The sequence below is a fragment of the Mycobacterium sp. PTI7 genome, from assembly GCF_056679845.1.
In genome coordinates this window covers 4,262,886-4,490,577 of the sequence record NZ_CM155252.1, presented here as the reverse complement: position 1 = coordinate 4,490,577, position 227,692 = coordinate 4,262,886, and the positions used below count along the sequence as shown (strand labels likewise).

Here is a 227,692-nt window from a genome sequence, read left to right as displayed (position 1 = left end):
CCCCGAGGGCGACCAGGAGATGATCCGCGACCACGCGAACGCCCAGATGCGCACGGAGGCAGGCAAACCGATGTCGGCCGCGCAGGACGGCCTGGTCGACGGCTCCATCTTCGAGGCCTACATCGACTGGCGCCGGGACAACCCGTCCGACGACATCATGACCGAACTGCTCAACGTCGAGTTCACCGACTGGGAGGGCGTCACCCGCACGCTCACCCGCGAGGAACTGCTGATCTACATCAACGTGGTCGCCGGCGCGGGCAACGAGACCACCACCCGCCTCATCGGCTGGGCGGGCAAGGTGCTCGCCGAGAACCCGGACCAGCGCCGGGAACTCGCCCAGAACCCGGCTTTGATCCCGCAGGCCGTCGAGGAGCTGCTGCGCTTCGAGCCGCCCGCGCCGCACGTCGCCCGCTACGTCACGCGCGATGTCGAGATCCACGGTCGCACGGTGCCCGAGGGCAGCATCATGATGATGCTGATCGGCGCCGCGGTCCGCGACAGCCGCCAGTTCCCGCCCGACGGCGACGTCTTCGACATCCACCGCGAACAGCGTCAGCACCTGGCGTTCAGCGTCGGCACGCACTACTGCCTCGGATCGGCGCTCGCGCGCCTCGAGGGCCGCATCGCCCTCGAGGAGATCCTCAAGCGCTTCCCGGAGTGGGAGGTCGACCTGCCCAACGCCGCGCTGTCGCCCACCTCGACGGTGCGGGGATGGGACTCGATGCCGGCGTTCGTCGGGTGACCGCCGCCGTCGTCGTCCCCGCCGACTGGGGTGACATCACCCCGGAGTGGCTCGGCGCCGCGCTCGCGGCGCACCAGCCCGGCGTCGTCGTCGACACCGTGGCAGTCGCCATGCGCGACGACGGCACCAACCGGCGCGCACGCCTGGCGATCACGTACTCGGCCGGGTCCGGTCCGGCCACGGTGTTCGTCAAGGCCGTCGACCCGGACCACCGGGCGATGATCAAGATGACCAGCGGGCTGCTGCACGAGCCGCGGCTGTTCTGCTCGAACGTCGAACTGCCGCTGGAACATCCGCTGGTGTACGCGGCGCCCATCGACGAGGCGGCCGAGGACTTCATGCTCGTCATGGAGGACCTGACGGCCCGCGGCGCCGATCCCCGCGACGCCACCCGACCGCTGACGCCGGAGCAGGCGGCCGACGGCGTGCGCGGGCTGGCGCGCCTGCACGGCCGGTTCTGGGGCGCACGACTGGAGCGGCCGGAGCTGGCGTGGCTCGAGCCGTTCGCGCCGTGGGACGGCATGCAGTACGCGCCGCTGCCGGCCGCCCTGGAGCGACTCGGCGACGACGCGCCCGCCTCGGTGCACGCGCTCACCATCGACGCCCTCGTCGAGGACGTGTGGAAGCCCTACGTGCGCACGCTCACCACCGGCCCGGCGACGCTGCTGCACGGCGACGCGCACGTCGGCAACACCTACCTGACGCCGGACGGCACCGTCGGCTTCCTCGACTGGCAGGTGGCCCGGCGCGGCAACTTCGGCCTGGACCTCGGCTACTTCCTGCAGGGCGCGATCACCACCGCGGACCGCCGCGCCCACGAGCGCGAGCTGCTGGAGACCTATCGCGACGCCCTCGACCTGCCCGCCGACGAACTGCCGTCCGCCGACGAGGTGTGGCTGCGGTACCGCGCGTCGGCAGCGCACGGCCTGACGCTGTGGCTGTGCACCGCCAGCGCCGGTGAACTGTGGCAGCGCCCGGACATCGCGCTCGCCCTGGCGCAGCGGTACGCCGCGGCCTACGAGGACCTCCAGACGGGCGCGGCGATCGCCGACCTGATGTGACCTCGGAGAACTTGACGGATGTCACGCGAGGGACGTCACGTTGTGAACCACGCCACCTTCGCTAACCTGGAGACGACCTCGACCTCACGCCCCACTCTCTGGAGCAGACCATGGCAATTCGAGTACTGCCCTACGTCACGCTCGACGTCGACGAACGCCTGCGGCGCCGGGTTCGCCTGGTCGGCGACCGGCTGCGGGTGAACCTCCGGTCCTATCTCCTCAGTGCGGCCGACGACGTCGACACCGCGGGGGAGCGCGTCCGCGATCTCTGCGACGCCGCCGTGCACCGCGTGGACTCCGTGGTCACCCGGGTCAACGACAGGATCGACCCGACCGGAACGCCGGATCCGGACCCCGAGCGGCCCGTTCGACTCGAAGCAGTCTGACGACAACCTCTACGGTGGAAGCGACGGGGATTGTCGCTGAACCAGTGAGAGGAAGCCCAGGACGTTGCTGACCCACGGGCTCGTCGTCGTCCTCTCCCTGTGCGCCGCCATCGCGATGGCCATCGGGATCGTCGTCCGTCAGCGCGCCACCATCGACGTGCCGTCCGACCAAGGCGTCAGCGTGGTCATGTTCCGCACGCTGCTGCGCCGCCCGCTGTGGTGGGCGGGCACCGCGGTCGCGATCCTCGGCTATGTCTTCCAGGCGCTGGCGCTGATCAAGGGATCGCTGCTCCTGGTCCAACCCCTGCTGGTCTCGGCGCTGCTGTTCGCGCTGCCGCTCAGCGCGCGGCTGGCCCATCGCCGCGTCCGTCGCTCGGAGTGGCTGTGGGCGGGCGTGCTGACGGCGTCGCTGGCCGTGTTCGTCCTCCTCGCGCGGCCGGGTCCGCAGGCCGCCGTCGCGACGCTGCCGGTGATCGCCGTCGTGGCGGGCGTCTGCACCGCGATCGTGGCGCTCTGCGTGGTGATCGCCGTCCGCGTCGAGGGCTGGCAGCGCGCGGTCGCCGTCGCGATCGCCGTCGGGGTGCTGTTCGGCGTCGTCGCCGTGCTCACCAAGGTGGTCATGCACACCCTCGACGAGCGGGGCTTCCTCAGCACGATGATCACGCCCGCGCCGTACGCACTGGTGATCCTCGGCGTGTTCGCGGTCCTGCTGCAGCAGTCGGCGTTCCATGCCGGGGCGCTGCAGATGTCGGTGCCGACGATGCTGGTGCTCGAACCCGTCGTCGCGGTGTTCCTCGGCGCGATCCTGCTCGGCGAGGAACTGAACGCCGGCCGGTACGAGGCGATCGCGCTGACGTTCGCGATCGCCGCCATGACGGCGGCGTCGGTGGCGCTGGGACGCGACCAGGGGGCCTACGAGGCCGAACTCGAACTCGAGGCCACCCGGCGCGCGTCCTAGCGTCTAGCCGAGCGTCGAGGTGTAGTAGACGACGGCGTTCATGGTCGCCTGATCGTCCTCGGTGTCCGGGATCGCGGGGAAGCCGTTGGCGGCCAGCAGTTCACCCATCGGCGTGCCGACGGACGTCCAGCCACGTGCGCCCAGGTAGGTGTCGACGTCGTTGCGCTCGCCGTGGAACGTCAGCTCGGTGAAGTCGAGGTCGAAACCGTGCTCGCGCCACTTGGCGGTGGCCGCACTCATCTTCTCGCGCATGCCGTCGACCTCGCCCTCGGGCTGGCTGGGCACGGCCTCGCTGCCGATCCGACTGCCCGGCGCGCTCAGCTCGGTGACCGCGTCGAGCAGGCTGTCCTGCGCCTCGGGCGGCAGGTAGCCGAACAGACCCTCGGCGATCCATGCCGACGGCTTGGTGGGGTCGAAGCCCGCGTCCTTCAGTGCGGTGGGCCAGTCCTCGCGCAGGTCGATCGCGACGGTACGCAGATCGGCCTTCGGCTCGGCGCCCAGGCCGGCGATGGTGACCGACTTGAACTCGATGACGGTCGGCTGGTCGATCTCGAACACCGTCATGTCGGCGGGCCAGTCGAGGCGGTAGGCGCGCGCGTCCAATCCGGAGGCCAGGATGACGGCCTGACGGATCCCCGCGTCGGCGGCGTCGGCGAAGAACCGGTCGAAGTAGCGGGTGCGGGCGGCCATGGCGGCGGGCATCTGGCTCAGGCCCCAGCCCATGCCCTCGACGTCGATGTCCTCACTGCGGATCTCACCGGCAGCCCACCGTGTGAGAAAGTCCACACCGACCGCGCGGACGAGCGGCTCGGCGAACGGGTCGTCGATCAGTGGCTTGTCGGCGTTGGTCGCGATCGCCCGGGCGGCCGCGACCATGGTGGCCGTCGCTCCGACGCTGGTCGCGAGGTCCCAGGTGTCGTCCTCGGTGCGTGCCATGAATCGTCCTCTCGTCGTCCCCTGATTATTTAGCCAGCATAACGAACAACCCGGTCCCGGCTATTCCTCACAGGAAACTGCCAGGTCAAACACAGGGGCATATCTTTAGTTTTGCTAACGTTGTACCGGTCCGGGTGAGCAACGACGCCTCCCGCCCAGACCAGCCAGCACCCATCGAAGGACACGACATGCCTACCGAGACTCGCGAGGCCCGGCTCGAACGCCGCCTCGCCGACCTCTACGCCAACGACCCGGAATTCGCCGCGGCCAAGCCCGATGAGACCGTGAGCGCGGCCATGGCAGGACAGCGCCTTCCCGACGTCGTCCGCACCGTACTGACCTCCTACGCCGACCGGCCCGCGCTCCGGCAGCGCGCCGTCGAGTTCACCACCGACGACGCCGGCCGCACCGTCGCCGCCCTGCAGCCCCGCTTCGACACCGTCACCTATGGCGAACTCGGCACCCGCGCCCAGGCAGTCGCCGCCGCGTTCGCCGCGGGCCCCGTCGCCGTCGGCGACCGCGTCGCCATCCTCGGCTTCACCAGCGTCGACTACACCGTCGTCGACACCGCGCTGACCCAGATCGGCGCCGTCTCCGTACCGCTGCAGACCAGCGCGCCCCAGGCCCAGCTGCAGCCGATCGTCGTCGAGACCGAGCCCGCCGTCATCGCGTCGAGCATCGACTACGTCGACGACGCCGTCGCCCTCATTCTCGAAGGACCCGCGCCGAAGAGCCTGGTGGTCTTCGACTACCGGCCCGAGGTGGACGACCAGCGCGAGGCGCTCGACGCCGCGCGTGAGCGCCTCGCCCCCACCGGCGTCGTCGTCGAGACCCTCGCCGACGTCATCGCCCGCGGCGCCGACCTGCCCGCGGTCGAGACCGTCGACTCCGCCGAGGACGACCCGCTGGCCCTGCTCATCTACACCTCCGGCAGCACCGGCGCGCCCAAGGGTGCGATGTACCCCGCGCGCAAGGTCGCCGACATGTGGGGCGCCGGCGACGCGATGGCGCACTGGGACGAACACCAGGGTGCGGTCCCGTCCATCACGCTCAGCTTCATGCCGATGAGCCACGTCATGGGCCGCGGTGGCCTCTACGCGACGCTCGCCGCCGGCGGCACCGTCTACTTCGCGGCGCGCAGCGACCTGTCGACGTTCCTCGAGGACCTCGCGATGACGCGGCCCACCCAGATGAACTTCGTCCCGCGCATCTGGGACATGCTGCATCAGGAGTACGAGAGCGAACTCGCCCGCCGCGGGGTGGACGCCGACGAGTCCGAGGTGCTCGCCGACCTCCGGCGCGACCTGCTCGGCAACCGCTTCGTCACCGCGCTGACCGGCTCCGCGCCGATCGCCCCCGAACTCAAGTCGTGGGTCGAGGACCTGCTCGACATGCACCTCATCGAGGGCTACGGCTCCACCGAGGCCGGCGCCGTGTTCGTCGACGGGCAGATCCGCCGCCCACCGGTCATCGACTACAAGCTGGTCGACGTGCCCGAGCTGGGCTACTTCGGCACCGACGTGCCGCACCCCCGCGGCGAGCTGCTGGTGAAGTCCGACCAGCTGTTCCCCGGCTACTACAAGCGGCCCGAGGTCACCGCCGAGGTGTTCGACGCCGACGGCTACTACCGCACCGGCGACGTGGTCGCCCAGACCGGACCCGACCAGGTCCGCTACGTCGACCGCCGCAACAACGTGCTCAAGCTGTCACAGGGCGAGTTCGTCACGGTGTCCAAGCTGGAGGCCGCGTTCGGCGGCAGCCCGCTGGTGCGCCAGATCTTCCTGTACGGCAACAGCGCTCGGCCCTACCTGCTGGCCGTCGTCGTCCCCACCGAGGACGCCCAGGCCCGCCACGCCGACGCCGACGAGCTGAAGTCGGCCATCAGCGCCTCGCTGAAGGAGGCTGCCCGCACCGCCGATCTGCAGTCCTACGAGATCCCGCGGGACTTCATCGTCGAGACCACGCCCTTCACCGTGGAGAACGGTCTGCTGACCGGCATCCGCAAGCTGGCGTGGCCGCGGCTCAAGGAGCACTACGGCCCCGACCTCGAACAGCTCTACCTCGACCTGTCCGACGGTCAGGCCGGTGAACTGCGCGAGCTGCGGCAGAACGGCGCCGACGGTCCGGTGCTCGAGACGGTCGGACGCGCGGCCCGCGCCCTGCTGGGTGCCGCGGCCGCCGACGTCACCGGCGACGCGCACTTCTCCGATCTCGGTGGAGACTCGTTGTCGGCGTTGACGTTCGCCAACCTGCTGCACGAGATCTTCGGCGTCGACGTCCCCGTCGGCGTGATCGTCAGCCCCGCCAGCGACCTGGCCTCGATCGCCCAGTACGTCGAGGTCGAGCGTTCCGATGGCAGCAAGCGGCCCACCTACGACGCCGTGCACGGTCGCGACGCAGCAGAGGTGCGCGCCGCCGACCTGACGCTAAACAAGTTCCTCGACGCCGAAACCCTCGCCGCCGCACCGGCACTGCCCGGTCCGGCCGTCGAGGTCCGCACGGTGCTGCTCACCGGCGCGACCGGCTTCCTCGGGCGCTACCTCGCACTCGAGTGGCTGGAGCGGATGGCGCTCGTCGACGGCACGGTGATCTGCCTGATCCGCGGCCGCTCCGACGAAGACGCCCTCGCGCGCTTGGACAAGACGTTCGACAGCGGTGACCCGAAGCTGCTGGCGCACTACCGGGAGCTGGCAGCGAAGCACCTCGAGGTGATCGCCGGCGACAAGGGCGAATCCAACCTCGGGCTCGATGACGCCACCTGGCAGCGGCTCGCCGACACCGTCGACCTGATCGTCGACCCGGCGGCCCTGGTGAACCACGTCCTGCCGTACAGCCAGCTGTTCGGGCCCAACGCACTCGGCACCGCCGAGCTGATCCGCATCGCGATCACGACGAAGATCAAGCCGTTCGCCTACGTCTCGACCATCGGCGTCGGCGCGGGCATCACGCCCGGCACCTTCGACGAGGACAGCGACGTCCGCGTGATGAGCGCCGTCCGGACCAACGACGACAGCTACGCCAACGGATACGGGAACAGCAAGTGGGCCGGTGAGGTGCTGCTCCGCGAGGCCCACGACCTGTGCGGTCTGCCGGTGTCGGTGTTCCGCTGCGACATGATCCTGGCCGACACCACCTACGCCGGTCAGCTCAACCTGCCCGACATGTTCACCCGAATGATGTTGAGCCTGGTGGCAACCGGCGTCGCACCCGAGTCGTTCTACGCCTTGGACGCCGACGGCAACCGGCAGCGCGCGCACTACGACGGCCTGCCCGTCGAGTTCATCGCCGAAGCGATCTCCACCCTGGGGTCGCACGTCGCTTCCGGCGGGCAGGAGCGCAGCGACTCGGGGAATGGGGGACCCTTCGAGACTTACCACGTCATGAACCCCTACGACGACGGCATCGGCATGGACCAGTTCGCCGACTGGCTGATCGAGGCCGGCTACCCGGTGCGCCGGGTGGGCGACTACGCGACGTGGCTCGAGCGGTTCTCGACCACGCTGCGGAGCCTGCCCGAGCGGCAACGCAACGCGTCACTGCTGCCGCTGCTGCACAACTACCAGTCGCCGGACCACCCGATGAACGGTGCGATGGCCCCGACCGACCGGTTCCGGGCTGCGGTGCAGGAGGCCAAGATCGGGCCCGACAAGGACATCCCGCACGTCACCCGCGAGGTGATCGTCAAGTACGTCACCGATCTGGAGCTGCTCGGCCTGCTGTAGGCCCCGCTCCACCCGCCGAGACTGCGGTGGGATCGCGATTCTCCACGAATCCGCGATCCCACCGCAGTCTCGCGTCGGGGGGTCGGTGTCCGGGTGCGGGTCAGGTGTTGCCGAAGCCGATCAGGCTGCGCACCGGCGGCAGGTCGGCGATCGTCGCGAATCCCGGCGCCGCGGCGCACACCGCGGACACGGCGTTGAGCACCTGCATCGCGGTCGCGACGTTGGCCGAGTTGACGTGTTCGAGCATCGTGGCGTCGCGCTGAAAGCTGGCCAGCGACACGAAGTGCGTCTGCATCGACGGGTCGCCCTCGATGGTGAGCGTCCACCCGTGCCGCGGCTTGGGCCAATGGCCGGGGTACTCGTTGCCGACGGTCCACAGCGTCTCGATCTCGACGAGTGGCTCACCGGCGCGGCGGCCCACCCAGTTCCACCGCTGACCGGCGGTGGTCCCCGCGCGCAGCACGTGGTCGAAGATCTCGTGGTCGTGCTGGGCGGCGACGGCCTCGACGTCGGCGGTCACCTCGTCGATGCCGGCGTGCAGCGCGTCGGCCAGCAGCCACACCTGCTCGACGAAGATCGAACTGTTGAACGCCAGGAAGTCGTTGGCGGTCACGCTGATCTCGTCGACCGGCGCCCCGAATCGCATGTTGTCGAACGTGATCGCGGTGCTGTCGTACACCGACCAGTCGGCCCGCTCCTGCAGCGTCAGCTTCTCGATGGTGCGGCTCATCCCGGTGAGCGCCAGCGGCAGCGCACCCGACAGGTTGCCGGGGTTGAGGCCGCAGCCGTGCACCGTCGTGCCGCCCGCCTCGCACGCCGCCAGCACCCGGTCCCGGTCGGCCGCCGCGATGCGGGCGGGATGGAAGAGGAACGCCGTGGTCACGACGTTCGCGCCGCTGCGCAGGATGTCGCACACCTCGTCGACGTCGGTGAGGCGCGGCGTGTAGATCACGCAGTCGGCATCCAGGGCGAGCACGGCCGCCACGTCGGTCGTCGCGGTCACGCCGACGGGGTCCCGGCCGATCAGCGTGCCCGCGTCGACGCCGTCCTTCGCCTCGGAGTACACCCGCACCCCGGCGAGGTCGAGCCCGCTGCGGGGATCCAGGACCGTGGCCAGGGCCTCGCGTCCGACGGCGCCGGTACCCCACTGAACGATTCGCAGTGCCATGCCGTCACCGTCGCACGGCGGCGCGGCGGTTGTCCCCCGATCGGTGGACACCGGATTCCTCCGGTCCATCCACCGGTCGACGGACAGACCACGGCCGCCCGCCGCGACATAGTTGAGTCATCGCCGGAGCACACCGGCTCCGAACGCCAAACAGACACTCCGACAGAAGGACTCGACATGACCACCATCCTGCGCCTGGCCGCACTGCCCATCGCCTCGGCCGCCATCCTCGGCGGGGTCGCCCTCGGACTGGCCGGCGCCGCCAACGCCACCGCCGGCCCCGGCGGCCAGGAGCCCACCGGCCCCGGCTACTCCTACGCCCCGCAGGTGCACGCCCACCCCGCCCCGACCGCCACCCCCGGCTGGCACGGCAACCACGGCCCCGCCCACATCGCCCACCTCACCGGCGCCGACCTGGCCTGACCCCCCCGAACCCGAAGTCCCCTCCCCTGAACCATCCCCGGGGGGAGGGGGCTTCGTCATGTCGCCGGCCAGAGCCCAGGGACCCACGCCGCCGCTGCTACGCGAAGATGCGGCTCAGGGTCGTGCCATCACCGCGATCCCGGTGAATCCACGACCCTGATGCCCGGATTCCGATAGCAGCCAGAACGTCCACCCTCGAGACTGCGCGGAGGGCCGTGAATCCGCGCGGAGAACGGCCCTGGGTGCAGCCTCATCGCAGCCAACAACGCCCGACGTCAGGCGTGCCAGCCCGTCCACCGCTGCACGTCGACGGTCACGACGGGCCCGTCGAGGGCGATCCTGTCGTACTGCGGATACTTGGCCCGCAGCAGCGTGTACCCCTCGGCCATCAGGTCACCCGAATGGTGCACGACCGCAACGCCGTCGGCGCGCACCCACCACAATTGGCTCCAGTCCTCGTCGTAGTGGTCGACGAGGAGGCTGACGCGGGGCTCGGCCTCGATGTTCGCCAGCCGCCGCAGGTGCTGCGTCGACTTGCGCTTGGCGTCGACGGCGGTGAACACGACGTCGTCGTGCACGGCGAACACCACGGGGACGACGTGCGGCGACCCGTCGGGCCGCACCGTCGTCAGCGCCGCCACCGGCGCACCGGTGAACGCGGCGGCGGCGTCGAAGTCGGTCACGGTGTCAGTTCCGGTTGCTCGGCCGTTGCGGGGCGACGCTGATCGGCGATCGGGTCACCGGTGTGCGGGTGACGCCGATCTCGGGCTTCTTGCTCTGGCTCGGCTGGCGCGGCCGCTGGTAGACGGGTGCCTGCGGCGCGGGCGCGGTCGACTCCGGCGGGGGAGGGGGCGGCGGCGGTGGCGGCGGCAACACCTCGGTGGGCGACGGCGTGGTGGCGGTGGTCGTGGGCGTGGTCGACGTCTGCGGGCCGGGCGCCTCGTCGTCGCCGGCCGACCCGTCGATCGCCAGCAGCACGATCGACACCACCAGCGCGATCACGGCCAGCGCGACGGCGATCATCGCGATCCTGGCCTGCGGCGTCTCGTGCCACGGCACGGGCGGCGGCTTGAAGTTCCACGTCTCGGCGTTGAACGCGTCGAAGTGGCCGGTGGCGACGGGCTCGTCCTGCGGACGCAGACCGTAGTTCACGTCGGTCTCGCTCCACGCCATGCTGCCCTGGTACCGGGCGGGGGGCGCCTGGGCGTCGGCGTCCTCGAGGAGGTAGTCGAATTGCGGGTCGTCGGACACCGCAGCGCCCTCGACTGCTGCGTCGGGGTCCCCCGCTCCCGTGTCGGCCACGCACTGATGTTAGGCGGCTACCAGCACAAACGTGTACCGGGTGGGCAACGGATCGGTGGCGCGGGGCGTCCGCGCAGGTCGACGCGTGGTGGCGGGACCGAACACCGCCGGAACGACCGCCGCACAGCGGCAGTCGTGGGTAAGGTCATCGCCGGGCTGACCCGTTCATCCCGGCGACCCGGCTTCGTCACCCTGGATTGGTGTCGTCGCCACCGTCGCGCCGCCCGCTCATAAGAAGGTTCGGCAATGAAGACATCTCGATTCACCGCCGCCGCCGGCGCAGCACTGCTGGTGTTCACCGGCGCCCTCACCGCCTGCGCCCCGCCCGAGAAGGAGTCCGGCGGCGAACAGACCGAATCCGGTGTCAAGGCAGGCGAAGCGACGTCGGCCGCCGACTTCGGCGGGATCGACGGATTGGTGGAGGCCGCGAAGAAGGAAGGCGAACTCAACGTCATCGCGCTGCCGCCGGATTGGGCCAACTACGGCGCCATCATCAAGGCGTTCGGCGACAAGTACGGCATCAAGGTGAATTCGGCGCAGCCCGACGCGGCCAGCCAGGACGAGATCAACGCCGCCAACCAGCAGAAGGGCAAGTCCACCGCGCCCGACGTCTTCGACCTGGGCCAGTCGGTGGCGCTGGCCAACACCGACCTGTTCGCCCCGTACCAGGTCGAGACCTTCGGCGACGTCTCGGAGACCTTCAAGGACCCGGACGGCAAGTGGGTCAACGACTACGGCGGCTACATGTCGATCGGCTACGACGAGTCCAAGGTGCCCGCGATCGCCGGAGTGGACGACCTCCTGAAGCCGGAGTTCAAGGGCAAGGTGGCGCTCAACGGCGATCCCACGCAGGCCGGCGCCGCGTTCTCCGGCGTCATGATGGTGGCGATCAGCCAGGGCGGCACGCCCGACGACATCGCCCCCGGCGTCGAGTTCTTCCGAAAGCTCAAGGAGGCGGGCAACTTCCTGCCGGTCGACCCGACGCCCGCGACCATCGAGTCCGGTCAGACGCCGGTGGTCATCGACTGGGACTACCTGAACGTCGCCGAGACCAAGAAGCTGCCGTCGTGGAAGGTGGTCATCCCGCAGAACGCCGCGGTGGCCGGCTACTACTACCAGGCGATCAACAAGGACGCGCCGCACCCGGCCGCCGCCCGCCTGTGGCAGGAGTTCCTCTACAGCGACGAGGGACAGAACCTGTACCTGCAGGGCGGGGCCCGGCCCGTGCGCGCCGACACCATGGTGACCAAGGGGACCATCGACCGCGACGCCTACGCGGTGCTCCCGCCGGTCGACGGGGCCGCGACGTTCGTGACGGTCGACCAGAACCAGGCCGCCACCAAGTACCTCGAGGGCAACTGGGCGAAGGCGGTCGGCTGATCCTGCGCCGACTGCGCGACTCCGTCCCGCTCCTTCCGTTCTTCGCACTCGTCGCGATCTTCCTGATCGTGCCGACCGTGACCGTCCTGTTCGGCGCGGTGGTCGACGAGACGGGCTTCTCGCTGGCCCGGGTGCAGGCGCTGTTCACCGACACCGCGCTCGCGGCGCTCGGCAAGAGCGTGCTGCTGTCCGGTAGCACCGCCCTGCTCGGGGCGATCTTCGGTGCGCTGCTGTCCTGGCTGATCGTCACCCGCCCCGCCGACTCGGTGATCCGGCGGACCGTGCTGTCGCTGTGCAGCGTGCTGGCCCAGTTCGGCGGTGTGGCACTGGCATTCGCGTTCCTCGCCACCATCGGGCTGAACGGCGTGCTGACGCTGTGGGCCGCCGAGTACCTGGGGTGGGACATCGCCGGATCGGGGTGGCTATACGGCCTGCCGGGACTGATCCTGGTGTACACCTACTTCCAGATCCCGCTCATGGTGATCGTGTTCCTGCCCGCGCTCGAGGGACTGCGCGAGCAGTGGCGCGAGGCCGCCGTCAACCTGGGCGCGTCGACGTGGCAGTACTGGCGCGAGGTGGCGGTGCCGCTGCTGACGCCGGCCTTCCTCGGATCGGCACTGCTGTTGTTCGCCAACGCCTTCGCCGCGTATGCGACGGCCGCGGCGCTGGTCAGCCAGGGCAGCCCGATCCTGCCGCTGCTCATCCGCTCGGCGCTGACGTCCGAGGTGGTGCTCGGGCAGGCGGGCTTCGCGTACGCGCTGGCACTGGAGATGATCGTGGTGGTGGCGCTGGTGATGATCGCCTACAACCTGCTGGTCCGCCGCACGGCACGGTGGCTCCGATGAGAACCGTTGGGCGGGGCGCGCTCTGGATCGCGTTCGGACTGTTCTTCCTCTTCCCGCTGTACGCGATGGCGGACTTCTCTACCCGCAACCTGATCCAGGGCGGCCGGACCGGCGCCGCGTGGGCCAACCTGTTCGCCGACGACGCGCTGTACCAGGCGATCATCACGTCGTTGTGGCTTGCCGTGCTGACCGTGGTGGCGATGCTGCTGATCCTGGTGCCCACCATGATCTGGGTGCGGTTGCGCACGCCCTGGGCGAAGGGCATCGTCGAATTCCTGTGTCTGCTGCCGCTGACCATTCCCGCGCTGGTGATCGTCGTCGGCCTCAAGAACGTCTACCTGTGGGTGACGTACCTGCTCGGCGAGTCCGCGCTGACGCTGACGTTCGTCTACGTGGTCCTGGTGCTGCCCTTCGCATATCGCTCACTCGACGCCGCGCTGTCGGCGATCGACCTGCGCACGCTCGCCGAGGCGGCGCGCTCGCTGGGCGCCGGGTGGACCACCACGATCCTGCGGGTGGTGGTGCCCAACATCTGGTCCGGCGTGCTGTCGGCGGCGTTCATCTCGGTGGCCGTGGTGCTCGGCGAGTACACCATCGCCTCGCTGTCCGGATTCGAGACGCTGCAGGTGCAGATCGTCGCCATCGGCAAGTCCGACGGCCCGACGTCGGTCGCGGCGTCGCTGGCGGTGCTGCTGTTCGGACTCGTTCTGCTGCTTGCCCTTTCCATGCTGACCAGACGGAGACGCCGATCATGACCACCGGTGCGCAGACCCGATCGACCGCGGGGGTCGGCGTCGAGCTGACGGACCTGACCCGCGTCTACGGCACCGTGAAGGCGCTCGACGGCCTGACGTTGCACATCGAGCCCGGCGAGTTCGTCGCTCTGCTCGGCCCGTCCGGCTGCGGCAAGACCACGGCGCTGCGCATCCTGGCCGGCCTCGACGAAGCGACGTCGGGCACGGTGTCCGTCGGCGGCCGCGACGTGACCCGCGTCCCCGCCAACAAGCGCGACATGGGCATGGTGTTCCAGGCCTACAGCCTCTTCCCGCACCTGACGGCGCTGCAGAACGTCGAGTTCGGGCTCAAGGTTCGGGGCCGCGGCAAGCCCGATCGGTCGAAGCGCGGTGCCGAGATGCTGGAGCTGGTGGGCCTTTCCGCGCACATGGACAAGTACGCAGCCGAGATGTCCGGCGGTCAGCAGCAGCGCGTCGCACTGGCCCGGGCGCTCGCCATCCAGCCCAGCGTGCTGCTCCTCGACGAGCCGCTGTCGGCACTCGATGCGAAGGTGCGCGTGCAGTTGCGCGACGAGATCCGGCGCGTCCAACTGGAGGTCGGCACGACGACGCTGTTCGTCACGCACGACCAGGAGGAGGCGCTGGCCGTCGCCGACCGCGTCGGCGTCATGAGCCAGGGCAAGCTCGAGCAGCTCGCGCCGCCGGCTCAGGTGTATGCCGATCCCGCGACGCCGTTCGTCGCCGAGTTCGTGGGCCTCAACAACAAGGTGCCCGCCCGCGTGGAGGGCGGCCGCGCGCTGCTGCTCGGCGCGTCGGTGCCGACGCTCGCCGGCTCGATCGTCTCGGGGTCGGGGACGGCGCTGCTGCGGCCCGAGTCGGTGACGGTGAAGGCCGATCCGGGCGGCACGTCGACGGTGAAGTCGGTGGCCTTCCTCGGCCCGATCTCGCGGGTGTACGTCGCCCTCGCCGACGGCACCGTGGTCGACGCTCAGCTGAGCAGCGCGGCCGCGCGGGCGTTCGATCCGGGCGCGACGGTCACCGTCGGCGTCGAGCCGACGCGCGTGCTGGTGGTCTAGCCCCCGCCCCGCCCCGCCGAACGTTGATTACCGCCACGCTTTCCGCGAAAAACCGTGTCACGAGCCAACACTCGGCGCCGGGATCACACGTCCTTGACGGGCTCGATGCCCAGGTCGCGGTAGGTGACCAGCGCGGCGAACGGGACACCGCGCGCGGCGAAGCGCCCGGTCGCGACGTCGCCGCGGTCGACCATCGGGATGACGCCGGTGACGACGGCGCCCAGCGCCACCACGCGGTCGAACGCGATCTCGGTGGAGCCGCCGGTGCTGATCACGTCGTCGACGAGGAGCACCCGGGTGCCCGCCTGAAGGCGGTGGCCCTCAACCCACTGTTCGCGGCCGCGCTGCTTCTGCTCCTTGCGCACCGAGAACCAGGCCTTGTCGGCCACCATCGCGATGCCGTGGGCCAGGGGGTCGGCGCCCATCGTGAGCCCGCCGACGGCGTCGAACTCGATGCCGGTGCGGTCGGCGAGGTCGACCACTGCACGGCAGACGACGGTCAGCCGTGCGCCGGTGTCGATGGCGTTCTTGCCGTCGACGTAGTCATGGCTGAGCTGGCCGCTCGCGAGCTTGAACGGCTCCTCCCGACGCTCGTAGCCGCGGGTGCGGATGAGGTCGAACGCGGCGTGCCACGTGTCCGGACGGTCGCTCGCTTCAGGCATGCGGTGATCGTATCGGCCGGCACACCAGGGTGCTCAGCCCTCTCGCGCCCGCCGGGTGAGGTCGACCGCTGCCTGGCGGAGCTGGTCGGGGGAGTCGATCGGCGTCTCGTAGCCGATGCGGGTGTAGGCGATGCCGCGGTCGCAGGTGACGCGGAGGTCGAGGCCGTAGCGGTCGACGTCGGTGCACAGCGCGGCGGTGGCGTCGGGGTAGCCGCCGAGGGCGCGGGCCATCAGGGTCAGCGAGTCGGCGTGATCGGCGTTGAGGTGCTCGATCGCGCCGGTCGCCGCGGACCGCACCGGGTCGGGGGACGCCGCCAGGTAGTCCGCCGCGGTCGCCGAATCCATCCGGCCGTAGCCACCGACCCACCGCACCCGCGCGACGTCGAGAACCCAGAGCGTGAAGTCGGAGTAGTCGACGTAGTACTTGGCGGCGGGCACCGCGTCGAGGTGCGCCTGACGAGCGGAGTCGTGCTCGGCGTCGGTCGGCCGGCGGACGACCCCGGCGATCGTGATCCTGGCGTTCGCCAGCGGGTCGGACTCGGTCGCCGGTGCGACGACGGCGATGCTGGCGCGCTGATCGCCGTGCAGGTTGCGGCCGTGCTCGGCGAGGTTGGACACGCACAGCACGGGTGACCCGCCGTCGAGGCCGTAGGTCACCAGCGACGCCCACGGGTCGCCGTCGGCGGTCAGCGTCGCCAGCGTGCCGGTGTTGGTGGACGCCGCGATGGTGCGCGCCTCCTCGGCAGCCGACGGGCGGGTGGCGTTGACGACGGGCGTCAGCGGAGGGGGAACGGAGGGGGCGTCGCCCGGGTCGCCGTGGTCGCGAGGGCTGGATGGGGTGGCCACGTCGGCACTTTATACCCGCCGGTCAGGCGGTGGATTTCCTGACGTCGGCGGCGATTCTCGTGCGATGATCAGCTAAGAATCGATCTTCGGTCGGCTAACTGCCGATGTGTGTCACGTGGAGAAGGATGAGGGGTGTGCCGACCCGGACCAGACGCCTCGCACTCGGCATCGGTGCGCTCGCCGCAACGCTGATGCTGGCTGGTGCGGGCGCGGGGGTGGCCGTCGCGGACCCCGACGATCCGGCGAACCCGCCCGACACCGGTCAAACCAGCGAACCCACGGCGCCCAGCGAACCTACCCCGGCTCCATCGGCAACGCCCGAGGTGAAGGGCCCGCTGAGCCAGCTGCGCGATCTGCTGCGCGGCCCGCGCTCCATTTTCGGCAACGGACGGCTGCCCGGCCAGCCGCCTCCGACCGTCGAGGCCAAGGCGCCCGGCGCCGAGGAGCCCGAGGTGGTCCTGCTGCCCGGCGAGGGTTCGGGCGAGCCCACGCCGGACTCCCCGCCGCCGGGTGACGTCGTGCCGGTCGAGGGAGTGCCGAAGGAGGAACCACCCGTCGACACCGGCCTGACCGTCGACCCGCAGCCGCGGACGCCGACCGGCCACACCGCCGAGGTGACGCTGCCGTGGTCGAAGCCGTTCACCATCCCGCTGCCCACGCTGCCCGGCACCATGGCGACGCGCTTCTCGATCAACCTCTCCGACCCGCTGACCGCGTACTCGTCGGTCGCGGAGAGCGTCGGCACCTTCAACTCGATGGTGACCACCGCGATCTCCGACGCGGTGGCGCCGTACAACCCGTTCCCCCCGAAGCCGCCGTCACCGACGCTGCGGACCATGGAGGAGGAGCCGGTGACCGACGCGTCCGGCGGCATCGTGTCCGGGGGCGGCGGTGGCGGCGTCCCGGTCACCGACGTGATGCCCAACGTGCCCGTACTGCAGGCGCCTGTCGTGATCCCGGTCCCGCGCATCGGCCCACCGCGTCCCGTCGCGGCCAGGACCGCGCCGGCCGGCGCCGCACCCCGGGTGCTGGCGTCGGGCTCGGCGGGCGCGCGCACCACCGAGGTCACGGGCTCGGTCGCTCCGACCGGCACGGTCCAGGCGGGCCGGCTCCCGTCCGCGGGCGGCACCTCCGCGCTGGGCACCCCCGCATACCGGCAGGGCTTTCCGCAGTACCTGCGCACCGCGCGGGTGGGGGAACTCGCCATGGTCGCGGTGCCCGGCATCGCTGGCCTGCTGGTGCTGACGGCGAGCGGCGGCGTGATCGGCTACCGCCAGGCCGACTCCACTCGATTCGTGCGGGCCGACGCCGCCCGCTTCCTGCAGTAGCCGCCGTGGCCGGGCGGAAGGTCGTCGACCCCTCGGGTGTCACGTGGACCGTGCGACACCGGTGGTATCCGTGGCGGCGCGCCCTGTCGTTCCGGGAGGCCATGACCAACGAGCCCACCACCGAGCCCGCCACGGCACCTGCCGAAGACACCGGGGAATCGACGGAGAAGGAGCACGGCCTCGTCGTCCAGATCGTGCTCGCCGCACTCGGCGTGCTGCTGTGGATCGGGTGGACGGCGGGCCGCGTCGTCGTCTACGCCGGTGCGATCGTGCTGTTCGTCGTGGTCTCGCTCGCCGAGCTGGCCCTGCAACTCGCGGTGCTTCCGGTCGTCCTGCTGCTGCGGTTGATCGGCGTCGTCCGGTGGCCCGTGCAGATCAACCGGGGCGGTACGCACGTACGGACCAGCCGTGCCGACGGTTACGCCGCGGCGGCGGTCCTCCGCGACGAGGTCGCCGCGGACATCGAGCGCGGCGCACTGCCCACACCCGACGGCGTCGACGCGGCGTGATTCGATCCCGCCGTCCGTGGGTAGCTTTGAAGGCTGATGACGCTCGCATATGAGGAATGGCTGACCAGGCAACGGTGGTACGCGGGGCGCGGTCGTGAACTGACCGGCGTGCGCGAGACGCTCTCGGTGTCGCTGAGATCGAACGGCGACCAGGACCTCGACCTCGTGCTGCTCGATGCGGACTACGACGACGGGTCCACTGCCCGCTACCAGGTGGTGGTCCGTTGGGAGGACGGTCCGGAACAGACCGACCCGCAGACCTTCCAGGCGATCGGCACCGACGGGTCCCGCACCGCCTACGACGCGCTCTACGACCCCGAGGCCGGACGCCACCTGCTGGCGCTGATCGACGAGTCTGCGACCGTCGGTCAGATCCGCTTCGCGAAGGAACCCGGCGCGGACCTTCCCGTCGGCGCGACCCCGCGGGTGATGGGCGCCGAGCAGAGCAACACCAGCGTCGTGTTCGGCACGTCCGCGATCTTCAAGGCGTTCCGCCGCGTGACGCCGGGCATCAATCCGGACATCGAACTCAGCCGCGTGCTGGCGCGCGCGGGCAACGCCCACGTGGCCACGCTGCTCGGTTCGATCGACACCGACATCGACGGCGAGCACTACGCGCTGGGCATGGTCACGCGATTCGCGGCCGGCTCCGCGGAGGGCTGGGACACCGCGACCGCCAGCACGCGCGAGCTGTTCACCGAGGGTGGTGCGAGCGCCGACTTCGCCGACGAGTCGCGCGGGCTCGGCGAGGCCGTCGCCTCGGTGCACCGGACGCTCGCCGACGAACTGGGCACCTCGGAGGTCGCGTTCCCGGTGGAGACGCTGGTGCAGCGGCTGCGCGTCGTCGCCGCGTCGGTGTCCGAACTGGCGCCGTACGTCGACCGGATCGAGGGCCGTTACCGCAGGCTCGCCGAGCGCTCGATCACCGTGCAGCGCGTGCACGGCGACCTGCACCTCGGCCAGGTGCTGCGCACGCCGCAGACCTGGCTGGTGATCGACTTCGAGGGCGAGCCGGGGCAGCCGCTGCCGGAGCGACGCAGGCCCGACTCGGCGTCGCGGGACGTCGCCGGGATGCTGCGGTCCTACGAGTACGCCGCCTACCAGCGGCTGATCGAGGGCGGTGACGGCCAGGCCGACGAGCAGCACGTGGCCCGCGCCCGGGAGTGGGCGGACCGCAACCGCGCCGCCTTCTGCGAGGGCTACGCCGCGGCGGCGGGCGTCGACCCTCGGGACGACGCCGACGTGCTCGCGGCCTACGAACTCGACAAAGCCGTGTACGAGGCCGGCTACGAGGCGCGGTACCGACCCGCCTGGCTACCGATCCCGATGGAGTCGATCGCCCGGCTGGTCGATTGACCCGGGCGACGCCGCCGGCTTAGGTCAGCGCGGCGACCGCACCCTGGGCGGGCTTCGGCGTCCAGTCCGAGCGGTACACGCCGAGCGTGTCGTCGGGTGAACCGCTGCCGGTGTTGCGGTCGCGGGTCGTGTAGATGTACGTCGGACCCGCGAAGGACAGCGTCCGCCAGGTGGTCAGGAAGTCGGTGAGGTACGCGGCCTGGGTGGCCTCGTCGACCGCGGAGGTGGGCTGGCCGTACTCGGTGGCCCACACCTTCTTGCCGCCGTCGCCGTAGTTGGCCATCACGCCGTGGATGGCCTCGGCCTGGCTGAACGGGGTGTTGGCGGTGCCGCGGCCGCGGGAGAACTCGTTGTTGTACAGGTACGGGTGGAAGGCCACCGCGTCGAGCGAGCCCTTGGCGCCCGCGGCGTACATCTGGTCGATGAACGTCACCGGGTCCATCGTCAGCGCGAAGAACTGGACGACCGCACCGACGACGCCGCCGATCACGAGTGCCGACGGGTCGGCGCCCTTGATCTTCGGGTAGGCGGCCTTGAGCAGTCCGGCGTACCGGGCCGGCTCGGGTCCCTGCGGGCCCGACGTCCATGACGTGACGGCGTTCGGCTCGTTCCAGATCTCGTAGGCGGCGACCCGGCCGCGGTAGTGCGCGGCGGCCGCGCCGGCGAAGTCGCCGTACGTGGCGGCCGAGTCGGGCGGGCTCGAGATCGCCGGGGTGCCGGGCGTGACGGCCCAGCCGGGCGCGGACACCAGCGTGCCGAGCACCGACATGCCGCGGGCGTTGGCGGCGTCGACGATCAGGTCGACCTTGCCCCAGTCGTACTGACCCGGGTTGGGCTCCATGCCGGCCCACGGCATCATCACGCGGACGGTGCGGACGCCGGTGGCGGTCATCAGGTCGAGGGTGCGGTTCACGTCCTCGGGCGACATCCCGTACAGGTCGGAGTCGGCGAAGCCGATCGTGCTGCCCGAGGTGTTGATCGAGGCCGTCTCCACGTACGGGTAGGCCCGGACGTCCGAGGACGGCGTCAGCGCCGCGGTGGCGGTGGCGGACACCACGGCGACGGTCGCCAGCGCCGTGACGAGCTTGAGCACGTTGCGCACGTTCTCCCCAATCCTTGGTTGCCTAGGCGATGAAACTAACAAACCCGCAGCGTCTCGACCGAATCGGCGACTGCGGGGCCGTCACCTCATCTTCGTCGGCCGCGGGCCGAATCGTTACCGGACGCCGATCCGCAGCAGGCTCGCGGCCGGCGCACAGGTTCGCACGGGGGTAGCGGTGCGTCACTGGTCGACGTGACGATCACCGAGCCGACGACGCCCACGTCCCGGTGGTCCCGGGTGTGGCTGGCAGTGCTGCTGGCCGGGACCACCGTCCTCTACCTGTGGCGGATCACGATCAACGGCATGGGCAACGCCTTCTACGCCGCGGCGACGCAGGCCGGGTCGGCCAACTGGGAGGCGCTGCTGTTCGGGTCGCTGGATCCGCACAACTTCATCACCGTCGACAAGCCGCCGCTGTCGCAGTGGGTGATGGGCCTGTCGGGTCAGCTGTTCGGGTTCGGCAGCGCGAGCATGTTGATCCCCCAGGCGCTGATGGCCGTCGGCGCGGTGGCCCTGCTGTACGCCGCCGTCGCACGCATCGCCGGTCCGACGGCGGGTCTGCTCGCCGGGACGGCGCTCGCCCTGACGCCGGTCGCGGTGCTGATGTTCCGGTTCAACAACCCCGACGCCGCGATGGTGCTGCTGATGACCGCGGCCGCCTACTGCACGGTGCGGGCGCTGGACCGCGACGGCGCCCGCTGGCTCGCCCTCGCCGGGGTGGCCCTGGGGTTCGCGTTCCTGGCGAAGATGCTCGAGGGCCTGATGCCCGCACCCGCCCTGGCCGCGGCGTACCTGCTGGCCGCCCCGGTCGCGTTCCGCACGCGGCTGCTGCACCTGCTCGGCGGCGCCGTGGCCATGACGGCGTCGGCGGGCTGGTTCGTGCTGCTGACGATGTGGTGGCCCGCGTCGTCGCGGCCCTACCTGGCGGGTTCGACCGACAACACCTTCATGAACTTGGTGCTCGGCTACAACGGGCTCAGCCGTCTGATGGGGCGCACCCACGGCGCGGCGGCTCCACCGGCACGGCTGCCCGATGCGGGCGCGTGGGTGGGCCAGGTCCAGGGGCCGGGCCGCCTGTTCGGCGGCGAGTTCGGCTACGAGATCGGCTGGCTGCTGCCCGCCGCGATCGTGGCGCTGGGTGTGGTGCTCATCCTGCGCGGACGTGCCCCCCGTACCGACCGGGTGCGTGCGGCGGCCGTGTTGTTCGGCGGGTGGCTGCTGATCGACGGCGCGGTGCTGAGCTTCATGCACGGCATGATCCATCCGTACTACTCGCTGTCGATCGCGCCCGCGGTGGCCGCGACGTTCGCCCTCGGCGTGCAGCAGACCTGGGCGCGGCGCGAGACGCTCTGGTGCCGGATCGCCCTGGTGGTCCTGCTGCTGGGCACCGGCCTGTGGAGCTGGTGGGTGCTGGGCCGCAACGTCACCTGGCTGCCCGGTCTGCGGTGGGCGATCCTGGTGCTCACCGGTGCGGCCGCGGTCGCGCTGTTCGGCGTGCTGGCGTCTCGGCGGACCGCGCTGGCGGGAGCGCTGGCCGGCGTCGCGGTGGCGGGGGCGCTGGCGGGCAGCGGCGCGTACGCGGTGGCGACCGTCGACACCGCGCATCAGGGGGGTGGGCCCGCGGTCGGGCCGCCGCACACCGGCCACGCCGTCTCGGCGTGGGGCCGGACGAAGGACGACCCGGTGCTGGACGCGATGCTCGAGGCCACCCACACCGAGTGGTCCGCCGCGATCGACCGGTCGAGCAACGCCGCCGCGCTCGAGTTGTCCACCGGCACCGCGGTGATGGCGATCGGCGGATTCGGCGGCACCGACCCGACGCCGACGCTCGGCCAGTTCCAGGACCTCGTCGCCGCGCACCGCGTCACCTACTACGTGACTGCCACCGGCGGCGGGCACCGCGGGTCGACGTCCCACGTCCACGCGGACATCGGGCGCTGGGTGGCGTTCTCCTACACGCCGCGGCGGGTGGGCGACGACCTGGTCTACGACCTCACCGCGCCGGTGCGGACGGGCTAGCGGACCAACCGGCGCAGCAGGGCCGACGCGGTGACCACGCCGACCGCGGCGGCCACCAGCAGCACGCCGACGTCGAGCCAGGTGTTGCCCGGCGTGCCGATCAGCAACGCGCGCAACGCGTTCACCTCGTAGCTCAGCGGGTTGACCGCGGACAGCCACCGCAGCCACTGCGGCATCACGTCGACGGGGTAGAGCGCGTTCGACGCGAAGAACAGCGGCATCGTGATCGCCTGACCGATGCCCATCAGCCGGTCGCGGTTGCGGACCAGCCCGGCCAGCGTCATCGACAGGCATGCGAAGAACGCCGAGCCCAGCACCACGATTCCCATCGCGGCGAGGATCCGCAGCGGGTTGCCGGTGAGGTGAATCCCCATGAGGTAGGCGATGATCAGCACGCCGACCACCTGCGCCACCGACCGCACGCCCGCCGCGAACGCCTTGCCGGTGATGAGCGCCGACGCAGGCGCGGGCGTGACCATCAGCTTGGCGAGGATCCCGGCGTCACGGTCCCAGACGATCTGGATGCCGTAGAAGATCGAGATGAACAGCGCGGACTGGGCGATGATGCCGGGCGCCAGAAACGCCAGATAGGGCACGCCGCCGGTGTCGATGACGCGCAGGTTCGAGAACGTCTGGCCGAAGATCAGCAGCCACAGCGCGGGCTGCACCATGCGGGTGAGGAGTTCGCTGCGATCGTGGCTGAGCTTCTGCAGCTCGACGAGCGCGAAAGCGTTCATCCTGCGCAGCAGGCCCGGCACGCGGCGCAGGCCGCGCGGCGCGCGGACGAGGGTGATGTGGTGGTCGGGGCGAGCGGAGCGCCGGGGAGACGTCTCAGGAGCCGACACGGCGGGCCGTCCTTCTGCTGGAGCGGATCTCGCGCAGCCCCTGCCGGGCGGCGTCGTCGGACAGGTCGGAGCCGGCGTAGTGCCGGAAGACATCCTCGAGGGTCACGTCGGGCGACTCGTCGGTGGCCAGCGACGCCTTGAGGTCGGCCGGCGTGCCGACGGTCTGCAGCGCGCCGTGGTGCATGAGGGCGACGCGGTCGCACAGGGCGTCGGCCTCCTCCATGTAGTGGGTGGTGAGCAGCACCGTCATGCCGAACTCGTCCTGCATGCGCGCCACCTGGGACCAGACGCCGTCGCGTGCAATGGGATCGAGGCCGACGGTGGGCTCGTCGAGCAGCAGCAGCGACGGCCGGTTCACCAGGGCCTGGGCCAGTTCCAGCCGGCGGACCATGCCGCCGGAGTACGTCCCGGCGAGGTTGCCCGCCACGTCGAGCAGGCTCATCGCCTCGAGCGCCTCGTCGACGCGGGCGCGGCGAGAAGCGCGCGGCACGTCGTACAGGCGGGCGAACAGCTCGACGTTCTGCCTGCCCGTCAGCGCCGACTCGATCGAGAGCTGTTGCGGCACATAGCCGATGTTCTGCCGGATGTCGAGGGTGTCGCGCCGGGAGTCCAGGCCGAACACCAGCACGTCGCCGTCCTGGGCGGGCGTCAGCGTGGTGAGCACCCGCACCACCGTGGTCTTGCCCGCGCCGTTGGGGCCCAGCAGCCCCATCGTCTCGCCGGCCCGCACCTCGAAGGTGACGTCGTCGACGGCGACGTGGTCGCCGTAGCGGTGGGTCAGGTGGCGGCAGTCGATGGCCGGTGGCGTCACGGGGCCTCCTCGCGCAGTAGTCGGGTGAGCGTGGCCAGGACGTCCAGCCCGTCGGTGAGGCGGTCGATCTGCTCGTCGTCGAGGCGTCCGAGCGCGGCGGTGAGTGCGGCGCGCCGCGCGGCGCGGGACTCGTCGGCGACGCGCTGGGCGGACTCGGTGAGCGCGAGCCTGCCGACGCGTCGGTCGGCCGGGTCGACGGTGCGCTGCAGCAGGCCGTCGGTCGAGAGTCTGGAGACCAGGGTCGACGCGGTGTTGGGGGCCAGGCCGAGTTCGGCGGCGGCGTGGCGGACGGAGATGCCGGGTTGCCGTCCGACGAGGCGCAGCAGCTCGGCCTGCGACTCGGGCAGGCCGGTTCCGATCGCGGGGCCCGCCGACCGGCGGACCTGGCGGCGGAAGCGCCCGACCGTGCCGAACAGTTCGGCGGCGAGTTCGGTGCGGGTATCCACTCCTGCCACTTTAGCTCTGTTACAGAGTAGGTTCCAGGGCGATTCGTGCACCCGCAGTCGCGCCCACCGCGGGTCCGCGTGCACGAATCCCAGGGTGCAGCGCCACAATGAGCGCATGACCACTGATGGCTCCGACGCCGGGTTCGACGACAACCCCCTCGAACCCTCCGAATCCCTCGACTCCGACGAGGTGCGGAACGACGACGGCGACGAGGTGGTCGACCCACCGGAGCGGTGGATCGAGGCCAAGGACGACGAGACGCTCGACGAGCGGCTCGCCGAGGAGGAGCCCGACGTCAGCGCCGACGGCGACGAGGACGCGCCGACCGACGGCCATGACTCCGACCAGGGCGGCGGCCTGCGGCTGGTCGCCGACGACGAACTCGATCGGATCGACCCCGAGGTGCACGGCACCGAGCGTGGCCAGATCGACGGGACGCCGGAGGACGGCGAGTCGTTCTTCCAGGTGGTCGAGTAGTCAGCCGCGGTAGAACGACGCCGGCGGCAGCGCTCGCAGTCCGCCGCCGGAGGTCGATGCCGCGAACGTGACGTCGGTGCCGGTCGCCTCGCCGTGCAGTTCGAGCGAGCCGACGGTGCGAAACCGCGACAGCACCCCGCTGACGAGGAAGTCGATCCGGTCACCCGGGCCCGGCGACGCGTCGTGCACGCGGGCGCCGAACGCGACCGGTTCGATGCCGGCCAGGTACAGCCACAGCGACGAGTACAGGTGAGCGGGCGTCGACGTCGGCACCACGGCGTGGTGCATCGGCGCGCCGTCGCCGGAGGACGCGAGCAGGAAGTCCTGCCCGCGTCCGCCGCCGTAGGCGTCGGGCACCTTGACGCAGACCGTGCGCGGCACGCCGAGGTCGGTGACCGGGGCGAGTCGCACCAGGGCGTCCCGCCGTCCGGGCACCAGCAGTTCGGTCCCGCCGGGCAGATCGGCGTCGTCGTCGATCTCGAGCGTCGCCGCGAAGACGACGCCCTGCTGAGCGAACAGGCCGCCGACGTCCCCGAGCACGGTGGACAGCGTCGACCTGATCGCATCGGTCAGCATCGTCATCACTCGGGTGCGACGGCCTGCAGCACGATCGTGGTGCGGGCGTCGACGGTGATGGTGCCCGCCGCGCCCACGAACTCCTCATCGCCGCCGTCGGTGCGCACCGTTGTCATCCACCGATCGCCGAACTCGTTCGGCGGCAACGTGAACTCGATCGGCTCGTAGTGGGCGTTGAACAGCAACACGAACGAGTCGTCGATGATCGGCTGGTTGCGGGTGTCCCGGTCGGGGATGCCGTGACCGTTGAGGTAGACCCCCACCGACTTCGCGAAACCGGAACCCCAGTCCTCGCCGGTCATCTCGGTGCCCTCGGGCGTGAACCACGCGATGTCGGGGAGCCCCGCCTCACCGCGCCGGCCGACCGGCTTGCCGCTGAAGAACCTGCGGCGCCGGAACACCGGGTGCTCGGCGCGCAGCGCGGTCACCGTGCGGGTGAACTCGAGCAGCTCCTCGTCGGCGGTCGACCAGTCGATCCAGGTGATCTCGTTGTCCTGGCAGTAGCCGTTGTTGTTGCCGCCCTGCGTACGACCGAGTTCGTCGCCGTGACAGATCATCGGGACGCCCTGCGACAGCAGCAGCGTGGTCAGCAGGTTGCGCTGCTGACGCGACCGCAGCGCGTTGACCTCGGCGTCGTCGGTGGGTCCCTCCACCCCGCAGTTCCACGAGCTGTTGTTGGACTCGCCGTCGTTGTTGTCCTCGCCGTTGGCCTCGTTGTGCTTCTCGTTGTAGGACACCAGGTCCCGCAGCGTGAAGCCGTCGTGGGCGATCACGAAGTTGATCGAGGCGACGGGCCGGCGCGCGGTGTTCTCGTAGAGGTCCGCGGAACCGGTGAGCCGGTAGGCGAATTCGTCGAGCGTCGAGGGCTCGCCGCGCCAGAAGTCGCGGACCGTGTCGCGGAACTTGCCGTTCCACTCCGTCCACTGCGGGGGGAACCCGCCGACCTGGTAGCCGCCGGGGCCGACGTCCCACGGCTCGGCGATGAGCTTGACCTGCGACACCGTCGGATCCTGCTGCACCAGTTCGAAGAACGTCGCCAGCTTGTCGACGTCGTAGAACTCGCGGGCCAGCGTCGACGCGAGGTCGAAGCGGAACCCGTCGACGTGCATCTCGGTGACCCAGTAGCGCAGCGAGTCCATGATCAACTGCAGCGAGTGCGGGTGACCGACGTTCAGGCTGTTGCCGGTGCCCGTGTAGTCCATGTAGTACTTCTTGTCGTCCTCCACCAGGCGGTAGTAGGCCGAGTTGTCGATGCCGCGCATCGAGAGCGTCGGGCCCATGTGGTTGCCCTCGGCGGTGTGGTTGTAGACCACGTCGAGGATCACCTCGATGCCCGCCTCGTGCAGGGTCCGGACCATCGCCTTGAACTCCTGCACCTGCCCGCCGGGGGTGCCGCTGCTGCTGTACTTCGAGTCCGGCGCGAAGAACCCGATCGTGTTGTAGCCCCAGTAGTTCGACAGACCCTTGTCGATCAGCGTCGAGTCGTTGGCGAAGTGGTGCACCGGCATCAGCTCGATGGCCGTGATGCCCATCGACTTGAGGTGCTCGACGATCGCCGGGTGCGCGACGGCCGCGTACGTGCCGCGCATCGCCTCGGGGATGTCGGGGTGGGTCTCGGTGAGGCCCTTGATGTGCGCCTCGTAGATCACCGAGTCGGCGTACTCGTGGTTCGGCGGGCGGTCGATGCCCCAGTCGAAGAACGGGTTGATCACCACGGACTTCGGCATGCTCGCCGCGGAGTCCTCGTCGTTGCGGCTGTCCTCCTCGCCGAAGTCGTAGCCGAACAGCGACTGGTTCCAGTCGAACGTGCCGTCGATGGCCTTGGCGTAGGGGTCGAGCAGCAGCTTGTTCGGGTTGCAGCGGTGGCCCTCGGCGGGGTTGTGCGGGCCGTGCACGCGGTAGCCGTAGCGCTGGCCGGGTTCGATGTTGGGCAGGAAGCCGTGCCAGACGAAGCCGTCGACCTCGGGCAGGGTTACCCGGGTCTCGTTGCCGTCGGCGTCGAACAGGCACAGTTCGACCTTGTCGGCGACCTCGCTGAACAACGCGAAGTTGGTGCCCGAGCCGTCGTAGGAGGCGCCGAGCGGGTAGGCCTTGCCGCGCCAGACCTCTTGAGGGACGGCGTTGGGAGTCGAGACCTGAGTCAAGGGGTCATCCTTCTTGCTGATGTGGTGTCGGTGATCAAGGCACGATACGACGTGCCCGGGTGCTCGAGCATGGTGAGCAGCGCGCCGCTACCGGGGCAGGGGGCGTGACTGCACGCTGTGATCTGCCCGTTTACCGGCCGGTGCAAACCAGCGCACGAGGCGGTGTGGGAACTGTCACCGGCGACAGTTTCCGCTACTAGCCTGCGTAGTAGGGTGCTGACGTGAGCACTCCGTCGACGCTGGCCCGTGGCCTGCGCGGCGGTCTGGTCGGCATCGGCTCCGTGCTGGTCGCCACGTCGGCGCATGCCTTCGCAGGAGGCGGTGTGCCGCAGGGCGGTGCACTCGTCACCGCCGCACTGGCCTGCTCGATCACCGGCGTGGTCGCGGCCGAGGTGAGCGGACGGAGTCGCCGGCTCTGCCTGGCGGCGGTCGTGGTCGCGCTCTGCGTCGGCCAGGCCCTGTCCCACGTGATCTTCGCCGTCACCGGCCACCATCACGCCGGCATGGCGCTGACGCCGTCGATGGCCGGCGGCCACGCGCTGGCCGCCCTCGCACTCGGCGTCGTCATCTGCGCCGTCGAGTATCTCTACGTGGTCGGCGCCACGGTGCTGTCCTGGCTGCGGCTGTTCGCGACGGCCGTCACCCGCCCGGTCTGCCGGCCGGTCCGGCGCACCCGCGCGCGCGTCGTCGTGACGTCGTCGTTCCTGCCCTCGGCGCTGGGTATGCGCGCGCCGCCCGTGGCCTTCGCCCTCTGACTCTCGACGTGCCCTCCGCCGTGTGATCACGGCCGGCGTGGCGGCTTTGGCCGCTCGCGCCTCGCATCGACGACTCCTCTCCGCGGCGCGCCCGTGCGCTGACGCGCTCCCACGCGCCGCCCTGCCTCGAAGGCCCCTGTCATGACGACACCCGTCCCCGTCCCCACCGACCCCGCGCGCCGACGACTCCGCGGTCTGCGCCCGATCCTGCTCCGCCTCCACTTCTATGCCGGCGTCTTCGTCGGCCCCTTCATCCTGATCGCCGCGGTCACCGGGCTGCTCTACGCGCTCGTCCCACAGCTAGACGCGTTCGTCTACCGCGACCAGCTGACGGTCGATCAGGTGGGCGATCAGCGCCTGCCGCTGGCCGATCAGCTCGAGGCCGCCCGCGCCGCGCATCCCGAGGGGTCGGTCGAGAGCATCCGGCCGCCCGACGGCGCCGACGAGACCACGCAGGTGACGCTCGCGGTCGACGACGTCCCGCCCGACTACGCGCGGACGGTGTTCGTCGATCCGTACAGCGGCGAGGTCCGCGGCGCGCTGACGACGTTCGGGCAGTGGATGCCGCTGCGGGCGTGGCTCGACGAACTGCACCGCAACCTGCACCTCGACGCGATCGGCCGCAACTACAGCGAGCTGGCCGCGAGCTGGCTCTGGGTGATCTCGCTCGCCGGTGTCGCGCTGTGGTTCATGCACCGCCGGGACACCAGGAAGCTGAACAGGATCGCCGTGCCGGATCGTGACAAGAAGGACCGCCGTCGCACGCTGTCGTGGCACGGCGCGGTCGGCGTGTGGATCGTGGTGGCGCTGCTCGGGCTGTCGGTCACCGGCGTGACGTGGTCGCGCTACGGCGGTCAGTCGGTCAACGCCGTCCAGGCCCACCTCGACATGACCGCGCCGTCGGTCGACACCGCGCTGGCGGCGGCCGGCCCCGACACCGCGGCCGGGGGACACCAGCACGGCGCGATGCCGGCGGCCACGGGCGGCGACGGGCTGCTGTACGGCGCCGACACCGCACTGCGGACGGCCGGGGACGCCGGCCTGCGGGGGCCGATCTGGATGTATCCGCCCGCCGAGCACGGTGAGGGCTGGCAGGTCGCGGAGAACAAGCGGGACTGGCCCACCCGGTACGACGCGATCTCGGTCGACCCCGACACGGGTGCGGTGACCGACCGGGTGAACTTCGCGGACTGGCCGTTCCTCGCGAAGCTGACCGACTGGGCGATCGGCGCGCACATGGGCATCCTGTTCGGCATCGCCAACCAGCTGGTGCTGGCGCTCGTCGCGATCGGGCTCATCACGATCGTCGTGCGCGGCTACCGGATGTGGTGGCAGCGCAGGCCCACCCGCGGCTCGTCGTGGGCGGTGGGGCGGGCACCGCTGCGAGGGGCGCTGCGCACCCTGCACCCGGTCGCGCTCGCGACCGTCGTGGTGCTGGCCGTCGCGGTCGGCGGAACGCTCCCGCTGTTCGGCATCAGCCTGGCGGCGTTCGTCGTCGTCGATCTCGTGGTCGGCGCCGTGAAGCGGCGGCGGACCGTAGGCGCCGAGGCGACGGTCGAGTCCGCCGATGCGTAGGCCGTGGGCGTTCGCGGTCGTGGCCGTCACGCTGCTGCTCGCGTCCGGTTGCGCCCAGACGCGGGAGGAGTCGATGGCCGCCGGCGTCACCGTCGCCGACCAGTGGGTCAGCGCCGCCGACATGGGCATGGCCGCGATGTTCGGCACGCTGCGCAACGCCGGCGCCCGCGAGGCCCGGATCCTCTCGGGGTCGTCGCCGGCCGCCGGTCGCATCGAGGTGCACGAGGTGGTGCCCGACGTCGGTGGATCGAACGTCATGCAGCCAAAGGCCGGTGGCATCGCGATCCCCGCGGACGGTGCGCACGACCTGACGCCCGGCGGTGACCACGTGATGCTGATGGATCTGGTCGGTCCGCTGCGCCCCGGCACCGACGTCGAGGTGGTGCTGACCTTCGAGGACGGCTCCACCCTGCCCGTGACCGCCCAGGCCCGCGACTTCCCCGGCGCCGACGAGGAGTACCAGCATGGGTAGCGCGGTCACCCGTCGGCGCCTCATCGCGGGTGGGGCCGCCGCGGTGGCGGCGGGTGCCGCGCTGAGCCAATCCGGTAGCGCGCAGTCCGCCACCGTCGGCGGCTTCGGCACCGCCACCGAACCGTTCCACGGCGACCACCAGAGCGGTGTGTTGACCGCGCCGCAGGCGCACTCCTGGTTCGTCGCGCTGGACCTCGCCGAGGTGCCGGGCAGGAGTCCACGCGACGCCCTCCAGGCGATCCTGCGGCTGTGGACGGCGGACGCGGCGCGGTTGACGCAGGGCATCCCCGCCCTCGCCGACACCGAACCCGAACTGGCGCAACGACCCTCGCGACTGACGGTCACCGTCGGCATGGGCTCGGCGCTGTTCGACCGCGTCGGTCTCGGCGGGCTGCGGCCACCGTCGGTGCGGGAGCTGCCCGGCTTCCCAACCGACCGGCTGGACCCGCGGTGGTGCGGGGGAGACCTGCTGCTGCACGTCGGGGCGGACGATCCGATGGTGGTGGCCCACGCCGGCCGCGTGCTGCTGAAGAACGTCCGCTCGATGACGACGCCGAGGTGGCGGCAGACCGGCTTCCGCAACGCCTACGGCGCCAACCGTCCCGGCGGCACCATGCGCAACCTGATGGGACAGGTCGACGGCACGGTCAACCCGACCGACCCCGACCGGCACGTCTGGGATCACGGTGACGCGCAACGCTGGTTCGCCGGTGGCACGGTGCTCGTCGTGCGCCGGATCCGGGCCGAGCTGGACACCTGGGACGAACTCGACCGCGCCGGTAGGGAACTCGTCATCGGGCGCCGCATCGCGAACGGCGCGCCGCTCACCGGGCAGCAGGAGTTCGACGAACCCGACCTGACCGCCACCGTCGGCGGCATCCCGGTGATCCCGCCGAACTCACACGTCGCGCTGGCACGCCCCGTCACCGACGACGAACGATTCCTGCGGCGGCCGTACAACTTCGACGATCCGCCGCCGCCCGGCCGGACCACCGACAGCGGGCTGATCTTCGCGACGTACCAGCGGGATCCGGCGATCCAGTTCGTGCCCGTGCAGCGCCGGCTCGCCGCCGCGGATGCGTTCAACCGGTGGATCACGACGATCGGGTCGGCCGTCTTCGCCGTGCTGCCGGGGGCACGCGAGGGCGGATACCTCGGGCAGTCGCTGCTGGAGTCCTAGCCGGCGACCTCGACGCCCGCGGCGCGCAGCGCGTCCACGGCGTCGGCGGTCGTCGTCGGCGACACCCCCGCGGTCAGGTCCAGCAGGACCCGGGTGGTGAAGCCGGCGGCGGCCGCATCGGCCGCGGTGGCCCGCACGCAATGGTCGGTGGCGATGCCGACCACGTCGACGGTGTCGACGTCGTGGCCGCGGAGCCAGTCGGCCAGCGTCGTGGTCCCGTCGCTCGCCTCGACGCCCTCGAACCCGCTGTAGGCGGCCGAGTAGTGCCCCTTGTGGAACACGGCCTCGACGGCGGACGGGTCGAACGCGGGGTGGAAGTCGACGCCGGAGGTTCCGACCACGCAGTGCGGCGGCCAGGAGTCGCGGAAGTCCGGTTCGTCGGAGAAGTGACCGCCGGGGTCGACGTGGTAGTCCTTCGTGGCGACGACGTGGTCGTAGTCGTGGTGGGCGAGCAGCGCGGTGATGGACTGCGCGACCTCGACGCCACCCTCGACGGCGAGTGACCCGCCCTCGCAGAAGTCGTTCTGGACGTCGACGACGATCAGCGCGCGCATACGTGTCAGGCTAGCCGCCGAACAGCAGGTACAGCCCGGTGAACGTGTAGCCCACCATCACCAGCATCATCGCCAACTGGCCCGTCAGCTGGTGCCGCTTGGGCAGCACGCGCAGCGCCCGGTCGTGCGCGGCGATCACGCCCGCGACGTGGCCGAGGACCACGAACCCCACCTTCAGCGTCGCGAGCACCGCGGGGTGCATCGACAGCAGGTAGGAGACCTCGACGCCGCCCAGCCAGCCCGTGCCGAACGGATCGGCGAGCCGCAGCACCGTCTGCTGGCCGCGCTCGATCAGGTAGGTCAGGTAGTGCGCGAAGACGTAGCCGATCACGATCGGGATCAGCGAGTGCGCCATCAGGCCGGGCAGCTCGCGGCGGGTGGTGCGGTCCACGCCGCCCGTCGCCCGCGCCGCGAGGCTGAACGTCAGTCCTACGATGACGGCGAACCCCAGTAGCCCGGCGCTACGCACGAGGGCGGCCAGAAGCACCGACCCCGACGACACGTCGTCGACGAAGCCACGCCACCCCGGCATCGCCGAGAAGCTGTCGAACGCCGTCGATCCGAGCAGCACCGCCAGCACGGCCACGGTGCCCGGCCGGATCGGCAGCGACGGCAGATGGTCGAACGGGTTCCCGACGGCGATCCGGCCGTCGGCGTTGCGCCGGAACGGGGCGGCCCGCGACGCCACGACGCCGTACACCTCGAACGGGTCGGCGTTCGACGGCCACCGCCGGCCGAACACCAGCGCGCCGATCAGCGTCACGGCCAGATAGATCAGCAGCCAGAGCTGCACGGCGCCAAGAGATCCGGGGTCCGGGCTGGCGAGTTCGAGCCACACGAACGCGAAGAGTCCAAATGCCGCGGGCCAGTACCCGAGCCACGCGGGATACGTCACCGGCGGCGGACGCCGCGACATCGGCAGCAGCCGGTAGACCGTGCGCACCGGGGACAGCAGTCGCCACACCGGGCCGAGCACGACCGACAGCGCCACCAGGCCCACCCACAGCAGCACGTAGAACACACCGGGCAGTGCGTTCTCGCCGTTCTGCGGACCGACGACCGCGGCGACGCCGACCCAGACGGCCAGCAGCAGCGCGACCACCGCAACCGTCCAGCGCACCGCGGGCGCGTCGACGAGCGTGGTGCACCACCGCGGCAGCGGCCTACCCTGCGTCGCGGGGTCGAAGCGGGGCTTCTTCCAGGCGAGCGCGACGACGGCGAACGTGAACGTCAGCGCCCACGCCGCGCCGATCAGGGCGTAGGTGAACGGGATCGGCAGATCGGACGACCCGCCGAGCCCGTGCGCGAGCAGTTCGGTGGTGGTACCCGAGGTCACTGTTGGACGGCGATGGTGGCGACGGTCTTGTTCAGGTCGTGCAGTTCGACGTCGACCTTGCCGGGCACGTCGACGGTGAACTGGAACTGCTGGCCGGCCTTCGCCTCGACCGGGAACGAGTGCTCCGGGTTCGAGTGCACGTGCAGTTCGTCAGCCGCGTCGCTGTTCACCCGGATCACGATCGGCTCGCCGACCCGGGCGTCCACCTGATCGTTGGTCGGGGTGACCCGACCGTTCGCGATCGTCACGTCGACGGTCACGCGGGCGGGTGCCGCCTGGTCGTCGGTCAGCGCGGGAGCCGCCGTCGACGACGGGGCCGCCGAATCCGACGCGGCGGCACCGGCCGAGGTGGGCGCACTGCTGGTGGCGGTGTCGGTCGATCCGCCGCAGCCGGCGGTCACCAGCGCTGCGGCGGCACACGCGATCAGGGTCCGGGTCAGAGGAGTCGTCACGGTGTCCCATCTTCCCCGGACGATGCCGGCGAATCGCTGTTCAGGTCATCGTCCTCGTCGTCGCCGCGGCGCCGATCGCGCATCGCGATCCAGACGACCACTCCCACCACCGCGATCGCCGGAGCGAACGCGGGGATGGCGAGCAGCGCCGAGTGATCGGCGAGGAACTCGACCTCGGTGGTGGGTGTCATGCCTGCCCGGAGGGCTCCGGTTGCCGGTCGGAGACGCTCTTGGTCGGCTCGTTCCCGTTGAGTCGACCGGCGCCCCAGGTGAGTCCGGCGATCATGATCAGCGTGCCGGCGAGCACGGTCAGGCAGCCGATCAGCCACAGCGACTGCGGGATGTCGGTACTGCGCTCGCGCTGCAGGATGGTGATCTCCGCGACGAACGGCCTCGTCATCGACGCCTCCGCGGGCACCTCGGGGGCCCCGATGCCGGGATCGCCCTGCAGGTAGATCGGCACCGCGGCGAAGGTCCGCCCGTCGTGCAGTCGCAGCAGCGTCTTCCAGGATCCGGACACCGGCATCGGCTTGGTCGACACGTAGTGGCCCGGACCGACCTTCTCGAGCTGGTCGACGAAGATGCCGCGCTGGTTGTCCAGCCCGCCCTGCCAGCCGAGCACCGACACCCAGTTGGGGTCCTCGCTGACCAGGTCCGGCGGGTTGATCCGGATGTCGGCGGTCGCCATCCGCTGATCGCCGATGGGCGGGGCCTCGGTCAAGGTGAAGGACGCCGTGGCGTTCTGCGGTACGTCGTAGCGCAGACCGTTGGCGGTGGCGCCGCCGATCGCGATGACGGAGAGGGCGACGATGCCGACGCCGATCGCGCGGCTCGGGAGCTTCTGGTTGGTGAGCACCATGCCGACCATGGCGCCGCACACGCCGACGAGTGCCGCGACCGGCACCGCCATCGCGAGCGCCTCGGGCCAGATGCTGGTGGGCCACGAGTAGCGGTAGACGGCGTCGATCCAGAACGACTCCAGCCACAGGCCGATCGTCGCCACGCCGATGCCGCTCGCGAGGCCGAGCAGGAGCGGCTTCTTGATCAGCGGGGTGAATGCGAGGGCCTCGACCACCACGGCGGCGCCGAGGTAGAGCGCGAACCAGTTGATCGGCGCGCCGAGCACCGGTCCGACGATGATCGCCACCAGGCCACGCAGCACGATCGCCAGGACCGCCGCGATGATCGCGGCGCCGCGGCCGAGCATGATCCGCGCAGCCACCAGCGCGAACGCGCCGGCGGCGGCGATCAGCATCGGCTCGAACACCTGGCGGAACTGCATGACGCCGAAGTCGAACTCCACCTGGAAGACCGACAGGCCGATGACGATGCCGCCGAACGCCAGGTACTGGATGAACTTGATGCCGGGGCCGTCCTTGGGCTTGTCCTCGCCGACGGCGCGACGGCCCTCGTGCTCGAGGAACAGCGCGGTCAGCGTGGAGAACCCGGCGCCGCCGATCAGCATGAGGTGGGTGGGGCCCCACAGCGTGACGTCCTGGCCGAAGATGCGGTGCCAGACGTCGTCGAGCGGGAAGCCGATCAGCGCGTACAGGCCGCACCCGGCCATCAGGATGCCGCCGACCGGGGCGTACCAGTGCCGGGTGATCCGCACGGCGTACGGGCCGGGCTTCTCGTAGGGCAGGACGCAGGCCAGGCAGCCCGCGACGAACAGGATGAACAACCCGAACAGGATGAAGTAGTGCGCGGGGTTGGCGAGCGGCCCTGAGTCGCGGCCGTTGCCGATGTGCAGGCTGACGTCCCAGATGAAGCCGAACAGGGCGCTGATGATCGTCGTGATGAACAGCGCGATCGGCAGCGCGACCCACGCCGGCCGGTTGAACTTCCGGCCGGCCCACTCACCCAAGTTGTGCAACCAGGTGATCTTGCGCATTCGGTGGAGGTAGCCGATCCAGAGCAGGGCGACGCCGATGACGAGCCCGCCCACGGACAGACCGATGATCTCGTTGAGGGCGGCGCCGCCGCCCTCGCTTCCTTGAGCGGCCACGAACGTGACGTTCGACTGCAACGACTCCACTGTCATTTCCACCTGTCGATTAGAACGGATCAGGGAACCCTACCGACCGGTAATGTTGCCAGAACACCCGAGGCGATACCAGGGGTACCGCGAACATCCGTCGGTCATTTCTTCGTCGGGGGCTTCAGCACCTTCAGCGCGAGGTTCATCACCGGTCCCGGCACGCGGTCCCTGGCGTCGAGCGCCGCGTTGGCGGCCCGGGTCCGGACGGGTGTGCCGCGGCCGAACCAGGCGTTCAGCGGTCCGCCCGTAGGTTCCAGGTCGACGTGCATCGGCGGCCTCCCGTCGGCGGCGCCGAGCGCGTTCGAGATGACCATCCGCTGGATCTCGCTGGTGCCCTCGAAGATCGTGTAGAGCTTCGCGTCGCGGTACCACTTCTCGACCGGGTGGTCGGTGATGTAGCCGTAGCCGCCCATGGTCTGGATGGCGCGTTCGGTGGTCTTGACCGCCAACTCCGTGGCCGCGAGCTTGGCCATCGAGCCCTCGCCGCGTTCGAACGGCACGCCCGTCGCCGCCATCCACGACGCCCGCCACGTGAGCAGCCGGGCGGCGTCGAGTTGGGTGGCGAGGTCGGCCAGCGGGAACGCGATGCCCTGGTTGTCGATGATCGGCGCGCCGAACGCCTCGCGGTCGTTGGCGTAGCTGGTCGCGTATTCGAGTGCGGCCCTGCTGATGCCGAGTGCCTGCGCGGCGACCATCGGGCGGGTCTGCTCGAGTGCGCCGAGCGTCGCCGATCCCGAGTGCTTGCCGCCCTCGACGGCCTCGCGAGCCTTGGCCAGCTTGTGCTCGAGCTTCTCGTGACCGCCGAGCAGGTTCGCGCCGGGCACGCGGACGCCGTCGAACTTGAGTTCCGCGGTGTGCGACGCACGGCATCCCAGCTTGTCGAGTTTGCGCACCATCTCCAGGCCGGGCGTGCCGCCGGGCACGATGAACAGCGCCTGACCCTTGTGGCCCAGGTCGGGGTCCACGTTGGCGTTGACGACGTGGACGTTGGCGATGCCGCCGTTGCCGATCCACATCTTGTGGCCGTCGATGATCCAGTCGTCGCCGTCGCGGCGGGCCGTGGTGCGCAGGTTGCGCACGTCGCTGCCGCCCTCGGGTTCGGAGATCGCGAGCGCCGCGAGCTTGAGGTCGCCGGGGCTGCCGAAGCACTCCGGCGCCCACTCGAGCATCTGCTCGGGGGACGCGGCCTGCCCGATCGCCGACAGCGCCAGCGCGGGCATGACGACGGCGAGGCCGATGCCCGCACATCCCCAGAAGAGTTCCTCCATGAACATGGGCAGCGACAGACCGGTCGGGTCACCGATCAGGTCGCGGTAGAACAGCGGGCTGTAGAAGCCCTGTCGCGCAGCCTCCTCGAGCACGGGCCAGGGGAATTCCTGGCGGGCGTCGTACTCGGCGGCCACCGGTCGGACGACCTGCTCGGCGAACTCGTGCGCGCGCCGGGCGAGGTCGTGCTGGGCGATGGTGGGGGTGAGGTCGAAGCTCATGATTTACCCTCCAACTGAGTGGACATGTGTTCACTCATACCCCGGTTCGCGGCGACTGAATCGGCCTAGCGTGGGGTGATGCACCTCGGCCCGCGACTTCGCCAGCGCGACGGGGTGTCCTGCGGGCCCGCCGCCGCCGTCGCCGCCGGGGTGCTGCTCGACCCCGTCTACCGGCGCCTGGTCGGCGGCGCGGACGACGCGTGGATCGGCGCGGAGCAGCGTCGCGTGCACGCGCGGATCAACCGGTTCTGGCCGCGCGCGCTCGGCACGACCCCCGCGGCCATGGTGGCGGCGATCGACGCGCACGGCGGCGGCGTGCGCTACCGCTGGCGGCCGTGCCGCGGGCTGTGGGGCTGCCGCGATCCACTCACCGACGTGTTGGCCGCGGTGCGCTCCGACAGACCGGTGGCGATGCTGGTCGGGAACGTCCTACCCCGGCACTGGGTGCTGGTGGTCGCGTCGGAGGGCCGGATGCGGTGCTACGAACCGTCGTCCGGCCGGCTGCTCGCGCTCGATCCGGCCGACGTGCGTGCCGCCCGGCTCGCGGGCGTCGGCTATCCGCGCCCGTTCGCGTTCGTGCTGCCGCGCTGAATCTCCCGCACGCGCTCCGCGACCGCGACGTCGCCGGTCCGGGTCAGACCCTCGACGACGCCATCGCGGTTGCGGTCGGGCTGGTTCTGCGACATCTTGGCCTTCCCCTCCACCGCGGTGACCGGCAGCGAGATGCCCACGATGGCCTTGAGTTGGCCCGCCACGAACGACTCGGGCGCATCGCTCACCTGCCAGGGCTCCGTGCGACCGTCCTCGTGCAGGTCGGTGAGCCGGGTGACGAGGTCGAGCACCCAGTCGGCGTCGTCGTGGACGACCAGGCGGCCGTACACGGCGAGCACGTCGTAGTTCCACGTCGGCACCACCTTGCCGGTCTCGGCCTTCGTGGCATAGAAGCCGGGGGAGACGTAGGCGTGCGGGCCGGCGAACGTCGCGACCGACTCGGCGCCGTCGGCGAACGCATGCGGGTTCGCGCGGGCGACGTGCCCGATCAGCGCGTGCTCGGTGGCGTCGTACATCAGCGGGAGCGGCGTGACGATCAAGCCGTCCGACGTGTGCGACACCAGGTGGCCGAACCGGACCGCGGCGAGCGCCGAGGCGGTCTCGTCGGGCGTCATGGCGAACTTCGGCGGTACGTACATTGGTGCGTTCAGCCTAGTCGCGCCGGACTTAGCCTGAATGGATGACGCCGGCCACGAAACGCTATGCGGTGATCACGTTCCTGGTGGCCTGGATCGCGCTGCCGCTCGGGATCTTCGTGCTCAACGAGCTGCCGGACCCGTGGTTCCAGGTCGCGTGCTGGGTGATCCTGGTGTTCGTCCTGTTGTGGGTGTGGCTGATGGTGCGCAGTATCCGCGAGGGTTAGCGGAACGCGTCCGTTCGAACATATGATCGAACCGTGGGGATGCAGTCGATCGGGCACACCGGGCAGCCGGCGCCCCCTGCCTTCCGCCGGATCGATCCGCCGGTGGACGTCCTGGTCGACCTCGGCGCCGTCTTCCCCCGGGAGCCGCACCGCGCCGGCGGCTACCACCCGTCGGGACTGCAGATGCACGCCGTCGTCGAGGGCCGGCTGAGCTGCTGGGGGATGTGCGAGCAGGGGCACTGGTGGGGCTGGGTCACCTACGACGTCGCATACGGGCCCAACCGGAGGTCCGTGACGCACTGGGTGCCGGCCTGGACGCTCAAGCGGCCGTGACCCTGGCGCCGGTTAGGTTGGGGACATGGCCCGCAAGTACGCGACGGCGGACACCGTCGCCCGCAGCGAGATGCTCGACTTCGTCCGACCGCGCCACCACATGGTGCTGACCACCTACCGCTCCGACGGATCGCTGCAGAGTTCACCAGTCAGCGGCGGCGTCGACGCCGAGGGCCGCATCGTGGTGGCCACCTATCCGCAGCGCGCCAAGGTCGCGAACCTCCGTCGCGATCCGCGGGCCAGCGTGATGGTGCTGTCCGACGACTTCAACGGCGCCTACGTTCAGGTGGACGGCGCCGCCGAGGTGGTCGACCTGCCCGACGCCGTTGAGCCCCTCGTCGAGTACTTCCGGGTGATCGCCGGCGAACACTCCGACTGGGACGAGTATCGTCGCGCCATGGTCGAGCAGGGCAAATGCTTGATCCGGGTGACGCCGGAGCGGTGGGGCCCGGTGGCCACCGGCGGATTCCCGCCGCAGTAGTTCCGCCAGGCGGCCGCGTTGCGGCGGCTAGCTCGTCAAACTATAGTCTGGACACATGTCCAGAGCCCTTCCGTCGACTCTGGTCGCGGTGAACTGACCATGCGGATCGCCCTGCTCTCCTACCGGAGCAAGACGCATTGTGGTGGGCAGGGCGTGTACGTCCGGCACCTGAGTCGCGGCCTCGTAGAACTCGGTCACGAAGTCGAGGTGTTCTCCGGCCCTCCCTATCCCGGCGGACTGGACCCTCGCGTCCGGCTGACCGAGGTGCCCAGCCTCGACCTCTACCGCGAACCCGATCCGTTCCGGGTGCCGCGGCCCAGCGAGATCCACGACCGCATCGACCTGCTCGAGCTGCTGAGCACGTGGACCGCCGCGTTCCCCGAGCCGCGGACGTTCTGCATGCGGATGTCGCGCATCCTCGCCGACCGCCGCGACGACTTCGACGTCGTCCACGACAACCAGAGCCTCGGCACCGCGCTGCTCGACATTGCCGGACTCGGCCTGCCGGTGGTCGCCACCGTGCACCACCCGATCACCCGGGACCGCGTCGTCGACGTCGCCGCCGCGGCGTGGTGGCGCAAGCCGCTGGTGCGCCGGTGGTACGGCTTCGCCGAGATGCAGAAGAAGGTCGCCCGCCAGATCCCCGAGCTGCTCACCGTGTCGTCCACGTCGGCCGCCGACATCGCCGAGGACTTCGGCGTCTCGCCGAGCCAGCTGCAGGTCGTGCCGCTGGGCGTCGACACCGAATTGTTCACGCCCGCACCGAATCGCGTGCGCAACCGCATCATCGCGATCGCCAGCGCCGACGTGCCGCTCAAGGGCGTCAGCCACCTGCTGCACGCGGTGGCGCGGCTGCGCGTCGAACGCGACGTCGAGGTGCAGCTGGTCGCCAAGCTGGAGCCCAACGGCCCCACCGAGAAGCTGATCGCCGAGCTGGGCATCTCCGACATCGTCCACATCTCCAGCGGCGTGTCCGACGCGGACCTCGCGAAGCTGCTGTCGTCGGCCGAGGTGGCCTGCATCCCGTCGCTCTACGAGGGGTTCTCGCTGCCCGCCGTCGAGGCCATGGCCAGCGGCACGCCGATCGTCGCGAGCCGCGCGGGCGCGCTGCCCGAGGTCGTCGGATCCGACGGCGAGTGCGCGCGACTGGTCAACCCGGGTGACGTCGACGACCTCACCGCGACCCTCGGCGACCTGCTGGACTCGCCCCTGGAGCTGCACCGCCTCGGAGCGGCCGGCCGGCGACGGGCACTCGACGTCTTCAGCTGGGAATCGGTGGCCGCGCAGACCGTCGCGGTGTACGAACGGGCAATCGAGAAGTCGAACAGGAAGGCAGGCGCATGCTGACGGTCGACTTCGACCATCTGGGGGTCGGTTCGGGCACCACCGTGATCGACGTGGGGTGCGGCGCAGGCCGGCACTCGTTCGAGGCGTTCCGCCGCGGCGCCGACGTGGTGGCCTTCGATCAGAGCGCCGAGGACCTCAACGACGTCGACGCGATCCTGCAGGCGATGGCCGACCAGGGCGAGGCGCCGGCGTCCGCCAAGGCCGAGGCCGTCAAGGGCGATGCCCTCGAACTGCCCTACGCCGACGGCACGTTCGACGTCGTGATGGCGTCGGAGATCCTCGAGCACGTGCCCGCCGACGACCGTGCGATCGCCGAGCTGGTGCGGGTGCTCAAGCCCGGCGGCCGGCTCGCCGTCACCGTCCCGCGCTGGCTGCCCGAGAAGGTGTGCTGGCTGCTGTCCGACGAGTACCACGCCAACGAGGGCGGGCACATCCGGATCTATCGTGCCGACGAGTTGCAGGCGAAGATCACCGCGCTCGGAATGGAATTCGATCGCCGCCACCACGCGCACGCCCTGCATGCGCCGTTCTGGTGGCTCAAGTGCGCGGTGGGCGTCGAGAAGCCGAACCATCCCGCCGTCGCCGCCTATCACAAGCTGCTGGTGTGGGACATGATGTCGCGACCGTGGCTGACCCGCCAGGCCGAGGCGGCGCTGAACCCGCTGATCGGCAAGAGCGTCGCGCTGTACTTCCGCAAGCCCCTGGCGACCCGGGGCGACGGGGATGTGACGGCCTAGTGCGTCAGCACGAGATCCCCGGCGTGGCGGGCGTTCTCACGCCCGAGCAGTGCCGTCGGACCGGCGAGTCCATCGCAGCCACCCAGGAGTCGACGGGTGCGCTGCCGTGGTTCGACGGCGGGCATACCGACCCGTGGGATCACGTGGAGAACGCGATGGCGCTCAGCGTCACCGGGCTGTGGGACGAGGCGCGGGCCGGTTACGACTGGTGCCGGGACACGCAGCGCGCCGACGGCTCCTGGCCGATCCAGTTCCGCAACGGCGTGATCGAGGACGCCAACAGCGACAGCAACTTCTGCGCCTACATCGCCACCGGCGTCTGGCACCACGTGCTGGTGACCCGCGACCGCGGCTTCGCCGAGGACATGTGGCCGGTGGTGAGCAAGGCCATCGACTTCGTGCTGACGCTGCAGCTCGACGGCGGCCAGATCGCCTGGGCCGCAAGCCCTGCCGGGATCATCCAGGAGGCGCTGCTCACCGGGAACTCGAGCGTCTACCACGCCATCCGGTGCGCGATCGCGCTGTCGAACTACCTGGGCGAGCCGCAGCCGGAGTGGGAGGTGGCGGTCGGTCAGCTAGGCCACGCCATCGCCGAACACCCGGAGTCGTTCCTGGCCAAGGACACCCACTCGATGGAGTGGTACTACCCGGTGCTCGGCGGCGCCATCCGCGGCGAGGCGGCGCGGGCGCGCATCGACGCCCGCTGGGACGAGTTCGTGGTCCCCGGTCTCGGCATCCGCTGCATCGACCACCGCCCGTGGGTGACCGGCGCCGAGACCTGCGAGCTGGTGATGGCCCTGGATGCGATGGGTGACACCGCCCGCGCGCACGCCCAATTCGCGGCGATGCACCACCTGCGCGAGACCGACGGGTCGTACTGGACGGGCCTGGTGTTCTCCGACGGCAAGCGCTGGCCGGTCGAGCGGACCACGTGGACCGGCGCGGCGATGATCCTCGCCGCCGACGCGCTGTCCTCGACGACCGCCGCCAGTGGGATCTTCCGCGGCCACGACCTGCCGCGCGGACTCGAGAACGAGTTCGACTGCGCGTGCGCGTCGCGCCGCTAGTCCTTTCGCGCTCTGCGCCGAGTGTGGGGTTATGCCACGCCATATCGCGAAAAGCGTGACATAGGTACACATTCGGCGAGCCATGGGCAGTGCGCGGCTCGCAGGGCGTCGATGACGCGCTCGACGATCACCCACGGCCGGTTGCGCAACAGTTCCGCGCTCACTCGAATGATGGTCCACCGCCGGTCGGAGAGAGCGGCATAGCGATCGATGTCGCGGGAGCGTTGTACGGGGTCGGTCCAGTGCTGCTCGCCGTCGTACTCGACGCCGACCTTCAGATCGGGCCAGCCCATGTCGATTCGAGCGAAGACATGGCCGTGGTCATCGACGACCTCGATCTGCGTGACGGGCCGCTGCATCCCCGCCCGCAGGAGCATCAGGCGGGTTCGGGTCTCCTGCGGCGACTCGGCGCCGCCGTCCATCAGATCGATCACCTCGCGAAGCCCCACGATGCCGCGGGCGCCGCAGTGTGCAGCCAGGAGAGGCGTCACGTCAGCCGCGGTGAGGCCGGTCGCCCGAGCCAGGGCATCGACTCGCGTCAGTGCCATCGGCAGGGGGCGCCGTCTGCCGACGTCGAATGCGGTGCGTGCGGGTGTGGTCACCGGAATCCCCGAGATCGCGCACACCTCGTCGTCGGTCAACCGTTCACGGTGCACGACGATGTCGTTGGCACTGGCGTTCGTGCGGGTCAACTCCGCGGGCTCGTCGACTCCGATCCACCGAGACCCGTGCAGTGCAGCGGCCGACACTCCCGCCACCGTCGCCTGCCGGCCGGACCACAGCCACGCCGCCACGGCTCGCGACGCCGGGGTCAGCTCCTCGCCCGGCGGGAGGTAGACGTTGCGGTAGATCGGTCGAGCGCGGCTGGCGAGCGTGCGTCTCGAGTAGCGGCCCTGCGCGACTGCCTCGGTGCCGATGAACGGCCCAGGTGGGTACGACATGCGGCCAGCACATCCCGAGGCACCGACGCGATCACGGTAGGCCGAGCCTCCCGCGCCGGCGCCTGGGGACGAATGCGCGACTGTGGACGAACTCCGTCGCTAGTCCCGCCGAACGTTGATTACCGCCACGGTTTCAGCCGAAAAGCGTGGCGGTAACCAACGTTCGGCGAAGAAGGGGGGAGGGGGGCTCTCACACTCGGGGGCGGGCCACCCGCTCGAGGAGCCGCAGCGACCCGGTGGCGAGCACCTCGCGGAACTCCTCGGACTCCAGCGCGCGCTGGTAGATGTGGAACGGCGCCTGGCCGCCCTCGTCGGGGTTGGGGAAGACGTCGTGAATGACGAGGCCGCCGCCCACCTCGACCCACCTGGCCCAGCCGTCGAAGTCGCGCTGGGCGGCCTCCTCGGTGTGGCCGCCGTCGATGAACAGAAATCGAAGCGGCGTCCGCCAGCCGCGGGCGACCACCGTCGACTTGCCCACCACGGCAACCACGTGGTCGTCGAGGCCGGCGCCGTCGAGCGTGTGGCGCAGCGTCGGCAGCGTGTCGAACAGCCCGGTGACCGGGTCGACCATCGTGGTGTCGTGGTACTCCCAGCCCGGCTGGTGCTCCTCGGAGCCGTGGTGGTGGTCGATGGTGAACAGCACGCCGCCCGAGGTCTGCGCCGCCGCGCCCAGCATGACCGTCGACTTGCCGCAGTACGTCCCGATCTCCACGCCGACGCCGTCACCCAGGTAGCGGACCGCCGCGTCGTAGAGCGCGCGTCCCTCGTCGGCGGGCATGAACCCGACGATGGTCTCCGCATACGCGAACAAGCGCTCGGCGGCGGGCGGAAGGGCGGTGTCGGTGGGGGTGTCGGCGGCGCTCACGACAGCCAACCTACCGTTGCCGGGACACCGGGGTTGTAGTAGCGTCCAGACACGTGTCCGATCCGGCTCTGGAGTCGACTCGGCGCCGTCTGACCGCCAAACAGGCCGACACCGTCGACCGCCTGGGCAGAGCCGCGGTCGACCTCCTCAATCGCGACGGGTTCGCCAATCTCACCGTGCGCCGGGTGGCCGCCGAGGCCGGGGTCGGCGCCGCCACCGCGTACACGTACTTCTCGTCCAAGGAGCACCTCGTCGCCGAGGTGTTCTGGCGCAGGCTCGCCGGTGCGCCACCCGCCACCCACGAGTCCGACGACTCGGCCTCCCGCGTGGTCGACGTGCTGAGCCACATCGCGCTGCTCGTCGCCGACGAGCCGGAGTTCGCCGGAGCGGTGACCAGCGCGCTGCTGGGTCGCGATCCCGACGTCGAGGTGCTGCGCCAGCGCATCGGCCGCGACATCCGCGACCGGCTCACCGCGGCGTTGCAGCCCCGGGCCGATCCGGACGTCATCGATTCGCTGGAGATGCTGTACTCCGGAGCGCTGGTCCGCGCCGGGATGGGTTACTCGTCCTATACCGAGATCGCCGCGCGCCTCGAGAAGTCCGCTCGCCTCATGCTGGGCTGACGCGCGGTCCCAGGATCGCCGTCGCCGCGGTCACGGCCGGTTCCAGGATGCCGCGCAGGTCGTCGCCGTCCTCGACGGTGAGCGCGGTGAGTTCACGTAGGCCGCCGAGCAGGATCAGGGCGAGCGGTCGCGGGATCGGGGACAGGCCGGACCGCCGGAAGCCCGGGCTGTCGGTCAGGTCGACGAGCATGTCGGTCAGAGCGCCCATCGCCAGCCGGTGCAGGGGCAGCGCCGCCGCGCCGAGGGCGGGTGCCTCGCGGATCCAGCTCAGGGTGATGGCCGTGCGTGACGCGATGTGGTCGACGTATGCCGTTGCCGCGCTGCGGATCTGGACGTGCCACTCGGCGTCCGGCGCGACGGCGGCGCGGATGCCCTCGATCATCTCGTCGTTGTTGGTCCGGAGCAGCGCGATGAAGCACTCCTCCTTGCTCGCGAACTCGCCGTAGAACGTGCGCTTGGAGGTCTTCGCGTTGCGGACGATGTCGGCGACGGTGGTGTCCCGGTAACCGCGCTCCTCGATCGCGCGGGTGAGCCCGTCGAGCAGCCGGTCCCGAAAGCCCTGCGTGCCTTGCTCGTTCAGCTCCGTGGTGGCGGTGTCCGACACTGCATCACCTCCGACCCTTGCGCGTGTGTGGTACCAGCCGGTACCGTACCTCGTGAACGACCGGTACATCGCAGTACCGCGCGACGGGTTGGAGGACCACGTGAGCCAGACGACCATCGACGACGCATCCGCGTCCCCGGGGGCCGGCGCCCGGCCCGCCAAGCTGCCACCCGGCCCGCGCTGGCCCACGTTCGCGCAGGGCATCGCCTATGCGGTGTCGCGGACGTGGACCGTCGGCCGTCTCACCCGCCGGCACGGCGACGTCATCTCGATGACGCTGCCCGTGTTCGGCCGCTCCGTCGTGGTCGCGGACCCGCAGTTGGCCAAGCAGCTCTTCGCGGCCAACACCGACGACGTCGGCAACATCCAGCCGAACCTCAGCCGGGTGCTGGGCTCGGGGTCGGTGTTCGCACTCGACCGCGCCGAGCACCGTCGCCGCCGCAAGCTGCTCACCCCGCCGTTCCACGGCAAGAGCATCAAGAACTACGAGCGGATCTTCGAGGAGGAGACGCTGCGCGAGGCCGAGTCATGGCCTGAGGGAGTCGAATTCGAGACTCTCGAGCCGATGATGCGGATCACGCTCAACGCCATCCTGCGGGCCGTGTTCGGCGCCGACGGCGAGCGCCTCGACGAACTGCGCGAGATCATCCCTCCCTGGGTGACGCTCGGATCCCGACTGGCCGTCCTGCCCGTGCCAAGCCGCAACCTCGGGCGCCTCTCGCCGTGGGGCCGGCTGGCCGAGTACCGCAGGCGCTACGACGCCGTCGTCGACCAGTTGGTCGAGGACGTCAGGGCCGATCCCGGCTTCGACGACCGGGACGACGTGCTGGCGGTCCTGCTGCGCAGCACCTATGAGGACGGCAGCGCCATGTCGCAGCGCGACATCGCCGACGAGCTGCTGACGCTGCTCGCCGCGGGTCACGAGACGACGGCCTCGACGCTGGCATGGGTGTTCGAGCGGGTCACCCGTCACCCCGAGGTGCTCACCGCACTCGAGGCCGAGGCCGGCACCGACGACAACGAGTACCGCCAGGCCACCATCCTCGAGACCCAGCGCATCCGCACCGTCATCGACTTCGCGGGCAGGCACGTCTACTCGCCGACGTTCGAGCTGGGCGAATGGGTGATCCCGCGTGGCTACTCGATCACGGTGGCGATCCGCGAGCTGCACAACCGCGAGCAGGACTTCCCGGGGTCGGCCGCCTTCGACCCGCAACGGTTCCTCGGCGGGGGCAGGCCGCCGCTGTCGTTCCTGCCGTTCGGCGGCGGCACCCGCCGCTGCGTCGGTGCGGTGTTCGCCAACGTCGAGATGGACGTCGTCCTCCGAACGGTGTTGCGGCACTTCGTGGTTCAGACGACCACGGCGCCCGACGAGAAGATCCACTCCCGCGGCGTGGCCTACACGCCGAAGGCGGGTGGACGCGTGGTGCTGCGGCGCCGCGCCACCCCTCTCGCCCCGTGACGCACGAAACCGGCGGGCCCGAAGGGGCCCGCCGGTTTGCGTACTACGTCTAGCGGGAGGCGTTCTCGCGCTTCGGCAGCTTCCACCCCGCCCGCGGGAAGTGGCAGGTGTACCCGCTGGGGTACCGCACCAGGTAGTCCTGATGCTCCGGCTCGGCCTCCCAGAAGTCGACGGCCGGGGTCACCTCGGTGACCACCTTGCCGGGCCACAATCCGGACGCGTCGACGTCGGCGATGGTGTCCTCGGCGACGCGCTTCTGCTCGTCGTCGGCGTAGAAGATCGCCGAGCGGTAGCTCGACCCGACGTCGTTGCCCTGCCGGTCCTTGGTGGTCGGGTCGTGAATCTGGAAGAAGAACTCCAGGATGGCCCGGTAGTCGGTCTCGGCCGGGTCGTAGACGATTTCGATCGCCTCGGCGTGGCCGGGATGCTTGCGGTAGGTCGGATGGTCGTTGCTGCCGCCGGTGTAACCGACGCGCGTATCGACGATGCCGGGCTGCTTGCGGATCAGATCCTGCATGCCCCAGAAGCATCCGCCTGCCAGGATTGCGGTCTTGGTGCTCATGCCTGTGCCTCCTCCTTGCTGAACAGATTCCTGTACTCGCCGTAGCCCTGGGCCTCGAGGTCGTCGAGCGCGACGAACCTCAGCGAAGCCGAGTTGATGCAGTAGCGCAAGCCACCCTGATCCCGCGGGCCGTCCTTGAACACGTGCCCGAGGTGACTGTCGCCGTTGGCCGAGCGCACCTCGGTGCGCAGCATCAGGTGGCTGAAGTCGCGCTTCTCGATCACGTGCGTGGACTGGTCAGGCGTCTGGATCGGCCGGGTGAAGCTGGGCCAGCCCGATCCGCTCTCGAACTTGTCGACCGACGCGAACAGCGGCTCGCCGGAGACCACGTCGACGTAGATCCCCGCCTCGTGGTTGTCCCAGTACTCACCGGTGAACGGACGCTCGGTTCCGTCCTCCTGCGTGACGCGGTACTGCTCGGGCGACAGCGCGGACACCGCCGCCGGATTCTTGTTGAACTCTCGTGCCACTGGTCCTCCTAGAGTTGGCACTCGTATAACCCCGCGCTCCCGCTGGAAGTTCCCCGTCGGGACCCGTTCCGAACCTCGTCTCCGACGCCCGCCGGCCGATCCGCCGGATGCTCGACAAAGATCGGTAGAACGTGTTCTAGTTCTGGGTGTGACCGGAGGCACCTTCACCCGTGACGAGTTGGTCGAGGCGTTCGCGAGCTTCGAACGGACGGTGGACCACGCCGCCCGGACCCGGGACTGGGATTCGTGGGTTGACCAGTACACCGACGACGTCGTCTACGTCGAGCACGCAGCGGGCACCATGCGTGGCCGCGAGCAGGTGCGGCCATGGATCTGGAAGACCATGGAGAACTTCCCCGGTAGCTACATGACGTCGTTCCCGTCGCTGTGGACGGTGTACGACGAGGCGAACGACCGCGTCCTGTGCGAGCTGGACAACCCGATGCGCGATCCCGGCGACGGCACCGTCATCACCGCCACCAACATCTCGATCGTCACCTATGCGGGCGACGGGAAGTGGCGCAGGCAGGAGGACGTCTACAACCCGCTGCGGTTCGTCTCCGCCGCGGTGAAGTGGTGCCGGAAGGCGGCCGAACTCGGCACCCTGCCCGACGAGGCCGACCTATGGATGCAGCAGGTCGGCGCCCCGCTGGGCGGCCCGAAGTGACGTCGCTCGTCATCGGGGCCAACGGCTACCTGGGTTCCCACGTGGCGCGCCTGCTGGTCGGCGACGGCGAGGACGTCCGGGTGATGGTGCGCGAGGGCGCCACCACGACGGGGATCGACGACCTCGCGGTCACGCGGTTCGTCGGCGACGTCTTCGACAGCGACGTGCTGCGCTCGGCGATGACCGGCGTGGACGACGTCTACTACTGCGTGGTGGACACCCGTGGCTGGCTGCGTGACCCGGCGCCGCTGTTCCGCACCAACGTCGAGGGCACGCGCAACGTCCTCGACGTGGCGGTGGAACCCGAGATCGCCGCCGGCCTGCGGCGGTTCGTGTTCACCAGCAGCTACGCGACCGTCGCGCGGAAGCGCGGCCGGGTCGCCACCGAGGACGACGTGATCGCCGACGTGCACGACAAGCGGCTCACGGCGTACGTGCGGTCGCGCGTGCAGGCCGAGAACCTGGTGCTGCGGTATGCACGCGAGCGCGGCCTGCCTGCCGTGGCCATGTGCGTGTCGACCACCTACGGCGCCGGTGACTGGGGCCGCACCCCGCACGGCGCGATCATCGCCGGCGCGGCGTTCGGCAAGCTGCCGTTCGTGATGGGCGGCATCGAACTCGAGGCCGTCGGCGTCGACGACGCGGCCCGCGCGCTCGTCCTCGCCGCCGAGAAGGGCCGCGTGGGCGAGCGGTACCTGATCTCGGAGCGCATGATCGCCAACGCCGACGTCGTGCGCATCGCCGCCGAGGCCGCCGGCGTGCCCGCGCCCACCAGGTCGATACCCCTGCCGGTCTCGTACGCGATGGCCGCCCTCGGCAGCCTCAAGGGCCGGCTCACGGGCACCGACGAGCGGCTGTCGATCAACTCGCTGAAATTGATGCGCGCCGAGGCGCCGGTGGACTGCTCTAGGGCGCGACGCGAACTCGGTTGGCAGCCACGGCCGGTCGAGGAGTCGATCCGCGAGGCGGCCCGGTTCTGGGTGGGATTGCGCAAGGCCAAGCGCACCGGCGCGCCGAACTCTTAACCCGCGTCCGGCGGCCGCCGTCGAATCCCCAGTACGGGCTGTCGCCGCATCCCGCGGTCGAAGCCGCGCACCCACGGCCACCGGCCGAGACGGTCCGCCCACACCAGCTGCCGGGCGCGGATGGGCCGGCCGCGGGCCACCGCCACCGCCATGTCCATGTGGGCGTCGGGATGGTCCACGTCGACCACCTCGACGAGCAGCCCGTCGCGCAGCGTCCACCGCGCCCCGGGTGCCGGTGCCCCGGCCGTCAGCGAGCGCTCCGCCGCGTCATTCAGTGCGCGGGCAGCCGTCTCGGGAGCCAGTCCCGTCACGAGCAGTTCGGGCAGGCCGCGGCGGTAGAGCCCGATCGTGTACGCGTACGGCGCACGGTCGTCCTCCACGCCCTGCACCGCCCAGCCGCAGTCGCGGATGATTCCGCGCAGCACCTCGAGGTAGTCGTGGGTGGTCTTGTCGGGGTTGTCGCACTGCCAGCACATGGAGCGCCCGCCTCTCGTTCGGTCATGGCTCGAGGGTGTTCGGGCGGTGTGACACGTGGCGGCCGCGTCGGCCGGTTCATCCACAGTGGCGATTTCGTCCACAAGCCGGGCTGCCAGAATCGAGGGGTGTCCACGCTCAAGAACGGCTCCGTCTCGCACTGGCTCGCCCGTCTGCCGTCGCCGCGTCCGCCGCTGCCGGGCGATCTGGACGCCGACGTCTGCATCGTCGGTGCGGGCTACACCGGGCTGTGGACGGCGTACTACCTCAAGCAGGCCGACCCGACCCTGAACGTGGTGGTGCTCGAAGCCCGGTTCGCGGGCTTCGGCGCATCCGGGCGCAACGGCGGCTGGCTCTCGGGTCTGGTGCCCGGCGACCGCAACGCGATGGCGCAGCGGTACGGCCGCGACGGCGTGATCGCCTGGCAGCGCGCACTCAACGACGCCGTCGACGAGGTGATCGCCGTCGCCGACCGCGAGGGCATCGACGCCGGCATCGTCAAGGGCGGCACGCTCGAGATCGCCCGCAATCAGGCGCAGTCCGCGCGCCTCGCCGGGGCCATCGCCGAGGAGCGGAAGTGGGGCGTCGACGGCATCGAGCCGTTGACCACGGCCGAAGCGGCCGAACGCATCCGGTTCTCCGGCGTCACCTCCGCCTACTACACGCCGCACTGCGCGCGCATCCAGCCGATGCACCTCGCGCGCGGGCTGGCCGACGTCGTCGAGAAACTCGGCGTGCCCATCTACGAGATGTCACCGGTGACCGAGATCGCCGCGGGCCGGGCCACGACGCCGATGGGCACCGTCCGCGCGCCGATCGTGCTGCGCACCACCGAGGGCTTCACCCCGCTGCTGAAGGGGCTGCGCCGCCGGTGGCTGCCCATGAACAGCTCGATGATCGCCACCGAGCCCATCGGCCGCGACGTCTGGGACTCGATCGGCTGGGACGGCCGCGAAACCGTGGGCGACACGGCGCACGGCTTCTTCTACGCGCAGCGCACCGCCGACGACCGCATCGCCATCGGCGGTCGCAGCGTGCCGTACCGCTTCGGGTCGCGCACCGACGTCGACGGCCGGGTGCCCGCCCGCACCATCCGCCACCTCACCGCCGTGCTGCACGACGCCCTGCCGCAGGTGGCGGACGTGCCGATCGCCCACGGCTGGTGCGGGGTGCTGGCCGTGCCGCGCGACTGGGAGGCCGGGGTGGCACTCGACCGCGTCTCCGGGCTGGGCTGGGCCGGCGGCTACGTGGGCCACGGCGTCACCGCCACCAACCTGGCCGGCCGCACGCTCGCCGACCTCGTCGCCGATCGGCGCACGCCGCGCACCGAACTGCCGTGGGTCGGGCACGTGTCACGCAACTGGGAACCCGAACCGCTGCGCTGGCTCGGGGTGCGCGGCCTCTACGTCGCCTACAAGATCGCCGACCGGCACGAGGCGGGTGGCCGGTCCACGACGTCGCCGATCGCGCGCGTCGCGGACGTCATCACCGGGCGGCCCTGACCGCGGAACGCGCGATCAGGACTCGGCGCGGGCCTTCAGCCGTTCGAGGGTCTGCCGGATGTTCTCGGCGTTGGCCGTCGTGCGGTCGCGGACGCCGGTCGCGATGCCACCCGGGGTGCGGAACCAGCCGGGGCGGCGGTCCCACGTGCTCTCGGTGACGGTGCAGCCGCCGTCGACGGCCTCGATGTCGTACCGCCAGTGGGCGATGGGGATGACGAGGCTCTTCACGTCGAAGGCGAACGCACGGCCGGGTTCGGCGTCGGTGACCGTGCACGTCGTGGTCCAGGACCGGGAGCCGTTGCGGTTGCGGCCCTTGAACACCGCGCCGGCGGCCGCGCGATCACCGCGGTGCCAGTGCATCGTGGTCACCTCCGCGCCGAGGTCGCCCAGCGTGGGGAGGTCGGTGATCAGCGCGTACACCGCGTCGGGCGGGGCGGCGATGGTGACCGAGGCGCGGGCATCGGCGGGAGCGGCGAGCGTCATGGCGCGATCGTAGCCAGCGTGGCAGGAATCACGGGCGGGTCCGCGCGCGTTGGTCCCCACATGAGCGAACGCCAGGTTCTGCAGCCCACCGCCCAGCACCCGATCACCGTCGAGCCCACCGGCGGCAGCGTCGTCGTGCGCATCGGCGACACCGTGATCGCCGAGACCGACGCCGCGCTGTCGCTGAGCGAGTCGACGTACCCCGTGGTGCAGTACGTGCCGCTGTCGGCCATCGACCCGGGTGCCCTCACGCGCAGCGACACCACCACCTACTGCCCGTACAAGGGCGAGGCGACCTACTTCCACGTGACCGTGGGCGACGAGACCGTCGAGGACGCCATCTGGACCTACGAGTCGCCGTACCCGGCCGTCGGCGACATCGCCGGTCACGGGGCGTTCTACGCCGATAAGGCCGACGTCGCGGTGAGCGCGGCGAGCTGACCGGCGCGTCGGCGACACCTGCCAAACTGGTCGGGTGAACGCAGGCCCGGTACGCCGCACGGTGGTGTTCGGCGGACCCGTGAGCCCCGCGATGACGCTGTCGCCGCAGCGACGTGGACCCGGCGATCCCTGCTACCAGTCGATCGACGGCGCCATCTGGAAGACGAGCCTGCAGGACAGCGGGCCGGTGACCGCGCACATCGTCAAGACGGACCGCGACACCGTGGAGTGCACGGCGTGGGGCGACGGCGCCGAGGAGTTCCTGCACGGACTGCCCGACTTCCTCGGACACGGTGACGACGCCTCGGGGTTCGCGCCCGTCGAGGAGACGATCGCCGCCGCCCACCGCCGCGTGCCGCACCTGCGGATCGGCCGCACCGGTCGCGTCCTCGAGGCGCTGATCCCCGCCATCCTGGAGCAGCGCGTGACGGGCAAGGACGCGTTCCGGGCATGGCGGCTGCTGGTCACCAAGTTCGGCACGCCCGCACCCGGTCCGGCGCCGGCGCGCATGCGGGTCCCGCCCCCGGCCGACGTGTGGTGCCGCATCCCGTCGTGGGAATTCCACCTCGCGAACGTCGACCCCGGACGCGCTCGCACCGTGGTGCTGTGCGCCTCGCGCGGCGCCTCCATCGAACGGCTGAGCGGCCGCAGCAGCGCCGATGCCCGCACCGCCCTGCAGTCGCTGCCGGGCGTGGGTGAGTGGACCACCGCGGAGACCGCGCAACGGGCCTGGGGCGACGCGGATGCGCTCTCCGTCGGCGACTACCACCTGTCGAACATGGTGGGGTCGACGTTGCTCGGCCGCCGCATCGACGACGCCGCCATGCTCGTCCTGCTCGAACCCCTGCGACCGCACCGCCAGCGGGCCGTGCGACTGCTCGAGGTGAGCGGGCTCGCGCGCAATCCGCGCTTCGGCGCGCGGCTGGCGATTCCGGACCTCCGCACGATCTAGATCACTTCTGGGATTAGCGACGACGTGGCGCGGGTAGCTCAGGGGTACAAGAACTCAAGGAGGTAACACGATGACTCAATTCACCGTGCCCGGAATGTCCGCCCAAGAGGGCCAAACGGTCGCCGACCTACTGCAGAAGCAGTTGAGCGCCTACAACGATCTGCACCTGACGCTGAAGCACATCCACTGGAACGTCGTCGGACCGAACTTCATCGGCGTCCACGAGATGATCGACCCCCAGGTCGACCTGGTCCGCGGATACGCCGACGAGGTGGCCGAACGCATCGCCACCCTCGGTGCGTCGCCGCAGGGCACCCCCGGCTCGATCATCAAGGACCGCACCTGGGACGACTACTCGATCGGGCGCGACACGGTGCAGGCGCACCTCGCCGCCCTCGACGTGGTCTACGACGGCGTCATCTCCAGCACCCGCGAGGCAATCGACGCCACCGAGGATCCGGACCCCATCACCAACGACATGCTGATCGGGCACTCCGCGGAACTCGAGAAGTTCCAGTGGTTCGTGCGCGCGCACCTCGAGAACTCCGGTGGCCAGCTGGTCAACAAGGGCGAGAAGACCGAGAAGGGCGCGGCGAAGTCCGCCAAGGCCAACAAGAACGGCTCCAAGAAGTAGTTCGAAACGCCTCACCCGAGCGGGCCCGCACCGAGAGGTGCGGGCCCGTTTCGCGTGCGCTAGTTGATCGGCTCGAGGGCGTCGTCGCGGACGGGCCGATCGGCGAGTTCGGCCCTGCCGCTGCCGAACAGGAAGGGGTAGGCGAGCCCGGCGATCGCGGCTCCGACGAGCGGCGCGAGCCAGAACAACCACAGCTGCGCCGGCGCGCCGGCACCGTTGAAGAACGCCACCCCGGTCGACCGAGCGGGGTTGACCGAGGTGTTCGAGACCGGGATCGACACGAGGTGGATGAGCGTCAGCGTCAGGCCGATCGACAGTCCGGCGAAGCCCTTGGGTGCGCGATCATCGGTGGACCCGAGGATGACGAGGAGGAACACGAAGGTCAGCACCGTCTCGGCGAGGAGCACGGAGACCATCGTGAAGCCGCCGGGCGAGTTCGCGCCGTACCCGTTCGCCGCCATGTTCCCGCTCGCCGTCCAGCCGGGCCGGCCCCGGGCGATCGCGAAGATCACGAGTCCGCCGACGAGACCGCCCAGCACCTGCACGACCCAGTAGAACGGCACGGCCTTCCACTCGACGCGGCGGGCGAGTGCGGCCCCCAGCGTGACGGCCGGGTTGAAGTGACCGCCTGAAATGGTGCCGAACGCGTAGACGCCGGTCAGCACGGTGAGGCCGAACGCCAGTGCGACGCCGAGGAATCCGATTCCGACGGCGGTGCCGTCGGAGGTGAACTTCGCGGCGAACACCGCGGCGCCGCATCCGCCGAAGACGAGCCAGAACGTTCCGACGAACTCGGCGGCCAGTCGGTGCGGCATGGTGGGTGTGGTCATGACGTGTCAACCTCCCTGGGCATCTCGCCGTTGAGACGCGGTACCGGATCACGCTGCCACGCCGGCGGACCGGCCGCGATGATCTTGACCGAATCAGGCCCGTATCGTGATCGAGCCCGGCGGTCGGCGTCTCAGTGTCTCAGTGTCTCAGTGTCCGAGGCGCAGGCACAGCCACTCGACCAGCGGCCGTACGGCGTTCCAGTCCGCGCGGACCGCGTCGACGAGTTCGGGTGTGTGGATCACCGGCTCGAAGCCGTAGTCCCGGGTGACGGTCAGCGAGCGGTGGCGCAGCAGGTCGATGCGGGGATGCCCGGCGTCGAAGCCCCGCGGAGCGGTCTTGAGCCGATCGCCGCCGACCTCGAAGCCCTTCTTCCGAAGGGTGGCCAGGATGCGTTGCAGCGCAGCGCCCTTCGATTCGTCGACGATGGCCGCCCGGACGTGCGCGAGGTCGGCGCTCGACGCGTCGTAGAAGCCGGCGCCGGTGCGGAATCCGCGTGCCGCGATCTCGAGGTACCAGCCGCAGGCCGGACCGGCACCGACGAACGCACCCTGGTGGGTCTTGTACGGGGTCTTGTCCTTGGCGAACCGGACGTCGCGGAACGGCCGGAAGATCTTCGCCGGCCCGAACGTCGGCTCCAGCTCGTCGGTCAACGCCACCATGGGCGCGCGGACGCACTCGAGGTACTGCGGCTTGTGCGCCTCCCAGAACGACTTGGTGTTGTCGATCTCGAGGTCGTCGTAGAAGTCGAGTGCGGCCTCGGGGAACCCGGTGAACGTCACCGGCCCACCGAATCCCGGTCGAGGCGCTGCGCCCGGTAGATCGACACGTCGGAGCGGCTGATCACCATGTACGCGATGCCGACGGTGATCATCGCGCCGGGCAGCACCGAGAACGACCCGGTCATCTCGGCCACCATGATCATCACCGCCAGCGGTGCGTGCGCGACGCTGCCGAAGCACGCCATCATGGCCACCACGACGAACACGCCGGGGCCGTCCGGGACCCCGGGCAGGCCGGTGAGATCGGCGAGCCGCCACACCGCGGCGCCGACGAACGCGCCGATCACGATGCCCGGGCCGAAGATGCCCCCGGATCCACCGGTGCCCACCGTCAGCGACGTGGCGAGGATCTTGGCCAGCGGCAGGATCAACACGATCCACAGCGGGATCGTGAGCAGGGTGTCCCGCGCCGACGCGAGCTGTGCCCAGCCGTAACCGCTGGACAGGATCTGCGGGATCGCCAGCGCCATCAGGCCCACCAGCAGGCCGCCGATCGCGGGCTTCACCACCTTGTTCCCCGGCAGCCGGCCGGTGAGCGCGACCGTGGCGTAGAACGTCCGCGCGTACAGGTAACCGACTGCGGCGGCGACGATTCCGATCACCACGAACCAGGGTAGGTCGGCGGGGTCGAACACGTAGTCGGGCACCACGAACCCGAACAGCGGATCGAAGCCGAGGATCGACCCGTACACCGCGTACGCGGTGCCCGAGGTGATGAAGCCCGGGATCAGCGACCGGTAGTCGAAGTCGGCGCGGTAGATGATCGACGCCGCCAGGACGGCGCCGCCCAGGGGTGCGCCGAAGATGGCGCCGATGCCCGATCCGATGCCGATCGACACGGCGACCCGACCGTCCTCGTCGGACAGGTCGAGACGGCGGGTGAGCAGCGACCCGAAGCCCGCCGAGATCTGCGCCGTCGGCCCCTCGCGGCCGGCCGACCCGCCGGACCCGATGGTCAACGCGCTGGAGATCATCTTGACCAGCACCACCCGCGCCCGGATCGCCCGCGGGTCGGTGTGGACGGCCTCGATGGCGTTGTCCGTGCCGTGCCCCTCGGCCTCCGGCGCGAACCTCGCGACGATGAGCGCCGACAGCGCGGCGCCGCCCATCGCGATCAGGGGTATCGCCCACGGCCGCGGGAAGCCGGGGCTGCCGGGGTCGCCGCCGTCGCTCGCGGCCGTCGGCACGTCGTAGCCGCCGAGGTAGCCGAGCAGGAACCGGCCCGTGTAGTCCATCGCCAGGTAGAACACGACGGCGCCGAGGCCGGCGATGACGCCGATCGCGACGCCCAGGATCAGCCACTTGCGCAGGTAACCGGAAGTGCGGACGAATGCGCCGACGGCGCCGGCGGACTTCCGCGCCTTGGGCATGGGGCGGATGCTAGCAGCGGTACGCGGTCAGGCGGGCGGTGATGGCGACCTTGCCGTCGCTCCCGATGGCCTGCGCGTCGGCCACTCCGGAGCGCCGCCCCACCCGCAATGCCGTTCCCACGTAACGGGTTTCACCGCCGGCAACGAACTGCCGCAGAAAATTGACCCGCAATGACGCCGTGACGAGCGGATCGTGCGGCCGGCCGGCGTTCACCGCGGCCGAGGCCACCACCTCCAGGCCCGTCGAGGCTATCCCGCCGTGCACCACGTCGATGCTGTTGTTGATCACCGGGTCGACGAGCTGGGGGAGCACCACGGCGTCACCCTCGGTGCTCGGCGGGCCCGCGGCCATCATCGCCGCGAGGCCGTGCTTGACGTCGTGGTCGCCGTCGCGTTCGGGGGACTCGGCGAACTCGCCGGGACTGTCGATGTAGAACGAGCGCACCGTCCCGCTGCCGATCACGATGCCGTCGAGCAGCAGTTCGCACTCTCCGACCGCCGTCGCGTGCTTGCCGCTGAGGGGTCGGCTGATGGCGAGGACCGGCTGATCGCCGGCGGCGGCGATCACCGCGGCGGCGTCGGGTGCCAGCTCGAGGGACAGTTCGCTGGACACGGTCCACTCGTCCGGGCCGCGACGATGGTGGTTGATCAGACCTCCGACGTGGTCGACCAGGACCGCCAGCGGGCCCAGGCTGGGCGTCCCGGTGATCGGGCTGAGCAGTCCCTCCATGGGCAGCGTCGCCACGCAACGGTCGACGCCCTCCTCGAGGGTCTCGACGCGGAATCGGCCGATGGGGGTGTTCGCTGGATGGCGTCGCATCGTCACCACACTTCCCGGGCGGCCCAGCACGCCGATACCCCCCATCGGTATGCGTGTGAGGTGCGCTACGCGGGCCCGGGCGGCGGGGACGGTCCGCCGGTCCGATCGGTGACGAAAGTCGTTGTCCGACAGTGGGATCGATGGACGTCCCCGGAATGGCGACGACGACGGTGCCGGCCGTACGCTCAGGGCCGAAAATAAGAATACGAGCAGGCTTTTCAGCAAACCGCTGAATCCGCATCCGAGCAGTTCCAGCGCTAAGGCGAGCACATTGGCAAACGCACCGTGTCGACGAATGTCGACCGGATGTCGACCGGGCGTGGAGGGTCCGTCCAGGCCCCATCGGTGTCGTCGCGCGAAAGTCGTACCGACACAACCGAAGAGCCCTGCTGGCGGCCGTTCCGGGGGCGTGGCCTCGACCGCGTCGGGACCGCTTTGGTTAGGTCGTACTAAGTTGGCATGTCAGGCGGTGTTTGTCATATCGTTTCCTCACTCGAGGCGAGTGGGACGAAAGCCCGTCGTTCAGTGCTGCACGCAGGACTCCCATCGCCCAGCCGGCACACGACGTTCAGGCGAAGTTGACGGCCCCGTGCTGCGCATACGCGTGTAGAGAAAAAGGCAGGTGGGATGCCAGTGGGAGCAGTGCCCAGCGGGCTGTACAACCCCGCATACGAGCACGACGCCTGTGGTGTCGCCATGGTTGCGGACATGCACGGACGCCGCAGCCGCGACATCGTCGACAAGGCCATCACCGCGCTGGTGAACCTGGAACACCGCGGGGCCCAGGGCGCCGAACCGAACACCGGCGACGGCGCAGGCATCCTGCTGCAGGTCCCCGACGAGTTCTTCCGCGCGACCGTGGACTTCGAGCTGCCGGAGATGGGTAGCTACGCCACCGGCATCGCCTTCCTGCCGCAGTCGTCGCGTGACGCGGCCGCCGCGTGCGAGTCGGTCGCGAAGATCGCCGAGGCCGAGGGCCTCGAGGTGCTCGGCTGGCGCGACGTGCCCACCGACGACTCGTCGCTGGGCGCCCTGGCCCGCGACGCGATGCCGACCTTCCGCCAGCTGTTCATCGCCGGCGCGTCGGGCATGGACCTCGAGCGCCGCGCTTACGTGATCCGCAAGCGCGCCGAGCACGAACTCGGCACCAAGGGCCCGGGCCAGGACGGCCCGGGACGCGAGACCGTCTACTTCCCGAGCCTGTCCGGGCAGACGTTCGTCTACAAGGGCATGCTCACCACCCCGCAGCTCAAGGCGTTCTACCTCGACCTGCAGGACGAGCGGATGACCAGTGCCCTGGGCATCGTGCACTCCCGGTTCTCCACCAACACGTTCCCGTCGTGGCCGCTGGCGCACCCGTTCCGCCGCGTCGCGCACAACGGCGAGATCAACACCGTCACCGGCAACGAGAACTGGATGCGTGCCCGCGAGGCGCTGATCAAGACCGACGTCTTCGGGTCCGAGGCGGACATCGACAAGATCGTCCCGGTCTGCACCCCCGGTGCATCCGACACCGCGCGCTTCGACGAGGTGCTCGAACTGCTGCACCTCGGCGGCCGCAGCCTCCCGCACGCCGTGCTGATGATGATCCCGGAGGCGTGGGAGCGCCACGAGTCGATGGACCCGGCCCGCCGCGCGTTCTACGCCTACCACGCGTCGCTCATGGAGCCGTGGGACGGACCCGCGTCGGTGTGCTTCACCGACGGCACCGTCATCGGCGCCGTGCTCGACCGCAACGGCCTGCGCCCCTCCCGCATCTGGGTCACCGAGGACGGCCTCGTCGTGATGGCGTCGGAGGCCGGCGTCCTGAACCTCGACCCCGGCACGGTCGTGCAGAAGATGCGCCTGCAGCCCGGCCGCATGTTCCTGGTCGACACCGCGCAGGGCCGCATCGTCGCCGACGAGGAGATCAAGGCAGAGCTGGCCACCGGTCAGCCCTACCAGGACTGGCTCGACGCCGGTCTGTTCCACATCGAGGACCTGCCGCAGGGCGACTACGTGCGGATGCCGCACCACCGCGTCGTGCTCCGCCAGCAGGCGTTCGGGTTCACCTACGAGGAACTCAACATGCTGGTCGCGCCGATGGCGCGCACCGGTGCCGAGGCGCTGGGGTCGATGGGCACCGACACCCCGGTGGCCGTGCTGTCGGCCCGGCCCCGGATGCTCTACGACTACTTCCAGCAGCTGTTCGCCCAGGTGACCAACCCGCCGCTGGACGCCATCCGCGAGGAGGTCGTCACCAGCCTCTCGGGCACCGTCGGCCCCGAGGGCGACGTGCTGAACCCGACCGCCGAGTCGTGTCGCCAGATCGCGCTCACCCAGCCGATCCTGCGCAACGCGGAGCTGTCGAAGCTCATCTGCGTCGACCCCGACCACGAGATCCGCGGCCACAAGCACGGTCTGCGCGCCGCGGTCATCCGCTGCCTGTACCCGGTGGCCCGGGGCGGGCAGGGCCTGCAGGAGGCGCTGTCCGACGTCCGCGCCAAGGTCTCCGCGGCCATCCGCGAGGGCGCCCGGATCATCGTGCTGTCCGACCGCGAGTCCAACGAGCAGATGGCGCCCATTCCGTCGCTGCTCAGCGTCTCCGCCGTGCACCACCACATGGTGCGCGAGCGCACCCGCACCCAGGTCGGGCTCGTCGTCGAGGCCGGTGATGCCCGCGAGGTGCACCACATGGCCGCGCTCGTCGGGTTCGGCGCCGCTGCGATCAACCCGTACATGGCCTTCGAGTCGATCGAGGACATGGTCGACCGCGGTGTCATCACCGGCATCAGCAGCGACCAGGCGAAGGCCAACTACGTCAAGGCCGCCGGCAAGGGCGTGCTGAAGGTGATGTCCAAGATGGGCATCTCCACGCTGGCGTCCTACACCGGCGCGCAGCTGTTCCAGGCGATCGGCATCAGCCAGCAGATCCTCGACGAGTACTTCACCGGACTGCACTGCCCGGTCGGCGGCATCGACCTCGACGACATCGCCGACGACGTCGCGTCCCGGCACGCACTGGCCTACCTGGACCGGCCCGACGAGCGCGCACACCGCGAACTCGAGGTCGGCGGCGAGTACCAGTGGCGCCGCGAGGGCGAGTACCACCTGTTCAACCCCGACACGGTGTTCAAGCTGCAGCACTCCACCCGCACCGGGCAGTACTCGATCTTCAAGGAGTACACCCAGCTGATCGACGACCAGAGCACGCGGATGGCGTCGCTGCGCGGACTGCTGAAGTTCCGTGAGGGAGAGCGCGAACCCATCTCGATCGACGAGGTCGAGTCGGCCGCGGAGATCGTCAAGCGGTTCTCCACCGGCGCCATGAGCTACGGGTCCATCTCGGCGGAGGCGCACGAGACGCTCGCCATCGCGATGAACCGTCTCGGTGCCCGGTCGAACTCGGGCGAGGGCGGCGAGAACGTCAACCGCTTCGACTACGACGAGAACGGCGACTGGCGGCGCAGTGCCATCAAGCAGGTCGCGTCGGGACGCTTCGGCGTCACCAGCCACTACCTGACCAACTGCACGGACATCCAGATCAAGATGGCCCAGGGTGCGAAACCCGGTGAGGGCGGTCAGCTTCCGGGCCACAAGGTGTACCCGTGGGTGGCCGAGGTCCGGCACTCGACGCCGGGCGTCGGGCTCATCTCCCCGCCGCCGCACCACGACATCTACTCGATCGAGGATCTGGCGCAGCTGATCCACGACCTGAAGAACGCCAACCCCGGTGCCCGCGTGCACGTGAAGCTGGTGAGCGAGAACGGCGTCGGCACCGTCGCCGCGGGCGTCTCCAAGGCGCACGCCGACGTGGTGCTGATCTCCGGGCACGACGGCGGCACCGGCGCGACGCCGCTGACGTCGATGAAGCACGCGGGTGCACCGTGGGAGCTTGGCCTGGCCGAGACGCAGCAGACGCTGCTGCTCAACGGGCTTCGCGACCGCATCGTCGTGCAGGTTGACGGCCAGCTGAAGACCGGCCGCGACGTCGTCGTCGCCGCGCTGCTGGGCGCCGAGGAGTTCGGCTTCGCCACCGCTCCGCTGGTGGTGTCGGGCTGCATCATGATGCGCGTCTGCCACCTCGACACCTGCCCCGTCGGTGTCGCCACCCAGAACCCGGTCCTGCGGGAGCGGTTTAACGGCAAGCCGGAATTCGTCGAGAACTTCTTCATGTTCATCGCCGAGGAAGTCCGGGAGCTGATGGCGCAGTTGGGCTTCCGCACCGTCAACGAGATGGTCGGCCAGGTCGGCGCGCTCGACACGACGCAAGCGGCCAAGCACTGGAAGGCCCACAAACTGGACCTCGCACCCGTGCTGCACGAGCCCGAGTCGGCGTTCATGAACCAGGACCTGTACTGCAGTTCGCGGCAGGACCACGGGCTCGACAAGGCGCTCGACCAGCAGCTGATCGTGCAGTGCCGTGAGGCGCTGGACACGGGGGCAGAGGTCCGGTTCCGGACGTCGATCGCCAACGTGAACCGCACCGTCGGCACCATGCTGGGCCACGAGGTCACCAAGGCCTACGGCGGGCAGGGGCTTCCGGACGGCACCATCGACATCACGTTCGACGGCTCGGCCGGCAACAGCTTCGGCGCGTTCGTGCCCAAGGGCATCACGCTGCGGGTGTTCGGCGACGCCAACGACTACGTCGGCAAGGGTCTGTCGGGCGGCCGCATCGTCGTCCGCCCCAGCGAGGGTGCCCCGGCGAACTACGTCGCCGAGGACAACATCATCGCGGGCAACGTGATCCTGTTCGGCGCCACCAGCGGTCAGGCCTTCCTGCGCGGCCAGGTGGGCGAGCGCTTCGCCGTGCGCAACTCGGGCGCCCACGCGGTGGTCGAGGGCGTCGGCGACCACGGCTGCGAGTACATGACGGGCGGCAGGGTCGCGATCCTCGGACCGACGGGGCGCAACTTCGCCGCGGGCATGTCCGGCGGCATCGCGTACGTCTACGACCCGCACGGGACGCTCGACGACAATCTGAACACCGACATGGTGGGACTCGAGGCGCTGGACGACGAGGACGTCGACTGGCTGCGCAGCATGCTCGCCGCGCACGTCGAGACCACCGAATCCGCTGTCGGTCAACGCATTCTGTCCGATTGGGATGGGGAAGTGAAGAACATCGTGAAGGTGATGCCACGCGACTACCGGCGTGTGCTCGACGCGATCGCCGCGGCCGAGGCCGCAGGCGAGGACGTCGGCACGGCGATCATGGCGGCCTCCGGTGGCTGATCCCCGCGGCTTCCTCAAGCACACCCACCGCGAGACCCCGCCGCGGCGGCCCGTCGACCTGCGTCTGCGGGACTGGAACGAGGTCTACGAGGAGTTCTCCCACGAGACCCTGCAGAACCAGGCCGCCCGCTGCATGGACTGCGGAATCCCGTTCTGCCACAACGGCTGCCCGCTGGGGAACCTGATCCCCGAGTGGAACGACCTGGTGTTCCGCGACCGCTGGCGGGACTCCATCGAGCGCCTGCACGCCACCAACAACTTCCCGGAGTTCACCGGCAGGTTGTGCCCGGCGCCGTGTGAGGCGTCGTGCGTCCTGGGCATCAACCAGGATCCGGTGACCATCAAGCAGGTCGAGGTCGAGATCATCGACAACGCGTTCAAGGAGGGCTGGGTCGTCCCGCTGCCCCCCGACCGCGTCACCGGCAAGAAGGTCGCCGTCGTCGGCTCCGGTCCCGCCGGTCTGGCGGCCGCCCAGCAGCTCACCCGTGCCGGCCACGACGTGACGGTGTTCGAGCGCGCCGACCGCATCGGTGGTCTGCTGCGCTACGGCATCCCCGAGTTCAAGATGGAGAAGCGCCACATCGACCGCCGCCTCGAGCAGATGGCGGCCGAGGGCACCAAGTTCCGCACCGGCGTCAACGTCGGCGTCGACGTGACCGTCGAGCAGTTGCGCGGCGACCACGACGCGGTCGTGCTGGCCGGCGGTGCGACCGACTGGCGCGATCTGCCGATCCCGGGCCGCGAACTCACGGGCGTCTACCAGGCCATGGAGTTCCTGCCGTGGGCCAACCGCGTCCAGATGGGCGACCCCGTCGTCGGCGAGGACGGCCAGCCGCCGATCACCGCCAAGGACAAGAAGGTCGTCATCATCGGCGGCGGCGACACCGGTGCCGACTGCCTCGGCACGTCGCACCGCCAGGGTGCGGCCAGCGTGCACCAGTTCGAGATCATGCCGCGCCCGCCGGAGACCCGTGCCGAGTCGACGCCGTGGCCGACCTACCCCCTCATGTACCGGGTGTCCTCGGCGCACGAGGAAGGCGGCGAACGCGTCTTCTCGGTCAACACCGAGGAATTCGTCGGCAAGGACGGCCAGGTCACCGCACTCAAGGTGCACGAGGTCGAGATGCGCGACGGCAAGTTCGTCAAGGTCGAGGACTCGGACTTCGAACTCGAGGCCGACCTGGTGCTGCTCGCCATGGGCTTCGTCGGGCCGGAGAAGACCGGCCTGCTGGAGAACCTGAGCGTCGAGCTGACCGACCGCGGGAACGTCAAGCGCGACGACGACTTCCAGACCTCGGTGCCCGGTGTGTTCGTCGCCGGCGACATGGGACGCGGACAGTCGCTCATCGTGTGGGCGATCGCCGAGGGCCGTGCCGCCGCCGCAGGTGCCGACAAGTACCTGATGGGCGAGTCCGCGCTGCCCGCGCCGATCCGCCCGACCGCCGCACCCCAGCGGTAGGCGGTTAGCGACCGACGCTGGTGCAGATCTCGCGGCATCCCGGGCGAGATCTGCACGCGCGTCGTCGGTTGGCGAGCGGAGCGACCGTGGTGCAGAACTGGCGCGCGGCGGCACCGCTGCCGAGTCACATCCGTCACATAATTCACTCCAAAAACATCCGACTTTTGCACGGCGCGTCGTTTGGTGTTAGCCACGTCACAGGTGTCTAATGATCGTGCGGGGGTCGTACGGCTAGTGTGACCCCACGGTGCAGCCAGAACGACCCAGGAGTGAACACCGTGTCGAACCATCCACTCAGCCGCTCGTTGATGTCGCGTATTGCCTGGTCATACTTCCGGCACCCGGTGAAGAGCCGCGAGTTCCCGGCCAAGCAGGAACGTCTCATCACCAACGCCGAACTCCTCAGGTACGGCTACTGAGCGACTTCCGACGGTCGAGCCAGTGGCCGTCAGTTGTTTGCTTAGCTCGTATATCTACCTGCGCGTCAGTAACGCGCCCGGTCGTGCGGCGCCGGTCTCGGCGTCGAAGAAGTAGGTGCGCTCCGGGGTGAGCATGACGCCGACCCTGGTGCCCGGGTCGAAATCGGTACCCGCCGGAGCCTGCGCGACCACCTTCGTCTCACCGACCAACACGGTCACCAGCACGTGGCTGCCCAGCGGTTCGACGACGTCGACCCTGGCGGGCACGCCGCCCTCGACCTCGCCGGCGCTCAGCCGCAGGTGCTCGGGGCGGATGCCGACCGTCACCGGTCCGTCGGGCTCGGTCACCGTCGTGACCCGCGCACCGCCGACGTGCAGATCGCCGTCGCGGACCACCCCGGTCATCAGGTTCATCGGCGGACTGCCCATGAACGCCGCGACGAAGGTGTTCGCCGGCCGGTTGTAGATGTCGTCGGTCGTGCCGATCTGCTGCACCTCGCCGTTCGACATCACGCACAGCCGGTCGCCGAGGGTCATCGCCTCGACCTGGTCGTGGGTGACGTAGATGGACGTGACCGGCAGCTCCCGGTGCAGGCGCTTGAGGTCGCCGCGGACCTGGTTGCGCAGCTTGGCGTCGAGGTTCGACAGCGGTTCGTCGAGCAGGAACGCCTGCGGCTTGCGCACCAGCGCCCGGCCCATCGCCACGCGCTGGCGCTGACCGCCGGAGAGTTGACCGGGCTTGCGGTCGAGCAGTTCGGTGATCTCCAGCAGCGCGGCGGTGTCGCGGACCCGCTGCTCGATCTCCGCCCGCGGGGTCTTGCGCTGCCGCAGGCCGTACGCCAGGTTCCGGTGCACCGTCATGTGCGGGTACAGCGCGTAGTTCTGGAACACCATCGCGATGTCGCGGGCGCCGGGCGTCAGGTCGTTGACCGTCTCGCCGCCGATGCGGATCTCGCCGGTGGTCGGCTTGTCCAGCCCGGCGAGCAGACGCAGCGCCGTGCTCTTGCCGCACCCCGATGGGCCGACCAGGATCAGGAACTCGCCGTCGGCCACGGTGAGGTCCAGGCCCTTCAGGGCCACGGTGCCCCCCGGGTAGTGACGGGTGACGCCTCGAAACTCGACTTCTGCCAACGTCCTACCCTCTCAACCCTTGATGCCGGTACTGGCGACCGACTGCACGAAGTACCGCTGCGCCCCGATGAACACCAGCAGCATCGGCAGCAGGCTCATCACGTTGGCCGCCATCAGCAGCGGCCACTTCACGTGGTGGGCGCCCTGGAAATAGCTCAGCCCCAACGGGATCGTCATCTGGTCCTGCGACGTGATCACGATCAGCGGCCACAGGAAGTCGTTCCACGAGGTGAGCACCGTCAGCGCGGCCAGCGTCGACAACGCGGGCAGCGACAGCGGCAACACCATCTTGAACAGCACGCCGAGGCGCGAGGTGCCGTCGACGCGCGCGGCCTCCTCGAGTTCGACGGGCACCGTCAAGAAGAACTGGCGCAGGAAGAAGATCCCGAACGCGGTCGCCAGGTTCGGCAGCATCAACGCGCCGACGTGGTCGATGCCGAGCCCCGCCCACACGTTGTCGCCGAACCACTTCACGATCAGGAACACCGGGATCATCGTCACCTGGAACGGCACCATCAACGTCGCCATCAACGTCACGAACAGCGCGCCGCGCCCCAGGAAGCGGATGCGGGCGAAGGCGTAGCCGGCCAGGCTGCACACGACGAGGTTGCTCGCCAGCACCACCAGCGTGACGAGCGCGCTGTTGAGGAAGAAGTGGCCGAACGGCGCGGCCGCCCATGCCTCCGCGTAGTTCTCGAACCGCGGCGACTCCGGAATGAGCACGGGCGGAAAGCGGTTGGTCTCGGCCTCGGTCGACAGCGACGTGATCAGCATCCACAGCAGCGGGACGATCAGCAGGAACGAGGTCGGGATCAGCACCAGGTGCCACGGGCTGAACGGCAGCCGCCACGTCCGCCGCCGCCGAGGCGAGGGTGGGGGCGGCCCCGGGTCGGTCGCGGGTACGTCGGCGGTCAGCCGCTGCGTCGTCACGAGTAGTGCACGAATCGTCGGGCGACGCGGAACTGCACCGCCGTGATGATCAGGATGACCACGAACAGCGCGTAGGCCATGGCGGCGGCATAGCCGGCGTCGAAGTGCACGAAGGCGCGATCCCACAGGTAGTAGACGATCACCGTCGTCGCCCGCAGTGGCCCGCCGCGGGTGGTGGCGTACACCTCGTCGAACAGTTGCAGCGCATTGATGGTCAGCCAGACCAGCAGGAACAGGTTCGCCGGGCCGAGCAGCGGCACGGTGATGGTGCGGAAGCGGGTGAACGCGCTCGCCCCGTCGATCGCGGCGGCCTCGTGCAACTCCGCGGGAACGCCCTGCAGCGCAGCGAGATACACGATCACCGAGAAGCCGGTCCAGCCCCAGATCGTCATCGCCACGATGACGAACAGCGCCTGCGACGGGGACGCGAGGAAGCCCTGCGACGGTATCCCGACCGCGTTGAGCGCCGCGTTGACCAGCCCGTAGTCACGGTCGGTGAGCCACAGGAAGATGATGCCCTGCGAGATCGTCGAGACGGCCATCGTGATGTAGGCGGCGGTGCGGTACACCGAGATGAACCGCACCGACCGGTTCATCGCGGCGGCCACCAGCAGGCCGACGATCATCGTGCCCGGCACGAACAGGGCGGTGTAGACGATGGTGTGGCCGATCGACTCGACGAAGGCCGGGTCCTCGGCGAGTTTGCGGTAGTTGTCGAGTCCGACCCAGGGGGTGCGCGGGGTCAGCAGGTCGGACTGCTGGAACGACAGCTGAAACGACATCAGCACCGGCAGGAGACCGAAGACGCCGATCAGCAGCATGGCCGGACTGATCAGCGCCCACCCGTTGGCGGTCTCCGAGCGGCCGACGCGGCGGAGCAGTGAGGGCACCCGGCTACCGTCCGGCCAGGGCGTCGTCCGTCGCCTGCGCCGCGGTGTTCAACGCGTCGGACGGCTGCGCCTTGCCCAGCAGCACCGACATGATCGCCTGCCCCAGCGCCTCGGAGACGTCCGGATATTGCTCGACAGTCGGCCTGACCTTCTTGACGTTCGACAGGTTCTCGACGAACGTCGACGTGCCGGGCAGGGTCTCGTTCAGCTGCGCCAGCACCGCCGGGTCCTGACCGATCGAGGTGCGGGTCGGCAGATCGCCGGTGCCGAGCGAGAACGCCTTCACCTGCTCGGGTGCGGTCAACCACTTCACGAAGTCGACCGACGCCTTCTTCTTGGCGTCCCCGTTGTCGAACACCACCCAGTTGTCCGGACCCGAGATCGTCTGGTGGCCGCCGTCGGAGCCGGCGTAGGTGGGCATGACCTGGACGCCGTAGGGCACGTCGGTGAGCGAGCTGAGATCCCACGGGCCGGTGATCAGCATCGCCACCTTGCCGCTGTTCATGAGCTTGGGACCGTTCTCGTTGGTGGTGTCGAGGTACAGCGACTTGTCGGTGACGGCCATCTGCTGCAGCGTGGTGAGCGCCTTGACCCCGGCCTCGGAGTTGAACGCGGCCTTCGTGTCGTCGGAGTTCAGGATGTCGCCGCCGGCCTCCCACAGCATGGGCAGGTAGTGCCACACGGTGTCCTCGCTGGCGTCGGCGGGGATCAGCCAGCCGTACTGGCCCTTGGTCGGGTCGGTCAGCTTCGCGGCGGCGGCGCGGAAGTCGTCCCACGTCCAATTCGGCGACGGCGGAGCCACTCCCGCGTCGGCGAAGAGCTTCTCGTTGTAGACGATCGCGAGGTTGTCCACCAGGGCAGGCACCCCGACCACCTTGCCGTCGACCGTCGCGGCGTCGCGTTCGGCCTGATAGAAGTCGTCCCACTTCCAGTCGGGCTGGGACACCTCGTCGGCCATGTCGACGACGGCGGGGATCTTGGCGATGTTCGGCGACCACGAGCCGAACATGTAGGCCACGTCGGGTGCGCTGCCGCCGCGGACGGCCGTCAGCACCTTCTGCAGCACCAGGTCGTTCTTGGAGTACAGCTCGGACACCTTCACGTCCGGGTGCTCCCGGTTGTACTGGTCGACGAGGCCCTTGAAGACGTCGCCCTCGGTGTCCTGGTAGCCGTGCCACACCGCGATCTCGGTGGGGCCGGACGACGACGAGTCGCCGCCGCCACCGCACGCGGCCAGCACGAGGGCGAGGACGGCGGCCAATGCGATGCAGAGTCGTTGACGGATCACGTGTGAACTCTCCTTGGGTGGGCGGCGCTGCGGACGGGGATCAGGACGGGGCGAGCGAGGTGCGGAGCGCCTCGGGCAGGAGGTCGCCGTGCGCGGCGGTGAGGTCGTCGCACAGCTGCCAGATCTGGTCGACGGTGAGGCTGGCCGCCGTGTTCGGATCGACCATCGCCGCGGCCCGCACCAGCCGCGGGTCGCCGTCGACGGCCGCGCGCACCGCGAGTTCGACGGGACCGAGGAAGTTGCGGTTGAGCGCCGCGCACTGCGGTGGCAGGTCACCCACCCGGATCGGGTGGGCGCCGAGCGCGTCGAGCACGGTGGGCACCTCGACGGCGAGGCTGGCGGGCAGGTTGGTGATCAGGCCGTCGTTGGCCACGTTGGCGGAGATCACCCGCGTGGTCCCGGTCTCGAGGGAATGGATGACCTGCGGGGCGTACTCGGTCGAGCTGGTGTCGATCTCGAGTCCGTCGGTCCCGGCCAGTTGTGCACGCACGCGGGCGTATTCGGCGAGGTTCGCCTCGCTGATGCCGACGTAGGCGCCCACGTCGAGCCGCAGCCGGTCCACCTCGCCGGGATGGCGCAGGTACCACGGCACGTACTCGCTGGAGTGCTCGCTGGTCTCGGTGGGGTAGTAGCCGAGCCGCCGGTACATGTCGACGCGGACGCGGCGCCGCAGTTCCGGGTCGGCGGCGATGCGCTCGTCGAGCAGCGGGTAGAGACTCCGACCGTCGCGTTCCCAGCGCAGCACCCAGGCCTGGTGGTTGACCCCCGCCGACCAGTACGAGACCTCGTCGAACGGCACGTCGATCAGTTCGCACAGGCCGACCATGGTCCAGTACACCGAGTGGCACAGGCCGAGGACCTTCAGCGTCGGCGCGACCCGATGCAGGTAGGTCACGTTCATCGCCATGGGGTTCGTGTAGTTCAACAGCCATGCGTCGGGACAGATCTCGAGCATGTCGCGGGCGATGCCGGCCAGCACCGGAAAGGTGCGCAACCCGCGGAAGATGCCGCCGATGCCGATGGTGTCGCCGATCGTCTGGTGCACCCCGAACGTCTCGGGGACGTCGAAGTCGCGGACGGTGGCCGCGTGCATGCCGACCTGGATCACGTTGATCACGTAGTCGGCGCCCTCGAGGGCCCGCCTGCGGTCGGCCGCCACGACGATCTCGGAGTCGGCGCCCGCGGCCTGGGCGGTGGCACGTGCGATCGCCTCCGCGGTCTCGAGCCGTTCGGCGTCGATGTCGTGCAGCACGATCCGGACCGAGCGCAGCTCGGGGAAGGACAGGACGTCGCCCAGCAGTTCGCGGGTGAACTCGACGCTGCCCGCGCCGATGATGACGATGCTGGTCATGACTCGCTGCGCTCGAGGACGGCGGGAGTGGGTGCCTCGCCGCGCTTCTCGTCGCTGTAGACCATCAGCGTGGACCCGACCAGCGCCAGCACGATGCCCACGGCGCCGTACGGGGTGGGCAGGGTCTGGTAGGCGATGAGCGACACCACGATGGTGAGGGCGGGCGCCAGCGCGTTGGTGGTCGGCGCGACGATGCTGGCCTTGCCCCGGCTGAACGCCATCACCAGGAACAGTGCGCCCACGGCGTTGAGGATCTGCGTGCCGGCCGTCAACACCGGTGCCTGCCAGGGGAACCCGGTGGGGATGCCGCCCATCGACAGCACCGCGACGGGGATCAGGATGAGCGCACTGATCGCCATCCAGCCGAAGGTGGTGGCCTCGTTGACACCGATGGTCGCGGTCTTGCGCATGAAGTAGGCCTGCACGCCCCAGGCGATGCAGATGCCGATCGCCAGCGGCAGCCACGGACCGGTCGAGACGTCGTCGGCGGCACTGGTCACGCTGAACAGCACGATCGCGGCGAGCGCGGCCACCAGGCCGACCGCGGCGAGCGGCGTGACGCGCTCCCGCAGCAGCACCATCGCCATGATCACGGTGATGGCGGGGGAGATGGAGACGATCGGGAAGATCAGGTAGGCCGGCCCCATGGTGAGCGCCTGGAACAGCAGCAGCTGGCCGCCGGCGCCGGTCAGACCGATGAGCAGGCCGTAGACGGTCGCGGCGCGCCGCCGGTCGAACGTCGCGCCGCGGAGCGCGACGGCCGCCGGGATGATCATGGTCAGCGCCCAGATGCAGTAGATCATCTCGTCGGGGTAGCCGTACCGGGTGGCGGGCAGCGCGGAGAAGGCGCCCCACACGCCCCAGAACAGGATGAGCAGTGCGGCGTAGAAGATCCAGCTGCGGGTGCGCGGGGGTGCAGACGTGTCAGTCATCGGTGTTCGCCTCGTCGGTGGGTGTGTGGGTAGTGGAAAGACGTTGGAGTGCATCGGCAGTCAGGGGGTGGCCGGCCTGCTTGGCGGCGTAGACGGCGGCGCCGAGCGCGGGGTCGAGCACGGGGAGCCGGAGGTCGTACTTGGCGGGCAGGTCCGCCAGTGCGGCGCGGAACGCGTCGAGATAGCCGTCGTCGGTGAACATCCCGCCGGAGTAGGACACCGGCACGACGTCCTGATCGCCGAAGCCGACGAGGATGCGGGTGGTCTCGATCAGGGTCGCCAGTTCACCGACCGCCTCGGCGAGGATGGTCCGGGACTCCGCATCGCCCTGTCGTGCAGCGGCGCACACCGTGGTCGCGAGCGCGGCGATCTTGCCGCGGTTGCCGCTCCACGCCTCGATGACGAGGCCGACGGCGTCGAGATCATGGGAGATGCCCAACCGTTCGGCGAGCAGGCCGTGCAGCGGACCCCGCGGGAGCCGCCCGTCGCTCATCCGGCTGAACGCGTTGAGACCGCGGGCGGCGATCCAGTAGGCCGAACCCTCGTCGCCGAACAGTTCACCCCAGCCGCCGACCCGGTGTCCGACGCCGAGCCGCTCGCCATAGGTCATGGATCCGGTGCCGCTGATGACGTTGATGCCGTCCTCGCCGGCCAGCGATCCCGCCCAGCCGCACACCATGTCGTTGTCGCAGCCGTACCGGTCGTGGCCGAGAACGCGTCCCGGCATCGCGTCGAGTTCGGCCACGTCCCCGCTCGCCTCGCCGTAGCCGGGCAATCCGAAGAAGGCGCGGTCGATCTCGGTCGCGGCGATGCCCGCCGCCGTGCAGACCTCGGTGACGCCCTGTCGGAGAACGCCTTCCACGATCTCGAAGCTGGTGTTGAAGTAGTACGAACTCGCGCCGGTGGCGCGGGCCAGGACGGCGCCGTCGGAGTCGACGAGCGCGAACGCGGTCTTCGAGCCGCCGCCGTCAACGCCGAGATACCGGGCCACGGTCGATCACCGCCCCTGGGACATCGGGTAGATCGTGACACCCTTGACCACGCGGCTCACCTCGCCGGACGGGAACGGGTTGTCCGGGGTCTTGCCGTATTCCAGCGACGTGAACAACGCGAGGTACTGCGCGAACACCAGGTAGGGCAGGGCCACCGCGGAGTCGTCGAGGCCGGCCAGTCCCGGCAGCACGATGGCGTCGTCGAGCGGCTCGGCGCTGACCACGGTGACGCTGTCCGGGCCGAGCTGGGCGCGGATCTCGGCGACGATGTCCAGGTCGTAGCGGCGGGTGTACTCGTCGGTCGAGACGTAGACGAGGACGAGGGTGTCGGCGTCGAGCACGGACTTGGGGCCGTGCCGGAAGCCCAGCGGCGAGTCGAAGTAGGTGACGACCTCGCCGGCCGTCAACTCCAGCAGCTTCAAAGCGGATTCGCGGGCGAGGCCTTCGAACGCACCGGCACCCAGGTACACGAACCGCTGCTTCTTGGCCCGGGCGAGCGCACGGATCTCGGGCTGCAGTTCGATGACGTGCTGTGCGGCCCCGGCGAGGGCGTCCGCGCCGTCGCGCGTCGCGGGGCCCAGCAGCAGCAGGCACGACAGCATCATCGACGTGAGGCTCGACGTCATCGCGAATCCGGTGTCGTTGGTGCGCTCGGGCATCAGCACCACCAGCGAGTTCGGCCGGTCGGCGTGCGCCCGTGCCAGCCGGCCGTCACCGTCACACGTGAGCACGAGATGCCAGACGTCGTCCACGATCTCGTCGGCGAGTTCGGTCGTGGCCAGACTCTCCGGGCTGTTCCCGGAGCGCCCGAAGGAGACCAGCAGCGTCGGGGTGTGCGGCTCGAGGTGGTCGCGCGGGCTCGCCACGATGCTCGTGGTGGCGATCGCCTCGACCCGGCGACCCAGGTGGCGCCGCAGTGCGGGCGCGACGATCTCGCCCGCGAACGCGGAACTCCCTGCGCCGGTCAGGATCACCCGCAGGTCGGAGCGTGCGGTGACGTCGCGCAGGAAGGTCTCGGCGCGCTCGTCCACACCGCCCGCCACCTCGCGCCAGGCGTCGGGCTGCTGGCCGATCTCGAGGATCGTCGCGCCGCCGTCCTCCTGCGCGGGGACGTCGGTGTCGGCGGACTGGGGTGGGGTCGTCACGTCGTGGCTCCATCGGTGAGGTCGTCGGTACTGGTGTGGCAGGCGCGGGCGTAGGGGCGCAGGGAGTCCCGGACCCGGTCGACGACGAGCGACTCCGGGTCGGCGTCGAGCCGGCCCGAACGGATCCGCTCGTACTGGTCGGGCAGGAACTGGCTGATCAGGGGGAGGGGGATGCCGACCCGTCCGAGATTGCGCAGCAACGTCTTTCGAGCGGCGTCGATCTCGGGGTCGGGCCAGTAGTACCGCAGGCGGTCGCTGTAGCTGTAGCGCCGCGCGGTGCGCTGCGCGAGCGGATCGCCGTGGTAGTAGTCCTGCCAGTAGCCGGGTTCGGCGAGCATCCTTCGCTCGATCACCTCGATCAGGTTCGACCGGGACGGTCGCGGCACCAGTTCGGTCTCGATGCGGGCGAGCGAGAACAGCGCCTCGCGCATCGCGAACGTGCAGCCGGGGCCGACCTTGAGGATCGCCCAGTGGTCCTCGACGAGTTCGCGCAGCTGATCGGCGCGTTGATAGTCCGTGGAGTGCGCCTCGAACACCAGGTGGTCCTCGTCATCGAGGACGTCGCGCAGTTCGGCGGTGGCGCTGCGCTCGTAGTCGAAGACGTTGAGGTGGTCGAACTCCACGCCGGGCTGCACGACGAGGGCGATCACCCGCGGCCACACGTCGTCGAGTCCCGCTGCGGCGAACGCAGTCCGGTGTGCGGCGATCGTCGCCCTGGCCCGGTCGGCGGGCGTCGGGGTGAGCGCGTCGAGCGTCTCGTGGGCCCCGCCCGGTACCGGCACCTCGGTGCCGATGACGTAGGCGGGCCGCTCGACGCCCGAACGCGCGGCGGCGTCCTCGGCGACGCGCAGCAGTCGCGCACTGCGCCCGGCGACCACCTCGTCGGACAGCGTGGCCGGGTCGTCGGCGCACGACATGCTGCAGTCCAGGTGGATCTTGGTGTAGCCGGCCGCCACGTACGCCTCGATCAGGACGTCGGCGTTGGCCATCGCCGCGTCGGCGGGCTGGTTCTGCCACCTGTTGGGTCCGAGGTGGTCGCCGCCGAGGATCACCCGGTCGCGCGGGAAGCCCTCCCCGTCGGCGATGCCGAGCACGAGATCACGGAAGTCGGTGGGCCGCATGCCGGTGTATCCGCCGAACTGGTCGACCTGGTTGGACGTGGCCTCGATCAGCACGTGGCTGCCGTCCGCCGCCGCCTGGACGATGGCGGCGCGGACCACCGTGGGATGTGCCGAGCACACCGAGTAGATGCCGACGGCGGCGCCGGCCTTGTGGCGGGCGATCAACTCGGCCAGCGGATTGTCGGTGCGGGTGGTGGCGGTCATCGGGCGTCTCCCGTCGGGGCCGGGGCGACGAGGCCGCACAGGCGGGAGACGGCATCGCCGATCGACGCGCGTCCCGCGGCGAGGTACCGGCGCGGGTCGGTCGCGGAGGTGTTGACTTGCAACGCATCCCGCACCGCCGCGGTGAAGGCGACGTTGAGCGCGGTGCCGACGTTGAGCTTGCGGACCCCCGCGTCGACGGCCAGGCGGATCTGGTCGTCGGGGACGCCGGAGGAGCCGTGCAGCACCAGCGGCACCGTCACCCGGGTCGCGAGGGCGGCGATCAGGTCGATGTCGAGGCGTGCGTCGCGGGTGGTCATCGCGTGCGAGCTGCCGACCGCGACGGCCAGCGCGTCCACGCCGGTGGCCGCCACGAAGGCCGCCGCCTCGTCCGGGTCGGTGCGGGCGCCGGGCGCGTGGGCGTCGAGGGTCGTGCCGTCCTTGCCGCCGATCTCGCCGAGTTCGGCCTCCACCCACAGGCCGGCGGCGTGCGCGGCGCGGGTCAGCGACGCGGTGCGGGCGACGTTGTCGTCGTACGACAGGTGCGCGGCGTCGACCATGATCGACGTGGCGCCCAGTCCGGCGGCCGTCGCGATGGCCTCGTCGAGGAGGTCGACGTCCTGGAAGTGGTCGAGGTGGATCGCCAGCGGAGCCGTCGACTGCGCGGCGATCTGCGCGCAGGCGGCGAGGAGCGGCGCCACCCTGCCGCCGTGGAACAGCGCGGTGTTCTCGCTGATCTGCAGAACCGCGGACGATCCGGCGCGTTCGACGCCCTCGACGATGCCCTCGGCGTGCTCGATGGTGATCACGTTGAACGCGAGGACCGCCGTGCCCGCCACGGTCGCCGACGAGACGAGGTCGCCCGTCGTGGTCGCCGTCACCGGACGGTCCGCGCTGTGACGCGTGACGTGTGGAACATTCATCGAGCATGAGAAGCTCGCTCACAACGCGCAATGGCAATCGGCGAAACGCTCAGTAAAACTGATTGTCGCTCACCCGAGGAGGACCCGTCGATGTCGATCCGACGCACGGACCGGATGCGGGAGGTGTTGTCGCTGCTGCGCGATCGCGGGGAGGTCGCGTCCCACGTGCTGTGCGACGAACTCGGGGTGTCGGCGGCGACGCTGCGCCGCGATCTGAGCGATCTGGAGGAGCAGGGACTGCTGCAGCGCACGCACGGCGGCGCCCGGGCACTCGATCCGAGCGGCAGCGACATCCCGGTGCGGCTGCGCGACCACCGGATGGTCGCGATCAAGCGGCGGATCGCCCAGCACGCCGCGGCCCTGGTGCCGGCGGGACCGCAGGCCGTGGCACTGACCGGTGGCGTCACCACCGCGGAGGTCGCGCGTTCGCTGAAGGGCCGGCCGAACATGACCATCGTGACGAACTCGCTGACCATCGCCGCCGACTGCGCCGTCGACGCGCACATGAAGGTGATCATGACCGGCGGCCTGGTGCGCGCCAACTCTCTGGAGGCCGTCGGCCCCATGTCGGAGCACGCCTTTCAGGTGATCACCGTCGGCACCGCGATCCTCGGCGCCGACGGGATGTCCGCGGAGGTGGGCGCCACCACCTACGACGAGGCGGAGGCACGCACCGCGATCGCCATGGCCGCCAACGCCCAACGCGTCGTCGTGGCCGTCGACGGCTCCAAGATAGGCAAGGTCACGCTGGCGAAGATGACGGCGCTGGACCGTCTCGACCACCTGGTGACCGACTCGACCGCGGACCCACGGCAGCTGGAGCGCATCGCGGAGCACGGCGTCCGCGTGCACGTCGTCGAGGTCGGCGACGCATAGCTAGTTCGCGGTGATAGGTGGTGGTTCGAACGGTGTGTATCACCACCATTGGGCGCGTTCGCCGTGTGGGCCGGAGCAGGGTGGGACGTCCGGTGGTGCTGTGGTGTGGTGGGCGTGCAGGCCGCGGGTGGCGCCGCAGCCGTCGGTCGATGGTGCGGGTGGTCCGGCCGGCGCCGATGGGCCGGCCATGGCGTTCGAACCAGACTTCGCAGGTGGCGTCGCAGAGCAGGTAGCGGCGTTCGTGCGTTCTGCCCGTCAGCCGAGCAGTGTGTCTCCCCGGCGCGTCAACGAATGATGACGCGCCCAGGTGCACACGTGCTCCGGGCGGGGCCGCTCAACGCGTCGAGGTAGCGCTGAGGCGACGACAGTGTGAGTGACGGTGGCGCTGAGCGCTATCTGGACGGTCGCGGGCTGCGTTCTGCCCGTCAGCCGAGCAGTGTGTCTCCCTGGCGCGTCAACGAATGATGACGCGCCCAGGTGTACACGTGCTCCGGGCGGGGCCGCTCAACGCGTCGAGGTAGCGCTGAGGCGACGAAAGTGTGAGTGACGTTGTCGCTCAGCGCTATCTGGACGGTCGCGGGCTACGTCGGTGAGCAGTGGGCCGAGATGAAGTGCGGCGGCGGGCCACGTCGGCGTCCCGGGCTAGGGCGTGGTGAGCAGTCCCGAGTCGCGGATCGCCTCGGCCAGCGGCTCCAGCACGGCCGGGTCGTAGGGCGGCGGCAGGTAGATGATCGCGAGGTCCAGTCCCTCCGCGCCGAGGGCGACGCAGTCCTCGATCAGCTTGCGGTAGTTGCGATCCTCGCCGAGGCGCACGTGCGCCGACAGCGTGATCTCCTTGGGGTCGCGGCCGATGTCCTTGCACCGCGCGGCCAGCACGTTGCGCTTGTGCGCGAATTCCTCGGGGGTGCCGCCGACGAAGTTCCAGTGGTCGGCGTACTTCGCGGTCAGCGGCAGGGTGCGCTTTTCGCCGCTGCCGCCGATGCAGATCGGCGGGTGCGGCTGCTGCGGGCCCTTCGGCTCGTTGCGAGCGTCTTTGAGCTGGTAGTACTTGCCGTCGAATGTCGTGGTCTCCTGGGTGAGCAGACCGGTCAGCACCTCGCACGCCTCCTCGAAGCGGTCGAAGCGCTCCCTGATGGAGCCGAGTTCGATGCCGTAGGCGCCGGACTCCTCCTCGTTCCAGCCGGCGCCGATGCCCAGTTCGAGGCGGCCGTTGGACACGATGTCGAGCGCGGAGGCCATGTTGGCGAGCACCGCGGGATGGCGGTAGTGGATGCCCGTGACGAGCACGCCGACGCGCAGCCGCTTCGTGGCCTGCGCCAGCGCGGTCAGGGTGATCCAGCCCTCGAGGCACGGCCCCGTGGAGTCGGAGAAGATCGGATAGAAGTGGTCGAACGTCCAGCCGGACTCGAAGACGTCGATCTCGTCGGCGGCCTGCCAGATCGGGAGCATCTCGGCCCAGGTGGTGTTCTGCGGGGAGGTCTTGAACGCGAATCGCACGCACTCGACGTTAGTCCGGAATCCTGGCAGCCGCCGATGAGTTTCCGTCTCCGCCCGGGTCGAAACACCATGATCGACATGACGACGGCATGCAGGCGGACGGCCCGACTCCTCGACGGTGTCCGCGACGACCAGATGGACGCGGCCACTCCGTGCGAGCACCTCTCGCTGCGCGAACTCGTCGCGCACGTGGGGTCCCTCGGCGTCGCGTTCGCCGCGGCAGCGCGCAAGGACCTGGGCGAACTCACCGACACCCCGCCGGCCGATGACGGGTACCTGCTCGACGACGACTGGCGGGATCGCTATCCCGAGAACCTCGCCGGCCTCGCCGTCGCGTGGTCGGATCCCGCCGCATGGCAGGGGATGTCCCGCATCGCGGGTCAGGACCTGCCCGGAGACGTCATCGCCATGATCGCGCTCGGCGAGGTGACCATCCACGGCTGGGACATCGCGGTGGCCACCGGCCAGGACTACGCGGTCGAGGACGCCGACGCCGAGGCGGTCCTCGGGTACGTCATCACCTTCGCCGCGGACGGACCGGTCGACGGGCTGTTCGGGCCGGCGGTCGACGTCGGTCCCGACGCGTCGCCGTTCGAACGGGCGCTGGCCGTCAGTGGGCGCGATCCGCGCTGGAGCGCACACTAGGGGAATGGACCCCATCGACCCCGTCGCAGCGCTGCGCGAGATCGCGTTCTTCAAGGACCGTGCGCGCGAGGAATCCCGCCGCGTGATGGCCTACCGCAACGCGGCCGACGTCATCGAGAAGCTCGACGACGCCGAGCGCGAGAAGCACGGCCGGGCCAACAGCTGGCAGACCCTGCCCGGCGTCGGCCCCAAGACCGCCACGGTGATCGCGCAGGCGTGGGCGGGCCGCGAACCCGACACGCTCGCCGAACTCCGCAAGGCGGCAGGCGATCTCGGCGGCGGTGAGATCCGCGCCGCACTCAGGGGTGACCTGCACCTGCACTCGAACTGGTCGGACGGCGGTGCGCCGATCGAGGAGATGATGGCCACCGCGCAGCGGCTCGGCCACGAGTACTGCGCGCTGACCGATCACTCACCGCGGCTGACCGTCGCCAACGGGCTCTCGCCGGAACGGCTGCGCAGGCAGCTCGACGTGATCGACGAACTGCGCGACCGGTTCGCGCCCATGCGCATCCTCACCGGCATCGAGGTCGACATCCTCGACGACGGCAGCCTCGACCAGGAACCCGAACTGCTCGACCGCCTCGACGTGGTGGTGGCCAGCGTGCACTCCAAGCTCAAGATGGATTCGGCGGCGATGACCCGGCGGATGGTGCGCGCCGTGTCCGAGGGGCACGCCGACGTGCTGGGCCACTGCACCGGCCGGCTCGTCACGGGCGGCCGGGGCACCCGCCCGGAGTCGCAGTTCGACGCGGAGAAGGTCTTCACCGCCTGCCGCGACCACGGCACGGCCGTCGAGATCAACTCCCGGCCCGAGCGTCGCGACCCGCCGACGCGGCTGCTCCGGCAGGCGCTGGACATCGGCTGCACCTTCTCGATCGACACCGACGCCCACGCCCCCGGCCAGCTCGACTTCCTGGGCTACGGCGCGCAGCGGGCCCTCGACAACGACGTGCCGGTCGACCGGATCGTCAACACCTGGCCGGTGGAGCGCCTGCTCGAGTGGACCGGCGCGCGGCCCTAGTTCGGTCGGCGTCAGTCGGGCAGGGTGGGCATTTCCAGGCCGGGGTCGCGGCCCAGCAGCACGCCGCGCATCACCGACGCGTTGCCGAACCGCTGCCGGACCTCGTCGACCGCGCTGTCCAGCGCCGACAGGTCCTGCTGGTGGTCCTCCGGGGACCCGGGGAACGGCAGCTCCAACTGCGCCGCGCCGTCGCGGTCGATGTTCGACACCGCGAACCCGACCAGGGTGAGCCCACGTTCGGCGATCAGCGGCTTGGCCCCGGCGATCAGGGTCCGCGCCGCCGCGAGGACCACGTCGGTGGCCGCTGTCGCCCGCGGCATCGTGTGCGAGCGGGTGACGCGGCCGAAGTCGTCGAAGCGCAGCCGCAGCACCACGGTGCGTCCGGTGCGGTCGGCCTTGCGCATCCGCCGGGTGATCTTGTCGACCAGGTTGACGACGACGGCGTCGATCTCGCTGTCCGACATGCTGTTTCCCGCGCGGCCGAGCGCGCGCTGCGCACCCACCGAGCGTCGCCGGACACCGGTGACCACGCGCCGCCGGTCCACGTTGTGCGCGAGCGCGAACAGCTGGCGGCCCATGCCGCCACCCACGATCGACGTCAGTGTCGACTCGGTGAGGCCGGCGACGTCGGACACGGTGTAGACGCCGCAGGCGTTGAGTTTCTCGGCCGTCTTGGCGCCGACGCCCCACAGCCGGCGCACCGGCAGCGGATGCAGGAAGGCCAGCTCGCGGTCCGGCGGCACCAGCAGCAGCCCGTCGGGCTTGGCCTCCTGGCTGGCGACCTTCGCGAGGAACTTGGTGCGCGCGATCCCGACGGTGATGGGGAGCCCGACGTCGACGCGCACCCGCTCCCGCAGCCGTGCGGCGATCTGCACCGGGGTGCCCGACACCCGGGCGAGCCCACCGACCTCGAGGAACGCCTCGTCGACCGACAGCGGTTCGACCAGGGGACTGGTGTCGTGGAACACCTCGAACACCGCGGCGCTGGCGTCGGAGTAGGCCGCCATCCGCGGCGGGACCACCACGGCCTGCGGGCAGAGCTGCTTCGCCTGCCTGCCGCCCATCGCGGTCTTGACGCCGAAGGCCTTCGCCTCGTAGCTGGCGGCGAGGACCACGCCGCCGCCGACGATCACCGGCCGCCCGCGCAGCGAGGGGTCGTCGCGCTGTTCGACCGAGGCGTAGAAGGAGTCCAGGTCGGCATGCAGGATCGTGGCCGCACCCACCCGCTGCTCTGGCCCTTCGGACACGAACACATGTTCGCATCTCGGGCCGACGGGCCTACTGGGAGTCGCCGTAGATGCTGGTCAGCCAGATGTGCGCGAGCGTCTCGACGATGCGGTCCTGCGTGACCGCGCCCTCCTCGGCGACCAGGGTGGCCGTCATGGCGCGTTCGTTCATCAGGTTCAGCGACGTCGCGAGGTCGTGCGACGGGATCGTGTCGGGAGCGGCGCCGCGGGCCCGTTCGGCGTCGATCAGTGCGGCCGTCTGGGTGATCCACTTCTGCATGAAGGCCGACCACACCGCCCGCACGTCGGGGCTGCCCGCTATTGCCTCGGTGCCGGCCTTCGCGACGACGCTGTGGGAGCCGAACGCGGTGAAGAAGGTGCGGATGCCCTCGCGGAAGGCGCGCCGGGGATCGCCCGGCAGGTTGTCCATCGCGCCGTCGAACCCCGTGTCCGCCTGGGCGATGAGTGGCTGCAGCAGCGCCAGCAGCACCGCGTCCTTCGAGGCGAAGTAGAAGTAGAACGTCGGGCGGGACAGGCCGGCGCCCTTGGCCAGGTCGTCGACGGAGATGTCGGCGAACGCCTTGTCCGTCAGCAGCCGTTCCGCGGTGGCGAGGATCGCGGCTTCGCGATCGTCGCCGGAGGGTCGCGTCGAACGCCGACTGCGCCCGGATCGGCTGGCACTGGTGGTCGTCACGGGCTCGACTTTACTGCATGTCGAATTTTTCAACACACTGTTGACCAATTCAACATGGCGTTGATAGCGTGTCGGCATGACCGAACACCTCGACGTGATCATCGTTGGCGCAGGCATCTCCGGCGTCAGTGCCGCATGGCACCTGCAGGACCGCTGCCCGTCCAAGAGCTACGCCATCCTGGAACGCCGTGAGGGCATGGGTGGAACCTGGGACCTCTTCAAGTACCCAGGTATCCGCTCAGACTCCGACATGTTCACCCTGGGCTTCCGGTTCAAGCCGTGGAAGTCGGCCAAGTCCATCGCCGAGGGTTCCGACATCCTGACGTACATCAAGGAAGCCGCGGCCGAGAACGGCATCGACGAGAACGTCCGCTTCAACCATCGCGTCGTCGCGGCCGACTGGTCGGACGCCGACAACAAGTGGACCGTCACCGTGGAGCGCGGCGACGAGACGGTGCAGCTCACCAGCTCGTTCCTGTTCGCCACCACCGGCTACTACAACTACGACGAGGGCTACTCGCCCACGTTCCCCGGCTCCGAGGACTTCGCGGGCACCATCGTGCACCCGCAGCACTGGCCCGAGGACCTGGACTACGCCGGCAAGAAGATCGTCGTGATCGGCAGTGGCGCAACGGCCATCACGCTGATCCCCGCGCTGGTCAACAAGGGCGCCGGCCACGTCACCATGCTGCAGCGCTCGCCGTCGTACGTCGGCTCGCTGCCCGACGTCGACCCGATCGCGGTGCAGGCCAACAAGTACCTGCCCGAGGACGTCGCGCACGTGATCAACCGCTGGAAGGCGATCGTCTTCAGCACCGCGCAGTACCAGCTCGCGCGGAGGTTCCCGCAGTACATGCGCAAGACGCTGCTGACCATGGCCAAGCGCCGGCTGCCCGAGGGCTACGACGTCGAGAAGCACTTCGGCCCGAGCTACAACCCGTGGGACCAGCGCCTGTGCCTCGCCCCCAACGGCGACCTCTTCAAGACCATCCGCAGGGGCAACGCCGACGTCGTCACCGACACGATCGACACCTTCGTGCCCGAGGGCATCAAGCTCAACTCCGGTGAGACGATCAAGGCCGACATCATCGTCACCGCAACGGGTCTCAACATGCAGCTGCTCGGTGGCCTCACGCCGACGCTCAACGGCGAGCCCATCGACCTGCCGTCGCTGATGACCTACAAGGGTCTGATGTTCTCCGGCATCCCGAACTTCGCGATCACGTTCGGATACACGAACGCGTCGTGGACGCTGAAGGCCGACCTGGTGTCGGAGTTCGTCTGCCGCGTGCTGAACTACATGGACGACAACGGTTTCGACACCGTCGTCCCGCAGCACCCCGGCAACGGCATCGACGAGCTGCCGTTCATGGACTTCGCGCCCGGCTACTTCCTGCGGGCGATCGACCAGCTGCCGAAGTCCGGCAGCAAGGCGCCGTGGCGGCTCAAGCAGAACTACTTCCTCGACCTGCGGCTCATCCGCCAGGGCAAGGTCGACGAGGAGTCGCTGCACTTCACGAAGCACCGCGCGCCGGTGTCTGCTTGACCTGACCCTGGGATACCCATCCCGCGAACAGACGCGAACTCCCCTGAATCCTTGCGGTTCAGGGGAGTTCGCGTCTTCTCGGCGTTGGCAGGTCAGGCGGGGACGACGACGATGCCGTCCTCGTCGCAGTAGGCGACCTCGCCCGGCACGAAGGTGGCGCCGCCGAAGGTGACCTCGACGTCGCGCTCGCCGGCACCGGTCTTGCCGCCCTTGCGGGGGTTGGTGCCGAGCGCCTTGATGCCGACGTCGATGGTGCGCAGCGTCGAGGCATCTCGCACCGCGCCGTGCACGATCAGGCCGGCCCAGCCGCTGTCCTTCGCGATGCCGGCGATGACGTCGCCCACCAGCGCGGTGTGCAGCGATCCGTCACCGTCGATGACCAGCACGCGGCCCTCGCCCGGCTCCGACAGCACGGACTTCAGCAGGGCGTTGTCCTGGAAGCACTTCACCGTGGTGATGGGCCCGGCGAAGTCCGTCACGCCGCCGAAGTTCCGCAGCTGCAGATCGCAACTGCGCACATCGGGATAGATGTCGTCGACGAGATCGGCCGTGGCGCGGGGTTCGATGGTCACCCGACGATGCTAGCGATCCTCAGTCGTCGGAATTCCGGCGTGCCAGCAGCACGACGATGATCGCGAGGACGCCCGCGACGACGGCGGCCAGCACCGGCAGGCGCGAGGTCTCCGGGCCCGGCGCGACCGGCGGAGGGATCGGCGGTGCCTGGGCGACGGTCGACTTCGCCTGGGCGGCGGTCTCGGCGGCGCCGCTCAGATCGACCTCGGGAACCGGGGGAGCCGCGGGCGCGGCAGGTGCAGCCGGTGCGGCGGGGGTGATCTTCGTGGCGGGTGCCTTGACCGCGGGAGCCTTCTTCGCGGGAGCGGCCTTCTTGGCCGGTGCCTTCTTCGCGGGGGCCTTCTTGGCGGGCGCGTCCGCGCCGACGCTCGTGGCCGACGCATTCGCCGCGGGAGCCTTCTTGGCCGGTGCCTTCTTCGCCGGGGCCTTCTTGGCGGGCGGCGACGGAGGCGTCGGCTCGTTCGACGCCTGCCCGGCGGGGCCATCCTGAGAACTTGCCATGCGCCCATCATGCCAGCAGGCCCAGCCCGCTAGCCGGTGACCGCCAGCGCCGCAGCCAGCACGAGCGCGACGGCCATCCCCGCGAGTTCGACCCGCGAACGCGTCAGGGACATGTCGGCGGTGGCCCGGTGGGTGCGTGCGGCGGGCAGCCACCACGTCCGGTTGCGCCAGGCCAGGGCGACGAGGGCCACGGTCAGCACCGCCTTGGCCAGCAGCAGCCGGCCGTACCCGGTGGCCCACAGATCGGCGGGGGAGGCCAGGGCGGCCAGCGCGCCGATCACCCCTCCCACCACCAGGACGATCACGCACACCAGCGACATGCGGGAGAACCTCGGCAGGACGCGGGCCCACCGGCCACGGTGGTGCACCGTCAGCACCAGCGCCGCGAGGGCGCCGCACCACAGCGCCGCGGCGAGGGCGTGGATGGCGACCGCGATCCCGCCGAACGCGTCCTCGGACAGGTGGCCGACGAGTGTCCGGCCGGTGAGGCCGACGGCGGCGGCGCCCGCGGTGACGACGCCCGCCGCGGCCGTGCGGGGACCGACGGCCGCGGCCACGCCCACCACGACGGCCGCCGCCGCGCACACCAGCCCCGCGCGGCCCGCCGCGGTGGCCACCGCGAACTCGTAGGTGGTCTGCGCGCCGATCCGCAGCACCGAGACGCCGGCGGCGTCGGCGGCCGCCAGCGGCAACCGGACGAACTCGACGACCGCCCACACCGCCGCCGCCGCGATCAGCGGCACCGCGGCGTGGCCGGCCAGTTCACGCCGGTACCGCTCGACGTCGAGCCACGGCACCACCGCGAGCCCCAGCGTCACCACGGCGACGCAGTCGGCCACCGCGCGAACCGCGCTGTCCCCCAACGGGTTCCGCGGGTACGCGAGCACCCATGCCAGCAGCGCTGCCGCCACGACCACCAGGGCGCCGCCGATCAGCGTCCGCGACCGCGTCACGGCCGCCGCCGCACCGCCCACACCGCGCCGCCACCGATCACGGCCGCGGCGATGAGGACGAACGGCCACGCCGACAGGCCGGGCCCGACGGTGTCGCCGTCGGCGGCGGACGACGCGACGGGGGGCCCGGGGGTCCCCGTCCCCGCGACGTCCAGGTCGAACGTCCAGTTGCCCGACACCGGATGACCGTCGGCGGACGTGACGCGGTAGTTCACGGTGTACGTGCCCACGGGCCCGAGCGGCCGCATCTCGACCGAGATCTCCGGGCCTGCCACCGTCGCCGCCCCCGCCGACCACAGGTTGCCGTCCGGTCCGACGACGTTCATGGCGGCGAAGCTGGTCTGCAGGGCCTCGTTGAACGTCGCCGTCACCCGAGCCGGCCCGGCGTCGAGGACCGCGTTCGGCGCAGGGGCGGCGTCGATGCGGGCGGCGTGCGCGGACGCGGGACCCGCACCGATCAGGGCCAGCGCCGCCATCATGGCCGTGACGAGGATCAGCCCGGCGCAGCGGCGCATCACGCGGACCTCCTGCGGACCAGGGCGACCACCACGGCCACCGCAGCCAGCACCAGCGCGCCGCCGGCCAGCCAGCGCGCGGTGTCGTCGGGACGGGCGAGCGATGCGGGCGCAGCCGTCGCGGGTTCGGCCGCACCGGGTTCCGCCGAGGCCGTCGGCGCCGCCGACCCGTGCTCGTGGCCGCCCGCCGCCGTACCCGTCAGTTCCAGCACGGGGGCCGGGTATTCGGGCTCGCCGCCGCCGGGCAACGGCGCCTGATCCCACCGCACCACCCGGCCGTCGGAGTAGGTCTGCGTGGCGGGCAGGCTGACCGACTCCTCGTCGGGCAGCGCCACCGAGACGCGGAACAGCGCGAACTGTTCGGCCGAGATGCCGACCGACGGAGCGGCGGTCCACGTCACCGATCGCACGGTTCCGGCCGCGGCGTCCCGGTCGAGGCTGGCGGTCCAGCCGGGCATCACCTCGGTGCGTGCCGATGCGACGTCGGGCAGGGCGACGCTGAACTTCGTCGTCAGCGTGCCGTTCTCGGATTCGCCGGGAACCCGGAACGTCAGCACGGAGGTGCTGCCGGGTGCGGCACCGTCGCCGTCGACGTGCACGTGCGCGGCGGCGGTGCCCGCGCCGACGGTGAGGGAGATGGAGAGGACGGCGCCCGCGGTGGCGGTCGCCAGGAGGGCGCGCGAGGACGCCCGGGATGTGGAGTGCATGAAGTCGTGCCTTCTGGGTCGTCGAGGAGGAGGGGTCAGCGGACGGCGCGGACCGGGGGACCTCGGTAGGACGACGACGCGGCGAGCAGCAGCGTGGAGCGCATCGGGTGGGAGCACCGGCGGAGCACCGGCGCCACGCTCGGCGGAACGGGAGATGTCGGGATGGGAGCCGTGGCGCGCACCGCGCGCGAGACCGCACGGACCAGGATCTCGCCGACGGCGATGAACGCGGCGATCGCGACCACGGCGCAGGCGTGGGCGGCGAGCATCACGGTGGACGACGGGGATCCGGCCACGCCGTGGTGGTGGCCGGCGGCGCCGAGCAGCACGTGCCCGATCGACTGGCCCGCGGCGAGCGCGGTGATCAGGACGACGACGCGGTCACCGTGCCGGAGCAGCGCGGTGACGCCGCCGATCGTCAGGCCCAGCAGCGCGAGTTGGACCGCCCCGACGCCCGAGGGCAGGCCGCCGCCGGCCGCGGCGTGCGCGGCGACGGTGAGGGTGGCCGTCGCGATCCCGACCGCCGACCCGCGCAGGAGCGCCGTCGCCGGGACCGGGCGGGTGGGCACGGGCCCGGTCAGACCAGACCGAGTCGCGCCAGGAGATCGGCGTCGATGCCGTCCAACTGGTCGGCGATGGCGGCGTGTGCGGCACGCCTCCGGCTGACCGGCATGTTCTCGGCAGCGGCGATCGCGGCCGCGAGATCGGTGAGCCGGTCGGTGATGGCCGCGACGAACTGCTTGGTTTCGGCGTCCTTGGGCTTCTTGTCCGACACCTTGCGCAGGGACTGCTCGGCGCCGGCGATCCGCGCCGACAGAGCGCCACCGACGCCGGAGAACTGCCCGACCTGGCTCAGCGGGATGCCCAGCTGATCCGCGCGGCGCTGGTCGAGCACGCCGCGCGCGGCGATCGCGCCCCGGTAGACGACGGGCACCAGCACCGGCGCCAGCATGCGCGCGACCGTGAGGATCCGGCGGATCTTGCTCGGCGACAGCAACTTACCCTCGCGGACGGCCTTCAGTTGCGCCTCGGCAACCTTGAGCGCCGTCTGGTCGCTGGCGCGCCAGGCCTTCAGCTCGGCCTTGATCGCGGCGTTCTGCCGCTTGTTCTGAGCCTTGATGCGACGCGTCTCGTTCTTGGCCTCGAGCTTGGCCTCCAGCTTCGCCTTGGCCTTGATCGCGCGGGCCTCGGCCCGGCGGATGGCACGACTCTTTCGCCGCTTGAACAGGGCCATCCCGGTCGCCTCCCGGTCACGTGTCCGACATTCCGTGCGCATGGATGCGCGAGTGGGCCCAACACTATCGTCGGCGGCGACGGGTGTCGGCCTCGCCCCGCTCGCCGATGCCCGTTCCGCGCACCAGCAAACGGGCTCGGAAGATTGTGAGACAATCGGTGGGTCTAGCACTCGCCAGCCGGCGGCCCGAGAGAGGTGGTGTCGACGTGTCCTCACGAACCCGTATCGCCGCTGCCGCGTGTCTGGTGGCATCGGGCCTGCTCGTGACGGGTGGGAGTGCCTCGCTGGCGTTCGCCAATCCCGAGACGGGCACGTCCGGCGACGGCCCCTCCGCAGGAACCGGTAGTACCACGGGCAGCGGTACGGCCGCGCCCACCGGTGCGCCCGAAGTGACCGCACCGACGTCCGGCTCGACCGGTACCGCGGGCACGCCGACCAAGCCGACGTCGACGGTCGGCAACGGCCGCACCGGCGTGGAGACCGGCACCACGACGGGGTCGACACCGACCGGCTCGTCGACCGCACCCACGACCGCACCGACCACCAACGCTCCCGTCGAGCCGACGCAGACGCAGACGCCCACGGCCGAGGTGCCCGTCCCCACCGGCGAACCCGCCGTCGAGCCCGACGGCACCGCCGAGGGCGAGGAGACGACCACCACCACCGGGACCTCCGACACCGCAGAGGCCGGCGCGTCCCAGCGCCTGGCGCTCGCGGCTCCCTCGGTGACCGCCGCTGCGCAGATCGACCCGGTGACGGGTCTGCCCATCCTCCTCGATCCGAGCGCCCTCCTCGGTGAGGCGATGCCGGGCACCGGAACCGGCCAGGATCCGCAGCCGGCCGCGTACCCGTGGCCGTTCTCGTGGTGGAACAGCCTGCCGCCGGTCCTGCCGGGGAACACCAACGACAGCGGCGCCACCGCGCAGCCGCCGATCTTCGCCCTGCCGCAGTTGCCGCAGATGCAGTTGCCGCAGATCACGCTTCAGCAGTTCTTCGTGCCGGGAACCCTCATCCCGGACATCCGGGGCTTCACCGACCCGATCTTCGAGGTCGTCACCGGGCTCGCGACCGCAGCGTCGCAGCTGCCCTTCGCATCCGTCACGCTGCCGGTCATCGTGCCGCCCGTCGGTCCCGATGCCGGTGTCGGCGCGGGCAACGGTGGCGGCGGCGGCGGTGGCGGTGCCCAGGCACCCGGCCTGCCCCGGATCACCCCGCCGGCGGCCTCGAAGCCGGAGACCACCCCCGGCGGCGCGAAGCCCGCGGAGCAGCTCCCGGCCAAGGAAACGCCGCAGCAGACCTCGCCTCCCGCGACGGCCACGAGCAACGAGCTGCTGCCGGCGCCGACGTACCGCATGGGCTACGTCGACTACCTGCGGGCGGCCGGCCTCGGCCAGGTCGCAGCCGTCGCCGTCCCCGGCGTCACCGGCATCCTCGTCCTGACCAGCGCGGGCGGACTCATCGGCTACCGGCAGGCGCGAGCTGGCCGAGCAGTGCGAACTGGAGGCCCGGCGCGCTTCATGGGTTGATCGAAATCGACCGCGGAAGCGGGAGTAGACGTCATAGTTGAACTCGTGGAGAGGGGGTATCGATGCCCGCCAGCCGCCGCGTCACGCGCGCAGTCAACGAAGTGCTCGACCTCGCCCCGAGGCGTGGTGAGGTGTCGCTCGGTCGCCTGGTGGAGGCCGTCGCCGCCGACCGAAGCCGACCCATCGAACTCAAGATGGCCGACCTTCCCTCCGGCGTGTGCGGCCAGTGGCGCCAGTACGGGGACCGCGACGTGTTCCTGATCCAGCGGGGACTGCCCGCCGGCGACCGCACGCTGGCCCACGAGCTGGGCCACCTCGTCCTCGGACACGAGGGCATCTCGGTGGTCGAAGCCGCCAGGGACACAGTCGAACTCGCGAGCAGCGACCTGATCGGCTACATGCTCAACCAGCGGACCGGGTGCATGGGCCCCAGCGGCGAGGACCACGAGCAGGAAGCCGAGGACTTCGCGGCGCTGCTGATCTACCGTCTCGGCCGACTGCCGTCCGACCGCTCGTCGATCGTGCAGGTCCGGCTCGGAGAGGCGTTTGGTTGATCGTCTGGGTCATCGCCGGCCTCCTCGGCCTCGCGACCGGCCTACGAATCGGCTGGGCGCTCGTCAACAAGCAGTCACTCGTCAGTGCGGCCATGATCCTGGCCCTCGGCAGCCTCGGCTTCGTCGCCGCCCTCAACTGGCAACCGCTCACCCTGCTGATCGACACGATGCTGCGGTGGCCCAACGTCTCGACCGTGCTCAGCCAGGTGGCGCTGGTGGTGTGCGCGGCCGGCAGCTGCGTGATGATCACGTCGGCGTCCTCGGCCCGGAAGCCCGCGACCGTGCGGCGCATCGCGATCATCCAGTACTCGGTGGCGGGCGTCATCGCGATCCTCACCCTCGTCGCGTTCTTCACCACCCCGCAGCAGCCCGAGATGTCGCCCGAGGAGTACCTGCGGCGCAATCTCGGGTCCGGGGGAACGGCGCTGACGTGGTTGCTGCCGCTGCTGTACGTGTTGCTGGCGCTGACGCTCGTGGCGTGGGCCGGCGTCCGGCACTCCAACCGCACCCGCCGGGGCCGGGCTCTGTTCCTCTTCACGCTCGGCATCGCGCTCATCGTCCTGGCGAGCGCGTTCTTCCTGCTCCGCGCGGTCGGTAACACCCGGTTCATCGGGGTGGGATCGGCGGCGACGCTGCTCGGGTGCGCGATGCTGGTGGTCGCCAGCGGCTCGCTGCTACCGAGCATCGAGGACTGGTTCGGAGCCCGCCGCGAACTCCGGGTCATCCAGCCGCTGCTGGAGGAGTTGAGCCGTCGCCAGCCGAACATCGGCATCGGGATCCGGCCCCGCGGGCCGCTGCTGTTCCGCGTCGCCGAGCAGATGTCGCTGATCTCCGACGCCCTGTACCTGGAGGCGACGAGGGCGCTGGACGAGTCGGGGACCGCTCCCAGTGCCTACGGCGAGCCGGACGACACCGTCATCCCCGAAGCCCAGGCACGCAAGGTCGCCAAGTGGATCCATGCGGGTCGGGACGAGTCGGCAAACGTCGGCTTCCCGGGGCCGACGTGGCTGCGGCAACCATCGGCGTATTCGGATCGGGAGTGGATCCTCGCCATCGCCGAGCAGTATCGACGCATGGACGAGACACTCACCACAGCCGCTCGCTGAGCGACGTCGAAGTCAATTTTCGCGGAGCATCAGTCCGTGCCGCGCGTGCGGCACGGGCCGGGCTAATCGTCCAGGTGCTCTTGGCGGCGCAGCTCGTCGACCTTCTCGACCAGGTCCTGCTTGGCCTCGGGGGACAGGCCCACGGTACGTGCCGCAATACGGCGAATGCCCTCGTCACGCATGCTGGCGAGCCACGTCAGCTCCTTGTCGAGCTTCTCGTAGTACTCGTCGTCGGTGAAGTACGCCGGCTTGATCCGGAAGAAGTTGGCAAGGGCCGCCATGGTGGCCACGGAGGGGTTCGTCCGGTTGCCCGAGCGCAGCTGCGACAGGTACGGAGCGGACATCGTGATGCCCTCGGACTTGAGCGCGCCGATCACTTCAGCCGAGGTATGCGGGCCGCGTCCGGGCGGGTAGACCGTGTCGAACAGGCGGTTCAGCCGAGCCGCAAACGTCATGCTCATCGATTCATCCTCCACTTGGCATTACAGGCAGCGCTTCAGTCTTCGTATTTGCTGATCATCGTAGCGATTGATCCGACGAGAGCCAAGTGCAAACCACCCTAAAGTCAAGCCTACCCTCGCCCCGCCCCAGCTGTCACACCCTCTAGCTGGACTTCTGCGGAACGTCCGGCGCATAAGGGCGCGTCATGGCTAAGCAAATACTAACGCTTTCGTTGTTTTGCCCAGATCCCGGGGGGCCGCCGAACTGCCTCGACTCCGGCCCGGATGACGGCCCGCTACCGAGGAGCCGCGATCATGCTACTGAGTCCGTCATTTGCTCACAAACCGACGCGCACCCCTCGGGGGTCACCGGGTTGGCCGTCCTCGACGCAGTTGAGTCGGTTGCCCGCCGGGGAGTGAGGTCAAGATCACCTGGTGGGGTCGGCGTTGCCAGACCCCGGCACGGGCGATTCGGGCGACGATTCGCGTGGTTCTGCCAAAAGCGCCGCCGCGCGCCGCGCACGGACGAGGCCGACCACACTCACCGAGACGGCCGCCACGATCACCGTCGCCGTCGACGCGACGGCCACGGCGCGCCAGCCCAGCGCGTTCTCGAACAGCAGCCACAGTCCGAACACCAGGAACAGGACACTGGCCATCCGGTGCAGGAAGTTCTCCGGCAGGCGCCGGTGCAGCAGGCCGGCGGCCAGGATCGCCACGCCGTCGGCCAGGACCATGCCGATCGTCGCGCCGATCCACACGCCGGCCCAGCTGTAGTCACTGGCGAGCGCGACGGTGGCGAGCATCGTCTTGTCACCGAGCTCGGCCAGGACGAAGGACGAGATGACCGCGAAGATCACGTAACGGGGCTCGACCACCGGCGCCGCGTCGTCGTCCTCGTCGCCGCCGCTGCGGCTGTCCTTCCACGTCCACACCGCGAACAGGAGGAAGGCGATAGCCGCGGCGAATGCGATCGGCCGCTCGGGCAGCGTGAGTCCCAGGAAGTGGCCGATGAGGACCGACAGCCCGTGGACGAGGAATGCGGCTATGCCGACGCCCGACAGCACCACCCACCAGCGGTGCTTCAAGGCGTAGGTGAGGGTGATCAACTGCGACTTGTCGCCCAGTTCGGCGAGGAAGACCACGCCGAGGCTCACCAGGACTGCGCTGAACATGACGGACCTTTCGACACGCCGCCCACGGACTGCGCCCGTGTGACGTCCGGTCGAAGGTCTCGCCCACCGTTCGTGACTCGGAACGGTTCGCCGGCCGGGCTTGACGCCAGTATGTCGACACGGCGATTGGGGGCTACTCCCCTTCGCTGACGTCTAGACGGTAATGGCGTTTCCACGCGGGCGCCAGCCCACCGGCCGGATTCGGGCACCCGTACTTCGGCGTTTCACCGGGCTGATCGAGCAGTTCGAAAAGGCTTATGCCGCAAGCAGCATGGCGAGGATCGCGGTATCGGGATGGCTGATCGGGTCGACGCCGACGCGGCTAACCATCGACGTGACCGTCCCGTCGGACTCCGCCTCCACCCACGCGGCGCGGTGCTCGAGGCCCAGGTGCGGAAGCCCCGGCAGCAGAACGCATCCCGATGCCGCGCCCGCACACTCGGGCAGCGAGGGCATGGTCTCCGACGGCGGGTGCAGCATCATCAGCGCCGGCGGCATCCGCTCGGCGAAGTGGCCGGGTGACATCGCGGACTCGCCTACCACGGTGCCCTCGGCCAGCACCAGACCGACCGTGCCGGGTGCCGGCGCCTCCGGAAGTTCTTCGCGGACGCCGAAGATCGTGGTGGTCGCGAGCAGCCCCGGCAGCGATGCCACCCGGACGGCGACCATCAGCAGCTGCGCCCATTCCTTGGTCGAGTCCGGCCACCTGCCCGACACCACGAAACCCTTGAGTGATCCGCCCGCATGAAAGGGCGCGATCTCGACGGCTCTGCCGGAACCCGTATCCATTGCGTTCTCCGTTCTCGGCGCCAACGCGACTGGCCCGACACGGCGGTGGGTCGTTCCCGTCAGCATGCGGTAGCCATGCGTTGGCACGCAATAGGACACGACTGCCAATCGACGCGAAGAAGGGCCCCGTGCGCTTCGCACGGGGCCCTTCGACGACGTTCGCGGGACGGTCTAGCCGAAGATCAGGCCACTGCCCGTCGAGGTGGCCTTCGTGAAGCGCTCCTGCACGTCGGCCCAGTTGACGACGTTCCAGAACGCCTTGACGTAGTCGGCCTTGACGTTCTTGTACTGCAGGTAGAAGGCGTGCTCCCACATGTCGACCTGCAGCAGCGGGATGATGCCCAGCGGCACGTTGGCCTGCTGGTCGTAGAGCTGGAAGGTCAGCAGCCGGTTGCCCAGGGTGTCGTACCCCAGCACCGCCCAGCCGGAGCCCTGCAGCCCGTTGGCGGCCGCGGTGAACTGCGCCTGGAACTTGTCGAACGAGCCGAACTGCTCGTCGATCGCCGAGGCCAGCTCGCCGGTCGGCTTGTCGCCACCGTTGGGGGAGAGGTTCTTCCACCAGATGGAGTGGTTGACGTGCCCGCCGAGGTGGAACGCCAGGTTCTTCTCGTTGAGGAAGATCGCGGCGTGGTCACCGTTGGCGCGGGCCTCGTCGAGCTTGGACACCGCATCGTTCACGCCCTTGACGTAGGTGGCGTGGTGCTTGCTGTGGTGCAGCTCGTTGATCTGACCGGAGATGTGCGGCTCCAGCGCGCCGTAGTCGTAGTCCAAGTCCGGCAGTGTGTACTCAGCCACAGGTTTCCTTCCCTAGGTGTTCGGTGGAGCATCGGTGAGAACCGATGATCATCAAGATCGGGCTCAACACTGCTCCATGGGTGCGCACACTGCAAGGACGCGTGCGCATATCCCAGTCATACCCCGTCGGGGTGAAGTCGATACCAGCTGGGATGGAGTCAGAGCAGCACGATGAGGGCGAGGACGCCCAGCAGTGCGAGCGCGATCAAACCCGCGCGGAGGCACGCCATCAGCTGGCTGCGGGTGTAGACGTGTGACGAGGAGTTCCACTCCGACGGCGGCAACGCCGGGTTGGGACCCATGGAATGGGATGCCATCGCGAACTCCTGACCTGCACGAGCACTGTCGGATCCGGGTGAGATGTGTCACTCGGTCCTGCTGTGACGCCGATCATAGACGGTGTTCGGCGGGGTCGGAAATCGGCTCCGACCTCCCGTCGTCCTCCCGGCGCGGCGGCGCGGCCGGCGACGGCGCCCGAGAACCGATCACGGTGCGTCGAACCTGTCCGGAACCCGCGGTGGGGACCGCGCGAGGACACCGCCAATGTTCGCTCCGGGCGTAGAACCGCTGTTGATCGACGTCCCCGAACCGCCGGAATTCATCCACAGGAGGTCACGGAAGCATCACGGCTCGTGCGGTTCAGCGGGGTGATCCGCCGGATCGGGGCCTGTGGATGAACCTGTGGAAACTGTGGATAGCGTCGACATTGCTGGGGATGCGTGCGTGCGCGTCGGGGACGTCCGTGTCAGCATGGTCGCGGCGGACCGCACCGCGGAATCCGCAATCGCAGGCTCGATCGCCGTCGGATCGACGGCCGGATGGGACACGACCGATGGATGACGCGGACGTCACGCAGGCCGACATCGGCGACGTGCCGCAGACGTTCGGGGAGTCGGTCGTACTGCTCGACGTCCGCGAGGACGACGAGTGGCAGCGCGGTCACGCCGCCGGCGCCCAGCACATCCCGATGGGCGACGTCCCGGCCCGGATCGCGGAGATCGACCGGGACGCCACCCTGTTCGTGGTGTGCCACGTCGGCGGTCGGTCACAGCGCGTCGCGCAGTACCTCGCCCGCAACGGATACCGCCCGATCAACGTCAGCGGCGGCATGCTCGCCTGGGCCGGAGCGGGTCGTCCCGTCGTCACCGACGACGGCGGCGTCGGCACCGTCTGAGAGCCGTAGGCTGGTCGCGTGATCCAGGTCTGTTCACGGTGCGGGACGCGATGGAACGTTCGCGACCGTCAGCGAAGCTGGTGCCCCCGGTGCCAGGGCACGCTGCTCGCACCCGCTCCCGAGGCGACCGAACAGGGCTGGGGTCAGCGACCCACCACGACCGCCGCGGGCGGCGCGCCGCCCCGGTTGCCACCCGGGTACCGCTGGATCGCCGTGCGCCCCGGCGCCGCGCCCCCGCCTCGTCGCGGTCGGCGCCCGCTGGGACCCACCCCGCGGTACTCGGCGATCCCGCGGTGGGGTCTGTCCGAACAGTTCGACACCGCATCGGAGCAGGACTCCGAGCAGGCCGAGCGGGCGCGCGGCGGCCCCTCGCCGTCGTTCGTCCGCAGGGCGTTCGTCGCGACGTCGGTGATCGTCGGTCTCGCGGTGCTGGCACACGTGATCCGGTACGCGCTGCTGCTGATCAACCGGTCCATCCTGCTGAACCCGATCCTCGCGGGTGCCGTCACGTGGTTCGGCGTCGCGCTGAGCGTGCTGGCGCTGTTCGCGGTGATCGGCACCGGGGTGGTGCTCACCAACTGGCTCGTCGCCCGGCGTGCGGCGGCCTACGCGGTGGGCGGCACCGAGGATCCGCGGTCGGCCTGGGAGATCCGCGCCGGCAGCCTGATCCCCATCGCGAACCTGCTGTGGGCCCCCGTCTTCGTCACCGAACTGGCCCGCGTCGAGCACCGCACGCGCGCGCTGCGTCGCGACGTCGTGGCGTGGTGGTGCACGTGGGCGCTGAGCTACGTCCTGATGATCTGGGCGTTCGCCACCAGCTTCACCCGTGATCCGCAGGCCATCGCCGACAACACGGTGACGACGATCATCGCCTACGTGGCCGGCCTGGCCGCCCTCGTCCTGGCCTTCCGGGTGTTCCAGGACTTCGAGCGGAGTCCCGTCGATCGCCCGGCGCGACGCTGGGTGATGGTGCCCGACTGGTCGGTCGACGGGTCGGCGGCCGACGACGACCGCGATCCCTCGGAACCCGCCGATCGACCGGATTCACCCGTTCGGGTTGAGACCGGGCAGCGCGAACCGGCAGCATAGGGCTCATGACATCGGGGGACGGCGCGCTCGGCGGGCACCCCTTCGTGGTCGCGCACCGCGGTGCGTCCGCCGACCGTCCCGAGCACACCGTCGCCGCCTACGACCTGGCGCTGCGCGAGGGTGCCGACGGCGTCGAGTGCGACGTCCGTCTGACCCGTGACGGACACCTGGTGTGCGTGCACGACCGCAAGGTGGACCGCACGTCGAACGGCACGGGTCTGGTCAGCGACATGACGCTGGCGCAGCTCAGCGAGTTCGACTACGGCGGTTGGCATCCCGGGGGCGGGACGGGTGACACCGGCCTGCTGACGCTCGACGCGCTGGTGTCGATGGTGCTGGACTGGAACCGGCCGGTGAAGTTGTTCGTGGAGACCAAGCACCCCGTCCGGTACGGCGCGCTGGTGGAGAGCAAGGTGCTGGCGCTGCTGCACCGCTACGGCATCGCGTCGCCGGCATCGGCCGATCTGTCCCGCGCGGTGGTGATGTCGTTCTCCGCCGCAGCGGTGTGGCGGATCCGCAGGGCCGCGCCGATGCTGCCGACGGTTCTGCTGGGCGACACGTCGCGCTACCTGGGCGGCAGTGCGGCCACCACGGTGGGCGCCACCGCGGTCGGTCCGTCGATCGCCACCCTGCGCGAGCATCCCGAACTCGTCGACCGCGCCGCCGCGGGCGGGCGCGCCCTGTACTGCTGGACCGTCGACCACTACGAGGACGTGCGGTACTGCCGTGACCTCGAGGTGGCGTGGGTGGCCACCAACCACCCCGGCCGCACCAAGGAGTGGCTCAAGAGCGGGCTGACCGGGGCGGGCCCGACGGCCGACGCCTAGAGCGTGCCGCCGGCGGCCTTCGGGGCGGTCGGGTCGGCCTCGCCGCCGGTGATCTCGCGGGCGACGAAGTCCTCGAGGTGGAACAGATCGGCGCCGGCGCGCTCGCTGATCCGCACCAGCGTGGTCATCAGCGCAACCTCCTCGACCTGCTCCTTGAGGAACCACTGCATGAACTGCTCGCCGAGGTAGTCGCCCTCGTCCCGGGCGGCGGCGGCGAGCGCGGTGATCTGCTCGGTGACCGTGCGTTCCTGGCCGAGCGCGAGACGCAGGGCCTCGGTCGCCGAGCCGAAGCCGTTGCGCACGGGATCGGTGCCCGGGACGTCGACGCGGACGTCACGGTCGATCAGGTACTGGACGAGCATCATCGCGTGGTTGCGCTCGTCGAGCGCCTGCGCGTAGAAGTGCTTGGCCAGCTGCGGCAGGTCCTCCCCGTCGAAGTGCACGGCGATGGCGGTGTACTGCTGCGACGCGGTGAACTCGTTGCGGATCTGATCCTGCAGGAGGTGGTGGAACTTGGAGTCGAGTGTCAGTGCGTCAGTCATGCCGATCAAGATAATGCAGGTCAAAGCCAATCGTCATCAAAGGTATGCCTAATCAAGGCGAGGTTTGCCTAACCGGGCGACATAGCTCGGGCGGCCTTCCTTAGTTTGCTGGAATGGCCGTCGCTCAGCCCGGCTCCGAGGTGTTCAGCACGTCCTGAGGGACGGCGGAGTCCGACGCCAGCGCGTCGAACAGTCGCCGGGCGGCGTCGTCGTCCCACACCACCACCGACCCGCTGTCGCCGCTCGTGAAGTCCGCGATCGGCACGGTGGTGGTCGTCAGGTCGCCGTGCAGGGCCCACCCGAGCCGCGCCAGGTCCCAGACGTGCGCACCCTCGTCGACGGTCAGCACCCCCGACGCCGCACGGGCCATCGGGTACCAGCGCAGGGGATTGGCCAGCACGCCCGGGCTCGTCGCGCGCTGCATCAGCGTCGACATGAACAGGCGCTGGTTGACCATGCGGTCCAGGTCGGCGCGCGGCGTCGCGCGGGTGCGGACGTAGCCGAGCGCGTTGCGGCCGTCGAGTTCCTGGCAGCCCGCGGGCAGGTCGATGCCGGCCAGCGGGTCGCTGATCGGCTCCGGCGGGCACATCGTCACGCCGCCGACGGCGTCGACGAGTTCGGCGAAGCCGTCGAACCCGATCTCGCCGTAGTGGTCGAGCCGGATGCCGGTCGCCTGCTCGACGGTCTGCGCGAGCAGGGCGGCGCCGCCGAGCGAGAACGCGGCGTTGATCTTGTCCTGGCCGTAACCGGGGATCTCGACGTAGCTGTCGCGGGGGATCGACACCATGGTCGTCGGCGCGCTCGACGCCAGGCCGGGCACGTGCACCAGCAGGATCGTGTCGGTCCGGCCGTTGCCGACGTCGCCACCGGTGGCCAGTGTCGCCTGCTGCTCCTCGCTGAGACCCAGGCGGCTGTCGGAGCCGACGAGCAACCAGGTGGTGCCGCGTCCCGAGGCGGGTCTGTCCTCGTAGGCGGCGAGCGCGGGAATGCGCCGCAGGCTGGTGTCCACCCAGTAGCCGGTGCCGATCACCGCGGCCACGAACACCAGCAGGACGAGCAGCACGACGCGTCCCCAGCGCCGCCTGCGCTTGGGCTTGGCCGGCCGGGGCGCGGCCGCGGGCGCCGGGGAGGCGGGCCGGGATCGGGCCGCCGGCGGTTGCGGCGGGCGCCGCGGGGGCTGGGGTGCCGGCCTGGGTGGCGCGGGGCGGGATGGCGCGGGGCGGGGTGGCGCCGCCTGGCGGGGCGGAGGTGGGGGCGGTGCCGGGCGGGGTGCAGGCGGTTGACGGGGTGGCGGCGCCGGGCGAGGCGGCGGGGGTGCCTGGCGGGGCGGGGGCGGTCGCCACGGTGGTGGCGGCGGCGGGCGGTGGCCGGGGGCGCGACGAATGACCTGCGGGTCCTCGCGCGGCGGCGGCCTACGCGGGTCGGGCGGTCTGGTCACACGACGAATGTACGTGCGGTCCCGCGTGGATCAGCGCAGCCAGCCGAGGTGTCCCGCGGCGAGCGCGTACCCGACGAACGCCACCGCGTCGATGAGCCCGTGCGCGACGACCAGCGGCCACAACCGCCCGGTGCGCTGCCAGACGTAGCCGAACACCAGGCCCATGACGATGTTGCCGAGGCCCGCGCCGAAGCCCTGGTACAGGTGGTAGAGCCCGCGCAGGACGCTCGACGCGACCAGGACGGCGACGGGGGAGTAGTGCAGCTGGCGCAGTCGCGTCATGAGGAAGCCGACGACGATGATCTCCTCGGCCCAGCCGTTCGCGAACGCCATCGCGAGCAGGACCGGGACGCGCCACCAGGTGTCGTTCAGTTCGGCGGGCTCGACCGAGACGCCGATGCCGATCAGGCGGCCGACGACGTACAGCCCGAGGCCCGGGATGCCGATCAGTGCGGCCAGGCCGAGGCCGCCGAGCAGGTCCGGCCGCAGGCGGAAGCGGCCGAGGCCGATGTCCGCGGGCGCGAACCCGCTGCGCCACAACAGGTACAGCCCGAGTGCGCCCCACGCGAGGAGCTGGAACACCGACGCCAGGTTGAGGCCGAGGTCGATCAGGTCGATCGGGGACCGGCGGGGGTTGAGCGCGACTGTCTGGCCGGACAGGCCGAGGATCACCGCCTCGGTCAGGCGCAGCAGTGCGGTGTAGGCCGACAGTCCGAACGTGACGGCCAGGACGACGAGGATCTCGATGCGGATGGTGCGCCGCGGTGGGGCGATGAAGTCGTCGATGCGGTCGGTCACCCCGGCCACGGTAGTGCGGCAGGAGTCAGATGCGGCGCGAGCGCAGGCCGTTGAGGAACGGGCAGCCCATCAGGACGCGGATCGCCTGGTTCAGGCCGGTGACGTCGTCGACGGGCTTCGCGAACGGCAGGCGGACGTCGTGATCGCCGTCGACGTCCTCGACCCGGAGCTGGACGCCGTAGCGGTCGAGGCCCAGCGGGCGCACGCGGCCGCGGCGCAGCTGCGTGGGCAGCCGGTCGGCGAGCCGGTCCACGACGTCGCGGTGGGCCGACTCGAGGTGCTGCAGCCAGCACGATTCGAGCGCGCAGAACGGGTCGGGTTCGGCAGCGAGCAGCGTGCTCAGCCCGACGGATTCGGCGCCGGTGGAATCCGCCACGACCACCGAGTCGATCTCCATGCGGACCAGTGCGTACGGGGTGTCTCCGGTGGCGGCGTCCGCGGTGCCCGTGTTGACCTGCAGCAGTGCGGGATTCGGGTCGTCGGTGGCGATCAGGTCGAGCAGGCCGGACACGTCGCGGGTGGGCACGTGCCGCAGCCGGCCACTCATCCACACCAGCGACCGCACGGGCTCGCGCAGCGGCAGCGGGGCGTAGTCGGTCATCTCGAGCACGGCCTGCATGCCCGCGGCGCCGGAGGCGACGATCATGCCCGCGAGCAGACCGTCGGCGGGCACCGTGACGGCGAACGACCCGTCCTCGAGCAGATGGTGGACGGGCGTCGGGGTGGGTTCGACGCCCTCGACGGCCACCATGGCTCCGCCGCCGCGGGCACAAGCGCTGCGGATCCGCTCGGCAGTCGTCGGGGCCGTCACGGTCGCGTTCGAGGTGGTCATCGAGTGCCTTCCGGAGTTGGTGAGGTGAACCTAACTTAGGCTAGCCTCACCGAATTGTGCAAGGCATTCAGCGGGTGTCCGCCGCCGGTTTCCCCGGGCCCGTCCCCGCGAGCCGATAGGGTTGCACCGTGTCTCGCGTCGCCTACCTCGGTCCGCGCGGAACGTTCTCCCAGGCGGCGCTGATCCAGATGTCCGACCGCGGCCTGCTGCCCGCGTCGTCCGACGAGATCGACACCGCCAGCACGCCCGCAGCCCTCGACGCCGTCCGCCGCGGAGCCGCCGACCACGCCTGCGTGCCCATCGAGAACTCGATCGAGGGCTCGGTGTCCCCGACGCTCGACAGCCTCGCGTTCGACAGCCCGCTGCAGATATTCGGGGAACTGGTCCTCGACGTCGCGTTCAGCATCGTGGTCCGGCCGGGGACGACGGCCGAGGACGTCGCCACCATCGCCGCGTTCCCCGTCGCCGCCGCGCAGGTCCAACGATGGGTGTCGGCTCACCTGCCGACCGCCACGATCGTGCCCGCGATCTCCAACGCCGCCGCCGCCGTCGACGTCGCCGAGGGCCGCGCCGACGCCGGTGTCAGCACCGCGCTCGCCGCCGACCTCTATGGCCTGGCGACCCTCGCCGGCGACGTCGTCGACGAGGCCAACGCCAGGACCCGTTTCGTCCTCGCGGGACCGCCCGGCCCGCCGCCGCCGCGCACCGGCGCCGACCGGACGTCGGTGGTGCTGCGGCTGGAGAACGTGCCCGGGGCGCTCGTCTCGGCCATGACGGAGTTCGCGATCCGCGGCATCGACCTCACCCGCATCGAGTCCCGGCCCACCCGCACGGAGTTGGGCACCTACGTCTTCTTCCTCGACTGCGTCGGTCACATCGATGACGATTCGGTGGCCGAGGCACTCAAGGCGCTGCACACGCGTTGTACCGACGTGCGCTATCTGGGTTCGTGGCCGACGGAGAGACCTGTGGGTGCCCTGCCGCCCGTCACCGACGAGGCGGCGGGCTGGTTGCGCCGGCTGCGCGAGGGGTCCCGATGAGCGGCCGGTTGGTACTCGTTCGGCACGGCCAGTCGCTGGCCAACGTGGACCGTCGCCTCGACACCCTGCCGCCCGGGGCGGCGCTGACCGAGCTGGGCCTCGACCAGGCGCGCGCCTTCGCACGGAACTGGGAGCACCCGGTCGGCCTGGTCGCGCACTCAGTGGCCCTGCGCGCCGTGCAGACCGCCGGCCAGATCGGCGAGCACCTCGGCCTGCCGACCGCCGAACTCGAGGGCATCCACGAGGTCCAGGCCGGCGACCTGGAGAACCGCAACGACCAGCCGTCGATCGACCTCTTCCACGAGGTCTACGACAGCTGGCTGCAGGGCGATCTGGAGCGACGGGTGCCCGGCGGCGAGACCGGCCAGGAGGTGCTGGACCGCTATCTGCCCACCGTCAAGCAGCTGCGGATCCGCCACCTCGACGACGACCGGTGGCAGGGCGACGTCGTGGTGGTCAGCCACGGCGCGGCGATCCGACTGGTGGGGTCGGCGCTGGCCGGTGTGGACGGCGGCTTCGCGATCGAACACCACCTCGCCAACACCGAGTGCGTGGTGCTGAGCCCGATCACCGACGGCCGGTGGAGCTGTGTGCAGTGGGGTTCGCTGCTGCCGCCGTTCTACCCCGAGGCCGATCCCGAGCCGCCGCAAGACGCCGACCCGATGGGCTGAGCGGTCAGATCGCGCGGCGTTCGACGACGACGACGTCGCAGGCGCATCCGACCGCCGCGCAGTCGATGGTGAAGGCGTGGACGAACTCCGGTGTCTCGCAGTCCGGTTCGGTGCACTCCGGGCGCGCCGTCGGATGCAGGATCACCGTGCCGTGGCAGTGCGCCAGGTCGTTCTCACACAGTCGGCAGTGCGTGGTCATCCCTCGATGATGGCACCAGGGTCCGACGAAGGGTAGTCGGCGCGCGCGACCGCGCTGCTCCGATGGCAGACGGTCAGCCCCAGCCGAGTTCGTGCAGCCGCTCGTCGTCGATGCCGAAGTGGTGGGCGATCTCGTGGATCACGGTGATCGCGACCTCGTCGACGACGTCCTGCTCGCTGTCACAGACGTCGAGCAGTGCACCCCGGTAGATCGTGATGGCGTCCGGCAGCGACCCGCCGTAGGACGAGTCCCGCTCGGTGAGTGCGACGCCCTCGTAGATGCCCAGCACGTCGGGATCGTCGGGATGCCAGTCCTCGACCAGCACCACCACGTTGTCGAGGGCCGCCATCAGCTTCGGGGGGACCAGGTCCAACGCGTCGGACACCAATTCCTCGAACCGTTGCGGGCTCATCCGCACGGTCATGTCGGTCAGGCCGGCGGCAGCACGGGTCCGGGCGGTGCACCCGCGGGGGGTACGACCGGGGCACCGGCGTCGGCCGGCGGCGCACCGGGCGGGGGCGCGCCGTCCTGCGGCGGGGCCTCACCGGGCGGCGGTCCCGGAGGCGGCGGCGGGCCGTTGAGGAACGTGTTGCCCTGCGGCGGCGGGGGAGCGCCGGACGTGCCTGCCGCCGTGCTGGTGGGCGCCGCGCTGGTGGGCGCGGTCTGCTGCTGCGGCTGCTGGTTCGGCAGGTGCTGGCTGTCGTCCTGCTGCGACTGGCTCGACGACGACGACGAACTCTGGCTCTGGTCGCTCAGGTCGATCTCGGACGTCATCTGGTTCGACGTGTCCGGCATCGGGATCGGCGGCAGGTTCAGCCGCTCCTCGGGGATGTCCGGCGGCGGCACCGGCGGCCTGCCGTTGATGACCAGCGGGCCCTTCGCGCTGTTGAGCAGCGTCGACCAGCCGCCGTTGCCCAGCGTGGCGCCGATGCTGCACGACACCTGGTGGCTGCCCGCCGACCAGCTCGGCAGCGAGATGGTGCCGTAGATCAGGGTCAGGGTGGTACTGCGCAGCTGCACCGGGGCCAGGTAGGCGTCGGTCATCCGCGTGCACGAGTCCTTGATGAACGCGTCCTGGTCGGGGTCCGACGGCAGCGGCCCCTGGAACTTCTCGGCGAGGTTCACCGACCCGGTGACCTCCATGGCGTGGGGCGCGGCGCAGTCGACCGGGATGTCGGTGGGCTGGTTGGTCGCGGGGTCGATGCCGAGGCACGTCCCGGCCGCCCACACCTGCGACTGGTCGAGGTTGGCGACCTTGCCCTTGAACGACAGCTGCTGGTTGTTCGGTCCGGGCAGTTGCAGGCCGCACAGCATGCGGCGCTCGCCGGCCTGCTTCCACGCCCGGTCACCCGACCAGAGCAGGCTGACCGTGAACTTGCCGTTGGGGTCGAACCGCGGCCCGAGGTACTGGCGGGCGGCGGCGCTGCACTGCTCCTGGCTGATCTGCTGGATGCGTGCCTGCGACGGCGGGGCCGCGTCGGGGCCGTACTCGCTGCCCGGGAACGTGCTCATGTCGATCGCCTCGGCGACCTCGAAGCGGTGGTCGGCCGCGCAGTCGACGACGGTGGCCGCGTCCGGGGTGCGTTCCGGCCAGTCGAGGCAGTCGCCGGTCTTGGCGTCGTCGAACGTGTCGCTGGTGCGCGCGCCGAGCGTGGTGCCGGTGGTCAGGCCGATCGGGCCCTCGCCGTTGCCGAACGGCAGCGCGGTGACGAGGCCCGCGATGAGCAGGCCGCCGAGTGCGGTGAGCAGCAGGCTGCGGCGGGTGGAGTTGGACTGCAGACTGCGCCACCATGCGCGCCGGTCCGACGGCTGTGGGCCGTCGTCGGCGGGGTAGTCCTCAATGGGCGGCGCTTCCGACATCGGATCCATTGTGACAGGCGCGTCGAGCGGTGTGACAAGAGTGGCGATTGTAAAGTTATGGGGTTGTGTCGTGACGCCCCTCCTGCTGCGCGGCGCGAGTGTGACGGTGGCGACGCGGATCAGGCGTCCGGCGTCACGAGGTTCACACTCGCGGACGCCGCGCCGACCCCGCGATCCGCGGATCTCGCTCGCGCGCGGACCGGCCACGAACGTAGGGTGACGCCCGTGATCGACCTCAAGTTCCTGCGCGACGATCCGGACCGGGTGCGGGCATCGCAGCGGGCGCGCGGCGAGGATCCCGGGCTCGTCGACGCGCTGCTCGACGTCGACGCCGCCCGCCGCGCCGCCATCTCGACGGCCGACAACCTGCGGGCCGAGCAGAAGGCCGCCAGCAAGAAGGTGGGCGCCGCGTCCCCCGAGGACCGGCCCGCCCTGCTGGCCACCGCGAAGGACCTCGCCGAACGCGTCAAGGCCGCCGAGGCGGAGCAGGCCGCCGCCGAGCAGGCCTTCACCGCCGCCCACATGGGGATCGGCAACGTGATCCTCGACGGCGTACCCGCCGGCGGCGAGGACGACTTCGTGGTGCTCGAGACGGTCGGCGACCCTCCGACCATCGAGAACCCGAAGGACCACCTCGAGCTGGGCGAGTCGCTGGGCCTGATCGACATGGAGCGCGGCGCCAAGGTGTCGGGCTCGCGCTTCTACTTCCTCACCGGCGTCGGCGCGCTGCTGCAGCTCGGGATCATGCAACTGGCGGTGCGCCTGGCCACCGAGAACGGCCATTCGCTGATGATCCCGCCGGTGCTGGTGCGGCCCGAGGTGATGGCGGGCACCGGCTTCCTCGGCGCGCACGCCGACGAGGTCTACCGGCTCGAGGGCGAGGACATGTACCTCGTCGGGACCTCCGAGGTGCCGCTGGCGGGCTACCACTCCGACGAGATCCTGGACCTGAGCGACGGCCCGCTGCGCTACGCCGGGTGGTCGTCGTGCTTCCGTCGCGAGGCGGGCAGCTACGGCAAGGACACCCGCGGCATCATCCGCGTGCACCAGTTCGACAAGGTCGAGGGCTTCGTCTACTGCAAGCCCGAGGACGCCGTCGCCGAGCACCAGCGACTGCTCGGCCTGGAGCGCCAGATGCTCGCGCAGATTGAGGTGCCCTACCGCGTGATCGACATCGCCGCAGGCGATCTCGGCTCGTCGGCGGCGCGCAAGTTCGACTGCGAGGCCTGGGTGCCGACGCAGGGCACCTATCGCGAACTCACGTCGACGTCGAACTGCACGACGTTCCAGGCGCGACGCCTGTCGACGCGGTACCGCGACGAGAACGGCAAGCCGCAGATCGCGGCGACGCTGAACGGGACGCTCGCCACCACCCGGTGGTTGGTGGCGATCCTCGAGAATCACCAGCAGCCGGACGGCAGCGTGCGCGTGCCGGAGGCGTTGGTGCCCTACGTCGGAAGGTCGGTGCTGACGCCAGCATGACGGAACTCAACGTGATCGAACTCGACGACGCCGAACTCCGGACGTGGTTCGGCTTCGGCGTGGCCGGCAACTTCGCCGGCCACCTCGAGCAGGCCGGTGAGGCCGCGGACTTCGTCAACGTCTCCAGCGAGGGCGCCGCACCGAAGGGCATCTTCCCCTGGTACGCGCCGGGCGCCGACGGCTTCCTAGGCGAGTACCCGCTGTCGCACGACCGGATCCTGTTGCCGCGCAGCGATACTCCGCTCAACCTGCAGATCGAGCCCGAGGTCGGTCTGGCCTGCCGCGTGGTGTGGGACGGCGACACGGTGTCGCGGCTCGAGCCGTTCGCGCTCGGGGCGTTCAACGACTGCTCGATCCGGCGGCCCAACGCGCTGAAGATCAGTCACAAGAAGAACTGGGGGCCGGCGTCCAAGGGCGTCGCCGCGCGCTTCTTCGAGGTGTCCGACCTGACGCCGGACGGCCCGACGTCGACGCTGCGGGTGGTGGCCCACCTGCACACCGCCGACGGCCAGGAGCACGAGTACGGCGTCGACAGCCCGCTGCTCGGCTACTCGTACTACGGCGAGGTGCTGCTCGACTGGATCGTCGAGCGGTTGGCCAACCAGAAGGGTTCTCCCGAGACGCCTCTCGAGGACGTCGGCGCGCTGATGGTCGCGAGCGGCCACCCCGAGCACCTGCTGATCGGCATCGGCGCCACCCGCTACACCGAACTCGGCGAGACCACGTTCCTGCAGGCGGGTGACGAGGCGATCGTGCGCGTGTACGACACCGACGGCGCCGCCCACTCCGAACTCCGCCAGACCGTCTCCGCGGAGTAACCGGCCCCCTCTGGAGCATTAGTTCCCTCCTTCGGCGAGCGTGCGTGTCTGCGGGCGACACGCCGGTGGTTAGCGCGAGAAAGCGCACGCTCGCGCAGCCCACGGCCGACGCCGAAGCCCACTGACGGCCACACCCGCGCGCGTACGATTGGCCCACTGCCGATGCCTCCGGTGCCCTCGGCGAAACGGAGGTCCACCGTGTCCAGCGTGACCGTCAGCCAGCTGTGGCGCTTTCCGGTGAAGTCCATGGGCGGCAACCAGGTCGACCACCTGCGCATCGACCGCCGCGGCGTACACGCCGACCGACTCTGGGCGGTCCGCGACGTGGAGAAGGGCATCACCGCGTCCGCCCGCCGCCTGCCGGTCCTGCTGGGATGCAGCGCCCGATACGCAGAGGAACCCGGCCTGGACGCCGGCCCCGGCAACGTCCCCGGCGTGATCATCACGATGCCCGACGGTCGCGAACTCACCGACGACGATCCGGGCGTCCACGACGCGCTGTCGGACCTGGTGGGTCGCGAGATGCGGCTGACGGCGCTACCGCCCCACGACGACACCAGCCAGCACCGGATGTCGGTCAACGACTCGCTGAACACCTTCTCGGACGCGATGGTCCGGCAGGACTTCGGCCTCGACGAGACCGAGGCACTCCCCGACACGTCTGTGTTCACCACCCGGCAGATCATCACGCTGGCCCGCTACTCCACGCCGCCCGGGACGTTCGTCGACCTGAGCCCGGTGCACCTGATGAGTACCGCCAGCCTGCGGGATCTGGCCGCAGATGGCGAGCCGTACTCTGTGCGCCGGTTCCGGCCCAACGTCCTCGTCGACGTCGCCGAACCCGACCGCGAGTTCCCCGAATCCGCCTGGGTGAACGGCGATTTGGTCATAGGCGGCGCGACGTTGCGGGTGACGAACCCGACCATTCGCTGCGTCGTGCCCACCCGTCCGCAGCCCGACCTCGAGTTGAACAGGGCGCTCACCAAGCAGCTCGCGCAGAGGACCAACCGGTTCCTCGGCATCTACGCCGACGTGCGCACGCCCGGCACGGTTCGGATGGGCGACGAGGTGCGGGTGCACCTCGCGTCGCCGCCGAACGCGGTCCGGAGAGCAGCGACCGCCGCCAACAAGGCCGCGACCAAGGGCGCGCAGAAGCTGCTCGAGGCGACCGTTCTGCGCGGCCGGACCTAGCCAGCGAACGTGCGTGAAGTCGCCTCAGCGACCGGCGTGTCGCCCGCAAACACGCACGCTCGTCGAAGAAATCGACCCCAACGCGGCGGCCTCAGTCGAGTAGCTGGTCGAGCACCGCGGTGAACTCGCGCGCCCGCAGCGGCGTGAACGCCGGGCTGGGCCGCGTACCGGGGACGTCGAGCGTCACCAGCGTCGACTTCATCGGCCGCCACACGTCCAGCGGCAGCCAGCGCCGCAGGTCCGAGCTTCCCCAGATGCGAAAGCGGTTGAGCACCAAGCCGAGTGGCTCGGCGCGGTAGCCACGGACCGTCCGAAGCGGGATCACCTTCGACGTGCCGGACGGAAAGTGGTAGCGCCGCAACGTGATCGCCTGCCGGTCGAGTTGGATCAACCCGTCGTCGTAGGTCGGTGCCGGCCCGCTCACGCCTTCGAACTCCGCAGCTCGTGTCCCTTGCTGGTGAGGCAGCGCCCGTTGGTCAGGTTCCACTGCCAGCCGTGCAGGTTGCACGTGAGCGTGCTGCCCTCGACGACGCCGAACTTCGACAAATCCGCCTTCAGGTGCGGGCAGCGCCGCTGAATCTCCCAGCCGTCCAACGTGATCGACGCGGAGTCGTCACGCGACTCGGCGAACCAGCCGTCCGCGTAGGCGATCCGCTCGTCGGTGAGGCACTTGAAGAACGTGTACAGGTACTCGTTGTAGCCGCCCACCCGCCACGCCGTGAAGCGCGTCGACAGGAAGATGGTGTTGACCCAGTCCGGCTCGTCGTCGCGGAGCACCGTGCGCACCAGCTCCGGCGGGATGCCGAACCCGTAGCGGAACTTCTCGTCCAGAATCGGTTCGCGCACCGCCCGTTTCGGAAAGTCCAGCACCACGGTCTCGGCACCCATCCGCAGCTCCACCGGATAGCCGATGCCGTCGCAGATCTGGTCGGTCTGCAGCATGATCGGCTCGAACTTGGCGCGCAGCGGCTCGAGTAACGGCTCGCCCTCGGCGGGTGCCCAGGAGGCCTTGACGGCCGCGAGCGTCGGGGCCATCCGCTGGGCGTAGGCCTCGATGTAGTCGGCCTTGCCGGTGGTGAAGATCGCCTCGGCCTCGTCGTCGGGCACGGGGTGGGTCAGCGAGTTCAGCGTGCTGCCGGTGAAGTCGCCGGTGGTGCCCGGGATCATCAGCAGTCCGCGGTCGTGGCCGTGCATGCGCAGCTGCTCGAGGAAGACGACCTGGTCGGGGAAGATGTTCGCCGGGTCGCCGTGGTCGTCGTTGAGGTCGCGCAGCTCGTCGTCGAGGAAGCACGGCGGGCCGGCCGACGGCACCACCCACGTCGCGTCCACCTGCGCGATGTACTGGCGCGACCGGTCCATCTGGCGTTGGCGCTTCTGCGTGCCGAACGCCTGCTTGGCGCGGTCGGGCATGTCGTAGACCATCGGGTACCAGATGGCCCCGGAGTACTGCAGCATGTGCACGTCGACGTGGCCGAACTCGGCGGCCACCATGTCCAGGTCGACGGGCCGGGCGTCGTTCATGTTGAAGGCGACGGTCTCGCCGTCCGACACCACGAGACCGGAGTCGCCGATGGGTCCGTCGGCGGGCGCCCGCAGCGCGATGATCATGACGTCGAGGTCGCCCTTGGGGCCGCTGACGCGGTGCTTCACCGAGTCGGTGGTCTCGACGAAGTCGTGGAACCCCAGCGCCTCCAACTCGCGACGCAGATCCGGCACCGGGTAGTCCGGCAGCAGCACGACGGCGTCCTTGCGGACGTGTGCGGCGAGGTGGGCCGGGTCGAAGTGGTCCTTGTGCAGGTGGCTGACGTACAGGTAGTCGACGTCGCCGAGGGCGTCCCAGTCGAGTTGGCTGTTGTCCGGGAACGGGAACCAGGACGCGAAGTACGCCGGGTTCACCCACGGATCGCAGAGGATGCTCCCAGCCGCGGTGTCGATCCGGAAACCGGCGTGCCCGACGCTTGTGACCTGCACTGATCGCCTTCCATGCGGGGATGTGACTGACGCCGAGTCTAGCCGCCCGACGGCCGGCCCCCCGCATCGAAGGCGTCCCACGCACCGCGGTAGTAGGCGATCTTGTCGGCGTCGGCACGCGCGTCGTACGCGGCGAGCAACACCTCCTCCAGCCCGGTGCCGGCGAAGTTCCACCTCAGCGACATCGTCGCGATCGCGAGGTCGGCCCACCGGTCGGCGACCCCGAGGTCACCGAGGTCGACGTGTCCGGCGACGTCGCCGTCGTCGGTCAGCATCGTGTTCGGCACGCAGGCGTCGCCGTGGCAGACCACCGGGTGGTCGGTGGGAGGTGCGTCCGCGGGCACCCACGCCGGTCGGCCGAACGGGCAGTCCGCGACCGGCAGCGCGTCGTGCAGTCGTCGCAGGCCGCGGCCGATGGCACGGGCGGCGACGCGGGGTCGATCGGCCCACCGCGGGTCCACCGCGGAGTGGCCGGCCAGTCGGGCGGTGTGCAGCCACCCCGGTCCGGACGCCAGGACCTCGGGCACCGCCACGTATCCGGCGGCCCAGCGCAGTCGCGGCACCTCGTCAGCAAGGGCCGGTGAGGCGGCGTCCACCTTGACGTACTCGGCGCCGCCGTCGATCGCGAACGTGGTGCCCCCGAGTTCGTTGATCCACACCGCCCGGACGGTCCGGCCGTCGGCGATCCGCGTCACGACGTCGGGCACCGGCACGGGTGCCGTGGGGAAGCTCACGCTCCGGAGCATTCCAGCAAGAGGTCACGCACTAGGCTGGCCACCGTGGAACCCGTATACGGCACCGCCATCAAGGCTGCTCGCCTGGTGTGGAAGCTGCAGGGCCTGAAGTTCACGGTCACCGGCGTGGAGAACCTGCCGGTGCAGGGTGGCGCGGTGATCGCGATCAACCACACCAGCTACTTCGACTTCACCTTCGCGGGGCTTCCGGCCTTCAAGCAGGGCCGCGGCCGCAAGGTGCGGTTCATGGCGAAGCAGGAGGTGTTCGACAGCAAGGTCTCCGGTCCGATCATGCGGGCCCTGCGGCACATCCCGGTGGACCGCGAGAGCGGCGCCGCGTCCTTCGCGGAGGCGTGCAAACGCCTCGAGGAGGGCGAGCTGGTCGGCGTCTACCCCGAGGCGACCATCAGCCGCAGCTTCGAGATCAAGGAGTTCAAGTCGGGTGCGGCGCGCATGGCGATCGCAGCCGGCGTCCCGATCGTCCCGCACGTCGTGTGGGGGGCGCAGCGGGTGTGGACCAAGGGGCATCCGCGCAACATGCGGCGGCCCAAGGTGCCCATCACGATCGCCGTCGGCGAGCCCATCCAGCCGACGCTGCCCGCCGCGGAACTGACCGCGCTGCTGCACTCCCGCATGCAGCATCTGCTGGAGCAGGTGCAGACGTCCTACGGCCCGCACCCCGCGGGCGAGTTCTGGGTGCCGCACCGTCTGGGTGGCAGCGCGCCGACGCTCGCCGAGGCCAACCAGCTCGACGCCGACGAGGCCGCCGAGAAGGCTGCGCGTCGTGCGCAGCGTCCGGAGACGGAGAACGGCTGATGCTGCCCGCCCTGATCGCCACCGACGTCGACGGCACGCTGCTCGACGACGACGAGACCGTGTCGCCGCGGACCCGCAGCGCGGTGCACGCGGCCATCGACGCGGGAACGCAGTTCGTGCTCGCCACCGGCAGGCCGCCGCGCTGGATCTCGCCGGTGGTCGACTCGCTGGGTGTCGCGCCGATGGCGGTGTGTGCCAACGGCGCCGTGCTGTACGACGCGTCGACCGACCAGATCATCTGGGCGCGAACGTTGTCGTCGGACCAGCTGACCGAACTCGCCGAGGTGGCGACCCGGCTGATCCCCGGGGCGGGCCTCGCGGTGGAGCGGGTGGGCCGCAGCGCACACGACGCCGCGACCCCGCAGTTCGTCAGCTCACCGGGGTACGAGCACGCGTGGCTCAACCCCGACAACACCGAGGTCTCGCTGGCCGACGTCCTCGGCGCGCCCGCGGTGAAGCTGCTGATCCGCAAGTCGGGTGCGCGCAGTGCCGACATGCTGGCCGCGTTGGCCCCGCACGTGGGGCTGATCGGCGACCTCACGTACTCCACCAACAACGGGCTCATCGAGGTCGTGCCGCTGGGCATCAGCAAGGCCACCGGGGTCGACGAGGTCGCGCGTCCGCTGGGCATCGTGGCCGGGGACGTGGTCGCGTTCGGGGACATGCCCAACGACGTGCCGATGCTGCGGTGGGCGGGGCTGGGCGTGGCCATGGGCAACGCGCATCCCGAGGCGATGGCGGCGGCCGACGAGGTGACCGCGACGAACGTCGACGACGGGCTCGCCCGTGTCCTCGAGCGCTGGTGGCTCTAGCCCGGACGGCCGGCGGCGCCGGTCACGCCAGCCCGATCGGCGTGAACCGCTCCAACTGCACGGGGGCTCCGGGGTTCGCCGGCTTGGGCAGTTCGATGGGGACGCCGTCGATCACGCGGGTGACGGTGCCCTTCTCGCGGTCGAAGTTGAGCGTGCCGTGCTGGAAGTTCTGCACGATCCACTGCGGCTCCTGGATCTCGCCGCTGGTGGGCAGGCCGAGTGCGCCGCGCTCGAAGCCGAGCGACGCCCACGCGTCGTAGATCGCGCCGGTCACGGGTTCGGCGCCGCTGGTGGGGGACCAGTACATCGCGCCGCGCTGGAAGTTGACGTAGCGGGCCTCGTCGCCGCCGGAGGCCTCGGGTGACAGCGGTGAGCCCAGCGCGCTCGCGTCACCGCCGAGCTGCGCCCACTTGAGGAAGATCGCGCCGCCCCGCAGCGAATCGGCGAGCGTCTCGGGTCCCGGCGGCACGCTGAAGTGCGCGGCGGTGTCGCGCAGCAGGTCCATCTGCGCGTACGCCGCGTTGCCCGGGCACTCGGTGTTGCCGACGTCGCGGTGGGTGAAGATCGTCGGCAGCGTCGGCGCCACCCCGCGCGGGAAGTGGGTGAAGCTGCCGCCCTCGGAGGCGAGGACGACCGTGCCCTTGGGGTCGACGTGGTCGAGGCCGAGCCGCCAGCCGAGCAGCCGTCCGGTGGTGCGCAACTGGATGGGCGTCGGGGGCACGGTCTCGAAGTTGCCCATCATCGCGACGCCCCAGGTGTTCTGGTTGAAGCCACCGGTGTGGGCGCCCTCGACGGGACGGGTCATGCCGCCGGCCCGGCCCTCGAAGACCTGGCCGAACTTGTCGACCAGTGCGTTGTAGGCCATGTCGCACCAACCCAGGGTGCGCGTGTGGTACTCGTAGATCGACCGGACGATGCCCGCGGAGTCCTGCGGTGCGTAGTCGTTGCTGCCGGCGGTGTGGTGCACCACACCGGCGCGAACCCCGTTGTCGTACACGGTGTTCCCGCACTTGAGGCCCTCGTCGGCACCCCACTTGGCGCGGTCGATGATCGCGGGGGCCTGGCCGGGCACGGTGGCCGCGGCGGGCGGTTCCCACTGGACGTCGACCGGCGCCTGGGGCGGGCTGATCAGGACGGCGTTGAACTCGGGCACGGTCGGCTGTTCGACGTTGACGGGGCGGTACCCGAGTCCCGGTCCCGCGGGTCCGCGTGGCGCGGTCCCGGTCGGGTCGGCGCCGACGGGGCGGGTGACCGCGATCTGCACGTGGGTGGTGGCGCCGACGAACACCGGGTCGGTGCCCTGCGTCGGCGACGGGCCCTCACCGACGCCGTCGAGTGTCTCGGCGTCGTACCAGGGTCCCCACGAGCCGTCGGTCTGCTGTGCGCGCACCCGTGCCGACGTCCCGGTCAGGTCGGTGGCGGTCAGCGCCACCATCGAGAACGGGGTGTCCTGGCGCACGTCGCGGATGGTCTCGCCGCCGCCGATGCCGTCGAGCGGCTTCTCGACGAGCAGGAGGGGGTCGACGCGTGGTGACTCGGCCTGGCCGGGCAAACCATCGACGGCCCAGGGCAGCATGATGACCGTGGCTGCGACCGCGGAGAACAGCAGCGTTGGAACGGACCGGTGACTCGGCACGGCCCGATGTTACGTATGGGACAACTGTTACCAGTGTTTCGACACACTAAACGTGGCCGGCAATCTTTCCGGGGCCGCACGCAACGGCACCGCAGAGCATCGATGGCTTCTGCGGTGCCGTTTCGCGCGGGACTACGGAGTCGGGACCGCGGCGGCGGCGGCCGGCGCGGCGGCAGCGGCGGCGGGGCCCGCCTTCTGCATCGCCGACGTGATCGCCGGCATCACCATGCCCTTGAGCAGGTCGATGGCCTGGCCCGCACCGAGCGACTGCGCGGCGCTCGACAGGTCGCCCAGCAACCCGCCACCGCCGGCGGGTGCGGCCGTCGGGATTCCGAGGGACGGATCGCCCAGGATCGGGTAGCTGCCCGAGAGCGGATCCAGACCGATCGGATCGGCGATCGGGATCTCACTGGCCCCGGGCAGGCCGACCGAGCTGGAGATCGGCGTCAGTCCCGGGCTGGTGAGCGCCGGGTTGAGGCCGGTCGCCGCCAAGCCGGGCGTGGTGAGCCCGGGCGTGGTCAGCCCCGGTGTCGTCAGACCGGGTGTCGTCAAACCGGGGGTGGTCAGACCCGGCGTGGACAGCTCCGGCGTGGTCAGGCCCGGCGTCGTGAGCCCCGGCGTGGTGAGGCCGGGAGCGGTCAGGCCGGGAGTCGTCAGGGCCGGGGCGGTGAGGCCGGGGGCCCTCAGGCCGGGAGCCGTCAGACCCGGAGCCGTCAGGCCGGGCGCGGTGAGACCGGGAGCGGTCAGGCCCGGTGCGGTCAGGCCCGGCGAGGTCAGGCCGGGGGAGGCCAGGCCGGGGGACGTCAGCGGCGACGCCCCGGGCAGACCGCCACCACCGAGCAGGCCCGTCAGCGGCGGCAGGTTGACGCCGAACTGGGACAGACCCTGCGACAGCGCGCCGATCAGTTCGTTGGGCAGATCGGTGACGAGGGAGGCCTGCTTGAACTCGCGGTGCTGAGGTGCGGCAGCGTTCTCGGTGGACAGGTCGGACATGGCGACCAGGGCAACCGGACTTGCGACGGCCAGGGCGGCGACCGCGCTCATGGCAGTCGAGAGCTTGCGTCGACGTCGGTTGGGCACGGAAGTCTCCTAGAGATAGTGCGCCGCGTGGGACGACTTTGCTTGATGGTCTTCGTTCGTCGATGGGGCTCGAATCCGTTGATCCGAATCACCGATACCGACGTGGTCGATGGTACGTATGTGACTAGTGAGTCTGGAGTGACGATGCGGAATCGTGAGCCAATTGCGACCTGAACCGCATCGGGACGGCGCGCGCTGGAATTCGGGGACGCCGGTCCCTGTCGGATACCCTTGCCACCGATGACCACCCCTGCCTCCCCGGTCGCTCCCGGTACGTCCTCGGCAGCCGATTCCCCGCACCTGCCCTCCGGAGCAGCCGGCGGTTACGACCTGATCGTCGTCGGCTCCGGCTTCTTCGGCCTCACGATCGCCGAGCGCGTGGCCACCCAGCTCGACAAGCGGGTCCTAGTCCTCGACCGGCGCCATCACATCGGCGGCAACGCGTACTCCGAGCCCGAACCGACGACGGGTATAGAGGTGCACCGCTACGGCGCACACCTCTTCCACACCTCCAATCAGCGGGTGTGGGACTACGTGCGGCAGTTCACCGACTTCACGGGCTATCAGCACCGCGTCTTCGCCATGTACGACGGGCAGGCCTACCAGTTCCCGATGGGCCTGGGCCTGGTGTCGCAGTTCTTCGGCCGATACTTCACCCCCGACGAGGCCCGCGCCCTGATCGCCGAGCAGGCCGCCGAGATAGCGACCGAGGATGCGCGGAACCTCGAGGAGAAGGCCATCTCGCTGATCGGCCGCCCCCTGTACGAGGCGTTCGTCAAGGGCTACACCGCCAAGCAGTGGCAGACCGACCCCACCGAGCTGCCCGCGGCCAACATCGCCCGGCTGCCGGTGCGCTACACCTTCGACAACCGCTACTTCAACGACACCTACGAGGGTCTGCCGGTGCACGGCTACACCGCGTGGCTCGAGAACATGGCGTCCGACGACCGCATCGAGGTCCGCCTCGACACCGACTGGTTCGAGGTCCGCAACGGACTGCGCGCCGAGAACCCCGATGCGCCGGTCGTCTACACCGGACCGCTGGACCGGTACTTCGACTACACGGAGGGCAAGCTCGGCTGGCGCACCCTCGACTTCGAGCTCGAGGTGCTCGAGACCGGCGACTTCCAGGGCACGCCCGTCATGAACTACAACGATCCCGACGTGCCCTACACGCGGATCCACGAGTTCCGGCACTTCCACCCGGAGCGCGCCTACCCGACCGACAAGACCGTGATCATGCGGGAGTTCTCCCGCTTCGCCGACGACACGGACGAGCCGTACTACCCGATCAACACCGAGTCCGACCGCGAGATCCTGGCCTCGTACCGGGGACGTGCCAGGGCCGAGACCGCATCCGCCAAGGTGCTGTTCGGCGGCCGGCTCGGCACCTACCAGTACCTCGACATGCACATGGCCATCGCCAGTGCGCTCAACATGTACGACAACACGCTGGCGCCGCACCTGCGCGATGGCGCGCCACTCACCGAAGACGAAACAGGAAGCAGCCGACCATGAGTGACATCCCGTCCGGCGCGCTCGGCGCCGGACCGTCCAAGGCCGTCAGCCTGCTGTCGCGGGTGATCCTGCCGCGACCGGGTGAACCGCTCGACGTGCGCAAGCTCTACATCGAGGAGTCGATCACCAACGCCCGGCGGGCACACGCGCCGAGCCGGACCACGCTGGAGATCGGCGCGGAGTCCGAGGTCTCCTTCGCCACCTACTTCAATGCGTTCCCCGCCAGCTACTGGCGACGCTGGTCCATGCTGGAGTCGGTGGTGCTGCGCGTCGACCTGGTCGGCAGCGCCCGCGTCGACGTGTACCGCTCCAAGGCGACCGGCGCCCGCATCACCGTCGGCGGCAGCGAGGCCACCAGCGCCGGTCCCGACGACACCGCCACCGTCGAGTTCGAGATCGAACTCGATCCGTTCGAGGACGGCGGCTGGGTGTGGTTCGACATCACCACCGACACCAAGGTGACCGTCCTCGGCGCCGGCTGGTACGCACCCGTCGCACCCCCGACCCGCGCCAACGTCGCGATCGGCATCCCGACGTTCAACCGGCCCGCCGACTGCGTCAACGCGTTGGCGGCGCTCACGTCGGACCCCCTGGTCGACGAGGTCATCAGCGCGGTGATCGTGTCCGACCAGGGCACCCGAAAGGCCAAGGACCACCCCGACTTCGAGGCCGCGGCGGCCGCGCTCGGCGACCGGCTGCGGATCCACGATCAGCCCAACCTCGGCGGATCGGGCGGCTACAGCCGCGTCATGTACGAGGCGCTGAAGAACACCGACTGCGAACAGATCCTGTTCATGGACGACGACATCCGCATCGAGCCGGACTCGATCCTGCGGGCGCTGGCGTTCAACCGGTTCGCGAAGACCCCGACCCTGGTCGGCGGGCAGATGCTCAACCTGCAGGAGCCGTCGCACCTGCACGTCATGGGCGAGATGGTCGACCAGTCGAACTTCATGTGGACCAACGCGGTTAACACCGAATACGACCACAACTTCGCGAAGTATCCGCTCAACGACGAGGACTCCTACCGCAGCAAGCTGCTGCACCGCCGCGTCGACGCAGACTTCAACGGCTGGTGGATGTGCATGATCCCGCGTGCGGTCGCCGAGGAACTCGGCCAGCCGCTGCCGCTGTTCATCAAGTGGGACGACTGCGAATACGGCTTGCGCGCAGGCGAACACGGCTATCCCACCGTCACGCTGCCCGGCGCGGCGATCTGGCACATGGCGTGGAGCGACAAGGACGACGCCATCGACTGGCAGGCGTACTTCCACCTGCGCAACCGGCTGGTCGTGGCCGCCATGCACTGGGACGGCAAGATCTCCGGTCTGATCGCGAGCCACATGAAGGCGACGATCAAGCACCTGCTGTGCCTCGAGTACTCGACCGTGGCCATCCAGAACAAGGCGATGGACGACTTCCTCGCCGGCCCCGAGCACATCTTCTCGATCCTGGAGTCCGCGCTGCCCGACATCCGGGCGATGCGCCAGGAGTTCCCCGACGCGGTCGTGCTGCCGAGCGCGACCACGCTGCCCACGCCGTCGGACAAGCGGTGGCGCAAGAAGATCAAGATCCCCGTGGGTCCGGTGGCGATCTCGGTTCGCCTGGCCCGCGGCGTCGCCCACCAGCTCACGGCACACGATCCGCAGCACCACCAGCGGCCGCAGATCAACGTCGCCACCCAGGACGCGCGCTGGTTCTCGCTGTCGAAGGTCGACGGCGTCACCGTCACCACCGCCGACGGCCGCGGTGTCGTCTACCGCCAGCGCGACCGCGAGAAGATGTTCGAGCTGCTGCGCGAGTCGGCCAAGCGGCAGGCCGCGCTGGCCCGCCGCTTCAACAAGATGCGCCGCGTGTACCGCGAGGCGCTGCCGGTGCTGACGAGCACGCAGAAGTGGGAAGAGGTCCTCCTGCCCGAGGCGGAGAGAACCACCGCCCGATGAGCATCGACGCCTACCGGGCGCCGCACGGTGAGGACGCCGTCCTCGTCGCGGTGCAGCACGCCATCGCCGGGCGCCCGGGAGTGTTGCCCGGCGCGCGCGGGCTCTCGCACTTCGGCGAGCACAGTGCCGGGTGGGTCGGCGTGGCCCTCGTCGGTGCGCTGGCGCAGCCGAGCCGGCGGCAGGAGTGGCTGACCGCGGGGGCGGGCGCCTTCGCCGCGCACGCCGCGGCGGTGATCATCAAGCGGATCGTCCGGCGCACCCGGCCCGACCACCCCGACGTGTCGGTCAACGTGGGCACGCCCAGCACGCTGAGCTTCCCGTCCGCGCACGCGACGTCCACGGCCGCGGCCGCCGTCCTGCTCGGCCGCGTCACCGGACTGCCGCTGCCCTGGCTGCTGATACCGCCGATGGCGTTGTCGCGCCTGGTGCTCGGCGTGCACTACCCCTCCGACGTCCTGGCCGGCGTCGTGGTCGGGACTGCCGTGGCCACCACCGTCGGCGCCGTCGCGGACCGCGTCGACGTCCCCCGAGCGTTGAAGATCGTGGCGTCGAAGGAGACGGCTAGGTGAGCGAGGAAGCGCAGGAGGTCGCGGGTCCGCCCAAGAGCCTCGCGAGCGGCATCGTCAAGGCGGTCCGGCCCCGGCAGTGGGTGAAGAACCTGCTGGTCCTCGCCGCGCCGCTGGCGGCGATCGGCGTCGACTCCCAGCTCGACTACCCAAAGGTCCTGCTCAACGTCGGCATCGCGTTCGTCGCGTTCAGCCTGGCGGCGTCGTCGATCTACCTGATCAACGACGCCCGCGACGTCGACGCCGACCGCGAGCACCCCACGAAGCGGTTCCGGCCGATCGCAGCGGGCGTCGTGCCGATCGGGCTGGCCTACGGGCTGGCCATCGTGCTGGGCGTGGCGTCGCTGGGGATCTCGTTCCTCTCGACGCCGAATCTCGCGATCGTGATGGCGATCTACATCGTGATCCAGCTGGCGTACTGCTTCGGCCTCAAACACCAAGCGGTGCTCGACATCTGCATCGTGTCGTCGGGCTTCCTCATCCGCGCGATCGCGGGCGGCGTCGCCGCCGACATCCCGCTGTCGCAGTGGTTCCTGCTGATGATGGCGTTCGGATCGCTGTTCATGGCCGCGGGCAAGCGCTACGCCGAACTGCAGCTCGCCGAGCGCACCGGCGCCAAGATCCGGAAGTCGCTGGAGCGCTACACCAGTACGTACCTGCGCTTCGTCTGGACGCTGTCGGCCACGGCGGTCGTGGTCTGCTACGGCCTGTGGGCGTTCTACCGGGACGGGCCCGCGGGCGGTTCCTGGTTCGCCGTGTCGATGATCCCGTTCACCATCGCGATCCTGCGCTACGCCGTCGACGTCGACGGCGGGTTGGCCGGTGAGCCCGAGGAGATCGCGTTCGGCGACCGGGTGCTGCAGCTGCTGGCCCTGGCGTGGATCGGAACCATCGGTGCCGCAGTCATCTTCAGCTGACGGGCTGATGTTCCGGGCGGGACGGCGCCTGCTGCGCGGTCCCGCCTTCCCATTCGCCGCGAGCGTGCGGATCAGCCTGTGGGTCGGCGTGCTCGTGGTCGCCGTGCTGTTCGGCTGGGGTGCGTGGCAGCGCCGGTGGATCGCGGACGACGGCCTGATCGTGCTGCGGACGGTGCGAAACCTGCTGGCGGGCAACGGCCCGGTGTTCAACGCCGGCGAACGGGTCGAGGCCAACACCTCGACCGTGTGGACCTACCTGGTGACGTTCTTCGCCTGGCTCGGCGGTTCGGTGCAACTCGAATACGTGGTGCTGGCCCTGACGCTGGTGCTCAGCGTCGCCGGGCTGGTCTTCGCGATGCTCGGCACCGGCCGGCTCTACGCCCCCGGGCTGCGCGGCCGACGTGCGCTGCTGCTGCCGGCGGGCGTGCTGGTGTACGTCGCGATCCCACCCGCCCGCGACTTCGCGACGTCCGGCCTCGAGAACGGTCTGGTGCTGGCCTATCTGGGGCTGCTCTGGTGGATGATGGTCTGCTGGTCGCAGGCACTGCGCGCCGAGCCGGGCCCGGGCGGCCGGGTGGTCACCGTCAGCCGTCCCTTCGAGGCGGCGCTGGCGTTCGTCGCCGGTCTGAGCGTGCTGGTGCGGCCGGAACTGGCGTTGCTCGGCGTCGTCGCGCTGCTGATGCTCCTGGCGGCCACGCCGAACTGGCCGCGCCGCATCCTCATCCTCGTCGCCGGCGGCCTGCTGCCGGTCGCGTACGAGATCTTCCGGATGGGGTACTACGGCCTGCTGGTGCCCAACACCGCCATCGCGAAGGACGCCACCGGCGCCAAGTGGGACCAGGGCTTCACCTACCTCGGCAACTTCAATCAGCCCTACCTGCTGTGGTTTCCGCTGATGCTGCTGGCCGCGGTCGGACTGGTGATGTTCGCGACGCGGACCATGCCGTGGTGGAGCACCCACCAGCCGCCGCCCGGCGTCAGCCGGCTGGCCCGCACCGTGCAGAGCCCGCCCGCCGTGGTGGCGTTCATGGTGCTCAGCGGCGTCCTTCAGGCGGTGTACTGGGTACGGCAGGGTGGCGACTTCATGCACGGCCGCGTCCTGCTGACCCCGCTGTTCTGCGTGCTGGTGCCGATCGCCGTGATCCCGGTGATCCTGCCCGACGGCACCCGGTTCACCAGGTTCGGCGGCATCCTGCTCGCCGGATCCACCACCGCGATGTGGCTGGTGATCGTGGGATGGTCGGCGTGGGCGGCCAATTCGCCCGGCATGGGTGCCGACGCCACCCGCGTCACCTACACCGGCATCGTCGACGAACGCCGCTTCTACGCCCAGGCGACCGGGCACGCGCACCCGCTGACCGCCGCCGACTACCTCGCCTATCCCCGCATGCGTGCGGTGCTCACCGCGATCGAGAACACCCCCGACGGCGCGCTGCTGCTGCCGTCGGGCAACTACGACCAGTGGGACGTGGTGCCCGCCAAGCCGCCGCCCCCGCCGCGGCCGCCCGACTACCGGGGTCCGCACACCATCTTCTTCACCAACCTCGGCATGCTCGGCATGAACGTCGGCCTCGACGTGCGCGTGATCGACCAGATCGGGCTGGCCAATCCGCTGGCCGCGCACACCGAGCGGCTCGGGGACGGCCGGATCGGCCACGACAAGAACCTGTTCCCGGACTGGGCGGTGGCGGAGGGACCGTTCCTCAAGGAGCGGCCCTACATCCCGGTCTACATCGACGAGGACTGGATCATCCAGGCCGAGGCCGCGCTGAAGTGTCCGGCCACCGACGCGCTGCTGACGTCGGTGCGCGGACCCATGGGTCCCCGCCGCTTCCTGTCGAACCTGGTGCACTCGTTCGAGTTCAACTCCTACCGCATCAACCGCGTGCCGCTCTTCGAGCTGTCGCGGTGCGGCCTGCCGGCGCCGCCGCGGAAGAATCCGGAGTACGACGGGATGCCCGCGACGGGGCCGTGACCACCCGGCCGCTGCGGCGCCGAACGTACGGGCCACCTGCCCTTTCGAGCCCGGCCCGTGTCGTGATGTGATTCACTACAACGCGGGTTGGCGGGAGTTCGGCAAAGCAACGAGTTCGTTGAAAAGCGACGGCCGAGACGACGAGTGAAGACGAGGTTGCGATGACGGTGCTTTCGGTCCTGTTCCGCGCGGTGTGCGCACTGACCCTGATGGCGGGGCTCGTGACGGTCGCGCCGCACGCCACCGCACGGGCGGACGGCGTCGAGATGCTGATGGTGCCCTCGGGCGCGATGGGCCGCGACATCCCGGTCGCCTTCCAGGGTGGCGGCCCGCACGCGGTGGTGCTGCTCGACGCGTTCAACGCCGCCCCCGACGTCAGCAACTGGGTCACCGCGGGCAACGCGATGAACACCCTGGCGGGCAAGGGCATCTCCGTGGTCGCGCCCGCGGGCGGCGCCTGGAGCATGTACACCAACTGGGAGCAGGACGGCAGCCGCCAGTGGGAGACCTTCCTGTCCAGTGAGCTACCCGACTGGCTCGCCGCCAACAAGGGTCTGGCTCCCGGCGGACACGGCATCGTGGGCGCCGCGCAGGGCGGCTTCGGCGCCGTCGCGATGGCCACGTTCCACCCGGACCGTTACCGGTACGCCGGCTCGCTGTCGGGCTTCCTGTCCCCGGAGCGCACGGGTTACGACGGTGCGATCACGGCAGGCCTGGCGCAGTACGGCGGCGTCGACATCCGCAACATGTGGGGCCTTCCGCAGCTGGGTCGCTGGAAGTGGCACTCGCCCAACGTGCACGCACAGTTGTTGGCCAACAGCAACACTCGGCTCTGGATCTTCAGCCCCGCCACCACGACGTGCAGCGATCCCGCCGCGATGATCGGGTTCTGCGACCAGGCCCAGGGCACCAACCGGTTCTTCTACCAGAGCTACCGCGGCGCCAACGGCCACAACGCGCACTTCGACTTCCCGCCCACCGGTCAGCACGACTGGGGTACGTGGGCGCCGCAGCTGGCCGCGATGTCCGGGGAACTGGTCGCCACCATCAGGTAGCTTCCCACCGCGGGCGGCAAACCGATCCCGGGGGCCCGGCGAGGCAGCCGGTACGTTGGAAGTCGTGCGTGACGAGGTGGCCCCGCTGGCGGGCGCGACGGGGCAGCGGTGCGGTTCGCACCGTTGCTCGCGTCTGCGTTCGACCCGTGCCGCCCTGCCCATGTCGCTGATGATCGCGTTCGCCGCGGTCTCGATGACGGCCTGCGGCATGAGTGGGGACGACGTGATCGCCACGATGGGCGCCCCCACCTCGGCCACCGTCGGCTCCGACCCGGACACCCGGGCGATCGGCCAGATGCCGCAGGAGCAAACCGGCGGCGTGTCTGCGGCCATCGAGGTGACGCCCAAGCAGCGTGCCTACCTCGACGCGCTGACCCGTGGCGGCGTCGACCCGTCTTCCGAGCTGATCGCGCTGAGCATCGGGTCGTACGTCTGCCAGGCGCACGCCGCCCACCAGTCCGATCAGGCCGTGTGGGACTTCGTCCTGCCGATGGTGCGTGACGACGTGCGTGATTCGACCCCGGGTTCCGAGCCGCTTCCTGCCGGTCAGGTCAACTCGGTGACCGCCGACTACATTCGCATCGCCACCGACCGACTCTGCTAGCAGGAGACACCACACCACATGGCCACCACTCGCGGACCCAAGCGCCACCGCATCCTTGCCCTCGCGGCGGCCGGCGCCGTCGCCGTGCTGGTCGCCGTCGTCGTCGCGGCGGTGGTGGTCTGGGTGCGCCAGCCCGACACCCCGCCGACGGCCGTCCCGCCGACCGCAGCTCCGCCGACCGGCGGCGCGCCCAGCACCGGCGCTCCGCGGCCCGAGTTCCAGGACGCGAGCTGCCCGGACGTGCAGTTGATGTCGATCCCCGGCACGTGGGAGTCGTCGCCGCAGATGGACCCGCTCAACCCGGTGCAGTTCCCGATCGCGCTGCTGCTGAACGTGAGCAACCCGCTGCGCGGTGAGTTCGACGGCCAGCGGCTGGCGGTCTACACCGTCCCGTACACCGCGCAGTTCCACAATCCGTTCTCGGCCGACAAGCAGATGTCCTACAACGACAGCCGCGCCGAGGGCACCCGGGTGACGCTGGACGAGATCAAGCGGGTCAACCAGGCGTGCCCGTTGACGAGCTTCGTCTTCGTCGGGTTCTCGCAGGGCGCGATCATCGCCGGCGACATCGCCAGCGACATCGGCAACGGCCGCGGGCCCATCGACCAGGACCTGGTGCTCGGGGTGATGCTCATCGCCGACGGGCGCCGCCAGGACACGACCGCCCAGGAGGTCGGCCCGAACCCGCCGGGGCAGGGCGCCGAGATCACGCTGCACGAGGTGCCGATGCTCAAGCAGCTCGGCCTCGACATGACCGGACCGCGGCCGGGTGGGTTCGGCGCACTCAACGACCGCACGTTCCAGATCTGTGCTCCCGGCGACCTGATCTGCGCGGCGCCGACGGGCGCGTTCTCGATCGCCAACCTGCCCCAGACGCTGGCGACGCTGTCGGGCGGCGCGGGTGCACCGGTGCACGCGATGTACAACACGCCGCAGTTCTGGAATCTCGACGGTCAGACCGCCACGCAGTGGACGCAGAACTGGGCGCGCGATCTGATCCAGAATGCGCCGACGCCGAAACACGGATGAGTCACGATTTCGTCATGGGGATTTGGCGGCGATGGACTGGTCACCTAACATTAAGAGAAGCGTAAGAGCGGTTCCGAAGCGAAGCCGGTCGTCCCGTCCCCAGGGTGTCGGTTCGACGATCCCGGATTAGCCCGTCACCGAACGGTAGGATTTTCAAGGTTTGGCGTCTGCGGCGAGTGCCGTTCGAGGTCTCGAGAGCCGTCCGAACGAACCGCTGCGACCACGGCCGGATGCGGTGTGACAGGAGAAGCGAACATGGGATTCCACAACCCGTTCCTCAAGGACGGACTGATCAAGTTCCCCGACAACGGGAGCCTGGTCAAGCACGTCGAGAAGTGGGCCAAGGTCCGCGGCGACAAGCTCGCCTACCGGTTCCTCGACTTCTCCACCGAGCGCGACGGCGTTGCCCGGGACCTGCACTGGGCCGAGTTCAGCGTTCGCAACAAGGCCGTCGGCGCCCGGCTGCAGCAGGTCACCCAGCCGGGTGATCGCGTGGCGATCCTCTGCCCGCAGAACCTCGACTACATCGTGGCGTTCTTCGGCGCGCTGTACTCGGGCCGCGTCGCGGTGCCGCTGTTCGACCCGTCGGAGCCCGGCCACGTCGGACGCCTGCACGCCGTGCTCGACGACTGCAAGCCGTCGGCGATCCTCACCACCACCGCGGCCGCCGAGGGCGTCCGCAAGTTCTTCCGCAGCCGGCCCGCCAACGAGCGGCCGCGCGTGATCGCGGTCGACGCCATCCCCGACGAGGTCGGCGTCACCTGGGAGCAGATCCCGGTCGACATCGAGACCGTCGCCTACCTGCAGTACACGTCGGGTTCGACGCGCATCCCGACCGGCGTGCAGATCACCCACCTGAACCTGGCCACCAACGTCGTGCAGATCATCGAGGCGCTCGACGGGGAGGAGGGCGACCGCGGTCTGTCGTGGCTGCCCTTCTTCCACGACATGGGCCTCATCACCGTGCTGCTGGCCCCGATGATCGGCCACTTCTTCACGTTCATGACGCCTGCGGCGTTCGTCCGCAGGCCCGGTCGCTGGATCCGCGAGATGGGTCGCAAGCCCGACGACATCGGCAGCGTCATCTCGGTGGCCCCGAACTTCGCCTTCGATCACGCCGCCGCCCGCGGTGTGCCCAAGGACGGCGAGCCGCCGCTGGACCTGTCCAACGTCAAGGCGCTGCTCAACGGCAGCGAGCCCATCTCCGCGGCCACCGTGCGCCGGTTCAACGACGCGTTCGGGCCGTTCGGCTTCAAGCCCCAGGCCATCAAGCCGTCGTACGGGCTGGCCGAGGCCACCCTGTTCGTGTCGACGACGCCCATCGGCGGCACCCCGACGATCGTCCACGTCGACCGTGAGGCCCTGAACACGGGCACCTTCACCGAGGTCGACGAGAGCGCCGCCAGCGCCGTCGCCCAGGCGGGTGCGGGCATCGTCGGCATCGCCGAGTGGGCGGTCATCGTCGACGCCGAGACGGCGACCGAACTCCCCGACGACCAGATCGGCGAGATCTGGATCAGCGGCCAGAACATGGGCACCGGCTACTACGGCAAGCCGCAGGAGACCGTCGAGACGTTCCAGAACACCCTCAAGTCGCGGACCAACCCGTCGCACGCCGAGGGCGCCACCGACGACGCGACCTGGGTGCGCACCGGCGACTACGGCGCGTTCCACAACGGCGAGCTGTTCATCACCGGGCGCGTCAAGGATCTCGTCATCATCGACGGTCGCAACCACTACCCGCAGGACCTCGAGTACTCGGCGCAGGAGTCGACGAAGGCCCTGCGCGTCGGCTACGTCGCGGCGTTCTCGGTGCCTGCCAACCAGCTGCCCGACGAGGTCTTCGCCAACGCCCACGCCGGGCTCAAGCGCGACCCCGACGACACCAGCGAGCAGCTGGTCATCGTCGGCGAGCGTGCGCCCGGTGCGCACAAGCTCGACCCGGGGCCCATCACCGACGACATCCGGGCCGCGATCGCCGTGCGCCACGGCGTCACGGTGCGCGACGTCCTGCTGACCGCAGCGGGCGCCATCCCCAGGACCTCCAGCGGCAAGATCGGCCGGCGTGCCTGCCGGACGGCCTATCTCGATGGAAGTCTGCGTGCCGGGAAGATAGCCAACGACTTCCCCGACGCGACTGACTAACACCCAAACGCGAGCCGCTCGGCGGCGAGAGTGAAGTGATCATGAGCGACGAACTGATTCCCGCCGACGACTCGACGTCCTCGACGTCACCGTTCCAGTCGGACCCCGACCAACCGGCCCGCACCGACATGACGGTGTCGGAGCTGCGCGAGTGGCTGCGCAACTGGATCGCCAACGCGACCGGTCAGAACGCCGACTCCATCGACGAGTCCGTCGCCATGGTCGAACTGGGGCTGTCCTCCCGCGACGCCGTGGCCATGGCAAGCGACATCGAGGACCTGACGGGCGTCACGCTCACCGCCACCATCGCCTTCCGGCATCCGACCATCGAGTCGCTGGCGACGGTCATCGTCGAGGGCGAGCCGGAGATCGACCTCGCCGCGGCGGCGGACGAAGACTGGTCGCGGCCCGGCGGCCCGGTCGAGGACGGTCGGCTCAACATCGCCATCATCGGCGTCGGCACCCGCTTCCCCGGCGACATGAACACCCCCGACGAGATGTGGGAGGCGCTGCTCGAGGGTCGCGACGCCATCACCGACGTTCCCGAAGGCCGCTGGTCGGAGTTCCTCTCCGAGCCCCGCATCGCCGAGCGGGTGGCCCGGGCCCGTACGCGCGGCGGCTACCTCTCGGACATCAAGGGCTTCGACGCCGAGTTCTTCGCGCTGTCGAAGATGGAGGCCGACAACATCGATCCGCAGCAGCGGATGGCGCTCGAACTCACGTGGGAAGCGTTGGAGAACGCCAGGATTCCGGCGTCGGCCCTGCGCGGCGAGAAGGTCGGCGTCTACGTCGGCAGCTCGACCAACGACTACATGATCATGGCGCTGTCCGACCCATCGGTCGCACACCCGTACGCGATCACCGGCAACTCCAGCGCGATCATCTCGAACCGGGTGTCGTACTTCTTCGACTTCCGCGGACCGTCGATGACCATCGACACCGCGTGTTCGTCATCGCTGGTGGCCGTCAACGAGGGCGTCAAGGCGCTGCGTGCCGGCGACGCCGACGTCGTGGTCGCCGGTGGCGTCAACGCACTCGTCACCCCGATGGTGACCGTCGGCTTCGACGAGGTCGGCGGCGTGCTCGCACCCGACGGCCGGATCAAGTCGTTCTCCGCGGACGCCGACGGCTACGCCCGCTCCGAGGGTGGCGGCATGCTGGTGCTCAAGCGCCTCGAGGATGCGCGGCGCGACGGCGACGACGTGCTGGCGATCATCGCCGGCGGCGCGGTCAACCACGACGGCCGCTCCAACGGTCTGCTCGCCCCCAACCCCGACGCGCAGGAAGCCGTGCTGCGCAACGCCTATCGCGACGCCGGCATCGACCCGAAGACCGTCGACTACGTCGAGGCGCACGGCACCGGCACCATCCTCGGCGACCCCATCGAGGCGGACGCGCTGGGGCGCGTCGTCGGCCGTGGGCGCGCCGCCGACAAGCCGGCGCTGCTGGGTGCGGTCAAGTCCAACCTCGGCCACCTGGAGTCCGCCGCGGGCGCGGCGAGCCTGGCCAAGGTGGCGCTGTCGCTCAAGCGCGACAAGCTGCCGCCATCGATCAACTACGCCGGACCGAACCCCTACATCGACTTCGAGCGCGAACACCTGAAGGTCAACGACGTCGTCAGCGACTGGCCGCGCTACAGCGGACACGCCATCGCCGGCGTCTCGGGCTTCGGATTCGGCGGCGCCAACGCGCATCTGGTGCTGCGCGAGGTGCTGCCGGAGGATCTCGTCGAGCCCGAGCCGCAGCCCGACGTCGTGGTGGTCACCCCGGCCACCGACGCCGCCGAGGCCGTGTACGTCGGTGGTGTGCGGATGGACGAGTACGGCGAATTCATCGACGATGACGACGACGATGCCGAGGAGTTCAGCGTCACCGCCGCCCACGGCGAGGTCGAGCCCGAACTGCCCGGCCTCACCGACGAGGCGCTCCGGCTCCTCGAGGTCGCCCGCGAGGAACTCGAGGCCACCGAACCGACCAACAAGCTGGTGCCCCTCGCCGTCTCGGGCTTCCTGACCTCGCGCAAGCGCTCCACGGCCGCCGAGCTGGCGGACTGGATCGAGAGCCCAGAGGGTCAGGCCACGAGCCTGGAGGCCATCGGCCGCTCGCTGTCGCGGCGCAACCACGGCCGCTCCCGCGCGGTCGTGCTGGCCCACGACCACGCGGAGGCCGTCAAGGGTCTGCGGGCCCTGGCCGACGGCAAGCAGAGCCCCCTGGTGCTGGCGGCCGACGGTCCCGTCACCAACGGTCCCGTGTGGGTGCTCGCCGGATTCGGTGCGCAGCACCGCAAGATGGGCAAGAGCCTCTACCTGCGTGACGAGACGTTCGCCGAGTGGATCAACAAGGTCGACGCCTACGTCCAGGACGAGCGCGGCTACTCCGTCGTCGAACTCATCCTCGACGACTCGCAGGACTACGGCATCGAGACCACCCAGACGGTGATCTTCGCGATCCAGGTCGCCCTCGGCGAGACGCTGAAGGCGCACGGTGCGAATCCCGGTGCGCTGGTAGGTCAGTCGCTGGGCGAGGCCGCCGCGGCGTACTTCGCCGGCGGTCTCTCGCTGGAGGACGCGACCCGCACCATCTGCTCGCGCGCCCACCTCATGGGTGAGGGCGAGGCGATGCTGTTCGGCGAGTACATCCGGTTGATGGCACTCGTCGAGTACTCGGCCGAGGAGATCAAGACGGTCTTCTCGGACTACCCGAACCTCGAGGTGTGCGTCTACGCGGCGCCCACGCAGACCGTCATCGGCGGCCCGCCCGAGCAGGTCGACGCGATCATCGCGAGGGCCGAGTCGGAGGGCAAGTTCGCCCGCAAGTTCCAGACCAAGGGCGCCAGCCACACCCAGCAGATGGACCCGCTGCTCGGCGAACTCGCCGCCGAGATCCAGGGCATCGAGCCGAAGCCGCTGCAGACGGCCTACTACTCGACGGTGCACGAGGGCGGTCTGATCCGCGCCGGCTCCGACCCGATCCACGACGTCGAGTACTGGAAGAAGGGCCTGCGGCACAGCGTGTACTTCACGCACGGCATCCGCAACGCCGTCGACAACGGGCACACCACGTTCCTCGAACTGGCCCCGAACCCGGTGGCGCTCATGCAGGTCGGACTGACCACGGCCAGCGCCGGTCTGCACGACGCGCAGCTCATCGCGACCCTTGCCCGCAAGCAGGACGAGGTCGACTCGATGACCACGGCCATGGCGAGCCTCTTCGTCTACGGTCACGACCTCGACTTCCGGACGCTGTTTCCCAAGGCCGAGAACCCCGACACCGACTACGCCGCCGTCCCGCCGACGCGCTTCAAGCGCAAGCCGCACTGGCTCGACGCGCACTTCACCGGTGACAGCTCGGCGGTGATGCCGGGCAACCACGTCGCGACGCCCGACGGCAGGCACGTGTGGGAGTACGTGTCGCGCGGTGCCACCGACCCCGCCGCACTGGTGAAGGCCGCTGCGGCGCAGGTGCTTCCGGATGCCACCCTCACCGCCTCCGAGCAGCGTGCGGTGCCCGCCGACGACGCCCGCCTGGTGACCACGCTGACCCGTCACCCCGGTGGCGCCACCGTGCAGGTACACGCCCGGATCGACGAGTCGTTCACGCTCGTGTACGACGCGATCGTCACGCGCGGCGGTGCGGCCAGCGCACTGCCCGTGGCCGCCCCTGCGGGCACGGCCGTGGCCACCGCGACGGCCGTCGCACCGCAGGCGCCCGTCGCCGAGCCCGAGGACGACGCCGCGATCCTGTCCGACAACCTCACCGCCGGTGCAGGTCTCGCGGCCGGCTTCAAGAAGTGGTCGCCGGACACCGGCGAGACGATCGCCGAGCGGCTGGGCACCATCGTGGGCAGCGCCATGGGCTACGAGCCCGAGGACCTGCCGTGGGAGGTGCCGCTGATTGAACTCGGCCTGGATTCGCTCATGGCCGTGCGCATCAAGAACCGCGTCGAGTACGACTTCGACCTGCCGCCGATCCAGCTGACCGCCGTCCGCGACGCGAACCTGTACGCGGTCGAGCGGTTGATCCAGTACGCGATCGAGCACCGCGACGAGGTCAGGGAGCTCGCCGAGCAGCAGAAGGGCCAGACCGCCGAGGAGATCGCGGCGGCGCAGGCCGAGCTGATGGGCGGCGCCAGCACGGTCGCCGAGCTGGAGGCGAAGCTGGCCGAGGCCGGACACCCGATTGTCGCCGACGCCGTCGCCGACGTGAAGGAGACGACGGCCGACCCCGTCGCCACCGACGCGGCGCTGATCCCCGCGCCGCCGACGAACCCCGCCGGCCCGGCGGTCCCGCCGCCGCCGACCAACCCGACGGGTCCCGCCGCCTCTACGTCCGGTGCTCCCAGCGCGGCGACCGCCACGGCACAGGTCCTCAACCAGAAGGCCGTCGCCGAGGCACTCAACTCCGACGTGCCCCCGCGTGATGCCGCCGAGCGCGTGACGTTCGCGACGTGGGCCATCGTCACCGGCAAGTCGCCGGGCGGCATCTTCAACTCGCTGCCCAGGCTCGACGACGCGGCGGCCGAGAAGATGGCACAGCGCCTCACCGAGCGTGCCGAGGGCACCATCACCGCCGACGACGTGCGCCGGGCGCAGACCATCGAGGAGCTGGCGTCCACCGTGCGCGAGTTCCTCGAGGCCGGTGAACTCGACGGGTTCGTCCGCACCATCCGCAAGGCGGAGTCCGACGACCAGGTGCCGGTGTACGTGTTCCACGCGGCGGGCGGCTCCACTGTGGTCTACGAGCCGCTGTTGAACCGCCTGCCTCCGGGCACGCCGATGATCGGCCTGGAGCGCGTCGAGGGCACCATCGAGGAGCGGGCGGCGCAGTACGTGCCGAAGCTGCTGGAACTCAACGGCTGGGTCGACGGTAAGAAGGGCAAGCCCTTCCTGCTGACCGGCTGGTCGCTGGGCGGTGCGCTGTCGTACGCCTGCGCGATCGGGCTGCGGGAGGCCGGTGCCGAGGTGGCGTACGTCGGGCTCATCGACTGCGTGCTGCCGGGCGAGCCGATCCTGCACACGCAGGAGGAGACCCGGAAGCGCTGGGACCGCTACGCGAAGTTCGCCGAGAAGACGTTCAACGTGCAGATCCCGGAGATCCCGTACGAAGACCTCGAGAAGCTCGACGACGCCGGGCAGGTGCAGTACGTGCTGAACGCGGTGAGCGAGGCCGGCGTCCAGATCCCGGGCGGCATCATCGAGCACCAGCGGACGTCGTACCTGGACCAGCGGGTGCTGGCCACGGTCGAGATCAAGCCGTACGACGGACACGTCGTGCTCTACATGGCCGACCGCTACCACGACGACGCCATCACGTTCGAGCCCGCGTACGCCACCCGCAAGCCGGACGGCGGCTGGGGCGAGTTCGCGAAGGACCTCGAGGTGGTGCCCATCGGGGGCGAGCACATCCAGGCCATCGACGAGCCGTACATTGCGAAAGTAGGTGCCCACATGAGCGAAGCGATCAGTAGGGCACAGAGCGAGGCGTCCCACCGCACCCCGGCCGAGAGCGAGCAGAAGTGACCGAAGCCGCCACCCCCGCCAAGCCGCACACCACGGCCGAGAAGCTCGCCGATCTGCGCGAGCGGCTCGAACTCGCCAAGGACCCCGGCGACGAGAAGGCCAAGGCGCGGCGGGACCGCAAGGGCATCCCGTCGGCGCGGGCGCGGATCCACGCGCTGCTGGACCCGGGCACGTTCTTCGAGATCGGCGCGCTCGCCAAGACCCCCGGCGATCCGAACGCCCTGTACGGCGACGGCGTCGTCACCGGGCACGGCATGATCGACGGCCGTCCGGTGGGCGTGTTCAGCCACGACCAGACGGTGTTCCAGGGGTCGGTCGGCGAGATGTTCGGCCGCAAGGTGGCCAAGCTCATGGAGTGGGTCGCCATGGTCGGGTGCCCGATCATCGGCATCAACGACTCCGCGGGTGCGCGCATCCAGGACGCCGTGACGTCACTGGCCTGGTACGCCGAACTCGGCCGCCGCCACGAGATGCTGCGTGGCCTGGTGCCCGAGATCTCGCTGATCTTCGGCAAGTGCGCCGGCGGCGCGGTGTACTCGCCGATCCAGACCGACCTCGTGGTCGCCGTCCGCGACCAGGGCTACATGTTCATCACCGGCCCGGACGTCATCAAGGACGTCACCGGTGAGGACGTGACGTTCGACGAACTCGGCGGCGCCGACGTGCAGGCGCAGCGCGGCAACATCCACCAGGTGGTGGAGAGCGAGGCCGCCGCATACCAGTACGTGCGCGACTACCTGAGCTTCCTGCCGTCGAACCACTTCGACGACGCGCCGACCGTCAACCCGGGCCTGGAGCCCGAATTGACCTCGTACGACTACGAACTCGACACCATCGTGCCGGACGCCGACAACACGGCCTACGACATGCACGAGATCCTGCTGCGCATCTTCGACGACGGCGACGTCTTCGAGATCGCCGAGCAGCGTGGACCGGCGATGATCACGGCGTTCGCCCGCGTGGACGGCCGGCCGGTGGGCGTGATCGCCAACCAGCCGATGCACCTGTCCGGCGTGGTGGACACCAACGCCTCCGACAAGGCGGCCAGCTTCATTCGATTCTGCGACTCGTTCAACCTGCCGCTGGTGTTCGTGGTCGACACCCCGGGCGCCATGCCGGGCGTCGAGCAGGAGAAGGACGGCATCATCAAGCGCGGTGGCCGCTTCTTCAACGCCATCGTCGAGGCCGACGTGCCGAAGGTGACGATCGTCGTCCGCAAGGCCTACGGCGGCGGGTACGCCGTGATGGGGTCCAAGCAGCTGTCGGCGGACCTGAACTTCGCGTGGCCCACCGCCCGCATCGCGGTGATCGGCGCCGAGGGTGCCGCGCAGCTGCTGGTCAAGCGGTTCCCGGATCCTACGGCGCCCGAGGTGCTCAAGATCCGCGCCGACTTCATCGAGGGCTACAACGCCAACCTCGCCGTGCCGTGGATCGCCGCCGAGCGTGGCTACATCGACGGCGTCATCGAGCCGCACGAGACGCGGCTGCTGCTGCGCAACTCCCTGCGTCTGCTGCGCGACAAGCAGCAGGCCAACAAGGTGCTCCGCAAGCACGGCCTCACCCCCATCTAGCGGTCTTAAGTCCTTCGGCGAGCGTGCGTGTCTGCGGGCGACACGCCGGGGTAGAACGCGACTTTACGCACGCTCGCGGGTGGCGGCGGTGGGGTGTCGCTGGTCAGCGTGGGCTGGCGACGGCGGTGAGACGCGGGTGGCGAGGGGCTCGCGACGGCTGTGCAGAACTCGCGGGCTGTGCGTCGCGATCTGCGTGAGCGTCGCTGCGGCGCAACGTCAGCGACGCTGATGCAGAACTCGCGGCCCTCGACCGCCTCATGCGCTTATAGCCCCGCCGAACGTGCGGGCACGGCGGCGAAACCGGCGAATCTCCGCCACCACCGCACGCTCGGCGATTGCACGCACAGCGCACAGCGCACGACGCTCGCGCAGATCTCGCGCGGGATTCGCCGACATCTGCGTCAGCGTCGTTGCCACGCATCGTCGACGACGCTGACGCAGAACTCGCCGCACGCACGAACACCGCCGAAGCGAACCTACGGCTGAATCCTGATCTTCCCGGGGCTGTACAACCCGCTGTGCGTCGAGGTGCCGAGGTCTATCTGCGCGGGCGTGGCGTCGACCACGGTGTCGAAGCGGCGCAGCGACCCCCAGTCCTGGCCCCAGTCCTGCGACAGGTAGGTCGACATCACCGATGCCCGCAGCAGCACGTCGGTGATGCCGAGCAGGCCGCCCTCCAGGCCGTTCTGCCACGTGTCGGTGCTCTGCAGCTTGGCGCTGTAGTCCGGTGAGATCCGGAACTTCGGCACCTCGGTGACGCCGTTGGCGTGCAGCATCGGCTGCTGGCACGGGAAGGCCAGGCCCACGGCCCAGTCCATCAGCACCGGCTGCGTCGAGCCGACGTACTCCTGCACCGATCGCACCTCGGGCACGCGCGGCGGGGTGACGGCGACCCAGTCGCCTTGGCTGAGCGACAGGTCCTCGGCGACCACGCGCACGGCGACGGCGTCGGTGGGGATCTGGTCGCGCGGGTACCGCAGGTTGCGCCACGCCGGCGTCGGGCCCACGTCGTAGGGCGTGACCCGTCCGGCGGGCACGGGTGCACCGTCCGGTCCGGCGGTGGCGTACTCGAGTTCGACCGTCTGACCGGAGTCGACGCCGTCGGCCACGTTCTGGCCGGTGATCGTGCCGGCCGCGGTGATCACGACCAGCGGGTGCGCGTCGTCGGCGGCAGGTAGGCCGTACCACGCGGAGGTCAGCTTGCTCACCTGCTGCGACTCGGTCGAGTACGTGCCTGCCACGGGCACCCGTGCGGGGTCGAGGCCGTAGGGCAGCGGCACGGTGGACCCGTTGACGCCCGGCCGCGTCAGGCGGACGGGCCGGTTCCAGTCGTAGTCGGTGCCGGGCTGCGGGTTGTTCTGCCGGATCCCCTCGGCGATGATCCGGTCCGGAACGGCGTTGGGGGAGAAGCCGACCGGTCCGCTGCCGCCGAGCGGGCCGAGCGCGCCGTAGGTGCCGGGCAGCGCGGCGAGAAAGCCGTCGTTCGAGTCGGGTTCCACCAGCACGTCGTCGGCCATGCCGCAGCCGCCCGCGAACGCGCGGACGTTGGCCCAGCCGTTGGAGTAGGTGGGGTACTGCCGCACGACGCCGATCGCCATCGACGCCATGGACACCAGGACCATGAAGCCCGCGGCGAGCGGGATGGGTGCGGCGGTCAGCCGGTCGACGATCCGCGACTCGTGCCGGTTGGACAGGTGCAGCCAGAACGCCCACAGTGCGGCGATCGCGAACAGCACGAACAGCATCGTGCTGATCGTCACGCCGCCCAGCTGTGGCACCGAGTTGTTGAACGGCACACCGAAGTTGGATACGTACCACCAGCCGTTGGTGGACGCGAAGCACAACGCCAGCACGAACAGCACCAGCGACAGGAACGCCATCCGGTTGCGGGCGGAGCGCAGCACGATCGGCGACATCAGCACCGTCGCCAGGGCCGCCATCGCCGCGCCCACGGCGGCGAACAGGCCGAAGTGGTGAATCCACTTGGTGGGGGTGAACATCAGGAAGAAGATGGTCCCGAAGATGACGCCCATGAGCCGCCACGCGGGACCGCGAGCCACGCCGGCCACGCGCTTGCGCCGCAGCATCAGGAACAGCGACGGGAACAGGCACAGCGCGGTGAACAGGAACGCGACGCGTCGTTCGATCGCGCCGTCGGTGGTCGGCAGGACCAGGTAGTAGTACCGCAGGTTCTCGGTGTACCACTGCTGGCTCGGGCCGATGGCCGTACGAATCCTGGTGGCCTCCAGCACCGTTGCCAGCGTCTGGTCGGCGAACACCACCGTCAGCACCACCGTGCCGGCCGCCAGCAGCGGCAGGATCAGCGCCCAGGTGCCGACGAGGCGGCGCCGGCGCATCACGATGCGCAGGATCGGCCTGCCGCCGGCGACCAGCGCCGCGACGGCGATCAGACCGGTGGGCTGGATGCCGAGCGTGAACGCGGCGGTGGTGATCGCGAGTGCGGCCGGGGTGAGGCGTCCAGACGTGATCGCGCGTTCGATGAGGACGTAGGTGATCAGTGCGCCCGTGGCGATCTGGCCCTCGGGACGCAGACCGTTGTTGAACGGCATCCAGGCGGCGATCAGCACCAGGCCGGCCGACCACATCGCGGGGCGGCTGGCGAGCACGGCGGGCCCGAGTCGTGGTAGCACCTCGCGCGACAGCAGCAGCCAGCAGACCAGCGAGCAGATCAGGTCGGGCAGCCGGATGAAGAGGCTCGCGTCGCTCACCCGCGTCATCAGGGCGAGCAGGTTGTAGTACCAGCCGAAGGGGTCCTCGGGGCTGCCGAACCAGCGGAAGTAGTTCGACATGTAGCCGGCGTGGTCGGCGACCCGCGCCATGCCGAGGATGTAGCCGTCGTCCGAGGAGTTCGCGCCGATGACGTACCAGAGCGCGAAGCCGCCGACGACCACGCCGTCGACCGGTGTCGCGGTGCGCCAGCGGGACGGGATGATGCGACGCATGCGGCGCCCGTCGGCGCGGTCGAGACGCCAGAGGGCAAGCAGCGCAACGACGGTCGAGACGATCGCCAGCAGCATCGCGGTCAGCTTGAGCGCCGTGGGCTGCGAGGTGAAGCGCGTGTCGATGGTCGCCGAGAACGTCAGGCCGGGGGGCGCCGGGCCGGTCAGGTCGGTGAACACGCCGACGATCGCGGGGCGCAGGTTCGGGTCGGCGTAGCCGCTGCGCGTCGGCGAGCCGTCGGCCTTCTTCAGCCCGACGAAGTCGGCGAACGTGCCGTCCAGCGTCGAGGTGATGTCGATGCTCGAACAGCCCGGCGTGCCGGCGGTTCCGGCGACGCGGTTGCGCGGCACGCTCGCCACGACGACGTTGCGCACGATCACGTCGACACGCGATGCGGTGACGTTGACCAGCATCGCGTTCAGCGCGGCGTCCCGCCCGGCGGCCGGCGCGGTGCCGAGGATCAGTCCGCCCTTGGCGGGCATGGTCGCGACGACCTCGCAGGGGATCGTCGCGGTGAGGTCGACCGGGGACAGCGAGATCAGCGGCGCGGTCACGTTGCCGAACTGGCCCTGCTGCGGCCAGTTCAGCGTCGCGGTCGTCTGGGTGACGGGCAGCAGCGGAGTGGCGACGGCGAGCACGAAGCCGATCAGGCCGGCGATCGTCGCGACCCACCGCGCGATCGTCGTGTCGTCGCGACCCGTCTTCGTCGGGCGGTCGGCGACTGCGGTCTTCTCTTCGGTCACGGCTCCTGCCGGCTTGCTGCCGTTCTCTTCGTTCACGGCAGGGCCCGGATGGGTCCGCGGCGGTTCCAGCCGAACACTTGCGTCGAACCCTCCTCGATGACGGCGGTCGGCGCGTCATCGCGCGGAACCACCGGGATGTAGCGCTCGATGGACCCCCAGTCGCGGTACCAGTCCTCGCGCAGGTAGGTCGGGATCGCCGTCGTCCGCAGCAGCGCCTGGATGAACAGGAACGGTCCGCCGTCCGCGGCCGACTGCCACTGGTTCGACGAGACGACCATCTGCTTGAAGTTCGGCAGGATCCGGTACTCGGGCAGCTCCGCCACGCCGAGGTGCTCGGCGAACGGACGCTGGCACGGGAAGTTCGCGGCGGTGGCGATGTCCATCAGGACCGGGGTCTGGTCGCCCAGGAAGGACTGCGCGGTCTCGAGGACGGGGACGCGCGGCGGGGTGAACCCGAACCACTGGTCGCTCGACAGGTTGGGGTCGTCGGCGACGATCCGGGCGACGTTGGCCTCCGGCGGCGCCGTGGCGAGCGGGAAGCGCAGGTTGCGCCACGCCCGCTGCGCGTACACGTCGATCGGCTGCACCTCGTTGAGCGCCTGGTAGGAGCCGTCCGGGCGCAGCACGCCCCACTGCAGCTTGAGCGACTGCCCGTAGTTGAACGAGCCGTCCTCCTCGTAGTACCAGATCGCGCCGACGGCGGCGACGCTGACGATCGGCCGGTCGGGCGTCCGCGGCGGCAGCTGGTACCAGGCCGAGGTGGCCTTGGCGGCCACCGAGCCGCCCTCGTCGCCGGGCTCGACGTAGCTGCCCATCACGGGCGTGCGGTCGGGGTCGAGGCCGAAGGGCAGGAAGATGCGCGAGCCGTTGACGCCCTCGGGTCCGAAGCCGCCGCCGGTGCCCGCCGCGTAGCCGACGCCGATGTTCGGCTTGTCGACGGGACCGTCCGAGTCGGGGGTGCCCGGGTTGCCCGCCGTGGGCTCGGGCGGCTCGAGGGTGTCGCTGACGCCGTTGGGCGTGAAGCCGACGGGGTCGTCGCCGCCCAGCGGGCCGTACTGGCCGAAGCGCTGCCCCGGGACGGGTTGCAGCATCCCGGCGTTGGAGTCTGGCTCGACGAGGACGTCGTCGGCCATCGCGCAGCTGTCCCGCGACAGCCCGGAGAGGATGGCGTCCGCGTTGGCCTTGCCGGTGGTGTACGCGGGGTAGCGGCCCGCGGCGGCCTTGGCCATCGACCCGACCTCGAGCACCACCATGATGATGGCGACGACGAGCAGCGGGGTGGACGCCAGCGCGCGGTTGCGTCCGGTGTCGGCGACCTCGGTGTGGCCGGCGAAGTCCATCCGGAAGTGCAGCCAGCCCGCGAGCAGGCCGCAGGCGATGGCCATCACCAGGAACAGCGTGGTGACGGGCTGCCCGGCGATGACGGGCTGCTTGTCGAACCACGGCACGCCGTAGTTGCCGACGTAGAACCAGCCGTTGAGGCCCGACGTCGACCACGCCAGCACGAACAGCAGCGCCGTCACGTACAGCGCGAGGTTGCGTCGGCTGTGCAGCCCGACGCGGGCGAACGCGAATGCGGTGACGCCGCCCAGCGCTCCGGCGAGGCCGGCGAACGCGCCGAACTGCACGGCCCACTTGGTGGGCGTGAACGTCAGCAGCAGCAGGCCGATCGCGGTGGTGCCGGTGATCCGCCACACCGGTCCGCTGATGGTGCCCGGCACGCCGCTGCGGCGCAGCAGCACCATCAGCAGGCCGAACAGGCACAGCAGCAGGATGAGCACCGCGAATCGGCGGGTCAGCGATCCGTCGACGCTGTCCTCGACCGTGAGGAAGTAGTAGCGCAGGAACTCCTGGTACCAGGGGATGGTGGGCCCGACGGCGTACTTGATGCGGACCGATTCGGCGACGGTGGCCAGCGTCTGGTCGCGGAACACGACGACGAAGAGCAGCGATGCCGCCGCGGCCAGCGGGGTGAGCTGGGCCGCCAGGCCGTCGACGGGACGTCGGGCGGCGACGATGGTCGCGATGCGCCGTGCGCCGACCAGCAGCGGTGCGACGGCGACGAGGCCCTGCGGGGCGATCGTCACGCAGAACACGGCGACGACGATCGCGAGCGCGGTCGGCCAGAGTCGGCGGGTACCGATCGAGGTCTCCATCAGCACCCACACGGCGATCACGCCGAACGCGATCAGCGGCTCGGGCCGGAGGCCGTTGTTGAACGGCAGCCACGCCGCGATGAACACCGCGCCCGCGGTGAGCATCGCCACCCGGTTGGCGCTGAGTCTGCGGCCCAGCCGGGGCAGCACGCACCGCGACAGCAGCAGCCACGTCCCGATGGCGGCCAAGGTGGCGGGCAGCCGCAGCCAGACGCCCGCGGTGCTGATCGACGCGAGATGGGCCAGGACCGACTGGTACCAGTCGAAGGGCGCCTCGGAGGCGCCGAAGTAGCGGTAGTAGTTCGTGACGTAGCCCGCCTCGCCGGCGACGCGCGCGAGGGTGGTGTTGTAGCCGTCGTCCGACGACGTCGCACCGATGACGTGCCACAGCAGCAGGGTGCCGACGACGATGCCGTCGACGAGCCACGTCGTCGGCCCGGCGCGCCAGAACCGCCGCCACGGCCGGGGGAGGCGTCGACCGGCGGTGCGGTCCAGCAGCGCCAGCGCGACGATCGACGCCACCGTGGCCAGCACGCCCAGCACCATCAGGACGGTCTTGAGTGCGGTCGGGACGGAGATGAACCGGGTGTCGACGTCGATGCGCGCGCTCAGCCCCGGCTGCGCGGCCACCTCGAGGTCGGTGAACACACCGGCGACCTGCGGCTTCTTCTCGATCTCGACGGTACCGGTGGCGCCGGGGATGCCGATGAAGTCCGCACCGACGCCACCCAGGTCGGCCCAGACGTGCAGCGTGCTGCAGGCACCGGACTCGACGGCGGGCCGGGGGGCCACCACGGCGACGGTGTCCCGGAACGCCACGGTGACGACGTCGGCGGTGGCGCGGACGAACAGGCCGTTGCGCCCGGAGTCGATGCCGGCCGGCGGGATGGTGGAGAACACCAGGCCGCCCGCGGCGGGCAGCGTCGCCACGGTCCGGCAGGGGATGGAGACGTCGAGCGCCAGCGGCGCGCCGGAGACCAGCGGTGCCGTGACGTCGGTGACGAGTCCGTCCGCCCCGGGGCCCTGCGGCCACAGGATGGTCGACGTGGTCTGGCGGACGGGGAGCAGCGGGGTGAGCGCGCAGAGCAGCAGCCCGCAGATGCCCGCGATGATCGCGATGAGTCGAACGGTCCGGGCGGGCACGACGCTCAAGGGTAAGGGACGGACTCGTGCGCCCTGCGTCGCCATGCGGCGAGCCGTCAAGACAACCTGAGCGGCCCGGGACTCCAGAGCCCGCTACGCGTCTCGGTGCCAAGATCGATCCGGGCGGCGTCGGCGTCGGGGTACCAGGGGGTCAGCTGCTGCAGCGAGCCCCAGTCCCGGAACCAGTCGTCCTTCAGGTAGGTGGGCACCGGCCGCGCGCGCACCAGCAGTTCGGTGATGCCGAGCGGCCCGCCGCCGAGGTAGTCCATCACCGGCGAGTTGGCCTCGGCGCCGAAGCGGTCGGGCAGGATGCGCCACCTGGGCACCTCGGTGACGCCGTTCTGGTGCCCGAACGGCCGCTGGCACGGGAACGCCAGGCCGACCAGCCAGTCGAGCAGCACCGGGTCGTCGGAGCCGACGACCTCCTGCAGCGTCTGGAGCTGCGGGATGCGCGGCGTGGTGACCGCGATCCAGTGCGTGGGGGACAGGTCGTCGTCGCTGGCCGTCAGGCGCACCTGGGTGGCGTCCGACGGGATGGCCGTCATGGGGGCGCGCAGATTGCGCCAGGCGGGTGCGGAGCCGACGTCGGCGAAGGTGAAGACGCCACCGGCCTCGTTGCGTTCGGCTTCCTCGTCGGTCGCCCACTGCATGGTGACCTCGCCGGGATCGAAGCGCCCGGCGGCGGCGATGACGATCAGCGGGCCGCGCTGGTCGGCCGGGGGCAGGCGGTACCACCCCGACCGCAGCCGGGCGGGCTGCTGGATGCCGGAGCGCCAGCTGCCCATCACGGCGACGCGGGCCGGATCGAGGCCGTAGGGCAGCTGGGCGCGCGAGCCGTTGAGGCCGGCCGCGGCGGTGGTGCCGCCCTCGGTGCCGGGCTCGCTGCCAGTGGTCACCGAGCCGTCGGAGTCGGCGAAGTTGTCGCTGCCCTGCTGCTCCATGACGGGGTCCGCGGAGAGGTCGGACGGGATCCCGTTGGCGCCGAACGACTGTGCGGTGCCCGCGCCGAGGGCGACGCCCGATGGCGCGCTCACGGGTTGCAGCAGCCCGTCGTTCGAATCCCGTTCCACCAGAACGTCGTCGGCGAGGCCGCACGTCTTGCCGGTGAGTGCCTCGAGGTTGGAGCGCCCGACCGACCACGCCGGGTACTGGACGACCATGGCGACCGTCAGCGACACGACCTCGAACACCACCACCAGCCAGATGACGACGGCCAGCGGTGCCTGGGCGATGCTCGACCAGCGGCGCGGCTTGCTCGGTTCGGTGTCGGACCGTCCGGAGAAGTGCAGCCAGGCGGCCACCAGCAGGACGAGCACCGACAGGCCCAGCAGCATCGTCGTGAAGCCGAATCCCAACGCGGGGAACACGTTCGACCATGGCACGCCGAAGTTCGACACGTACCACCAGCCGTTGACGGTGGCGAAGGACAGCGCCGTGACGAACAGCACGATGGCGGTGAAGACGGTCCGGTTGCGCCTCGACTTCATGGCCGCCGCGGCCACGGCGACCGCCGCCAGCGCGCCGAGGGAGCCGGCGAGTCCGGCGAACACGCCGAAGTGGTGCGTCCACTTGGTGGGGGTGAACATCATCGCGAGGAACGAGATGATCGTGATCCCGATGATGCGACGGCTCGGGCCGAGCGCGGTGCCCGGAATCCGGCCCTTGCGCAACGTCATCGCTACCGACACGGCCAGTACCAGCAGCAGGGTCAGCACCGCGAAGCGTCGCGCGACCGACCCGTCCGGGCTCGTGGTGAACAGCCGCTCGTAGCGGATGTGCTCGTCGAACCACGCCAGGCTGGGCCCGACGTCCGACTTGAACGAGCTGGCCTGGATCGCCGCGGCGAGCGTCTGGTCGCGGAAGATGAGGATGACGGCGACGGTGCCCGCGGCCAGCACGGGCGCGAGCAGGGCCAGGTAGCCGAAGCGCGAGACATGCTGGCCGACAATGGTCTTGAGCGGTCCGATGGCGACCAGCAGGGCGCCCACGGCGGCGATGCCGGTGGGTCCGGAGAACAGCGTCAACGCGCCGATGATCACCGCGATGGCCACCGGCAGGAGCCTGCTGGTGGCGACGCCGCGCTCCACCGAGCACCAGGTGAGCAGGATGCCGAGCGCGATGATGGGCTCTGGGCGCAGGCCGTTGTTCAGTGGCAGCCAGAACGCCAGGAACATGCCGGCCGCCGTCCACGCGGCGACCCGGCTGTGCTTGACGGCGTGCCCGAGGCGGGGGATGACCTCGCGGCTGATCACCCACCAGCAGGCCAGGCCCATGAGCAGCGTCGGCAGCCGCATCCAGACGCTGGCGGTGCTGACGTGTGCCCACAGGGCCAGCAGGTCGTAGTACCAGCCGAACGGCGCCTCCGGGGTGCCGAACCAGCGGTAGTAGTTGGCCATGTACCCGGCGTTCTCCGAGACGCGGGCCATGGTGAGGATGTAGCCGTCGTCGGCCGTGTTGGCGCCGACGAAGTGCCACCACACCATCGCGGCGGTCACCAGTCCGTCCAGCGGCGACAGCGACCACCATCGCGGCGGCAGAATGCGGCGGTGTCGGACGCCGTCGGCGACGTCGAGGCGGTGCAGTGCGCCCAGGGCGATCACGGTCAGCACCACGCCGAACACCATCGCCAGCGTCTTGAGGACCGTCGGCGACGTGCTGTATCGGGAGTCGACGGTGGCCGAGAAGCGCAGTCCCTCGGGTGCCGGGCCGGACAGGTCGGTGAAGACGCCGACGATCTGGGGGCGGAAGTCGTAGCCGCCGCGCTCGCCGCGCAGCGGTTCGGCGGCGCCGGCAGGGTCGCCGTCGTCGGGCGCCTGGCTGAGGCCGACGAACTCGCCGGTGATCGTGTCGGCGCGCGCGGTGAACGTGATCCGCTCGCACGCGGGGCTGAGCACCTGGCTCAGCGGTGCGCTGACGACGGGGGTGTTGCGGACGATCAGCAGCAGGTCCCCACCGACGCGCTCGATCAGCAGGCCGCGGTCGACGGCCTTGGGCGCCTGCTTGGGCACGGTGGACAGCAGGACCGTGCGATTGCCGGTGAGTCCGGCGGCGGCGCTGCACGGGATGGACACGTCCATGCCGGTGGGCACGTAGCCGATCAGCGGGGCGTCGACGCTGTTCAGGACGCCGTTCTGCGGCCAGTTCAGCTCGGCGGTGGTCTGCGTGACGGGCAGCAGCGGGGTGGCCACGGCCAGCAGGGCGCCCAGAAGTCCGGCGATGATCGCGATGAGTCGCGCGGTGCGGTGGCTGGACAACCCCGCGGATCCCTCTCGGCTCACGGCGTCTGATGTTAGTGCCGTCCCGGGCGGGGGCACCGCACCGGTCACGTGCGGATCGCCAAGACGAACGGGCCGACGTCGGTCGTGTCCCAGCGCGGATCGTCGAAGAGGGCGGCGTCGAGGGTCACCTGGTAGCGCCGCACGTTGGGCTGGTTCGGGTAGACGTCACTGGCGAGGCGCAACGTGTAGGTGTCGTTGGCGCCGTGGCGCATGAGGAACACCGTCGGCGGCTGCCACGGCATCCCGTCGAGCGAGGCGATCAGCTCGTCGGGCCGGGTCAGGGTGGCCCAGTCCTCGATGGCGGCCGATCGCTCCTCGAACTGCGCCAGCGGGTTGGCGTAGTGCGACGTGAGGCCCTGGAAGCCGTAGTACGGGTAGTACGCCAGGAAGCTGTAGTCGGCGGTCATGACGACCGTCTCGTTGCGCGGCCTGCCGGTGGTGGCGACGATGCGGGCGTCGACGTCGGCGTAGTAGCGCTCGGCGCCGGGCGGCCTGCGGTCGGCGCGCTGGCCGGATCCGTCGGTGTCGGTGTAGGCGACCGCGATGTCGGCGCGCAGTACGTCGGGGATGTCCTGGCTGAACGTCATCGCACCGATCGCGCCGATCACGGTGGCGCCGGCGAGGACGCGCCTACCCGTGGCCGGTTGGTAGCGCACCGCGATCGCCTGGGCGGCGTGGATGAAGCCGAACACCCCCGCCGCGGTCAGCAGCACCGACAGCGTCGGCTGCAGCCGGAAGGACAGCAGGGTGGTGCCCGCCAGCGTGGTGACCATCGACAGCAGCGACCACGCGTAGACGGCGATCACCGCGATCGCCAGCGCACCCGCACGCGTCGAACTGCGCGCGTAGGCCACCAGCCAGAGCGTGCCGAGCAGGCACAGCGCGCCCAGCAGGGTGAACGACAGCATCGGGAACGTGAGCTGCGCGCCGTCGGCGGGCAGGTAGTGCTGGGCGGTGCCGCTGTCGGCGGGCGCACCGCGGGCGGCGGCCAGCAGGTACGGGCCCCACCCGATCAGCGCGATGGCGCCGGACAGGACGGCGATCACCGCGAGCCGCAACAGCGGGTCCCAGTGTCTGCGCGAGACGGCGAGCAGCACCGCCATCAGCACCAGCGTGAACGCCGCGTACGCCAGCAGCAGGGTGTAGAACAGCGCTGCGAGGCCCAGGAAGAGCCCCACGGCCACCACCGCGGCCCACCCTCCGGACCGGGCGCGCCCGCGCAGCCCCGACCACGCCAGCACGAACATCGGCGGCAGCAGGACGGTGATGATCGCCGCGTACGGCTCGGTGGACGCGTACGCGAGGGTCGTCGCGGCGGTGGCGGTGGCGACGATCAGCGCGTACTCGAAGCGCACCATCGCCGCCCACAGCACCAGGGCGACGGCCACGGCGACGGCGATCGAGATGATCGACCACGGCTTGAACGCCTCCCACGCCGGCATGTCCGCGAGGTGGGCCATCCGGCCGCCGAGCCAGAACCAGCCCGGCGGATAGAACGGCGGCAGTCCGATGTAGGTCATGTCGTGCGGCACCGCGGAGTCGGTGAGGCGCGTCAGGTACTCGGTGCGGAACTGCTGGTCGACGGAGACGCCGAACAGGTAGAGCTTCGTGGCGCCCAGCGGCATCGCGAGGGTGACCACGGTGAACGTCGTCAGGAACAGCACGCCGACTGCCTGGGCGAGCCACTGCCTGCCGCGTCGCCACAGCCAGCCCGACGCGAACAGGCCTGCCAGCGCGCCGATTTGGCCGACGGTGGTCAGCGCGTGCAGCTGGTTGCTCGAATTGAACGCGGGCCACTCGACGCGGGCGATCGCGAACAGCGCGACCACCGACACCACCACCGCGACGGCCGCGGCGCCGACGACGGCGGCCGCGGACCGGCCGGCTGCACTCAGCATCGAATCCCCCGGTGGCTTCGTTCGTGCCTGCCGGACGTCAGATCGGCAACTTGCGGAACACCGGCCGCGGCACGTGGCGCAGCACCATCATGACGTAGCGGAACGCGCCGGGTGCCCACACCAGTTCCTTGCCCTTGGCCGCCGCGGTGACGGCGAGATCGGCGACGTACTCCTTGTCGACCGTGAACGGGGCCTCCTTGGCGCCGGTGGCCTCCCAGTGCGCGATCGTCGTCGACGTGCGGACCTGGCCCGGACGGATCACCAGCACGCGAACGCCGAACTCGCGCAGCGCCTCCCCGAGTCCGAGGTAGAACCCGTCGAGCCCGGCCTTGGTGGAGCCGTAGACGAAGTTGGAGCGGCGGACCCGTTCTCCTGCAGCCGAACTCATCGCGATGATCTGGCCGGATCCCTGTGCGCGCATCTTCTCGCCCAGCAGGACGCCGACGGATACCGCTGCGGTGTAGTTGATCCCGGCGATCTGCACGGCCTTGCGCTGGTTCTGCCACAGTTCCTCGGCGTCGCCGAGGAGGCCGAACGCCACGACGGCGACGTCGATGTCGCCTTGGCGCCATGCCTCGTCGATGACTCCCGGATGGCTCTTGGTGTCGACGCCGTCGAAGTCGACCCACTCGACCGACTTGGCCCCGGCAGCGGTCATCGCCGCGATGGCCTCGTCACGGCGGGGATGGTTCGGCAGGTCGGCCAGCACCACGCGTGCCGACGCGTTGCGCAGGTACCGCTGCGCGATGGCCAGCGCGATCTCGGAGGTTCCGCCCAGCAGCAGGATGGCCTGGGGGTTGCCCGTGGCGTCGAAAACCATTTAGAGGAGCTCCAGTCGTCGGGCCATGTCGGAGACGAAGACGCCGTCCGGATCGACCTTGCGGCGCACCGCGATCCACTCGTCGATGCGGGGGTACATGGCATGGAAGGTCTCGGCGGTGGTGCGCGAGTCCTTGGCGGTGTAGACGCGGCCGCCGAACTCCAGCACCCGGCGGTCGAGTCCGTTGAGGAATTCGTTGAGCCCGGCCTTGATCGGGAAGTCGACGCACACGTTCCAGCCGGGGATCGGGAAGCTCAGCGGTGCCCGATTGCCGGGGCCGAACAGCTTGAACACGTTGAGGAACGACGAGTGTCCGGACCGCTGGATGTCGACGAGGATCTTCTTGAACTCCTCGACGGCCTCGGTCGGCACGACCACCTGGTACTGCGCGAAACCCGCTGAGCCGTAGGCCCTGTTCCACTCACCGAACATGTCGAGCGGGTGATAGAACTGCGTCAGGTTCTGCACCTTGCCGCGGTAGGTGCCCGACTTCCGGTACCAGAGTTCGCCGATCGGGCCGAACGTGTACTTGTTGGCCAGGCCGTTGGGGAAGACGTCCGGGAACGTCAGCAGCTGCGGCGCATCGAACTTCAGCGGATCCTTCTGCAGCTTCGCCGGCAGCTGGTCGAGGGTGGCCAGCGATCCGCGGGAGATCGCGGCGCGGCCCAGCTTCGGTGGCGCGCTGATCGCGTCGAACCATGCGCTGGAGTATGTGTAGTTGGCCTCGCTGCCGTCGCTGTGGAAGGCGATGGTCTCGTCGAGCGTCGCGGTGACGTCGCCGTCGGCGATGAAGTACGCGGTCTCGGTGGGGGTCATCGCGATGGTGACCCGCAGGATGATCCCGGTGAGGCCGTTGCCGCCGATCGTCGCCCAGAACAGTTCGGACTCGTCGCCCTCGGGGGTGAGGTGACGGACATCGCCGGAGGCGGTGAGCAACTCCATCGACCGGACGTGATCGCCGAAGCTGCCCGCGCTGTGGTGGTTCTTGCCGTGGATGTCGCACGCGATGGCGCCACCGATGGTGACCTGGCGCGTGCCGGGCAGCACGGGGACCCACAGCCCGAACGGCAGCGCCGCCCGCATCAGCTGGTCGAGGCTGACCCCCGCGTCGACGTCGACCAGGTGGCTGTCGGCGTCGATCGAGTGGATCTTGTGCAGCGACGTCATGTCGACGACGAGGCCGCCGCCGTTCTGCGCGTTGTCGCCGTAGGACCGGCCGAGGCCGCGGGCGATGATGCCTCGGCCGTCGGCGCGCGCGACCGCCTCGGCGATGACCTCGGGATCGGCGGGGGACAGCACGTGAGCGACGGTGGGCGCAGTACGCCCCCAGCCCATCAGCCGTTTGTCGGTGGTGTCGAACATCGTGACGAGGGTACCGCCTGGGCCTGCCGGGTCACTTCAACCGGAAGATCACTGCCCGCTGCACCACGAAGTTGATCACCGTCGCGGTGCCCTGGGCGATCACGAACGCCACCGGTACGCGCCACGGCTTGTCGTCCCACATCGAGTAGAAGACGAAGTTGATGCCGATCTGCACGCCGTAGGTGACGGCGTACAGGGCGACGACGGCGATGAAGCGGGCCCTGCTCGGCGGCGCCTGGAACGTCCAGCGCCGGTTGATCAGGTACGCCGTCGTGGTGCCCGCGATGAAGCTGAGGGTCTTGGCGACGTTGACGTGCAGGCCCAGCCAGAGGAACAGCACGTACAGCCCGAAGTCGACCACCGCGGACAGGCCGCCGGTCACGACGAACCGCCACGCCTGAGTGGTCAGGCTCAGGTTGGGCGACATCGGGGGTTCGGCCATCGACGCAGCCTAGCCAGTCGTCTGACGCTCCTTCAGCACGCCGATGCCCGCGGCGACCAACGCGATCACCAGGGTTGCGAGCAGTGGCGCGATCATGAACCCGATCGACCGGGCCGTGATCATCGGCAGCACGATCATCGCCACGAAGACCAGTGGCATCACGATGCGCAGCCACCATCCGACCTGCGAGTCGTCGAGCCGGGCGTGCGCCTCGATCACCACCGCGTAGACCAGGAGCAACAGGAGCGCCGCGACCCACGGCAGGGTCGAGTCGACGTGGAGCCATTCACGGCAGGCTCCGACCGTCAGGAGTGCGGTGACCGCCAGCACGCCGACGAGCTGGACCTCGGGAACGCGACGGGCCTCCATGGTGCCGGTCAATCGCACGATGCCGAGCATCACGGCGAGCAGGCCGGCGAGGGACAGGGAGATGGTGATGACCGCGGTCGCGTACCAGGCAGCGTCGCCGAACACGTCGGTGGCGATCGTGGCGACCCACACGCCATTGATGCGGGCGACGTCCGGGTCGGCCACCCGCACGGCGAACCAGCAGACGACGGCGACGACGACCGCGACGACCGTCGCGCCCACCATGGGCTTGGCGATCGAGGCGACGCGATCGCTCTGCGTGGTGATCAGCTCGACACCGATGAGTCCCTGAGCCGCGTAGGCCAGTGCACTGGCGACGGTGAGGACGGTCCACGGGCCGGCGTCCGGTATGGGGTTGAAGGCGATGTCGGGGTCGGTGAGCGCCTTCGCGATGAGGGCAAGTGCGAGGTAGAAGAGGGTCAGGGTGGCGACGCCCGCGAGGACGGCGGCGATCGCCGCCGTCACGCGGGCGGGCAGTACGTAAGCGGTCGTCGCGGTCACGGCCAGCCCGGCCACCCCGTACGTGGGCCAGAGCCAGGTGTCGAAGCCCGCGGCGTCGTCGACGTAGGCGAACAGCACGGCGAGCCCGAAGGCGGACGCTCCCACCGCGGCGAGAGCCGCGTAGGCGGCCGTCTGCGCGACGGTGACCGCCGAACCGGCGCCGCGCCCGAGCGTCGACGCGACGAGGTCACCGGTCGTGGCGGCGCCGGGTGCTCGGCTACGCAGTCGGACCAGGGCGTAGATCACGGACGCGAAGACGATCGCTGCCGCCACGGTGCCGAAGCCGTTGACGCCCGCGCCTCCGGCCATCACGATTGCCAACGTCAGGCCCAGGGCCCGCCAGCCCGGAACGAGTTGCCGATTCTCCGTGGTGGTCACGGAAGTCGAGTCTTCCAGCCCCACGGGAGGGGTCGACGCACCAAAGAGGCCACCATCCGCTTACCCCACGAAAGCGGACGGTGGCCGTATCGGTGCGTCGACGTCGACGTCAATACATCCCAATGGTATGGAAAAACCGGGCACACGGGAATGACCGTTTCTCGCATCATCCGTGACCGAACCGCGCATCGCTGGGGTAGCTTCTGGCTGTGGGGGGCCAGACGGTCGCTATTCAGTTCGTCCGTGCGGCGCTGGAACCGGCCCGGACGCGGCGCCTCGACGTCCAGGGCGTCCTGGAGCGTGCGGGCATCCCCGCCGAGCTGCTCGGCTGGGACGCCGCCCGCGTCACCCGCACGCAGGCCGAGCGGTTGATCGTCGCGCTGTGGGACGTCACCGACGACGAACTCATCTCGATCGGCCCGAAGCCCGTCCCCCGCGGCACGTTCCGGATGGTGACCCTGGGCCTGATCCACGCGCCCGACCTGGGGACGGCGCTGCGCAGGCTGGTCGAGTTCTCCGGCATCGGGATGGGTGTGGACGTCGACGACATCTCCGACGACGGTCGCACGGTCTGTCTGAGCTTCGGGCGCGGCGGTCAGGGGCGGGGCGAGCAACTCGTGATGGCGGTCGGCATGACGGTCGGTCACCGTCTCGCCGCGTGGCTGATCGGCGAGCAGATCGCGCTCACCGCGGTCGACCTGCCGGGCCCGCCGCCGGAGCACGCGGTGGAGTTCACGGCCGTCTTCGGCGTCGCCCCGAGGTTCGGCGCACCGCACGCGTCGATCACCTTCGGCTCGCGCTACCTCGACGCGCCGCTGGTGCGCAGCGAGGACGAACTGCTCGACTTCATCACGCACCTGCCGGGCGCGCTGCTGGTCCGGCAGGACTACAACCCCTCGACGACGAGTCGGGTCCGCAGGTTCATCGAGCGCCGGGTAGGCGAGGCGGTCACGGTGGACGACGTCGCGAAGCCGCTCAACGTCAGCGCGCAACATCTGCGGCGCCTGCTGCGCACCGAGGGCACCACCTTCCGCCAGATCAAGGAGGAGGTGCTGCGCGACGAGGCGATCGCGACGCTGGTGCGCGGCACCGAGTCGATTGACGAGCTGTCCGCCCGGCTCGGCTTCTCCGAATCCAGCGCGTTCCGTAGGGCATTCCGTCGCTGGACGGGGAGCCCGCCCGGCGCCTACCGGATCGGCGAGCAGTGACGGTCAGCGACGGATGGTGTCGGCCAGCACCCGGCACAGCGCCTCGACCGCGGCGCCGAAGGCGTGCTCGGCGGGCGTGCCGAAGTTGACGACGATGCCGTCGGTGCGCGGGACGTCCGGGCCCGCGTCGGGGTGACGCAGTAATTCGAGACCCGCCAGTGCGACTCCTGCCTCGCCCGCGCGTCGCAGTACCTCGGCCTCGGTTCCGTCGGGCAGTTCGAGCAGCAGGTGCAGGCCGGCCGACAGCCCGACGACGCCGATCCCGAACGGCTCGAGCGCGCTGACCAGTCGATCGCGACGGCGTCGGTAGGCGAGCCTCGTGCGTCGAATGTGCTTGTCGTAGGCGCCGTTCGAGATGAAGTCGGCCATCGTCAGCTGGACGATGCCGTTGACGTAGAACTGTTGTCCGCCCTGCGCTTGCAGGACGCGGTCGATCAGGTCGTCGGGCAGCACCATCCAGCCGAGCCGCAGCGCCGGGGCCAGGCTCTTGCTCGTCGACCCGAGGTAGACGACGCGGTCGGGATCGAGGCCCTGCACCGCGCCGACGGGCTGCCGGTCGTAGCGGAACTCGCCGTCGTAGTCGTCCTCGAACACGTAGCCACCGGTGCGGCGGGCCCAGTCGAGGACGGCCTTGCGGCGCGTCGGATGCAGCGGGACCCCGTGCGGAAAGTGGTGGGCAGGGGTGAGAAGCGCTGCGACGCAATCCGTTCGATCGAGGTCGTCGATGACGGCACCCCGGTCGTCGATGCCGATCGGCGTCGTGGCCACCCCGATGGCCGCGAGCGCGTCGCGGAACAGGAACAGCCCGTAGGCCTCGACCGCAATCGGTCCGCCCACCGCCCGTCCCAGGATCTCGACGGCCGCGCGCGTGCCCGCCGAGATCACGATCGAGTCGGGCGACGTGCGGACGCCGCGGACCCTGCCCAGGTACTCGGCGACGGCGCGGCGCAGTTCGATCCGGCCGCGGGGATCGCCCATCCGTAGCGCCTCGGCGGGAGCGGTGGCCAGCGCGCGGCGGGTCGACGCCAGCCAGGCGGCGCGCGGAAACTCCGAGACGTCGGGCGAACCGGGCATCAGGTCGTGAGTAGCCGTCCCGGGGGTGCCGCGCGGGCGTGCGGGGAGCGGGTCGGCGCCGCGGTCGAGCACCCACGTGCCCGCGCCCTGTCGCGATCCGAGCCACCCCTCGGCGACCAGTTCCGCGTACGCCTCGGCGACGGTGTTGCGGGCCACGCCGAGGTCGGTGGCCAGGCTGCGCGACGGCGGGAGCATCGTGCCCGCGGTGAGCCGGCCGCTGCGGACGGCGTCGCGCAGGGCGGTGAGCAGTAGATCCCGGGCTCCGCGCGCGCCGGGGGTGATGGCGTCGCGCAGGTCGAGGTGCAGGTCGCGGGCACCGGCGTCGGCCCATGAGGTCACCGCCGAATTCAAGCACGCCCGGGATGGCGTCGGGCGTGGCGCGGTCAGGTCACCGAACGGTTCCGATTGGACTTCGCCTGGTGGTGGCTGGGGCGCGCTCTGCGAGACTGGCACGGGTCCGGCAAACACTCGAGGAGGACCGATCAACGGCTTCACCACCACGGAGACCTGGCACGGTCGCGTGGTGGTCGTGTCGGCGTCCGGAGCCATCGACTCCGAGTCCGCGCCGCGACTGTACGGCGCCGCTGCCATTGCGGTGCAACAGAAGCCGGAGGGGTTCGTCTTCGACTTCAGCGACGTCGACCTGCTGGGGTCGGCCGGGATGCAGGTGCTGGTGACCACCATGCGCATGCTGGGGCCCGAGGTCGGCTACGCGTTGGTCGCCGGCGGACGGGGATCGAAGCGGCCCCTGGAGATCGCGGGCCTCGACGAACTCGTCGCCGTGGTCGCGACCCTCGACGAGGCGCTGCGACGGGTGACCGGCGACCAGACGTAGCAGTCGATTGGCCCACGAAAGTGGCGCCTGATTGCACCAAACACGCGGTTCTTTCGGGCTTAGCGTTGATCGCATGACACAGACACTCGAACACCCCACCGCCATCAACCGCCTGTCGATCTACAAGGTCTCGCCCGAGTTGTACGACGCGATGATGAAGCTCTCGACCGCGTCGGCCAAGGACCTCGACCCGACCATCGGTGAGCTGATCAAGATTCGCGCCAGCCAGATCAACCACTGCGCGTTCTGCCTCGACATGCACGTCGCCGACGCCCGCAAGCACGGCGAGACCGAGCAGCGCCTCGCGCTCGTCGCCGCGTGGGACGAGGCGGGCGAGCTGTTCACCGCCCGCGAGCGCGCCGCCCTCGAGCTGACCGAGGCCATCACCGAGCTGCACCACGGCCACGTCTCCGACGAGGTCTACGCCCGGGCCGCCGAGGTGTTCACCGAGAAGGAACTCGCCCAGGTGATCGCCATGGCCGTGACCATCAACGCGTGGAACCGGTTCAACGTGGCGACGCGGTTGAAGGCGCCGCGCCGCTAGTCCTGCACCTCGGGCGCCGCTGGTGCCGCGAGTTCTGCACCTGCGTCGCTGTTGGAGCGCCCGGACGACGCTCGTGCAGAACTCGGCGCCATCTCCGCGACTTCTGCGCCGGCGTCGTGCCACGTCCGTCGCCGAACGTGCGGTGGTGGCGGGATTTCGGCCGATTCCCCGCCGTACTCGCACGTTCGGCGGGGTTGAGGACCGGCCGCGCTCACACCCAGTAGGGCACGCGAGCGCGGTACTGCTTCATCGCGAACGCCGTCACCGTCCATCCGACGATCGTCAGCACGATGACGACCACCCAGTGGTGCAACTCCTGGTCGTCGCCGAGCAGCGGCGCCCGCACGATGTCCAAGTAGTGCAGCAGCGGGTTGAACTCGATGATCTTCGCCCAGCCGCCGGCGCCCTGATCGCGCAGCGTCTGGTCGTTCCAGATGATCGGGGTCATGTAGAACAGCAGCTGCACCAGGCTGAACAGCAGCGGGCTGATGTCGCGGTAGCGCGTGGCGAGGATGCCGAAGCACAGCGCCACCCACACGCAGTTGAGCACGATCAGCGCCAGCGCCGGGATGAACGACAGGTCGGTCCACTTCCACGGCTGCGGGTAGATGATCGCGATGATCACGAAGATGACGATGTTGTGGCCGAACAGGATCACCTGACGCCACACCAACCGGTAGACGTGCACCGACAGCGGCGTCGGAAGCTGCTTGATCAGGCCCTCGTTGGCGACGAAGACGTCGGCGCCCTCCAGGATGCTGGCGTTGATCAGGTTCCAGATGATCAGGCCGAGTGTCACGTACGGCAGGTGTTCGGACAGTTCGAGGTCGAACAGCTTCGAGTACAGCCCACCCAGCGCGACGGCCATCGTGCCGGTGGCGATCGTGATCCAGATCGGCCCCAGCACCGAACGCCGGTAGCGCTGCTTGATGTCCTGCCAACCGAGGTGCAGCCACAGCTCGCGCTTGCCGAACCCCGAGACCAGGTCGCCCCATGCGCGCGACATCGTCTTCGACTGCGCGGCCGCATCGGTGAACGTCATGCCGATCCTCTCCGCTCGCCCTGTCCTGACACCCCGTCGCTCCGCTGGCCCCGTCCTGACACCCCGTCACTCCGCTCGCCCCGTTTGTGGAACCTCTCCCGCCGACCCATCCGCCGCAACCCCACCCACTCGGCGAAGCCGGCCGGGTCGCGCTGCGTCACCAGGAAGAACCAGCCGAAGCGCAGCCACTCCTGGGGGATCAGCCGCCGCATGCCGCGCTGCGATTGCAGGTATCCGCGGTTGCGGTAGGTGAAGTACCGCTTCGTCGGGTCGGGCGGGTACTGCGTGTGCATCCGCCCGCCGAGGATGGGCTTGAACTCGTCGCTGCCCTGGGGGTGCAGGTACACGGCGTCCAGGCACGTGCCGAACGGCAGCCCGGACAGCACCAGCCTGCGGTGGACGTCCACCTCGTCGCCGCGGACGAACAGCCGGATGTCGGGCACGCCAACGGCTTCCACCGTCGAGGCGCGGAACAGCGCACCGTTGAACAGCGATGCGATACCGGGCAGCAGGTCGCTCGCGCCGTCGACGCGCAGCTCGGACACCAGTCGCCGCCACACCAGCCCGCGCCGCAGCGGGAACGCCAGCCGGGACGGATCGTCCATGTCGCACACCATCGGCGACACCTGCGCCAGCCCGTGGGTGGCGGCGCAGTCGAGCAGCGTGCCGAGCACGGCGGCGTCGGCGGGCCTGCCGTCGTCGTCGGCGAGCCACACCCAGTCGGCGCCGAGCGCCAGCGCGTGCAGCATCCCGAGCGCGAAACCGCCTGCGCCGCCGAGGTTCCGCTGCGAACCGAGGTAGGTGGTCGGCAGTGGCTGCGCGTCGACGAGAGCGTGCACCTCGTCGTCGGCGGCGTTGTCGACGACGATCAGGTGGTCGGCGGCGCGGGTCTGCCCGCTCACCGCGGCCAGCGACTCGGTCAGGGTGTCGAGGCGCCGGTGGGTGACGACGACCGCGACGACCCGCGCACCGGATACCCCGTCATTCACGCGGGACGTCCGTACGCTTGTTCTCCGCGATGATCTCGCGGACGTGATGGGCGGCGTCGTCACCCTCGTAGGCGCGGACCACGTCCTCGATGCCGCCGGCCATCCGGATCGTGCCGTGATCCACCCACATCGCGGTGTCGCACAGCTGCGCCAGGAATTCGTTGGAGTGGCTGGCGAACACCAGGATTCCGGAGCGTGCCACCAGGTCCTGCAGACGCGTGCGCGCCTTCTTCATGAACTCGGCGTCGACGGCGCCGATGCCCTCGTCGAGCAGCAGGATCTCCGGGTCGATGCTCGTCACCACGCCCATGGCGAGCCGCACCCGCATGCCGGTGGAGTAGGTGCGCAGGGGCATTGACAGGTAGTCCCCGAGTTCGGTGAACTCCGCGATCTCGTCGACCTTGGCCGCCATCTGCTTGCGGGTCTGGCCCAGGAACATGCCGCGGATGACGATGTTCTCGAACCCCGAGATCTCGGGATCCATGCCGACGCCCAGGTCGAAGACGGGCGCCACCCGGCCTGTCACGGTCGCCGAGCCGCGGGTGGGTTCGTAGATGCCCGACAGCAGCCGCAGCAGCGTCGACTTGCCCGCGCCGTTGTGGCCGACGAGGCCCACGCGGTCGCCCATCTTCAGCGACAACGTGATGTCGCGCAGTGCCTCGATGACGACGACGTTCGAGTCGTTGCGACCGATGGTTCCGCCGGCCTTGCCCAGGAACGCCTTCTTGAGCGACCGCGACTTGGCGTCGAAGATCGGGAACTCCACCCACGCGTTCTGGGTCGAGATGTGCGGCTCCGCCACTGTCAGTCCGCCCAGCACCTAGAGGTACTGGCCGGTCCCGCTCGAGGACCCGGGCCCCCGAGGTGCGGGCCCGGCGCCGGGGCCGCCGACGCCCGGGGGCAGGGCGCCCTGGCGCATCTGCTCGAGCTGCTGGCGCGCGGCCATCTGCTGGGCGAACAGGGCGGTCTGGATGCCGTGGAACAGTCCCTCGAGCCAGCCGACGAGCTGCGCCTGCGCGATGCGCAGTTCGGCGTCCGACGGCACGGAGTCCTCGGTGAACGGCAGGGTCAGACGCTCCAGCTCGTCGCGCAGCTCGGGGGCGAGGCCGTCCTCGAGTTCGCTGATGCTGGTGCGGTGGATGTCGCGCAGCTTGGTGCGGCTGGCCTCGTCGAGCGGTGCGGCGCGCACCTCCTCCAGGAGCTGCTTGATCATGGTGCCGATGCGCATGACCTTGGCGGGTTGTTCCACGAGGTCCGTCAGGGACTTGCCGTCGTCCTGGCCATGGTCCGAGGGGCCTTCGCTGATGATCTCGAAGTCGTTGTCGTCGGTTGTCATGCGGAGTGTGTTCCCTGCCATTCGTAGATTCGATCCTTGCCGTTGTCGTAGATCTTCTTCCACGACCTCGACGCGTCTAGCGACACTAGCCCGTCGGGCATGACGAACCCGCGCACGACCGTTCTGCTGGTCAGGACGTAGCGGATGTTCAGCGCCCGCACCGCCTCGGCGACTCTGGGGTCGGTGTCGGCGTCGTCGGCGTAGGCCCAGAAGATGAAGCGGTGGTAGCCCGGCCCCTGCTGCTGGGGGTAGTCGTAGTGGGTCCACAGCGGGCGCAGCCCGGCGACCGCGTACATCCACGCGGTGCCGTCGACGTTGGCGTTGCCGATCAGGGTGTCGTGCGCCCCGGGCAGCGCGGCGAGGTGGGCGATCGCCTCGAGGTCCTTGTCGCCGATCATCACCTGGTCGTACTTCTCGCCGATCAGGTACCGGTGCCGGGGGAGGTAGTGCCACGACAGTCCGACCGACGCCACGACGAGCAGCACCGCGGTGGCCGCCTGCCAGATCCGGGGTGACGGCTGCGGCGCGAACCGTCGGCACCGGTCCACCAGGAACCGCACGCCCACGTAGAGCGCGATGCCCGCCATCGGCGCGAGCAGCATCGACACCACCGCGGAGAGACGCCGCGCATCGCTGTAGAAGAGGTCGCTGAACAACGCGGTGATCCGCCCGATCGGCCCGCCGAACGGGGCCGAGGAGTGCACGATCGCCACGATCAGCAGCAGCCACACCGCCAGCGGCCACCAGATGCGCTTGATCAGCAGGTACAGCCCGCCGAGCGCGGCCAGCAGGATCAGCATGTTCTGGATCGGATAGTCGTTGAGGTGGCGGGTGTGCTGGACGACGGCGTCGAACAGGACGCGCTTGCGGCTCTGGCCGGTGACGAACGCGTGGCCGGCGATGATCCCGGCCTGCTGCAGCACGCCGAGGAACTGGGGGATCAGGAGCACCACCGACGGCACCGCGATCACCAGCAGGGTGACGACGTCGGCCACTCGCCCGCGCACCGGCCGCCACAGCCCGTCGAGCAGCCACCACGCCGCGACCAGGGTCACGGTCACCACGCCGCCGGTGATGTGCACGGAGAAGATGCCGATCAGCGCCAGCACGGCGAGTGGGATGCGGTCGCGGTGCCGCAGCGCCGAGACGATCAAGACCATCGTCGGCACCGCGAGGCCGAAGGCCGCCATGTTCGGCATCGACGCGGTGTCGAACTCGACGTAGGGCACCGCGGTGAACGACGCCGTCAGCGCGGCGGCGGCGGCCGCGCACCCCGCGACCCGCCACTGGTCGTCGACGCGCGGCCGCAGCAGCATCCAGGTGAGGGCGGCGGCGCTGACCGGGAACAGCCAGATGCCGGCGATCAGGGAGTGCAGGGTGTAGGCCGTGGTGGCGGCGGTGCCGGCGACTTGGCACTGGATCGCGGCGAGCGCGTGGAACGCCGACGGGTAGTACAGCGCCGCCTGCGTCTCGACGTTGCGCAGCTCGCCCATGTGCGTCGGTGAGGCCTGCCCGGTGTCGACGATGAACCGGATCGTGTTCGCGTGCCAGACGGAGTCCCAGTTGCTGGGGACGCTTTGCCAGTGCGGCATTCCGCTGATCACCGCGTAGCCGATGAGCAGGCTGCCCAGCACGACGCCGCCGGCGACGACCGCGGCCGGGCCGCGGGCCATCCCGCGGCCATCGGCGTCCGGGTCGCGTAATCGCGAAGGGACGATCTGCAGGAGTGTGACCGCAATCACCACGACGATCAGCGCGGCCAGCGCCGTCCACCCGTTCCACGGCACCCCGAGGGCGCCCATGGGGAGGATGGCGAGTCCGACGACGCCGTAGGTCAGCGGGGCGCCCACCGCGACCGCGACCGGCCACGTTAGCTGGGCAGCGCGGGCGACGATTGCTCCCGGGACCACCAGTAGCAGCCACGCCACTAGCACCCCAGCCGTCAAGGTCACTGCACTAGTATGGCTGCCCAGGTGACCTGAACTGGCGCGGCACGATCGCGAGCGGGCACCTCCCGGGATCGCCATGGCCGGCGATTTTCAGATGCTCGAAGGTGGCTGGCATGGCATATGACGTCGCCCGGGTGCGAGGTCTGCACCCGTCGCTGGGCGACGGCTGGGTGCACTTCGATGCGCCCTACGGCATGTTGCTGCCGGACTCCGTCGCCACCACCGTCTCGACCGCGTTCCGCGGTTCGCTGACCACCGACGTCGGCCCCCACCCGTCCGCGCAACGCAGTGCCGCGGTGCTGGCCGCCGCGCGCCGGGCCGTCGCGGACCTCGTCGGCGGTGATCCGGCCGGTGTGGTGCTGGGTGCCGACCGCGCGATCCTGCTGACGTCGCTCGCCGACGCGGCGTCGTCGCGCGTGGGGCTCGGCTACGAGATCGTGGTGACGCGCCTCGACGACGAGGCCAACATCGCGCCCTGGTTGCGTGCCGCGAATCGGTACGGCGCCAAGGTCAAGTGGGCCGAGGTCGACATCGAGACCGGTGAGCTGCCGACGTGGCAGTGGGAGACCCTGATCACCAAGCCGACGCGGATGGTGGCGATCACGTCGGCGTCGTCGTCGCTCGGCACCGTCACCGACCTGCGTCCGGTGACGAAGCTGGTGCACGAGAACTCCGGGCTGGTCGTGGTGGACCACTCGGCCGCCGCGCCGTACCGCCTGATCGACGTCGACGAGGTCGAGGCCGACGTGGTCGCCGTGAACGCCGTCGCCTGGGGCGGCCCGCCGATCGGTGCGCTGGTGTTCAAGGACCCGTCGCTGATCGACTCGTTCGGCTCGGTGTCGCTGGATCCGCTGGCCTCCGGCGCCGCGCGCCTCGAGGTCGGCGTCCACCAGTACGGCATGCTCGCCGGCGTCGTCGCGAGCGTCGAGTACCTGGCGAACCTCGACGAGACGGCCACCGGCACCCGCCGCGAACGGCTGGCGGTGTCGATGCAGTCGGCGGCCGCCTACATGGACCGGCTGTTCGACTACCTGCTGACGTCGCTGCGCTCGCTGCCGCTGGTGATGGTGCTCGGTGAGCCCGAGGTGCGGATCCCGGTGCTGAGCCTGGCCGTGCACGGTGTGCCTGCCGACCGGGTGGTGCGGCGGCTCGCCGACAACGGCGTGCTCGCGGTGTCCAACACGACCTCACGGGTCCTGGACGTCATCGGCGTGAGCGACATCGGCGGAGCGGTCACGGTGGGACTGGCGCACTACACCACGGTGGCCGAGGTGGACCAACTGGTCCGCGCCCTGGCCTCGCTGGGCTAATCGGCCACGCGCAGAAGCACTTTCCCGGTCACTTCGCTCGACTCGAGCAGGCGATGCGCCTCGGCGGCCTCGGTGATGGGCAGCTCGGCGCCGACGACGGGCCGCACCTTGCCCGCGGCGATCATCGGCCACACGTTGGCGACCACCTCGGCGATGATGGCGCCCTTGCCCGAGGGGCCGGTGACCGGACGGGATCGCAGCGCCGTCGCGATGACGCCGGCCCGCTTGCCGAGCAGCTTGCCGAGGTTGAGTTCACCCTTCACGCCGCCCTGGAAGCCGATGACGACGAGCCGACCGTCGGGGGCCAGCGCGTCGACGTTGCGGTCGAGGTAGGACGCACCCATGATGTCGAGGATCACGTCGACGCCCGCGCCGTCGGACTCCGCACGCACCCGTTCGACGAAGTCCTGTTCGCGGTAATTGATCAGCACGTCGGCGCCGAGGTCGCGGCACACGTCCAGCTTCTTCTCCGACCCGGCGGTGACGGCGATCCGGCAGCCCAGCGCGTGGGCGACCTGGATGGCGTGGGTGCCGATGCCGCTGGCGCCGCCGTGCACCAGCAGGAAGTGGTGGGGAGTGAGCCCGCCGGTCATGACGACGTTCGACCACACCGTGCACGCCACCTCGGGGAGCGCGGCGGCGCCGTGCAGGTCCACGCCCTCGGGCACCGGCATCAGCTGCGGTGCGGGCACCGCGACCCGCTCGGCGTAGCCGCCGCCGGCCAGCAGTGCGCACACCTCCTGGCCGACCGACCAGCCCTCGACGTCCGCGCCCAACTCCGAGATTCGTCCGGACACCTCGAGGCCGAGGATCTCGCTGGCGCCCGGCGGCGGCGGGTAGTTCCCGGCCGCCTGCAGCAGATCGGCACGGTTGATCCCGGCGGTCACCACGTCGACGACCACCTCACCAGCTCCCGCGACGACGTCGGGAATCTCCTGCCAACGCAGGTCACCGGGCTTTTCGACGACGATTGCACGCATGTCCATAACGCTACTACCCGCCGGTCCGCGCCCTACTATGTCGCCATGGAGGGGATGATCGAAGGGCGCACCGCGAGCGCCATGCCTGGGTTGGACATCGCGGAACAACGGTCGTGGCAGAACTTCTTGGACGCCGCACTTCGGCTGTACGCCACCTTGAACAAGTCGCTCGTGGAGACGCACCACCTGACGCTCAACGACGTGCGGTTGCTCGACGTCCTGGACAAGGCGGCGGGAGGCTCGGCGCGGATGGGGGATCTCGCCGAGGAACTGATGTCGCTGCCGAGCCGGGTGACGCGGCAGATCCACCGGCTGGAGTCCCACGAGCTGGTGGGACGCTGCTCCAGCCCCGACGACGGTCGAGGGGTGCTCGCCACCATTACCCCGAAGGGCCGCGAGGTGCTCGCCGACGCTTTGGCGACCTACGGGGAGGGCGTGCGCACGCACTTCCTGTCCCGGTTGTCGCGGACGCAGATCGCGGCGATGGGGGAGAACTGCCGCCGGATCGGGGCGGGTCTGCGGTCCGAGGGTGCGCCCGCGAGGCTCGGCCGGGTCTGAGCCGTTTAGGCTTGTCGACGGTGGCGTGGCAGAGCGGCCTAATGCACTCGCCTTGAAAGCGAGAGTCGGCTAACACCGACCGGGGGTTCAAATCCCTCCGCCACCGCTCTTCGGTTCGGGCTACAGCCCGTACCGCAGCCGAATCCCGTTGAACCGCTGCCACGTCTGGGCCACCCGTTCCTCGGGGGTGACGGTCCGGGTGACGGCGGGCAACTCGGCGGCCAGGTCGGCCCGACGGACCAGCCGCGTGTGCAGCGGCACCGGTTGCCCGGCCAGCATGTGGCGGTAGGTGAGGTTCCCGCGCTCGAAGCCCTGAGTGTCCATCCAGTTGTGCAGGCCGGGATCGTCGTGGGCCAGCACCACCCGGATCCGGCCGTCGGGGTCGATCGCGGTCCGGCTCGGCGTGAAGCTCACCGGCCGGTAGAGGTAGTCCATGCTGGTGAAGAACGCCCCCATGTTGGTGAGCATCCATAGTCCGTCGTGGGCATCGAACTCCACGATCAGGGCCTCGTAACGGCCGATCACCCAGTGCATGTTGACCGCCGCGCGGCCGCGCAGCGCGTCGCCGTCGCCGGACGTCAACGGCGGGAACGCATTCGGGTGGTGCTCGTCGACGCCGCCGTGGGCGAACGGGAAGTCCGGCCAGTCGGTCATGAGCCCGGTCACGAAGGTGCCCGCCCACTCGGCCGCGTCCACCACGTCCCGTGGCGTCGGCACCGGACGGGGTCCGGCCATGTCCACGCGTTCGATCGACAGCCGCGCCGGCGTCTCGTCCCACCGGTCGAAGCCCTGCCGGATGAACAGCTTTCGCGATCCCGGCGTGGTGGGCAGCCAGTTCCCGTCGCGCCGCGGCCCGCCGACCACCACCTCGAACGTCCCGTCCGCCCCGGCGCGAAGCTCGTCGCCGGTGAGGCTGGCCTCGGGGACGTCGCCGAACGGGTCGTGCAGGACACCCGGGCCGTCGCGTCGCGGGCCCTGCACGGTCACGTTGAGGAACGGGGCGTCGCCGCGGGTCCCGGTGATGCGATAGGTCGACTCGCCGTCGATCCACGCCTGGTGATAGGTGAAGTCGGCGCAGTCGCCGCCCAGCTTGCGGGTGGGATGGCTGAACGCGTGCAGCATCGGGAAGCGCGGATCGCGGGTCTCCAGCGCGAGATCGAATGCCTGACCAAGGTTCTGGGTGAGGAAGCGGAAGGCGTCCGCCCGCTGCACGTCCGACGCGGGACTGCGGTCCTTGAACGCGAGGTCACCGGCGGCGCGCAATCGGTCACAGAACGCATGCCACGCGTCGCGCAGCGCCTCGTCGGACCCGCCGTCGCCGAACGCCATCACCGCTCCAGCATCGCCGACACCGCGGCGCAACCGCGCCGCGCCGCGGCCTCGGTGCCCTCGGCGTCGATGCGCGGGCCGATGAGTTCGAGATCGAAGCCGTGCCGGTACCCCAGGTCGAGCACGTCGTGCACGAATCGCTCGATCGGGATGGCGCCGTCACCCGGCACGGCCCGCGCGGGGAGCGCCCGGTCGCCCAGCACGTAGTCGCTGAGCTGAATCGACCGGATACGCGGCAGGATTCGGGCCACGACGTCCATCAGGCCGGCCTCGGCCCAGCAGTGGAACAGGTCGACGACGACGTCGAGGCCGGCCAGGTCGGCGAGCGCCTCGGTGTCGCGCAGGCTGTGGGCGATGTGGATGTCGGCGTAGAGCGCGGAGGCATTCTCGATCGCCAGCGCCATGCCGGCGTCGGCGGCCCGGGCACGGCACGGTGCGACCGCCGCGCTGAAGCGTTCCGCGGCCTGCTCCCACGTCAGTGCCCCGCGCCCACCGGTCAGCAGGTAGACGCATCGCGTGCCGACCTCGGCTGCGGCGTCGATCACCCGGTTCAATTCCTCGGCGGAGGAGAACAGGTGGAAGACGGTGTCGACGGCGTAGCCGCGGCGCGCCACCAGTGGGGCCAGTCCGGGGTCGTCGAGCTGCGCGTCGACCAGGCTCAGCCGCCGCAGCCCGAGCGACGTCCAGTGCGCGTCGTACTCGTCGAGGCTCGCGCCGAGCAACCCGACGGCATGCACGGACAGGCGCGCGTCAGGCACGGTTCTCGATCTGGACGCCGAATCGTTCTCGGAACGGCCGGAATTCGTCGTGCAGCGCGTCGAGGTCCTCGCCGATGTCGGTGAGCAGCGACGTGGAGTAGCGGAACTTGCCGTGCCGGTCGCCGCGGTTCTCGGCCAGATAGGTGCGCATCGCACGCTCGCCGTCGGGGGTGAGGTCGCGGCCGCTGAACGCGTAGAAGCGTCCGACGGTGCCGATCGGGTCCGCGACGAAGTCGGTGTAGCGGACGTGCAGGATCCGCGGGTCGTCGACGAGCGGATTGGTCATGGTGTTGGCGACCCCCGCGCGGGTCATCGCGAGGTGGTCGCGCGCGAGGTCGCGGAGATCGACCGGACCGACGATGCCGTCGAGGATGTCGGCCATCATCATCGTGCGCGACGCCGCGACCTGGACGGGGTCACGATGCAGCCACACCAGTGTCGCGTCCGGATAGGCGTCGAAGAACTCGGCGAGCCGGAAGCCGTGGAAACCCTTGAGCACCCAGCGCTTCGGTGTCCGGCCGAACTGCAGGTGCTGCAGCATCGCCCGGTGGATCGCGTACTGCGCCCCCGCGTCGGTGGGCAGTCCGGCGACGAGGGTCTGCATGGGCACGCGCCACCACGCGGTGGGCGTCATCACCCGGAAGTCGAAGGCCCACGTCCGCTCGTCCTCGGGCAGTCCGTCGCCGAGCATGTCGTTGTACGGGTGGCTGTGCAGCCACTTCGGCATCTTCGCGTTGATCTCGCGCCAGTCGTCGTCGGCGCGGGTCCGCCGGCTCCCGTCGTCGGCGAGACCCGGCGGTGGGGACGGGTACATCACCTCCCAGAAGCGCAGCGCCCGCGACTCGGGATCGACCGACATGAGCGCGTGCATCAGCGTGGTGCCCGACCGTGGCTCGCCGGTGGCGAACATGGGCCGGTCGATCACCTCGTCGGCCATCGGGTGGCGGCTGCGGTCGGCGAAGAACTCGAGCCGTGACGTCAGCAGCCAGTGGCACGTGTCGGCGGCACGGCGGGTGCCGTCACCGTCCAGGCCGAGCGAGTTCAGGTGGTCGACGGCGGTCGAGAAGCGTTGTGCCAGGCTCGGATCGCCGTAGTCGGACAGGCCGGTCTCGGCCTCCGCGCCGGCGAGCATCGCCCGCGCGTCGAGTGGCGCGGTCACGACTGCCCGCACAGCCGCAGCAGTTCGTCCTCAGTGGCGCGCACGTTCTCCGCCGACGCCGCCGCGTGCCGCAGGCCGGCCATGGCGCCGTAATCGAGGATCTTGGGCACGCGCAGTCCGGCGTCGACGAACTCCTTGATCCGTGCCGCCACCCGGGCCGGTGAGCCGTGCGGCACCATCGCGAGCACGGCGTCGGGGTCGACGCGGGCGAGGAAGTCGACGATGCGCTCGCGGGTGAGCGTGCCGGGGTCGATGTCCTGGAAGCCGCGCCAGCGGTCGCCCATCGGGTGTTCGAAACCGTGGTCCGCCAACGTCTTCGCCGACACCTGCAGCAGGAAGGCCTGCACCAGGGGAGCCCGGACGATCTCGGCGAGTGCGTCGTCGTCGCCGATCAGGCACACCTGGATGAAGGCCGGCGTGATGGCCAGCGGATCGCGTCCCGCCCGGTCGGCCGACGCCCGCACGGTCGCGAGCATGTCGGCGTAGTGCTCGGGCGTCCACGCGCCGGCGGGCCACCAGCCGTCGGCGTGACGGCCGGTGATCTCCAGCATCCGCGGGCCACTCGCCCCGACCCAGATCGCGGGCGGGCGACCGCCGTACGGTTCGGTGTCGAGCCGGGCGTGGCGTAGCCGGTAGAAGCAGCCCGAGAAGTCGACCGGCCCCTCGGAGTCCCACAGCAGCCGGATCACCTCGAGCGCCTCCTCGAAGCGGCTCACCGGATGAGCGAAGTCGAACCCGTAGGGCACCACGTTCTCGGTCTCGCCGCTGCCCAGGCCGAGGATGAACCGGCCCTCGGCGACGTGGTCGATGGTGAGCGCGCTCTGGGCGAGCATCACCGGGTGCCGCCGGACGGTGTCGACGACGCTGGTGGCCAGCGGCACGGTGTGGGTGAGTGCAGCCGCCGCGGCGGCCACCGCCATGCCGTCGAGGTGCCGGTGCGGCGACGGCGACGCCTCGGCGAGGTCGGTGAACTCCGGTGTCCAGATCGAGTCGGGCCAGAAGCTGACCATGTGGTCCGGCAGCCAGACGGAGTGGTAGCGCGGGTCGTCGACGCGCGCGAGCGCACCGAGGTCCAGCGGCAGCGTGGTGCGGAAGAACGCCGCGGGCTGAACCTTCACGTCCGCGATGCTAAGCGACTGCCCAGCATCGTCGGAGTGGATTGCGGCTATTCGCCGGTGAACTCCGCGGGCCGCTTCTCGAACATCGCGGTGATGCCCTCGGTGAGGTCCTTGCTGGCCATGAACGCCGAGTTCCACGCCGCCACGTACCGCAGGCTCGCGGACACCTGCGCCGTGCGCTGATCGTCGAGCACGTCCTTCACTCCCTGCACCACCAGCGGCGGGTTGGCGGCGATCTCGCGTGCGGTGGCGTGCGCTGCGGCCAGCGAGGCCTCGGCGTCGGGATACACGTCGTTGACCAGACCGATCTTCTCGGCCCGCGCGGCGTCGATGTCCTTGCCCGTCAACGCCAGTTCGCGCAGGTGACCCTCGGACAGGATCTGCGGCAGCCGCGCCAGCGAGCCCACGTCGGCGACGATCGCGAGCTTGACCTCGCGGACGGAGAACTTGGCGTCGGCACTGGCGTACCGGATGTCGACGGCCGAGATCAGGTCGACGCCGCCGCCGATGCACCAGCCCTGGATCGACGCGATCACCGGCGTGCGGCAGTCCGCGACGGCGGTGATCGACTGCTGCATCGAGCGCAGCCGGGCGTGGAAGTCGGCGCGCGGCTTGGCCAGCGCGCCGCCGGCCATCATCGAGCCCATCGTGTCGCCCATCGCGGCGAGGTCGAGGCCGTAGCTGAAGTTGCGGCCCGAGCCGGTGAGCACGATCGCCCGCACCTCGGGATCGGCGTCGAGCCGCTCGAACGCGACGGGCAACTCGGCCCAGAAGGCGGGGCCCATCGCGTTGCCCTTGCCGGGGCCGGTCAGGGTGACCCTGGCCACCCGCTCGTCGACGTCGACGGTCATGGATTCGTACGTGTCGCTCATGCCCGTCACGCTAGCGGGCTAGGGCGGGGACCCACCCAGGAGGATGTCGGCGAGCCCGATGTCCTTGGGCAGGAACTGGCACATCGCGTCGGCGGCCAGCCGCATGGTGTCCATCTCGTCGCCGCCGATCACCGGCCCGTACTCGCCGAAGATCTCGTTGACCACGGCGGCCTGGTCCTCGGGTGCCAGCTCGAGGAACTCGCCGCACGTGATCGACTGGGGGTCGCCGGGAGCGGTCGACGGCGACCGTGGGTTCGACGTCCGCGGCGCCCGCGACGGCGTCGACTCGCTCGTCGAGAGGCTGGCGCCCGGTTCGGTGGTCATCGCGACGGTCCCGGGCACGGTGCGGCTGCAGCCGGCGAGCGTGCCGACGGCCAGCAGCGCGGTCGCCACGACCAGGGCTCGGGAGGTCATCCGAGCAACGATAGGCGCTAGACGCGCTGGAGGTAGAAGTACAGGTGGCGCGGCGTGCCGGATGTCGTGTCGAGTGCGCCCTTGCCGTTCATGATGCCGACGACGGCGTGATCGTCGACCTTCTTGAAGTGGTCGTGCACGGGGGCGCCGTCGTAGACCATCGACGCCAGCATCTCGCCGCGGAACTCCTCGAGCCACAGGCTCGCCTCGCCCTTCATGGCCTCGGTGTTGGAGAACTTGTTGCCCTCGGCGTCGAGGCACACCAGCGGCTTGGCGTCGGCCGCCGAGTGGAACGTCTTGCCGAACCAGTTGAGCCGGTTCATGAATCCGTTCGCCTTGTGGCCGGTGTCGAACTCGCCGCCCTTCCACTCGCCGATCATGAAGTCGACGGTGGTCGGCTCGAGCGTCGCCCAGAACTCGTCGAGTTCGGCGTCGGTCAACTGGTCGGTGCGCGCCGCCAGCCGGTCGAAGGTGGCGCGGGCGGTGGTCTGCTGGTCTGTCTGGGCTGTCATCGTCGTCCAATCCATCGGGTCGCGAACTCGAGGAACGCGTCGTTCTCGTGCACGGCGGCGACGGTGACCCGCACGCCGTCCCGTCCGTAGGGGCGGACGAGGAGCCGGTCGTCGGCCGCGGCGTTGACGAAGTCGTCGGTCCGCTCGGCCAGGGGGAGCCAGACGAAGTTCGCCTGCGACGGCGGCACCTCGAAGCCGGCGGCCCGCAGCGTCTCGGTCACCCGGACGCGCTCGCCGACCACGACGTCGGTGCGGGCCAGCAGTTCGTCGGACGCCTCGAGCGAGGCGATGGCGGCGGCCTGCGACACGGTGGTCGCGGTGAACGGGACGTACACCTTGTTCAGCGCGACGATCACGTCCGGATCGGCAACCGCGTAGCCGACCCGCAGACCGGCCAGGCCGTAGGCCTTCGAGAAGGTGCGCAGCACCACCACGTTCGCGTGCTCGCGCACGAGGCCGAAGCTGTCGGGCAACATGTCGTCGCGGATGTACTCGACGTAGGCCTCGTCCAGGACGATCAGCACGTCGTCGGGCACGGCCTCGACGAAGCGGGCCAGCGCGGCGGGATCGACGACGGTGCTCGTCGGGTTGTTGGGGTTGCAGACGAAGATCAGCCGGGTGCGGTCGGTGACCGCGGCCAGCATCGCGTCGAGGTCGAACGTGTGGTCGCGCAGCGGCACCTGGACCGGCGTCGCGCCGGCGGTGCGGACCTGCAGCGGGTAGATCTCGAAGCTGCGCCATCCGTACAGCACCTCGTCGCCCACCGAGGCGGTGATCTGGATGAGCTGCTGGCACAGGCTCACCGATCCGCACCCGACGGCGATGTGCTCCGGGGAGAACGAGCCGCCGTCGAGCGTCTTGGCCAGGCAGTCGCGCAACTCGACGTAGCCGTTGTCGGGGTAGCGGTTGATGGTGTCGGCGGCGGCGGCGATCGCGGCCCGCACGCTGGGCAGCGGACCGTCCACGGTCTCGTTGCTCGCGATCTTGATGGCGCCCGGCACCGTCCGGCCCGGCGTGTAGGCGGGGAGATCGGCCAGCAGAGGGCGCAGGCGGGCAGTCACCCGGACAGTCTAGGGAACGTCCACGGCCGCGATGTCTTCCCGGCTTTGCCTTCGTCTGGCAGGGCTGTGTACGCTTTCCCCTCGGATCGTCGGGAGGCGTGCCAGAGCGGCCGAATGGGACTCACTGCTAATGAGTTGTCCGTCTTAAAGCGGACCGGAGGTTCAAATCCTCTCGCCTCCGCCACACTGGCCCGCGCCAGCGTGAACAACTGAATAGCAAGCGCCCGTAGCTCAACGGATAGAGCATCTGACTACGGATCAGAAGGTTAGGGGTTCGAATCCCTTCGGGCGCACTCAGCTGGACTGCCGAGCCTGCGATCATGGCGACATGACACCACCCGTGATCGAACGTTGGCACCACTTCATCTCCGGTGGGCACGATGCCGCCGTCCTCGACGCGATGCTCGCCGACGACGTCGTCTTCCACTCCCCGGCCCTGTTCTCCGCGCAGGAGGGCCGCGCGAAGACCGCGATGTACCTGATGGCCGCGGCGAAGGTGTTCGGCGATACGGACTTCCACTACGTGGGCGAGTGGTACGCCGACCGCTCGGCGGTGCTCGAGTTCGCCGCCACCATCGACGGCAAGTACGTCAACGGCGTCGACATGATCGTCTGGGGCGACGACGACCGCATCACGTCCTTCAAGGTGATGATCCGGCCGTTCTCGGGCCTTCAGTTGGTGATGGGAAAGATGGCCGCGCTGCTGCAGCCCAGCTGAACGCTATCCCGCAGCTCGTCCGCCGACATCGGCTTGGCGAAGTAGTGCCCCTGCGCGACGTCGCAGCCGAACTCGCGTAGCCGCTGGGCGGTCGGCGCGTCCTCGACGCCCTCCGCGACGCAGGCCACGCCGAGCGCGTGCGCCAGGTCGATCACCGACCGGACGATCGCCGCGGCGCGGGGGCTGTGCAGCACCGGCGAGATGAACTGACGGTCGAGCTTCAGTTCGTCGATCGGCAGGTCCCGTAGATAGCTCATCGTGGCGTAGCCCGTGCCGAAGTCGTCGATCGCGATGCGCAGCCCGTTGTCCCGCAGACGCTGGATCACCGTCGCCGCCCGCCGGACGTTGGCCAGTAGCAGGTGTTCGGTGATCTCGACCGACAGGGCGGCGGGAGGCAGTCCGGCCCGCTCGAGCGCGGTGGTGATGCGGTCCGGCAGCTCCAGGTCGTCCAGTGACGGCGCGAACAGGTTGATCGCCACCGGGAGGTCGCACTGCTCCGGGTGATACCAGGTGACGGCGTCGTGCACGGCCCGGTAGAGCACCAGCTCGGTCACCGCGTCCATCAGCCCGTTCTGTCGTACCAACGGCAGGAACTGGTTCGGGGTGAGCACGCCGTACTCGGGATGCGGCCAGCGGATCAGCGCCTCGACGCCGACCGTCGTGCCGGTCGAGAGGCTGATCTTGGGTTGGTAGACGAGATCGAGTTGGTCGTCGTCGATGGCCCGCCGCAGCTGGCCGAGCAGTTGGATGCCCGCCACCGGAGGGCGCTTGCGCTTGCCGCCGGGGGGCGCCGAGGTCTTCGGCTCTGCGCGGCCGTCCTGCCGCATGTCGGGGGTGAAGACCTGGACGCCGCCGATGCCCGCCCGCCGGCCCGCGTACATGGCGACGTCGGCGCGCTGGAACAGCTCGTCCGCGGTGAGGTCCTCGTCCTCGGCCGGCGGCGCGGTGGCCAGCCCGACGCTGGGGTGGACGTAGATCTCCTCGCCGTCCAGGAAGAAGGGGCGGTCGAACACCTCGATGACGCGCTGGGCGATCTCGTCGGCCGGACGGGGCCCACCCTCGATCAGGATCGCGAACTCGTCGCCGCCGAATCGGGCCAGGGTGTCGCCGCGGGGGACCACGCCGGTGAGGCGTTCGCCGACGGCGCGCAGCAGCGCGTCGCCCGACGGGTGGCCGAGGTGGTCGTTGACGAGCTTGAAGTCGTCGAGGTCGAGCGACAGCACCGCGACCTCGCGGCCGTCGCGCTCGCGGAGTTGCATCGCATGGTTGAGCCGGTCGGTGAACAGCAGGCGGTTGGCCAGCCCGGTCAGCGGGTCCTGCAGCGCCTGCTCGGCCACGACGCCGAGCAGTGCGCGGTTGTCGACGAGCACGGTCAACTGCCGGGCGATGGTGGCGAAGATCAGCACGCCCCCGGATGCCACGATCACGTGCGTGGCGGTCGAGGACCGCCACAGGTCGATCAAAGCGATCGTGGCGGCGATAACGAGCGGAACGTAGGGCAGCCAGAACCCGAACCTGGACCGCTCGACGTCGGCGGGGATGTCGAAGCCGGGAGTCCGTGCCGCCTGCAGCGCGCTCGCACCGACGAGCAACAGTCCGAGCGCCCTGCCGATCACCAGGGCATCGTCGGCGGTCTGCCCGCGGGCGCTGAAGAACACCAGCGCACTGTCGGTGACGGCCATCGTGGTCAGACCCACGGTCACCATGCCGAGGACGAAGCGATGACTCGGCAGCGCCGTCGTCATCACCAGCACGCAGACCGCCACCACCAATACGTCGGCGACGGGGTACGCGACGGCGACCGCCAGTGCGGCCCGGCTCTGGTCACTGGTCGCGAACAGGTCCCGCAGGACCAGGACCCAGGAGATCAGGAACAGCGACGCGGTGATCACCGTCGCGTCGAGCAGCGCCCGGATCCCCGTGAGGTGGCGGGCGCCGGCCGTGCCGAGTGCGGCGGCCACCACGCCCACGGGCAGTAGCAGATAGGCGACGTCGGCGACCGACGGCGAGGCGAGGGGGCTGCCGACGACGATGCTCTGGTACGCCCAGATGAGGTCGCCGACCACCCAGCCGAACAGTCCGCCGGCGAGCAGCGCCCATGCCCGTCGCCGCAACTGCCGGGTTCGCCGGGCGGCCCAGGCCGCGGCGGCGAAGGCGAACGTGCTGAAGACGATCGACCCGGCGTCGTCCACGATCCGGGTGACCGACGGACCGCCCCACCCCACGAACAGCCACATGGCAAACGCCGCGAGGGCAACGGTCATCGCCCATATGAGCGGACTGACCTTAACTTTGAGCACGGTATCCCCCCAGTTGAGGGCAATGCTTCGCCAACGTCGTGGCCATGTCAAGCATCTGTGATCTTGAAATACGAAGCGTCTAGTGCGGCTAACAGCAACGTCGAGGCAAGGTCGGTCACGTTTTCCGGCGATATTCTGACGGCGTGCGTCTGTTGCTGATTGCCGACACCCACGTCCCCAAGCGGGCACGCGATCTTCCCGCCGCGGTGTGGGACGAGGTGGACCGCGCGGACGTCGTGATCCATGCCGGCGACTGGGTGGAGCCGGCGCTGCTCGACCAACTCGAGGCGCGGTCCACGCGGCTCGTCGCCTGCTGGGGCAACAACGACGGCGACGAACTCCGCCGGCGTCTGCCCGAGCGCGCCGACGTGACGCTGGAGGGCGTCCGATTCGCCGTGGTGCACGAGACCGGGCAGTCAGCTGGCCGGGACGCGCGGATGGCGCGGCTCTACCCGGACGTCGAGGTCCTCGTGTTCGGCCACTCCCACATCCCGTGGGACGCCACCGCGGAGACCGGTCTCCGGCTGCTCAACCCGGGATCCCCGACGGACCGTCGCCGTCAGCCGTTCTGCACGTACATGACGGCGACGGTCGCGGACGGACGGCTCGACGACGTGGAACTCCACCGCCTCTGAGGTGAATTCCGCGGTCGATCGGCCGCGGACGGGGACGGCTGGGTGGCACCCTCTACGGCATGGAACCGAAGCCGCCGTCCGCCACGATCGAAGCCGCGCACGCGGTACACCTGAGCGGGCTCCCGTTCGACGACACCCGCGACTTCGCCGACGCCGACCGGGGCTTCATCGGCGCGCTGGAGCCGTGCGTGGTGCGCGCCGCCGACGGCCGGGTGGTCTGGGACAACGACGTGTACTCGTTCCTCGAGGGCGACGCGCCGACCAGCGTGCATCCCAGTCTGTGGCGGCAGTCGACGCTCGCGGCGAAGCAGGGTCTCTACGAGGTGACCAGGGCGAGCGGAGCGACGGGAGGGGATGCGCCGGGGATCTACCAGGTGCGCGGGCTGGACCTGTCGAACGTCAGCTTCATCGAGGGCGACACCGGCGTGATCGTGATCGACCCCCTCGTCTGCACCGAGACCGCGGCGGCCGCACTGGCGCTGTACCGCACCCACCGCGGCCACCGGCCCGTCACCGCGGTCATCTACACCCACAGCCACGTCGACCACTTCGGCGGCGTGCTCGGCGTGACGAGCCAGGCCGACGTCGACGCGGGCACCGTCGCAATCATCGCGCCCGAGGGCTTCGTCGAACACGCCGTGCAGGAGAACGTCTATGCCGGAACGGCGATGGCGCGGCGGGCCTCCTACATGTACGGCACCGTGCTGGACCGCGGGCCGCTCGGCCAGGTCGGCTGCGGGCTGGGGCAGACGCCGTCGACGGGTGAGGTCGCGATCATCGTCCCCACCATCGACGTGACGACCACCGGCGAGATCCACGTCGTCGACGGCGTCGAGATCGAGTTCCAGATGGCGCCCGGCACCGAGGCGCCCGCCGAGATGCACTTCTACTTCCCGCGGTTCCGCGCGCTGTGCATGGCCGAGAACGCCACCCACAACCTGCACAACCTGCTGACGCTGCGCGGCGCGCTGGTTCGCGACCCGCACGGCTGGTCGGGCTACCTGACCGAGGCCATCGACGCGTTCTCCAACCGGGCCGACGTCGTCTTCGCCTCGCACCACTGGCCCACGTGGGGCAGGGAGCGGATCGTCGAATACCTGTCGCTGCAACGGGATCTGTACGCCTACCTGCACGACCAGACGCTGCGCCAGCTGAACCAGGGCCACACCGGCATCGAGATCGCCGAGACGTTCCAGATGCCGCCGGCGCTGGAGCGGGCCTGGCACGCACACGGCTACTACGGCTCGGTCAGCCACAACGTCAAGGCGGTCTACCAGCGCTACATGGGGTGGTTCGACGGCAACCCCGCCCGCCTGTGGGCGCATCCGCCGGAGGCCATCGGCCCGCGCTACGTCGAGGCGATCGGCGGACTCGACCGCGTGGTCGAGGTGGCGCGTACCGCGTTCGACGAGGGCGACTACCGTTGGGCGGCAACGCTGCTCGATCACGCCATCTTCACCGACGAGCACCATCAGGGCGCCCGCGACCTGTACGCCGACACCCTCGAGCAGCTGGCCTACGGCGCCGAGAACGCGACGTGGCGCAACTTCTTCCTCTCCGGGGCCACCGAACTGCGCGGCGCGAACTTCGGCACCCCCACCCAGGCGGCGTCGTCGTCGATGCTGTCGCAGCTGACCCCGGAGCAGATGTTCGACGCGTTCGCGATCAGCGTCGACGGCCCGCGCGCGTGGGACCTCGACCTCGCCATCGACGTCATGTTCGCCGACGTCGCCACGAACTACCGGCTGACCCTGCGCAACGGTGTCCTGGTGCACCGCCGCGTCCCCGGCGACCCCGTGACCGCGCATGCCACGGTGACGTTCGCGAACAAGCTGCGGCTGCTCGCCGTCGTCGGGGGTGACACCACCTCGCCGGGGCTCGACGTCACCGGCGACGCCGACGCCCTGCCGGCCCTGCTCGGCGTGCTGGACCGGCCCGACCCCGCGTTCGACATCGTCACCCCGTAGCGAGTGCTCTCCCGCCGACATCTCCGGCTCGAACTACCAACCGCGAGCAGACGTAAAGTTCCCTCTTTTCCGAGGAACCAGGGGATTTTGCTGGAGCCACGAAGTGGACTGCTCGCGGGATGACGTTGGCGCGCGCGTGGCTAGGGGATGCCGCCGTCGGCGCGCAGGATCGAACCGGTGGTGAAGCTCGACGCGTCCGAGGCCAGAAACAGTGCGGCGCCGATGATCTCGGACGGCTGGCCCGGCCGCTGAACCGCGAGGTGGGAGAACGAGTCAGCGCCGGTGTCCCACGACCTGCTCACGTCGGTGAGGAACGGCCCGGCCATCAGCGTGTTGACGCGCACCGTCGGGCCGTAGGCCTTCGCCAGGCCCTCGGTCAGTGCGTTCAAGCCTGCCTTGGCCGCCGCGTAGGGCAGCATGTGCGGGTCCGGGCGCAGCGACCCGGTGGAGCTGACGTTGATGATCGAGCCGCCGCCGTCGGCGACCATCCGCTCTCCGATCAGCGACGACAACCGGAACGGGCCCTTGAGGTTCAGGTTCACGACGGCGTCGAACAGCTTCTCGGTGACCGACGTCAGCGAGTCGTACAGCGGTGACATCCCCGCGTTGTTGATGAGGACGTCGACCTTGCCGAACCGTTCGTAGGCCGCGTCGACGAGGCCGTCGAGTTGCTCCCACCGGCCGACGTGGACCTGGTAGGGGAAGGCGTCGCGGCCCGTCGACGCCGCGATCTCCTCGGCGGTGACCACGCAGGAATCGATGTCGCGGCTGGCGATGACGACGTCGGCGCCGCACTCGGCGGCGGCGAACGCCATCTCACGACCCAGCCCGCGGCTGCCGCCGGTGACGAGGACGACGCGGTCGGTCAGGTCGAAGAGATCGTCGGCGTAGCCCATGTGCGTCCTCCCGGTCGATCCCCGCCAGGGTGATGCTCGCACGAACCATAGGGTGGCACGGGCACGATCGAGAAAGGCACACATGCAACTGCTGGTGATACGACACGCGTTGCCCCTGCGCACCGAACCGGGCCAGGGCGCGGACCCCGACCTGTCGCCCGAGGGGGTCGAACAGGCGAAGCGGTTGCCGGAGGCGTTGGCGCGCTTCCCGATCACGCGTCTGGTGAGCAGCCCGCAGCGGCGTGCGCTGCAGACGGCGCAGCCCGTCGCGGACGCCCTGGGGCTGACCGTCGACGTCGACGAGCGGCTGGCCGAGTACGACCGCGACCTCACCCACTACGTGCCCATCGAGGAGGCCTCCGAGGAGGACGTCAAACGCCTCATCAGCGGCCACCTCCCGGCGGGCGTCGACGAACCGGCGTTCATCGCCCGGGTGATGGAAGGCGTCGACGCGATCGTCGCGGACGCCGACCACGAAGACACCGTCGCGCTGTTCAGTCATGGCGGGGTGATCAACGCACTCGTCCACCGGCTGATGCGGACCGAGAAGCTGCTGTGCGTGCAGGTGGACTACGCGGGCATCACCCGGCTGCTCGCGTCGCGCAAGCATGAACTCAGCGTCGCGTCGATCAACGGCACCGAACATGTATGGGACCTGCTGCCCCGAAACAGTCGGTGGTAGACAAGTGCCGTGACGACGGACGCCTCCACCCCGCAGACCACCTCGCCGGAAGGCCTCGACCTCGGTGCCCTCGACCGCCACCTGCGCACGATCGGGGTACCGCGCACCGGTGACCTGCGCGCCGAGCTGATCGCCGGCGGGCGCTCCAACCTCACGTTCCTGGTGGAAGACGACGCGTCGAAGTGGGTGCTGCGCAGGCCGCCGCTGCATGGTCTGACGCCGTCCGCGCACGACATGGCGCGCGAGTACAAGGTGGTCGCGGGGCTGGCCGGCACGGACGTCCCCGTCGCGCGCGCCGTGGCGCTGGCCGACGACGACACCGCGATCGGCACCACGTTCCAGATGGTCGAGTACGTGCCCGGCCGGGTGGTGCGGTACGCCTCTGAGCTGGAGGCGCTGGGCACGCAGAACGACATCGAGGCGTGCGTCGACGCGCTGATCAAGGTGCTCGCCGACCTGCACGCCGTCGACCCCGAGTCGGTGGGCCTCGGCGACTTCGGCAAGCCCACCGGGTACCTGGAGCGTCAGGTGCGCCGGTGGGGTTCGCAGTGGGACCTGGTGAAGACCGAGGACGATCCGCGCGACGCCGACGTCCGCCTGCTGCACGCCAAGCTCGGCGACCGCATCCCGGCGCAGAGTCGCAGCGCGATCGTGCACGGCGACTACCGCATCGACAACACGATGCTCGACGCGGAGGACGCCACCAAGGTGCGGGCCGTCCTGGACTGGGAGATGTCTACGCTCGGCGACCCGCTGAGCGACGCCGCCCTGATGTGCGTCTACCGGCATCCGACGTTCGACAAGGTGCACGCCGGCGCGGCCTGGGCGTCGCCGCTCATCCCGTCGGCCGACGAACTGGCGCAACGATATTCGGTGGCGTCGGGACAGTCGCTGGTGCACTGGGACTTCTACATGGGTCTGGCGTACTTCAAGCTCGGCATCATCGCGGCGGGCATCCAATTCCGCGACCGGATGGGCGGGGGCAGCGAGTACGGCGACAAGGTCGGCGAGGCGGTCGCGCCGTGCATCGCGATGGGGCTGGCCGAACTCGGCTAGTGTCCGCCGTCACCGCGCGGTTTGCGTAATGCTGTGATGGGGTAACAAGCGTCCGAAATCACGCGCGTTCGCGAGGATTCCCCACCACCAGAGAGGCGGTCGCCATGCCGTCATCATCCACCGATGCGCTGAAGCGGGACGTCGGCGTCGAGATGGACGTCTGGGTCGCCGCCGCCACCACGGTCGAATTCCAGATCGCCGTCGCGCCGCAGCCCGGCGCCGCGGTCACCGAGTCGCTGTCGTTCACGTTGAACGGCAACGAGATCGAGGCCACCGAGGTCATCGGCGAGCACGGCAACCGGATCCACAAGTTCGACGTCGGCGAGGGCAAGCTGCTCGCCAGCTACAACGCGACGATCATCGGCCAGAGCGACCCGGCACCCGTCACCGAGATCGACCTGTCCACCTACCTGCGGCCCAGCCGCTACGCCGAGGCCGACAAGTTCTTCGGCTTCGCCGCCACCGAGTTCGGGCAGTACGCCGACTCGGCGACGCTGCTGGCGAAGGTCTCGCAGTGGGTGGCCACCCGGCTGCACTACGTGCCCGGCTCCTCGGACCCGATCGACGGCGCGGCGGACACGCTGCTCGCCGGCGCGGGCGTCTGCCGCGACTACGCGCACCTCGTCGTGGCGCTGCTGCGTGCGGTCAACGTGCCGGCGCGACTGGTCGCCGTCTACGCACCGGGCTGCCAGCCGATGGACTTCCACGCCGTCGCCGAGGCCTACGTCGACGGGCACTGGCGGGTGGTCGACGCGACCCTGCTGGCGCCGCGCCAGACCCTGGTCAGGATCGCCACCGGCCGGGACGCCGCCGACACCGCCTTCCTCGACAACCACAAGGGGTCGATCACGCTGAACTACGCGAACGTGACGGCCGTGGTCGACGGCGACCTACCCGTCGACGACGTCGAGGAGCTGGTGTCGATCCGGTGAGCCTCGGCTCAGCGGATGGCGGCCTTGTAGTTCTTCTTGGCGGCGCGACGGAGTTGGAAGATGCGCACCGCGCCCGCGAGCACGGTGATGAGGCCGCCGAGCACGGCCGCGGCGAGGATCGAGACGCCCAGCGGCAGGCTCCAATTCCAGCCCAGGAAGTGCAGCACGGCGGATTCGGTGTTCTGCGCGATGAAGATCAGCAGCACGATCAGCACCAGGAATCCCACGATGAGCGCCGACCACAGCGCGCCGGCGCGGGTGAACTTGACCTCCTTGGCGGGCGACGGCGGGTTCTTGACGGGCTCGGACGCAGGCGCGTGCCCGGTGGGATCGAGGGGTGCTTGCGACCCGGAATCGGCGGGTGGCACGTACGGGTCGCTGGTCATGGTGATCATCTTGCCCCTCCGGACGGCAAATCAAACAGCCATTGCACCGGTCGATCACCGACGCGTCACCGGTGCACGGCGGCCGGACCGCGCTCGACGGCCTGATTCAAACCCGGGCACCGACGCTCGACTCCCGTTACTGTCGCTTCCTGGCAGGTGACGTCGAAAGGACGTTCGCATGAAATCGGCAAACAACGCCGTGCACCGCCGGGGCCTCGCAGCCCTGCTCTCGGTGCTCGTACTGTTCACAGCGGCCTGCGGAAGTTCCAATCCGCTGGGCGGCGGCCAGATATCGGGTGACCTGAAGTCGATCAAGGTCGGGTCCGCGGACTTCCCGGAGTCGCGGATCATCGCCGAGATCTACGCTCAGGCGTTGGAGGCCAACGGCTTCGAGGTCACCCGGCAGTTCGGCATCGGCAGCCGCGAGACCTACATCCCGGCGGTCAAGGACCACTCGATCGACCTCATCCCGGAGTACACCGGCAACCTCCTGCAGTACTTCGACGCAGAGAGCACGGCCACCGATCCGACCGCCGTGCTGCTGGCGCTCTACGACGCCGTGCCCGGTGACCTGGCGATCCTGACGCCGTCGCCGGCCAATGACCAGGACACCGTCGCCGTCACCCGCGAGATCGCGCAGCGGTGGAACCTCAAGACCATCGGTGACCTCGCCCAGCGCTCACCCGAGGTCAAGTTCGGTGGGCCGTCGGAGTTCCTCAACCGCAAGGAAGGGCTGCCGGGGCTCAAGGAGAAGTACGGCCTGGAGATCTCGCCGGCCAACTTCGTCGCCATCAGCGACGGCGGCGGCCCCGCGACGGTGCGCGCACTGGTCGACGGCACGGTGACCGCGGCCGACATCTTCAGCACCTCGCCCGCGATCCCGCAGAACGACCTGGTGGTGCTCGAGGACCCGAAGAACAACTTCCTCGCCGCCAACGTCGTCCCGCTGGTGGCCTCGCAGAAGATGTCCGACCAACTCAAGACGGTGCTCAATGCGGTGTCGGCGAAGCTCACCACGGAGGCACTCATTGAAATGAACACCGAGACGTCGGGCAACGGCGGCATCGATCCCGACGAAGCTGCCGAGAAGTGGGTCAAGAACAACGGTTTCGACAAGGCTGTCGGATGAGCGCTTGCGCGAAGAACAGAGGTCACGCGTGATCACGTTCGAGAACGTCACCAAGAAGTACCCCGACGGCACGATCGCCGTCGACGACCTGACCCTCGACGTGCCCGACGGCACGCTGGCCGTGTTCGTCGGCCCGTCGGGCTGCGGCAAGACGACGTCGATGCGGATGATCAACCGGATGATCGACCCGACGTCGGGCACGCTGACCGTCGACGGCAAGGACGTCACCAAGGTCGACGCCGTCAAGTTGCGGCTCGGCATCGGCTACGTCATCCAGAGCGCGGGACTCATGCCCCACTTGAAGGTGGTCGACAACGTCGCCACCGTGCCGGTGCTCATGGGGGAGTCGCGCCGCTCCGCGCGCAAGAAGGCGATCGGCGTCATGGAGCGGGTCGGGCTGGATCCCAAGCTCGCCAACCGCTACCCGGCGCAGCTGTCCGGCGGTCAGCAGCAGCGCGTCGGGGTGGCCCGTGCGCTGGCGGCCGACCCGCCGATCCTGCTGATGGACGAGCCGTTCAGCGCTGTCGACCCGGTGGTCCGCGAGGAACTGCAGACCGAGATCCTGCGGCTGCAGAGCGAACTGCGCAAGACCATCGTCTTCGTCACCCACGACATCGACGAGGCGATCAAGCTCGGCGAGAAGGTCGCGGTGTTCGGGCGCGGCGGCGTGCTGCAGCAGTACGACCCGCCGCGGCGGCTGCTCTCGAACCCGGCCAACGACTTCGTCGCAGGCTTCATCGGCGCGGACCGCGGCTACCGCGGCCTGCAGTTCACCGCCGGTAGCGGCCTCCCGCTGCACGACATCCGGACGGTCTCGGAGTCGGGCGTCGACGCGATGGACCTCGGTCCCGACGAGTGGGCCCTGGTGACGCACCCCGACGGCTCGCCGTACGCGTGGATCGACGTCAACGGCGTCGGCCTGCACCGGCAGGGGAAGTCGCTGTACGACAGCACGATCGCGGGCGGTTCGCTGTTCGTCCCCGACGGCACGCTGCGGCTGGCGCTCGATGCCGCGCTGTCGTCGCCGGCCGGGCTGGGCGTGGCGGTCGACGAACGCAAACAGGTGATCGGCGGCATCAGAGCCGACGACGTGGTGGCCGCGTTGAAGAACCGACCCAGGACCACCTAGTGCAGTACCTGCTCACCCACCTCGACGACGCTTGGGAGTTGACGCTCGTCCACCTGTACCTGTCGCTGCTGCCGCTGGCGCTGGGTCTGGTGATCGCGGTGCCGCTCGGTGCGCTGGTCCACCGGACGAGGGTGCTGCGACGGCTCGTCACGATCGCGGCGAGCGTCATCTTCACCATCCCGTCGCTGGCCCTGTTCGTGGTCCTGCCGCTGATCATCCCGACGACCATCCTGTCGCCGTCCAACGTGATCATCGCGCTGACGCTCTACACGGTGGCGCTGCTGGTGCGGGCGGTGCCCGAGGCGCTCGACGCCGTGCCGCCCGCCGTGCTGGACGCCGCCACCGCGGTGGGCTACCGGCCGCTCGTCCGGGTGCTCAAGGTCGAGCTGCCGCTGGCCATCCCCGTGCTCGTGGCGAGCCTCCGCGTCGTCGCCGTCACCAACATCTCGATGGTGTCGGTCGGTTCGGTGATCGGCGTCGGCGGCCTGGGCACCTGGTTCACCGACGGATACCAGTCCGACAAGAGCGACCAGATCATCGCGGGCATCATCGCGATCTTCGTGGTGGCGATCGTCATCGACACCCTCATCATGCTGCTCGGCAAAATCACGACACCGTGGGTGCGCAGCGACCCCAGGGCCAAGGCGGGCGCCCGATGAACTTCCTCAGCGAGGCACTGTCCTTCATCTTCACCGGCGAGAACTGGGCCGGGCCGGCGGGTCTGACCGTCCGGATCCTCGAGCACCTGCAGTACACCGCGGTCGCCGTCGTCTTCTCGGCGCTGGTGGCCATCCCGATCGGCATGGTCATCGGGCACACCGGCCGCGGCACGTTCCTGGTCGTGACCGGTGTGAACGCACTGCGCGCGCTGCCGACGCTGGGTGTGCTGCTGCTCGGCGTCCTACTGTGGGGTCTCGGCCTCGTCCCGCCGACCGTCGCGCTCATGCTGCTCGGCATCCCGCCGCTGCTGGCCGGCACCTACTCGGGCATCGCCAACGTCGACCGCGCGGTGGTGGACGCCGCCCGATCCATGGGCATGACCGAGTCGCAGGTGCTGCTGCGCGTCGAGGTGCGCAACGCGCTGCCGCTGATCCTGGGCGGCCTCCGCACGTCGACGCTGCAGATCGTGGCCACCGCCACCGTCGCGGCCTACGCGAGCCTTGGCGGACTCGGCCGCTACCTCATCGACGGCATCAAGGTCCGGGAGTTCTACCTGGCGCTGGTCGGCGCCCTGATGGTGACCGCGCTCGCGCTGATCCTGGACGCGCTGCTGGCCCTCGCGGTGTGGTCCTCGGAGCCGGGCAGCAACCGCTTCCGGCGGATGCCGCAGCCGTTCCTCGGCGACGAGATCGCCCTGGAAGGCGCGGCGCCCGCGGGCTCCGGGTCTCGATCTGAAGCCAGTTCGTCAGGGCGCTACGAACGCGGGGGTGCGTCGCCTACGGTAGAGGGGTGAGTGCAGCAGCCCGCTCCGAGGAGTCCGAAGACCAGTGGCCATCCGTGTTGACCTGGCGAGCCCACGACCTCTCCCGGATGGAATCCGTCCGGGTGCAGTTGTCGGGCAATCGCGTCAAGGCCTACGGCCGGATCGTAGCGGCGGCCACGGAGTCACACCCCGCGTTCAGTGCGTCCTACGACCTGGTCACCAATGACGCCGGCGCGACGAAACGCCTGTCGCTGACCGTCACGCTCGCCGAGCGCGAGCGCCAGCTGTCGATCGCCCGCGACGAAGAGAACATGTGGCTGGTCCAGGACCACCTCAACCAGACCAAGAGGTCGGGGTTCGAGGGGGCGCTGGACGTCGACGTGATCTTCAGCCCGTTCTTCAACGCGTTGCCGATCCGACGCACCGGGCTGTACGAGGTGGCCGAGGCCGTCGTGCTGCCGGTCGTCTACGTGCGACTGCCCGACCTGGCGGTCTCGCTGGAACAGATCTCCTATTCCAGCGACGAGGCGGGCATCTCGCTGAAGTCGCCGGCCGCCGACACCGTCGTCACGGTCGACGAGTGCGGCTTCATCCTCGACTACCCAGGACTGGCAGAGCGGATCTGATCACGCCGCCGGCGCGGCCGGCGGCGGCCAGTTCGGCGCGCCAGTCGGGTGCGCCGATGGTCGTACCCAGGATCTGCGGGCGGTCGAAGCTGTCGTAGCGGATGCGGGCGGCGTGCCCGGACTCGACCAGTTCGGCGACCGACCCCGTGGTCGCCAGGCCCTCCCGGGCGCGCGTCAACAGGTCGATCGCGCGGTCCAGCGAACTGCGCAGTTCCTCGGAGTTGGCCTCGCACATCGCCCGCACCAGGTCGGGTGCGGTGGCGGCCACCCGGGTCCCGTCGCGGAACGAGCCCGCGGCGAGCGAGAACGCCAGCGGCACCTCGCCCGCAGCCACGGCGAGCGACTCCGCCATCAGGTGTGGCAGGTGCGAGATCGCGGCGGCCGCCGCGTCGTGCTCGGTGGAACGGGCGGGCACGACGAACGATCCGCAGTCCAGCGCCAGGTGCATGACGTCCGCCCACACCGTCTCGTCGACGTCGTCGTCGACGCTGATCACCCACGGCGCCCCGACGAACAGGCGCGCGTCCCCGGCCGTCCACCCGGAGTGCGCGGTGCCCGCCATCGGGTGGCCGCCGACGAAGCGACCGGCCAGCCCGCGCTTGCGCACCGCTTCCAGCACAGCGCCTTTGACGCTGATGACGTCGGTCAGCGCGCAGTCCGGTGCCACGCCGGCGACGTGCTGGAGCATCGTGGGCAGGGCGGGCATGGGGACGGCGAGGACGATCAGCGCGTCGGCGTCGGCGGCCCGCCGAAGCGCGCCGTCGAGCGAGTCGGTGGCGTCGAACCCGTCGAACCGCGCGGCCTGAACGCCGTCGCGGGACCGGTTGTAGCCGAAGACGTCGCGGCCCGCCGCCACGCCCGCCCGCATCACGGACCCGCCGATCAACCCCAAACCCAGAACGCACAGTGGTCTCGCCACACGTCAAGGTTGGCACATCGCCCGTCGGGGTCGCCGCCGGGTACGGACTCGATGGCTGGTCAAAGGGCGTCTTCTGCGACTAGCGTTGACCTAATGGGAGCACAGCGTGCACAGGCGCAAAACCAGGCCGCAGACCTCCCGGAGGGCTTCGGCGTGGCCGTCGTCCGCGAAGACGGCAAGTGGCGGTGCGCGCCGATGAAGGCCGCCTCGCTCACCAGCCTCAAGGCCGCCGAGACCGAGCTGCGGGAGTTGCGCAGCGCCGGTGCCGTTTTCGGTCTCCTCGACATCGACGACGAATTCTTCGTCATCGCCCGGCCCGCTCCCGCCGGCACCCGGCTGTTCCTGTCCGATGCGACCGCCGCACTCGACTACGACATCGCCGAGGAGGTGCTGCGGGCACTCGACGGTGACGTCGACCTCGACGATCTCGAGGACGAGGAGCCGTTCGAGAAGGGCGACCTCGGGTTGCTCGCGGACCTCGGCCTCTCGCAGGGCGTGCTCAGCATCATCCTGTCCGACGACGACTACGCCGACGAGCAGCTGAGCAGGATCGCCCAGGAGATGGGCTTCGGCGACGAGTTGTCGGCGGTGCTGGACAAACTGGATCGGTGACGGCTGCCGACGAGCGCCTGATCCGGCTCGCCCTCGACGCCGCGGCGCGCGCCGGACCGGACGACGTGCCGATCGGTGCGGTGGTCCTCGGGCCCGACGGCGAGGTGCTGGCCAGTGCCGCCAACGCCCGCGAACGGCTGGGCGACCCCACCGCGCACGCCGAGATCCTCGCCATGCGTGCCGCCGCGGCCGTGCTCGGCGACGGGTGGCGGCTCGAGGGGACGACGCTCGCGGTGACCGTCGAGCCCTGCACGATGTGCGCCGGTGCGTTGGTGATGGCCCGGGTCGCGCGCGTCGTGTTCGGGGCGTGGGAGCCGAAGACCGGCGCCGTCGGATCGCTGTGGGACGTGGTGCGCGACCGCCGGTTGACCCACCGCCCGGAGGTACGCGGGGGAGTGCTTGCCGCCGAGTGCGCCGCCCCGCTCGAACAGTTCTTCGCGCGGATGCGCTGAGTCCTCGGTTCCCCCCGCCGAGACTGCTGTCAGATCGCGATTCGGCGCCCGGACGCGATCTCCTTGCAGTTTCGGCGGGACCCGGACGGCCGCTGACGACCCATGACGGGCGATTAGGGGCGAGGCGCGTCGACCGGTAAGCTGCCACACGGTGGCGTGTCCGAGCGGCCTAAGGAGCACGCCTCGAAAGCGTGTGACGGGTAACCCCCGTCCGAGGGTTCAAATCCCTCCGCCACCGCCACAACCGCCCTCCTGATCCGTCAGGCAGGGCGGTTCTTGCGTTTCAGCCTCACTCGTCCGACGGCGGCAGCATCTGGAAGCCGGTGAGGATCGCCTCGGCGTCCTGCACGTAGGTGGGGTCGTCGGGGTTGACGGCCTGCACGGTCACCGTGGCGGTCCAAGTGGAGTCCCCGAACGGCGCGGCGATGATCAGCACCCGGGCCGGATGCGCCGGGACCGCTCCCTGCGCGGGCAGCGTGTAGCTCACCGTCTCTGCGGTCGACCCGCAGTTGGGGGTCGACTGGACGTCGATGTCGGTGGCGCCGGCCTGCGATTCGAGCGCGCTCTTCTGCTGATTCAGGACGTCCTGCGGGTCGACGTCGGTGCTCGGGACGTGCTCGAGCGTGACGACGGCGTTGGGACTGAACGATTCGGCGGTCAGGTCGCGGTTGGCCATCGCGAAGCGGATCAGCTCGGAGTCGAGCGACGTGTTGCGCTCCCAGCCGGCAGGTTGCGGGATCAGCAGGCGGGGCTCGCCCTGTTCGACGCCCTCGATGGGAGTCAGCGGGGCCGACCCCTCGGTGCATCCGTCGCCGGCCGACTCCGCGGCGCTCGACTCCGAGGCGCTCCCCGCCGTCGCCTGCCCGTCGGTCTCGCTGCTGCATCCGGCGAGGAGCAGCGCGCACGTGACGACGCCCGAGGCGATCAGTGCGTCACGGAGGGGTCGGCTGACGCCGTTGACGTCGAGGTCGTTCGGGGTCGGCATGGGCTCACCCTACAAAGGATTCGCGGGGGTGGGCGTTCAGAAGACGGTGTACATCTTGCGGAGCGTCTCGACGACGTCCCAGCGCCCCGACCACCCCGGTGGCAGGACCACGACGTCGCCCGCGCCGACCTCGACCGTCCGTCCCGTCTCGTCGTCGGTGATGGTGGCCCGCCCGGAGATGACGTAGCAGGTCTCGGTGTCGGGCCGGTCGACGACGGGCCAGCCGCCCGGCTCGCACTCCCAGATGCCGACCTGCGCCGCGGTGCCCGAGTCGACGGCCAACGTCCCCAGCTGGGGGTCTCCGCTGTCTGCGCCGGCCCGACGCCCGCTGGGCTCGAGAGCACCGGTGACGGTGCCGGCGGGGAGGTGGACGAGTGCGACCATGGCGGCCCTCCTGAATCGATCGATCATGATGCACGCCAGGGGGATTGCCGACGCGCGGCGTCGGGGACTCCCGCATCGTCCGGAAACGGATTTCGCGATTCCGGTTGCCGAGGCCCCACGGCAGGCATAGTGTCACACATCACCGAACACTTTGTTCGGTGATAACGAACTGTTAGTTCTTCTAGAAGAAGTGGATGTTCGCCCGTGGCCCTGATCGAGGACGGCGCCGCCCCCGTGGCCTCGAGCACGGAGGCCGAAATGGGCTCCCGCATACGCGAATTCAGAGGTACGCGCAAGCTCAGCCTGCGCGACCTGGCGGGGCGTGCGGGGATCTCGGCGGGCTTCCTCAGCCAGCTGGAGCGCGGTCAGGTCAACGCCAGCGTCGGCACCCTGCGGAAGTTGGCCGAGGAACTCGGCGTCAAGCTGCCCGACCTGTTCGGCGATCACCACGCCGGGGGAGCGCGCATTCTGCGTCGGGCGGATCGGCCCGAGATCCACGTCGACGACCTCAGCGCGAAGTATCTGCTCTCGCAGAAGCCGTTGATGAACCTCGAGGTGTACTCCGCCGAGTTCGCCCCCGGTGGTTCCGCCGGCGAGGCCTACGTGCACGGCGATGCCCAGGAGGTCCTGATCGTCGTGAAGGGGACGCTAGTTCTCGAACTCGACGGCAAGAAGCACGAATTGAACGCCGGCGACTCCGCGGAGTACCGCACGTCGATCCCGCACACCGTGCACAACCTGAGCGATGCACCCGCCGAGCTGCTGTGGATCGTCAGCCCGCCGACCGCATGACCGCGACATCGAGTACGACCACCACCGACCGCGAAACACGTTCCACAGGAGGAGTTCACATGACCACTGCACTCAAGGCCCTCGGATGCGGCGTGGCTGCCGTGCTGCTCACCGCGGCGTGTTCGTCGGGTCCCGCACCGGGCGGCGACGTCGACCTGGGCAGCGGCCCACCGCAGGCGGGCACCGTGAAGGCCGACGCGCTCAAGGGCGTGACCATGACCTTCGTGTCCTACGGCGGTATCTTCCAGGAGGGCCAGACCCAGGCGGCGATCGATCCGTTCGCCAAGGAGTCCGGCGCCCGCATCCTGCAGGACGGCCCCACCGAGAGCACGAAGATCAAGTCGCAGGTCGAATCGGGGAACGTCACCTGGGACGTCATCGACACCACCAACGTGTTCACCGCTCAGCACTGCGGCGAGCTGTTCATGCCGATCGACACCAGCATCGTCGACGTCAGCAAGATCCCGCCGGGTGCGAAGACCGACGACTGTTCCGTTCCCGCAATGGGTTACGGCCTGATCGTGGTCTACAACACGGACAAGTACGGTGCGAACCCGCCCAAGACGTGGGCCGACTTCTACGACACGGCGAAGTTCCCCGGCAAGCGCGGCATCCAGGGCATCGCCGGCGAACTCGACCCGGGCGTGCTCGAGGGCGCCCTGCTGGCCGACGGCGTCGCGAAGGACCAGATGTACCCCATCGACGCCACCCGCGCGCTGAACAAGCTGTCGTCGATCCGCGGCGACGTCGTCTTCTGGAACAGCGGTGCCCAGGCCCAGCAGCTCCTCGAGGCCGGGCAGGTCGACATGGCGCTGCTGTGGAGCGGGCGCGCCTACTCCGCGGTCAAGAACGGGGCGAAGTTCGCGCCCATGTGGGATCAGTGGATGCCCGAGGCGGACACGATCGCCGTGCCGAAGGGCGCGAAGAACCCGAAGGCCTCGATGGCGCTGATCAACTACTACCTGGGTGCACAGCAGCAGGCCAAGCTGACCGAACTCACGTCGTACAGCCCGATCAACGTCGACGCCAAGCCACAATTGGACGCCCTCGCGACGAGCTACCTCACCACCACTCCCGAGCGTCTCGCGGACCGCTTCCCGATCGACCTCGCCTGGTGGTCGAAGAACAACGACGCGATGGTCGGTGCGTACACCGATTGGCTTGCGAAGTAGGGGTTAGCGGGTCATGACCGTAGTCGACGTTCTGTCCGGTGGCGCGGCACCACCGCGCTCGCGGGCCGAGGAGGCGGGGGCCCAGCGCAGGCGCCGCAGCGCCTACGCCCTCCTGGCTCCCGCGCTGGTGCTCGTCATCGGCGTCTTCGCGGCGCCGCTGGGCGTGATGCTGTGGCGCGCGTTCACCGATCCAGTGGCCGGGTTCGACAACTTCGCCTGGTACGCCGGTGACGCCGTGCAGCGCGAGGTGCTGCTGCGGACGTTCACCACCGGACTCGAGGTGACGGTCATCTGCCTGCTGCTCGGTTACCCGTACGCCTACGCCATGGTGGCGTTCGGGCCGAAGGTGCGGGCTGCGCTGACGCTGCTGGTTCTCGTCCCGTTCTGGACGAGCCTCATGGTGCGCACCTTCGCCTGGGTTATCCTGTTGCAGGACAACGGGCCTGCCCAGGCGCTGCTGAGCCTCGTCGGGCTCGGCGACGTGCAGCTGATCCGGACGAACCTCGGCGTCGTCATCGGCATGAGCCAGATCCTGTTGCCGTTCATGGTCCTACCGCTGTACGCGGTCATGTCGGGTGTCGACCGTCGGCTGGTGCTGGCCTCGTCGAGTCTGGGCGCGAAGCCGCTGACGTCGTTCACCCGCATCTGGGTGCCGCTGACCATGCCGGGCATCGGGGCGGGCTGTCTGATGGTGTTCATCAGCAGCCTCGGCTTCTACGTCACGCCGGCGCTGCTCGGATCCCCGGACAACGCACTCATCAGCCAGCAGATCTACGTCCAGGTCAACGGTCTGCTGCAGTGGGGCCGCGGTGGGGCGATGGGCGTGGTGCTCCTGCTGCTGACTCTGCTGGTGCTCGCCGTGTTGATGTTCGTGCTGCGCCGCGCATCCCGGCAGGAACGGGCGTCGTGATGCGCAGCGGCACGTTCTGGCGCGGTGCGCTCCTGGTGTTCTGCGGTCTCGTCGCGACCTGGCTGGTGGCACCCTCGCTGGTGGTGATCCCGCTCAGCTTCACCGATCTCCCGTCGTTCAGGTTCCCGCCGACGGGCTGGTCGACCCAGTGGTACGTCAACTTCTTCACCGATCCGTCCTGGCTCTGGTCGTTGGAGGCGAGCATCCGGGTGGGTCTCCTGGTGGCCGTCGTCGCGACGGTCTGCGGGACGGCGGCAGCGGTCGCCTTCAGCCGGACGCGGTTCTTCGGCGATCAGGGCCTGCGCGCGCTGCTGCTCTCGCCGATGATCGTCCCGGTGATCGTGGTGTCGATCGGCATCTACGCGATCTACCTGCGGCTCAACCTGTTGGGCACCACGCTCGGCTTCGTCGTGGCGCACAGCGTGCTCGCCCTGCCGTTCGTCATCATCCCGGTGAGCGCCAGCCTGCAGGGGTTCGACCGGCGGCTCGAGGACGCGGCGGCGATCTGCGGCGCGAACAGGTGGACCACGTTCCGCACCGTCACGCTGCCGCAGGTGGCGCCGGGTGTCCTGTCGGGGGCACTGTTCGCGTTCGCCACCAGCTTCGACGAGGTGGTGCTGTCGCTGTTCATCCAAAGTCCCTATCTGCAAACGCTTCCGGTGCGGATGTACTCGTCGGTCACCCGCGACACCGACCCCACCATCGCCGCCGCGGCGACGGTGATCCTGGCGCTGACCACCGCGCTGACCGTCCTCGCCAGCATCTTCGCCATCAGGAGGAATCGTGTCCGATGACCGCGCGCCGCACGGCGCTTCCATCACGATGCGGGGCCTGGTCAAGCGGTACGGCTCCGTCACGGCCGTCGACGCCATCGACCTGGACGCGCGGCCGGGCGAGTTCCTGACCCTGCTCGGTCCCAGCGGGTCGGGAAAGACGACCACGCTCAACATGATTGCCGGGTTCGTCGACGTCACCGAGGGCGAACTGTCCATCGACGGCAGCCCGGTCACCGACCTGCCGCCCTACAAGCGCGACATCGGCATGGTGTTCCAGCACTACGCCCTCTTCCCGCACATGAGCGTCGCCGACAACGTCGAATACCCGCTGCGGCAACGGTCGATCGGCAAGTCGGAGCGCGCCACGATGGTCGCCGACGCGCTGACGATGGTGGGTCTCGAGCACCTGGCGCGGCGCAAGCCGAAGGAACTGTCGGGCGGTCAGCAGCAGCGCGTCGCCCTCGCGCGCGCCGTCGTCTACAACCCGCGCGTGCTGCTCATGGACGAGCCGCTCGGCGCACTCGACAAGAAGCTGCGCGACACCCTGCAGTTGGAGATCAAGCGGATTCACGCAGATCTCGGCACGACGTTCATCTACGTCACCCACGATCAGGACGAGGCGCTGGTGCTGTCCGACCGGGTCGCGGTGTTCAACGACGGTCGGATTCAGCAGATCGGGACGCCGTCGGATCTGTACGAGCACCCCAACAGCCTGTTCGTCGCCCAGTTCGTGGGCGAGTCGTCGCTCTTCCGGGGCTCGCTGGACGACGGCCGGGTGCACGTCGGCGGGCGCTCGCTGACCGCGACCCGGGGGACGCCGCCGACGACGCGGGACGTCGCGGTCGTGGTGCGGCCCGAACGGATCGATCTCCACCCCGCCGGCCCGGAACCGCTCGCCGACAACGTGGTCCCCGGCCGCGTGATCCAGCACATCTACTTCGGCAACGCCCGCAAGGTCGAGGTCAGGCTCGACGACGGCAGCACGGTGCTGGTTCGCGAGAGTGCCGGGGCCGCACTGACCCCGGTGCACGCCGGCGACGAGGTCTGGCTGACCTTCCGCGCCGGCGACGCATCAGTACTCGCCCTCGACGGGCCGGGCGTCGCGCACGACGTCCCGGCCACCTCCACGAACTAGACGAACTACACGAACCAGGAGAAACGAACCATGACGTCCTCGGGTCGGCAGCCGGTCAACGGCGGCGTGTCCTTCTGGTACCGGTCCATCGGTCTGCCGCAACCGCGTCCGGCGCTGCCCGGCGACCGCGACGCGGACGTGTGCATCGTCGGGGCCGGATTCACCGGACTCTGGACGGCGTACTACCTCATCCGCCAACGGCCGGACCTGCGCATCGTCGTCCTGGAGAAGGAGTTCGCCGGCTTCGGCGCCTCGGGCCGCAACGGTGGCTGGCTGTCGGCAGAACTGGCCGGCTCGCGGGAGGCCTACGCCGCGACGCACGGCAAGCAGGGCGTGGTGGACCTGATGCGCGCCATGCGCGACGCCGTCGACGAGGTGATCGACGTCGCCAAGCAGGAGGGCATCGACGCCGACATCGAGAAGGACGGGCTGCTGCACGTCGCGCGCAACCAGGCCCAGCTGCAACGCCTGCACGCCGGCCTGCGCCACGAACAGGACTGGGGCGCCGACCCGTTGGACTTCGTCGAGCTGACGCGCGCCGAGATGGACGAGCGGATCCGCGTCGCCGGCTCGCTCGGGGGCATCTTCAGTCCGCACTGCGCCCGCGTCCAGCCCGCCAAGCTGATCCAGGGACTCGCGGACGTCGTCGTCGGGCTCGGTGTCACGATCTACGAGCAGACCACCGTCGGCCGCATCGAGCCGGGCCGGGCCGTCAGCGATCGCGGCACGGTGCGGGCCCCGACCGTCCTGCGCTGCCTGGAGGGCTTCACCGGCAGCATCGAGGGGCAGAAGCGCAGCTGGCTCCCGATGAACTCGTCCATGATCGTCACCGAACCGCTGCCGAAGGAGGTGCACGACCGAATCGGCTGGGCCGGTGCGGAACTGCTCGGCGACTACGCGCACGGGTACATGTACGCGCAGCGGACCGCCGACGACCGCATCGCCCTCGGCGGCCGGGGCATCCCCTACCGCTTCGGCTCGCGACTCGACGATCGGGGCGCCACCCAGCAGTGGACCATCGATGCGCTCACCGCACTCACCCACGACATGTTCCCCGCCACCGTCGACGTGCCGATCGACCACGCCTGGTGCGGGGTGCTCGGGGTCCCGCGGGACTGGACGGCCACGGTCGACTTCGACCGCCGCACCGGCCTGGGCACGGCGGGCGGCTACGTGGGCAGCGGCCTGACCACCACCAACCTCGCCGGCCGCACCCTGGCCGATCTCGTGCTCGACCAGCAGACCGATCTGACCCGCCTGCCGTGGGTGGGCCGCCGGGTGCGGCGCTGGGAGCCGGAGCCACTGCGGTGGCTGGGCGTCCAGAGCATGTACGCGCTCTACCGGACGGCGGATCGCCGCGAATCCAACGGCCTCGGGCACACCAGCCGGATCGCGAACGTGGCCAACAGGATCACCGGCCGCTGATCCGACGGAAACGGCCCCCTCGTCGCCGAGGGGGCCGTCCGTCGTTCGGTGCTACTTACTCGCCGCTGTCCGAGCTGCCCGAGTCGCTGCCGCCGGCAGAGCCGGTGGAGTCGCTGCCCGAGGTGCTCGAGGTGCCCGAGGTGCTCGACGCGCCGGTCGCGGACGTGCCGCTGTCCGAGGCGGTTCCGGTGGAGGCGGTGCTTCCGCCGGTGCTGCCCGCCGAGGCGGCGGTGCCGGAGGTCGCGCTACCCGAGGTGGCGGTCCCCGACGCGGCGGAGCCGGTCTTGTCGCTGCCGTAGGAGCTGACCGGCTTGTTGCTGCCCGAGGCGGCCGGGGTCTTGGCCGGGGTGGCCTCCGCCTCGGGCTCGGTCTCCGTCGCCGTGTCGGTCGACACCGGCGTCACGGCCGGGGTCTCGACCTCGACGGGCGTCTCTGCCGCGGGTGCGGTCTCCTCGACCACCGGTGCGGTCTCGACCGGCGCGGTCTCCTCGACCACCGGTGCCGTCTCGACCGGTGCGGTGTCGGCGGCGGGGGTGCCCTCGACGGCGGTCTCGGTGCCCGCGGCGGCCTCCGTGGCGGGTGCGGTCTTGGCGGCCTCGGTGGCCTCGGTCAGCGACACCGTGGTGCCGAGGCCCAGGTCGGTCGACGCGACGCTCGCCAGGGTGGCCGCGGTGACGGCCGGCGGGGTGACGACCGGCGGCGCCACCGACGCGTTGAGTGCGCCGAAGATGATGTTCGGCAGGTCGACCAGGAAGTAGTCGAGCGGGCCGTTGGGGCTCAGCAGGCCCTGGAACAGCGACCGCGTCGGGAAGTTCGGCACGTAGCCGTTGACGAAGGCGTTGACCACCCGGACCGGCAGGTTGATCAGCTCGTTGACCGCCGTGGGGAAGTCGCCGACGACGACCGCCGCGCGGACCGCGTCGAAGATCTCCGCGACCTGGAGGGTGGCGGTGATCGGCGCGACCAGCAGGGCGCGGGTCAGGCCGGAGAAGCCGCCGCGGGTGAGCAGGGCGTCGAGCACGTTGGCCACGATCTGGCCGCCGGGCAGTGCCGCGGCGATGTCACCGGGGATCTGGAACAGCGGGACCAGCGGGTTGCCCGGCCGCTCGATGAGCTGCACCAGGAGGTAGATGTTCAGCTCGCTGAACGCCTCGACGAACTGCCCCGAGGTGAGGAAGTTGAACGAGTTCTGCAGCACGGTCGGCAGGTTGTTGATGGCGGTCTGGAACGCGGCCTGCGACAGCGCGGTCTGCGTGCCGATCTGGCTGCCGAAGTTCGTCTGGAAGGCGGCGAGCTGGCTCAGCAGCGCGCCCGGGTTCGCCGCGTTGGCCGCGATGAAGTTCGCGATCTGCGCGTAGACGGCGGGGTTGCTCAGTGCGGTGGCCGTGGCGTTGGTGGCACCGGCGGTCCCGTTGGCCAGCGTGCCGAGGTTGTTGAACGTGTTGGCGAGCGCTTCCTGCAGCACGACCAGCGGGTTGGCGACGGCTGCGAGTTCGACCGCGCGGTGCTGCAATTCGGGCAGGGCCGGCGACACCGGGTTGATGGCGATGACGCTGGCGCTGGCCGCGGCGATGCCGGCGACCATCATCTTGGTCCGGCGCGAGGGCGCGGATGAGCGGTCCGAATCGTATGCGATGTCCGTCGAGTCGGCACGAAGGGCGAGTTGCACTGTTTCTCCTGTTTTAGCAAAGCAAGGTTCACCTAAGCGGCGTCTGAACATTAGCTGAGGGTTGCCTTAGAAACAATAGGTATGCCTGCCCTAATTAACTGTCAATTTTGACGCCGTGGGAAACGACCCGGAGGGGCGCTGTGACCGGTGTCGCGCCTGCTAGTGTCGCCGTCATGGTCCGGCTGCCGCTCCGGCCGTCAGCGGGGTCGGCGAAGTGACGCAGGCGTCAATGACGGTGTGGCGAATCGGCAACGAAGGAATCCTTGCGAACCGGGCAAATGGCCTTGGGCGGACGGGTGGGCAACCGGTCTTGCCGCACCGAGCTTCCGGTCCGCGGGCGCCGGCCCGTGCCGAACGTGCCGAGACCCCGTCTCGGGGGCGTAATCGCGTTGGGCGTCAATTCATTTCGTGGGCAGCCGCAGCGAGGATGCGCGCCCTGACCGGGGTCGGGCCGCGCGTCGAGCTGCGGGGCGCTACGACTCCGAGCCGCGCTGCCGGATGCGCGGTGCCAACTGCACGACCTCGGGCACCACGCTCGGGTTGGCGACCGCCATGGTCACCAGCGACACCAGGGTGTTCGCGACGTCCTGCAGCTGCGACATCTGCGCGGGCAGCTGACCGTGCTCCACCCACGACGTGAAGAGTTGGGACAGCAGGTCGCGGTCGGCGCCACGGAGGATCTCGGTGTCCTGCGTGGGTCCGACGCCCACCCGGATGATCGACAGGTCGGGATGCTCGTTGCGCCACGCCAGCAGGATCTCGTCGAGGGCGGCCTTGCTCGCGCCGTAGGCGGCGACGCCGGCACGCGGACGCCCGACGTCGTTGTTGGAGGCGACGAGCACGACGCCGTTCTCGGACAGATGTGGGAGGGCGGCTCGCAACACGTTGTTGGCGCCGATGGTGTTGACCGTGAAGGCGTGGACCCAGGTGGCGACGTCGGTGTCCTCGATGTGCGCGAACGGGATCACGGTGCTGGTGAACACCAGGGCGTCGAGGCCGCCGAGCGCCCGTGCCGCATCGTCGACCACGCGGCCGATCGCCGGGGTGTCGGCGACGTCGAGTTCGAAGGCGAAGCCGTCGATCGACGCGGCGAGTTCGTTCAGCAGGTCCATCCGGCGGGCGGCGACGGCCACCTTGGCGCCGAGTGCGGCGGCGCTGGTGGCGACGGCGTGGCCGATGCCCGACGACGCGCCGACGACGAGCAGGCGGAGCCCGGCATGTTGACCGCTCACTGGTGGACCATCCTCGTCTGTCGCTGGCGAATGTCTCCCGTCACGATAGAGCGTGGATGAAGGTATGCCTTACTTGGCTAGGCAGGTGCACAGGTGTCGGTGGGGGGCAGGCCGGCGAACCGCGCCCTGGTCCAGTCCGCCGGGATCGATCCGAGGTTGAGTTGGCCGTGTCCCTGGCCGGATGCCACGACGGTCTCGACGACGTCCCCGAGACCGCACGCCAGGGTCACCGCCTCGGCCGTCCACCTGGGCAGCACCACGCGGTCTTCGTCGCCGTAGGCCACCAGCATCGGTGCCGACGCCCGTCTGCTCGGGAGCACCGACTCGCCGAGGATCGCGCGGAGCCGATCGGCGGCCTCGGGGGACGACGGCTGGAAGTCCGCGGCCGGTGCATTCTGGGCGATCCGGCCCCGCTCGTCGGAGTTCTCGTTCTCACAGGTGAGGAAGGCGTCGAGGCGCCTCAGCATGACGCCGTGCAGGTAGTCCTCGATGCGCAGGTCCGGATGCGCCACCTTCAGGCCGGACAGGATCGTCGGCATCAGCACCCGCTGTTCGACGGTGAGCGTTCCGTCGACCATCGCGTCGACGAGCGGCCGCAGATCGGTCGGCGGGACGATGCTGATGGAGCCGGCGAGGTCGAGTCCGGCGCCGTAGTCGGGCATCAACTCGTTGGCGGCCCACACGGCCTGACCGCCCTGCGACACCCCGTAGCCCACCCAGGACGTCGAGGCCTCGGGCACGACGTTGCGTGCGGCGCGCACCGCGTCGATCACGTTGTGGGCGGCGGTCTTCGGCTCCAGGTACGGATGCGGTCCCGGCGTGCCGAGCCCCTGGTAGTCGGTCATCACGACGAGGTAGCCGTAGGTCAGGAACGCGCCGATCACACCCGCATTGCCCATCAGGCCCGGGTAGCCCGACGGCGCGCAACTGCTGGCCAGCCCGGTGGTGGGGTGGCCCAGTGAGGCGATGCGCCATCCGCCGTCGGGGGGATCACCGGTGGGCACGAGGACGATCCCCGACACGGTGGTCGCCGATCCGTCGATGCCCGACGTCGACTTGTAGCGGATCTTCACCGCCTGCGACGAAAGCCGTTGCAGCGACGGGAACACGGGCAGGTCGGTCGGGTCGGCCAGCAGCGTCCCGTTCGCGTCGTCGGCGGCGGCGCGTCCGTCGGATCGCTCGTCCGCGGGTGCCGAGCACGCGCCGAGCGCCAGGGCCAGCACGGTCAGTGCCGCGGCCACCCTCGCGCGGGTCACGTCAGCCCCGGTCTGCTGCGAGCAATCCGACGGGATCGCTGCACATCTGCTCCAACGCGCCGGTCACCAGGTCGGCGTCGACGGCCGCCTCGCAGAACGTCGCGGTGAAGGTGCGGCCACCTGCGAGTTCCGACACCAGCAGCGTCACCGCGTCGGGACCGTCGGGCTCGAGGTAGGCCGCCAACCGTGGGGGCCGACCGTCGGGTGCCCACTCGACGTGGTCGAACATCGGCAGGCGCCCAAGGTCGCTGACCGACAACCGGATCCGACCCGAGGCATCCGCGACACCGGTCGTCGCGACCGGCGCTGTACCCCCGCGGCGCAGCAGTGCCTTGGCCTCGGCCAGCAGCAGGACCGCGATGGGCCAGCCCGAGTCGGAGACCCGTCGGACCAGCGATGCGATGTCGGCGGGACCGCCGCCGGGCGGCAGCAGGATCGGCATGGCGACCGCGAAGTTGCCCTGCGACAGTGCGTGACCGGGGTCGAGGTACCGCCGGCAGTTCATCAGGATCATCACGCGCTCGTCGAGCCGGGCACCCCGCGTGCGCAGTGCGGCCAGCCAGAGCGCGACCGTGGTCGACGCGGAGGTGGCGCCGGACGCGTTCGCGCGCGACCAGGTCCGCAGTTCGGTCACCACGTCGGGCGGCATGTAGGCCGTGACGGTGCGGTTGTGGTCCTGCCAGTCCTCGACGGTGCGGGTGGGACGGTCGACGTCCGCGCCGATCTTGTTGATGCTGCGCAACTTCCGGATCTCGCCCAGTGCGGCGGGCCGCCCGCGGAAGTGGCGCAGCGCTGCCGAGCGCAGCGCGTGCTGCGGCAGGCTGCGGGCGATGATCCCGGACCGCTCGGGGTCGACGTCACCGGCCAGCGCGGCCAGGAGGGTGAGGCCGAACTGACCGTCGCCCACGCCGTGGGAGTAGTCGACGGCGACGTGGCCGTCGGACAGCAGGACGTTGAGCGGCCGTCGGGCGTCGGTGCCCCGGCGCACCGTGGTGAGCAGCGCGCCGAGATCGTCGGCGCGCAGGGCGTCGTTCCGAACGACGTGCCGGGCGACGTCGTCGCGGTAGCACCACATCCGCTCGTCGGCTCGCGGTTCGAGCGCGAGGTGCGGGCGGGGCAGCGCGGCGGCCGAGGCGAGGACGCCGGTGGCGCGGGACTCGTCGAGTCCTGCCACGGGTCCGACCACGGCGACGGTGCGGCTCGGCGTCAGCGCTCGGTCGAGCACCGAGGACCGGTAGCGCTGCGGTGCGTCACCGGGTGGCATCGACCACCTCCTGCATGCGGCGCCGGAAGGTGTCGCGGGAGAACCCCTCTGCCCACTCGCGGATGCGACCGCCGTCGAACCGGCCGGGGTCGAAACCCGTCATGGCCTCGGCGAACCGGTCGGCGACCTGTGTGTCGCTGCCGACGGCGACGTGCAGCCCGGTGACACCGGGCACGACCGTGTCGACGGCGCCACCCTCGGCGAGCGCGATCACCGGCGTGCCCGTCGCCATGGACTCCACGGGCACGATGCCGAAGTCCTCGATGCCCGGCATCAGCAGGGCGCGCGCCCTCCGGTGCAGATCGAGCAGTTCGTCGTGGGGGACGCGGCCGAGAAAGGTGGTCTTCGGCCCGGCGATCTCGCGGCACGCCTTCATCGCGCGGCCGTCCCCGGCGACGACCAGCGGAACGCCCGCGCGACGCGCGGCCTCGATCGCCAGGTCGGGACGCTTGTACGGCACCAGGCGGCCGGCGAGCAGGAAGAAGTCCTCGCGTTCGACGGACGGGTCGGGTGTGAAGCCGTCGGTGTCGACCGGGGGATGGACGACGACGGCCTCGCGGTTCCACCACTCCGAGATCCGTTGCGCCACGGCCGACGAGTTGGCCACGACGGTGTGCAGCCGGGGTGCCGCCGCGGTCTCGCCGCGACGCGCGATCGCCGACAGCGCGGTCAGCACGGCCGCGCCGACGGCGCCACCGCCCTCGCCCGCGCGCAGCGACGCGTCCCACGCCCAGCGCGCTGGGCTGTGCACGTAGCCGATCACCGGTGCGTCGGTGGCGAACACCGACTGCGTCGCGAAGGCGTGGTGGCTGGCGATGACGGCCTGCACGTCCCCGATCGGCAGCCGGCGGAAGGCGCCCGGCATCAACGGCATCAGCGGCGCGTAGGACTTCTGCCGCAGCACACGGTGGTACAGCGGGTTGAGCCACGTCGCACGAGGTGGTCGGGTCAGCCCGGGGGACACGCCCTCGGCGCGGACGATCGAGCCGTACACGTCGGAGCCCGGCCACTGCAGTGCCAGCTGTTCGACCACGTGCTCGGAGCCGGCCACCTCGGTGAACCGTTCGTGGACGATCGCGATCCGCTCACCGGCCATGGTCGTCCTCCGTGGCGTTGACGCCGACGTGCTGTTTGGCGTGGAGCCGATCGCCACGGGTGGCGCTCTGCAGCACCAGGTTTCGCGGCACACCGAGGTCGGCGAGCTGGGCGAGGGTGCGCTCGGCCGCCGCGCGATCGGATCCGGTGACCGAGACGATCACGACGGCGGTGCCTGCGGTGGCGACGTTGACCCGCTGCCACCAGGGGGTGGCGAGCGGCAGATCGAACACGGTGCGGAACCGGCCGCGCTCGTTGTCCCGGGCGGCGGTCAGCGACGGCGGTGCGACCGCACCGTCGCCGATCAGCAGCAGGGCGGGCCGGGCATCGCGCATCACCTGCACGAGCTTGGCCGACGTCAACGGGTCGAGTTCACCGGCGGGCACCGCAGCCGGGTCGAAGTGCGCGCCGTACCGGCGTGCGACGCGACGCGCCCAGGTGCGGTTCGGGGACGAGCCGACGCGACCGCGCCACAGCACGATGCACTCGGCGACGACGATGAGCGTGACGAGCCCCGCGACGAGCGCCTCCGACAGCGGCTGCGGCGACACGGGCTCGGTGTCCTGCTCGGGCGACGCCAGGATGGTCAACTGGTCGCCGCCCGAGTCCTGCAGCGCCGCCAATTGCGTTTGCAGTTCCGCGAGTTGACGGTCCGACTCGACCTTGGTGGGGTCGTCCGGCGCCAGTAGCGAGCTGCGTGCCTGTTCGGCGGTGATCGCGGCCTGGATCTGGTCGACCTGCCGGCCGATGTCCTTGGTGTGGTTCGCGAACGAGGCCTGCGCCACCGTGATGACCAGCGACCGGGCGAGCTGCTCGGCAGTCTCCGGCGAGTCGGCCGTGACCGTGAAGACGAGGATCTGCGGGGCCGGCCCCTTCGACAGCTCGACGTGTTCGCTCAGCGTCTGCACGTCCCAGTCGTCGGTGTCGACCTCGCCCAGCACCTGGTTGAGCACGTTGGTGTCCTGCGCGAGCCCCATGAACGGCGCGCGCATCTGCTCGACGAACGCGTCGCCGGGCACGAGTTCCTTGGACGACGTGATCTCGGTGAGCAGCGTGGCCGAATACTCCTTCGGTGCGAGCAGCGCCCGCAGTCCGAACACCACCCCGCCGACGACGAGCGCCACCACGAGCGCGGGCAGCAGCGCGCGCCCGAATTCCCTCAGGTGCCCCGCCAGATCGACCGGCGGCGGCACCTCACCCCGGTGCACCGGGTCTTCCACAGTCACCAACCGGACTCCTTCGGTTGCCCGGGTGCGCGTCGCGATCCGGGGATCTCCTGGACGTGGAACGTCGATGATAGCGAGCAGGCTCGCCGGTCATGGCCGTCCGGAGGGATCGGCCGTCGGACTGTCATCAGCGGGTCTCTCCGAATCTCTGGACGTCGGCGTAGGCGGGTTTCGGGGTGAAGTCGCGGCGGAGGATGCCGAAGTTCTGCTCGATCTCGGTCGCGTCGGATCCGCTGTCGCGCAGGCTGTACACGAACGCGGGACCGATCCACGGGGTGTTCTCGGCGGTCGCGAGGATCATCCGCAGGGTCTCGGCCTGGAAGGCGTCGCTGACGGCGCGGGGGCCGGTGCCGGTGGGCGCGCCGCACTCGGTGATCCAGATCGACTTGGCCGCGTCGCCGCCGTCGACCATGACGTCGCGCATGTCCCACATCCGCTGAGCCGTGTTCCACGCGGACGTGGTGGGGTCGTTGGGCAGCGCGGGGTAGGTGTACGGGTGGATCGCGAAGGCGTCGAAGAAGCGGTTGGAGCCGTTGGCGTACATGCCGCGCAAAAATGTGAGCGGGGCGATGTCGCTGCCGTTGTCCTCGGCAGGGGCGAGGCCACCGGACAGGACCGTCGACTCCGGGTCGACGCCCTTGATCGCGCGGTAGGTGGCGGCGAGCAGCAGGCCGTACCGACCGGGATCGGGTCGGGGCTGGAAGTAGTTGACCGTGTTGGGCTCGTTCCACACCTCCCACTCCGAGACCTGGGCGCGGTACCGGCGGGCGGCGTCCGCGGCGAACGCGGCGAAGCGCTCGGGGTCCTTCGGCGCGAAGTACCCGCCCGAGGCGGCGGGGTGCTCGGCGGCCCAGTCGGGCGCATAGGTGATCAGCCCCAGCGGGCACAGCCCGCGCGCGGTGACGGCGCTCATCACGCGGTCGATGCTCGACCAATCCCGTTGTCCCTCGGTGGGTTCGACGCGCGTCCAGTCGACGTCCACGCGGACCGACCACATCCCGGCCTCGGTCACCCGGTCGAGCAGCGTGCCGAGGTCGGCGTCGGACATGGTGAGAACGTCGGAACCCTGTGAGGCGCCGGTCTTGCCCTTCGCCGACGTGGCGCGGCAGTCGGCGGCGGCCCGCGCCTCGACGACGGAGACGCCGGCGACCCCGAGGATGACCGCCGCGACCAGGCAGGCGGCCTGCAGTCCGCGCCGGTGCACCGTCCGCTCAGCCGGCCAGGACACGAAGCATCTCCGGGATAGTCACGTTGACGTCGTGGTGGGCGGCGACGTAGGCGCGGGCCCGCTCGCCGATCGAGCGACGCAACGCCGCGTCGGACAGCACGCGGCGGATCGCCTCGGCCAGTGCCGCGGCGTCACCGGGCGGGTAGAGCAGTCCGGCACCATCGGTCAGGAACTCGCTGGTGCCTCCGTGGTCGCTGCCCACGACCGGTAGTCCGTGCGACATCGCCTCCAGGACGTTGAGCGGGCCGGCCTCGGGGAGGACGCTTGCGGACACCACGACGTCCCAGCCGGACATCGCGGTCACGGGGTCGACGTAGCCGAGGAATCGCACCCGGCCGGCGAGGTCGGGCCGGGCGGCCCGTGCCGTCAGCTCCTCGACGTGGGCGGCGTCGCCGGGGAAGCTGCCGCCCGCCAACTCGAGGTGGACGTCGGGCAGTCGGGCGATCGCGTCGAGCAGCACGCCGTGACCCTTCCACGGCGTCAGCAGGGCCAGCATGCCGACGACCGGCGGCGAGTGCAGGTCGCCGCCGAGCGCGGGCACCGGCCACCGGACGCCGTTGTGCGCGACGACGACCGGGAAGCCCATCGCGCGCAGGGGTTCGGCCGTCGCCTCCGAGACCGCGACGGCGGTGCGGACCGCGGGCCTGCCGATCGCGGTGACGGCACGCTGCTTCCCGTTGGCGACGGTGTCGTGGACGAGCCATGACGCGCAGTTCCGCCCGCCGGCGAGCCGCACCGACGGGAGTGCGTACATCGAGTTGACGACGGTTGCGGTCCCCGGGGTCCGCATCGCCCGCTTGAGGATTCGGCCCGCACGCACCCACCGCCCGAGCAGGCGGCCGGCGCCGAGGAGGCGCGCCACCCCGGACTCGCCGGTCAGCCCGAGCTGCGGCAGTTCGACGTGGGAGACGCCGTCGGGCAGGGCGTCGCGCAACGGTCCCGCCGGGCACGCGACCGCCACCTCGCGGCCCTGGCGCCGGCCGTCGCGCACCAGGTCGAGCAGCACCTTCTCGGCTCCGGAGACGTTGCCGGTGTGCGCGACGAAGAGGATCGGCGTCACGGCGTGCGCCCCCGGCCCGCCGGCACGGGAAGGCCGACCAGCAGGCGCAGCACGTACGCCAGGCCCACCAGGATCGTCACGGCCGCGAGCGACACCAGCGGCCACGCGCCGGGCACGCGGTCGACCGCGTAGGCGCCGGCGGCCGACAGCGCGACGGCGAGGATCAGGAGCACCGCCAGCTGGCGCAGGGGCAGCAGGCCACGCACCGGGACGGTGCGGGCGATCACCACCCAGAGCAGGATCACGCAGACCGTCCAGGTGACCACCGTGGAGATGGCCGCCCCGTCGTAGGACATCCGCGGGATCAGGACCAGGTTGAGCCCGACGTTGAGGACGAGGCCGCCGACCGCCACCCAGGGGTACCTGCGCTGCAGGCCCGCGGCGGTGAGCAGGAAGATGCCGAGCACGATGAGCGACATGAGTGCGGCGCCCACGACCAGCAGCCGTGCGGCGTCGGCGGACGGCGCGAAGCGGTCACCGTAGAGCAGCCGGATCAGCGGTTCGGCCGACGGCCAGAACGCCACCACGCACACCGCACCACCCAGGCCGAACAGCATTGCCGCGGTGCGGGTCCGGTCGCGGAACACGTCGAGCTGATCCGGCCACGCCGCCACCAGGAGGGTGCTGATCGGTGCGGCCGCGGCGAGCGCGAAGGTGTCGATGATGTCGGAGAACTTGTATCCGATCGAGTAGAGGCCGACCGCGTCGTAGGTGTCCATGAGGCTGAGCATGAGGATGTCGACCTTCATCATCGCCACCGTGAGGGCGAATCCGATCGCCAGCGGGATCGCCTCGACCAGCATGGGCTTCCAGCGCCGGGCATCGACGTGGCGCGACGGGGCGATGCCCACCGCCGGCCGGGTCACGCCGAACGCCTTGACGACCAGCTTGAACAGCTCGTTGGCGACCACGGGCAGCACGAAGATCAGCAGGACCGGGGCGAAGACCGCGGCGACGACCGTGAGCGCCAACTGCAGTGTCTGGCCGAGGCTCTCGGCCACCGCGACGAGCAGCATCCGGTGCCGGCTCTGGAACAGGACCGTCAGCGCGTGACTGGGGGTGGCCAGCACCACGACGAGGCCGGCGGCGGCGGTGGCGAGGACCACCTCCGAGGGATAGCCCAGCAGCACCACGTAGGCCATGGCGACGACGTACCCGACCAGACCGAGCACGGTGCGCAGGGCGACGAAGGAGGATGCGGTGCGGGCGATCTCGTCACGGTCCGCGCCCATCAGGTGCGCCAGCACGACGCGTCCCACGCCGAGGTCGGTGACGATCGACATCACGCCGAGCAGGGCGAAGACGAAGCTGAACTGACCCCACTCCTCCGAGGAGAGGGACCGCGCGACGATCACGCTGCCCACCCAGCCGAGGGCGGCGACGATCACCCGGCTCACCAGGATCACCAGGGTGGCGCGCGCCGCGGCGTTCGGGTCGGCGGCCACCTCGCGGTAGTCGGTGACGGGTTCGGCACCCTCCATCGCCGGGTCGTCGGTCACGGCTCGCTCCCGGTGCGCAGCGCACCCGCGTCCCGGTAGGCCGCCACGGTGCGCTCGGCGGTCCGGTGCCACGTCATCGTCGCGGCGGCCGTGACGGCGTTGGCGCGCAGCGCGTCCCGCGCCTCCCGGTCGTGCAGCAGGGGGCGCAGCGCAGCCACCCAGTCGTCGACCCGAGGCGAGTCCACCAGCACGGCGCCGTCGCCCACGACCTGTGGCAGCGCGCCCACGGCGCTCGCGACCACGGCGGCACCGCACGCCATCGCCTCGACCGGGGGCAGTCCGAAGCCCTCGTACTTCGAGGCGTAGGCGGTGACGGTGGCCGCGCGGTACAGGCCGGGCAGGTCCTCGACGTCGACGTAGCCGAGCCCGACGGCCGACGCGGGCGCGGCGGGTCCGGTCGAGCCCGCGCCCGCCAGGACGCACGGCACGTCGAGTTCGCGTGCGGCGTCGGCGACGAGTGCGACGTCCTTGCGGGGTTCCACCGTCCCGACCTGCAGGACGAAGCGCTCGGGCAGTCCGTATTTGGCCCGGACCGCGTCGACGGCGTCGTCGGCGGGCGGTCGCGCCCACGAGGCGGGTGCCAGCTCGACCACCGTGGCCTCCCGGCCGCTGATCGCGGCGATGCGCTCGGCGGTGAACTCGGACACCGCGATCAGCAGGTCGGCCTTGCGCAACGCGTGCCGGACCAGCCGCTGCTCACCCGCGGCGCGGAACCTGCTGGAGGCCGAGGGCATGTCGAACACCGACAGGTCGTGCACGGTGGCGACGGTGACGGCACTCGTCGCGAGGGGCAGATCGACGTCGAGTGCGTGGAACACGTCGCACGACCACGTCGGCAGGGCGCCGAGGACCGCGCGCACCGCACCCGACGACACCGGTCGGCTCAGCGCACGCACCCCGGCGGGCAGGTCGCCGACCGCGTCCTGCTGCACCACGGCGGACAGCTCGGCGTCGGGCAGGAACGCCGGCAGCGCCTTCAGGAACTCGCGGATGTAGGTCTGGACGCCACTGCCTCCTGGTCGGAGGGCAAGGGCCCCGTAGACGTATCGTGTTGTGCTGCTGCGCATCCCACCACCCCCAGAAGCAGCCAGAAGTAGACGTCGATCGGAAATATCTCGAGGTAGGTGGCCACCACCATGGCGACCATGGCTGCGATCAGCGACGCGCTGACGCCCAGCGCCAGCGCCGCATCCCGGCCGGTGAGCGTCCAGGCCAGTCGGGTGGTCCACAGCAGCGCCGTGATGATGATGCCCAGGAGCAGCCACAGTCCGATGGGCCCGAGTTCCAGGAGCATCTTCACGTAGTAGTTGTCCGGCTGATAGTTCGTCGAGACGCCGGAGATCGTCACTCCCTGCGCCGTCGACATCCGGTCGGCGGCGGCCCCGCTGGATCCCAGTCCGAGTCCCACGGGGTGCACCAGGATGCTGTCGATGATGTCGCTCCAGCCGGCGCCGCGCTCGCCGAGACTGCTCGACGAGAAGAACACCCGCGAGATGCTGGGGACGAACGGAACGATGATGGCGACGGCGATCGCGCCGATGGCGAGCGGGAGGAAGAGGCTGCGGAAGCGCAGCACCGCGAGCCACAGCATGCCCAGCACCAGCCCGAGGATGGCCGCGCGGACGATCGAACTGGCCATGGCGACCACCATGATGGGCGACAGGTAGAGGAACACCATGTTGCGGCGTCGTCGTGGTTCGGCCAGCGCGACGGCGCCCCCGACGAGCAGCGCCAGCATCACGTACAGCCCGAACGGGAACGGCTGGACGAACGTGCTGAACGTGCGGAGCAGTCCGCCGGAGGTGCGCACCTCGCGGCCGTACTCGTAGCCCAGCGACACCAATGTGCCGGGGCCGACGATCAATTGGGCGATCCCGACGAAGGAGGCGAGCACGGCCATCCCCATCAGGATGCTGACGAAGGTGTCCCGGTCGCGGGCGTCGAACGGGGCGAACCACATGACGGCGACCACGGCGACGAAGAAGAAGGTCACCTTGATGGCCACGAATCCGAGCAGGCCGAACGAGATGACGGCGGACAGGCTTCCAAATGCCAGCCACAGCGCGGCCGCCGGCCACCAGGGTGCGTGCAGCGGTGCGGGCCGGTTCCAGCCGGGCCCCCGCGACCGGCGCATCCAGGCGCAGATCGCGGTGAGGATCAGCAGACCCTCCTTCCATGCCGTGGCGACGCCGGGCAGGGGGAGGATCGCCAGCAGGCCGTGCAGGGGGGTCAGCGCGGCGAGCAGCAGCAGGCCGCGCTGCGGGCGTCGGTAGATGAGGTTGACGGTGGCCGCCGCCACCAGGACGGCCGCCACCGCCAGGGGGATCAGCGCTAGCGTCACGGTGTCTCGATGAGCAGGGGTCTCAGTCCTCGGCGCGCTTGAGCACTGCCCGCACGGTGAGGAACAGGATCTTGACGTCGAGCCAGATGGACCAGTTCTCGATGTAGTAGTTGTCCCACTCGGCGCGGTCGGCGATGGAGGTCTGACCCCGGAGGCCGTGTACCTGAGCCCATCCCGTGACACCCGCCTTCACGCGGTGCCGCTCGCCGTAACGCCGGATCTGTGCTTCGAAGAGTTCGACGAACTCGGGCCGCTCAGGTCGTGGGCCGACCAGGCTCATGTCGCCCTTGATGACGTTGAGCAGTTGCGGCAGCTCGTCGAGCGACGTCTGACGCATGATCTTGCCGATGCGGGTGCGGCGGTCGACGCCCTCGACCCCGCCCGGTGCGGCACCGGTCTTCAGTTCGAACTGCGCGTCCGACTCGCGGGGCGGCCGCATGGACCGGAACTTGTAGCAGTCGAACGGCTTTCCGTCCCGGCCGACGCGCTTCTGCTTGAAGAAGATCGGCCCGGGCGAGCTGAGCCGCACCAGAAGTGCCAGACCCAGGAAGATCGGTGAGATCACGACCAGCCCGAGGGCGGTGAGTACGCGATCGAAGAAGCCCTTTACCCAGAACTGCCAGCCCAGCGGGTTCACGTGGGGCAGCACCAGCAGCGGCAGTCCACCGAGGTGCTCGACGCGAGCGCGTTCGCCGACCGCGTCGTGCAGCCGCGGCACCACCCACACCCGCATCCCGCGGCGCTGGGCGATGCGCACCGCGGTGACGACGTCGTCGAACGGCACGTTCTCGCAGAAACCCACGATGAGTTCCTCGGCGGCCGTGGCGTCGACGACGGCGGCGATGTCGGAGGGACGGCCGAGGTGCGGCACGTCCATGAAGTCCGGTGTGTCGTCGTGCAGGCGGGCGATCGGCGGTGCGGCGCTCAGCGTGCCGACCGGAACCATGCCGTACTCCGGCATCTGTTGCATGCGCGAGATGATCTGATTCGAGATCGGGCCGTCACCGAGGACGAGCGTCGGTGCCGCGGAGTTGAACCGCTGGCGCAGGATGCGCTGCACCACCGCGCGGGCGAGCCGCACCAGGGGCAGCAGGATCGCCGAGCAGACCCAGATCCGCGCGATCACCTCGCCGGGCCTGCCCTCCGTCCCGACGACGAGCATGAGCGTCAAGAGGAACAGTGCGGCCAGGGCGACCGCGGTCTGCACCGGGCCGATCTCGTCGAGGAAGTTGCGGCGCAGCGCGCGACGGTACATCGACCGGGACGCGAGCATCGCGACGACGATCGGCACGAAGAGCCACGGCAGCCAGCCCACCAGCGCCTGCGCCTCGGTCCCGCGGCCCATCAGCTGGGCGGCGCCGACGGCGGCCGACGCGGCGGTCACGTCAAGGACCAGGGTCACCACCGTGTGCAGTGGATTGCGCCGCAGCAGGTTGGGCAGGCTCGGGCGGGCGGGGCTGTTGCCGACCGCGGTCTTGGTAGCCCGGGCCTGCGTCTGAAAGGACATCACTGGTGCAGCCATGTCGTCCTACGTCCTACCGCCGTACATGTTTGCCAAGTTACGCGATTGGAGTGATACAGACAGCACTTTGCCAGGTCGATTTCGTGACGTTCCGTGTAAGGAGTGAACTGAACGGCTGAGTTTGCGGACTAATCCGCGATGAGAGGGTCATTTGGCCGCGAAGACGCGTTCGCTGACGAGTTGGACGAGGTCGTCGAGAACCTGCATGTGTCCGGTGCTCCACTGCCGAGGCCTGCCGTCCCACACGCACACGGTCCCGATGGCCTGCCCGCCCGGCGCGAACAGCGGGATGCCGGCGTACGAGACGAGGGTGCCGTCCAGGACGGCGGGGTGGTCGTGCAGCAGGGGATGGATGCGGGCGTCCTCCACCACCAACGGTTCGCCCTTGGCCACGGCGTACCGGCAGACCGACCGGTCCAGCGGCGTCTCGCGGACCCCGTCGGGCAGCCCGATGACGCTCTTGAAGAACTGCCGATGGTCGTCCACCAGCGAGATCGCCGCCGACGAGACGCCGAGCGCCTGCACCGCCATGGACACGATGCGGTCATAGGACGGATCGGCGTCCGAGTCCAGCAGCCCCGTGTCGCGCAGCGCCTTCAGTCGGGCGGGGTCGTCCAGGATCGGGTGCTTGCCCGTCACCTCCGCGATGGAGGCGTTGTCACTGATGCGCTGCAGCAGGTCCAGCAAGACCTGCATCTCGGGTTCCGCGTTGGCCTCGAGGTCCTTGCGCAGCCGGGCTGCGACGGCCTTCTGGACGTAGACGTCGATGGTCTCGCCGGCCCTGCTCGCCTGCGCCCGCAACGCGCGGTCAAGTTGCTCGTCGAAGCTGGGGATGTCCGCCATGTACCAAACATACGGTGGTGAGGCGGTTGGGTCGCGCTGTTCGCACGGCAAAGTCAGGCAGTTAGCCTAGCCAAGGCTGCGCCGACGTCCGGAAGCGCCGACGGACCGCTGCCGGTGGCGCCGGCGCGCACGTCGGCGAGGCCCGTCCGGGGCCGCGGGGTGCCGACGACCGTGCCGAGCGCGACGCCGGCCGACGTCGGGATCTGGATGGTGCTGCCGGGCTCGAGATCGTCGCCCACGGCGGTGTCGCCGTCGAACCACTGTTGGAGCCAGGTGACCGCCAGCTGCTGCACTGCGGGCGGGTTCTGGGGCTGCGGGAATCCGGCGGCGACGTAGGCGGCGAACTGGATCAGGGGGTTGCCGCCCTGCATCGAGTCCATGTGGACACCGCCTGCGAGGACGACGCCGTTGAACCGGTCCGGCCGGGCCGCGTCGAGCGCCTCCTTCACGTTGCTCAGGGAGTTGTAGACGTTCCATGGAGCGCCGATCTCGCGGATCGGGACGTACTGCCCGCCGCGGGATTCGTAGGCGTCCAGCCTGCCGAGTGCGTCCGCCATCGTGGATCCGGTGGGCACGCCGTCGAGGGTGATGACGCCGACGAGGTTGGCCGCGCCGCCGTTCGCGGCCAGGAACCCCGCGGCGGCCGCGACCAGATTGCCGCCCAGCGAGTGGCCCGCCATGGCGAATTTCGTTGGCAACGAGGCAGATCGAGGATCCACGCCGTAGCGGTCGGCGAAGCCCGCGTCGAGCGCGCTGCGGGTGAGTGCGGCGCGATCCCCGATGAACAGGTCGGCGACCGCGGACGCCATCCCGGTGCCGCCGAGCCAGTACGCGTCGCCGGCGAACAGGTTCGAGGGCAGCGAGGGGGTCACCACGATGCTGTTGGTCTGGGCGGCTAGATTCGCGGCGGTGTAGCTGTACATCGGCCCGAGCGCCAGCAATCCGTGCTGCAGCAGGATCATCCGGGTGGGCACCTCGTCGCCCTCGGGGTAGTACCAGTTGGCGGCGACGCGTTGCCCGGTGCCCAACTCGAGCGTCGAGCTGCGGACGGTCACCGTGCTGCCGGCAGGAAGCACCGGCGGTCCCTGAACCAGCGCCTCGAGCGCCTGCAGCGTGTTGATGACCAGCGAACCGACGTTGACCACGACGGCTGCGATGACGGATCCGACGACGTCCAAGAGCGACGGCGGTGCCGGGGGAGCGACGGCCGCGGCCGCAGCGCGCGCGAGGCGGGTCGTGACGGGGGCGGGTGCGGCGATGGAGTCGGCGGAGTCGGCGGTCGTGTCGTGCGGGACCGGCCGAACCGCGGTCTCGACGGTCGTTTCGGGAACGATCGCGACGGGTTCGTCCCGCTCGACGACCGGCACGACGTCCACGGCTTTCTTCGCTGGCGTTGCGGTGGTGACACCGTTCTGGTCGTCGTGCCGGGCGGGCACCGGCGTGGGGGAGGCCGTCCGGGGCGGCTCGGTCTCGGCCGGCCCGACCTCCACGTCGGCCGGTGGTTCCACCGGCTCGGGCGCGGTATCGGGGTCGAGCGGTTCGGACTCGGTGGCCGTGCCGCTGCCGGCCCCGGACTCGGCAGCCGTGTCATCCGCGTCGTCCGGCGAGGTGTCCGTGTCGCCGGGTGCCCGGTCGTCGTCCTCGGCCCCGGGCTTGGACGTGGTCCCCGAACCCGCCGAACCCGCCGAACCGGTCGGCGCCGCAGAGCCCGCCGAACCGGGCGAACCCGTCGACTCGGACCGGGATGGGGACTGCGACGACGAGGCGCCCGCGTCCGAACCGGACTCCGTATCGGCCCCGGCGATGCCCGCACCCGCCAGCAGCGCCGCGGACACCCCTGCAGTGACGAGGCCTACCCCGACCCACGCCGACACCTGCTCCATGCGCGCCCCTGTCTCGACGGTCGGCGCCGGTGACGCGACGCCTCGAGGGCGATACTGACAGGACCGTCAGCCGTCCGTGCGGCTTTGGCGGCGTTCGGGCGTCGACGGGGCTGCGGGATCGAGGAATTCGTAGGTTTCGAACGCCTGTTCGCCCGGGTATCAGTGCGGCAGGAGGTGATCGCAATGAGCGAGGACACGAACGAGGTGCCGCAGGCACCGAACGAGAACGCCGAGAAGGATCCGTCCGACTGGGTGACGGGCGACGAGCCGATGACGGGTGCGCAGCGCAGTTACCTGCACACCCTGGCCCAGGAGGCCAAGCGGGAGGTTCCCGAGGATCTCACCAAGGCGCAGGCATCCGAGATGATCGACGAGCTGCAGTCGTCCACCGGACGCGGCTAGATCCGAGACAACGCAAAACCCCGGCCACGAATGCGTGGCCGGGGTTTCGTGTTCGTGCGGGTCGGGTCAGACGCCGACGACCTCGCGGGCGATGTCCGCGACGCGCGTCTGCGCAGCCGAGACGACGCTGGAGCGGTTCTTGTGCTGCTCCTCGTAGGCGATGATCGCGCGGATGTCGGCCGGATCGGTCAGGTCCTTCACCGCGGCGACGGCGGAACTGACGTTCAGCTCGTCGTAGTCGGCGATCGGCAGCTCGTCGGATGCGACGACGCCCGCGGCGGTGCGCAGCGAGTGCAGCACGTCGGCGGCGTCATCGGCACCCGCGTCGCGGGTGACCTTCTCGGCGGTCTCGAGGGCCGCGTCACGCGAGGCGGAGAACGCCTTGGCCGCGACGGAACCGGCCTGCGCGCCACGGTCGGCCAGCTCGCTGAGCGTCGGCGGCGTGTTGCGGATCGCGTCGACCGCACGATCGATGCGGCGGGCCGACCACGTGAGCGGCAGGTTGGCGATCTTGACGGTGATGCCGGCCGCGGCCTGCAGCGGGGTCCGGCGCAATGCGGCCGGTCCGCCGAGGGCATCCTCGGCCAGGACGGTGGTCAGCCAGTCGACGGTCGCCGAGTGCGCCGTGATCAGCTCGGTGGCGAGCGCCTCGAGGTCCTTGTTGCCCGCCGAGACGGCCAGCGCCTTCAGGTAGCGCGACCGATCGAGCAGCTGGTGCTCGAGTCCGAGATCACCCAGGAGGGCCTCGTCGAACGGTCCGGCCTGCTCGCCGAGCGCCTTGACGGCGGCGGTGGCGCGGCCGAAGAACGGCGCGACGACGTCGGGGAAGCCGCCGAGTTCGCGGATGGCGGCCTGGATCTTGAGCGCACGCTCGCGACCGTGGCGGGCATTCTCGGTCAGCTCGCGTTGCACGGCCTCGGTGCGGGCCTGGGCGACGCGGGTCTCGGCGACCTGCACCTCGGTGTTGGTCAGCGCGAGGATGGCGCGGAGCTGGGCGATGAGCGTGGTGGTGTCCGTGTTGGGCATGGTTCTCCTCCCAGAGTGAAGTGATGATTCTGCGGCGCAATCTGCGCCATGGTTTATTGGCTACCCGACGCGCCGGACGAGGAAAACGATCGGCACTGTTGTCTGGATCACGTCGGCACGGCGGCCGGGTGAGCCGCTTTGCAGGACGCGGGGACGACCAGTGAAACCGGTGGCCGACGGGCGGCGGCCGCGACCGCCGGGGTTGCGGATCGCAGAAGGCAACCGCCGAGATCGGGTGTGCGACCCTCGTCACAGCACTCGGGTGGTTTGCGGGGACCGCTGGTCATGCTGCGACAATGGGGAGCAAGAGACCCGTTCGCGCCGGTCCGGCAACACGCGATCACCGTTGCCAGAACGGTCGGCACGGTCGCGGTGCAGTCCACGACGAGGTGGAAATGCGCCGTCATCACTGCGAACGTCGACGCCTCAAGAGGAGCTTCTGTCACGTGGCCTTGAACACGATTGCGCTCGAACTCGTCCCGTCCAACGTCGAGCGGGGACCTCAGTTCGCCGTCGACGAGGCACGCAAGGTGGTCGAGCTGTCCGAGGCCGCCGGGATCGGCGGCCGGATCGGGCACGTGATGATCCCTGGGATGATCGAGGAGGACGGCGACCGTCCCATCGAGATGAAGCCCAAGCTCGACGTACTCGACTACTGGTCGCTGCTGCAACCGGAGCTGCCGGGCGTACGCGGACTGTGCACACAGGTGACGTCCTTCCTCGACCGGGACGCGCTGCGCGAGCGGCTGACGGTCCTCAACGGCGCCGGGTTCGACGGCATCGCGTTCGTCGGGGTGCCCCGCACGATGAGCGACGGCGAGGGTGCCGGCGTGGCGCCCACCGACGCGCTGTCGATCTACGAGGAGCTGGTCGACAACCGCGGCGTCATCCTCATCCCCACCCGCGACGGCGAGCAGGGGCGCTTCACCTTCAAGATCGATCAGGGCGCCACCTACGGGATGACCCAGCTGCTGTACTCCGATGCGATCGTCGACTTCCTCGGCCGCTTCGCCAAGGAGAACGACCACCGGCCGGAGATCCTGCTGTCCTTCGGGTTCGTGCCCAAGATGGAGTCGAACGTCGGGCTCATCAACTGGCTCATCCAGGATCCCGGCAACGCCGCGGTGGCAGGGGAACAGGCGTTCGTCAAGGATCTCGCCGCGATGGAGCCCGCCGACAAGCGCCGCGCGATGGTCGACCTCTACAAGCGGGTCATCGACGGGGTGGCCGACCTCGGCTTCCCGCTCAGCATCCACTTCGAGGCCACCTACGGGGTGTCCCGGCCGGCCTTCGACACCTTCGCCGAGATGCTGGCCTACTGGTCGCCCGACCGGGACTGACGGTCACGCGTGGCACGATCGACACGTGTCCACGCACTCCGAGCCGCTGGCGAACTACCCGGTCATCGCACCGCCGGTTCCCTCGCCCGTCTTCACGTCGCAGCGCTGGAGTGACCTGACCTTCCTGCACTGGCCGGTCGACCCGGCCGCGATCGAGCACCTCTACCCCGCGGGCACCCGGCCCGACGTGTTCGCCGACGGACTGACCTACGTGGGCCTGATCCCGTTCGCGATGCGCGACCTCGCATTTGGGATCCCGACGCCCGTCCCGTATCTCGGTGACTTCCTCGAGACGAACGTCCGGTTGTACTCGACCGACGACTCGGGACGGCACGGCGTGCTGTTCCGGTCGCTGGAGACCGAACGGCTCGTGATGGTGGGAGTGTCGCGTGCCCTGCTCGGCATCCCGTACACCTGGGCACGGATGCGCATGCACCGCACCGGCGATCGGATCACCTACGCCAGCACCCGCCGGTGGCCGGAACGCGGACCGGAGTCCCGCATCACCGTCGACGTGGGTGCGCCCGTCGAACCGACCCCGCTGGAGACGTGGCTGACCGCCCGGTGGGGCGCGCACACCCGCAAGGCGGGACGCACGTGGTGGGTGCCGAACGAGCACGCGCCGTGGACGTTCCGCGCCGCCGACCTCGTCGACCTCGACGACGACCTGGTCGCCGCCGCGGGCGTGACGCCCGCCGGCGAGCGGCTGCGAGGTCTGTACTCCGAAGGCACCGTCACGCGCTTCGGCAGGCCGAGTCCGATCTAGTCGCGCGCCCCGAGTTGCCCCGCGACGCCGTAGAGGTCTGCGACGCCCCAGTGCTCGACGATGCGTCCGTCGCGCACCCGCATCGCGTCGACGGTGTCGAACCGCACGGTGCGGCCGGTGGGCGCGATGCCGAGGAAGTCGCCGCGATGGGTCCCGTGATACGTCTTGTACGTCGTGACGAGGTCGCCATCCACGGTCTGCCAGTGGATCTCGGGACGAAAGTCGGAAAACGCTTCCCGCATGCGGTGATACAGCACCCGTACCCGTCCTTGTCGGCGCTCGTGCCCGGCTGCGGCGTGTGGTCGACGAAGTCGTCGGCGAACAACTCCTCGAACAGCTCGAAGTCCCCGCGTCCCTGGACCTCCTCGGTGTTGCGGCGCACCACCGCGATCGCGCGCTCGCCTGCTTCGTCACGGCTCATCGGTCCGCGTCCTCTCGTGTCGGCGCCGTCCGGTCGGACGGCGGTGTCCCGTGTGGGTCGTGCCAGCTGGCGAGCAGTCGCAGTGCGGTGTCCGACGCCGAGCCCGGCTCCGCGGTGTACACGAACAGCGTCTGATCCTCGTCGCCGCTGGGATTCAGGGCCTGGTAACGGATTACGAGGTCGCCGACCAGCGGGTGGTGATAACCCTTGGTGCCCGTCGTGCGCCGCTGCACGTCGTGACGAGGCCACCAGGTGCGGAACTCCTCGGAGTGGATCGACAGATCCCCGATCAACGCCGACAGCTTCGGATCGTCGGGGTGCCTGCCCGCGTCGTCGCGCAGCATCGCCACGGTGTCGATCGCCACCTGCCGCCAGTCCTCGTAGAGTTCGCGGGCGTGTGGGTCGAGGAACACGAACCGGGCCTGATTGCGTTGCGGCGCAGGCAGAGCGCGGAAGTCGGTGACCAGTGCACCGGCGAGCCGGTTGTGGGCGAGGACGTCGAGGCGGCGGCCCAGGACGAATGCGGGCGACGACGCCTCGTCGAGCCGATCCATCAGATCCAGCGTGGCGGGGGCGACGTGCTGGGGGCGTGCACGGCTCCGACGCGCGGCCGGCCGGGGACGGCCGAGCCGGTGCAGGTGGTCGCGTTCGGCGTCGTTCAACCGCAGCGCCGTCGCCAGCGCGTCGAGGACGTCCACCGACGCGCTGCGGCTGCGGCCCTGCTCGAGGCGCGTGTAGTAGTCGACGCTCACGCCGGCCAGCTGCGCGAGTTCCTCCCGTCGCAACCCCGGCACGCGCCGCCTGACGAATTCGCCACCCAACCCCACGGCCTCCGGTGAGAGGCGAGCGCGGCGGCTGCTGAGGAACTCGGCGAGATCGGTGCGGTCGTCCACGTCTCCAGTCTGACGCGGGCCGCGGGCGACGGCATCCCGGAGGGTGGCCCACTTCGTCCCCCGATGAGCTGGGCAGGTCTGAGCGCCGGATCGACGGGACGGCGCTGGTTGTGTCGAGTGCGGTGCCGAACCGCACCGACGTCCACCACTCGAAGGGAGTCGACATGTCGACAGTCATCACATCCACCCCGCTGACCGGCCGCACCGCGGTGGTGACCGGCGCGTCCAGCGGCATCGGCGAGGCGACCGCGATCCGGCTGGCCGAACTCGGTGCCGCCGTGGCCGTCGCGGCCCGCCGCAAGGACGACCTCGACGCGCTGGTCGGCCGCATCACCTCGGCGGGCGGCACCGCGCTGGCCGTCGCCCTCGACGTCACCGACCGCGACGCCGTGACCGCGGCGGGCGAGCGGGTGGCGAACGAGCTGGGCCGGGTCGACCTGGTGTTCGCCAACGCGGGCGTCCAGCTCGTCTCGGCGATCGACGACCTGCGGGTCGACGACTGGCAGCGTCAGATCGACCTGAACGTCACCGGCGTCATGAACACCATCGGCGCATTCGTGCCGCAGTTGGTCGCGGCGGCCGCGGACGGCGGTCCCGCCGACCTCGTCACCACGTCCTCGATCGCCGCGACGCGGGTCCTGGAGAAGTTCTCGGTGTACTCGGGCACGAAGGCCTACGTCAGCCAGCTGACGCGGCTGCTGCGCGTGGAACTCGGTCGCAAGATGGTTCGCGTCGCGACGATCGAGCCGGGGATGGTCGACACCGAACTGCCCGACCACGTCACCGATCCGGACGCGACCCGCCTGATGGCGGACCTGATGCGCGACATCGACGTGTTGAGCGCGGCCGACGTCGCCGAGACCGTGGCCTTCATCGCCTCGGTGCCGCGCCACGTGAACCTGACGGAGGTCACGATTCTGCCGACAGCGCAGGCCATCTGACGTCGGCCGCCGCGAGTCACCTGGGCAGGTCGAGCACCCGCTCCACGATGCTGCCGAGCGACCGGCGCAGCGCGTCGTCGCCGATGTCCTTGACCAGCGGGTTGATCACCGATCCGCCGATCGCCGCGGACATGACCGCCGCGGCGACGCGGGCGTCGGTGTCGTCTCGTTCGTCGAGGAGAACGCCGTAGAGCCGGCTGACGAAGGCCGCGAACGGTTCGTGCTCCCCGACCAGACGGATGATCACCGGGTCGTTGGCCAGGGTGCCGATCCATTTGCGTCGGGCGACCGCGATGTCGATGACCCTTGTCATCAACAGCTTTCGCGCGACGTACCGGTCGGGTTCGGCCTCGGCGGCCGACAGCGGTTCCTCCAGCGTGGCCAGTTCGCGCTCGGTCATCGCGATGACGATCTCGTTCTTCGTGTTGAACTGGTGGTAGACGGCGGCCTTGGTGACGCCGATGGCGTCGGCGATCATCTGGAGCGACGTCCCACCGACGCCGTGGTCGCCGATCAGATCCATCGCCGCGTCGAGCACCCGGTTCTGCGCGGCCGAGCGAGGGGCCGGGCCGAGGAGGCCGGTAGAGGTCTGGGGTGCGGCGGACACGGATGTCAGGATAGGCGTCGGTGCCGAAGCCGACCTGCTACCCGGTGGAGGACGGCCGGACCGTCTTTGCGAAGAACACCCGTCGGTAGCCGTCCTCGACGCCGCGGCCCGTCTCCCGGTAGCCGCGCCTCGGGTAGTACGCGATGTTCTCCGTCATCGCCTCGTTGGTGCTGAGCCGGACCTCGGGCAGACCACAGTCGGCCGCCTCGCGTTCGGCGTGGTCGAGCAGGATGCGGCCGAGGCCCCGGCCTGCGGCCTCGGGTGCCACGGCGACCGTGTCGATCAGGAGGTGGTCGTCGCGGGGCACGGTGACGACCATGCCGGCGACGGCGCCGTCGCTCTCGATGGTCCAGACGCGTCCCCGGGCTACCAGTTCCGCATGGTCCGCCAGCATCGGAGCGGGGGGCGTTCCGATCCGCTCGACGTAGCGGTCGAACGCCGCGGCGACGAGCGCCGTGATCGCCGCCACGTCGGAGGCGGTGGCGCGCCGCGGTTCTGGGGTGTCCACTCGCAGGACGGTAGTCGCCGTGCGGCTAGGCCGCGGCAGCGTCGGTGTCGGTGTCGGTGTCGGTGTCCTCCGGCGGGTCGGCCGACGGCGCCGGGTCGGCGGCGGGCGGGGCGGTCGCGGCGGACGCGGTGTCGGTGATCGCGTCGGCACCGGTGGTGGGCTGGTCGGAGCCGGTCGTGGTGGCCGGCGATTTGGGCGCCCCGGCGGGTGTCACCTTGTTGCCGTCCGAGACCACCGTCGGCCGGAGGATCGCGACGCGTGGGGTGTCGTCACCGGCCGGCGTGGCCCGTTGCGAGGCAGGCATCGTCGGGTCCGTGTCGACCTCCGGTGCGTCGGTCTCGGGTGCCGGCGCGACGCGGGACTGCGGTGTCGGCGCGGCCCCGGACGTCGCGTTGGCGATGCCCTGACTCACGGCGCCCGGTACGGCCATCAGCGTCTCGACGATGCGACTCGTGGGTGTGACGAACGAGAACGGTACGTGCCGAGCGGCATCGGCGTAGGTACGGTCGGTGTAAGCCATGTCGACGGCGAGGCGCAGCAGGGGTTCGACGGCGCCGAGCACCGGTTCGGTGAACCTGGTCAGGCCCATGCGGGCGGCGAGGTCCCGCAGCGGAGCCAGCAGCGGCAGATGCGGATTGCGGTACAGGACATAGGTGTCCGTTCCTCCCGCACCGTTCGTCACCGTCGTGCTCGCGATCGGGGCGGTGGTGGGGTCGAGCGGGTCGTACGTCCTGTCGGGATGTGCGTACTGCACCGCGAGTGCCGAGTTGAGCAGCGCGAGGGGGTTGAAGTAGGCAGGGAAGTCACCGTAGGGGTCGTATTCGAGGGTGTGGTACACGGTGTCGTAGCGGGTCGGCTCACTCGGCCCGACGGCATCGATGACGAACGGGACGCTGAAACCTGGGAACCGGCCGTACATTCCGCCGTTCGGCGTGAACGGCGAGCCCACCATCACGAACGAGAGCTGGGTCCGGTCCGGCACCCAGTCCTCGCCGGGAGCCGGGTGCACCGCCTTCGTCTGCAGGTCGCGGCGGACGCGCTCGGCGACCAGTGTCCCCTCCGAGTACCCGACGACGATCAGGTGCTCGTCGTCGTCCAGGTCGCGCAGCGCGGCCAGCATCGCGGCTGCGCCGACATCGCGACTGCCCGCCAGGTCGAGGGTCGCGGGGTACGTCACCGGCCGGTACCCGTACCCGTCGGGGATCACCGTGCCGCTGAGCTTGGCGGGCACACGTTCGGCGTGGACGTCGTCGCGGCCACCGGCTCCGATGACCGAGTTGGCAAGCGCCACCGCGGTATTCGGGACGATGGCGTGGCCCAGGACCAGGGCACCGGTCAGGCCCGCCGTGGCGATCGCCACCAGAAGTGCGCTGCTCGTCCTACGGTTCGTCCGCCGACTCCAACTCATCACTCGACCCCCAGTCGTGTGCTGCGCCCCGATGCGCACGGTGGACGCTACTCCGGGAAGTCAATGCTCGAGGGTCGTTTCCGCGATGTCGGCTGGGTGAGCCATCCGTTTGCCCAGTGGTGTCCGAAAACGGGAACGGCGGCACCCGTGGAGGGCGCCGCCGTCGTCGTCGGGAGGTGCCCCGTCAGGGGCAGGTGACCTCGATCTCGAAGGGCTTGTTGATCGGCGACATCGGATTGGCCATGTCGATGCCGGTGGCGTTGCCGGTGATCTTGTAGTCGTTGCCGTCCTTCTCGGCCTTGGCGTCGCCTGCTCCGGCGCCCACGGCGAGGGTGACGCCGTTGACGTTCCCGAGTCCGACCGAGGTGACCGAGCTGCCGTCCTCGCTGACCACGGCCGCGATTCCGGTGGCGCCCTGGCCGATCGCGATGTTGACGTTGCCGCCCATCGTCGAGCACACCACCTGGCCGTCGATGTTCTGGTCCTGGCCGTCGATGGTGACCTTCGAGCCACCGGGCTCGGCACTGGCCGACTCCGACGCCGACGACGATTCGGACGAACTCGATTCCGACGACGCCTCTGACGATGCCGACGACGAGGAACTCGGCGACGCCTCCTCGCTGGACGAACAACCGGACACGCCGGCGATGAGGAATGCCGCACCACTCACCGCAACGAGCAAGCCACGCTTCACAATCGTTCTCCTTCGGTAGTCGTGACCGGTCAAGATCAACCCGTCATCCCCCGTACTATGGCCCGCCGCCGAGCTGCGGTCCCCGCTTTCGGAAAAAATGTGTCAGTGGATGCCATCGGGTCCGCTCGAGGGCCGCGTCCGGACGTCGATGTGACAACCTAGGGCGGTGACCGCGCCCCCCTTCTTCGAGGTCGAGGCCCAACTGGCCGGACGGGCCGGCCGCGTCGGCGTCATCCACACCCCGCACGGCGACATCCGGACACCGGCGTTCGTCGCCGTCGGCACCCAGGCCACGGTCAAGGCGGTCCTGCCCGAGTCGATGAGTGACGTCGGCGTGCAGGCGATCCTGGCCAACGCCTACCACCTGTATCTGCAACCCGGTCCGGACGTCGTCGACGAGGCGGGTGGCTTGGGCGCGTTCATGAACTGGCCGGGGCCCACGTTCACCGACAGCGGTGGCTTCCAGGTGATGTCGTTGGGCGTGGGATTCCGCAAGGTGCTGGCGATGGACGCGTCCCGCGTGCAGACCGACGACGTGATCGCCGACGGCAAGGAGCGGCTGGCGCACGTCGACGACGACGGCGTCACGTTCCGCTCGCATCTCGACGGCTCGACGCACCGGTTCACCCCCGAGGTGTCGATCGGCATCCAGCATCAGCTCGGCGCCGACATCATCTTCGCGTTCGACGAACTCACCACCCTGGTGAACACCCGGGCCTACCAGGAGTCGTCGGTCCAGCGGACGCAGGACTGGGCGGTCCGCTGCCTGGCCGAGCACCGCCGCCTGACCGTCGAGCGTGCGGGCAAGCCGTATCAGGCGCTGTTCGGCGTGGTGCAGGGTGCGCAGTACGAGGATCTGCGGCGGGAGGCGACGCGCGGGCTGGTGTCGATCGTGGACTCCGACGGTCGTGGCTTCGACGGCTACGGCATCGGCGGGGCGCTGGAGAAGCAGAACCTCGCGACGATCGTCGGGTGGGTCACCGACGAACTGCCCGAGGACAAGCCGCGGCACCTGCTCGGCATCAGCGAGCCCGACGACCTCTTCGCGGCGATCGCGGCCGGCGCGGACACGTTCGACTGCGTGTCGCCGTCCCGGGTCGCGCGCAACGCCTCCATCTACTCCGCCGACGGCCGGTACAACATCACCGGCGCGCGGTACAAGCGGGACTTCACCCCGCTGGACGCGGAATGCGACTGCTACACCTGCGCGCACTACACGCGGGCCTACGTGCGGCACCTGTTCAAGGCCAAGGAGATGCTGGCGTCGACGCTGTGCACGATCCACAACGAGCGCTTCATCATCCGTCTCGTCGACCGGATCCGGGCGTCGATCGCGGCGGGCGACTTCGACGAGCTGCGCGACGACGTCCTCGGGCGGTACTACTCCACGCGTGCACAATAGGAGCATGAACACCGCCGAGGCGCAGACGCTACTGGTGACACTGCTCGACCCGTCGAACCGGGCCGACCCGTATCCGGTGTACGCCCGCATCCGCGAGGCCGGTCCGCTGGTCCTGCGCGACGGTCACCTGGTGGTCTTCTCGTCGTTCGCCGACTGCGACGAGGTGCTGCGCCACCCGGACTCGGCCAGCGACGGCACGAAGTCGACGATGGTGCAGCGCCGCATGGCCGACGGCGAGGCCGTGCGACCGCTCGGGACGCCGGGCTTCCTGTTCCTCGACCCGCCCGACCACACGCGGCTGCGCCGGCTCGTCAGCAAGGCGTTCGTGCCGAAGGTGGTCAAGGCCCTCGAACCGGACATCACCGCGATGGTCGGCGACATGCTCGACGCGGTCGACCAGCGCGGTCCGTTCGACGTGATCGCCGATCTCGCCTACCCGCTGCCGGTGGCGGTCATCTGCCGCCTGCTGGGCGTACCGCTGGAGGACGAACCGCAGTTCAGCCACGCCTCCGCCATACTCGCCCAGGCGCTCGACCCGTTCATCACGGTCACCGGCGGCATGCCGGACAACGTCGACGAGCGGCTGGCGGCCGGCACGTGGCTGCGCGAGTACCTGCGGGGGCTCATCGAGCAGCGCCGGGCCGCACCCCGCGACGATCTGATCTCCGGCCTGATCGCCGCCGAGGAGGCGGGCGACCAGCTCACCGAGGAGGAGATCGTCGCGACGTGCAACCTGCTGCTCATCGCGGGCCACGAGACGACGGTCAACCTGATCGCCAACGCGGCACTCGCGATGCTCCGTCAGCCGGAGGAGTGGGCGGCGTTGGCCGCCGACCCGGGCCGGGTGGCGACCATCGTCGAGGAGACCATGCGCGTCGATCCGCCGGTGCAGCTCGCGATGCGAATCGCGGAGCGGGACATGACGATCGGCGGTACTCGCGAAGGGGATCGGGAACCGATCACCGTGCCGAAGGGCGACACGATGATGCTGCTGTTCGGCGCCGCGCACCGCGATCCCGACGCCTTCGACCGCGCCGACGCGTTCGACCCCGACCGCGAGGTCATCCGCCACCTCGGCTTCGGCAAGGGCCCGCACTTTTGCCTCGGGGCGCCGCTGGCCCGACTGGAGGCATCGGTCGCGCTGACCGCGGTGACGGCCCGGTTCCCGAACGCGCGGATCGCCGCCGAGCCGGTCTACAAGCCGAATCTGACGCTGCGCGGCATGGCGTCCCTGCCCGTCACCGTCTAGCGATTCCGGCGCGCCCCTCTGCGGTGGGCGCGGATCGCCGTGCCCGAATCGACGCAGTGGGTAGGGTCGCGCCATGCCGACCGAACTCACCGCCGAGCAGGCCGCCGCCCGACTCGACCCGACCGACGGGTTGGGCATCCCGCTCGGGCCCGGCCAGCCGCCCGCGTTCCTGCGCGCACTCGGGGAGCGCGACGACTGGACCGACCTGCGCGTGTACGGGGCGCTGCTGGCGGTGGGGACCGAGTTGTTCTCCCGCAGTGGCGTTCACTATCTGTCGGGCTTCTTCGGGCCGCTCGAGCGGGCGCTGCTGGCCGGTGGCGCCGACATCCAGTTCACGCCCGCGGACTTCCGGCGCTTCGGGCCGCTGCTGGAGCGGCAGTGCCCGCGGGTGATGACGACGGTCGCGACCCCGCCCGATGCCGACGGGTGGTGTTCGCTCTCGCTGCACGCCGGCGGCACCATCGGCGAATTACGCCGCGCCGCAGCGGATCCCGACCGGCTACTGATCGTCGAGGCGTCCGAGGCCTATCCCAGGACCCACGGGTTGGGCGGGTCCCACCGGCACGCGTTGCACGTCGACGAGATCGACGTGCTGGTGCACTCGACGGACGCACCACTCGAACTCCCCGGCGGCGACGCCGAACCCACCGACGCCGACAAGGCGATCGCCCGGCACGCCGTCGGCCTGATCCCGTCGGGCGCGACGCTGCAGGTGGGCATCGGGTCGATCCCCAATCAGATCGCGACGCTGCTCGCCGAGGGTGATTGCGGCGACTTCGGGCTGCACAGCGAGATGTTCACCGACGGCTGCATGAAGCTGCACCGCTCGGGCAAGGTCACCAACTCGCGCAAGGGACAGTTCGACGGCGTCAGCGTCACGACGTTCGCGTTCGGCTCGGCGGACCTGTACGCCTGGCTGAACGGCAACGACGAGGTGGCGTTCCTGCCGGTCGAGATCGTCAACTCGCCGGAGGTGATCGGCGCCAACGACGGAATGATCTCAATCAACGGCGCGCTGGCCGTCGACGTCCACGGCCAGGTCGTGGCCGACACGATCTCCGGCGACCAGTTCAGCGGAATCGGTGGCGCCGAGGACTTCGTCGCTGGCACCGGACTCGAGCTGTCCGACCGCTCGCTGATCTGCCTGCCGTCGACCTACGAGAAGGACGGCGAACTGCGGTCCCGCATCGTGCCGGCGTTCGAGGCCGGCGCGCTGATCACGACGCCGCGCCACCACGTCGATGTCATCGTCACCGAGTACGGCGTCGCCGAACTGGAGGGCCGGACCGTCCGCGAACGGGCCGAGGCGCTCGCCGCGATCGCCCACCCCGACTTCCGCGCCGCCCTCCTGCCCGGCTCTGCGTAGCGCGCGGTCACCACCACCACCTTCGGCGAGCGTGCGTGTCTGCGGGCGACACGCCGGGTTGGAGCCGAACTTTGCGCACGCTCGCGGGTCAGCGCATCAGCGGGTTAGCGCATCACCGGACCAGCGCGTCGATGACTTCCCGTGCTGCGCGCTCGCCCGCCTCGACGGCACCCTCCATGTACGCGCTCCAGTAGGTCGCGGTGTCGGTCGACGCCCAGTGGATGACGCCGACCGGCGCGGACAGGGCCGAGCCGTAGGTGGTCCACACGTGCGGACCCATGTTGGCGTTGTAACAGCCGCGCGTCCACTGCCGGTCGGACCACTCGCCGTCGACGTAGTACTCGGGACGGGCTGCGCGGGAACCGAAGTGGCGAACCAGCTCGGCGGTGAGGGCCTCTTGCCGCTCGGCGCCGGACAGGCGGGCGGCGGTCCTCGCCTGATCGCCCTCGAGGAACAGCAGGATCACGCCATGGTCGTCCCCGGGGATGCCGGTGTCGTTCGACATCCGGGCCGGACCGACGTCGGAAATCAGCTGTCCGTTGAGCCCCTCCTCGCGCCAGAACGCGTCGTCGTAGACGAAGAACGCCTTCATCGCCGCCCCGTTGGGCATCCGCTGGGTCAGCTGATCCCTCGTGCCGGGAAGCGGCGGGTCGTACATGATGCGGCCGGCCAGCACCGGTGAGATGGCCACGATGACGCGACGGGCGCGCGCCACCACCCCGCCGCGGCACTGCACCACGACGCCGTCGGCGGAGTGCTCGATCGCCTGCACCGGCGCGTCGAGCACGATGTGGTCGGTGATCAGGGCGGCCAGGCGGCGCGGGATCTCGGTGGTGCCACCGACGAAGCGAGTCGTCTGCGCACCGCCCTCGGATTCGGCGAACAGCTCCGACGTCACGCCGCAGGTCTGAATCGTGAAGAGCAGGTGTAGGAATGACACCTCGGCCGTCGGCACCGCCAGGATCCCCACCGTGCAGATCTCCAACAGTGTCCGCGCGACGACCGACAGTCCCTGCGCGTCGTACCAGGCGCCCGCGGTGACCGCGTCCCACTCGGCGGCGTGTGGCGCCTGCCACGGCGCGTCGGGCGGCACCTCGGCGGCGAGTTCGTCGAGACGCCGGAGCACGCGTTCGAGTGCCACCAGTTCCTCGCCGTAGCGGTCGTGGAAGTCGTTCTGGCGCAACACTCCCGACCCGACGAGATCGTAGGACGTCTCGCCGGCGTCGTACTGGGGATAGGTCTCGACGCCGAGTTCGGCGGCGAGGGCGAACATCCGGTGGTGGGTGTCGCCGATCCACTGTGCACCGAGGTCCAGCGGGACACCGGCGATCGCCTCCTCGGTGAGGATCCGTCCGCCGACCCGATCGTCGGCCTCCAGGACCACCGGCACCAGGCCCGCCTCGAGCACGGTGCGGGCGGCGATCATCCCCGAGAGTCCGGCCCCGACGACGACGACGTCGGCCTCGATCCGCTGTGGCTGTGTCACGTCCCCCACCCTTGCCGCGAACGTCGATCAACGCACGCCTTTTCCGAAGAAACCCGTGGCGGTAATGAACGTTCGGCGCGTCGGCGGGGGTGGCGTACGTTCGAGGTATGCCCGCCGATCAACGCCGCTTCGTAGTCATCGGCGGCGGTCTCGCGGGCCTGGCGTCGGCGGTGTGGCTCGCCGAGGCCGGCGGGCACGTGACGCTTCTCGAGCGCCGTGGCCGGCTGGGTGGGCGGACCCACGCCATGCGCGCCGACGAGGTCGACGACGTCGCCGACAACGGCCAGCACGTCATCGCCAGCGGCTACGAGCACCTGTTCCGGTACCTGACCAGCATCGGCACCCGGCAGTACGTGACGTTCCCGAGGCGTTCGACGCTGCGCTGGCCCGACGGCCGCTCGGTGTCGGCGCAGACGACTGGTGTGGGCGCGGTGCGCTCGCTGTTCGGCCTGCACCCCGACGCGAACTTCGGCGACAGGGTGCGCGCCGCGCGTGCCACCGTGCGGCTGGGCTGGCAGGCGCTGCACCCGCCGGCTGACCTGGCCGACATCACCACCGGGCAGTGGTTGGACAGGGTGGGCATGCCCGCGCCGGCGCGCGAGGCGCTGTGGGACTGGCTGGCGTTGGGCATCGCGGCCGAGCCGGTGTCGCGCGGATCGGCGAAGGTGTTCGCCAACGTCATGGCCACCGGCATTCGCATGGGCGCCAAGCACCGCACCCCGATCACGATCGGCTATCCCACCGTCGACCTCGACACCCTCTACGTCGACGGGGCGGTCAGGTTCTTCGCCGCCCACGGCGTCGACGTGCGGTACCGGGCGGTGGCCCGGCGCATCGAGATCGCCGACGGCGCGGTCACGGGCGTGCGCCTCGCCGACGGGTCGGTGATCCCCGCCGACGCGGTCGTGTGCGCGGTCCCCAACTCCAGCGTCGGAGGGCTGCTCGACGACCTACCCGAGCACGCCGAGATCTACGCCGCCGCAGACAAACTGGACGCAACGCCCATCGTCAGCACCAACCTGTACCTCGATCGTCCGCTGGGCACCGACTCGGCGTTCGAGGGTCTGATCGGCGGCACCGGCGTCATCGACGAGGTGTTCGACCGCCAGATCATGCACGGCAGGCCCACCGACGGGACATGGCTCTACTGCCTCACCACCAGCGGCGCCTACGAGCAGATCCACCGGCCGAGCGACGAGATCGTCGACGAGCAGATGGCGCTGCTCCGCCGGTACTACCCGGCGGCAGCGGACGCGACGGTGGTGCACGCGCAGGTGGTCAAGATGCCGAAGGCGACGTTCTCGCAGACCGTCGGCATGGACTCGCTGCGCCCGCCGCAGCGGACGTCGGTGCCCACCCTGGTGCTCGCGGGCGACTGGACCGCGACCGACTGGTCGGCGACGATGGAGAGCGCCGCCCAGAGTGCCGCGCGCGCAGTCGATCTGCTGCTCACCCAACCCCCGCGAGCAGACGTAAGTGTGCGGGAAAGACCTGGAAGTTGCGCACGTTTGCGTCTGCTCGCGGGAAGAAATCAACCCCGCGAACAGTCGTGAAATCCCCTCGTTGAGGGCAAAACAGGGAACTTTGCGTCTGCTCGCGGGAAGAATTCAACCCCGCTCGCGGGAGAAGGTGAGGCAGAAAGCTATAGGGGGTTCAGGATCCGCTGCAGGAACTGGCGGGTCCGTTCCTCCTTGGGGTCGCCGATCA

General features: G+C 70.2%; 216 protein-coding genes, 4 tRNA genes and 1 pseudogene (2 of these 221 only partly in view). 101 read left to right on the top strand and 120 right to left on the bottom strand.

Annotated features, from left to right (window positions below):
- The 4 genes from AC1MEY_RS21630 to AC1MEY_RS21615 all read left to right on the top strand — a co-directional run.
- Window positions 1-745 carry the 3' portion of a cytochrome P450 gene (locus tag AC1MEY_RS21630; RefSeq protein ID WP_480227437.1) on the top strand. Its footprint begins 473 nt before the window's first position, so the window shows 745 of its 1,218 coding nt (coding positions 474-1,218); its start codon lies off the left edge, out of view; the stop codon is at window positions 743-745.
- Window positions 715-1,806, top strand: a complete 1,092-nt coding sequence (locus AC1MEY_RS21625) for a phosphotransferase (RefSeq protein WP_480227436.1) — start codon at window positions 715-717, stop codon at window positions 1,804-1,806. Before AC1MEY_RS21630 ends, AC1MEY_RS21625 begins: the two co-directional genes overlap by 31 nt.
- A 110-nt stretch (window positions 1,807-1,916) precedes the next feature.
- Complete coding sequence (locus AC1MEY_RS21620; RefSeq protein ID WP_480227435.1) at window positions 1,917-2,192, top strand: hypothetical protein; 276 nt, start codon at window positions 1,917-1,919, stop codon at window positions 2,190-2,192.
- 64 nt (window positions 2,193-2,256) lie between these two features.
- Window positions 2,257-3,150, top strand: coding sequence for a DMT family transporter (locus AC1MEY_RS21615; protein WP_480227434.1), 894 nt, complete (start codon window positions 2,257-2,259; stop codon window positions 3,148-3,150).
- A gap of 3 nt (window positions 3,151-3,153) precedes the next feature.
- On the opposite strand, the gene AC1MEY_RS21610 is transcribed toward AC1MEY_RS21615, so the two are convergent.
- Entirely contained in the window at window positions 3,154-4,086 is a 933-nt protein-coding gene (locus tag AC1MEY_RS21610) for a class I SAM-dependent methyltransferase (protein ID WP_480227433.1), read from the bottom strand.
- 188 nt (window positions 4,087-4,274) lie between these two features.
- Between AC1MEY_RS21610 and car the strand changes: the two genes are divergently transcribed.
- The gene (car, locus tag AC1MEY_RS21605) at window positions 4,275-7,808 is read left to right on the top strand and encodes a carboxylic acid reductase (protein ID WP_480227432.1); all 3,534 of its coding nucleotides are present in this window, start codon (window positions 4,275-4,277) and stop codon (window positions 7,806-7,808) included.
- Between the two features lie 100 nt (window positions 7,809-7,908).
- Here car and AC1MEY_RS21600 read toward each other — a convergent pair whose 3' ends face one another.
- Window positions 7,909-8,976 (bottom strand): NAD(P)H-dependent amine dehydrogenase family protein, encoded by a 1,068-nt coding sequence (locus AC1MEY_RS21600; RefSeq protein WP_480227431.1) that lies wholly within the window; start codon window positions 8,974-8,976, stop codon window positions 7,909-7,911.
- Window positions 8,977-9,153: 177 nt separating this feature from the next.
- Between AC1MEY_RS21600 and AC1MEY_RS21595 the strand changes: the two genes are divergently transcribed.
- Entirely contained in the window at window positions 9,154-9,399 is a 246-nt protein-coding gene (locus AC1MEY_RS21595; RefSeq protein WP_480227430.1) for a hypothetical protein, read from the top strand.
- Between the two features lie 275 nt (window positions 9,400-9,674).
- On the opposite strand, the gene AC1MEY_RS21590 is transcribed toward AC1MEY_RS21595, so the two are convergent.
- Window positions 9,675-10,082, bottom strand: a complete 408-nt coding sequence (locus AC1MEY_RS21590; protein ID WP_480227429.1) for a TIGR03668 family PPOX class F420-dependent oxidoreductase — start codon at window positions 10,080-10,082, stop codon at window positions 9,675-9,677.
- 4 nt (window positions 10,083-10,086) lie between these two features.
- Window positions 10,087-10,701, bottom strand: coding sequence for a hypothetical protein (locus AC1MEY_RS21585; protein WP_480227428.1), 615 nt, complete (start codon window positions 10,699-10,701; stop codon window positions 10,087-10,089).
- Window positions 10,702-10,947: 246 nt separating this feature from the next.
- On the opposite strand from AC1MEY_RS21585, the gene AC1MEY_RS21580 reads away from it, so the two are divergent.
- From AC1MEY_RS21580 to AC1MEY_RS21565, 4 genes are read left to right on the top strand one after another with little or no spacing between them, the layout of a single operon-like run.
- Entirely contained in the window at window positions 10,948-12,081 is a 1,134-nt protein-coding gene (locus AC1MEY_RS21580; RefSeq protein ID WP_480227427.1) for an ABC transporter substrate-binding protein, read from the top strand.
- Window positions 12,081-12,926 carry an ABC transporter permease gene (locus tag AC1MEY_RS21575; RefSeq protein ID WP_480231609.1) on the top strand — a complete coding sequence of 282 codons (846 nt, stop codon included), beginning with the start codon at window positions 12,081-12,083 and terminating at the stop codon, window positions 12,924-12,926. The genes AC1MEY_RS21580 and AC1MEY_RS21575 overlap by 1 nt, the downstream gene beginning before the upstream one ends.
- A complete protein-coding gene (locus AC1MEY_RS21570) occupies window positions 12,923-13,681 on the top strand; it encodes an ABC transporter permease (protein ID WP_480227426.1) in 759 nt (252 codons plus the stop codon). Before AC1MEY_RS21575 ends, AC1MEY_RS21570 begins: the two co-directional genes overlap by 4 nt.
- Complete coding sequence (locus tag AC1MEY_RS21565; protein ID WP_480227425.1) at window positions 13,678-14,736, top strand: ABC transporter ATP-binding protein; 1,059 nt, start codon at window positions 13,678-13,680, stop codon at window positions 14,734-14,736. The genes AC1MEY_RS21570 and AC1MEY_RS21565 overlap by 4 nt, the downstream gene beginning before the upstream one ends.
- A gap of 83 nt (window positions 14,737-14,819) precedes the next feature.
- Here AC1MEY_RS21565 and AC1MEY_RS21560 read toward each other — a convergent pair whose 3' ends face one another.
- Window positions 14,820-15,398, bottom strand: a complete 579-nt coding sequence (locus AC1MEY_RS21560; RefSeq protein WP_480227424.1) for an orotate phosphoribosyltransferase — start codon at window positions 15,396-15,398, stop codon at window positions 14,820-14,822.
- Between the two features lie 33 nt (window positions 15,399-15,431).
- Window positions 15,432-16,244, bottom strand: a complete 813-nt coding sequence (locus tag AC1MEY_RS21555) for a HugZ family pyridoxamine 5'-phosphate oxidase (protein ID WP_480227423.1) — start codon at window positions 16,242-16,244, stop codon at window positions 15,432-15,434.
- Between the two features lie 134 nt (window positions 16,245-16,378).
- On the opposite strand from AC1MEY_RS21555, the gene AC1MEY_RS21550 reads away from it, so the two are divergent.
- Genes AC1MEY_RS21550 through AC1MEY_RS21540 form a run of 3 tightly spaced genes read left to right on the top strand, consistent with a single transcriptional unit; the run spans window position 16,379 to window position 19,437 of the window.
- Window positions 16,379-17,572, top strand: coding sequence for a hypothetical protein (locus AC1MEY_RS21550; RefSeq protein ID WP_480227422.1), 1,194 nt, complete (start codon window positions 16,379-16,381; stop codon window positions 17,570-17,572).
- A gap of 5 nt (window positions 17,573-17,577) precedes the next feature.
- The gene (locus AC1MEY_RS21545; protein ID WP_480227421.1) at window positions 17,578-18,081 is read left to right on the top strand and encodes a hypothetical protein; all 504 of its coding nucleotides are present in this window, start codon (window positions 17,578-17,580) and stop codon (window positions 18,079-18,081) included.
- A 36-nt stretch (window positions 18,082-18,117) separates the two neighbouring features.
- Window positions 18,118-19,437 (top strand): maltokinase N-terminal cap-like domain-containing protein, encoded by a 1,320-nt coding sequence (locus AC1MEY_RS21540; protein ID WP_480227420.1) that lies wholly within the window; start codon window positions 18,118-18,120, stop codon window positions 19,435-19,437.
- 19 nt (window positions 19,438-19,456) lie between these two features.
- Here the strand turns inward: AC1MEY_RS21540 and AC1MEY_RS21535 are convergent, their stop codons facing one another.
- Window positions 19,457-20,539 carry a cellulase family glycosylhydrolase gene (locus AC1MEY_RS21535; protein WP_480227419.1) on the bottom strand — a complete coding sequence of 361 codons (1,083 nt, stop codon included), beginning with the start codon at window positions 20,537-20,539 and terminating at the stop codon, window positions 19,457-19,459.
- 192 nt (window positions 20,540-20,731) lie between these two features.
- Between AC1MEY_RS21535 and AC1MEY_RS21530 the strand changes: the two genes are divergently transcribed.
- On the top strand, window positions 20,732-22,558 hold the full coding sequence (locus AC1MEY_RS21530; RefSeq protein ID WP_480227418.1) for an ArnT family glycosyltransferase: 1,827 nt from the start codon (window positions 20,732-20,734) through the stop codon (window positions 22,556-22,558).
- On the opposite strand, the gene AC1MEY_RS21525 is transcribed toward AC1MEY_RS21530, so the two are convergent.
- From AC1MEY_RS21525 to AC1MEY_RS21515, 3 genes are all read right to left on the bottom strand, one after another.
- On the bottom strand, window positions 22,555-23,295 hold the full coding sequence (locus tag AC1MEY_RS21525) for an ABC transporter permease (RefSeq protein WP_480231608.1): 741 nt from the start codon (window positions 23,293-23,295) through the stop codon (window positions 22,555-22,557). The genes AC1MEY_RS21530 and AC1MEY_RS21525 overlap by 4 nt on opposite strands.
- A 94-nt stretch (window positions 23,296-23,389) precedes the next feature.
- Window positions 23,390-24,214, bottom strand: coding sequence for an ATP-binding cassette domain-containing protein (locus AC1MEY_RS21520; protein ID WP_480227417.1), 825 nt, complete (start codon window positions 24,212-24,214; stop codon window positions 23,390-23,392).
- On the bottom strand, window positions 24,211-24,660 hold the full coding sequence (locus AC1MEY_RS21515) for a MarR family winged helix-turn-helix transcriptional regulator (protein ID WP_480227416.1): 450 nt from the start codon (window positions 24,658-24,660) through the stop codon (window positions 24,211-24,213). The genes AC1MEY_RS21520 and AC1MEY_RS21515 overlap by 4 nt, the downstream gene beginning before the upstream one ends.
- 115 nt (window positions 24,661-24,775) lie before the next feature.
- Between AC1MEY_RS21515 and AC1MEY_RS21510 the strand changes: the two genes are divergently transcribed.
- A complete protein-coding gene (locus tag AC1MEY_RS21510) occupies window positions 24,776-25,138 on the top strand; it encodes a hypothetical protein (RefSeq protein ID WP_480227415.1) in 363 nt (120 codons plus the stop codon).
- Here AC1MEY_RS21510 and AC1MEY_RS21505 read toward each other — a convergent pair whose 3' ends face one another.
- Window positions 25,139-25,720 carry a hypothetical protein gene (locus AC1MEY_RS21505; protein ID WP_480227414.1) on the bottom strand — a complete coding sequence of 194 codons (582 nt, stop codon included), beginning with the start codon at window positions 25,718-25,720 and terminating at the stop codon, window positions 25,139-25,141.
- Entirely contained in the window at window positions 25,720-27,858 is a 2,139-nt protein-coding gene (gene glgX, locus AC1MEY_RS21500) for a glycogen debranching protein GlgX (RefSeq protein ID WP_480227413.1), read from the bottom strand. Before glgX ends, AC1MEY_RS21505 begins: the two co-directional genes overlap by 1 nt.
- A 221-nt stretch (window positions 27,859-28,079) precedes the next feature.
- Here glgX and AC1MEY_RS21495 point away from each other — a divergent pair, with 221 nt between their 5' ends.
- From AC1MEY_RS21495 to AC1MEY_RS21480, 4 genes are all read left to right on the top strand, one after another.
- Entirely contained in the window at window positions 28,080-28,613 is a 534-nt protein-coding gene (locus AC1MEY_RS21495) for a hypothetical protein (protein WP_480227412.1), read from the top strand.
- A gap of 141 nt (window positions 28,614-28,754) precedes the next feature.
- A complete protein-coding gene (locus AC1MEY_RS21490) occupies window positions 28,755-30,188 on the top strand; it encodes a PepSY-associated TM helix domain-containing protein (protein ID WP_480227411.1) in 1,434 nt (477 codons plus the stop codon).
- Window positions 30,181-30,660, top strand: coding sequence for a copper chaperone PCu(A)C (locus AC1MEY_RS21485; protein WP_480227410.1), 480 nt, complete (start codon window positions 30,181-30,183; stop codon window positions 30,658-30,660). The genes AC1MEY_RS21490 and AC1MEY_RS21485 overlap by 8 nt, the downstream gene beginning before the upstream one ends.
- Complete coding sequence (locus AC1MEY_RS21480) at window positions 30,653-31,840, top strand: Dyp-type peroxidase (protein WP_480227409.1); 1,188 nt, start codon at window positions 30,653-30,655, stop codon at window positions 31,838-31,840. The genes AC1MEY_RS21485 and AC1MEY_RS21480 overlap by 8 nt, the downstream gene beginning before the upstream one ends.
- On the opposite strand, the gene AC1MEY_RS21475 is transcribed toward AC1MEY_RS21480, so the two are convergent.
- The 6 genes from AC1MEY_RS21475 to AC1MEY_RS21450 form a co-directional block, all read right to left on the bottom strand.
- Window positions 31,837-32,394 carry an isochorismatase family protein gene (locus AC1MEY_RS21475; RefSeq protein ID WP_480227408.1) on the bottom strand — a complete coding sequence of 186 codons (558 nt, stop codon included), beginning with the start codon at window positions 32,392-32,394 and terminating at the stop codon, window positions 31,837-31,839. The genes AC1MEY_RS21480 and AC1MEY_RS21475 overlap by 4 nt on opposite strands.
- A 10-nt stretch (window positions 32,395-32,404) precedes the next feature.
- Window positions 32,405-33,730: a hypothetical protein gene (locus tag AC1MEY_RS21470; RefSeq protein ID WP_480227407.1), complete on the bottom strand. Its 1,326-nt coding sequence runs from the start codon at window positions 33,728-33,730 to the stop codon at window positions 32,405-32,407.
- Window positions 33,727-34,182 carry a hypothetical protein gene (locus AC1MEY_RS21465; RefSeq protein WP_480227406.1) on the bottom strand — a complete coding sequence of 152 codons (456 nt, stop codon included), beginning with the start codon at window positions 34,180-34,182 and terminating at the stop codon, window positions 33,727-33,729. The genes AC1MEY_RS21470 and AC1MEY_RS21465 overlap by 4 nt, the downstream gene beginning before the upstream one ends.
- Window positions 34,179-34,373 carry a hypothetical protein gene (locus AC1MEY_RS21460; protein ID WP_480227405.1) on the bottom strand — a complete coding sequence of 65 codons (195 nt, stop codon included), beginning with the start codon at window positions 34,371-34,373 and terminating at the stop codon, window positions 34,179-34,181. Before AC1MEY_RS21460 ends, AC1MEY_RS21465 begins: the two co-directional genes overlap by 4 nt.
- Entirely contained in the window at window positions 34,370-36,223 is a 1,854-nt protein-coding gene (locus tag AC1MEY_RS21455) for a hypothetical protein (RefSeq protein WP_480231607.1), read from the bottom strand. Before AC1MEY_RS21455 ends, AC1MEY_RS21460 begins: the two co-directional genes overlap by 4 nt.
- A gap of 98 nt (window positions 36,224-36,321) precedes the next feature.
- A complete protein-coding gene (locus AC1MEY_RS21450) occupies window positions 36,322-37,707 on the bottom strand; it encodes an acyl-CoA dehydrogenase family protein (protein ID WP_480227404.1) in 1,386 nt (461 codons plus the stop codon).
- 78 nt (window positions 37,708-37,785) lie between these two features.
- On the opposite strand from AC1MEY_RS21450, the gene AC1MEY_RS21445 reads away from it, so the two are divergent.
- The gene (locus AC1MEY_RS21445) at window positions 37,786-38,298 is read left to right on the top strand and encodes a hypothetical protein (protein ID WP_480227403.1); all 513 of its coding nucleotides are present in this window, start codon (window positions 37,786-37,788) and stop codon (window positions 38,296-38,298) included.
- Here the strand turns inward: AC1MEY_RS21445 and AC1MEY_RS21440 are convergent.
- Window positions 38,262-38,897, bottom strand: a complete 636-nt coding sequence (locus AC1MEY_RS21440) for an FMN-binding negative transcriptional regulator (protein WP_480227402.1) — start codon at window positions 38,895-38,897, stop codon at window positions 38,262-38,264. The genes AC1MEY_RS21445 and AC1MEY_RS21440 overlap by 37 nt on opposite strands.
- A 41-nt stretch (window positions 38,898-38,938) precedes the next feature.
- On the opposite strand from AC1MEY_RS21440, the gene AC1MEY_RS21435 reads away from it, so the two are divergent.
- The 6 genes from AC1MEY_RS21435 to AC1MEY_RS21410 all read left to right on the top strand — a co-directional run bounded on the left by AC1MEY_RS21435 (window position 38,939) and on the right by AC1MEY_RS21410 (window position 43,086).
- Entirely contained in the window at window positions 38,939-39,121 is a 183-nt protein-coding gene (locus AC1MEY_RS21435; RefSeq protein WP_480227401.1) for a hypothetical protein, read from the top strand.
- A gap of 39 nt (window positions 39,122-39,160) precedes the next feature.
- Window positions 39,161-39,454 (top strand): hypothetical protein, encoded by a 294-nt coding sequence (locus AC1MEY_RS21430; RefSeq protein WP_480231606.1) that lies wholly within the window; start codon window positions 39,161-39,163, stop codon window positions 39,452-39,454.
- Window positions 39,455-39,479: 25 nt separating this feature from the next.
- The gene (locus tag AC1MEY_RS21425; protein WP_480227400.1) at window positions 39,480-39,935 is read left to right on the top strand and encodes a PPOX class F420-dependent oxidoreductase; all 456 of its coding nucleotides are present in this window, start codon (window positions 39,480-39,482) and stop codon (window positions 39,933-39,935) included.
- 99 nt (window positions 39,936-40,034) lie between these two features.
- Entirely contained in the window at window positions 40,035-41,282 is a 1,248-nt protein-coding gene (locus AC1MEY_RS21420) for a glycosyltransferase family 4 protein (RefSeq protein WP_480227399.1), read from the top strand.
- Window positions 41,276-42,019 carry a class I SAM-dependent methyltransferase gene (locus AC1MEY_RS21415; protein WP_480227398.1) on the top strand — a complete coding sequence of 248 codons (744 nt, stop codon included), beginning with the start codon at window positions 41,276-41,278 and terminating at the stop codon, window positions 42,017-42,019. Before AC1MEY_RS21420 ends, AC1MEY_RS21415 begins: the two co-directional genes overlap by 7 nt.
- Window positions 42,019-43,086 carry a prenyltransferase gene (locus tag AC1MEY_RS21410; RefSeq protein WP_480227397.1) on the top strand — a complete coding sequence of 356 codons (1,068 nt, stop codon included), beginning with the start codon at window positions 42,019-42,021 and terminating at the stop codon, window positions 43,084-43,086. The genes AC1MEY_RS21415 and AC1MEY_RS21410 overlap by 1 nt, the downstream gene beginning before the upstream one ends.
- Window positions 43,087-43,115: 29 nt before the next feature.
- Here AC1MEY_RS21410 and AC1MEY_RS21405 read toward each other — a convergent pair whose 3' ends face one another.
- Both AC1MEY_RS21405 and AC1MEY_RS21400 read right to left on the bottom strand, forming a co-directional pair.
- Window positions 43,116-43,778: an endonuclease domain-containing protein gene (locus AC1MEY_RS21405; RefSeq protein ID WP_480227396.1), complete on the bottom strand. Its 663-nt coding sequence runs from the start codon at window positions 43,776-43,778 to the stop codon at window positions 43,116-43,118.
- A gap of 439 nt (window positions 43,779-44,217) precedes the next feature.
- The gene (locus tag AC1MEY_RS21400) at window positions 44,218-44,892 is read right to left on the bottom strand and encodes a class I SAM-dependent methyltransferase (RefSeq protein ID WP_480227395.1); all 675 of its coding nucleotides are present in this window, start codon (window positions 44,890-44,892) and stop codon (window positions 44,218-44,220) included.
- A 53-nt stretch (window positions 44,893-44,945) separates the two neighbouring features.
- Between AC1MEY_RS21400 and AC1MEY_RS21395 the strand changes: the two genes are divergently transcribed.
- The gene (locus AC1MEY_RS21395) at window positions 44,946-45,515 is read left to right on the top strand and encodes a TetR/AcrR family transcriptional regulator (protein ID WP_480227394.1); all 570 of its coding nucleotides are present in this window, start codon (window positions 44,946-44,948) and stop codon (window positions 45,513-45,515) included.
- Here AC1MEY_RS21395 and AC1MEY_RS21390 read toward each other — a convergent pair.
- The gene (locus AC1MEY_RS21390) at window positions 45,502-46,119 is read right to left on the bottom strand and encodes a TetR/AcrR family transcriptional regulator (protein WP_480227393.1); all 618 of its coding nucleotides are present in this window, start codon (window positions 46,117-46,119) and stop codon (window positions 45,502-45,504) included. The genes AC1MEY_RS21395 and AC1MEY_RS21390 overlap by 14 nt on opposite strands.
- A 100-nt stretch (window positions 46,120-46,219) precedes the next feature.
- Here AC1MEY_RS21390 and AC1MEY_RS21385 point away from each other — a divergent pair, with 100 nt between their 5' ends.
- Window positions 46,220-47,581 carry a cytochrome P450 gene (locus tag AC1MEY_RS21385; protein ID WP_480227392.1) on the top strand — a complete coding sequence of 454 codons (1,362 nt, stop codon included), beginning with the start codon at window positions 46,220-46,222 and terminating at the stop codon, window positions 47,579-47,581.
- 49 nt (window positions 47,582-47,630) lie between these two features.
- Here the strand turns inward: AC1MEY_RS21385 and msrA are convergent, their stop codons facing one another.
- Both msrA and msrB read right to left on the bottom strand, forming a co-directional pair.
- Entirely contained in the window at window positions 47,631-48,143 is a 513-nt protein-coding gene (gene msrA, locus AC1MEY_RS21380) for a peptide-methionine (S)-S-oxide reductase MsrA (protein WP_480227391.1), read from the bottom strand.
- The gene (msrB, locus tag AC1MEY_RS21375) at window positions 48,140-48,613 is read right to left on the bottom strand and encodes a peptide-methionine (R)-S-oxide reductase MsrB (protein WP_480227390.1); all 474 of its coding nucleotides are present in this window, start codon (window positions 48,611-48,613) and stop codon (window positions 48,140-48,142) included. The genes msrA and msrB overlap by 4 nt, the downstream gene beginning before the upstream one ends.
- Window positions 48,614-48,761: 148 nt before the next feature.
- Between msrB and AC1MEY_RS21370 the strand changes: the two genes are divergently transcribed.
- Both AC1MEY_RS21370 and AC1MEY_RS21365 read left to right on the top strand, forming a co-directional pair.
- A complete protein-coding gene (locus tag AC1MEY_RS21370) occupies window positions 48,762-49,280 on the top strand; it encodes a nuclear transport factor 2 family protein (RefSeq protein WP_480227389.1) in 519 nt (172 codons plus the stop codon).
- Window positions 49,277-50,305, top strand: coding sequence for an NAD-dependent epimerase/dehydratase family protein (locus AC1MEY_RS21365; RefSeq protein WP_480227388.1), 1,029 nt, complete (start codon window positions 49,277-49,279; stop codon window positions 50,303-50,305). The genes AC1MEY_RS21370 and AC1MEY_RS21365 overlap by 4 nt, the downstream gene beginning before the upstream one ends.
- Here the strand turns inward: AC1MEY_RS21365 and AC1MEY_RS21360 are convergent.
- Window positions 50,302-50,781, bottom strand: coding sequence for a DUF4262 domain-containing protein (locus tag AC1MEY_RS21360; protein ID WP_480227387.1), 480 nt, complete (start codon window positions 50,779-50,781; stop codon window positions 50,302-50,304). The genes AC1MEY_RS21365 and AC1MEY_RS21360 overlap by 4 nt on opposite strands.
- A 126-nt stretch (window positions 50,782-50,907) precedes the next feature.
- Between AC1MEY_RS21360 and AC1MEY_RS21355 the strand changes: the two genes are divergently transcribed.
- Complete coding sequence (locus AC1MEY_RS21355) at window positions 50,908-52,281, top strand: NAD(P)/FAD-dependent oxidoreductase (RefSeq protein ID WP_480227386.1); 1,374 nt, start codon at window positions 50,908-50,910, stop codon at window positions 52,279-52,281.
- Between the two features lie 15 nt (window positions 52,282-52,296).
- Here AC1MEY_RS21355 and AC1MEY_RS21350 read toward each other — a convergent pair whose 3' ends face one another.
- The gene (locus AC1MEY_RS21350) at window positions 52,297-52,764 is read right to left on the bottom strand and encodes an SRPBCC family protein (protein ID WP_480227385.1); all 468 of its coding nucleotides are present in this window, start codon (window positions 52,762-52,764) and stop codon (window positions 52,297-52,299) included.
- Window positions 52,765-52,824: 60 nt separating this feature from the next.
- Here AC1MEY_RS21350 and AC1MEY_RS21345 point away from each other — a divergent pair, with 60 nt between their 5' ends.
- From AC1MEY_RS21345 to AC1MEY_RS21335, 3 genes are all read left to right on the top strand, one after another.
- The gene (locus AC1MEY_RS21345) at window positions 52,825-53,205 is read left to right on the top strand and encodes a DUF427 domain-containing protein (protein WP_480227384.1); all 381 of its coding nucleotides are present in this window, start codon (window positions 52,825-52,827) and stop codon (window positions 53,203-53,205) included.
- Between the two features lie 91 nt (window positions 53,206-53,296).
- On the top strand, window positions 53,297-54,157 hold the full coding sequence (locus AC1MEY_RS21340; protein WP_480231605.1) for a DNA-3-methyladenine glycosylase family protein: 861 nt from the start codon (window positions 53,297-53,299) through the stop codon (window positions 54,155-54,157).
- A 70-nt stretch (window positions 54,158-54,227) separates the two neighbouring features.
- Window positions 54,228-54,791 (top strand): Dps family protein, encoded by a 564-nt coding sequence (locus AC1MEY_RS21335; protein WP_480227383.1) that lies wholly within the window; start codon window positions 54,228-54,230, stop codon window positions 54,789-54,791.
- Between the two features lie 59 nt (window positions 54,792-54,850).
- Here the strand turns inward: AC1MEY_RS21335 and aqpZ are convergent, their stop codons facing one another.
- From aqpZ to AC1MEY_RS21315, 4 genes are all read right to left on the bottom strand, one after another.
- A complete protein-coding gene (aqpZ, locus tag AC1MEY_RS21330; protein ID WP_480227382.1) occupies window positions 54,851-55,621 on the bottom strand; it encodes an aquaporin Z in 771 nt (256 codons plus the stop codon).
- A gap of 147 nt (window positions 55,622-55,768) precedes the next feature.
- The gene (locus tag AC1MEY_RS21325) at window positions 55,769-56,401 is read right to left on the bottom strand and encodes a DUF2461 domain-containing protein (RefSeq protein WP_480227381.1); all 633 of its coding nucleotides are present in this window, start codon (window positions 56,399-56,401) and stop codon (window positions 55,769-55,771) included.
- Window positions 56,398-57,771, bottom strand: coding sequence for a chloride channel protein (locus tag AC1MEY_RS21320; RefSeq protein WP_480227380.1), 1,374 nt, complete (start codon window positions 57,769-57,771; stop codon window positions 56,398-56,400). Before AC1MEY_RS21320 ends, AC1MEY_RS21325 begins: the two co-directional genes overlap by 4 nt.
- 10 nt (window positions 57,772-57,781) lie before the next feature.
- Entirely contained in the window at window positions 57,782-58,591 is an 810-nt protein-coding gene (locus AC1MEY_RS21315) for a PaaI family thioesterase (RefSeq protein WP_480227379.1), read from the bottom strand.
- A 627-nt stretch (window positions 58,592-59,218) separates the two neighbouring features.
- Here AC1MEY_RS21315 and gltB point away from each other — a divergent pair.
- The 3 genes from gltB (at window position 59,219) to AC1MEY_RS21300 (ending at window position 65,686) form a co-directional block, all read left to right on the top strand.
- The gene (gene gltB / locus AC1MEY_RS21310; RefSeq protein WP_480227378.1) at window positions 59,219-63,808 is read left to right on the top strand and encodes a glutamate synthase large subunit; all 4,590 of its coding nucleotides are present in this window, start codon (window positions 59,219-59,221) and stop codon (window positions 63,806-63,808) included.
- Entirely contained in the window at window positions 63,801-65,267 is a 1,467-nt protein-coding gene (locus AC1MEY_RS21305; protein WP_480227377.1) for a glutamate synthase subunit beta, read from the top strand. Before gltB ends, AC1MEY_RS21305 begins: the two co-directional genes overlap by 8 nt.
- A gap of 278 nt (window positions 65,268-65,545) precedes the next feature.
- Window positions 65,546-65,686, top strand: a complete 141-nt coding sequence (locus tag AC1MEY_RS21300) for a hypothetical protein (protein ID WP_480231742.1) — start codon at window positions 65,546-65,548, stop codon at window positions 65,684-65,686.
- A 54-nt stretch (window positions 65,687-65,740) separates the two neighbouring features.
- On the opposite strand, the gene AC1MEY_RS21295 is transcribed toward AC1MEY_RS21300, so the two are convergent.
- Genes AC1MEY_RS21295 through AC1MEY_RS21250 form a run of 10 tightly spaced genes read right to left on the bottom strand, consistent with a single transcriptional unit; the run spans window position 65,741 to window position 76,548 of the window.
- Complete coding sequence (locus AC1MEY_RS21295) at window positions 65,741-66,817, bottom strand: ABC transporter ATP-binding protein (protein ID WP_480227376.1); 1,077 nt, start codon at window positions 66,815-66,817, stop codon at window positions 65,741-65,743.
- Between the two features lie 12 nt (window positions 66,818-66,829).
- Window positions 66,830-67,747: a carbohydrate ABC transporter permease gene (locus AC1MEY_RS21290; RefSeq protein WP_480227375.1), complete on the bottom strand. Its 918-nt coding sequence runs from the start codon at window positions 67,745-67,747 to the stop codon at window positions 66,830-66,832.
- Window positions 67,744-68,637, bottom strand: coding sequence for a carbohydrate ABC transporter permease (locus AC1MEY_RS21285; protein WP_480227374.1), 894 nt, complete (start codon window positions 68,635-68,637; stop codon window positions 67,744-67,746). Before AC1MEY_RS21285 ends, AC1MEY_RS21290 begins: the two co-directional genes overlap by 4 nt.
- 4 nt (window positions 68,638-68,641) lie before the next feature.
- Window positions 68,642-69,925: an ABC transporter substrate-binding protein gene (locus AC1MEY_RS21280; RefSeq protein WP_480227373.1), complete on the bottom strand. Its 1,284-nt coding sequence runs from the start codon at window positions 69,923-69,925 to the stop codon at window positions 68,642-68,644.
- 40 nt (window positions 69,926-69,965) lie between these two features.
- Entirely contained in the window at window positions 69,966-71,276 is a 1,311-nt protein-coding gene (gene melA / locus AC1MEY_RS21275; RefSeq protein ID WP_480227372.1) for an alpha-galactosidase, read from the bottom strand.
- Window positions 71,273-72,208: a DMT family transporter gene (locus tag AC1MEY_RS21270; protein ID WP_480227371.1), complete on the bottom strand. Its 936-nt coding sequence runs from the start codon at window positions 72,206-72,208 to the stop codon at window positions 71,273-71,275. Before AC1MEY_RS21270 ends, melA begins: the two co-directional genes overlap by 4 nt.
- Window positions 72,201-73,199 (bottom strand): N-acetylglucosamine kinase, encoded by a 999-nt coding sequence (locus AC1MEY_RS21265; protein WP_480227370.1) that lies wholly within the window; start codon window positions 73,197-73,199, stop codon window positions 72,201-72,203. Before AC1MEY_RS21265 ends, AC1MEY_RS21270 begins: the two co-directional genes overlap by 8 nt.
- Window positions 73,200-73,205: 6 nt before the next feature.
- A complete protein-coding gene (locus AC1MEY_RS21260; RefSeq protein WP_480227369.1) occupies window positions 73,206-74,345 on the bottom strand; it encodes an SIS domain-containing protein in 1,140 nt (379 codons plus the stop codon).
- On the bottom strand, window positions 74,342-75,670 hold the full coding sequence (locus AC1MEY_RS21255; RefSeq protein ID WP_480227368.1) for a D-tagatose-bisphosphate aldolase, class II, non-catalytic subunit: 1,329 nt from the start codon (window positions 75,668-75,670) through the stop codon (window positions 74,342-74,344). Before AC1MEY_RS21255 ends, AC1MEY_RS21260 begins: the two co-directional genes overlap by 4 nt.
- Window positions 75,667-76,548 (bottom strand): class II fructose-bisphosphate aldolase, encoded by an 882-nt coding sequence (locus AC1MEY_RS21250; RefSeq protein ID WP_480227367.1) that lies wholly within the window; start codon window positions 76,546-76,548, stop codon window positions 75,667-75,669. Before AC1MEY_RS21250 ends, AC1MEY_RS21255 begins: the two co-directional genes overlap by 4 nt.
- Before the next feature lie 132 nt (window positions 76,549-76,680).
- On the opposite strand from AC1MEY_RS21250, the gene AC1MEY_RS21245 reads away from it, so the two are divergent.
- Complete coding sequence (locus AC1MEY_RS21245; protein ID WP_480227366.1) at window positions 76,681-77,466, top strand: DeoR/GlpR family DNA-binding transcription regulator; 786 nt, start codon at window positions 76,681-76,683, stop codon at window positions 77,464-77,466.
- A gap of 39 nt (window positions 77,467-77,505) precedes the next feature.
- Here the strand turns inward: AC1MEY_RS21245 and AC1MEY_RS21240 are convergent.
- Together AC1MEY_RS21240 and AC1MEY_RS21235 are read right to left on the bottom strand one after the other, a co-directional pair.
- Window positions 77,506-77,707, bottom strand: a pseudogene (locus tag AC1MEY_RS21240) (hypothetical protein); the annotation flags it as partial.
- 401 nt (window positions 77,708-78,108) lie between these two features.
- On the bottom strand, window positions 78,109-78,963 hold the full coding sequence (locus tag AC1MEY_RS21235; protein ID WP_480227365.1) for an LLM class F420-dependent oxidoreductase: 855 nt from the start codon (window positions 78,961-78,963) through the stop codon (window positions 78,109-78,111).
- 78 nt (window positions 78,964-79,041) lie between these two features.
- Here AC1MEY_RS21235 and AC1MEY_RS21230 point away from each other — a divergent pair, with 78 nt between their 5' ends.
- Entirely contained in the window at window positions 79,042-79,608 is a 567-nt protein-coding gene (locus tag AC1MEY_RS21230; RefSeq protein ID WP_480227364.1) for a TIGR03086 family metal-binding protein, read from the top strand.
- A 13-nt stretch (window positions 79,609-79,621) separates the two neighbouring features.
- The gene (locus AC1MEY_RS21225) at window positions 79,622-80,632 is read left to right on the top strand and encodes a PHP domain-containing protein (RefSeq protein WP_480231604.1); all 1,011 of its coding nucleotides are present in this window, start codon (window positions 79,622-79,624) and stop codon (window positions 80,630-80,632) included.
- Window positions 80,633-80,643: 11 nt separating this feature from the next.
- Here the strand turns inward: AC1MEY_RS21225 and dinB are convergent, their stop codons facing one another.
- The gene (gene dinB, locus AC1MEY_RS21220; protein WP_480227363.1) at window positions 80,644-81,885 is read right to left on the bottom strand and encodes a DNA polymerase IV; all 1,242 of its coding nucleotides are present in this window, start codon (window positions 81,883-81,885) and stop codon (window positions 80,644-80,646) included.
- Window positions 81,886-81,910: 25 nt separating this feature from the next.
- Window positions 81,911-82,552, bottom strand: a complete 642-nt coding sequence (locus AC1MEY_RS21215; RefSeq protein WP_480227362.1) for a TetR/AcrR family transcriptional regulator — start codon at window positions 82,550-82,552, stop codon at window positions 81,911-81,913.
- A gap of 76 nt (window positions 82,553-82,628) precedes the next feature.
- On the opposite strand from AC1MEY_RS21215, the gene AC1MEY_RS21210 reads away from it, so the two are divergent.
- The gene (locus AC1MEY_RS21210; RefSeq protein WP_480227361.1) at window positions 82,629-84,098 is read left to right on the top strand and encodes a flavin-containing monooxygenase; all 1,470 of its coding nucleotides are present in this window, start codon (window positions 82,629-82,631) and stop codon (window positions 84,096-84,098) included.
- Between the two features lie 92 nt (window positions 84,099-84,190).
- Here the strand turns inward: AC1MEY_RS21210 and rraA are convergent, their stop codons facing one another.
- The 7 genes from rraA to AC1MEY_RS21175 are packed head-to-tail and all read right to left on the bottom strand — an operon-like array spanning window position 84,191 to window position 88,581.
- Window positions 84,191-84,670, bottom strand: a complete 480-nt coding sequence (rraA, locus tag AC1MEY_RS21205; protein ID WP_480227360.1) for a ribonuclease E activity regulator RraA — start codon at window positions 84,668-84,670, stop codon at window positions 84,191-84,193.
- A 19-nt stretch (window positions 84,671-84,689) separates the two neighbouring features.
- Entirely contained in the window at window positions 84,690-85,172 is a 483-nt protein-coding gene (locus tag AC1MEY_RS21200) for a hypothetical protein (protein ID WP_480227359.1), read from the bottom strand.
- A 29-nt stretch (window positions 85,173-85,201) separates the two neighbouring features.
- Window positions 85,202-86,125: a CopD family protein gene (locus tag AC1MEY_RS21195; protein ID WP_480227358.1), complete on the bottom strand. Its 924-nt coding sequence runs from the start codon at window positions 86,123-86,125 to the stop codon at window positions 85,202-85,204.
- Window positions 86,122-86,640 carry a copper resistance CopC family protein gene (locus AC1MEY_RS21190; RefSeq protein WP_480231603.1) on the bottom strand — a complete coding sequence of 173 codons (519 nt, stop codon included), beginning with the start codon at window positions 86,638-86,640 and terminating at the stop codon, window positions 86,122-86,124. Before AC1MEY_RS21190 ends, AC1MEY_RS21195 begins: the two co-directional genes overlap by 4 nt.
- Window positions 86,640-87,347 (bottom strand): YcnI family copper-binding membrane protein, encoded by a 708-nt coding sequence (locus tag AC1MEY_RS21185; RefSeq protein WP_480227357.1) that lies wholly within the window; start codon window positions 87,345-87,347, stop codon window positions 86,640-86,642. Before AC1MEY_RS21185 ends, AC1MEY_RS21190 begins: the two co-directional genes overlap by 1 nt.
- A gap of 35 nt (window positions 87,348-87,382) precedes the next feature.
- Window positions 87,383-87,916 (bottom strand): hypothetical protein, encoded by a 534-nt coding sequence (locus AC1MEY_RS21180; RefSeq protein WP_480227356.1) that lies wholly within the window; start codon window positions 87,914-87,916, stop codon window positions 87,383-87,385.
- Window positions 87,917-87,924: 8 nt separating this feature from the next.
- Window positions 87,925-88,581, bottom strand: a complete 657-nt coding sequence (locus AC1MEY_RS21175; RefSeq protein WP_480227355.1) for a DUF6474 family protein — start codon at window positions 88,579-88,581, stop codon at window positions 87,925-87,927.
- 206 nt (window positions 88,582-88,787) lie between these two features.
- On the opposite strand from AC1MEY_RS21175, the gene AC1MEY_RS21170 reads away from it, so the two are divergent.
- From AC1MEY_RS21170 to AC1MEY_RS21160, 3 genes are all read left to right on the top strand, one after another.
- Entirely contained in the window at window positions 88,788-90,107 is a 1,320-nt protein-coding gene (locus AC1MEY_RS21170) for a hypothetical protein (protein ID WP_480227354.1), read from the top strand.
- A 62-nt stretch (window positions 90,108-90,169) separates the two neighbouring features.
- The gene (locus tag AC1MEY_RS21165; RefSeq protein WP_480227353.1) at window positions 90,170-90,661 is read left to right on the top strand and encodes an ImmA/IrrE family metallo-endopeptidase; all 492 of its coding nucleotides are present in this window, start codon (window positions 90,170-90,172) and stop codon (window positions 90,659-90,661) included.
- On the top strand, window positions 90,658-91,767 hold the full coding sequence (locus AC1MEY_RS21160) for a hypothetical protein (protein ID WP_480227352.1): 1,110 nt from the start codon (window positions 90,658-90,660) through the stop codon (window positions 91,765-91,767). The genes AC1MEY_RS21165 and AC1MEY_RS21160 overlap by 4 nt, the downstream gene beginning before the upstream one ends.
- Window positions 91,768-91,829: 62 nt before the next feature.
- Here the strand turns inward: AC1MEY_RS21160 and AC1MEY_RS21155 are convergent, their stop codons facing one another.
- From AC1MEY_RS21155 to AC1MEY_RS21135, 5 genes are all read right to left on the bottom strand, one after another.
- Window positions 91,830-92,228: a transcriptional regulator gene (locus AC1MEY_RS21155; protein ID WP_480227351.1), complete on the bottom strand. Its 399-nt coding sequence runs from the start codon at window positions 92,226-92,228 to the stop codon at window positions 91,830-91,832.
- Window positions 92,229-92,635: 407 nt separating this feature from the next.
- On the bottom strand, window positions 92,636-93,382 hold the full coding sequence (locus AC1MEY_RS21150; protein WP_480227350.1) for a TMEM165/GDT1 family protein: 747 nt from the start codon (window positions 93,380-93,382) through the stop codon (window positions 92,636-92,638).
- Window positions 93,383-93,637: 255 nt separating this feature from the next.
- Entirely contained in the window at window positions 93,638-94,171 is a 534-nt protein-coding gene (locus AC1MEY_RS21145; protein ID WP_480227349.1) for a peptidase, read from the bottom strand.
- 171 nt (window positions 94,172-94,342) lie between these two features.
- Entirely contained in the window at window positions 94,343-94,966 is a 624-nt protein-coding gene (locus tag AC1MEY_RS21140; RefSeq protein ID WP_480227348.1) for a superoxide dismutase, read from the bottom strand.
- A gap of 158 nt (window positions 94,967-95,124) precedes the next feature.
- Window positions 95,125-95,283 (bottom strand): hypothetical protein, encoded by a 159-nt coding sequence (locus AC1MEY_RS21135; RefSeq protein WP_480227347.1) that lies wholly within the window; start codon window positions 95,281-95,283, stop codon window positions 95,125-95,127.
- A gap of 515 nt (window positions 95,284-95,798) precedes the next feature.
- On the opposite strand from AC1MEY_RS21135, the gene AC1MEY_RS21130 reads away from it, so the two are divergent.
- From AC1MEY_RS21130 to AC1MEY_RS21120, 3 genes are read left to right on the top strand one after another with little or no spacing between them, the layout of a single operon-like run.
- Window positions 95,799-96,140 carry a rhodanese-like domain-containing protein gene (locus AC1MEY_RS21130; RefSeq protein WP_480227346.1) on the top strand — a complete coding sequence of 114 codons (342 nt, stop codon included), beginning with the start codon at window positions 95,799-95,801 and terminating at the stop codon, window positions 96,138-96,140.
- 18 nt (window positions 96,141-96,158) lie between these two features.
- Window positions 96,159-97,229, top strand: a complete 1,071-nt coding sequence (locus AC1MEY_RS21125; protein ID WP_480227345.1) for a DUF4328 domain-containing protein — start codon at window positions 96,159-96,161, stop codon at window positions 97,227-97,229.
- 5 nt (window positions 97,230-97,234) lie between these two features.
- Window positions 97,235-98,056, top strand: a complete 822-nt coding sequence (locus AC1MEY_RS21120; protein WP_480227344.1) for a glycerophosphodiester phosphodiesterase — start codon at window positions 97,235-97,237, stop codon at window positions 98,054-98,056.
- Here the strand turns inward: AC1MEY_RS21120 and AC1MEY_RS21115 are convergent.
- The 4 genes from AC1MEY_RS21115 to AC1MEY_RS21100 all read right to left on the bottom strand — a co-directional run bounded on the left by AC1MEY_RS21115 (window position 98,053) and on the right by AC1MEY_RS21100 (window position 101,666).
- Complete coding sequence (locus AC1MEY_RS21115; protein ID WP_480227343.1) at window positions 98,053-98,598, bottom strand: ferritin; 546 nt, start codon at window positions 98,596-98,598, stop codon at window positions 98,053-98,055. The two genes, AC1MEY_RS21120 and AC1MEY_RS21115, sit on opposite strands and share 4 nt — an antisense overlap.
- Window positions 98,599-98,722: 124 nt before the next feature.
- A complete protein-coding gene (locus AC1MEY_RS21110) occupies window positions 98,723-100,045 on the bottom strand; it encodes an LCP family protein (protein WP_480231602.1) in 1,323 nt (440 codons plus the stop codon).
- Between the two features lie 21 nt (window positions 100,046-100,066).
- On the bottom strand, window positions 100,067-100,834 hold the full coding sequence (locus AC1MEY_RS21105; RefSeq protein WP_480227342.1) for a CPBP family intramembrane glutamic endopeptidase: 768 nt from the start codon (window positions 100,832-100,834) through the stop codon (window positions 100,067-100,069).
- 25 nt (window positions 100,835-100,859) lie between these two features.
- Window positions 100,860-101,666 (bottom strand): DUF2470 domain-containing protein, encoded by an 807-nt coding sequence (locus AC1MEY_RS21100; protein WP_480227341.1) that lies wholly within the window; start codon window positions 101,664-101,666, stop codon window positions 100,860-100,862.
- 128 nt (window positions 101,667-101,794) lie between these two features.
- Between AC1MEY_RS21100 and pheA the strand changes: the two genes are divergently transcribed.
- Together pheA and AC1MEY_RS21090 are read left to right on the top strand one after the other, a co-directional pair.
- Window positions 101,795-102,706 carry a prephenate dehydratase gene (gene pheA, locus AC1MEY_RS21095; protein ID WP_480227340.1) on the top strand — a complete coding sequence of 304 codons (912 nt, stop codon included), beginning with the start codon at window positions 101,795-101,797 and terminating at the stop codon, window positions 102,704-102,706.
- Entirely contained in the window at window positions 102,703-103,377 is a 675-nt protein-coding gene (locus tag AC1MEY_RS21090; protein WP_480227339.1) for a histidine phosphatase family protein, read from the top strand. The genes pheA and AC1MEY_RS21090 overlap by 4 nt, the downstream gene beginning before the upstream one ends.
- A gap of 4 nt (window positions 103,378-103,381) precedes the next feature.
- On the opposite strand, the gene AC1MEY_RS21085 is transcribed toward AC1MEY_RS21090, so the two are convergent.
- From AC1MEY_RS21085 to AC1MEY_RS21075, 3 genes are all read right to left on the bottom strand, one after another.
- Window positions 103,382-103,576: a hypothetical protein gene (locus AC1MEY_RS21085; RefSeq protein WP_480227338.1), complete on the bottom strand. Its 195-nt coding sequence runs from the start codon at window positions 103,574-103,576 to the stop codon at window positions 103,382-103,384.
- Window positions 103,577-103,649: 73 nt separating this feature from the next.
- A complete protein-coding gene (locus AC1MEY_RS21080) occupies window positions 103,650-104,000 on the bottom strand; it encodes a metallopeptidase family protein (RefSeq protein WP_480227337.1) in 351 nt (116 codons plus the stop codon).
- A 5-nt stretch (window positions 104,001-104,005) separates the two neighbouring features.
- Window positions 104,006-105,445 carry a septum formation family protein gene (locus AC1MEY_RS21075; RefSeq protein ID WP_480227336.1) on the bottom strand — a complete coding sequence of 480 codons (1,440 nt, stop codon included), beginning with the start codon at window positions 105,443-105,445 and terminating at the stop codon, window positions 104,006-104,008.
- A gap of 216 nt (window positions 105,446-105,661) precedes the next feature.
- Here AC1MEY_RS21075 and serS point away from each other — a divergent pair, with 216 nt between their 5' ends.
- The 3 genes from serS (at window position 105,662) to AC1MEY_RS21060 (ending at window position 108,927) form a co-directional block, all read left to right on the top strand.
- Entirely contained in the window at window positions 105,662-106,918 is a 1,257-nt protein-coding gene (serS, locus tag AC1MEY_RS21070) for a serine--tRNA ligase (RefSeq protein WP_480227335.1), read from the top strand.
- Window positions 106,915-107,736 carry a DUF5718 family protein gene (locus AC1MEY_RS21065; RefSeq protein WP_480227334.1) on the top strand — a complete coding sequence of 274 codons (822 nt, stop codon included), beginning with the start codon at window positions 106,915-106,917 and terminating at the stop codon, window positions 107,734-107,736. Before serS ends, AC1MEY_RS21065 begins: the two co-directional genes overlap by 4 nt.
- Window positions 107,737-107,934: 198 nt before the next feature.
- Window positions 107,935-108,927 carry an MOSC domain-containing protein gene (locus AC1MEY_RS21060; protein WP_480227333.1) on the top strand — a complete coding sequence of 331 codons (993 nt, stop codon included), beginning with the start codon at window positions 107,935-107,937 and terminating at the stop codon, window positions 108,925-108,927.
- A 91-nt stretch (window positions 108,928-109,018) separates the two neighbouring features.
- On the opposite strand, the gene AC1MEY_RS21055 is transcribed toward AC1MEY_RS21060, so the two are convergent.
- Genes AC1MEY_RS21055 through AC1MEY_RS21045 form a run of 3 tightly spaced genes read right to left on the bottom strand, consistent with a single transcriptional unit; the run spans window position 109,019 to window position 111,632 of the window.
- Window positions 109,019-109,351, bottom strand: coding sequence for a hypothetical protein (locus AC1MEY_RS21055; RefSeq protein ID WP_480227332.1), 333 nt, complete (start codon window positions 109,349-109,351; stop codon window positions 109,019-109,021).
- Complete coding sequence (locus AC1MEY_RS21050) at window positions 109,348-110,898, bottom strand: Rieske 2Fe-2S domain-containing protein (protein ID WP_480227331.1); 1,551 nt, start codon at window positions 110,896-110,898, stop codon at window positions 109,348-109,350. The genes AC1MEY_RS21055 and AC1MEY_RS21050 overlap by 4 nt, the downstream gene beginning before the upstream one ends.
- A 38-nt stretch (window positions 110,899-110,936) precedes the next feature.
- Window positions 110,937-111,632 carry a phosphotransferase gene (locus AC1MEY_RS21045; RefSeq protein WP_480227330.1) on the bottom strand — a complete coding sequence of 232 codons (696 nt, stop codon included), beginning with the start codon at window positions 111,630-111,632 and terminating at the stop codon, window positions 110,937-110,939.
- 45 nt (window positions 111,633-111,677) lie between these two features.
- On the opposite strand from AC1MEY_RS21045, the gene AC1MEY_RS21040 reads away from it, so the two are divergent.
- Both AC1MEY_RS21040 and AC1MEY_RS21035 read left to right on the top strand, forming a co-directional pair.
- A complete protein-coding gene (locus tag AC1MEY_RS21040; protein WP_480227329.1) occupies window positions 111,678-112,448 on the top strand; it encodes a lysophospholipid acyltransferase family protein in 771 nt (256 codons plus the stop codon).
- Entirely contained in the window at window positions 112,448-113,260 is an 813-nt protein-coding gene (locus AC1MEY_RS21035; protein ID WP_480227328.1) for an HAD family hydrolase, read from the top strand. Before AC1MEY_RS21040 ends, AC1MEY_RS21035 begins: the two co-directional genes overlap by 1 nt.
- Window positions 113,261-113,282: 22 nt before the next feature.
- On the opposite strand, the gene AC1MEY_RS21030 is transcribed toward AC1MEY_RS21035, so the two are convergent.
- The gene (locus AC1MEY_RS21030; protein WP_480231601.1) at window positions 113,283-114,836 is read right to left on the bottom strand and encodes an N-acetylmuramoyl-L-alanine amidase; all 1,554 of its coding nucleotides are present in this window, start codon (window positions 114,834-114,836) and stop codon (window positions 113,283-113,285) included.
- A gap of 192 nt (window positions 114,837-115,028) precedes the next feature.
- The gene (locus tag AC1MEY_RS21025; protein WP_480227327.1) at window positions 115,029-115,976 is read right to left on the bottom strand and encodes a hypothetical protein; all 948 of its coding nucleotides are present in this window, start codon (window positions 115,974-115,976) and stop codon (window positions 115,029-115,031) included.
- A gap of 240 nt (window positions 115,977-116,216) precedes the next feature.
- On the opposite strand from AC1MEY_RS21025, the gene glf reads away from it, so the two are divergent.
- The 11 genes from glf (at window position 116,217) to AC1MEY_RS20970 (ending at window position 134,818) form a co-directional block, all read left to right on the top strand.
- A complete protein-coding gene (gene glf, locus AC1MEY_RS21020; protein ID WP_480227326.1) occupies window positions 116,217-117,494 on the top strand; it encodes a UDP-galactopyranose mutase in 1,278 nt (425 codons plus the stop codon).
- The gene (locus tag AC1MEY_RS21015) at window positions 117,491-119,437 is read left to right on the top strand and encodes a glycosyltransferase (protein ID WP_480227325.1); all 1,947 of its coding nucleotides are present in this window, start codon (window positions 117,491-117,493) and stop codon (window positions 119,435-119,437) included. The genes glf and AC1MEY_RS21015 overlap by 4 nt, the downstream gene beginning before the upstream one ends.
- On the top strand, window positions 119,434-120,006 hold the full coding sequence (locus AC1MEY_RS21010; protein ID WP_480227324.1) for a phosphatase PAP2 family protein: 573 nt from the start codon (window positions 119,434-119,436) through the stop codon (window positions 120,004-120,006). The genes AC1MEY_RS21015 and AC1MEY_RS21010 overlap by 4 nt, the downstream gene beginning before the upstream one ends.
- Window positions 120,003-120,920 carry a decaprenyl-phosphate phosphoribosyltransferase gene (locus AC1MEY_RS21005; RefSeq protein WP_480227323.1) on the top strand — a complete coding sequence of 306 codons (918 nt, stop codon included), beginning with the start codon at window positions 120,003-120,005 and terminating at the stop codon, window positions 120,918-120,920. Before AC1MEY_RS21010 ends, AC1MEY_RS21005 begins: the two co-directional genes overlap by 4 nt.
- On the top strand, window positions 120,898-122,895 hold the full coding sequence (aftB, locus tag AC1MEY_RS21000) for a terminal beta-(1->2)-arabinofuranosyltransferase (protein ID WP_480227322.1): 1,998 nt from the start codon (window positions 120,898-120,900) through the stop codon (window positions 122,893-122,895). The genes AC1MEY_RS21005 and aftB overlap by 23 nt, the downstream gene beginning before the upstream one ends.
- 161 nt (window positions 122,896-123,056) lie before the next feature.
- A complete protein-coding gene (locus AC1MEY_RS20995; RefSeq protein ID WP_480227321.1) occupies window positions 123,057-123,950 on the top strand; it encodes an alpha/beta hydrolase-fold protein in 894 nt (297 codons plus the stop codon).
- Between the two features lie 64 nt (window positions 123,951-124,014).
- Window positions 124,015-124,554: a DUF732 domain-containing protein gene (locus AC1MEY_RS20990; protein WP_480227320.1), complete on the top strand. Its 540-nt coding sequence runs from the start codon at window positions 124,015-124,017 to the stop codon at window positions 124,552-124,554.
- A gap of 18 nt (window positions 124,555-124,572) precedes the next feature.
- The gene (culp6, locus tag AC1MEY_RS20985; RefSeq protein WP_480227319.1) at window positions 124,573-125,583 is read left to right on the top strand and encodes a carboxylesterase Culp6; all 1,011 of its coding nucleotides are present in this window, start codon (window positions 124,573-124,575) and stop codon (window positions 125,581-125,583) included.
- A gap of 255 nt (window positions 125,584-125,838) precedes the next feature.
- Entirely contained in the window at window positions 125,839-127,728 is a 1,890-nt protein-coding gene (fadD32, locus tag AC1MEY_RS20980; protein WP_480227318.1) for a long-chain-fatty-acid--AMP ligase FadD32, read from the top strand.
- 128 nt (window positions 127,729-127,856) lie between these two features.
- Window positions 127,857-133,247, top strand: coding sequence for a polyketide synthase Pks13 (gene pks13 / locus AC1MEY_RS20975; RefSeq protein ID WP_480231600.1), 5,391 nt, complete (start codon window positions 127,857-127,859; stop codon window positions 133,245-133,247).
- Window positions 133,244-134,818, top strand: a complete 1,575-nt coding sequence (locus AC1MEY_RS20970; RefSeq protein WP_480227317.1) for an acyl-CoA carboxylase subunit beta — start codon at window positions 133,244-133,246, stop codon at window positions 134,816-134,818. Before pks13 ends, AC1MEY_RS20970 begins: the two co-directional genes overlap by 4 nt.
- A 476-nt stretch (window positions 134,819-135,294) precedes the next feature.
- Here the strand turns inward: AC1MEY_RS20970 and AC1MEY_RS20965 are convergent, their stop codons facing one another.
- The 8 genes from AC1MEY_RS20965 to AC1MEY_RS20930 are packed head-to-tail and all read right to left on the bottom strand — an operon-like array spanning window position 135,295 to window position 150,869.
- Complete coding sequence (locus tag AC1MEY_RS20965) at window positions 135,295-138,522, bottom strand: arabinosyltransferase domain-containing protein (RefSeq protein WP_480227316.1); 3,228 nt, start codon at window positions 138,520-138,522, stop codon at window positions 135,295-135,297.
- Window positions 138,523-138,554: 32 nt separating this feature from the next.
- Window positions 138,555-141,821 (bottom strand): arabinosyltransferase domain-containing protein, encoded by a 3,267-nt coding sequence (locus tag AC1MEY_RS20960; protein WP_480227315.1) that lies wholly within the window; start codon window positions 141,819-141,821, stop codon window positions 138,555-138,557.
- 56 nt (window positions 141,822-141,877) lie between these two features.
- The gene (locus tag AC1MEY_RS20955) at window positions 141,878-145,099 is read right to left on the bottom strand and encodes an arabinosyltransferase domain-containing protein (protein ID WP_480227314.1); all 3,222 of its coding nucleotides are present in this window, start codon (window positions 145,097-145,099) and stop codon (window positions 141,878-141,880) included.
- A 44-nt stretch (window positions 145,100-145,143) separates the two neighbouring features.
- Window positions 145,144-146,997, bottom strand: a complete 1,854-nt coding sequence (locus AC1MEY_RS20950) for a galactan 5-O-arabinofuranosyltransferase (protein WP_480227313.1) — start codon at window positions 146,995-146,997, stop codon at window positions 145,144-145,146.
- Between the two features lie 37 nt (window positions 146,998-147,034).
- The gene (gene dprE2 / locus AC1MEY_RS20945; RefSeq protein WP_480227312.1) at window positions 147,035-147,817 is read right to left on the bottom strand and encodes a decaprenylphospho-beta-D-erythro-pentofuranosid-2-ulose 2-reductase; all 783 of its coding nucleotides are present in this window, start codon (window positions 147,815-147,817) and stop codon (window positions 147,035-147,037) included.
- The gene (gene dprE1, locus AC1MEY_RS20940; RefSeq protein WP_480227311.1) at window positions 147,818-149,179 is read right to left on the bottom strand and encodes a decaprenylphosphoryl-beta-D-ribose oxidase; all 1,362 of its coding nucleotides are present in this window, start codon (window positions 149,177-149,179) and stop codon (window positions 147,818-147,820) included.
- A 31-nt stretch (window positions 149,180-149,210) separates the two neighbouring features.
- Window positions 149,211-149,606 carry a GtrA family protein gene (locus tag AC1MEY_RS20935; protein WP_480231599.1) on the bottom strand — a complete coding sequence of 132 codons (396 nt, stop codon included), beginning with the start codon at window positions 149,604-149,606 and terminating at the stop codon, window positions 149,211-149,213.
- A gap of 24 nt (window positions 149,607-149,630) precedes the next feature.
- A complete protein-coding gene (locus AC1MEY_RS20930; RefSeq protein WP_480227310.1) occupies window positions 149,631-150,869 on the bottom strand; it encodes a hypothetical protein in 1,239 nt (412 codons plus the stop codon).
- A gap of 209 nt (window positions 150,870-151,078) precedes the next feature.
- Here AC1MEY_RS20930 and AC1MEY_RS20925 point away from each other — a divergent pair, with 209 nt between their 5' ends.
- Window positions 151,079-152,077, top strand: a complete 999-nt coding sequence (locus AC1MEY_RS20925; RefSeq protein WP_480227309.1) for an AraC family transcriptional regulator — start codon at window positions 151,079-151,081, stop codon at window positions 152,075-152,077.
- A gap of 3 nt (window positions 152,078-152,080) precedes the next feature.
- Here AC1MEY_RS20925 and pdxR read toward each other — a convergent pair whose 3' ends face one another.
- Window positions 152,081-153,490, bottom strand: a complete 1,410-nt coding sequence (gene pdxR, locus AC1MEY_RS20920) for a MocR-like pyridoxine biosynthesis transcription factor PdxR (protein ID WP_480227308.1) — start codon at window positions 153,488-153,490, stop codon at window positions 152,081-152,083.
- 190 nt (window positions 153,491-153,680) lie between these two features.
- On the opposite strand from pdxR, the gene AC1MEY_RS20915 reads away from it, so the two are divergent.
- Both AC1MEY_RS20915 and AC1MEY_RS20910 read left to right on the top strand, forming a co-directional pair.
- Entirely contained in the window at window positions 153,681-153,986 is a 306-nt protein-coding gene (locus tag AC1MEY_RS20915; protein WP_480227307.1) for an STAS domain-containing protein, read from the top strand.
- 73 nt (window positions 153,987-154,059) lie between these two features.
- Entirely contained in the window at window positions 154,060-154,530 is a 471-nt protein-coding gene (locus AC1MEY_RS20910) for a carboxymuconolactone decarboxylase family protein (protein ID WP_480227306.1), read from the top strand.
- 211 nt (window positions 154,531-154,741) lie between these two features.
- Here AC1MEY_RS20910 and wzm read toward each other — a convergent pair whose 3' ends face one another.
- The 5 genes from wzm to AC1MEY_RS20885 are packed head-to-tail and all read right to left on the bottom strand — an operon-like array spanning window position 154,742 to window position 159,849.
- Window positions 154,742-155,572 carry a galactan export ABC transporter permease subunit Wzm/RfbD gene (gene wzm, locus AC1MEY_RS20905; RefSeq protein ID WP_480227305.1) on the bottom strand — a complete coding sequence of 277 codons (831 nt, stop codon included), beginning with the start codon at window positions 155,570-155,572 and terminating at the stop codon, window positions 154,742-154,744.
- Window positions 155,569-156,561: a galactofuranosyltransferase GlfT1 gene (gene glfT1 / locus AC1MEY_RS20900; RefSeq protein ID WP_480227304.1), complete on the bottom strand. Its 993-nt coding sequence runs from the start codon at window positions 156,559-156,561 to the stop codon at window positions 155,569-155,571. Before glfT1 ends, wzm begins: the two co-directional genes overlap by 4 nt.
- Entirely contained in the window at window positions 156,554-157,363 is an 810-nt protein-coding gene (wzt, locus tag AC1MEY_RS20895) for a galactan export ABC transporter ATP-binding subunit Wzt/RfbE (protein WP_174266745.1), read from the bottom strand. The genes glfT1 and wzt overlap by 8 nt, the downstream gene beginning before the upstream one ends.
- A gap of 18 nt (window positions 157,364-157,381) precedes the next feature.
- Entirely contained in the window at window positions 157,382-157,918 is a 537-nt protein-coding gene (locus tag AC1MEY_RS20890) for a bacterial proteasome activator family protein (protein WP_480227303.1), read from the bottom strand.
- On the bottom strand, window positions 157,894-159,849 hold the full coding sequence (locus AC1MEY_RS20885; RefSeq protein WP_480227302.1) for a DUF6541 family protein: 1,956 nt from the start codon (window positions 159,847-159,849) through the stop codon (window positions 157,894-157,896). Before AC1MEY_RS20885 ends, AC1MEY_RS20890 begins: the two co-directional genes overlap by 25 nt.
- A gap of 110 nt (window positions 159,850-159,959) precedes the next feature.
- Between AC1MEY_RS20885 and AC1MEY_RS20880 the strand changes: the two genes are divergently transcribed.
- Window positions 159,960-161,156, top strand: a complete 1,197-nt coding sequence (locus tag AC1MEY_RS20880) for a cysteine desulfurase-like protein (RefSeq protein ID WP_480227301.1) — start codon at window positions 159,960-159,962, stop codon at window positions 161,154-161,156.
- Here the strand turns inward: AC1MEY_RS20880 and AC1MEY_RS20875 are convergent.
- Window positions 161,153-162,136, bottom strand: a complete 984-nt coding sequence (locus tag AC1MEY_RS20875; RefSeq protein WP_480227300.1) for an NAD(P)H-quinone oxidoreductase — start codon at window positions 162,134-162,136, stop codon at window positions 161,153-161,155. The genes AC1MEY_RS20880 and AC1MEY_RS20875 overlap by 4 nt on opposite strands.
- Window positions 162,137-162,181: 45 nt before the next feature.
- Here AC1MEY_RS20875 and AC1MEY_RS20870 point away from each other — a divergent pair, with 45 nt between their 5' ends.
- On the top strand, window positions 162,182-162,694 hold the full coding sequence (locus tag AC1MEY_RS20870) for a MarR family winged helix-turn-helix transcriptional regulator (RefSeq protein WP_480227299.1): 513 nt from the start codon (window positions 162,182-162,184) through the stop codon (window positions 162,692-162,694).
- A gap of 19 nt (window positions 162,695-162,713) precedes the next feature.
- Window positions 162,714-162,800: transfer RNA gene (locus tag AC1MEY_RS20865), tRNA-Ser, on the top strand.
- A gap of 14 nt (window positions 162,801-162,814) precedes the next feature.
- On the opposite strand, the gene AC1MEY_RS20860 is transcribed toward AC1MEY_RS20865, so the two are convergent.
- The 8 genes from AC1MEY_RS20860 to AC1MEY_RS20825 are packed head-to-tail and all read right to left on the bottom strand — an operon-like array spanning window position 162,815 to window position 169,917.
- Window positions 162,815-164,023 (bottom strand): DUF1214 domain-containing protein, encoded by a 1,209-nt coding sequence (locus tag AC1MEY_RS20860; protein WP_480227298.1) that lies wholly within the window; start codon window positions 164,021-164,023, stop codon window positions 162,815-162,817.
- Complete coding sequence (locus AC1MEY_RS20855; RefSeq protein WP_480227297.1) at window positions 164,023-164,781, bottom strand: sugar phosphate isomerase/epimerase family protein; 759 nt, start codon at window positions 164,779-164,781, stop codon at window positions 164,023-164,025. Before AC1MEY_RS20855 ends, AC1MEY_RS20860 begins: the two co-directional genes overlap by 1 nt.
- A complete protein-coding gene (locus tag AC1MEY_RS20850; protein WP_480227296.1) occupies window positions 164,774-165,940 on the bottom strand; it encodes a sulfotransferase family protein in 1,167 nt (388 codons plus the stop codon). Before AC1MEY_RS20850 ends, AC1MEY_RS20855 begins: the two co-directional genes overlap by 8 nt.
- Window positions 165,937-167,058: an LLM class flavin-dependent oxidoreductase gene (locus AC1MEY_RS20845; RefSeq protein WP_480227295.1), complete on the bottom strand. Its 1,122-nt coding sequence runs from the start codon at window positions 167,056-167,058 to the stop codon at window positions 165,937-165,939. Before AC1MEY_RS20845 ends, AC1MEY_RS20850 begins: the two co-directional genes overlap by 4 nt.
- A gap of 47 nt (window positions 167,059-167,105) precedes the next feature.
- Window positions 167,106-167,930 carry a crotonase/enoyl-CoA hydratase family protein gene (locus tag AC1MEY_RS20840; protein WP_480227294.1) on the bottom strand — a complete coding sequence of 275 codons (825 nt, stop codon included), beginning with the start codon at window positions 167,928-167,930 and terminating at the stop codon, window positions 167,106-167,108.
- A gap of 18 nt (window positions 167,931-167,948) precedes the next feature.
- Window positions 167,949-168,344, bottom strand: a complete 396-nt coding sequence (locus tag AC1MEY_RS20835; RefSeq protein WP_480227293.1) for a hypothetical protein — start codon at window positions 168,342-168,344, stop codon at window positions 167,949-167,951.
- A gap of 17 nt (window positions 168,345-168,361) precedes the next feature.
- On the bottom strand, window positions 168,362-168,856 hold the full coding sequence (locus AC1MEY_RS20830; RefSeq protein WP_480227292.1) for a DUF4334 domain-containing protein: 495 nt from the start codon (window positions 168,854-168,856) through the stop codon (window positions 168,362-168,364).
- On the bottom strand, window positions 168,853-169,917 hold the full coding sequence (locus AC1MEY_RS20825; RefSeq protein WP_480227291.1) for a histidinol-phosphate transaminase: 1,065 nt from the start codon (window positions 169,915-169,917) through the stop codon (window positions 168,853-168,855). Before AC1MEY_RS20825 ends, AC1MEY_RS20830 begins: the two co-directional genes overlap by 4 nt.
- A gap of 92 nt (window positions 169,918-170,009) precedes the next feature.
- Here AC1MEY_RS20825 and AC1MEY_RS20820 point away from each other — a divergent pair.
- From AC1MEY_RS20820 to AC1MEY_RS20810, 3 genes are all read left to right on the top strand, one after another.
- Window positions 170,010-170,101: transfer RNA gene (locus tag AC1MEY_RS20820), tRNA-Ser, on the top strand.
- A gap of 36 nt (window positions 170,102-170,137) precedes the next feature.
- Window positions 170,138-170,210, top strand: a tRNA-Arg gene (locus tag AC1MEY_RS20815).
- A 35-nt stretch (window positions 170,211-170,245) separates the two neighbouring features.
- Window positions 170,246-170,635, top strand: coding sequence for a nuclear transport factor 2 family protein (locus AC1MEY_RS20810; RefSeq protein WP_480227290.1), 390 nt, complete (start codon window positions 170,246-170,248; stop codon window positions 170,633-170,635).
- On the opposite strand, the gene AC1MEY_RS20805 is transcribed toward AC1MEY_RS20810, so the two are convergent.
- A complete protein-coding gene (locus AC1MEY_RS20805; protein ID WP_480227289.1) occupies window positions 170,590-172,899 on the bottom strand; it encodes a putative bifunctional diguanylate cyclase/phosphodiesterase in 2,310 nt (769 codons plus the stop codon). The genes AC1MEY_RS20810 and AC1MEY_RS20805 overlap by 46 nt on opposite strands.
- 179 nt (window positions 172,900-173,078) lie before the next feature.
- Between AC1MEY_RS20805 and AC1MEY_RS20800 the strand changes: the two genes are divergently transcribed.
- Window positions 173,079-173,570, top strand: a complete 492-nt coding sequence (locus AC1MEY_RS20800; RefSeq protein ID WP_480227288.1) for a metallophosphoesterase family protein — start codon at window positions 173,079-173,081, stop codon at window positions 173,568-173,570.
- Between the two features lie 59 nt (window positions 173,571-173,629).
- On the top strand, window positions 173,630-175,537 hold the full coding sequence (locus tag AC1MEY_RS20795; RefSeq protein WP_480227287.1) for an alkyl/aryl-sulfatase: 1,908 nt from the start codon (window positions 173,630-173,632) through the stop codon (window positions 175,535-175,537).
- A 140-nt stretch (window positions 175,538-175,677) separates the two neighbouring features.
- On the opposite strand, the gene AC1MEY_RS20790 is transcribed toward AC1MEY_RS20795, so the two are convergent.
- The gene (locus AC1MEY_RS20790) at window positions 175,678-176,433 is read right to left on the bottom strand and encodes an SDR family NAD(P)-dependent oxidoreductase (RefSeq protein WP_480231598.1); all 756 of its coding nucleotides are present in this window, start codon (window positions 176,431-176,433) and stop codon (window positions 175,678-175,680) included.
- An 82-nt stretch (window positions 176,434-176,515) separates the two neighbouring features.
- Between AC1MEY_RS20790 and AC1MEY_RS20785 the strand changes: the two genes are divergently transcribed.
- From AC1MEY_RS20785 to AC1MEY_RS20775, 3 genes are all read left to right on the top strand, one after another.
- Window positions 176,516-177,115, top strand: a complete 600-nt coding sequence (locus AC1MEY_RS20785) for a histidine phosphatase family protein (RefSeq protein WP_480227286.1) — start codon at window positions 176,516-176,518, stop codon at window positions 177,113-177,115.
- 9 nt (window positions 177,116-177,124) lie between these two features.
- On the top strand, window positions 177,125-178,171 hold the full coding sequence (locus AC1MEY_RS20780) for a phosphotransferase family protein (RefSeq protein ID WP_480227285.1): 1,047 nt from the start codon (window positions 177,125-177,127) through the stop codon (window positions 178,169-178,171).
- A 104-nt stretch (window positions 178,172-178,275) separates the two neighbouring features.
- Window positions 178,276-179,103 (top strand): transglutaminase-like domain-containing protein, encoded by an 828-nt coding sequence (locus AC1MEY_RS20775; protein WP_480227284.1) that lies wholly within the window; start codon window positions 178,276-178,278, stop codon window positions 179,101-179,103.
- 8 nt (window positions 179,104-179,111) lie between these two features.
- On the opposite strand, the gene AC1MEY_RS20770 is transcribed toward AC1MEY_RS20775, so the two are convergent.
- Window positions 179,112-179,489: a LapA family protein gene (locus AC1MEY_RS20770; protein WP_480227283.1), complete on the bottom strand. Its 378-nt coding sequence runs from the start codon at window positions 179,487-179,489 to the stop codon at window positions 179,112-179,114.
- 178 nt (window positions 179,490-179,667) lie between these two features.
- Here AC1MEY_RS20770 and AC1MEY_RS20765 point away from each other — a divergent pair, with 178 nt between their 5' ends.
- The 5 genes from AC1MEY_RS20765 to AC1MEY_RS20745 are packed head-to-tail and all read left to right on the top strand — an operon-like array spanning window position 179,668 to window position 183,796.
- The gene (locus AC1MEY_RS20765; protein ID WP_480227282.1) at window positions 179,668-180,618 is read left to right on the top strand and encodes an ABC transporter substrate-binding protein; all 951 of its coding nucleotides are present in this window, start codon (window positions 179,668-179,670) and stop codon (window positions 180,616-180,618) included.
- A gap of 28 nt (window positions 180,619-180,646) precedes the next feature.
- Window positions 180,647-181,747 (top strand): ABC transporter ATP-binding protein, encoded by a 1,101-nt coding sequence (locus AC1MEY_RS20760; protein WP_480227281.1) that lies wholly within the window; start codon window positions 180,647-180,649, stop codon window positions 181,745-181,747.
- Window positions 181,747-182,406 (top strand): ABC transporter permease, encoded by a 660-nt coding sequence (locus tag AC1MEY_RS20755; RefSeq protein WP_480227280.1) that lies wholly within the window; start codon window positions 181,747-181,749, stop codon window positions 182,404-182,406. The genes AC1MEY_RS20760 and AC1MEY_RS20755 overlap by 1 nt, the downstream gene beginning before the upstream one ends.
- A complete protein-coding gene (locus tag AC1MEY_RS20750; protein WP_480227279.1) occupies window positions 182,403-183,200 on the top strand; it encodes an ABC transporter permease in 798 nt (265 codons plus the stop codon). The genes AC1MEY_RS20755 and AC1MEY_RS20750 overlap by 4 nt, the downstream gene beginning before the upstream one ends.
- Complete coding sequence (locus tag AC1MEY_RS20745; RefSeq protein WP_480227278.1) at window positions 183,197-183,796, top strand: putative glycolipid-binding domain-containing protein; 600 nt, start codon at window positions 183,197-183,199, stop codon at window positions 183,794-183,796. Before AC1MEY_RS20750 ends, AC1MEY_RS20745 begins: the two co-directional genes overlap by 4 nt.
- Here the strand turns inward: AC1MEY_RS20745 and AC1MEY_RS20740 are convergent.
- On the bottom strand, window positions 183,759-184,703 hold the full coding sequence (locus AC1MEY_RS20740) for a prephenate dehydrogenase (protein WP_480231597.1): 945 nt from the start codon (window positions 184,701-184,703) through the stop codon (window positions 183,759-183,761). The genes AC1MEY_RS20745 and AC1MEY_RS20740 overlap by 38 nt on opposite strands.
- A gap of 105 nt (window positions 184,704-184,808) precedes the next feature.
- On the opposite strand from AC1MEY_RS20740, the gene AC1MEY_RS20735 reads away from it, so the two are divergent.
- The 3 genes from AC1MEY_RS20735 to AC1MEY_RS20725 all read left to right on the top strand — a co-directional run bounded on the left by AC1MEY_RS20735 (window position 184,809) and on the right by AC1MEY_RS20725 (window position 186,020).
- Entirely contained in the window at window positions 184,809-185,327 is a 519-nt protein-coding gene (locus AC1MEY_RS20735; RefSeq protein ID WP_480227277.1) for a tRNA adenosine deaminase-associated protein, read from the top strand.
- On the top strand, window positions 185,324-185,779 hold the full coding sequence (locus AC1MEY_RS20730; RefSeq protein ID WP_480227276.1) for a nucleoside deaminase: 456 nt from the start codon (window positions 185,324-185,326) through the stop codon (window positions 185,777-185,779). The genes AC1MEY_RS20735 and AC1MEY_RS20730 overlap by 4 nt, the downstream gene beginning before the upstream one ends.
- 150 nt (window positions 185,780-185,929) lie before the next feature.
- A tRNA-Ser gene (locus tag AC1MEY_RS20725) sits at window positions 185,930-186,020 on the top strand.
- A 48-nt stretch (window positions 186,021-186,068) separates the two neighbouring features.
- Here AC1MEY_RS20725 and AC1MEY_RS20720 read toward each other — a convergent pair.
- Together AC1MEY_RS20720 and AC1MEY_RS20715 are read right to left on the bottom strand one after the other, a co-directional pair.
- Complete coding sequence (locus tag AC1MEY_RS20720) at window positions 186,069-186,764, bottom strand: LpqN/LpqT family lipoprotein (protein ID WP_480227275.1); 696 nt, start codon at window positions 186,762-186,764, stop codon at window positions 186,069-186,071.
- 36 nt (window positions 186,765-186,800) lie between these two features.
- Complete coding sequence (locus tag AC1MEY_RS20715) at window positions 186,801-187,148, bottom strand: cupin domain-containing protein (RefSeq protein WP_480227274.1); 348 nt, start codon at window positions 187,146-187,148, stop codon at window positions 186,801-186,803.
- A 204-nt stretch (window positions 187,149-187,352) separates the two neighbouring features.
- On the opposite strand from AC1MEY_RS20715, the gene AC1MEY_RS20710 reads away from it, so the two are divergent.
- Genes AC1MEY_RS20710 through AC1MEY_RS20685 form a run of 6 tightly spaced genes read left to right on the top strand, consistent with a single transcriptional unit; the run spans window position 187,353 to window position 193,358 of the window.
- Complete coding sequence (locus AC1MEY_RS20710; RefSeq protein WP_480227273.1) at window positions 187,353-187,940, top strand: cupin domain-containing protein; 588 nt, start codon at window positions 187,353-187,355, stop codon at window positions 187,938-187,940.
- Window positions 187,941-187,999: 59 nt separating this feature from the next.
- Window positions 188,000-189,112: an ABC transporter substrate-binding protein gene (locus AC1MEY_RS20705; RefSeq protein ID WP_480227272.1), complete on the top strand. Its 1,113-nt coding sequence runs from the start codon at window positions 188,000-188,002 to the stop codon at window positions 189,110-189,112.
- 13 nt (window positions 189,113-189,125) lie between these two features.
- Window positions 189,126-190,022 (top strand): ABC transporter permease, encoded by an 897-nt coding sequence (locus tag AC1MEY_RS20700; protein ID WP_480227271.1) that lies wholly within the window; start codon window positions 189,126-189,128, stop codon window positions 190,020-190,022.
- A complete protein-coding gene (locus AC1MEY_RS20695) occupies window positions 190,022-190,816 on the top strand; it encodes an ABC transporter permease (RefSeq protein WP_480231596.1) in 795 nt (264 codons plus the stop codon). The genes AC1MEY_RS20700 and AC1MEY_RS20695 overlap by 1 nt, the downstream gene beginning before the upstream one ends.
- Window positions 190,806-191,933, top strand: a complete 1,128-nt coding sequence (locus AC1MEY_RS20690; protein WP_480227270.1) for an ABC transporter ATP-binding protein — start codon at window positions 190,806-190,808, stop codon at window positions 191,931-191,933. The genes AC1MEY_RS20695 and AC1MEY_RS20690 overlap by 11 nt, the downstream gene beginning before the upstream one ends.
- A gap of 30 nt (window positions 191,934-191,963) precedes the next feature.
- Window positions 191,964-193,358: an NAD(P)/FAD-dependent oxidoreductase gene (locus AC1MEY_RS20685; RefSeq protein ID WP_480227269.1), complete on the top strand. Its 1,395-nt coding sequence runs from the start codon at window positions 191,964-191,966 to the stop codon at window positions 193,356-193,358.
- Between the two features lie 55 nt (window positions 193,359-193,413).
- On the opposite strand, the gene AC1MEY_RS20680 is transcribed toward AC1MEY_RS20685, so the two are convergent.
- The 14 genes from AC1MEY_RS20680 to AC1MEY_RS20615 form a co-directional block, all read right to left on the bottom strand.
- The gene (locus AC1MEY_RS20680) at window positions 193,414-195,027 is read right to left on the bottom strand and encodes a hypothetical protein (RefSeq protein ID WP_480227268.1); all 1,614 of its coding nucleotides are present in this window, start codon (window positions 195,025-195,027) and stop codon (window positions 193,414-193,416) included.
- Between the two features lie 473 nt (window positions 195,028-195,500).
- On the bottom strand, window positions 195,501-196,259 hold the full coding sequence (locus tag AC1MEY_RS20675) for an SDR family oxidoreductase (RefSeq protein WP_480227267.1): 759 nt from the start codon (window positions 196,257-196,259) through the stop codon (window positions 195,501-195,503).
- A 77-nt stretch (window positions 196,260-196,336) separates the two neighbouring features.
- Complete coding sequence (locus AC1MEY_RS20670) at window positions 196,337-197,515, bottom strand: alpha/beta hydrolase (RefSeq protein ID WP_480227266.1); 1,179 nt, start codon at window positions 197,513-197,515, stop codon at window positions 196,337-196,339.
- A 1-nt stretch (window position 197,516) separates the two neighbouring features.
- Window positions 197,517-198,779 (bottom strand): hypothetical protein, encoded by a 1,263-nt coding sequence (locus tag AC1MEY_RS20665; RefSeq protein ID WP_480227265.1) that lies wholly within the window; start codon window positions 198,777-198,779, stop codon window positions 197,517-197,519.
- A complete protein-coding gene (locus AC1MEY_RS20660; protein ID WP_480227264.1) occupies window positions 198,766-199,875 on the bottom strand; it encodes a glycosyltransferase in 1,110 nt (369 codons plus the stop codon). The genes AC1MEY_RS20665 and AC1MEY_RS20660 overlap by 14 nt, the downstream gene beginning before the upstream one ends.
- A complete protein-coding gene (locus tag AC1MEY_RS20655; protein ID WP_480227263.1) occupies window positions 199,865-201,100 on the bottom strand; it encodes a hypothetical protein in 1,236 nt (411 codons plus the stop codon). The genes AC1MEY_RS20660 and AC1MEY_RS20655 overlap by 11 nt, the downstream gene beginning before the upstream one ends.
- 127 nt (window positions 201,101-201,227) lie before the next feature.
- Window positions 201,228-202,328, bottom strand: a complete 1,101-nt coding sequence (locus AC1MEY_RS20650) for a glycoside hydrolase 5 family protein (RefSeq protein ID WP_480227262.1) — start codon at window positions 202,326-202,328, stop codon at window positions 201,228-201,230.
- Window positions 202,312-203,388 (bottom strand): glycosyltransferase family 4 protein, encoded by a 1,077-nt coding sequence (locus tag AC1MEY_RS20645; RefSeq protein WP_480227261.1) that lies wholly within the window; start codon window positions 203,386-203,388, stop codon window positions 202,312-202,314. The genes AC1MEY_RS20650 and AC1MEY_RS20645 overlap by 17 nt, the downstream gene beginning before the upstream one ends.
- Window positions 203,385-204,887 (bottom strand): flippase, encoded by a 1,503-nt coding sequence (locus tag AC1MEY_RS20640; protein ID WP_480227260.1) that lies wholly within the window; start codon window positions 204,885-204,887, stop codon window positions 203,385-203,387. Before AC1MEY_RS20640 ends, AC1MEY_RS20645 begins: the two co-directional genes overlap by 4 nt.
- A complete protein-coding gene (locus AC1MEY_RS20635; RefSeq protein WP_480227259.1) occupies window positions 204,884-205,954 on the bottom strand; it encodes a glycosyltransferase family 4 protein in 1,071 nt (356 codons plus the stop codon). The genes AC1MEY_RS20640 and AC1MEY_RS20635 overlap by 4 nt, the downstream gene beginning before the upstream one ends.
- A complete protein-coding gene (locus AC1MEY_RS20630; protein ID WP_480227258.1) occupies window positions 205,864-207,228 on the bottom strand; it encodes an O-antigen ligase family protein in 1,365 nt (454 codons plus the stop codon). Before AC1MEY_RS20630 ends, AC1MEY_RS20635 begins: the two co-directional genes overlap by 91 nt.
- 22 nt (window positions 207,229-207,250) lie before the next feature.
- Window positions 207,251-208,750 carry a sugar transferase gene (locus AC1MEY_RS20625; protein WP_480227257.1) on the bottom strand — a complete coding sequence of 500 codons (1,500 nt, stop codon included), beginning with the start codon at window positions 208,748-208,750 and terminating at the stop codon, window positions 207,251-207,253.
- A gap of 147 nt (window positions 208,751-208,897) precedes the next feature.
- Entirely contained in the window at window positions 208,898-209,593 is a 696-nt protein-coding gene (locus AC1MEY_RS20620; RefSeq protein ID WP_480227256.1) for a GAF domain-containing protein, read from the bottom strand.
- Between the two features lie 53 nt (window positions 209,594-209,646).
- Window positions 209,647-211,476, bottom strand: a complete 1,830-nt coding sequence (locus AC1MEY_RS20615) for an alpha/beta hydrolase (protein WP_480227255.1) — start codon at window positions 211,474-211,476, stop codon at window positions 209,647-209,649.
- Between the two features lie 183 nt (window positions 211,477-211,659).
- On the opposite strand from AC1MEY_RS20615, the gene AC1MEY_RS20610 reads away from it, so the two are divergent.
- Entirely contained in the window at window positions 211,660-211,878 is a 219-nt protein-coding gene (locus AC1MEY_RS20610) for a DUF3072 domain-containing protein (RefSeq protein ID WP_480227254.1), read from the top strand.
- A gap of 66 nt (window positions 211,879-211,944) precedes the next feature.
- Here the strand turns inward: AC1MEY_RS20610 and AC1MEY_RS20605 are convergent, their stop codons facing one another.
- Entirely contained in the window at window positions 211,945-212,904 is a 960-nt protein-coding gene (locus AC1MEY_RS20605; RefSeq protein ID WP_480227253.1) for a DUF8129 domain-containing protein, read from the bottom strand.
- A 446-nt stretch (window positions 212,905-213,350) separates the two neighbouring features.
- Between AC1MEY_RS20605 and AC1MEY_RS20600 the strand changes: the two genes are divergently transcribed.
- Both AC1MEY_RS20600 and AC1MEY_RS20595 read left to right on the top strand, forming a co-directional pair.
- Window positions 213,351-214,244, top strand: a complete 894-nt coding sequence (locus tag AC1MEY_RS20600) for a mycobacterial-type methylenetetrahydrofolate reductase (RefSeq protein ID WP_480227252.1) — start codon at window positions 213,351-213,353, stop codon at window positions 214,242-214,244.
- A gap of 25 nt (window positions 214,245-214,269) precedes the next feature.
- Window positions 214,270-215,010 carry a YqjF family protein gene (locus tag AC1MEY_RS20595; protein WP_480227251.1) on the top strand — a complete coding sequence of 247 codons (741 nt, stop codon included), beginning with the start codon at window positions 214,270-214,272 and terminating at the stop codon, window positions 215,008-215,010.
- Here the strand turns inward: AC1MEY_RS20595 and AC1MEY_RS20590 are convergent.
- Together AC1MEY_RS20590 and AC1MEY_RS20585 are read right to left on the bottom strand one after the other, a co-directional pair.
- Complete coding sequence (locus tag AC1MEY_RS20590) at window positions 215,007-215,252, bottom strand: ester cyclase (RefSeq protein ID WP_480227250.1); 246 nt, start codon at window positions 215,250-215,252, stop codon at window positions 215,007-215,009. The genes AC1MEY_RS20595 and AC1MEY_RS20590 overlap by 4 nt on opposite strands.
- A gap of 175 nt (window positions 215,253-215,427) precedes the next feature.
- Complete coding sequence (locus AC1MEY_RS20585; protein ID WP_480227249.1) at window positions 215,428-216,324, bottom strand: helix-turn-helix transcriptional regulator; 897 nt, start codon at window positions 216,322-216,324, stop codon at window positions 215,428-215,430.
- A 164-nt stretch (window positions 216,325-216,488) separates the two neighbouring features.
- On the opposite strand from AC1MEY_RS20585, the gene AC1MEY_RS20580 reads away from it, so the two are divergent.
- A complete protein-coding gene (locus AC1MEY_RS20580; protein ID WP_480227248.1) occupies window positions 216,489-217,265 on the top strand; it encodes an SDR family oxidoreductase in 777 nt (258 codons plus the stop codon).
- Between the two features lie 16 nt (window positions 217,266-217,281).
- On the opposite strand, the gene AC1MEY_RS20575 is transcribed toward AC1MEY_RS20580, so the two are convergent.
- The 4 genes from AC1MEY_RS20575 to AC1MEY_RS20560 form a co-directional block, all read right to left on the bottom strand.
- A complete protein-coding gene (locus AC1MEY_RS20575; protein WP_480231595.1) occupies window positions 217,282-217,788 on the bottom strand; it encodes a TetR/AcrR family transcriptional regulator in 507 nt (168 codons plus the stop codon).
- Window positions 217,789-217,909: 121 nt separating this feature from the next.
- Window positions 217,910-218,380 carry a GNAT family N-acetyltransferase gene (locus tag AC1MEY_RS20570; protein WP_480227247.1) on the bottom strand — a complete coding sequence of 157 codons (471 nt, stop codon included), beginning with the start codon at window positions 218,378-218,380 and terminating at the stop codon, window positions 217,910-217,912.
- 25 nt (window positions 218,381-218,405) lie between these two features.
- Window positions 218,406-219,740, bottom strand: a complete 1,335-nt coding sequence (locus AC1MEY_RS20565) for a PE-PPE domain-containing protein (RefSeq protein ID WP_480227246.1) — start codon at window positions 219,738-219,740, stop codon at window positions 218,406-218,408.
- Between the two features lie 232 nt (window positions 219,741-219,972).
- Window positions 219,973-220,482, bottom strand: a complete 510-nt coding sequence (locus tag AC1MEY_RS20560) for a lipoprotein LpqH (protein WP_480227245.1) — start codon at window positions 220,480-220,482, stop codon at window positions 219,973-219,975.
- 166 nt (window positions 220,483-220,648) lie between these two features.
- Between AC1MEY_RS20560 and tgt the strand changes: the two genes are divergently transcribed.
- The 3 genes from tgt (at window position 220,649) to AC1MEY_RS20545 (ending at window position 224,499) form a co-directional block, all read left to right on the top strand.
- On the top strand, window positions 220,649-221,884 hold the full coding sequence (gene tgt / locus AC1MEY_RS20555; RefSeq protein ID WP_480227244.1) for a tRNA guanosine(34) transglycosylase Tgt: 1,236 nt from the start codon (window positions 220,649-220,651) through the stop codon (window positions 221,882-221,884).
- Window positions 221,885-221,888: 4 nt separating this feature from the next.
- Window positions 221,889-223,133: a cytochrome P450 gene (locus tag AC1MEY_RS20550; protein WP_480227243.1), complete on the top strand. Its 1,245-nt coding sequence runs from the start codon at window positions 221,889-221,891 to the stop codon at window positions 223,131-223,133.
- A 73-nt stretch (window positions 223,134-223,206) separates the two neighbouring features.
- Window positions 223,207-224,499, top strand: a complete 1,293-nt coding sequence (locus AC1MEY_RS20545) for an acetyl-CoA hydrolase/transferase family protein (protein ID WP_480227242.1) — start codon at window positions 223,207-223,209, stop codon at window positions 224,497-224,499.
- A gap of 112 nt (window positions 224,500-224,611) precedes the next feature.
- Here AC1MEY_RS20545 and AC1MEY_RS20540 read toward each other — a convergent pair whose 3' ends face one another.
- Window positions 224,612-225,985: a flavin monoamine oxidase family protein gene (locus tag AC1MEY_RS20540; RefSeq protein ID WP_480227241.1), complete on the bottom strand. Its 1,374-nt coding sequence runs from the start codon at window positions 225,983-225,985 to the stop codon at window positions 224,612-224,614.
- A 107-nt stretch (window positions 225,986-226,092) separates the two neighbouring features.
- Here AC1MEY_RS20540 and hpnE point away from each other — a divergent pair, with 107 nt between their 5' ends.
- Window positions 226,093-227,538 carry a hydroxysqualene dehydroxylase HpnE gene (gene hpnE, locus AC1MEY_RS20535; RefSeq protein WP_480227240.1) on the top strand — a complete coding sequence of 482 codons (1,446 nt, stop codon included), beginning with the start codon at window positions 226,093-226,095 and terminating at the stop codon, window positions 227,536-227,538.
- An 89-nt stretch (window positions 227,539-227,627) separates the two neighbouring features.
- Here hpnE and AC1MEY_RS20530 read toward each other — a convergent pair whose 3' ends face one another.
- Window positions 227,628-227,692, bottom strand: the end of a protein-coding gene (locus AC1MEY_RS20530) for an amino acid ABC transporter ATP-binding protein (RefSeq protein WP_480227239.1). The gene runs 721 nt beyond the window's last position; only the last 65 of its 786 coding nucleotides appear in the window; its start codon lies beyond the right edge, outside the window; its stop codon occupies window positions 227,628-227,630.

Excerpts from the sequence above, each read along its gene's own strand:
- AC1MEY_RS21625 (WP_480227436.1), top strand. The coding sequence starts at position 715 with ATGGGACTCGATGCCGGCGTTCGTCGGGTGACCGCCGCCGTCGTCGTC.
- AC1MEY_RS21620 (WP_480227435.1), top strand. The coding sequence starts at position 1,917 with ATGGCAATTCGAGTACTGCCCTACGTCACGCTCGACGTCGACGAACGC.
- AC1MEY_RS21610 (WP_480227433.1), bottom strand. The coding sequence starts at position 4,086 with ATGGCACGCACCGAGGACGACACCTGGGACCTCGCGACCAGCGTCGGA.
- car (WP_480227432.1), top strand. The coding sequence starts at position 4,275 with ATGCCTACCGAGACTCGCGAGGCCCGGCTCGAACGCCGCCTCGCCGAC.
- AC1MEY_RS21600 (WP_480227431.1), bottom strand. The coding sequence starts at position 8,976 with ATGGCACTGCGAATCGTTCAGTGGGGTACCGGCGCCGTCGGACGCGAG.
- AC1MEY_RS21595 (WP_480227430.1), top strand. The coding sequence starts at position 9,154 with ATGACCACCATCCTGCGCCTGGCCGCACTGCCCATCGCCTCGGCCGCC.
- AC1MEY_RS21580 (WP_480227427.1), top strand. The coding sequence starts at position 10,948 with ATGAAGACATCTCGATTCACCGCCGCCGCCGGCGCAGCACTGCTGGTG.
- AC1MEY_RS21570 (WP_480227426.1), top strand. The coding sequence starts at position 12,923 with ATGAGAACCGTTGGGCGGGGCGCGCTCTGGATCGCGTTCGGACTGTTC.
- AC1MEY_RS21565 (WP_480227425.1), top strand. The coding sequence starts at position 13,678 with ATGACCACCGGTGCGCAGACCCGATCGACCGCGGGGGTCGGCGTCGAG.
- AC1MEY_RS21560 (WP_480227424.1), bottom strand. The coding sequence starts at position 15,398 with ATGCCTGAAGCGAGCGACCGTCCGGACACGTGGCACGCCGCGTTCGAC.
- AC1MEY_RS21540 (WP_480227420.1), top strand. The coding sequence starts at position 18,118 with ATGACGCTCGCATATGAGGAATGGCTGACCAGGCAACGGTGGTACGCG.
- AC1MEY_RS21525 (WP_480231608.1), bottom strand. The coding sequence starts at position 23,295 with ATGAACGCTTTCGCGCTCGTCGAGCTGCAGAAGCTCAGCCACGATCGC.
- AC1MEY_RS21510 (WP_480227415.1), top strand. The coding sequence starts at position 24,776 with ATGACCACTGATGGCTCCGACGCCGGGTTCGACGACAACCCCCTCGAA.
- AC1MEY_RS21505 (WP_480227414.1), bottom strand. The coding sequence starts at position 25,720 with ATGACGATGCTGACCGATGCGATCAGGTCGACGCTGTCCACCGTGCTC.
- AC1MEY_RS21490 (WP_480227411.1), top strand. The coding sequence starts at position 28,755 with ATGACGACACCCGTCCCCGTCCCCACCGACCCCGCGCGCCGACGACTC.
- AC1MEY_RS21485 (WP_480227410.1), top strand. The coding sequence starts at position 30,181 with ATGCGTAGGCCGTGGGCGTTCGCGGTCGTGGCCGTCACGCTGCTGCTC.
- AC1MEY_RS21480 (WP_480227409.1), top strand. The coding sequence starts at position 30,653 with ATGGGTAGCGCGGTCACCCGTCGGCGCCTCATCGCGGGTGGGGCCGCC.
- AC1MEY_RS21475 (WP_480227408.1), bottom strand. The coding sequence starts at position 32,394 with ATGCGCGCGCTGATCGTCGTCGACGTCCAGAACGACTTCTGCGAGGGC.
- AC1MEY_RS21460 (WP_480227405.1), bottom strand. The coding sequence starts at position 34,373 with ATGACACCCACCACCGAGGTCGAGTTCCTCGCCGATCACTCGGCGCTG.
- AC1MEY_RS21455 (WP_480231607.1), bottom strand. The coding sequence starts at position 36,223 with ATGACAGTGGAGTCGTTGCAGTCGAACGTCACGTTCGTGGCCGCTCAA.
- AC1MEY_RS21450 (WP_480227404.1), bottom strand. The coding sequence starts at position 37,707 with ATGAGCTTCGACCTCACCCCCACCATCGCCCAGCACGACCTCGCCCGG.
- AC1MEY_RS21445 (WP_480227403.1), top strand. The coding sequence starts at position 37,786 with ATGCACCTCGGCCCGCGACTTCGCCAGCGCGACGGGGTGTCCTGCGGG.
- AC1MEY_RS21440 (WP_480227402.1), bottom strand. The coding sequence starts at position 38,897 with ATGTACGTACCGCCGAAGTTCGCCATGACGCCCGACGAGACCGCCTCG.
- AC1MEY_RS21435 (WP_480227401.1), top strand. The coding sequence starts at position 38,939 with ATGACGCCGGCCACGAAACGCTATGCGGTGATCACGTTCCTGGTGGCC.
- AC1MEY_RS21430 (WP_480231606.1), top strand. The coding sequence starts at position 39,161 with ATGCAGTCGATCGGGCACACCGGGCAGCCGGCGCCCCCTGCCTTCCGC.
- AC1MEY_RS21425 (WP_480227400.1), top strand. The coding sequence starts at position 39,480 with ATGGCCCGCAAGTACGCGACGGCGGACACCGTCGCCCGCAGCGAGATG.
- AC1MEY_RS21420 (WP_480227399.1), top strand. The coding sequence starts at position 40,035 with ATGCGGATCGCCCTGCTCTCCTACCGGAGCAAGACGCATTGTGGTGGG.
- AC1MEY_RS21415 (WP_480227398.1), top strand. The coding sequence starts at position 41,276 with ATGCTGACGGTCGACTTCGACCATCTGGGGGTCGGTTCGGGCACCACC.
- msrA (WP_480227391.1), bottom strand. The coding sequence starts at position 48,143 with ATGAGCACCAAGACCGCAATCCTGGCAGGCGGATGCTTCTGGGGCATG.
- AC1MEY_RS21360 (WP_480227387.1), bottom strand. The coding sequence starts at position 50,781 with ATGTGCTGGCAGTGCGACAACCCCGACAAGACCACCCACGACTACCTC.
- AC1MEY_RS21350 (WP_480227385.1), bottom strand. The coding sequence starts at position 52,764 with ATGACGCTCGCCGCTCCCGCCGATGCCCGCGCCTCGGTCACCATCGCC.
- AC1MEY_RS21345 (WP_480227384.1), top strand. The coding sequence starts at position 52,825 with ATGAGCGAACGCCAGGTTCTGCAGCCCACCGCCCAGCACCCGATCACC.
- AC1MEY_RS21340 (WP_480231605.1), top strand. The coding sequence starts at position 53,297 with ATGACGCTGTCGCCGCAGCGACGTGGACCCGGCGATCCCTGCTACCAG.
- AC1MEY_RS21335 (WP_480227383.1), top strand. The coding sequence starts at position 54,228 with ATGACTCAATTCACCGTGCCCGGAATGTCCGCCCAAGAGGGCCAAACG.
- aqpZ (WP_480227382.1), bottom strand. The coding sequence starts at position 55,621 with ATGACCACACCCACCATGCCGCACCGACTGGCCGCCGAGTTCGTCGGA.
- AC1MEY_RS21320 (WP_480227380.1), bottom strand. The coding sequence starts at position 57,771 with ATGCCCAAGGCGCGGAAGTCCGCCGGCGCCGTCGGCGCATTCGTCCGC.
- AC1MEY_RS21315 (WP_480227379.1), bottom strand. The coding sequence starts at position 58,591 with ATGCGACGCCATCCAGCGAACACCCCCATCGGCCGATTCCGCGTCGAG.
- gltB (WP_480227378.1), top strand. The coding sequence starts at position 59,219 with ATGCCAGTGGGAGCAGTGCCCAGCGGGCTGTACAACCCCGCATACGAG.
- melA (WP_480227372.1), bottom strand. The coding sequence starts at position 71,276 with ATGACCAGCATCGTCATCATCGGCGCGGGCAGCGTCGAGTTCACCCGC.
- AC1MEY_RS21270 (WP_480227371.1), bottom strand. The coding sequence starts at position 72,208 with ATGACTGACACGTCTGCACCCCCGCGCACCCGCAGCTGGATCTTCTAC.
- AC1MEY_RS21255 (WP_480227368.1), bottom strand. The coding sequence starts at position 75,670 with ATGACCGCCACCACCCGCACCGACAATCCGCTGGCCGAGTTGATCGCC.
- AC1MEY_RS21245 (WP_480227366.1), top strand. The coding sequence starts at position 76,681 with ATGTCGATCCGACGCACGGACCGGATGCGGGAGGTGTTGTCGCTGCTG.
- AC1MEY_RS21230 (WP_480227364.1), top strand. The coding sequence starts at position 79,042 with ATGACGACGGCATGCAGGCGGACGGCCCGACTCCTCGACGGTGTCCGC.
- AC1MEY_RS21210 (WP_480227361.1), top strand. The coding sequence starts at position 82,629 with ATGACCGAACACCTCGACGTGATCATCGTTGGCGCAGGCATCTCCGGC.
- AC1MEY_RS21200 (WP_480227359.1), bottom strand. The coding sequence starts at position 85,172 with ATGGCAAGTTCTCAGGATGGCCCCGCCGGGCAGGCGTCGAACGAGCCG.
- AC1MEY_RS21190 (WP_480231603.1), bottom strand. The coding sequence starts at position 86,640 with ATGCGCCGCTGCGCCGGGCTGATCCTCGTCACGGCCATGATGGCGGCG.
- AC1MEY_RS21185 (WP_480227357.1), bottom strand. The coding sequence starts at position 87,347 with ATGCACTCCACATCCCGGGCGTCCTCGCGCGCCCTCCTGGCGACCGCC.
- AC1MEY_RS21175 (WP_480227355.1), bottom strand. The coding sequence starts at position 88,581 with ATGGCCCTGTTCAAGCGGCGAAAGAGTCGTGCCATCCGCCGGGCCGAG.
- AC1MEY_RS21165 (WP_480227353.1), top strand. The coding sequence starts at position 90,170 with ATGCCCGCCAGCCGCCGCGTCACGCGCGCAGTCAACGAAGTGCTCGAC.
- AC1MEY_RS21155 (WP_480227351.1), bottom strand. The coding sequence starts at position 92,228 with ATGAGCATGACGTTTGCGGCTCGGCTGAACCGCCTGTTCGACACGGTC.
- AC1MEY_RS21150 (WP_480227350.1), bottom strand. The coding sequence starts at position 93,382 with ATGTTCAGCGCAGTCCTGGTGAGCCTCGGCGTGGTCTTCCTCGCCGAA.
- AC1MEY_RS21145 (WP_480227349.1), bottom strand. The coding sequence starts at position 94,171 with ATGGATACGGGTTCCGGCAGAGCCGTCGAGATCGCGCCCTTTCATGCG.
- AC1MEY_RS21135 (WP_480227347.1), bottom strand. The coding sequence starts at position 95,283 with ATGGCATCCCATTCCATGGGTCCCAACCCGGCGTTGCCGCCGTCGGAG.
- AC1MEY_RS21130 (WP_480227346.1), top strand. The coding sequence starts at position 95,799 with ATGGATGACGCGGACGTCACGCAGGCCGACATCGGCGACGTGCCGCAG.
- AC1MEY_RS21120 (WP_480227344.1), top strand. The coding sequence starts at position 97,235 with ATGACATCGGGGGACGGCGCGCTCGGCGGGCACCCCTTCGTGGTCGCG.
- AC1MEY_RS21115 (WP_480227343.1), bottom strand. The coding sequence starts at position 98,598 with ATGACTGACGCACTGACACTCGACTCCAAGTTCCACCACCTCCTGCAG.
- AC1MEY_RS21100 (WP_480227341.1), bottom strand. The coding sequence starts at position 101,666 with ATGACCACCTCGAACGCGACCGTGACGGCCCCGACGACTGCCGAGCGG.
- AC1MEY_RS21090 (WP_480227339.1), top strand. The coding sequence starts at position 102,703 with ATGAGCGGCCGGTTGGTACTCGTTCGGCACGGCCAGTCGCTGGCCAAC.
- AC1MEY_RS21085 (WP_480227338.1), bottom strand. The coding sequence starts at position 103,576 with ATGACCACGCACTGCCGACTGTGTGAGAACGACCTGGCGCACTGCCAC.
- AC1MEY_RS21080 (WP_480227337.1), bottom strand. The coding sequence starts at position 104,000 with ATGACCGTGCGGATGAGCCCGCAACGGTTCGAGGAATTGGTGTCCGAC.
- AC1MEY_RS21075 (WP_480227336.1), bottom strand. The coding sequence starts at position 105,445 with ATGGATCCGATGTCGGAAGCGCCGCCCATTGAGGACTACCCCGCCGAC.
- AC1MEY_RS21065 (WP_480227334.1), top strand. The coding sequence starts at position 106,915 with ATGACGGAACTCAACGTGATCGAACTCGACGACGCCGAACTCCGGACG.
- AC1MEY_RS21035 (WP_480227328.1), top strand. The coding sequence starts at position 112,448 with ATGCTGCCCGCCCTGATCGCCACCGACGTCGACGGCACGCTGCTCGAC.
- AC1MEY_RS21030 (WP_480231601.1), bottom strand. The coding sequence starts at position 114,836 with ATGCTGCCCTGGGCCGTCGATGGTTTGCCCGGCCAGGCCGAGTCACCA.
- glf (WP_480227326.1), top strand. The coding sequence starts at position 116,217 with ATGACCACCCCTGCCTCCCCGGTCGCTCCCGGTACGTCCTCGGCAGCC.
- AC1MEY_RS21015 (WP_480227325.1), top strand. The coding sequence starts at position 117,491 with ATGAGTGACATCCCGTCCGGCGCGCTCGGCGCCGGACCGTCCAAGGCC.
- AC1MEY_RS21010 (WP_480227324.1), top strand. The coding sequence starts at position 119,434 with ATGAGCATCGACGCCTACCGGGCGCCGCACGGTGAGGACGCCGTCCTC.
- AC1MEY_RS20995 (WP_480227321.1), top strand. The coding sequence starts at position 123,057 with ATGACGGTGCTTTCGGTCCTGTTCCGCGCGGTGTGCGCACTGACCCTG.
- culp6 (WP_480227319.1), top strand. The coding sequence starts at position 124,573 with ATGGCCACCACTCGCGGACCCAAGCGCCACCGCATCCTTGCCCTCGCG.
- fadD32 (WP_480227318.1), top strand. The coding sequence starts at position 125,839 with ATGGGATTCCACAACCCGTTCCTCAAGGACGGACTGATCAAGTTCCCC.
- pks13 (WP_480231600.1), top strand. The coding sequence starts at position 127,857 with ATGACGGTGTCGGAGCTGCGCGAGTGGCTGCGCAACTGGATCGCCAAC.
- AC1MEY_RS20950 (WP_480227313.1), bottom strand. The coding sequence starts at position 146,997 with ATGCTGAGTGCAGCCGGCCGGTCCGCGGCCGCCGTCGTCGGCGCCGCG.
- dprE2 (WP_480227312.1), bottom strand. The coding sequence starts at position 147,817 with ATGGTTTTCGACGCCACGGGCAACCCCCAGGCCATCCTGCTGCTGGGC.
- dprE1 (WP_480227311.1), bottom strand. The coding sequence starts at position 149,179 with ATGTTCGACACCACCGACAAACGGCTGATGGGCTGGGGGCGTACTGCG.
- AC1MEY_RS20935 (WP_480231599.1), bottom strand. The coding sequence starts at position 149,606 with ATGTCGCCCAACCTGAGCCTGACCACTCAGGCGTGGCGGTTCGTCGTG.
- AC1MEY_RS20910 (WP_480227306.1), top strand. The coding sequence starts at position 154,060 with ATGACACAGACACTCGAACACCCCACCGCCATCAACCGCCTGTCGATC.
- wzm (WP_480227305.1), bottom strand. The coding sequence starts at position 155,572 with ATGACGTTCACCGATGCGGCCGCGCAGTCGAAGACGATGTCGCGCGCA.
- AC1MEY_RS20890 (WP_480227303.1), bottom strand. The coding sequence starts at position 157,918 with ATGGCAGGGAACACACTCCGCATGACAACCGACGACAACGACTTCGAG.
- AC1MEY_RS20880 (WP_480227301.1), top strand. The coding sequence starts at position 159,960 with ATGGCATATGACGTCGCCCGGGTGCGAGGTCTGCACCCGTCGCTGGGC.
- AC1MEY_RS20875 (WP_480227300.1), bottom strand. The coding sequence starts at position 162,136 with ATGCGTGCAATCGTCGTCGAAAAGCCCGGTGACCTGCGTTGGCAGGAG.
- AC1MEY_RS20870 (WP_480227299.1), top strand. The coding sequence starts at position 162,182 with ATGGAGGGGATGATCGAAGGGCGCACCGCGAGCGCCATGCCTGGGTTG.
- AC1MEY_RS20860 (WP_480227298.1), bottom strand. The coding sequence starts at position 164,023 with ATGGCGTTCGGCGACGGCGGGTCCGACGAGGCGCTGCGCGACGCGTGG.
- AC1MEY_RS20840 (WP_480227294.1), bottom strand. The coding sequence starts at position 167,930 with ATGAGCGACACGTACGAATCCATGACCGTCGACGTCGACGAGCGGGTG.
- AC1MEY_RS20835 (WP_480227293.1), bottom strand. The coding sequence starts at position 168,344 with ATGACCTCCCGAGCCCTGGTCGTGGCGACCGCGCTGCTGGCCGTCGGC.
- AC1MEY_RS20830 (WP_480227292.1), bottom strand. The coding sequence starts at position 168,856 with ATGACAGCCCAGACAGACCAGCAGACCACCGCCCGCGCCACCTTCGAC.
- AC1MEY_RS20810 (WP_480227290.1), top strand. The coding sequence starts at position 170,246 with ATGACACCACCCGTGATCGAACGTTGGCACCACTTCATCTCCGGTGGG.
- AC1MEY_RS20805 (WP_480227289.1), bottom strand. The coding sequence starts at position 172,899 with ATGACCGTTGCCCTCGCGGCGTTTGCCATGTGGCTGTTCGTGGGGTGG.
- AC1MEY_RS20795 (WP_480227287.1), top strand. The coding sequence starts at position 173,630 with ATGGAACCGAAGCCGCCGTCCGCCACGATCGAAGCCGCGCACGCGGTA.
- AC1MEY_RS20790 (WP_480231598.1), bottom strand. The coding sequence starts at position 176,433 with ATGGGCTACGCCGACGATCTCTTCGACCTGACCGACCGCGTCGTCCTC.
- AC1MEY_RS20785 (WP_480227286.1), top strand. The coding sequence starts at position 176,516 with ATGCAACTGCTGGTGATACGACACGCGTTGCCCCTGCGCACCGAACCG.
- AC1MEY_RS20775 (WP_480227284.1), top strand. The coding sequence starts at position 178,276 with ATGCCGTCATCATCCACCGATGCGCTGAAGCGGGACGTCGGCGTCGAG.
- AC1MEY_RS20770 (WP_480227283.1), bottom strand. The coding sequence starts at position 179,489 with ATGACCAGCGACCCGTACGTGCCACCCGCCGATTCCGGGTCGCAAGCA.
- AC1MEY_RS20765 (WP_480227282.1), top strand. The coding sequence starts at position 179,668 with ATGAAATCGGCAAACAACGCCGTGCACCGCCGGGGCCTCGCAGCCCTG.
- AC1MEY_RS20750 (WP_480227279.1), top strand. The coding sequence starts at position 182,403 with ATGAACTTCCTCAGCGAGGCACTGTCCTTCATCTTCACCGGCGAGAAC.
- AC1MEY_RS20735 (WP_480227277.1), top strand. The coding sequence starts at position 184,809 with ATGGGAGCACAGCGTGCACAGGCGCAAAACCAGGCCGCAGACCTCCCG.
- AC1MEY_RS20720 (WP_480227275.1), bottom strand. The coding sequence starts at position 186,764 with ATGCCGACCCCGAACGACCTCGACGTCAACGGCGTCAGCCGACCCCTC.
- AC1MEY_RS20715 (WP_480227274.1), bottom strand. The coding sequence starts at position 187,148 with ATGGTCGCACTCGTCCACCTCCCCGCCGGCACCGTCACCGGTGCTCTC.
- AC1MEY_RS20705 (WP_480227272.1), top strand. The coding sequence starts at position 188,000 with ATGACCACTGCACTCAAGGCCCTCGGATGCGGCGTGGCTGCCGTGCTG.
- AC1MEY_RS20700 (WP_480227271.1), top strand. The coding sequence starts at position 189,126 with ATGACCGTAGTCGACGTTCTGTCCGGTGGCGCGGCACCACCGCGCTCG.
- AC1MEY_RS20695 (WP_480231596.1), top strand. The coding sequence starts at position 190,022 with ATGCGCAGCGGCACGTTCTGGCGCGGTGCGCTCCTGGTGTTCTGCGGT.
- AC1MEY_RS20685 (WP_480227269.1), top strand. The coding sequence starts at position 191,964 with ATGACGTCCTCGGGTCGGCAGCCGGTCAACGGCGGCGTGTCCTTCTGG.
- AC1MEY_RS20665 (WP_480227265.1), bottom strand. The coding sequence starts at position 198,779 with ATGCCACCCGGTGACGCACCGCAGCGCTACCGGTCCTCGGTGCTCGAC.
- AC1MEY_RS20660 (WP_480227264.1), bottom strand. The coding sequence starts at position 199,875 with ATGGCCGGTGAGCGGATCGCGATCGTCCACGAACGGTTCACCGAGGTG.
- AC1MEY_RS20635 (WP_480227259.1), bottom strand. The coding sequence starts at position 205,954 with ATGCGCAGCAGCACAACACGATACGTCTACGGGGCCCTTGCCCTCCGA.
- AC1MEY_RS20625 (WP_480227257.1), bottom strand. The coding sequence starts at position 208,750 with ATGGCTGCACCAGTGATGTCCTTTCAGACGCAGGCCCGGGCTACCAAG.
- AC1MEY_RS20620 (WP_480227256.1), bottom strand. The coding sequence starts at position 209,593 with ATGGCGGACATCCCCAGCTTCGACGAGCAACTTGACCGCGCGTTGCGG.
- AC1MEY_RS20615 (WP_480227255.1), bottom strand. The coding sequence starts at position 211,476 with ATGGAGCAGGTGTCGGCGTGGGTCGGGGTAGGCCTCGTCACTGCAGGG.
- AC1MEY_RS20610 (WP_480227254.1), top strand. The coding sequence starts at position 211,660 with ATGAGCGAGGACACGAACGAGGTGCCGCAGGCACCGAACGAGAACGCC.
- AC1MEY_RS20605 (WP_480227253.1), bottom strand. The coding sequence starts at position 212,904 with ATGCCCAACACGGACACCACCACGCTCATCGCCCAGCTCCGCGCCATC.
- AC1MEY_RS20590 (WP_480227250.1), bottom strand. The coding sequence starts at position 215,252 with ATGCGGGAAGCGTTTTCCGACTTTCGTCCCGAGATCCACTGGCAGACC.
- AC1MEY_RS20580 (WP_480227248.1), top strand. The coding sequence starts at position 216,489 with ATGTCGACAGTCATCACATCCACCCCGCTGACCGGCCGCACCGCGGTG.
- AC1MEY_RS20575 (WP_480231595.1), bottom strand. The coding sequence starts at position 217,788 with ATGGATCTGATCGGCGACCACGGCGTCGGTGGGACGTCGCTCCAGATG.
- AC1MEY_RS20550 (WP_480227243.1), top strand. The coding sequence starts at position 221,889 with ATGAACACCGCCGAGGCGCAGACGCTACTGGTGACACTGCTCGACCCG.
- AC1MEY_RS20545 (WP_480227242.1), top strand. The coding sequence starts at position 223,207 with ATGCCGACCGAACTCACCGCCGAGCAGGCCGCCGCCCGACTCGACCCG.
- hpnE (WP_480227240.1), top strand. The coding sequence starts at position 226,093 with ATGCCCGCCGATCAACGCCGCTTCGTAGTCATCGGCGGCGGTCTCGCG.